Genomic DNA, 230,686 nt, shown 5'->3' on the forward strand with positions numbered 1-230,686 from the left:
CATGAGTCCGTTCTCGCAGGCGCGGTCGCGTCGCATGAGGTCGAGCGAGAGCCCCCGCGGTCCCCAGGGCACGAAGGAGAGCAGGGCCCGCAACTCGCCTTCGGCATCCCTGCATTCGAGCATCACGCACTGCCCGTCGTCGGGATCGCCGAGCCGCCCCAGCGCCATGCTGAACCCGCGCTCGGTGGCCCCGTCCCGCCAGTCGTCGGCACGCTTCAGGAAGTACGCCATCTCGTCGGCGGGGATGTCCTCGTGGCGCCGGATGCGCACCTTGTACCCGGCGCGTGCGATCCGGTTGTACGCCTGCCGGACGGTGCGCATGGCCCGCCCCTCCAGGGTGAACTCGGCGGTCTCCACGAGGGCTTCGTCGCCGAGTTCGAGCGCGTCGAGCCCGTGCCGGGCGTAGATGGTGCCCGCCTCCTCGCTCGCGCCCATCACCGCCGGGATCCATCCGTGTGCGCGGGCCTCGTCGAGCCAGGGGGCGATGGCGCCGGGCCAGGCCTCCGGGTCACCGATCGGATCGCCCGAGGCCAGTGAGACGCCGCCGACGACGCGGTAGGCGACCGCGGCCTTGCCGGTGGGCGACCACACCACGCTCTTCTCCCGGCGCAGCGCGAAGTAGCCCAGTGAGTCGCGGTCGCCGTTCTTGTCGAGCAGGGCGCGCAGCCGCTTCTCGTCGTCCTCGGAGAGCGGGTCGACGGCGCGGCGGGAGCGGAAGGCGGCGTAGAAGACGGCCAGCACGAGCAGCGTACTGAGCACGTTGATGACGACGTTGACCCAGTTGGGAGTGGTGATCCCCGGGAAGTGGGAGCCGTCGGCGGCGACCGAGACCAGCCGCTGGGTGCCGTAGTTCCAGCGCTCCAGGAAGGTCGAACGGTACGCGTCCGGCGCCTGGTTGGTGGTGGTCACCAGGAGCGCGGCGAGCAGCGAGGAAGCGAGCAGTCCGCCGACCGCGACGGCCGCGGCGAGCTTGGGGTTCGACCGGTCGCCCTTGGCGTAGAACTCCCGGCGGCCGAGGACGAGGGAGCCGACGAAGGCGGCGGTGAGGACGATCGAGATCCAGTTCTGGGCGTACTGCCGGATCTCCGGGAAGGACATCGCGAAGGCGAACAGCAGCAGGAACAGGCCGCTGAGCACGAGGTTCAGGATCCAGGCGGCCCGCTTGCGGCGCCGCATGGTGATGGCGAGGAACATCGTGAACACGCCCGACGCGAAGCCGGCCGTCAGCAGGTAGGGCGTGAAGTAGTTCTCCTGGTTGTGCCGCCGTACGTCCTGGCCGAGGGAGACCCAGACGGCGCTGAGGAAGTTGATGAACGTGACAGCCCGCAGATACCAGACGACGAACGCCGCGGCCCGCTGCGAGGTCCCGGTGGACCGCCCCTCCCCACCGCCCGACCGGGCCGGAGTCCGTTCCTGTTCCGCGGTAATTCGGGCATCTCCCATGAAGGGCGATGATATGGGGCGCCGGGGTGCATGCGGAGGAGCGGAGCGACGCACGATACGGCGGCTCGTCCCGGGGGCGGGTGGGCCGGTCGGTAGGCGGCCTGTTCGGCCGAAAATCGCTGTTCCGGACGGCGGCAAACGACTGTTCCCGCCCTGGCTCTCCGCTCCCGCGTGGAGGGAACCGCTTGGTTCGGCGTGGCCCGCCGTGGTCCGCCGTGGTCCGCCGCGCCGGTCGGACGTACTACGGCGCGGCCCGGGGTGCCGGGCCGCGCCGTCTCCGTCCGCTCGCCTGCTCCGCTCGCCTGCTCCGCTCGCGGGCCCCTCTCGACTGCTCCTCTTGTCCTACTCCGCTTGTCCTACTCCGCGAGGGCTTCCGGGTTCTCCGGCTCCGGCGACGACTCTTCCGCGGCCTCCGGCCCTTCCCCGGCCTCAAGCTCCTCGGGCTTCTCCGGCAGCTCCGCCGCCAGTGCCGCCGCGGCCTGTACCAGCGGCAGCGCCAGCAGCGCGCCCGCGCCCTCGCCCACCGTCACCCCGTGGTTCAGCAGCGGCTCCAGCGCCATCCGGTCCAGCGCCTTCGCCTGCGCCGGCTCCCCGCTGTTCTGCCCGGCCAGCCACCAGTCCGGCGCCCGGAAGGCGATCCGCTGCCCGACCAGCGCACACGCGGCCGACACCACGCCGTCCAGAATCACCGGCGTCTTGCGCGCCGCGCTCTGCAACAGGAACCCGGTCATCGCCGCCAGATCCGCCCCGCCCACCGCCGCCAGCAACTGAAGCTGATCCCCGAGCACGGGCCGGGCCCGCCGCAAGGCGTCCCGTACCGCCGCGCACTTCCGCATCCACGCGAGGTCGTCGATGGCCAGCCCCCCGCGCCCGGTCACCACGGACGCGTCCGTGCCGCACAGCGCGGCGATCAGCACGGCCGCCGCGGTCGTCCCGCCGACACTCACATCACCGAGTACGACGAGATCCGTCCCCGCGTCCGCCTCCTCGTCCGCGACCGCGACCCCCGCCCGGAACGCCGCCTCGGCCTCCTCCAGGGTCAGCGCGTCCTCGACGTCGATGCGCCCGCTGCCGCGCCGCACCCGGTGCCGTACGACACTCTCCGGCAGGGCGTCCGGCTCGCAGTCCAACGCCATGTCGACCACCCGCACCGGCACGTTCAGCCGCCGCGCCAGGATCGACGCCGGGCTCGCGCCCTCCAGCACCGCCCGCACCAACTGGTCGGCGCTGCCCGCGGGCCGCGCCGACACGCCGAGCGAGGCGACCCCGTGGTCGCCCGCGAAGAGCACCACGCGAGGGCGCTCGACCGGCCGCACCGGCACCGCCGACTGCGCCGCGGCCAGCCACTCACCCAGGTCGTCGAGGCGGCCCAGGGACCCGGGCGGCACGATCTGTCGCTCTCGGCGCGCCTCGGCGTCGCGGCGCACCCCGCCGTCCGGGCGCTCGATCAGGTCGGAGAAGTCGTCGAGATTCAGCGAGCTCATTCGCCGAACAGTACCGGGAGCGATCGAACACGGCTGCGCTCCATCGACGCCACGACAGCACCACGTCGTTGCACCCGTGATCGAGATCCCATACGTTCCGCTTTAGTGCGTATTGTCGTACGCCCCGATGTGCACCTGTCGCCCCACAGGAGCTGCCATGCCTCCCACCCCGCAGGCGATCGCGGCGCGCCGCGCCGCGTACCTCGGCGAACTCGCCCAGGGCACCGACCGGTTCCACGAACCGCGCCGCGAGAACTGCCCGTGGTGCGGCTCGAAGCGGCTGCGCACCCGCCTCAGGACCCCCGACCTGAGGCAGCACAAGCCGGGCTCGTTCGTCGTCGACGAGTGCCGGGACTGCGCGCACACCTTCCAGAACCCCCGGCTCACGACCGAGGGACTGGCGTTCTACCACCGCGACTTCCCCGAGGACCCCGAAGGCCGCGACTTCCCCGAAGACCCCGAAGGCCGTGAGGGCCCCGAGGGCCACGAGAGACCTGGGGGCTTCGCCGAGCGCATCGTCGCCGCCCGCGGCAGCCTCCCCCGGGCTCTCGGCTTCGCCCGCGCAGGGCGCCACCTCCGCCGTCACCGCACCGCCGCCCACGCCATGCTGTCCATCCCCGAACCGGAGAGCTGGCTCGACGTCGGCACCGGGCACGGCCACTTCCCGGAGAGCGCCCGCGAGATCCACCCGTACACGGCCTTCGACGGGCTCGACCCCACCCCGCGCGTCGAAAGGGCCCGGGCGGCCGGCCGGGTCGAGGAGGCCCACCGCGGCCACCTCACCGACCCGGAGATCATCCAACGGCTGCGCGCCCGCTACGACGTCGTCAGCATGTTCCATCACCTGGAGCACACGCCGGACCCGCGCGAGGAACTGCGCGCCGCGCTCGCGGTCCTGCGCCCCGGCGGCCATCTGCTGATCGAAGGACCGGACCCGGCCTGCGCGTTCGGCAGGCTGCTCGGCAAGTGGTGGATGCCGTACGGCCAGCCCCGCCGTCTCCATCTGATGCCCCTGAGCAACCTGCTCGCCGAACTGGAGGCACGGGGCTGCGTGATCGTCCGCACCGACCGCCGCGAACCGCACACCCCGTACGACATCACCGGCGCGGTCTCCCTGGCCCTGGCCCGCCTCCTGCCGGCCGCGGACGCACCCTGGCGGGCGACCCCGCCGAGCGAACTCCGGCGCAGGCTGCGCACGGCCCTGCTGCGCGTCACCACCCCCCTGGTGGTCTCGGCCGCGGCCTTGGACCACGCACTGGCCCCGCTCCTCAGCCGCACCCGCTTCTCGAACACGTACCGGATCATCGCGCGCCGGGAGGAGTAGGGGTGCCTGGCGGATCAGCCTCCGGACGGTCCACGACACCACGGCCCGGTCCGGCCCCGGCTCAGCCGCCCCGCAGCACCATCGCCTGCCCCGCCACCACCAGCAGCAGGTGCTCGCACTCCGCGGCGAACGCGGCGTTCAGGCGCCCGAGTTCATCCCGGTACCGGCGCCCGGAAGCCGTGGCCGGGACGATCCCGGAGCCGACCTCGTTGGAGACGGCCACGACCGTTCGGCCGGTCTCGCGGACCGCGGCCGTGAGCTCCTCCACCCGCCCGCGCAGCGCCCGCTCGCCGCCGCCCGCCCACTCGTCGTCGTCCCAGGCGTTGACGGAGTCCATCGCGTCCGTCAGCCACAACGACAGACAGTCGATGAGCAGCGGCGGCCCGTCCTCCTTCAGCAGGGGCACGAGGTCACAGGTCTCCACCGTCCGCCAGGAGCCCGGACGCCGCTCCCGGTGCACACTCACCCGCTCCGCCCACTCGGTGTCCCCGCCCCGGGAGCCGCCCGTCGCCACGTACAGCACGTCCGGGAAGGACTCGAGCCGCCGCTCCGCCTCCACCGACTTGCCGGACCGGGCCCCGCCCAGCACCAGCGTGCGCCGGGGCACATCCGGTACGTCCTCGTACACGCCCACCGTCAGCGTCGTCCCGTCCGGCACCGCCCGCGCCCCCGCCGCCGCGAGCCGCCGCCGCAACTCGACGCCCGGCGGCACGTCGTGGTCGAGGTGCACGGCGATCACATCCGTCGTCGGCCCGAGGGCTCCGACCGCGCGCAGCCGGGCGAGGGCGTCCGGCCGACCGACCACATCGGCGGCCACCATGTCGTACGGCTGAACCGTCTCGTCGAGCCCGGCCGGCGCCCCGCCCGGCGGCAGATACAGCAGCCGCTGCCCGTCGGGCCCCGTCACCGCGTACCCCGTGCCCGGCGCGTCCATCGGCATCGCCCGCACCCGGTGCCCGGTCAGCAGCGCCAACTCCCGCCCGTCGGGCACCCGCGCGGGCTGCGGCAGTCCCGCCGGCACCTCGACGGCGGGACCGTTGTGCGGATGCGAGAGGAGCACCTGCCGTACCCCGCCCAGCGAGCGCCCGGCGCGCGCGGCCGCGAATGCCGCGCCGGGCGTCAGGTCGAGCAGCACCGTGCCGTCCACGAGCAGCGCGGTCGCCGCCCGCGCTGCTTCGCCGAGCGCGGTCGCACAGGCCGCGCAGGGACAGTCGGGGCGGGGGAGTCCCGCGGGAGCACCGGTGCCGAGCAGAGTCAGTTCCACGGACCCGATTTTCGCGTGCCGCCGCAGGTCCTGCGCGTCCGAGGCCCCATAAGAGGTCCCGCAGGTCCTCGCAAGCGGGCCCGCAGGTCCCCATGAGAGGGCAGGCAGGTTCCCCATGAGAGGGCCTGGAGGGGGCGCGGGGCCGGGCCCGCAGGTTCACGCAGGCCGGGGAGTGTCTGCCCGCCCACCGGGGGAACACTTAGGCTTCGGGCGGGGGCCGATCAAGATCCGGCTTCGGCTCCGCAGTGTGCTCACACCTTGGAGGCGTACATGGCGGCATGGACGTGGCGGTTCGAGAAGGCCGACGGGGCGGAGGTCCAGCCCGCGGTCGCGCCGGAGGAGTTCACCACGCAGGGGGACGCCGAGTCATGGATCGGTGAGTACTGGAAGGACCTCAAGGAGGGCGGCGCGGACCAGGTCCGGCTGTTCGAGGACACCACCGAGATCTACGGTCCGATGAGCCTGCACGCCGAGGACGCGTAGGCCGTACGGGGCCGCGAGACCTCACCGCCCCGGCGACGGGGACCGCGAGACCCCATCCTTCGGGCTGCCGGTGGCACACGCCTCGGCAGCCCGCCGGTCCTACGGGGCTCCTCCGCCCCGCACTCCGCACAGATGCAGCAAGGCCGCCACCTGCCGATAGGGATCCGTCCGCCCGGCCCGCTCCTCGGCGGCCAGCAGCGTCTCCACGTCCGCCGGAAGTTCCGCCCCGTCCGCGGCCGTGTCCGTGAAGACCCGTACCCCGTACCAGGCGTGCAGCGGCGCCCCGATCCCGGCCAGCGTCGATGTCAGCGCGTCCAGCCGGTCGGCCCGTACGTCGAGCCCCAGCCGGTTCGTGTACGCCGTCGTGTCGAACGAGGTCAGCGCCGACGCCCAGTCGCCCGCCAGTCCCGGCCGCATCGCCAGCGCATCCGCGTTCCGTACCAGCAGGGACAGCAGCCCGCCGGGCGCGAGCATCCGCGCGAGCCCCGCCAGCAGAGCGTCCGGGTCCTCGACGTACATCAGCACGCCATGGCACAGCACCACGTCGAAGCTGCCCGGCAGGAAGTGCACGCCCGTGTCCCGGCCGTCGCTCTGCACGAGCCGCATCCGGCTCCGGATGCCCTCCGGCTCGGCGGCGAGCGTCTCGCGGGCCACGGCGATCATCGTCGCGTCCTGCTCGACCCCGGTCACCTGGTGCCCGGCCCGCGCCAGCCGCAGCGCCTGCGTGCCCTGGCCCATGCCGACATCGAGGACCCGCAGCCGCTGCCCCACCGGGAACCGCCCGGCTATCTGCTCGTCGAGCTGCCGGGCCACCAGCTCCTGTCGTACGACATCACGCAGCCCGCCCAGCTTGCTCAGCCAGGCATCCGCCGCGCCCCCGGAGAAAGACGTCGCGCTCAGGGCCGCTCTCCGCGCTTGACCTGCGGCTTCGGCAGCCGGAGGCGACGCATCTGGAGAGAGCGCATCAGTGCGTAGGGGATGGCGCCCTTCTTGGGCACATCGGGGAAGCGCGCGTCCAGCTGCTTCTTCAGACGGAACGCGCTGATGATCGAGTCGATCACGATCAGCACGATCACGACGAGCCACAGCAGCAGCGCGATGTTCTGGAGCTGCGCCACCTTCAGCACGCTCAGCACGAGGATCAGCACGGCCAGCGGGAGGAAGAACTCCGCGACGCAGAAGCGCGAGTCGATGAAGTCCCGGGCGAACTTGCGCACCGGACCCTTGTCGCGGACCGGGAGATAGCGCTCGTCGCCGCTGGCCAGCGCCTGGCGCTGCCTCTCCAGCTGGACGCGGCGCTCGTCGCGCTGCCGCTTGGCGGCCTCCTTGCGCGTCGTCTGCGTGTTGGCCACGCTGCGACGCTGGGTCTGGGCCTCACTGCGCTTGGGCGTGGGGCGCCCCTTGGGGGCCTGCGGGTGACGGGGCTGCTTGGAGTCGGTCACCGGCGCCTTGTCGGCGGGGGCCTTCTCTTCCTTGGCACGGCTACGGAACACAAAACCCAAGGGTACGGGGTGTCGGGGCATGGACCCCAGTCGAGGTGGGAACGATCCGGCAACACCAGGCGTCTGTAGGGGACAGGGATCAGGACAGGAGTCGGGACAGGCAGGGGCAAACCGTGGGTGACACCTACGGGTGGCGCCTACTCCCTGGGCCGGAGCGGGGGCCTACGCAGTCGTCCTTGGGGATGAGCGCATCAGTCCCCGAACAGTGCGGTAATGGATGCAGGCCCCGTACTGTGGGTTCTGTTGTAGTCGCTGGAGCTGGAGTCCGTCAGAAGGGGGCGCGCGAAGCCCATGAGCGGTGTCATGAAGCGTATGGGGATGATCTTCCGCGCGAAGGCGAACAAGGCCCTTGACCGGGCCGAGGACCCGCGCGAAACCCTCGATTACTCGTATCAGAAGCAGCTGGAGCTGCTCCAGAAGGTGCGCCGGGGCGTCGCCGACGTGGCGACCTCGCGCAAGCGCCTGGAGCTCCAGCTCAACCAGCTCCAGTCCCAGTCCTCGAAGCTGGAGGACCAGGGGCGCAAGGCGCTCGCGCTGGGCCGCGAGGACCTGGCCCGCGAGGCCCTCTCCCGCCGGGCCGCGCTCCAGCAGCAGGTGACGGACCTGGAGACCCAGCACCAGACGTTGCAGGGCGAGGAGGAGAAGCTCACCCTTGCGGCGCAGCGGCTCCAGGCCAAGGTGGACGCCTTCCGTACGAAGAAGGAGACCATCAAGGCGACGTACACGGCGGCGCAGGCACAGACCCGCATCGGCGAGGCGTTCTCCGGCATCTCCGAGGAGATGGGCGACGTCGGCATGGCGATCCAGCGTGCCGAGGACAAGACCGCGCAGCTCCAGGCGCGGGCCGGCGCGATCGACGAACTGCTCGCCTCCGGTGCCCTCGACGACCAGTCCGGGCTGGCCAAGGACGACATCCAGAGCGAGCTGGACCGGCTCTCCGGTGGTACGGATGTAGAGCTGGAACTCCAGCGCATGAAGGCGGAGCTGGCGGGCGGTTCGTCCTCCTCGCAGCAGGCGATCGAGGGCGGCACGGGCCAGTCCCCGTCACAGCAGCAGCCGCAGGACACTCCGCGCTTCGACAAGCAGTGACGTCCCACGCCTGAGGAGGGCGACATGATCGTACGGATCATGGGGGAGGGGCAGGTGAGGCTGGACGACAGCCACCTCACCGAACTGAACAAGCTGGACGACGAGCTGCTCGCGGAGATGGAGAGCGGCGACGAGGAAGGCTTCCACCGGACGCTGGGGTCGCTGCTGGGGGCGGTGCGCCGACTGGGCGACCCGCTTCCGGACGCCTCGCTCGAGCCGTCGGAGCTGATCCTTCCGTCTCCGGACGCGACCTTGGACGAGGTCCGGGAGATGCTGAGCGACGACGGTCTGATTCCGGGCTGACGCGGGTGGTGCCCTGCTGGAGCCGGGGCTGACGCGGGTGGTGCCCTGCTGGAGCCGGGGCTGATGCGGGCGGTGCCCCGCCTGAGCTGGGTTGCGCGACCCACCCACCTACCCACCCTCCCCACGCCGGCCGCGGTTCCCGGGCAACCCACCGGTCAGCCGCGATTCCGGCGCCCCACCAGGCAGGCGCGACGTCGGCATCCGTTCCGCCCCCTGCAAGGGCCCCGTACCTTTGCGGGGTGAGCACCCTCGAGCGCACCCGGTGCAGACTGCGCGCCCACCCGTTCGCGCTGGACGCCGTCCTCGCCGCCGGCGTCCTCGCCTGCATGCTGAGCGCCTCCTTCGTGGACCCCCACGGTGGGAACGGCGCCACCTGGGGCGCCCGCGCCCCGGGCGCCCTCAGCCTCACCCTCATGGGACTCGCCGCCGCGGCCCTCGTCTTCCGGCGCCGCGCCCCGATGGCCGTCCTCGCCGCCACGGGCGCCGTCTCCCTCGTGGAGCTGGTCACCGGCGACCCCCGCGCGCCCGTCGCCATGTCCGCCGTCGTCGCCCTCTACACCGTGGCCTCCACCAAGGACCGGCCCACGACCTGGCGGGTCGGCGTGCTCACCATGACCGTGCTGACGGCGTCCGCGATGCTCGCGGGGCCTCTGCCCTGGTACGCCCAGGAAAACCTCGGCGTCTTCGCCTGGACGGGCATGGCCGCCGCCGCCGGCGACGCCGTACGCAGCCGGCGGGCCTTCGTGCACGCCATCCGGGAACGCGCCGAGCGAGCCGAACGTACGAGGGAGGAGGAGGCGCGGCGGCGCGTCGCCGAGGAGCGGCTGCGCATCGCCCGCGATCTGCACGACGTCGTCGCCCACCACATCGCCCTCGTCAACGTGCAGGCCGGGGTCGCGGCCCATGTGATGGACAAGCGGCCCGACCAGGCGAAGGAGGCGCTCGCGCACGTACGGGAGGCCAGTCGCTCCGCCCTCAACGAACTGAGGGCCACGGTCGGGTTGCTGCGGCAGAGCGGGGACCCCGAGGCGCCGACCGAGCCGGCCCCCGGCCTGCACCGCCTCGACGAACTCGCCGACACCTTCCGCAACGCCGGCCTCCCCGTCGAGGTCGCCCGCGCCGACCACGGCACCACCCTGCCCGCCGCCGTCGACCTGGCCGCGTACCGCGTCATCCAGGAGGCCCTCACCAACGTGCAAAAACACGCGGGCGCCGGGGCGAAGGCCGAGGTCAGCGTCGTACGGGTGGGGCCGAATGTGGAGATCACCGTTCTCGACAACGGGGCGGGCACGGACCAGGGGCCCGAGAACGGCGGTGGGCACGGGCTGCTCGGCATGCGGGAACGCGTCACCGCGATCGGGGGCACCTGCACCGCCGGCCGCCGATACGGAGGCGGCTTCCGGGTTCATGCGATCCTGCCGGTCAAGAACCGTACGACCGCCCCGGAGGAGACCGTATGACCATCCGCGTCCTGCTCGCCGACGACCAGGCGCTGCTGCGCAGCGCGTTCCGGGTGCTGGTCGACTCCGAGCCCGACATGGAGGTCGTGGGGGAGGCGTCGGACGGCGCGGAGGCGGCGCGGCTGGCGGGGGAGACACAGGCCGACGTCGTCCTCATGGACATCCGGATGCCGGGGACCGACGGGCTGGCCGCGACACGGCTGATCAGCGCGGATCCCGGGCTGACGCATGTCCGCGTCGTCATGCTGACGACCTTCGAGGTCGACGAGTACGTGGTCCAGTCGCTGCGCGCGGGCGCGTCCGGGTTCCTGGGGAAGGGGGCCGAGCCCGAGGAGCTGCTGAACGCGATCCGGGTCGCGGCCGGGGGAGAGGCGCTGCTGTCCCCGGCCGCCACCAAGGGACTCATCGCGAAGTTCCTCGCCCAGGGGGACGGCCTCGACGACGAGCGCGATCCGGCGCGGGCCGAGCGCCTCGACGCGCTGACGGGCCGGGAGCGCGAGGTCCTCGTCCAGGTCGCCGGCGGGCACTCCAACGACGAGATCGCCGAGCGGCTCGAAGTCAGCCCGCTGACCGTGAAGACGCACGTCAACCGGGCCATGGCCAAGCTCGGCGCGCGGGACCGGGCCCAGCTCGTGGTGATCGCGTACGAGTCCGGGCTGGTCCGTCCAAGGGTGGACTGACCTCCACCGGGCCGTACTGCGCCCGCAGTATGCGCCGGATAAGGAAATGGACCCACGGGCTACGGATCGGGCACCGGGGATGGCTCATTGTGTAAGGGCGGATGCTCGTATGTGCCCGCTCCTGCCGCGCCCGCCACGGAAGAGAGACCCTGATCCATGTCCTGGCTGTCCAGGTTCAGCCTCGCGCAACGGGCCCTGATCGGGCTGATGTCGATCGTCGCGCTCGCCTTCGGAGCCATCGCGATCCCTCAGCTCAAGCAGCAGCTGTTGCCCACCATCGAACTGCCCATGGTGTCCGTGCTGGCGCCCTACCAGGGCGCGTCCCCGGACGTGGTCGAGAAGCAGGTCGTCGAGCCCATCGAGGACAACCTCGAGGCCGTCGACGGCATCACGGGCGTCACTTCCACGGCGAGCGAGGGCAACGCCGTGATCCGGGCGTCCTTCGACTACGGCAACGACACCAAGCAGCTCGTCGCCGACGTCCAGCAGGCCGTCAACCGCGCCCGCGTCCAGCTCCCCGACGCTGTCGACCCGCAGGTCATCGCCGGTTCGACCGACGACATCCCGACCGTCGTCCTGGCCGTCACCTCCGACAAGGACCAGCAGGCACTGGCCGATCAGCTCGACCGGACCGTCGTCCCCGCTCTGAAGAGCATCGGCGGCGTCGGCCAGGTCACCGTGGACGGCGTCCGCGACCTCCAGGTCACCGTCACGCCCGACGACAAGAAGGCCGCGAAGGCGCGCGTCACCTCCGCCGCGATCGGCCAGGCACTGCAGGCGGGCGGCGCGACCGTCCCGGCGGGTTCCTTCGACGAGGACGGCCACAACCGCACCGTCCAGGTCGGCGGCGGCCTCACCTCGCTGGGGCAGATCCGGGACCTGATGGTCATGGGCGGGGCCGGCAAGAAGCCCGTACGCCTCGGTGACATCGCCACCGTCGAGCAGGAGCCCGCCAAGGCGGACTCCCTCACGCGCACCGACGGCAGGCCCAGCCTCGCCGTCAACGTGACCATGGACCACGACGGCAGCGCCGTAGCCATCTCGGAAGCGGTCAAGGACAAGCTGCCGGGCATGCGCAAGGACCTGGGCTCGGGGGCGACGATCACCGTCGTCAGCGACCAGGGCCCCGCGGTCTCGAAGTCCATCGACGGTCTGACGACCGAGGGCGCGCTCGGCCTGCTCTTCGCGGTCCTCGTCATCCTGGTCTTCCTGGCGTCGGTCCGCTCGACCCTCGTCACGGCGGTGTCCATCCCGCTGTCGGTGGTCCTCGCGCTGATCGTCCTGTGGACCCGCGACCTGTCCCTCAACATGCTCACGCTCGGCGCGCTGACCATCGCGATCGGCCGGGTCGTCGACGACTCGATCGTGGTCCTGGAGAACATCAGGCGTCATCTCGGGTACGGCGAGGAGCGCCAGGAGGCGATCCTCAGGGCGGTCCGTGAGGTGTCCGGTGCGGTCACCTCGTCCACGCTGACCACGGTCGCGGTGTTCCTGCCCATCGGTCTGGTCGGCGGCATGGTGGGCGAGCTGTTCGGCTCGTTCTCGCTGACCGTGACGGCCGCGCTCCTCGCGTCGCTGCTGGTCTCGCTGACGGTCGTACCCGTTCTGTCGTACTGGTTCCTGCGCGCCCCGAAGGGCACGCCCGACGACGCGGAGGAAGCCCGCCGGACGGCCGAGGAGAAGGAGGCGAGGAGCAGGCTCCAACGTGTCTACGTCCCTGTCCTGCGCTTCGCCACGCGCCGCCGCCTCACCAGTGTGCTGATCGCGGCCGCGATCCTGATCGGCACGTTCGGCATGGCGCCGCTGCTGAAGACGAACTTCTTCGACCAGGGCGAGCAGGAAGTCCTCACCGTCAAGCAGGAGTTGAAGCCGGGCACCAGCCTGGCGGCGACCGACGCCCAGGCCAAGAAGGTCGAGAAGATGCTCGACGGGGTCAAGGGCGTCAAGGACTACCAGGTCACCGTCGGCTCGTCCGGCTTCCTGGCGGCCTTCGGCGGCGGCACGGACACCAACCAGGCGTCGTACTCGGTCATGCTGGACGACTCGGCGTCGTACGAGGACGTGCAGAACAGCGTCGAGGAGGGGCTCGCCAAGCTCTCCGGGATCGGTACGACGACGGTGTCGGCCGGTGACGGATTCGGCAGCCAGGACCTGAGCGTGGTCGTGAAGGCGGCCGACGCGGACGTCCTGCGGAAGGCCTCGGACCAGGTCCGTGCCGAGGTCGCGAAGCTGGACGACGTCACGGACGTGTCGAGCGACATGGCGCAGAGCGTGCCGCGCCTCTCGGTGCGGGCCAACGACAAGGCCGCCGCGGCGGGCTTCGACGACACCACCCTCGGCGCGGCCGTGACCCAGGCGGTACGGGGCACCACGAGCGGCAAGGCGCTCCTCGACGACACCGAGCGCGACATCGTGATCAGGTCGGCCAAGCCGGCCGAGACGTCGGCCCAGCTGAGGAACCTGCGCCTGGGTGCGGTGAAGCTGGGTGACATCGCGACGGTGAAGCTGGTGGACAGCCCGGTTTCGATGACCCGGATCGACGGACGGCGCGCCGCCACCATCACGGCACGGCCGACCGGCGACAACACGGGCGCCGTCAGCACGAAGCTCCAGTCGAAGATCGACGCGCTGAAGCTGCCGACCGGTGCGACGGCGGAGATCGGCGGTGTCTCGCAGGACCAGGACGACGCGTTCAAGAACCTGGGCCTGGCGATGCTGGCGGCGATCGCGATCGTGTTCATGCTGCTGGTCGCCACCTTCCGCTCGCTGGTCCAGCCGCTCATCCTGCTGGTCTCCATCCCCTTCGCGGCGACGGGCGCGATCGGTCTCCTGGTGGCCACGGGCACTCCGATGGGTGTCCCGGCGATGATCGGCATGCTGATGCTGATCGGCATCGTGGTGACGAACGCGATCGTGCTGATCGACCTGATCAACCAGTACCGCAAGCAGGGTTACGGCACGGTCGACGCCGTGATCGAGGGCGGCCGTCACCGCCTCCGCCCGATCCTGATGACGGCCCTGGCGACGATCTTCGCCCTGCTCCCGATGGCGCTCGGCGTCACGGGCGAGGGCGGCTTCATCGCCCAGCCGTTGGCGGTGGTCGTCATCGGCGGTCTGATCACGTCCACGCTGCTGACGCTGCTGCTGGTCCCGACGCTCTACACGGTGATCGAGGTCCGTAAGGAGCGCCGGGCGAAGAAGAAGGCGGCGAAGCGGGCGGCGAAGTCGGGGAACCCGTCCTCGCCGACGGGGACGCCGACGGAGACAGAGGCGGAGACGGACGCGGACGCCGGGCAGCCGGAACCCGCGCAGGCCTGACGTCTTCACACGCCCCGGGCCCTGGTCCGCACTCACGGTGCGGGCCAGGGCCCGGGGGTTTTTCGTTCGTGGGCGGACGGGCGCGGACGAGCCGGGCCGCGCAACGGCCGAGCCCCCGCGCCCCGGAGGGTTACGGCAGCGCCAGCATCCGCTCCAGCGCCAGCTTCGCGAACTGTTCCGTCTCCCGGTCCACCTCGATGCGGTTGACCAGGTTGCCCTCGGCGAGGGACTCCAGGGTCCACACCAGATGCGGCAGGTCGATGCGGTTCATCGTCGAGCAGAAGCAGACCGTCTTGTCGAGGAAGACGATTTCCTTGCCCTCGGGAGCGAAACGGTTCGCCAGGCGGCGTACGAGGTTCAGCTCCGTACCGATGGCCCACTTGGAGCCCGCGGGCGCCGCTTCCAGCGCCTTGATGATGTACTCGGTCGAACCGACGTAGTCCGCCGCGTCCACGACCTCGTGCTTGCACTCGGGGTGCACGAGGACGTTCACGCCGGGGATCCGCTCGCGTACGTCGTTCACCGAGTCCAGCGAGAAGCGGCCGTGCACGGAGCAGTGGCCCCGCCACAGGATCATCTTCGCGGACCGCAGCTCCTCGGCCGTCAGCCCGCCGTTCGGCTTGTGCGGGTTGTAGAGCACGCAGTCGTCGAGCGACATCCCCATGTCCCGCACGGCCGTGTTGCGGCCCAGGTGCTGGTCGGGAAGGAAGAGGACCTTCGAGCCCTGCTCGAAGGCCCACTCCAGCGCCCGCTGCGCGTTCGACGAGGTGCAGATGGTGCCGCCGTGCCGGCCCGTGAACGCCTTGATGTCCGCGGACGAGTTCATGTACGAGACGGGTACGACCTGCTCGGCTATGCCGGCCTCGGTCAGCACGTCCCAGCACTCGGCGACCTGCTCGGCGGTGGCCATGTCGGCCATGGAGCACCCGGCGGCCAGGTCCGGCAGCACGACCTTCTGGTCGTCGCCCGTCAGGATGTCCGCGGACTCCGCCATGAAGTGCACACCGCAGAACACGATGTACTCGGCTTCGGGGCGCGCCGCCGCGTCCCGGGCCAGCTTGAAGGAGTCGCCGGTGACGTCCGCGAACTGGATGACCTCGTCGCGCTGGTAGTGGTGGCCGAGCACGAAGACCTTGTCCCCGAGCTTCTCCTTGGCCGCGCGGGCGCGCTCGACCAGGTCCGGGTCGGACGGCGAGGGCAGATCGCCGGGACACTCGACGCCGCGCTCACTCCTCGGGTCGGCCTCACGGCCGAGCAGCAGCAGGGCGAGGGGCGTCGGCTGTACGTCGAGCTCCTGGGGCTGGGCGGTGGTCACGACACGCACCCTTTCTGTTCTGCGGCTCGCTTGGATCATGGAGGCGATCCAGCGGGACATGCCTTTTCGTCGAATTGACGCTATCTATCATAACCGGTTCACGTCACTTTGACGAAGGTCATAGTGTCGATGTGACGTGAATCCCGCTGGCTCGAACGGCGGCCGACCTGGACGTGCCGGAGGGGTTGTCCACAGGGCGCTGTCCGTGCTTCGGCGCATGTGCGAGCATGAAGACAGACAAGGGAAAGACACACGCTCGGCCCGGAATGAATCCGCGGCCCCGCCGGTTGCAACCGTCGGCAAGCAGTCTCCGTACAACCCGGGAGAGAAGCAGATGTCCGTATCGGACGAGACCACCACCGTGAGCGACGGCATCATCCTGTCCGACGCCGCCGCGGCCAAGGTCAAGGCCCTGCTCGACCAGGAAGGCCGCGAGGATCTGGCACTGCGCGTCGCCGTTCAGCCCGGCGGCTGCTCCGGCCTGCGCTACCAGCTCTTCTTCGACGAGCGTTCCCTCGACGGCGACGTCGTGAAGGACTTCGACGGTGTCAAGGTCGTCACCGACCGCATGAGTGCTCCGTACCTGGGCGGCGCCTCGATCGACTTCGTGGACACCATCGAGAAGCAGGGCTTCACGATCGACAACCCGAACGCGACGGGCTCCTGCGCCTGCGGCGACTCCTTCAGCTGAGCACGCGGCACCCACCGGTACGCGTACGCAGGCGGCGTACCGGCAGACGTGCTAAGTCGGCAGTCCCCCTCCGACGGGAACGCCGCCTTCGAGCATCCACGGCCTTTTGCGCGGCCTTCGCGCAGGCACGGGCGGGCCTTCGCGCAGGCACGGTGGCCGCCACCGGTGCGGCCACCACTGGGGCAGCCGCACCGGGCGGACCGGGGCTACTGCGGCTGAGCCGACTGGGCCGACTTCGGCAGCCGGTGCTCCGCCGCCGTCTCCTTCGGGATCTGCGTGCCGTCCGAGCCCACCACCTTGCGGTCACCGAGCGGCGCGTCCAGGTGGAGCGTCCGGTGGTACTCCTTGGCGATCATGATGCAGACCTTGTCCTGCCAGGGCGTCTCGGTCACGGTGACCTTCACCTCGTCGGAGCTCTCGCTCGCCGACGCCGCGTAGTCCCCGCACACCCCGCCCGTGAAGCTCACGGTCAGGTCCTTCCCGTCGGCCGTGTAGCCGTCCACCTTGACGTCACGCTTGGTCGGCGCCGAGGTCGACCCGTCGCTGGGCCGCGGGGCAGGCGAGCCGCTCGGCGCCTGCGAAGGCTCCGTGGGCTGCGAAGCCCCCGGCGCGGCCACGTACCGCGGGTCGACCGCCGGATGCGTCACGGTGAAGGTGTCGTCGGCCCCCTTCGGACGTACGTCGAACAGCCAGGACGGCACCAGCGCCGGCTGCCCGTCCACCACCTGCGAGGCCAGCCCGAACACGGCGCCCTCGACGGCCACCGGCTCCGGCGTGGGCGTCGCGGTCGACGCCTCGCACGGCGTCTCGTCCTTGTCCTTGAGCGGTACGGGGCTGGCGCAGCCGCCGATGCCCTTGCGGCCGTCCCCCGTCGCCGAACCGTTCATCAGGTCCAGCGTCTTCTGCGCACTGATGACGGGGTACGTGTCGCTCTTCACCGGCGCCTTCAGGTTGCCGCTGCCGCCGACCACCTGGCCGTCCGCGCCGACCTGGATGCCCGTCGTCCAGCCGTGCGTGGGCAGCCCGCCGACCTTCGGCTCGGCGTTCACCACCCGTACCCGGTCCATGACCTGGCCGGCGTTCAGCTTCGCGTCGTCCTGGCCCACCGCCTTCAGGACGGGAGCGGCGGCCTTCCTGGCGGCGGCCTCGCTCACCGGATCGGCGGCCGACCGTCCGGAGGATTCGCTCGGGCACGCCTTGGTGCTCGTGCAGAGGTTGTCGGTCCCCGGCGTGTACCGGCTGAACGTCCAGATCCCCGGTGCCCGCTTGGTCACCCGCAGCGTCGGCCCCGACCCGTCCTTCACCGCCCCGACCGTCCAGGCGTCCCCGGTCAGCCTCGGGGTGCCGTCCACCGCCAGGGCCTGCGCGAGACGCGCCACCTCGTCCTTCGTCACCTCGCCCGTCGCCCGGTACACGGGCGCGGAGTCCGGGCCGTCGGGGAGCTTGCCGTCGGCCCGGTAGGACGCGCCGTAGGGGTTTGGCTCACCCACCGCGATGCCCGGCCTGCCGCCCTCGCTGTAGCCGTCGAGGGCGAGCGGCGGGGGAGTGCCGTCGCCGCCGGGGCCGGTGGAACGGCCGCCGGAGCCGCCGGTCGCGGTCGCGGTGAAGTACGCCCCGCCGCCCCCGACGAGCAGCACCGCGGCCGCCACCGAGGCCACGACCACCGGAGACCGCCGCCGACGCGGTGCGCCTTCGTCGGCACCCGCGACGCCCTCACCGGACTCGGTGATGTCGGCGACTTCGGCGACTTCGGCGTCTTCAGTGACTTCAACGGCTTCGCTGATCTCGGCAGCTTCGGCAGCTTCGGCAGCTTCGGCAGCTTCGGCGGCTTCGGCGGCTTCGGCAGCTTTGGTGTCGTCACTGGCCTCGGCGGTGTCACTGGCTTTGGTGTCGTCACTGGCTTCGGCAGCCTCAGTGACGTCGGCAGCTTCAGTGACGTCGGCAGCCTCACCGGCTGTGGTGGCGTCGGCCGCTTCGGACGCGTCGCCGGCTTCCCCGTCGGGCCGCCCGGTGTTCACCGCGTCGCTCGCGCTGCTCGCGTCGTCGTCGGGTCGCTCGGTGCTCACCGCATCGCTCCTTTGGCTCCACTGCTGTCCCGGACGACCCTGCCCCGTCGGAGAGGGGGCTCAGGAGGGTCGTACGCCGTATCCCCTTTACGGGGGACGGCGATGGGACGCAATGGGGGAGCGCGCGGTTCCCTCGTCGGCGCGCTCTGTCTCAGCGGATCGAAATCTGTGCGGATCAGTCCCCGTAGTCCGACATCGCGTCCAGGAGCCGCGCGGAGGCGGGCGGCACGGTCACGCCGTGAATGAGGGACGGGGAGACCGGGCGGGGGGTGATCCGGTCGGGTGCCGCCCAGTGCGGGGCCATCCGGGCGCCGTCGCCGCGCAGCGACGCCAGATCGCCCTCCAGGTCGAGCGGGACGGAGCCGTGGACCTTCAGGTTCGTCATAGCGGAACCGTAGACACGGTCGGGTCCACGAAGAAAGATCTACTATCGGGTAGTTTTGCCCGCTTCAGTGGGCCCCCGTCGACCGGGTAGCGTGAACTGTCAATCCCTTCCCCCGCAGGAGCGTGTCCTCGCCGTGCGTATCGCAGTCACCGGCTCCATCGCCACCGACCACCTCATGACCTTCCCCGGCCGTTTCGCCGACCAGCTCGTCGCGGACCAGCTGCACACGGTCTCCCTCTCCTTCCTGGTCGACAATCTCGACGTACGCCGGGGTGGCGTCGGCGCGAACATCGCCTTCGGCATGGGGCAGCTCGGTACGTCGCCGATCCTGGTCGGCGCGGCGGGCTCGGACTTCCAGGAGTACCGCGCCTGGCTGGACCGGCACGGCGTCGACACGGCCTCCGTGCGCATCTCCGAGGTGCTGCACACCGCCCGCTTCGTGTGCACCACGGACGCCGACCACAACCAGATCGGCTCCTTCTACACGGGCGCGATGAGCGAGGCCCGGCTGATCGAGCTCAAGTCGGTCGCCGACCGCGTGGGCGGGCTCGACCTGGTCCTGATCGGCGCGGACGACCCGGAGGCGATGCTGCGCCACACGGAGGAGTGCCGGTCCCGCTCGATCCCCTTCGCGGCCGACTTCTCGCAGCAGATCGCCCGTATGAACGGCGACGAGATCCGGATACTGCTGGACGGGGCGACCTACCTCTTCTCCAACGAGTACGAGAAGGGGCTCATCGAGTCCAAGACCGGCTGGAGCGACGAGGAGATCCTGTCGAAGGTCGGCCACCGCGTGACCACCCTCGGCGCGCAGGGCGTGCGCATCGAGCGGGCCGGCCAGGACCCGATCGAGGTGGGCTGCCCCGAGGAGGAGCGCAAGGCGGACCCGACCGGCGTCGGCGACGCGTTCCGCGCGGGTTTCCTGTCCGCCCTCGCCTGGGGCGTCTCCCTCGAGCGCGCCGCCCAGGTGGGCTGCATGCTCGCCACGCTGGTCATCGAGACGGTCGGCACCCAGGAGTACCAGCTGCGCCGCGCCCACTTCATGGACCGCTTCACCAAGGCGTACGGCGACGACGCGGCCGTAGAGGTCCGCCGGCACCTCGCCTGACCAGGCCCTGTCCGGCCGATCAGGCCGGACAGGACCTAGGACAACCGGCGGACCACATAGGCCGAGCCGTGGTCCGCCGGCTCCTCCCCGACGTACTCCTGCCCGCGCATCTCGCACCACGCGGGAATGTCCAGGCGGGCCGCCTCGTCGTCCGACAGGACGCGGACCGTGCCGCCGACGGGCACGTCCCCGATGACCTTGGCCAGCTCGATGACCGGGATCGGGCACCGCTTGCCCAGGGAGTCCACGACGAGGGACTCCGCCCGTACGGCCGTCGCGGGCGCCGACACCGGCGCGCCCAGCTTGTCGCGGACCGCCGACACCGTGCCGGGAAGCACCTCCAGGAAGCGGTCGACATCCTCCGCCGGCGTGCCGAGCGGCAGCGACACCCGCACATTGCCCTCGCTCAGCACCCCCATCGCCCTCAGCACATGGCTCGGCGTCAGGGTGCTGCTCGTACAGGACGAGCCGGACGAGACGGAGAAACCGGCCCGGTCCAGCTCGTGCAGCAGGGTCTCCCCGTCGACATAGAGACACGAGAAGGTGACGATGCCGGGCAGCCGGCGGACCGGGTCGCCGACCACCTCCACGTCCCCGACCAGCTCGGGCACCCGTACCCGGATCCGGTCCGTCAGCTCCCGCAGCCGTACCGCCTCTTCCGCCGCCTCGGCGCGCACCGCCCGCAGCGACGCCGCGGCGGCCACGATCGCCGGGAGGTTCTCGAACCCCGCCGCCCGCCCCGACTCCCGCTCGTCCGTGGGCCCTTGGGGCGCGAATCGCACACCTTTACGCACCACGAGAAGCCCGACGCCCGACGGGCCGCCCCACTTGTGGGCGCTCGCCGTCAGCAGCGACCAGTCACCCGCCACCCGGCCCCAGCCCAGCGACTGCGCCGCGTCCACCAGCAGCGGCACCCCCGCCGCCCGGCACACGTCGGCCACCGCGGCCACCGGCTGCTCCGTGCCCACCTCGTGGTTCGCCGACTGGAGACAGGCCAGCGCGGTGTCCGGGCGCAGAGCTTCGGCGTACGAGGCCGGCGCGACCGTGCCCGTACGGTCCACCGCGACCCGGGTCACCGTCCCGCCCTCCGTCTCGAACACCTCCGCCGAATGGAGTACCGAAGAGTGTTCGACCGCTGACACGATCAGGTGGCGTCCGACACGCCGCCGGCCCGCCAGCGCGCCCGCTACCCCGGAGTGCACCGCACGCGTGCCGGACGAGTTGAAGACCAGCTCGTCCGGCCGGCAGCCCACCGCCTCGGCGGCCGCCTCGCGGGCCGCGTCGAGCAGCAGCCGGGCCCGTCGCCCCTCGCGGTAGAGGCGTGCGGGGTCGGCCCACCCCTCGTCGAGCGAGGCCTGAAGGGCCTGCCGGGCGACGGGGTGGAGGGGAGCGGCGGACGCGGCGTCGAAGTAGGACACGCCGCCACGCTAACTCCTGCGAACACTCCTGCGAACCGCGCGCTCGGCGGGGACGTGGACGGGGACGTGGGCGGCGGCGAGGGCGGGGATGTGGGGCGCAGGCGTCGTACGAGACGTCGGAGGGGCCGTCAGATGAGGCCCGGAGTCGGGCATTCCACCCCTTCGGGGTGTCCGGCGGCGCGTTGGGCACCCTCCCCGCGCGACCCCAAATAGCGTCCAGTAGGGTTTGGTCCGCATAAACATCCAAACCCCTGCCCGACGCAGGGCGGCGACCGACCAGCGAGGCCGCAGCCGAACAGCGCGGGCGAGACTCTCGGGAAGGCGCTACGTGAGTCCCAACGGCTCCGACCGCTCGCCGCGGCGCCCGATGCGGCGGAAGCTGCTGCAGGCACTGACTGCGGGCCTGGTCCTGGCGACCGCTACCGGTTGCACATACAAGGACTTCCCCCGCCTTGGCATGCCCACCCCAGTCACGGAAGAGGCTCCGCGGATCCTCTCCCTGTGGCAGGGCTCCTGGGCTGCCGCGCTCGCCACCGGCGTGCTGGTCTGGGGCTTGATCCTGTGGGCGACCATCTTCCACCGGCGCAGCCGCACCAAGGTCGAAGTTCCCCCGCAGACCAGGTACAACATGCCCATCGAGGCGCTGTACACGGTGGTCCCGCTCATCATCGTCTCGGTGCTCTTCTACTTCACGGCCCGCGACGAGTCGAAGCTCCTCGACCTCTCCAAGAAGCCCGACGTCACGGTCAACGTGGTCGGCTTCCAGTGGAGCTGGGGCTTCAACTACATCGAGAACGTCGACGGCTCGACCGGCAACGCGAAGACCGACAAGAACCTGGCGGCCATTCCGGACCGGTTCAAGGAAGCCTTCCCGGCGAACGCCGGCGGTGTCTACGACGTCGGCACGCCCGGCACGCGGAACCCGCAGACCAACAACCCGGGTCCGACCCTCTGGCTGCCCAAGGGCAAGACGGTCCGCTTCGTCCTCACTTCGCGTGACGTCATCCACTCCTTCTGGGTGGTGCCGTTCCTCATGAAGCAGGACGTCATCCCGGGCCACACCAACTCCTTCCAGGTGACCCCCAACAGGGAGGGCACCTTCCTGGGCAAGTGCGCCGAGCTCTGCGGCGTCGACCACTCCCGGATGCTGTTCAACGTGAAGGTCGTCTCCCCCGAGCGCTACCAGCAGCATCTCAAGGACCTCGCGAAGAAGGGGCAGACCGGTTACGTTCCCGCCGGCATCGCGCAGACGAGCCACGAGAAGAACCGGGAGACGAACAACCTGTGAGCATCCTCAACGAACCCCAGGGTGCCGCCGCAGCTGAGGACTCTTACGAGAACGAGCTGCCGGTACGGCGCAAGCAGCCCGGCAATGTCGTGGTCAAGTGGCTCACCACCACCGACCACAAGACGATCGGCACGCTGTATCTGGTGACGTCCTTCGCGTTCTTCTGCATCGGCGGCGTCATGGCGCTGCTCATGCGCGCGGAACTCGCCCGGCCCGGTATGCAGATCATGTCGAGCGAGCAGTTCAACCAGGCGTTCACGATGCACGGCACGATCATGCTGCTGATGTTCGCGACGCCGCTGTTCGCCGGTTTCGCGAACTGGATCATGCCGCTGCAGATCGGCGCGCCCGACGTGGCGTTCCCGCGGCTGAACATGTTCGCCTACTGGCTCTACCTGTTCGGCTCGCTCATCGCGGTCGGCGGCTTCCTCACCCCGCAGGGCGCGGCCGACTTCGGCTGGTTCGCCTACAGCCCGCTGTCGGACGCGGTCCGCTCGCCGGGCATCGGCGCCGACATGTGGATCATGGGTCTGGCCTTCTCCGGCTTCGGCACCATCCTCGGCTCGGTCAACTTCATCACCACGATCATCTGCATGCGTGCCCCCGGCATGACCATGTTCCGCATGCCGATCTTCGTGTGGAACGTGCTGCTGACCGGTGTGCTCGTCCTGCTGGCCTTCCCGGTCCTGGCCGCCGCGCTGTTCGCCCTGGAGGCGGACCGCAAGTTCGGTGCCCATGTGTTCGACGCGGCAAACGGCGGAGCACTGCTCTGGCAACACCTCTTCTGGTTCTTCGGCCATCCAGAGGTGTACATCATCGCCCTGCCGTTCTTCGGGATCATTTCCGAAGTGATCCCGGTGTTCAGTCGCAAGCCGATGTTCGGCTACATGGGTCTCATCGGCGCCACCATCGCGATCGCCGGCCTTTCCGTGACGGTGTGGGCGCACCACATGTACGTCACGGGTGGCGTACTGCTCCCGTTCTTCTCCTTCATGACGTTCCTCATCGCCGTACCAACAGGCGTGAAGTTCTTCAACTGGATCGGAACGATGTGGAAGGGGTCCCTGAGTTTCGAGACCCCGATGCTCTGGGCGACCGGCTTCCTGATCACCTTCACCTTCGGTGGTCTGACCGGTGTCATCCTGGCCTCGCCGCCGATGGACTTCCACGTCTCGGACTCGTACTTCGTGGTGGCGCACTTCCACTACGTGGTGTTCGGCACCGTCGTGTTCGCGATGTTCTCCGGCTTCCACTACTGGTGGCCGAAGTTCACCGGCAAGATGCTCGACGAGCGCCTCGGCAAGATCACGTTCTGGACGCTGTTCGTCGGCTTCCACGGCACGTTCCTCATCCAGCACTGGCTGGGTGCGGAGGGCATGCCGCGTCGTTACGCGGACTACCTCGCGGCCGACGGCTTCACCGCCCTGAACACGATCTCGACGATCTGCTCGTTCCTGCTCGGCCTGTCGATCCTGCCGTTCCTCTACAACGTGTGGAAGACGGCCAAGTACGGCAAGCCGGTCGGCGTCGACGACCCGTGGGGCTACGGCCGCTCCCTGGAGTGGGCCACGTCCTGCCCGCCGCCGCGGCACAACTTCCTCACCCTGCCGCGGATCCGCTCCGAATCCCCGGCTTTCGACCTGCACCACCCGGAGATCGCCGCGCTCGACCAGCTCGAGAACGCCGGTCACGGTGAGAAGGCCGCCGTCGCTGGTGGCAAGGAGGCCGGCAAGTGAAGATCCAGGGCAAGATGTTCATCTGGCTGGCCGTCTTCATCCTCGCCATGGCGATCATCTATGGCGTGTGGTCGAAGGAGCCGGCGGGCACCACCGCGCTCTTCCTGGCCTTCGGCCTGAGCATCATGATCGGCTACTACCTGGCCTTCACGGCCCGGCGGGTCGACGCGGGTGCCCAGGACAACAAGGAGGCCGACGTCGCGGACGACGCCGGCGAGGTGGGCTTCTTCAGCCCGCACAGCTGGCAGCCGCTCGCCCTCGGCATCGGTGGCGCGCTGGCCTTCATGGGCGTCGTCTTCGGCTGGTGGCTGCTCTACTTCTCGGCCCCGATCATCCTGATCGGCCTGTGGGGCTGGGTCTTCGAGTACTACCGCGGCGAGAGCCGCACCCAGTAGGAACCGCCCCAGCAGTACCCGCCCCTCGCGGGCGTGGTCAGTAGCACGCGCTGAGCGCACGGGAGCCCGGACACTCCGTCAGGAGAGTCCGGGCTCTTTCTTTTCTCGCGTCCGCCGTCCCTCGCTCGGCTCACTCGCCGCGCCGTGACCGACGGAGGTTCTTAGCGTGAAGCCATGAACCACTCACCGCGAAACCGCACGGTCGTCAGCTGCACCCTGCTGGTGATCGCCCTGGGCGCGGCGGGCCTCACCGCCTGCACCTCCGACGGTCACCCGCTCTCGGCGAAGCCGTACGACGCGGCGGGTCAGATCGCCTTCAACGCCCCTGTCGGCGACAGCAAGAAGGCCGACCCCGACAAGCCCCTGGAGATCACCGCCTCGGGCTCGGACGGCCGCATCACGGACGTCACGGCCACCGACGCGAGCGGCCGCTACGTGGCGGGCGAACTCGCCGCCGACGGCAGCCGCTGGCACAGCACCTCACCACTGGCCGCCGGCAGCCGGTACACGGTGCGGGTGAGCACGGAGGACGAGGACGGCGCACCCGGCCGCAAGGACATCACCTTCACCACCAGCGTCCCGAAGACCAAGAAGGAGCTGGGGGTGGCGTTCGGCCCCGAGGCGGGCACGTACGGCGTCGGCCAGCCCGTCACCGCCACACTCAGTGCCCCCGTCAAGGACAAGGCCGCCCGTACGGTCATCGAGCGCGCCCTCAAGGTCGACTCGAAGCCCGTGGTGGAGGGCGCCTGGCACTGGGTGGACGACAAGACGCTGCACTACCGCCCCAAGGAGTACTGGCCCACCCACGCCACCATCACGGCGCACAGCAACCTGAAGGGCGTCAAGGTCGCCGAGCGGCTCTGGGGCGGCGACGTGAAGCCCCTGAAGCTCACCACCGGCGACAGCCTGATCGCCGTCACGGACGCCGCCGCACACTCGATGACGGTCTTCCGCAACGGCAAGGAGATCAACCAGATCCCCGTCACCACCGGCAAGGCCGGCTTCGAGACCCGCAACGGCGTCAAGGTCGTGCTGGGCAAGGAGTACTTCGTACGGATGCGCGGTACCACCGTCGGCATCGCCGAGGGCTCGTCGGACTCGTACGACCTGCCGGTGTACTACGCGACCCGGGTGACCTGGAGCGGCGAGTACGTCCACGCGGCGCCCTGGTCGGTCGGCTCCCAGGGGTCCGCCAACGTCAGCCACGGCTGCACCGGGATGAGCACCAGCAACGCGGAGTGGTTCTTCGACACCGTGCGGGAGGGCGACATCGTCAAGGTCGTCAACTCGAACGGCGACAACATGGACCCGTTCGGGAACGGCTACGGAGACTGGAACCTCGACTGGAAGAACTGGCGCACGGGCAGCGCCCTGATGGCCGGCACCCCGGACGGGCCGAGCCCGGCGGACCGGGCCAAGCTGCGGCCCGAGACGGTGTGAAGACCCGGGGGGTGGCACCGCGCCCCGAACGAGGCGCGGTACGGCCCCCCGAGCTCTCAGCCGATCAGAGCCTTCTGACGCAACAGAGAGGCCAGCGCGGCCGCGAACTCCACCGGATCCACCGGCAGCGTCACCGCGGCGTCCGCACGGCTCCACGTGGCCAGCCAGGCGTCCTGGGGTCGCCCGATCAGCAGCAGCACGGGCGGGCAGTTGAAGACCTCGTCCTTGATCTGCCGGCAGAGACCCATCCCGCCCATCGGCACGGCCTCGCCGTCCAGCACGCAGACGTCGATGCCGCCCTTGTCCAGCTCCGCGATCACGGCGGCCGGCGTCGCGCACTCCAGGAACTCCACCACGGGCACGTCCGGCGCCGGACGGCGTCCGGTGGCGAGCCGGACCTGTTCGCGGGTGTTGGAGTCGTCGCTGTAGACCAGCACCGTGGCGGTCGGCTGCATTCTTCCTCCGAGACATCAGCGTCGTACGGACTTGGACCGATGCGCGGATGCTACTCCCTTGAACACCTCGTCAACACCGGTTCGGACAGGGCTTCGATGGGCCATATGGGCAGCACATGGGGCTCGGACACCCCGAACGGCACCCCCGGGAGTGAGGGCGAGATAAGCGACCGACATAATGTCGGTCGTGGCGACAGCAACGACAGTAGAAACCGGGCACGCGCACCCGTCGGTCAACCGGCCGAACCTCACCAGCGTCGGAACCATCATCTGGCTGAGTTCCGAGCTGATGTTCTTCGCGGCCCTCTTCGCGATGTACTTCACCCTGCGATCGGTGACCGGGCCGGAGCACTGGAAGGAGATGGCGAGCCATCTCAACTTCCCGTTCTCCGCGACGAACACCACGATCCTGGTGCTTTCCTCCCTGACCTGCCAGCTCGGCGTGTTCGCCGCCGAGCGCGGGGACGTGAAGAAGCTCCGGATGTGGTTCATCGTCACCTTCATCATGGGTGCGATCTTCATCGGCGGTCAGGTCTTCGAATACACCGAGCTGGTCAAGAAGGACGGGCTCTCGCTCTCCTCCGACCCGTACGGCTCGGTGTTCTACCTGACCACCGGCTTCCACGGCCTGCACGTGACGGGCGGTCTCATCGCCTTCCTGCTGGTCCTCGGCCGCACCTACGCGGCCCGGAGATTCACTCACGAGCAGGCAACCGCCGCCATCGTCGTGTCCTACTACTGGCACTTCGTCGATGTCGTCTGGATCGGCCTCTTCGCCACGATCTACATGATCAAGTAATCGGGCCAGAAGTCCGAACATCCAGAAGCATCGACGCAGAAGATCCTGACACCGGGGTAATCCGTGAAAAAGCTCTCCGCACGACGACGCCATCCGCTGGCGGCGGTCGTCGTCCTACTCCTCGCGCTGGCGGCCACCGGGGGGCTGTACGCCGCGTTCGCTCCCGCGAGCAAGGCGCAGGCCGATGACACCGCCCAGTCCCTCGCCATCGACGAGGGCAAGAAGCTCTACGCCGTAGGCTGCGCCAGCTGCCACGGCGCCGGCGGTCAGGGGACCACCGACGGTCCGCAACTGGTGGGCGTGGGTGCCGCGGCCGTCGACTTCCAGGTCGGCACGGGCCGGATGCCGGCCCAGCAGCCCGGCGCTCAGGTGCCGAAGAAGAAGGTCATCTACACGCAGGCCGAGATCGACCAGCTCGCGGCGTTCATCGCCTCGCTCGGTGCCGGTCCCTCGATCCCGACGAAGAACCAGGTCAGCCCCGAGGGCGCGGACATCGCCAAGGGCGGCGAGCTCTTCCGTACCAACTGCGCGCAGTGCCACAACTTCACCGGTAAGGGCGGCGCGCTGACGCACGGCAAGTTCGCGCCGAGCCTCGAGGGCGTCGACCCGAAGCACATCTACGAGGCCATGCAGACCGGCCCGCAGAACATGCCGTCCTTCCCCGACACGACCCTGTCGGAGAAGAACAAGAAGGACATCATCGCGTACCTCGACGCGGTCAACGGTGACGAAACCGTCGAGCCCGGCGGCCTCAGCCTGGGCGGCCTCGGGCCGGTCAGCGAGGGCCTGTTCGGCTGGGTCTTCGGCCTCGGCACGCTGATCGCCGTCGCCGTCTGGGTCGCCGCTCGGACCGCAAAGGCCAAGAAGTCATGAGTAGCCAAGAGATTCCAGAAGAGAACCGTCCCGCTGAGCGGGCCACCGACGAAGATGCGCACGGTCACGGTGCGGTAGCCGTCGCGGACGAGCAGAACCCGTTCGCCAACCCGGGTCTGCCGCCCCACGAGCACCGCGTCCAGGACATCGACGAGCGGGCCGCCCAGCGGTCCGAGCGTGTCGTCGCCTTCCTGTTCACGGTGTCGATGCTGGCCACCGTCGCCTTCATCGCCTCGTACGTGGCGATCCCGAAGGAAGAGGCGATCTATGTCTTCCCGATCGGGCACATCAGCGCGCTGAACTTCGCGCTGGGCCTGTCGCTCGGCGTCGCGCTCTTCACGATCGGCGCGGGCGCGGTCCACTGGGCCCGCACCCTGATGTCCGACGTGGAGATCGCCGACGAGCGGCACCCGATCGAGGCGCCGCCGGAGGTCAAGGCCAAGGTTCTGGCCGACTTCAAGGAGGGCGCCAAGGAGTCCGTGCTCGGCCGCCGCAAGCTGATCCGCAACACGATGTTCGGCGCGCTGGCCCTGTTCCCGCTCTCCGGCGTCATGCTGCTGCGCGACCTCGGTCCGCTGCCCGAGACCAAGCTGCGGCACACGATGTGGCGCAAGGGTCTCCAGCTCGTCAACATGAACACGAACGAGCCGCTGCGTCCCGCGGACGTCGCGGTCGGTTCGCTGACCTTCGCCAAGCCCGAGGGCCTGGAGGAGCACGACGAGGACTTCCAGAAGGAGATCGCGAAGGCGGCCCTGATGATCGTCCGGCTTCAGCCGGACAACATCAAGGACAAGAAGGAACTCGAGTGGTCCCACGAGGGCATCGTGGCCTACTCGAAGATCTGCACCCACGTCGGCTGCCCGATCTCCCTGTACGAGCAGCAGACGCACCACGTGCTGTGCCCGTGCCACCAGTCCACCTTCGACCTCTCCGACGGTGCCCGAGTGATCTTCGGCCCGGCCGGTCACGCCCTGCCGCAGCTGCGCATCGGTGTGAACGACGAGGGCTACCTCGAGGCGCTCGGCGACTTCGAAGAGCCCGTCGGTCCTGCATTCTGGGAGCGCGGATGAGCGCCACGTCAAACACACCGTCCCCCGACTCGCGTGCGCGCGGGAAGGCGCCCGCCGGTGAGCGGGTCGCCGACTGGGCCGACGGCCGCCTGGGGATCTACTCCCTGGCCAAGTCCAACATGCGCAAGATCTTCCCCGACCACTGGTCGTTCATGTTGGGTGAGGTCTGCCTCTACAGCTTCATCATCATCATCCTCACGGGTGTGTATCTGACGCTGTTCTTCCACCCGTCGATGAACGAGGTGACGTACAACGGCAGCTATGTCCCGCTCCAGGGGCAGCTGATGTCGGAGGCGTTCAACTCGACCATGCACATCTCCTTCGATGTGCGCGGTGGTCTGCTGATCCGGCAGATCCACCACTGGGCGGCGCTGATCTTCCTCGCCGGCATGTTCGTGCACATGATGCGCGTCTTCTTCACGGGTGCGTTCCGCAAGCCGCGTGAGGTCAACTGGCTGTTCGGCTTCCTGCTGTTCGTCCTCGGCATGTTCACCGGCTTCACCGGTTACTCGCTCCCGGACGACCTGCTCTCCGGCACCGGTGTCCGCTTCATGGAGGGCGCGGTCCTGTCCGTGCCGATCGTGGGCACGTACCTGTCGTTCTTCCTCTTCGGCGGCGAGTTCCCGGGCGGCGACTTCGTGGCCCGCTTCTACTCGGTCCACGTCCTGCTGCTGCCGGGCATCATGCTCGGCCTGGTGGTCGGCCACCTGATCCTGGTCTTCTACCACAAGCACACGCAGTTCGCGGGCCCCGGAAAGACGAACAACAACGTCGTCGGCATGCCGCTGCTGCCGGTCTACATGGCCAAGGCCGGAGGCTTCTTCTTCCTGGTCTTCGGTGTCATCGCGGCCATCGCGGCGATCGCCTCCATCAACCCGATCTGGTCCATGGGCCCCTACCGTCCGGACATGGTGTCCACGGGCGCCCAGCCCGACTGGTACATGGGCTTCTCCGAGGGCCTGATCCGTGTCATGCCGGGCTGGGAGATCAACCTCTGGGGTCACACGCTCGTCCTGGGCGTGTTCATCCCGCTGGTGATCTTCCCGCTGGTCCTGGCCGCGATCGCGGTCTACCCGTTCATCGAGTCCTGGGTCACCGGCGACAAGCGCGAGCACCACATCCTGGACCGCCCGCGCAACGTCCCGACCCGGACCGGGTTCGGCGCGGCCTGGATCAGCTGGTACTTCGTCCTGCTCATCGGTGGCGGCAACGACCTCTGGGCGACGCACTTCCACCTGTCGATCAACTCGATCACCTGGTTCGTCCGGATCGGCTTCTTCGTCGTGCCGGTCCTCGTGTTCGTCATCACCAAGCGGATCTGCCTCGGCCTCCAGCGCCGGGACCGGGACAAGGTGCTGCACGGCCGTGAGTCGGGCATCATCAAGCGCCTGCCGCACGGTGAGTTCATCGAGATCCACGAGCCGCTCAGCCAGGACGCGCTGCACACGCTCACCGCGCACGAGCAGTACGAGCCGGCCGCGATCGGCCCGGTGGTCGACGAGAACGGTGTCGAGCGCAAGCCCAAGGTGACGGAGAAGCTGCGCGCCAAGCTCAGCGGCGCGTACTACGGGGACGACAACCAGATCCCCAAGCCCACCGTCGAGGAGTACAAGGAGATCACGAGCGGCCACGGCCACCACTGATCACCTGACTGATCTGTACTGATCGCCACGGCAGGAGCCCCGTCCATTGCATGGACGGGGCTCTTTGCCGTCTCTCCACCTGGATAGGGTGGACTCACCCCCTGGGGCTTAAGGGGGCTGAGTTCCACCGTCGTACGGCTACGAACCCAGGAGCGACCATGAGCGCTGTGAACCCCGCTGGAGGCGACATCGCGGCGGGCCGTTCCTGGCCCGAGGTGCTGAACGGCCTGCTCGACGGCCGCGACCAGAGCGCGGACGACACGGCCTGGGCGATGGACCGGATCATGCGCGGCGAGGCCACGGACGCGCAGATCGCCGGGTTCCTGGTGGCGCTGCGCGCCAAGGGCGAGACGGTCGAGGAGATCTCCGGGCTGGTCCGGGCGATGTACGAGCACGCGAATCTGATCGAGGTGCCCGGAGCGACCGTCGACATCGTCGGCACCGGCGGTGACGGCGCGAAGACCGTCAACATCTCCACGATGTCGTCGATCGTCGTGGCCGGCACGGGTGCCAAGGTCGTCAAGCACGGCAACCGGGCCGCGTCCTCCGCGTCCGGTTCCTCGGACGTCCTGGAGAAGCTCGGCATCAATCTTCAGCTGACCCCCAAGCGGGTCGCCGAGGTGGCCGAGGAAGCCGGGATCACCATCTGCTTCGCGGTGAAGTTCCATCCGGCGCTGCGGCATGTGGCGGCGGCGCGGGGGCAGTTGGGGATCCGGACGACGTTCAACGTCCTCGGCCCGCTGACGAATCCGGCCCGGGTGAAGGCACAGGCCGTCGGAGTCGCCGACCCCCGCATGGCCCCCATCGTGGCCGGTGTCTTCGCCGAGCGCGGCAACTCCTCGCTGGTCTTCCGCGGCGACGACGGCCTCGACGAGCTGACCACCACGTCGACCTCCCGGGTCTGGGTCGTCCGCGAGGGCAAGGTCACCGAGGAGTCCTTCGACCCCCGCGACGTCGGCCTCGACCTGGTCCCGGTGGAGGCGCTGCGGGGCGCGGACGCGGCGTACAACGCGGATGTCGCCCGGCGCCTGCTGAACGGCGAGACGGGGCCGGTACGGGACGCGGTGCTGCTGAACTCGGCGGCGGCCCTGGTGGCCCTGTCCCCGGGCGCCGGGACCCTCGCGGAGCAGCTGCGCGCGGGTATGGCGCAGGCGGCGGAGGCGATCGACTCGGGAGCCGCGAAGAGGGCGCTGGAGCGGTGGGTGGCGGCCAGCAACGCCTGAGCCGTGGCGAGGTGACGCGGGGCGCGGTCCGGATTCTGGACTGCGCCTTGCGCGTCGAAGATCGTATGGCAAGATGCTGTATCAGGTCATGAGCGACAGTCATGAGGCCCCGGCCGACTGTCCGGCAACCCTCCGTCCGTGGCGGGGTGCCCCGGGTGAAGACCAGGTCGTAGGCAGCGAGGTCTACGGCAAGCGCGGACCCCTCGTAATCACCAGGGGTCCTGGTCGTTCGAGGGAGCCTTCCGTGAGCAAGCGAATGCGATAGGGCGCCGAGCCCCGCCTCCGCAATCCCCTTTTCACCTTTCCTGTGCCGTTGACGTGCGCGTTTCGCGCTGTCCGGCACGGTGATTCCGCCTGCTCTTCACGGGAGTACACCCATGTCCGTCTCCACCGCTGCCGCCGACCAGACCGTTTGCTGTGACATTTCGGGACACCTGCCCGTTCTGGGCCGCGAGGTCACCGTCCCGCTCGTCACCGGTGGCGAGGTCACCTACGCCGCCCTCGACTACGCCGCCAGCGCCCCCGCCCTCCAGCGCGTCTGGGACGACGTCGCCGCGTACGCCCCCTACTACGGCTCCGTCCACCGGGGTGCCGGGTATCTCTCCCAGCTGTCCACCGACCTGTTCGAGAACGCCCGCAGGACCGTCGCCGAGTTCCTCGACTGCCGGGACGGCGACCAGGTCGTCTTCACCCGGTCCACCACCGACTCGCTCAATCTCCTCGCCGCCGCCCTTCCGGCCGACTGCCAGGTCTTCGTCTTCGAGACCGAGCACCACGCCTCGCTGCTGCCGTGGCGCGACGCCCGGGTGACGTACCTGAACGCCCCGCGCACCCCCCAGCAGGCCGTCGAGACCCTCGAGCGCGCCCTCGCCGGCCGTGACCCGCACGGTCCGGCCCTGGTGTGCGTCACCGGTGCCTCCAACGTCACCGGCGAGCTGTGGCCGGTACGTGAACTGGCCGCCGCCGCCCATGCGCACGGCGCCCGCATCGTCCTCGACGCCGCCCAGCTCGCGCCCCACCACCCCGTCTCCGTACGGGAGTTGGACGTCGACTGGGTCGCCTTCTCCGGGCACAAGCTGTACGCGCCGTTCGGGTCCGGTGTGCTCGCCGGACGCGCCGACTGGCTGCGTGCGGCCGAGCCGTACCTCGCCGGCGGCGGCGCCAGCCGCAAGGTCACGCGGCGTACGGACGGCGGGGTGGACGTGGAGTGGCACGAGAGCGCCGCCCGGCACGAGGCCGGCTCGCCGAACGTCATCGGCGCCTACTCCATCGCCTCCGCCTGCAAGGCGCTCACCGAGGCCGGCTACGACAACCTCGTCGCCCGGGAGCAGCAGCTGATCGGCACCGTCCGCGCGGGTCTCGCCGAGGTGCCCGAGGTCAGGGTCCTCTCCCTCTTCGGCGACGACGCCCCCCGCGTCGGCGTCATCTCCTTCGTCGTCGAGGGCTGGAACAGCTCCCACTTCGCCGCCGCGCTCTCCGCCGAGTACGGCATCGGCGTCCGCGACGGCCTCTTCTGCGCCCACCCGCTGGTGCGCACCCTGCTCGGCAGCGACCCGCAGGTCCAGGGCGAGTGCGGCGCCCCCGAGGCGGCGCCCGGCGAGAAGTCCCTCAACGCGATCCGCGTCAGCTTCGGCGCCGGCACCCCCGACGAGCACGTGGAGCGCTTCGTGCGCGCGGTCAAGGAGCTCGTGCGGGAAGGTGCCCGGTGGCAGTACCGGACCGAGGACGGGCGCTGCGTGCCGGCGGTCTGACCGGGCTCCGGGTCAGGAGGCGGGGTTCACGAGTCGAGACCGATCGCGAACGCCGCCTCCAGGTCGTGCTGGGAGTACGTACGGAACGCCACGTGCGTGTCCGTGGCCTCGACGCCCGGGATCTTGCTGATGCTGCCGGGGATGACGTCCGCCAGGTCGTCGTGGGCCTTGACGCGGACCATGGCGATCAGGTCGTACGTGCCGGTGACGGAGAAGACCTCGCTGACGGAGTCGAGGGCGGCGATCGACTCCGCGATCTCGGGGATCCGGTCCACGCTGGTCTTGATGAGCACGATCGCGGTGATCACGGCTGGTTTTCTCCCTCGGGGGCCGCTGCTGGGGTTTTCACTCTAGTCGTCCGTCCGTAGCGCACCCACGCGTAGAGGAAGCCGAGCGAGAAGCCCACCAGGTGGGCCAGGTAGGCGACGCTCGGGCCGGTGGCGACGCGGCTCGCGGCCAGCCACTGGAGGGCGGCCCAGAAGGGCAGGACGACCCAGGCCGGAAGGCGCAGCGGCAGGAAGAAGAGGAACGGGAAGAGACTGGTCACCCGGGCCCCGGGGAACAGGTAGAGGAACGCGCCGAGGACCGCGGAGATCGATCCGGACGCGCCGACCAGCGTCTGCGTCGAGCCGGCGTTGGCCGCCGCGTACCCGAGCAGGGCGAGATAGCCGCAGCCCAGATAGAACAGGGCGAACTCGAGGTGTCCCAGGCGTTCCTCGGCCATCGCCCCGAAGACGTAGAGGAAGAGCATGTTGCCCAGCAGATGGATCCAGCTGCCGTGCACGAAGAGCGCCGTGGCCGGGGTGAGTGCCGCGCGCGGGGCTCCGCTGAAGAGCTCCGCGGGCACCACGCCCCAGCGGGCGAAGTAGGTCTGCTGCGCGGCGAGCAGCCCCTCCCCGGTGCCGTGGGCGGGATTGAGTCCCGCCGCGGGGCCGATCGCGAAGATCAGGCAGCAGAGGCCGATCAGTCCGTACGTCACCGGCGCCGACTGTGCCCGGACCGCGCTGCCGACCGTCGTACTCCACCTGCTGATCACGGAACAGAGCATGGCGTAACGGGACCGAACCGCGCAGAGTGCCTCGCCGCCGTGGACAGGCGGGCATCGAGTACCCGCCAGGCCGTAGGGTGAGATCCTGTGTCTGATTCCCGGAGACTGGAAGGAACAGCAGCCACGATGACGGTTCCCCTGCCGACTGCCGAGACCCGGTGGCGCTGCACTTTGTGCGGCAACCTCACGCGTTTCGACGTGACCCGCTCGTCGAAGGTCGTCGAGTACGTACACCTCGACCTCGCGGGCGAGCCGAGCGTCGAGGAGCGCGACGTGGTCAGTGAGACCATCGAGTCGGTGCGCTGCCGCTGGTGCAACGCGGTGGACCAGGTGGAACTCGTGGACAGGCCGGGCGCCGGCTCCTGACGGGAGCGGGCCCCGCACAGGCATTGGGGTGACGGATGGTGGAGACCACAGGCGGGGGGCCGGGCGACGGCACCGCCGAGGTGCTCGACCGTCCGCTGCCCGACGGCGTGCGCCGCAGGGTCGTGCAGATCGTCTCCGACGGGTTCGGCGGGCTGACCGTCGCCGAGTTGCCCGCGCAGCTCAGGCAGTACGCCCGCTTCGCCCCGAACCGGCGCGCCAAGTTCGCCGGCAACGCGATGGCGGCCGCTCTGGAGACCGACCCGATCTTCCGGCAGCGCATCGCCGAGAAGCTGAGAGAGGCTCAGCCGGAGCTGGCCGGCGCCCTCGACTCCGGCTCGCCGCCCCCGGCCGCGGACCCGCTGGACGTGGCGGCCGCGGCCTATGTCCTGCGCCCCATGGGCTGGGTGAAGCTGGTGACCGCCGCCGGCGAGGAGGCCCAGCGTGCCGACGCCGAGCGCGCGGACGACGAGACCCGGGCCGAGCTGGAGCGGCTGCGCGAGGAGCTGGCCGAGGCCCGCGGCCGGACGAAGGCGGAGACCGAGCGGCTGCGCGCCGAGCTGGAATCGACCAAGAAGGAAGCCGAATCGCTGCACCGCAAGCTGCGCGGCGCCTTCAGTGACGTCAAGCGCGGCGAGGCGGCGCTGCGCAAGGTGCAGAGCGAGATCGAGGCCGTCCGCGCCGAGGGGCAGGCCCAGGTGTCCGCCGCCGAGAGCGAGACCCGGCGGCTCAAGGCGCGGCTCGGTGAGACCGAGGCGGCCCTGGAGGCCAGCCGCAAGGCCGCGCGCGAGGGGCGCAGCGTCGAGGACATGCGCGTACGGCTGTTGCTCGACACGGTGCTCGACGCGGCGCAGGGGCTGCGGCGTGAACTCGCCCTGCCGCCCGTGTCCGTACGGCCCGCGGAGACCGTGGACGCGGTCGAACCGGGACGAATGACCCCGAAGGACATCGCCGCCCGTGCGCTGTCCGAAAACGACCCCGCGATCATCGACCAGCTGCTCGCGCTGCCGCAGGCGCATCTGGTCGTCGACGGCTACAACGTCACCAAGACCGGTTATCCGCAGATGCCGTTGGAGAAGCAGCGCCTCAGACTGCTCGGGCAGCTCTCGCAGCTCGCCGCGCAGACCGGCGCCGAGGTGACGTGCGTCTTCGACGGGGCCGAACTGGCCGCTCCCGTGCTGCTCGCGCCGCCGCGCGGAGTGCGGGTGCTGTTCTCCAAAGCGGGCGTCACAGCCGACGAGCTGATCCGTCAGCTGGTGCGTGCGGAGCCGCCCGGCCGGCCCGTCATCGTCGTCTCCACCGACCGCGAGGTGGCGGACGGCATCGCCAAGGCGGGCGCCCGCCCGGTGGCGTCCGTGGTGCTCCTCAAGCGCTTCTCGCGCGGCTGAACGCGGCTCAAACCTGCCCCTCGCAAACGGCTGCGGACATCTGTCACGTTCACCCCATGAGTTACGTACGCACCAACCGCAACATCCGTCCGTGATGCCCGAATTGGCGGAACCTTCACGCAACGTAGCGTCAAGCGCGCATTACAGCATGTGAGTTGAGTGTAAAGAATGCGCTCGGTGACCGAGATTTTTCACGTGAGGATTTGAACGATCACAGGAAGGTCACTAGGGTCGCCTCGAACCCCCGCTCGGTTGATCACTCATTGGGAGTGACGGCGGAGGGGCACCGCCCACCGGCGTGTCGGTAGGCGGCTGGAGGAAGAAGGAGCTCGCCTTCGTGGCGTCCCACCGTCGACCCAAGCAGCCGAGCCGCACCCGTGTGACCGTGCTCACCACCGCCGCAGCGGCAGCAGTTGTCCTCAGCGCGAACGCCGCCAACGCCGCGCCGAGTGAGAAGCCGAGCAAGGACGAGGTCAAGTCCAAGGTCGACAAGCTCTACGAAGAGGCGGAGAAGGCCACCGAGAAGCTCAACGGGGCCAAGGAGAAGCAGGACAAGCTCGAGAAGCAGATCGGCACCCTCCAGGACAACGTGGCCCGCGGTCAGGAAGAGCTCAACAACCTGCGCGACGGCCTCGGTTCGCTGGCCAGTGCCCAGTACCGCACCGGCGGCATCGACCCCTCCGTCCAGCTCTTCCTCTCCTCGAACCCGGACGACTTCCTGGACAAGGCGTCCACGATGGACCAGCTGAGCAGTCAGCAGGTCGACGCGCTCAAGAAGATCCAGGAGAAGCAGCGCTCGCTGGCCCAGCAGCGCAAGGAAGCCTCCGAGAAGCTCGCGGACCTTGCCGACACCCGCACGGAGCTCAGCAAGAAGAAGAAGGAAGTCCAGGGCAAGCTCGCCGAGGCGCAGAAGGTTCTCAACACCCTGACCGCCAAGGAGAAGGCGGCCCTCGCCGCCGAGCAGAGCCGCGCCAGCCGCGCCAGCGAGCGCAGCGCCCTCGACGACAGCGGTTCCGCCAAGCCCGCCTCCGGGCGCGCCGCGTCCGCGTACGCCGCCGCGCAGTCGAAGATCGGCTCGCCCTACGTCTACGGCGCCTCCGGCCCCTCCTCCTTCGACTGCTCGGGTCTGACCTCCTGGGCCTACGCGCAGGCCGGCGTCTCCATCCCCCGCACCTCGCAGGCGCAGGCCAACGCCGGTACCCGCATCTACTCGCAGAGCGACCTCCAGGTCGGCGACCTGGTCATCTTCTACGGCGACCAGCACCACGTCGGTTTCTACGCGGGCAACGGCCAGGTGCTGCACGCCCCGCGTACCGGCACCGTCGTGCGCTACGAGGCGATCGGCAACATGCCGTTCCAGTTCGGCGTCCGCATCTGACACCCTTCGGGACCCGCTGAGGGCCCCCTCCCCGCGCCGCCCAATCGGGCGAATTGCGGTGACTCCCGCTGACCCCACGCCCCGCCGATGACCTGCGTCAGAGGCGGGGCGTCGGCGTTGTGCGCCGGTCGGGGCCTTTGGCCGGAGTGTGATCGCACGGCTACTGTCTGCCGCGTTTCCCCCAACTCCGGGGGTCCGTCAGCGGAAGGGAGTGCGGCTACACGTGGGGTCCCATCGCCGCCTTGCACCGTCCGGCTTCAACCGGGGCGCCGGTGCCGCGGTCTGCGCACTGTCCACCGCGGCAGCGGCACTCGGCGCCGTACCGGCCGACGCCGCCCCGCACGACGACACCCGGGCCCGGGTGGACCGCCTGTACGAGGAGGCCGAACGGGCCACCGAGGCGTACAACAAGGCCGACGAGCGCGCCGACGTCCTGCGCGAGCAGGTGTCGCAGGCGCAGGACGAGATCGCCCGGCAGCAGGAGCGCATCAACACCATGCGGGACGCGCTCGGTTCGCTCGCCGGCGCCCAGTACCGCTCCGGCGGCCTGGACCCCTCGCTCGCCCTGCTCTTCTCCGACAACCCGGACGACTATCTTGACCGGGCCGCCGCGCTCCATCGCGTCAGCGCCCGTCAGGCGACCCGGTTGAAGGACTTCCAGCACGCCATGCGTGACGTCGCCCAGGAGCGCGCGGAGGCCGCGGGCCGGCTGGCCGAGCTGGAGAAGAGCCGCAAGGCCGTCGCCCGGCACAAGCGGACCGTCGAGCAGAAGCTGGCGGCGGCGCGCCGGCTGCTCAACGCGCTGCCGGACGCCCAGCGCGCCGCCTTCGAACGGGCGTCGCGGGCCGGTCGCTCCGGCATGCCCGACCTCACCGGTGTCCTCGCGCCGGGCGGTCGCGCGGGGGCCGCCGTCGCCGCGGCCCGCTCCGCGCTCGGCCGCCCGTATGTGTGGGGCGCCAACGGGCCCGGCGGCTTCGACTGTTCGGGACTGATGCAGTGGGCGTACGCGCAGGCCGGCGTCGGTCTGCCGCGCACCTCGCAGGAGCAGCGGTACGCCGGCCGGCAGGTGCCGCTCTCCCAGGCGCAGCCCGGCGATCTGGTCGTGTACCGGTCGGATGCCGGCCATGTCGGGATGTACGTCGGCAACGGCCAGGTGATCCACGCGCCGTACCCGGGGGCGCCGGTGCGCTACGACCCGGTCGGAATGATGCCGGTCTCGTCCGTCACGAGGCCCTGAACCGCCGCGTACGATCGGAAACGTGGCTGGTCGAGGGCGTACGTCAGGGGTGCTGGCGAGCTGTCTGCTGCTGCTTGCCGCCCTGGTCGGCTGCGGTGGCCGGCCCGCGCGGGACGCCTCGGCGGCCGAGGTGCAGCGGGTGCTCGACCGGCGGGCCGCGGCGGTGCTGCACCGGGACCGGTCCGCGTTCCTCGCGACCGAGTCGCCCGTCGCCCCGGCCGCCGGCCAACTCGCCACGGGCGCCGAGGAGTTCGGCAACCTCCGCGGTGTCCCGCTGGCTTCCTGGTCGTACCGCGTCACCGCCTTCCACCGCTCCGGCGAGCGGGCCACGGCCACCGCCGAACTCCACTACCGCCTCAAGGGATACGACCGTGCGCCCGTCACGGCCGGCCGCATGCTGCGCCTGACCCGCGGCGACGGCGGGTGGTACGTGGTGTCCGACGAGCCCGCGAAGAAGTCCAGCGAGCAGCTGTGGGAGCAGGGGGCCGTGCGGATCGTCCGCGGTGAGCACAGCCTCGTCCTCGGTGTCGGGCAGCCGGACTCGGTGCTGCGGGGTTACGCGAACCTGGCGGACCGTGCCGTGCCCGCCGCCTCCCAGGCGTGGGGCGCCGACTGGGCGGGGCGGGTGGTGGTGCTCGTACCGAAGTCGCTGGACGGGATGGCGGGGCTGCTCGGCGCGCCGGCGTCCGGGTACCGGGGGATCGCGGCGGTCACCACCGGGGAGGCGGGCGGTGCGGCGAAGGCCCCGGCGGACCGGATCGTCGTCAACCCCGACGCGTACGGCGTGCTCGGCGACTTCGGCAGGCAGGTCGTCCTCACCCACGAGGCCACCCATGTCGCCACCCGCGCCCACACCACGGCGGCCACGCCCCTGTGGCTCTCCGAGGGCTACGCGGACTGGGTCGGCTACCGCGGCTCGGGGCGCACGGCGGCGCAGATCGCCCCGGAGCTGGACCGGGCCGTGCGGGAGGGGCAGCTGCCGGCCGCTCTGCCGGCCGACGCGGACTTCGGCTTCAGCGGGGACGCGGGGAAGCTGGCGAAGGCGTACGAGGGCGGCTGGATGGCCTGCCGGATGATCGCGGACCACTGGGGAGAGGTCCGGCTCGACGACTTCTACCGGGCCGTGGGGGACCACCGGAAGCGGGCGGGAGCGGTCGAGGGCGCCCTGAAGGACGTACTCGGCACGACGCCGCGGAAGTTCACCGCGCAGTGGCGGGCCTATCTGAAGGCTCAGCTCGGCTGATCCCGTCCGATGGCCCGGCCCGGCCGATCCGGCGACGACAGCTCCAGTACCGGGTCGGCTCCTTCTTGTCGTCGTCGTACCTTGCCGTCGTCGTACGAGAATGATACCTCTAATCGGGCTACCTCGAATCGAGATACCGCCCTGAGGGAGCTCACGTCGAGGCAGCTCTCATCGAGGGGGTCCCATGAACGCCCACCGCGCCCAACTGATCTCGCTCGCCCGCCCCGTCTACTTCTCGCTGCTGGCCTCCGTGGCCGCCGGGATCATCAACACCGTCTGGGTCTCCCGGCTCGGCGGCCCGGCCGTGGCCGCCGTGGCCGTCGCCACCAACACCGAGAACGTGCTGCTCGGAGTCGCCCTGGTCTTCGCCTCCGGTACGACCGTCCTGGTCGCGCACGCCAGGGGAGCGCAGGACCCCGGCGCGGTGCGGGCGGCCGTGCGCGGGGGATGGGCGCTGTGCGCGGTGGTCACGCCGGTGGTCGCCGGCTGCGGATATCTGCTGCGCGAGCCGCTCGCCCGGCTGGTGCTGGGCGGCGAGGGCCCGGCCCTGCCCCTCGCCGTCGGCTACTTCGCGATCTCCCTGCCGGGCATCACCGTCTTCTACGCGCAGAACCTCGTCGACGGCATCCTCAAGGGCGCCGGCGACACCCGCACCCCGATGCGCCTCGCCCTGCTTGCCAACGGGCTGATCCTGGCCCTCGACCCGTTGCTCATCCACCGGTACGGCGTCCGGGGCGCCGCCGTCTCCACGGTGCTGTGCCGCTGCGCCGCGCTCGGCGTGGGTCTGCTCGCCCTGCGCCGCAACGCGCTGCTCCGCGGGGCCGCGGCCGTCCGGCCCGCCGAGGCCACCGGCGCCGCCCTGCGCCGGACCCTGAGCACCGGCCTGCCCATGTCCGCCGACTTCACCGTGCGCCAGGGCGGGGCGCTGGTGCTCGTCGCGATCGTGGCCCGGCTCGGGGTGACCGCCGTGGCCGCGTACTCGATCGCGTACAAGGTGATGTACGTCGCCACCATGGCCTTCTACGCGGTGCGCCAGGCCGCCTCGATCCACACGGCGCACACGCGAGGCGCGGACCGACGGGCGTCCTCCCGCTCGGCCGGAGCCGGGAGCGGGGGAGAGCGGCGGGCCATCGGGCGGCAGGCCGTCGTCGTCTCGGGGACGGTGGGACTGCTCGCCTCGGCCCTGCTCTGCGTGCTCGCCCCCTGGGTCATGCGCGCCTTCGGCGCCGGGCCCGAGGTCGCGCACCAGGGCGTGCTCTTTCTGCGCTGCGTCGGGCCCTATCTGCTGCTGATGGCCTGCTTCATCGCGCTCGGCGGGGTCTTCGAGGGGAGCGGGGGCGCTCCTGTGCTGCTGCGGGTGACGCTGCTCGGCACGGCGGTCCAGCTTCCGCTCGCGTACGCCCTGTCAGGGCTCGGGCTGCCCGGGATCTGTCTGGCCCTGGCGCTGGCCATGGTGGTGCAGTGCGCCGCGCTCCTGCCCGGCGTGCGCCGTCAGGAGGACGCCAGGGACTCCCTGGTGCGGGTGGCCTGACCGGGCACCGTGGGGACCGGCGGCAGGACCGTGCCGCGCCACAGTTCCAGGGCGGCCGTCAGCGCGGCGGCCATCAGGAGGCCGTTGCGCGCGAACAGCAGTGTGATGCCCATCCAGTCGCTGCCGACCACGTGCGAGAACCAGACGGGGAACTCCAGCACGGTCACGAAGCACGCGGCGAGGACCAGCCCGCCGGGCACGGTCATGCGGCTGCCCCGGAAGCACAGACAGACCGCGGCGAGCCCGACCAGCCACACCATGTACTGCGGGCTGATCACCCGGCTCGTGGCGGTGAACATCAGCACCGCCGTGAACGCCGCGTCCGCGAGCGTGTGCGCCAGGAACCGCTTGGCGCGCAGCCGCCACAGCAGCAGCCAGCCGAAGGCGACCGCGGTCAGGAACAGGGCCGCGGTGCTCACCGCGCCGACATACGGGCCCAGGAACTCCACCGAGCCGTAGTTGAGCAGCACCTGGCCGTTCCAGCCGAAGTGCCGGGCGACATGGAAGACCAGGGAGCCCAGCGACTCCACCTCGGTGCCCCGCTCGCGCTGGAAGGTCAGGAAGGCGAAGGCGCCGGGCATGGCCAGGGCGAAGAGGGAGGCGACCGCGACGACGGTCACCGTCGCCGAGGCCCAGACCCGGCGTCTGGCGGCGCCCACCAGCAGCAGTACCGGCCACACCTTCAGCAGCGCCCCGAAGCCGATCAGCGCCCCCGTCACGCGCGGATGCCGGGCCCCCGCGAGCAGTGCGGCGACCGCGACCGCGGTGACCATCACGTCGTAGCGGGCGTACACGGTCGGGCCGAGCAGGGCGACGCCCACCACCCACACCCAGGCGCCGCGCAGCGTCCTGCCCGGGCGCAGGCCCGTGTACTGGAGCAGACAGAAGACCGCCAGGTCGGCGAGGAAGGCCAGGACGAAGAACGCCGACGCGTAGTCGAGGAAGGGCAGCAGGGCGGGGGAGAGGATGGCGAGCGCGGCGGCGGGCGGGTACTGCCAGGTGACGTCGTCGAGCGGGAAGGTGCCGGTGCGCAGGGTCTCGTACCAGCCCTGGTAGATCACCGAGACGTCGCCGGTGACGTCCGGGCCCGGGAAGACGAACACCTTGAAGACGAACAGCAGCAGCGCCAGCCTGGTCAGGCCCCAGGAGGCCAGGAGCCAGGCCGGGAACCTTCTCGTGCCCGCGATGTCCACCTTTGCGCCCCTGTCCGTGTCCTTCTCGTGCTTCTCGAAGCTACCCGCTGCCTCTCGTGCGGGCGGCCATGATCTCCCGGAGGGCTGTGCGAGAGCCGTGAAGCACGGCCGGGGGGAGCTGTGAGTACCACGCGTGGACGGGTTCGGTACTGTCGACCTGCGATGCACAAGACCTTGATCGTGACCAACGACTTCCCGCCCCGGCCCGGCGGGATCCAGGCGTTCCTGCACAACATGGCGCTGCGCCTGGACCCCGAGCGGCTGGTCGTCTACGCCTCCACGTGGAAGCGCGGCCGCGAGGGCGTCGAGGCGACGGCTGCCTTCGACGCCGAGCAGCCCTTCACCGTCGTACGCGACCGCACCACGATGCTGCTGCCGACGCCGGGCGCCACCCGGCGGGCCGTCGGGCTGCTGCGGGAGCACGGCTGTACGTCGGTGTGGTTCGGTGCGGCGGCTCCGCTCGGTCTGATGGCGCCCGCGTTGCGCAGGGCGGGCGCCGAGCGGCTGGTGGCCACCACGCACGGGCACGAGGCCGGCTGGGCTCAGCTGCCCGCCTCGCGTCAGCTGCTGCGCAGGATCGGCGAGTCCACGGACACGATCACCTATCTCGGCGAGTACACGCGCTCGCGGATCGCCGCCGCGCTGACGCCGGAAGCGGCCGGCAGGATGGTCCAGCTGCCGCCCGGCGTCGACGAGAAGACCTTCCACCCCGGCTCGGGCGGCGCCGAGGTCCGCGCCCGGCTCGGGCTCACCGACCGTCCGGTGGTCGTCTGTGTCTCGCGGCTCGTTCCCCGCAAGGGTCAGGACACGCTGATCCTCGCCATGCCGCACATCCTCGCCAAGGAGCCGGAGGCCGTCCTGCTGATCGTCGGCGGCGGGCCGTACGAGAAGGAGCTGCGCAGGCTCGCGGACGAGACCGGGGTCGCCGGCTCGGTCCGCTTCACCGGGGCCGTGCCCTGGTCGGAGCTGCCCGCCCACTACGGGGCGGGGGACGTGTTCGCGATGCCGTGCCGTACGCGCCGGGGCGGGCTCGATGTCGAAGGGCTCGGGATCGTCTATCTGGAGGCGTCCGCGACCGGGCTGCCCGTGGTCGCGGGCGACTCCGGCGGGGCGCCCGACGCGGTGCTCGACGGCGAGACCGGCTGGGTGGTGCGCGGCGGCTCCCCGGAAGCGGCCGCCGACCGCGTCGTCACGCTCCTCGGCGACCCCGAGCTGCGCCGCCGCATGGGCGAGCGGGGCCGCGAGTGGGTCGAGGAGAAGTGGCGCTGGGACCTGCTGGCGGAGAAGCTCAAGACCCTGCTCTGAGACGAGCACAGGATTCCCCTCCGCGCGGCGCACACCGCTGCCCGGGACGCGGGCCCCTGCGGTCGGCGCGGTGCACATCGCCGCTCGGGGCGCGCCCAGGCCCCTGCCTCGGGGTGAGCGTATGACTCTGCGTCGGCGCGGTGCGCATCGCCGCTCGGGGCGCGCCCAGGCCCCGGCTTCGGGGCGCGCCCAGCCCCCGCCTCGACGCGGCCCCAAATCGGTGCCCCAAAGCGTGCCGTGACCCTAGGCGGAACGGAATAATCCGCCCATGCTGCGCGCATGACAGAAAAACTGACGCATCGTCACCTGACTCGCCGTCAAATCCTTGGTATGGCCGCCCTCCAGACGGCGGCCACCCTGGGCTTCACCCGGATCGGCCTCCAGTCGGCGCGGGCCGCCGAGCCCGACGCGGTCGAGACCGCACCCGCCATCGTGGTCGGTTCCGGCTACGGCGCCGCCGTGGCCGCGCTCCGCCTCGGCCAGGCCGGCCTCCGCACGCTCGTCATCGAGATGGGCGGACTCTGGAACACACCCGGCTCCGACGGCAAGGTCTTCTGTTCCACCAGCGCCCCGGACCGGAGATCCATGTGGTTCCGGACGCGCACCGAGGCGCCGCTCGCCGAGTTCCTGTGGCTGGACGTCGTCAACAAGGACATCAGCCCGTACCCGGGCGTCCTGGACCGGGTGCACTTCGCCAACATGTCCGTGTACGTCGGCCGGGGCGTCGGCGGCGGCTCCCTGGTCAACGGCGGCATGGCCGTCACCCCGCTCCAGTCGTACTTCGCCGAGCAGTTCCCGACCGTGGACGCCGCCGAGATGTACAGCACGTACTTCCCGCGCGCCCGCACCATGCTCGGCGTCAACACGGTCGACCCCGCCTGGTTCGAGTCCACCGAGTGGTACCGGTTCACCCGGACCTCGCGGAAGGCGGCCACGAACACCGGCCTGAAGACCACCTTCGTACCGAACGTCTACGACTTCGGCTACATGCAGCGCGAGGCGGCCGGCACCGCCACCAAGTCCGCCCTCGCCGGCGAGGTCATCTACGGCAACAACTACGGCAAGCGCAGCCTCGACAAGACGTACCTCGCCTCGGCGCTGGGCACCGGCAACGTCACCATCCACACACTGGAGAGGGTCCGCGAGATACGAAGGGCGAGCGACGGGACGTACCTGCTGACCGCCGACCGGATCGACACCACCGGCGCGGTCGTCGAGACCAAGCAGTACAGCTGCACCTACCTGTTCCTCGGCGGCGGCAGCCTCGGCACCTCCGAACTCCTCGTCCGGGCCCGGGAGACGGGCGCCCTGCCCGCCCTCGACGCGAGCGTGGGCACCGGCTGGGGCACCAACGGCAATGTGATGACCGGCCGGGCGAACCACATCTGGGACACCGTCGGGGCCAACCAGTCCACCATGCCCGTCATGGGCATCGACGACTGGGCGAACACCTCGAACCCCGTCTTCGCCGAGATCGCCCCGCTGCCCATGGGGCTGGAGCACTGGATCAGCCTCTATCTGGCGATCACCAAGAACCCGGAGCGGGCGTCCTTCACGTACGACGCGGCGAGCGACTCCGCGAAGCTCGGCTGGAGCGCCGCCCAGAGCGCCGTGTCCGTGAGCATGGCCAAGAAGCTCTTCGACCGGATCAACTCGGCCAACGCGACGATCTACCGGTACGACCTCTTCGGCAACAACAAGACCTTCGCCGACGACTTCACGTACCACCCGCTGGGCGGCTGCGTACTCGGGAAGTCGACGGACAACTACGGCCGGGTGAAGGGGTATTCGAAGCTGTACGTCACCGACGGCTCGCTCGTCCCCGGGTCGATCGGCGTCAACCCGTTCGTGACGATCACCGCGCTCGCGGAACGCACCATGGCGCGGGTCCTCGCCGAGGACACCGCGCCATGAACCGCCCGACCGGGGCCGCCTACTTCTGGTAGATCGCCTCGATCTCGTCCGCGTAGTCCTTCGCCACCACATGACGCTTGAGCTTCAGGGACGGCGTGAGGTGGCCCGACTCCTCGGTGAACTGGGAGGACAGAATGCGGAACTTCCGCACCGATTCCGCCTTCGACACCGCGGCGTTGCCGTCGTCGACAGCGCTCTGGACCGCCGCGAGGAGATCCGGATCCTGCCGCAGCGACGCCGCGGTGGAGCCGGCCGGCTTGCCGTGCTCGGCGGCCCAACGGCCCAGGAACTCGTCGTCGATGGTGACGAGCGCGCCCACGAACGGGCGTCCGTCGCCGACCACCATGCACTCCGCGACCAGCGCGTGCGCGCGGATACGGTCCTCGATCACGGCCGGGGCGACGTTCTTGCCGCCCGCGGTGACGATGATCTCCTTCTTGCGGCCGGTGATCCGCAGATACCCGTCCTCGTCGAGGGTGCCGATGTCACCGGTGTGGAACCAGCCGTCGGCAAGCGCCTCGGCGGTCGCGCCCTCGTTGTTCCAGTACTCCTTGAACAGGTGCTCGCCGTGCAGCAGCACCTCGCCGTCGTCCGCGATCCGGATCACGGAGCCCGGCAGCGGCTGGCCGACCGTGCCGATCTTCGTGCGGTCCCAGGGGTTGAAGGCGGTGGCCGCGCAGGACTCGGTCAGGCCGTAGCCCTCGAGGACCGTGAAGCCGATGCCGCGGAAGAAGTGGCCCAGGCGCTCGCCCAGCGGGGCGCCGCCGGAGATGGCGTACTCGCCCTTGCCGCCGAGAACGGCCCGCAGCTTGCTGTAGACGAGCTTGTCGAACGTCTTGTATTTGATCTTCAGCCCGAGGGACGGGCCGGACGGGGTGTCCAGGGCGCGGCTGTACGCGATCGCCGTGTCCGCCGCCTTGTCGAAGATCTTGCCCTTGCCGTCCGCCTGCGCCTTGGCGCGCGCCGAGTTGTAGACCTTCTCGAAGACGCGCGGCACACCGAGGATCAGCGTCGGCCGGAACGCGGCCAGTTCGTCGGTCAGGTTCTTGATGTCCGGGACGCAGCCCAGCTTGATCGGCGCCATCATCGGCGCGACCTGCACGAGCCGTCCGAAGACATGCGCGAGCGGCAGGAAGAGCAGGACGGAACACTCGCCCGTGCGGAAGAGCGGGCGCAGCCGCTCCACGATGTTGCCGCACTCCGCGAAGAAGGCGCGGTGGGTGAGGACGCAGCCCTTGGGACGGCCGGTCGTGCCGCTCGTGTAGACGATGGTCGCCGGGTCGTCGGCCTTGGCGAGCGAGCTGCGCTCCTCGACGGTGGCGTCGCTGACGTCCCTGCCGAGGCGCCCCAGCTCCTCCACGCCGCCGGTGTCGATCTGCCAGACGTGCTTGAGGGCGGGCAGCCGGTCGCGCACCGACTCCACCGAGGCCGCGTGCGTGTCCAGCTCGACGACGCAGGCGGTCGCGCCCGAGTCGCCGAGGATCCACTGCACCTGCTCGGGGGAGCTGGTCTCGTACACCGGCACGGTGATCGCGCCCGCGCTCCAGATCGCGAAGTCGAGCAGCGTCCACTCGTAGCGGGTACGGGACATCAGGCCGACCCGGTCGCCCGGCTGGACGCCCGAGGCGATGAGCCCCTTCGCCGCGGCGCGCACCTCGGCGAGGAAGGCGGTGGCGGTGACGTCCTGCCAGCTGCCGCCGACCTTGCGGGCGATGACGGCGACGTCAGGATGCTGCGCGGCGTTTCTGCGGACGATGTCGGTCAGATTGCCGTCCGCAGGGACCTCGTACAAAGCCGGAAGGCTGAACTCGCGCAAGACTGCTGCTCCTCATAGGGCGCCGGCGCCACGACTCTGTGTGATGCGACGGTGCGGTCCAAGGCTCGGGCAGGTGCTCGGGACATCATTGTTGAATTCCTGAGCACGACTGGACTGCCCGGACGTTACCCGCCGGTATGGCTTCTTCGACAGGGGGTCCCGGCCAGATGTTCTGTGCGTCACACATGGTGGCGTTCCTGCGATCACGGTAGTGCACGCGGTTACTGACTAGCCAGTAATCGCAGGTCCGGCCCGCTCTATTCACCTTTGCCGCACACGCTTACGCTTGATCGCCATGGCACTCTCACCAGGCGGCAACCGCAGGAAGCGCATCCATGTGGTCAGCGATGTGCATGGCAACGCGCGTGACCTGGCCCGGGCCGGCGACGGCGCGGACGCCCTGATCTGCCTCGGTGACCTCGTGCTCTTCCTCGACTACGCCGACCACTCGCGCGGCATCTTCCCGGACCTGTTCGGTGTGGCGAACGCGGACCGCATCGTCGAGCTGCGCACCGCCCGCCGCTTCGAGGAGGCGCGGGCGTTCGGCGCCGAGCTGTGGTCCGGCATCGGCAGCGACCGGGCGGCCGCCATCGAGAAGGCGGTACGCAAGCAGTACGCGGAGATGTTCGCCGCGTTCCCGACGCCGACGTACGCGACCTATGGAAACGTCGACATGCCGACACTGTGGCGTGAGTACGCCGGACCCGGCACGACCGTGCTGGACGGCGAGCGGGTGGAGATCGGCGGCTGGACCTTCGGCTTCGTCGGCGGCGGACTGCGCACGCCCATGCGGACGCCCTACGAGATCAGCGACGAGGAGTACGCGGCGAAGATCGAGGCGGTCGGCGAGGTGGACGTGCTGTGCAGCCACATCCCGCCGGAGGTGCCGGAGCTGGTCTACGACACGGTGGCGCGGCGCTTCGAGCGCGGCAGCCGGGCGCTGCTGGACGCCATCCGCCGCACCCGCCCGCGCTACTCCCTCTTCGGCCACGTCCACCAGCCGCTGGTGCGCCGGATGCGGATCGGGGCGACGGAGTGCGTGAACGTGGGGCACTTCGCGGGGTCCGGCAAGCCGTGGGCGCTGGAGTGGTGAGCGGCTTCGAGCGCTCCGGGTGCCGATACGTCAGGTGGGGTGACAGCGCCGGTGGCTGTGCGCGGTAGCCTTCACGCTGCACACACGTGCGCACCACCCTCCCTCACCGGACCGCACCTGGAGGAGCCACGGCGATGGCGGAACACACCAGCTCGAGCATCATGATCGAGGCGGCACCGGCCGACGTCATGGAAGTGATCGCCGACTTCGCCCGCTACCCGGACTGGACGGGCGAGGTGAAGGAGGCGGAGGTCCTCGGGACCGACGGCCAGGGCCGCGCCGAGCAGGTCCGGCTCGTCATGGACGCGGGCGCGATCAAGGACGACCAGGTCCTGGCGTACACCTGGACGGGCGACCACGAGGTGTCCTGGAGCCTGGTCAAGTCCCAGATGCTCCGCTCCCTGGACGGCTCCTACCTCCTGAAGCCGGCGGGCTCGGACGCGACCGAGGTGACGTACCAGCTCACGGTCGACGTCAAGATCCCCATGCTCGGCATGATCAAGCGCAAGGCGGAGAAGGTCATCATCGACCGCGCGCTGGCCGGCCTGAAGAAGAGGGTGGAGTCGGAGGAGAAGTAGGGGTCGGCCGCGGCGGGGGCCGGGGGCGCGGCCCCACGGACACCGGGAACGGGCTCCGCCATCGGGACCAGCCAGGTCCGCCGGCCAGGCACGGGTAGCGTTCACCCTTATGCGCACCCTCCTGATCACAGGCCCCGGCGGCTCCGGCCGTACCACCGTCGCCGCGGCCACGGCGCTGAGGGCGAGCCGTACGGGCACCCGGACCCTCGTGCTCAGCGCCGACCGCACGGACACCCTGGGTGCCGCCCTCGGCGTACCGACGGGCGGGGCCCCCGTCGAAGCCGCACCGGGCCTGACCGCCTGGCGCCCCGACGCCGCCGACCGCTTCCGCGCGGACCTCACCGCCTTCCAGGACCGCGCCGCCACCGCCCTCGACTTCCTCGGCGCCGCCCGCCTGGACGCCGAGGAACTCACCCCCCTCCCCGGCGCCGAGGAACTCGCCCTGCTGCGCGCCCTGCGCGACGCCGCGCTCTCCGAGGCGTACGACCTCCTCGTCGTCGACCTCCCCCCGGCCCCGCAGGCGCTCGCCCTCCTCGCCCTCCCCGAGGAGCTGCGCCGCTATCTGCGCCGCCTCCTCCCGCCCGAACGCCAGGCGGCCCGCGCCCTGCGCCCCGTGCTCGGCCGGCTCGCCGGCGTCCCGATGCCCGCGGACTGGCTGTACGAGACGGCCGCCCGCTGGGACGTGGAGCTCGCCGCGGTCGAGGCGGTCGTCGAGGACCGCGCCACGACCGTACGACTGGTCGCCGAGCCCGGACCGGCCGGCGCCGACGCCGTCCGCGCCGCCGCCACCGGCTTCGCCCTGCGCGCCGTGCGCATCGACACCCTGATCGCGAACCGGCTCCTGCCCGAGGAGGCCGACGACGCCTGGTCGGCCGGCCTCGCCGCCCAGCAGCGCAAGTTCCTCGAGGAGTGGCGGGGGGAGTACCGGCTCCACGAACTCCCGCACCTCGGACACGACCCGCGCGGCGCGGACGACCTGGCCGCACTCGCCGTACCCGGCGTCAACGACGCGCCTGGGCCGGTCGAGTGGTCCGTCGCCGACCGCCTCGCCGACGACGGGGTGCTCGTCTGGCACATCCCGCTGCCCGGCGCCATACGCGACGAACTCGACCTCCTCCGGCGCGGCGACGAACTCGTCGTCACCGCGGGACAGTTCCGCCGGATCGTCCCGCTCCCGTCGGCCCTGCGCCGCTGCACCGTGGCCGGCGCCGCCCTGCGCGAGGGCGAGCTGCGGATCCGCTTCGCGCCCGACCCGGACCTGTGGCCCCGCGAAAGGTGACGGCGAGCTCCCGGCGGAGTCGCGGTCCGTGGCCCCGGATCCGGTGAACCGCGTACCCCGTTCGGGTAACGTCGGAGGTACGAACCGTAGGCAGGAGTCCGCCATGAGCGAAGAGCGCCCCACGTCCGACGCCGCTCAGGAGGACGCGGCCGACGAGACGCGGGTTCCCCCCGGCCGAGCGGAGTCGAGCGCTCGCGGGAGCGCAGCCGACGGCGACGCCTGGGCCAAGGCCTGCGCCGAGGATCTCGCCGCCGAGAAGGCCCGCCGCCGCGCCCAGTACGGCGCACAGCCCGGCTCGGCCGCCGAGGAACTGCGCAAGCTCGTCGACGCCGTCGCCGAGAAGCTGTCCGGGCTCCAGTCGCCGCTGATCGACGCGGCCACCTCCGGGACGGCCCAGCAGATGGTCAGCCAGGTGGTGCGACAGGCCAAGGCCGTCGTCGAGCCCGTCATCGAGCGCAATCCGGACGTCTTCGACCATCTGGCCGCGGCCGGCTCCGAGCTGCTCGCCGCCTACCGCTCCGCCGTGGAGGCCCAGGAGAAGCGCTGGACGGCCCGGGACCACGACCCCCGCCACCGGGGCGGGGACCAGGGGCCGGGGGAACACATCGACTTGGACTGACAGCCCCCTCGGGTACGGTTGGCAGTAGCGGGGCTCGACCGAAACTGAGGGATTCATGGGACTCACCATCGGCGTCGACATCGGCGGCACGAAGATCGCGGCCGGCGTGGTCGACGAGGAAGGCAACATCCTCTCGACCTTCAAGGTGCCGACCCCCACCACGCCGCAGGCCATCGTGGACGCGATCGCCGCTGCCGTGGAGGGTGCCCGCGCGGGGCACGAGATCGTCGGAGTGGGCATCGGTGCCGCGGGCTACGTCAACCGTCAGCGCTCCACGGTCTACTTCGCGCCGAACATCCACTGGCGGCAGGAGCCGTTGAAGGACGAGGTCGAGGCGCGCGTGGGCCTGCCGGTCGTCGTGGAGAACGACGCGAACGCGGCGGCCTGGGGCGAGTACAAGTTCGGCGCGGGCAAGGGCCACCGCAACGTCATCTGCATCACGCTGGGCACGGGCCTCGGCGGCGGCATCATCATCGGCAACAAGCTGCGCCGCGGCCACTTCGGCGTGGCCGCCGAGTTCGGCCACATCCGGATGGTCCCGGACGGCCTGCTGTGCGGCTGCGGCTCGCAGGGCTGCTGGGAGCAGTACGCGTCGGGGCGCGCCCTCGTGCGGTACGCGAAGCAGCGCGCCAACGCGACCCCGGAGAACGCGGAGGTCCTGCTGGCGCTCGGCAACGGCACCCCGGACGGCATCGAGGGCAAGCACATCTCGGTGGCCGCCCGCCAGGGCGACCCGGTCGCGGTCGACTCCTACCGCGAGCTGGCCCGCTGGGCGGGCGCGGGCCTCGCCGACCTGGCCTCCCTCTTCGACCCGTCCGCCTTCATCGTCGGCGGCGGCCTGTCCGACGAGGGCGAGCTGGTCCTCGACCCGATCCGCAAGTCGTACAAGCGCTGGCTGGTCGGCGGCAACTGGCGGCCGGTGGCCGACGTCATCGCGGCCCAGCTCGGCAACAAGGCGGGCCTGGTCGGCGCCGCCGACCTGGCCCGGGAGCCCGACCCGATCATGTAACGCGCATACGTGTGTGACGACGGCGCCCGCCGCACCCCGCGAGGGGTACGGCGGGCGCCGCGGTTTCCGCCGCGGCCCCAGCCGTCGGCGTATCTTGATCGCCATGCCGACCAGCCCTGCCGCCAGTCCGCTGCCCCCCTCGCGCACCGAACCGGACGGTTCCGCCGTCATCCGGGTGCTCAGCTACAACATCCGCTCGATGCGCGACGACACCGCCGCGCTCGCCCGGGTGATCAGCGCCTGCGAACCCGATCTGGTGCTCGTCCAGGAGGCGCCGCGGTTCTTCCGCTGGCGCAAGAAGCTGGCGCCGCTGGCGTCGGCCTGCGGCCAGGTGGTCCTCTCCGGCGGTGCCACGGCCGCGGGCCCCGCGCTGCTGTGCTCGCTGCGGGCCACGGTCGAGCGCACCGAGGACGTCCTGCTCCCGCTCACCCCCGGTCTGCACCGGCGCGGCTTCGCCACCGCCGTCGTCCGCTTCGGCCGGGCCCGCCTCGGTGTGCTGAGCTGTCACCTCTCGCTCCAGAAGAACGAACGGTACGAACAGGGCGGCATGCTCCTTGACCACCTGGCCCGCCTCGGTACCCCGCACGCGATCGCGGGCGGCGACCTCAACGAACGCCCCGACGGCCGCACCTTCAAGCGCCTCGCCTCCGAGCTCCGGGACTGCTGGGCGACGGCCCCCTGGGGCGCCGAGTACACCTCCACGCCCGCCGACCCCCACCAGCGCATCGACGCGATCCTCGCCACCCCGGGCATCGAGGTCCTGGCGTGCGGGGTGCCGCTCGGCCACCCCGGGGTCACGGAGGCGGACCTGAGGGCGGCCACGGACCACCTGCCGGTCCTGGCCGCCCTCAGAGTGCCCGCGTCCTAGCCGGCCTGGGGACGCTGCTTGGCCTTGTCGGTCACGGCCCAGCTGTCGAGGTACGAGAACTGGTCGTAGGTCCTGCCGTGCGAGGTGCGGGTGTCACGGAAGCCCAGGAATTCGTAGGTGTCCGGGTCGAAGATGAAGGAGTTGCCGGCCCCGGTCTCGGCGTTGGAGCGGTGCGAGAACCGATCGTCGAAGGTGATCGCGACACCCCTCCGTCCGGCGGCGTCCTTCTGGTTCGGCACCGCCTTCACCCCCGGCACCATGGCCAGGGCCTCATAGGCCGCGGGCCGCAGGTCCTCCGGCATCACCGGCACGAGCATGAGCAGCCCGACGAGGGAGAAGTGGATCTGCGACCATTCCTGATCCCCGATTTCGTCGATCGAGTGCGGGGTCCTGCCACCGAAGTTGAGTTTCAGGATGAGCTTCGCCGGATCGGTCGGCAGGCTCTTGAGCGTGTCCCAGTCCTGCGGCGGCCACATGGACACCGACTCCACGTGGTCGCCCGGCCGCTTCTTGTACGGCACCGACCACCAGCCCTTGCCGATCTCCATGATCCATGAGGGCTTGGTGTCGTCCACGGACCGCCAGGTCTCGTCGACGTAGGTCTTCTTCGCTCCGGTCTCCCGCTCGGTCTCCTTGATGATCTCCTTGGTGTAGATGAACTGGTCGTCGCGCGGAGCGACCGCCGTCTCGTGCTCGCGCGAGAACGCCGCCGCCCCGTACAGCACGGTCCGCGCGCTCACGTTCCGCAGCGCCGGGGAGCTGCTGGAGGGCGGTGTCGCGGTGCGCCGTGCACCTCCGTCGTCGTCGCGTACCGCCACCAGGACCGTGGCGGCGACCGCCGCGGCCACGGTGGCGGTCAGGGCGATGCGCACGACGGGACGGCGGCGTCGTACGACCGGAGCCGGGTCGTTCATCGCTGCGAACAGACGGACGCGCACCCGGTGCCGGGTCTCGTCGTCGAGCGGGGGTGCCCCCGCGTCCCAGTCGCGCAGCTGGTCGAGTTCGGGCGAGTCATGCATGGGCGTCTGCCTCCCGGAAAGCCGTCGGATCGGTGCCACCCAGTGCTTCGCGCAGTCTGCCGCGGGCCCGGTGCAGCCGTGATCTGACGGTGCCGACGGGCACGCCCAGGGCCTGGGCCGCCTCCTCGTAGTCGAGGCCGCCCCAGGCCACCAGCAGCACGACGTCACGGTGCCGGGCGGAGAGCCCGGACAGCGCGGCCGCCAGTTCCCGGCGCACCCCTGTGGCGCCGGCCCTGGCGACCGCGCGGTCCGCGACCGGCTCCTCGTGCTCGACCGGCTGCGGGACCCGGGCGAGCGCCTTGAAGCGGCGCGCCTCGGCTCTTCGGTGCCGGGCCACGAGGTTGGTCGCGATCCCGAACAGCCACGGGCGGGCGTCGGCCCGGCCGAGGTCGTACGTGTGACGTTGCCTGAAGGCCGTGGTGAACGTCTCCGCCGTCAGATCCTCCGCCGCCTCGGGACCGAGCCGCCGGGCCGCGTAACGGTGCACGGCGCCGGCGTATCGGTCGAAGAGGGCGGCGAACAGCTCGGGCTCGTCCCGGGACCGTTCGATCACGCGGGCGTCACTCTCCTCGCGATGCTCCTCGCGGGCGACGACGTCCGGTCCGACGGTCATCGGGGCTCCTTTCGTTCGTGTGAACGCCTCGAAGGCTTGGGTTCTGTCAGGTGGTTCACCTCTCTTTCGCCGGTCGCCGCGATCGAGTTCCATCCGGGCCGGGGCATGGGCAGGTTCCGGGCCGGGGCGTGCGAGAGTTCCGGGCCGGGAGCCTGCGAGAGTGCCGGGAGCCTGCGAGAGTTCCGGGCCGGGGGGCGGGCGAGAAGCCCGGGCCGCGGGCATGCGAAAGGCCCGCCCGGATTGCTCCGGACGGGCCTCGGCCGGTCGGGCTCAGACCACCGCGCCCCGCCCCGGATCCTCGTCGTCCTCGTCACCCGTGCGCATGCGCATCACCAGCGTGGCGAAGCCGCCGAGGAAGCCGCCGATGCCGACCGTGGTGAGCCACCAGGTCATGTCCCAGCCCAGAAGGACCGCCAGCAGGAGCAGGATCGGCCCGCCCACCACCCCGAGCCAGGCGAACTTCGCCGTCGCGTCGGCCGCGGGCAGCGGCGGCGGCTCCGGCGGTACGAAATGGCCCTCGTCGTCCTCGTCGAAGTCGTCCTCGGACGCGTCCGGCGCCGCGTAGTCGCGCGGGCCGCCGCCGATGCCCGGCGCGAAGGCGACCGAACTGCCCAGCGGCTTACCGGCCGAGGGCTTGTCGGCGGACCCGGACCCGGAGCCGGCGTCCGAGGCGGAGTCCGATCCCGGGTCCGCATCCGATTCTGATCCCGGGTCCGCACCCGAACCGGCTCCCGCGTCGCCGTCGTTGGTCTCCGGATCGAGGAGTGCCAGGTCCTCTATCGACTTGAACGGCTTCGCGCCGGGCGGGTCCGGCGGCTCCTCGCCGTACCCGGCGACGATCGCCGCCCACGCGGCCTCCTCGTCGATCGGCACGCCCTTCTCCTCCGGCTCGCGGTCGGAGTCGTGCTCAGCCACCGGTGGCCGTCCCTTCCTGCTGGTCCACGTGTCCCACCCCGGACTTCTTGCCGACGGCGGGTGCGAGCCTGCCGAGGAAGGCGTAGCTCTCCTCGAAGATCCGGTCCGCGTCGTGGTCCAACGTCGCCACGTGGTAGCTCTGTTCCAGCAGGCTCTCCGTCACGTCCGTGGACGACACCCGGCTGAGGATGCGCGCCGAGTCGGCCGGCGGCACCACATGGTCCTGCGGGCTGTGCAGCAGCAGCATCGGCTGGGTGACCTGGGGCAGCTCGCCGTCGACCAGCGCGTAGAGGTTCCGCATGGAGTGGGCCGCGTGCAGCGGGACGCGGGAGTAGCCGATCTCGACGCCGCCCTCCTTCGCGATGTCGCTGATGATCCCCTTCACGGAAGGGACGAGGTGCCGCAGCACCGGAAGGGCGTACGCGGCCGGGCCGTGCACCTTGTTCGCCGGGTTGACGAGCACGAGGCCGCTGATCTCGTCCCCGTGCTTCGCGGCCAGCCGCATCGCCAGCGCGGCGCCCATGGACAGACCGAAGACGAACACCTGTGTGCAGCGGTCGCGCAGGGCGCGCAGCTCGCGGTCCAGCTCCGCGTACCAGTCCTGCCAGCCGGTGAGCTGCATGTCCTCCCAGCGCGTGCCGTGCCCGGGCAGCAGGGGCAGCGACACGGTCAGACCGCGCTCGGCGAGATACTCCGCCCAGGGGCGCAGCGACTGCGGGGAACCGGTGAAGCCGTGGCAGAGGAGGACGCCGACCTCCCCGCCCTCGTGGCGGTACGGCTCGGCTCCAGGAAGGACCGGCACCTTCGGTCTCCTGTTCATGAGGTGGGTGTTCATGAGGGGGGTGATCACGAAAAGCACGACGAGCGTGCCCCGAGGCTTCGAGGCGTACTTCACCGTACGCGACCGCACTGACACCGACCAGGGTCGTCGGCTCCTTTGAGGGTGCCCCGGGATAGGGTCTGATCGACAGACACAGGAGGCATTCGGTTGATCTACGGCGCCATGAAGTTTTCCATCGGGGGGCCACTGAAGCTTGCCTTCAGGCCCTGGGTGGAAGGCCTCGAGAACATTCCCGCCGAGGGACCCGCCATCCTGGCGAGCAATCACCTGTCGTTCTCGGACTCGTTCTTCCTGCCCGCGGTCCTCGACCGCAAGGTGACCTTCATCGCGAAGGCCGAGTACTTCACGACTCCCGGCATCAAGGGGCGTATGACGGCCGCCTTCTTCAAGGGCGTCGGTCAGCTGCCGGTGGACCGCTCCGGCGCGCGCGGCGCGGGCGAGGCGGCCATCAAGAGCGGCATCGAAGTCATCGAGCGGGGTGAGCTGTTCGGTATCTACCCGGAGGGCACGCGCTCGCCCGACGGCCGGCTGTACCGCGGCAAGCCCGGCGGTCTCGCGCGCGTGGCACTCGCCACCGGCGCGCCCGTCATCCCGGTCGCCATGATCGACACCGAGAAGATCCAGCCGCCCGGGAAGGTGATGCCCAAGCTGATGCGCCCGGGCATCCGCATCGGCAAGCCGCTGGACTTCGGCCGCTACAGCGGCATGGAGCACGACCGCTTCGTGCTGCGCGCGGTGACCGACGAGGTCATCTACGAGATCATGAAGCTCTCCGGCCAGGAGTACGTCGACATGTACGCCACGGCCGCGAAGCGGCAGATCGCGGACGCGGCGAAGGCCGAGAAGCAGGCCCAGAAGGACGCCGAAAAGCAGGCGCAGAAGGAACTCGAGGCCCGGCAGGCCCTGGAGAAGGAACGGTCCGGCTCCTAGACGCGTCCGTCAGGGGTGGGGGTGGGGGACATGGCCAAGCGGGTCAGAGTCATGAGTATGTCGGTCGAGCAGCCGCTGTGGCGTGCGCTGACCGGATACCGCGTGCTCACGATGTTGTACGCCGTCGGGCTCTTCGCGACCGCGTACGGCACGTTCGACCGTCCGTGGGTCGCCGTCGCCTACTACGCCGTGCTGTGCGGCTGGACCCTGGCGACCCTCCCCAAGGTCGCGAACGCGGCGAGCTGCACCAAGCGGTTCCTGGCCGCCGACCTCACCATCGCGCTCGTCGGCATCCTCCTCACGCCGCTCGCCGACGCGCACGAGCGGATCGTCGCGGGCGGGCCGACGCTGCCGTCGATATGGACCGCGGGGTCCGTCCTGGCGTTCGCGGTCAAGGGCGGCTGGCGCTGGGCGGCCTTCGCCTCGACGGCGGTCGCCGTCGCCAACGTCTTCGAGCGCCAGGCCCCCGCCCGGGACACCGTGCACAACGTGATCCTCGTGTGGGTCGCCTCCATCGCGATCGGCTACGTCGTCGAAGTCGCCCGCGCCTCCGAGCGCACCCTCGCGCGCGCCCTGGAGATCGAGGCCGCGACCCGCGAGCGGGAGCGGCTCGCCCGAGACATCCACGACAGTGTTCTTCAGGTCCTCGCGATGGTGCAGCGCCGCGGTGCCGTGCTCGGCGGCGAGGCCGCGGAGCTGGGCCGGATGGCCGGCGAGCAGGAGGTGGCCCTGCGCACCCTGGTCGCCGGCGGTTTACTGCCGGCGTCGCGGGTGTCGGAGGACGAGTCCCAGGGCGCGGTCGTCCGCGCGGTGGAGGAGCCCGACGAGGAGGGCCCGCTCGATCTGCGCGCGCTCCTCGTGCCGTACGCCACCGCGAAGGTCACCTTCTCGGAGCCCGGCGCCCCGGTGCGGCTGGCCCACGCCGCCGCGAAGGAGCTGGCAGCGGCGGTCGGCGCCGCCCTGGACAACGTCCGCAAGCACGCGGGGGACAGCGCCCGCGCCTGGATCCTGGTCGAGGACGAGCCGGACGCGGTGATCGTGACGGTGCGCGACGACGGCCCGGGCATCCCGGCGGGGCGGCTCGCCCAGGCCGAGGGTGAGGGGCGGCTCGGCGTGGCCCAGTCGATCCGTGGCAGGCTGCGCGACATCGGCGGCACGGCCGAGCTGATCTCGGTCCCGGGCCAGGGCACCGAGGTCGAACTGAAGGTACCGAAGGACCCGGGGCACCCGAAGGCTGCACGGGGGAAGGCGGAGCGAGGATGAGCGAGCAGCAGGGCCCGATCAAGGTCATGGTGGTCGACGACCACCCGATGTGGCGCGACGCGGTCGCCCGCGACCTGGCCGAGTCCGGCTTCGACGTGGTCGCCACGGCGGGCGACGGCGAGCAGGCGGTGCGCCGGGCGAGGGCCGCCGCGCCCGACGTCCTCGTCCTGGACCTGAACCTGCCCGCCAAGCCGGGCGTCCAGGTCTGCAAGGAGCTGGTCGGCGCCAACCCGGCGCTGCGCGTCCTCGTCCTGTCCGCCAGCGGTGAGCACGCCGACGTCCTGGAGGCGGTGAAGTCCGGCGCCACGGGATATCTGCTCAAGTCGGCGTCCACGGAGGAGCTGACCGACGCCGTGCGCCGCACGGCCGTCGGCGACCCCGTCTTCACGCCCGGACTCGCGGGCCTGGTCCTCGGCGAGTACCGCCGCCTGGCCTCCGAGCCCGCCCCGGCCACCGGCGCCGGCGAGCCCAGGGCCCCGCAGCTCACCGACCGCGAGACCGAGGTGCTGCGGCTGGTCGCCAAGGGCCTGAGCTACAAGCAGATCGCCGAACGCCTGGTCATCTCGCACCGCACCGTCCAGAACCATGTGCAGAACACCCTGGGCAAGCTCCAGCTGCACAACAGGGTGGAGCTCGTGCGGTACGCGATAGAGCGGGGCCTGGACGAGGCGTAAACCGCCCGATACTCACCTTCGGGTGATATCCGCTGATCAACTACCCGACAATTCACCGGAATTGACCTTCCGCACCATGCCGAAGTGACCTGGATCACTATTAGCGTGACCTTCACCAGGCAACCGCGGCGAAGGGATATTTCCATGCGGGTCGGAGTACTGACCGGAGGCGGCGACTGCCCCGGGCTCAACGCCGTCATCCGGGGCGTCGTCCGTAAGGGCGTGCAGGAGTACGGCTACGACTTCGTCGGCTTCCGGGACGGCTGGCGGGGACCACTCGAAGGCGACGCCGTACGGCTCGACATCCCCGCGGTGCGCGGCATCCTGCCCCGCGGCGGCACGATCCTCGGCTCCTCGCGCACCAACCCCCTCAAGCTCGACGACGGCATCCGCCGGATCAAGGAGAACCTCGCCAAGCAGGAGGTCGACGCGCTCATCGCGATCGGCGGCGAGGACACGCTCGGCGTCGCCGCACGCCTCACCGACGAGTACGGCGTGCCCGTCGTCGGCGTCCCGAAGACCATCGACAACGACCTGTCGGCCACCGACTACACGTTCGGCTTCGACACGGCCGTCGGCATCGCGACCGAGGCCATCGACCGCCTCCACACCACCGCCGAGTCCCACATGCGCGTCCTCGTCTGCGAGGTGATGGGCCGGCACGCGGGCTGGATCGCCATCCACTCGGGCCTGGCCGGCGGCGCCAACGTCATCCTCATCCCCGAGCAGCGCTTCGACGTCGACCAGGTGTGCGCCTATGTGACCTCGCGGTTCAAGGCCTCGTACGCGCCGATCGTGGTCGTCGCCGAGGGCGCGATGCCCAAGGACGGCCAGATGGTCCTCAAGGACGAGTCCCTCGACTCCTTCGGCCACGTGCGCCTCTCCGGGGTCGGCGAGTGGCTGGCCAAGGAGATCGAGAAGCGCACCGGCAAGGAGGCCCGCACCACGGTCCTCGGGCATGTGCAGCGCGGCGGCACGCCGAGCGCGTTCGACCGCTGGCTCGCCACCCGCTTCGGCCTGCACGCCATCGAGGCCGTCCGCGACGGCGACTTCGGCAAGATGGTCGCCCTGCGCGGCACGGACATCGTCCGTGTCCCGATCGCGGAGGCCACGGCGAAGCTGAAGACGGTCGATCCGAAGCTGTACGAGGAGGTCGGGGTCTTCTTCGGCTGACCGAGGCCGGCCGGTGTCACGGTGGTGACCCTCCTTTGTCCGGCGGTCACCACCGTGCGGTCCGGCGAGAAGCCCTTGCCCGACCACGCCCGACTACACCGCGGGCCGCCGCTCGAAGAACGTGTCGGCACCGCGGAGCTGATCCAGCAGGTCCCGTACGACCGCGGTGCCGTTGACCGACAGCACCGACTCCGGGTGGAACTGGATGCCCGCGAAGCCGGGTCCGCGCATCGCGTGCACCTCCCCCGTGCCGCTGCGGCTGACCTCCACGTCATGGGCCGCCAGCTCCAGCGCCGTCTCGTCGTCGCAGTGCGCCACGAAGCTGTTGTAGAAGCCGACGGTCTCGGTACGCCCGAACAGGTCGATCCCGGTCTGCGCACCCTGATACGGGACCTCCTTGCGCACGATCTCCAGGCCCAGCTCGGCCGCGATCAGCTCATGGCCGAGGCAGACGCCGAGCACCCCGTGGCGGTGACCGCGGAGCACCTCGGCGGTGAGCGCGCGCAGGAACCGCATCTTGGGGTCGGCCGGGTCGTTCGGATCGCCGGGTCCTGGCCCCAGAACCAGCGGCCCCTCGTGCGCGAGCACCGCCTTTCGCAGCCCCGGCTCGTCGTAGCGCCGCACGGTCACCTCCAGCCCGCTCGAGCGCAGCACATGCGCCAGCATCGCCGTGAAGGTGTCCTCGGCGTCCACGACGAGCGCGTGCCCGGTGAGCGCGTCCGTCCGCTCCTGCATCCGCAGCCAGAACGGCGCGAGCGAGGCCCGCCGTCCGTCGAGCGCCGCCCGCACCCGCGGATCGTCGGCCAGCCTCGGCCGTACGCCCTCCTGCCGCGGCCGGGCCGGACGGACCCCGAGGGCCGCCAGCACCCCGGCCGCCTTCGCGTGCGTCTCGGCGACCTCGCCCGCCGGATCCGACCCCCGTACGAGCGTGGCGCCCACCGGCACCCGCAGCCGGCCGTCCGCGTCGATGTCGGCGGTCCGGATGAGGATGGGGGAGTCGAGGGTCTGCGCCCCGCCCGCGTCCCGGCCGATCAGCGCCAGCGCGCCCGCGTAGTACCCGCGCCCGACACCGTCCCGCCCGAGGGGCTCGTACCGCTCGATGACCCGGCAGGCGTTCTGTACCGGCGACCCGGTGACGGTGGCCGCGAACATGGTCTCGCGCAGGACGTCCCGCACATCCAGCGACGAACGGCCCCGCAACTCGTACTCGGTGTGCGCCAGATGGGCCATCTCCTTCAGCCGGGGCCCGACGACCACCCCGCCCATGTCGCCGACCGTGCACATCATCTTGAGCTCCTCGTCGACGACCATCGAGAGCTCCTCGATCTCCTTGCCGTCCGCGAGGAAGTCCAGGAGGTCCTCGGGCGTCGGCCCCTCGGCGGGATAGCGGTACGTCCCGCTGATCGGGTTCATCACGACCGTCCCGCCGGACATCCGCACATGCACCTCGGGGCTCGCCCCGACCAGCGTGCGCCCACCCGTCTCCCGCCCTTCCGGGGAAGACCCTGCGGGCCCCTTCCCCGTTCCGGTGTGCACGACGAAGGTCCAGTACGCGCCCTGCTCGCCGACCAGCAGCCGCCGGAACAGCGCGAGCACGTCGGCCCTTCCGAATCCCGGGATCTCGCCCTCGTACGTACGCCGGATCACGAAGTTCGCGCCCTCGCCGCGTCCGATCTCCTCGCGCAGCACCCGCCCGACGATCTCCGCGTACTCGTCGTCGGCGACGTCGAAGCCGCCGTCCTCGACCCGCACGTCATGCGTGGGCAACTGGGACAGCGCCTGCTCCAGCGGGATTTCGTGGCTCTCCTCGGGCGTCAGCACCAGCAGCGGGGTGCCGTCGTCGCGGACGTCGAAGCCGCGCTCGCGGATCTGGCGGAAGGGAATGAGCGCGAGGCCCTCGTCGGGGAGGTCGGCGAGACGCTCGTAGGTGGCGACGGGGCCGAGCAGCACCTCCACCGTCGCGCTGTCCTCGGTGGAGCGCCCCGGCGTGCGGCGGCGCAGCAGGGCGAACGGGCGGTCCTCGTGCAGGAGTCGGGTCAGATCCATCGTTCCTCTTCCCTCGTGATCATTCGTGATCATTCGGAACCTTGTGGAGAGGAACGGCCCGGGTCCGGAAACACGAAAGGCCGCCCCTCGGGCGGCCTTCGCGAAGTCTTGCGTACGCGCAGTCAGTGGGCCGCCGGATGAGCGGTCCACCACCAGTTCTGGATCGAGTGCGCGAACATGCCAGGCACCTTACCCGATTCGGCCGCCCGCCGGTCGTCCGGTGCGGCCGTCCGATCCGGTCGTCCGGTCCGGCATCCGTCGCGGACAGCTCCGAGCGGCACCCCCACACGGCCTACACAGGCGGTTTCGCGCCGGCCTCCCGGGTGGAAGGAGGGCACATCATCGGGCTATCGGAGGTTCGGACCGACGTGTACACGACCTGGACTCCACGACGACGGCGCGCCGCACGGCCGCTCACGGCGCTGGTCGCCGCCACGGCGCTCGGCGCGGGCACGCTGGGCGCCGCCCAGGCCGCCCCGCGGTCTTCCGACGACACCATCCGCGTGACCTACCGGGGCTACGAGTTCGCCGTCCCCGCCGGCTGGGACGTCATCGACCTCGACAAGGACCCGGGGGCCTGCGTCCGCTTCGACCAGCACGCCGTCTATCTCGGCACCCCGGGCGACCGGCAGGACTGCCCGGCGCGGGCGAAGGGGCGCACCGAGGCACTGCTGGTGCAGCCGGCCGAGGCGGCCACGGCCGAGGTGACCGAGAACCGCACGGCGGGCACCTACCGGGCCGTCGCGGACCAGATCGCGGTGACCGCCGCGTACGGACAGGACCGTGAGCAGATCCAGGAGATCCTCCGGGGTGCCGGCCTGCCCGTCGCCTCCGCACGGGCCGAGTCGGGCGCCGAGGTGCCGGCCGCGCCGGCCGTCCCCGACGACGCCACAACCTTCAAGGGCAAGGGCTTCGACGCCTGCACCGCCCCGAGCCAGGCCTCCATGGACGCCTGGAAGGGCACGTCCGGGTACGGCGCCATCGGCGTCTACGTCGGCGGCGTCAACCGTGCCTGCGCCCAGCCGAAGCTCACCGCCAAATGGGTGCAGACCCAGTACGCGAACGGCTGGCGGTTCTTCCCGCTGTACGTCGGCCGGCAGCCCTCGGCCGACGGCGGCAGCTGCCTGGGCGGCTGCGCCTCGATCACCGACCCGGAGCCGCAGGGCAAGGACGCCGCGGACGACGCGGTGCGGCAGGCGGCCGCTGTCGGGTTCGGCCCCGGGTCGGTGATCTACAACGACCTGGAGCACTACGCGGGCGGGACCGCCGTGACCACCCGGGTGCTCACCTACCTCGAATCCTGGACCACGCGCCTGCACGAGCTGGGCTACCGCTCCGGCGCGTACGGCAGTGTCTCGTCGCTCATCACCGACCTGGTGAAGCACGCCGACGACAGGACGCTGCCCGACGTGATCCACTTCGCCCACTGGAACGACGAGGCGACCACCACCGACCCGGTCCTCCCCGCCGATCTGTGGGCCGATCACCAGCGCATCCACCAGTACGCGGGCAACCGCACCGAGACCCACGGCGGCGTGAAGATCAGCATCGACCGCAACAAGCTCGACGTGGGCTCCGGGACCGGGAAACGGTCGTCGATCGAGCGCGGTCCGTCTCAATTGATGAGCAGGTGAAGGGGTGCCCGACACGACCCCGTAATGTTGGGGGGGTGACCGTGAACGCTAAGTCCAGCGCGAGCGCTGGCAACACCTGGCGAGACCTGCCCGCGGCGCAGCAGCCCGAGTACCCCGATGCCGAGGCTCTGCGCGATGTGATCGCGGACCTCGAGTCGTATCCGCCGCTCGTCTTCGCGGGCGAGTGCGACCAGCTGCGCGCCCGGTTGGCGTCCGTCGCCAAGGGAGAGGCGTTCCTCCTCCAGGGCGGCGACTGCGCCGAGGCCTTCGACGGCGTGTCCGCCGACCACATCCGCAACAAGCTCAAGACCCTGCTCCAGATGGGCGCCGTGCTCACGTACGCCGCCTCGGTGCCGGTCGTGAAGGTCGGCCGCATCGCCGGCCAGTACTCGAAGCCCCGCTCCAAGGGGACCGAGACCCGCGACGGCGTGACCCTGCCGACGTACCGCGGTGACTCGGTCAACGGCTTCGACTTCAACGAGAAGGCCCGCATCCCGGACCCCGAGCGCCTGAAGCGGATGTACAACGCCTCCGCCTCGACGCTCAACCTGGTGCGCGCCTTCACCACCGGCGGCTACGCCGACCTGCGCCAGGTGCACGCCTGGAACCAGGACTTCGTGAAGTCGTCGCCGTCCGGCCAGCGCTACGAGCAGCTGGCGCGCGAGATCGACAACGCGCTGAACTTCATGCGGGCCTGCGGCACCGACCCGGAGGAGTTCAAGACCGTCGAGTTCTACGCCTCCCACGAGGCGCTGCTCCTCGACTACGAGTCGGCGCTGACCCGCGTGGACTCGCGCACGGGCAAGCTGTACGACGTCTCGGGCCACATGGTGTGGATCGGTGAGCGCACCCGGCAGCTGGACGGCGCGCACATCGAGTTCGCCTCGAAGATCCGCAACCCGATCGGCATCAAGCTGGGTCCGACGACGACGGCCGAGGACGCGCTCCAGTACATCGAGCGCCTCGACCCGGACCGCGAGCCGGGCCGGCTCACCTTCATCGTGCGCATGGGCGCGGACAAGGTCCGCGACAAGCTGCCCGAGCTGGTCGAGAAGGTCACCGCCTCCGGTGCGACCGTGGCCTGGGTGACCGACCCGATGCACGGCAACACCTTCGAGGCGGCCTCGGGTCACAAGACCCGCCGCTTCGACGACGTGCTCGACGAGGTCAAGGGCTTCTTCGAGGTCCACAAGGGCCTGGGCACCCACCCGGGCGGCATCCACGTCGAGCTCACCGGTGACGATGTCACCGAGTGCGTGGGCGGCGGCGACGAGATCTTCGTCGACGATCTGCACCAGCGCTACGAGACGGCCTGCGACCCGCGGCTGAACCGCAGCCAGTCGCTCGACCTGGCGTTCCTGGTCGCCGAGATGTACCGGGACCAGTAGCCGCCCATCAGTAGCCGCCGACCAGCGGATTCGCCTGTCACGGGCGTGTGGAGTGGGGCGCGGATCACATACGATCCGCGCCCCCTCGCACTTTTCCGCGTCCCACAGGGCAGGTAAGGTTAGGTTAGCCTCACCGATCAAGTCGGGACGGCACGACCCAGAGATCCCGCCGGGAGGTGAACCGCGTGTACGTCTGCAGCTGTTTCGGAGTGACCGAAGCGCAGGTGAAGAAGCACGCGGACGGCGGTGCCTGCACCCCCCGGCAGATAGCCTCGGCCTGCAAGGCGGGCACGGACTGCGGCGGCTGTGTGCGTCGTATCCAGGAGATCCTGGGACGGGGTGCGTGTCCGCGCCGCGAGCCGGCGGACCGGGCGCAGCCGCTGTTCGCCCGGGCCGAGAAGGCGGACGAGCGGGTCGAGGTACTGGACGAGGCCGCCTAGCTCTCCGGTTGCCTGCGGCGCCTCGGTCCGGCCGGGGCCGCCTAGCTCTCCGGCTGCTCGATCACCTGGGCGATGTAGAGCGCTTCGCCGAGCTTTTCCACCAGCTCCAGCTGGGTGTCCAGGTAGTCGATGTGGTGCTCCTCGTCCTCGAGGATCGACTCGAAGATGTTCGCGGACGTGATGTCCCCCTTGGCGCGCATCACCTCGACCCCGCGCCTGAGCCGGTCGATCGCCTCGACCTCGATCTGCCGGTCCGCCTGGAACATCTCGGTGACCGTCTGTCCGACCCGGACGTGGAACAGTCGCTGGTAGTTCGGCAGGCCGTCCAGGAAGAGGATGCGATCGGTGAGCACTTCCGCGTGCTTCATCTCGTCGAACGACTCGCGCCGCGTGTACTGGGCGAGCTTCGTCCAGCCGAAGTTCTCCTGCATCTTCGCGTGCAGGAAGTACTGGTTGATCGCGGTCAGCTCGGCGGTCAGCTGCTCGTTGAGGAATTCGATGACCTCGGGGTCGCCCTGCATCGCAGAGGCTCCTTCCAGGCGGGTGACTGGGCAGATTGCGCCGCATCCTTGCACCGGCACCGTAAGGCGTCCAGTAAGTACACGCTTAGTAGGAGTTGCCCGAATCGGAACGGGGCTGGTCATGTGTACCGGTCGAGGTCTGTCAGGATGGAGTCATGGGTCAGCCGGTGGAGCGAGAATCTGGAGAAGCCGCACAGTCGGAGCTTCCGCCGGGCCAGCGACTGCAGCGCGGCTGGCCGGTCACGCACTACGGGCCCGTACCCAAGTTCCGTCCCGAGCGCTGGGAATTCAGGGTCTTCGGAGCCACCGCCGACGGCGAGAAGCACTGCTGGACCCACGAGGAGTTCACGGCTCTGCCGTATGCCTCGGTCGTGTCCGATCTGCACTGCGTGACCAAGTTCAGCATGCTCGGTGCCGAATGGGGTGGCATACCGGCTCGTACGATCCTGGAGATCGCCCCGCCCGCCCCGACCGTCACCCACGTCATGGTCTGGGCCGAATACGGGTTCAGTTCCAACCTGCGGCTGGCGGACTTCGCCTCCGACCGCACGATCTTCGCCACCCACAAGGACGGCGAGCTGCTGACGGCGGAGCACGGCTTCCCGCTTCGTCTCGTCGTACCGCATCTGTACGCCTGGAAGGGGCCCAAGTGGGTCCGGGGCGTGGAGTACATGACGGCCGACCGGCGCGGTTTCTGGGAGGAGCGCGGCTACCACAACGTGGGTGACCCGTGGCGGGAGCAGCGCTACTCCTACCAGGAAGAGCCCGGGGAAGGCCCCGAGCTCTGACCCCGGGTCCCGGCCCCCTGCGGGCGGGTCAGTGGTGGTACTGGTGCACCACCGCGTGGCCCTTGCCGCGGCCGATCATCCATCGGTTGACGGGCACGGTGATCACGAACGCGGCGACCAGCGAGAGGGCCAGTGAGCCCCAGAACAGCACGTCGTCGAGGTGGGCGTCCATCGCGGCCGGCCAGAGCGCGATCACGCCGTTGTCGATCAGCTCCATCACGGCGATGGACAGGGTGTCCGCGGCGAGCGCGACCCGCAAGGCGGTCCGGAAGCCGACACCGGCCTTCAGCACTCCGCGCAACGTGAGCGAGTAGCCGAAGAAGAAGGCGAGCACGATCGCCAGGATCGTCGTCGGCACGTTGCCCCAGCCGAGCGCGGTGCCGACCACCATGCCGAGCACCTCGCCGATGGCGCAGCCGGTGAGGCAGTGGAGCGTGGCCTGGGCGGCCATGGCCCAGCCGACCTTCCCGGGGCTGTGGGCGGGCGGGTGCGCCTCGTGGCCGACGGGCTCGGCGTGTCCGTGGTGTCCGGCGTGTGCGTCGTGCCGCATGAAAGCCCCCGACGTCGAGTGAGTGGTGGTGCCTGTACCGATGGGCAACGTCATACCCCCCAGGGGTATTCCCATGCGTCTGGCTCCTGTGTTCCTCGACCGCGCCTGTGTTCCTCGGCGGTGTCAGCCGTCGCGGAGCTTCTTGAGCTGCTCCACGTCCGCCGCGTGGCCCTCCTTTCCGCCGGGCGTCTCGATGATCAGAGGGACGCCCTCGGTGGCCGGGTGGGTCATCAGAGCGCGGAACGGGTCCTCGCCTATGTGGCCGGAGCCGATGTTCTCGTGGCGGTCCTTGTGCGCGCCGACGACGTCCTTGGAGTCGTTGGCGTGGATCAGCTTGAGACGCCCCTCGCCGACCGTGTCGACCAGCAGATCGAGCGTCTGGTGCATCCCGCTCGGCCCGGTGAGGTCATGGCCCGCCGCGAAGATGTGACACGTGTCCAGGCACACGCCCAGCTTCGGGTGGGCGTCCAGCGCCTCGAAGTACGGCCCGAAGTCCCAGGTCCGGGAGCACAGGGAGGCGCCCTGACCCGCGGTCGACTCCAGGAGCAGATACGGGTCGTCGTCGTGGGTCAGCTCGTCGAGCAGGGGCAGCAGATGCTCCCGCACCTGGGCGAGGGCGACGGACCGCTCCCGTCCGCCGGTGGCGCTCCCGGTGTGCACCACCACGCCCAGGGCGCCGATCTCGCGCCCCCTGCGCAGCGAGTGCCGCAGCGACTCCACGGACTTCTCCACGGTCGCCTCGGTGTGCGAGCCGAAGTTGATCAGATACGGGGCATGGACGTACGCGGGGATCGACTCGGCGGCACAGGCCGCGCGGAACTCCTCGTCCTGCCGCGGATTGCCGGCGGGCGTCGCCCAGCCGCGCGGGTTGGCGACGAAGACCTGCACGGCCTCGGCCGCGAGGTCGCGGGCGTAGGCCAGACCGACGGAGTGGAGGCCACCGGCCACCGGGACGTGGCCGCCGACGGGGTTGCGGGAGAGACCGGGGGTGGCGTCGGGCAGGTCGGGGGTGGCGCCGGACGTGCCGAGGGCGCCGCGGGACTGCTGATTGTTCACCCCATCAGGGTGTCACGCGGTCCCGGGCGCCCGGTCGGCGGCTCTTGCCGGCTCCGCGCTAGCGGATCTTGATCGTGATCGTCGACCCCTTGGGCGCCTTCTCGCCGCCCTCCACCGACTGGTCCTTGACCTCGTCCCCGAAGAACCCGAGCAGACCCCGGTCCTTGTCGACCTCGAAGCCGGCGTCCTCCAGCGTCTGCTGGGCGTCGGCGACGCTGTCGCCGACGACGTCCGGGACCTCGACCATCTCCGGTCCCTTGGAGATCGTGAGCGTCACCGTGTCGCCCTCGGCGACCTTGTCGTCGTCCGCGCCCGGCGACTGCTCCACGACCTGGCCCTTCTCGAACTCCGCCGACGTGACCCGCTGCGAGGAGATCCGCACCTTGAGGCCGGCGTCCTCCAGGTCCGCGGTGGCGTCGTCCACGGACTCGCCCGTGACCTCGGGCACCTCCACCGGACTGCCCTTGCTGACGGTGAACGCGATGGCCGAACCCCCGCGCCGCTCGGTGCCCGCGGCCGGGTCCGTGCTGATCACGGAGCCCTTGGGGACGTCGTCGCTGACGGCGCGCGAGACCATGCCCGGAGCCAGGCCGTCCGCCTTGAGCTCCGCCCTGGCCTTGCTCAGCGGGAGGCCCGCGAGATCGGGCACCTTCACGGTCCTCGGGCCGTCGGAAATGGTCAGCGTCACGGAGTCGTTGTCCCGGATCCGGGCGCCCGGCTTCGGGTCGCTCCTGATGACCGTGCCGCGCTTCACCGTGTCGCTGTAGTCGTGTCTGACCTGCTTGACGTCGAGCCCGGCCTTCTCCAGCTGCGCCGTGGCCTCGACCTGCGTCTTCGCGAGCACCGGCGGGACCTTGGTGAACTGGCCGGAGTTGATGTACCAGACGCCCGCTCCCAGGCCGAGCACCAGCAGCACGGCCGCGACGATCACGAGCGGCCCGCGCCGGGGGCGCCCGGAGCGCCGCCGCGGAGAAACGGGCGGGGACTCGAACCGGCTCGTCCGGTTGATCTGCTCGTCCTCGTTGACGGGCAGCGGCCGCGGCACCGTCAGCGAACGCGGAATCACACTCGTACGGTCCTCGGCGCCGCCGTGCTGCGTGGCTATGGCCTGCGGCGGTACGGCGTCGAGCTGCTCGGTGCTGAGCGCCGCCCGTGCCTCCAGGACCTGGGCGAGCAGCGCCACCGCGTCGGGCGGGCGCAGCCCGGGGTTGCGGGCGGCCGCCGAGGAGACCAGCTCGTCCAGCGTCGCGGGGAGCCCCGGCACGGCGGCCGACGGCGGCGGCACGTCCTCGTGCAGATGCTGGTAGAGGATCTGGGCCGGGGAGTCCCCGGCGTGCGGCTTGCCGCCCGTGAGCATCTCGTAGAGGACGACACCGCACGCGTACACGTCGACGCGGGTGTCCGCCGTGCCGTGCTCTATCTGCTCCGGCGCGAGATACGACACGGTGCCGAGCACGGAGCCCGTGGTGTTCGTGACGGTGTCCACAGCCCGTACGAGCCCGAAGTCGGCCACCTTGACCCGGCCGTCGTCCCCTATCAGGACGTTCTCCGGCTTCATGTCGCGGTGCACGAACCCGGCGCGGTGCGCGGCGCCGAGCGCGGCGAGCACCGGCTCCAGGATGTCGAGCGCGGCCCGCGGCTGCAGCGCCCCCCGGTCGCGCAGCACATCGCGCAGGGTGCAGCCGGCCACGTACTCCATGGCGAGATAGACGTACGACCCGTCCGCGCCCTGGTCGAAGACCTGCACCACATTGGGGTGCGCGAGCCGCGCCACCGACTTGGCCTCGCGGATGAAACGCTCGACGAACGAGCCGTCGGCGGCCAGTGTCGGATGCATCACCTTGAGGGCGAGCACACGGTCCAGGCGGGTGTCCACGGCCCGGTAGACCGTGGCCATCCCACCGACCGCGATCCGAGCGTCGACGCGGTAGCGGCCGTCGAGCACCTGCCCGAGGAGGGGGTCCTGAAGGGTCGTATCCACGCAGGTGAGTCTACGAGCCGCCACTGTCACACCCACCCGGTCCGCTTGATCCGGGGACGGAATGCAGCAGAGCTGTGACTGTTGCGCGACTAGAACGCGGGGCGCTCGGGATCCAGGTGTGCGCGCCCCTCCGGCGGGGACGACGCCTCGGCGAAATGGCGGCGTGGGATGCGTCCCGCGCGGTACGCGAGCCGGCCCGCGTCCACCGCGTGCCGCATGCCCTCGGCCATCAGCACCGGTTCCTGCGCCCGCGTCACGGCCGAGGCGAGCATCACACCCGCGCAGCCCAGCTCCATCGCCAGCGCCACGTCCGACGCCGTACCCGCCCCCGCGTCCAGGATCACCGGCACGCGCGCGTGCTCCACGATCAGCTGGAAGTTGTGCGGGTTGCGGATGCCGAGCCCGGAGCCGATGGGCGAGCCGAGCGGCATGACCGCCGCGCAGCCGACGTCCTCCAGCTTGCGCGCGAGGACGGGGTCGTCGTTGGTGTACGGCAGCACGGTGAAGCCGTCGTCGACCAGGGTCTCGGCGGCGTCGAGCAGCTCGATCGGATCGGGCAGCAGGGTGCGCTCGTCGGCGATGACCTCCAGCTTGATCAGGTCGGTGCCGAGCGCCTCGCGGGCCAGGCGCGCGGTCAGCACGGCCTCGCCCGCGGTGAAACAGCCGGCCGTGTTGGGCAGCACCCGGATGCCGAGCCGGTCGAGCACGGACAGCACGGAGCCGTGGACGCCCGCGTCGACGCGCCGCATCGCGACCGTCGTCAACTCCGTGCCGGACGCCACGAGCGCCCGCTCCAGGATGTCGAGGCTGGGCGCCCCGCCCGTCCCCATGATCAGCCGGGACGAGAACGGCGTATCGCCGAGGACGAAGGGATCGTCAGCCATGGTTCAGCCTCCTTGCACGGCGGTGAGGACTTCGACGCGGTCCCCCTCGGAGAGGGCCGTGGAGGACCACTGCGCGCGCGGGACGACGGTTTCGTTGAGGGCGGCGGCCACGCCGGAGGGAGCCGCGGTGAGTGTCTTCACGAGGGTGTCGAGCGCGGTGCCCGGCGCGATCCGCCGGCGCTCGCCGTTGACCGAGATGTTCATGCGGACTGCTCCGTGAGTACGGCGGTGCTGAAACGCCTGGGGGTGAAGGGGCGGGCCTCGTCGGGAAGCTCGCCGGTGGTCAGGACATGCGCCATGGCGTCTCCGGTGACGGGGGTGAGCAGGACGCCGTTGCGGAAGTGGCCGGTGGCCAGCAGCAGCCCGTCCAGCTCGGTGGGGCCGAGCAGCGGCGCGTTGTCCGGCGAGCCGGGGCGCAGTCCCGCGCGGGTCTCGGTGAGCGGCAGTTCGGTGATCCCCGGCACCAGCTCGTGCGCGTCGCGCAGCAGCTCGTACACCCCGCCCGCGGTCACCGTGGTGTCCCAGCCCAGCTCCTCACTGGTCGCGCCGACGACCAGCTCGCCACTCTCGCGCGGCACCAGATAGATCTGGCTGCCGCGGACGACGGCGCGCACGGTACGGCTCAGGAACGGTGCGTACCGCTTCGGCACGGTCAGCCGCAGCACCTGTCCCTTCACCGGGCGGACGGGCGGCAGTACGTCGTCGGGGACGCCCGCGAGCTGCCCGCTGAGGCTGCCCCCGGCGAGCACGATCTGGCCCGCGGCCAGCTCGGCGCCGTCCCTGGTCACGACCCCGGCGGCCCGGCCCCGCACCAGGAACAGGCGCTCGGCCCACACCCGGTGGAAGACCACCCCGGCGCGCTCGCAGGCCACCACCAGCGCCTTGGCGAGCCGGCGCGGATCGATCTGGTGATCGCCGTCGACTCTGAGCCCCCCGCGTACGCCGGGCGCGAGCATCGGCTCGAGACGGCGGCACTCGCGGCCGTTCAGCCACTCCGACTCGAGCCCCGACCGGCGTTGCAGGGCATGCAGTTCGCGCAGCTGGGCACGGTCGTCGGCGTCGAGCGCGACGGCGAGCGTGCCGCACCGGCGGTAGCCGAGATCGTGCCCGGTCGCCTCGGTGAGCTCGGCGGCGAAGTCCGGATAGCGGCGCGCGGAGGCAAGGTTGAGCCCCAGCAGGGTCTGCTCGCCGTAGTGCAGCTCGGTGACCGCAGCGAGCATCCCGGCGGCCACCTGGGCGGCCCCGCCACCGGGGTCGGGGTCCACCACAGCCGTGGCGAACCCGCGCTGCGCGGCGCGCCAGGCGGTCACCAGACCGATGATTCCGCCCCCCACGACGAGGACGTCGGAGGTATGTGTAGGCGACATGGGCGTCCAGCCCCTCCCTTCGCCGGCATGACCCGGATCAGGTTCGTACGGTCGGAGGCCGTCCCAGCCTCCCTCTCAGCCCGGTGCGTCCGGGCTCCCGCGAGTGCTTTACGTTGGCCAGCCTAGCCCGTGCCGTTTGCCTCAGTAAGGGAGCCTCCTGCCATGGCCCGTTCGCTCGACGGACTCGTCCTCGCCCCGGTCACGGACCAGGCGCCGGGTCAGGTGGGTACCCGTACCCGGTTCACGTACCACGAGAAGGACGGCGAGATCTGGGCCGAGTACGCGGGCGGCGATGTCGTACGCGGCCACCTCGTGGGCAGGCGTGAAGGGGACCGCCTGGACTTCCGGTACGTGCAGCTGAAGCACGACGGGACCACATCGTCCGGGCACTGCGTCTCCACGGTGATCGAGCTGGCGGACGGCCGTGTGCGTCTTCAGGAGACCTGGGAGTGGGAGTCGCAGCCGGGCAACGGGACGAGTGTTGTGGAGCAGGTCACTGAGCACGCCCCCTGACTGACAAACTGTCAGTTGTCTATGGTGATCAGGTGAGCGAGCAGACGCAGGAACGAGGCCGTACGGCAGCGCGGCGTGTCGTCGTCGTGGGCGCGGGCATGGCCGGGGTGCAGACCGCGGTCGCCCTGCGGGAGCAGGGCTTCACGGGCGGAGTGACGCTGATCGGCGCGGAACCCCATCAGCCGTACGACCGGCCGCCGCTGTCCAAGGCCGTGCTGCTCGGCAAGGCCGAGGGCTCCGCCTTCGACGTCGACTTCGAGGCGCTCGGCATCGAGCTCCAGCTCGGCCGCGAGGCGCTCGGCCTGCGCCCGGAGGACCACGAACTCGACACGGACTCGGGCCCCGTCCCGTACGACGTCCTGGTCGCCGCCACCGGTGCGGAACCGATCCAGCTGCCGGGCGCCGAGGGCGTCCCGGGCGTGCATCTGCTGCGCACCCTGGACGACGCCGAGCGGCTGCGTCCCGTCCTCGCCCAGCAGCACGACATCGTGGTCGTCGGGGCCGGCTGGATCGGCGCCGAGTTCGCCACGGCCGCGCGCGAGGCAGGCTGCGCGGTCACGGTCGTCGAGGCCGCGGACCGGCCGCTCGCGGGGGCGCTGCCCGCCGAGGTGGCCGCGCCGATGACGGCCTGGTACGGCGACAGCGGGGCGCGGCTTCTCACCCACGCGCGCGTGGAGCGCATCGAGCCGGGCGCGGTGGTGCTCGACAACGGCTCGCGGGTGCCCGCGGGCGCCGTCGTCGTCGGCATCGGCGCCCGTCCCGCCACGGCCTGGCTCGTCGGCTCCGGGATCGCGCTCGGCGCCCACCAGGAGGTCCTCGCCGACAACCACCTGCGCACCTCCCTGCCGGATGTGTACGCGGTCGGCGACTGCGCCTCCTTCCCGTCGGGACGCTACGAGGCGCGCCTGCTCGTCCATCACTGGGACAACGCCTTGCAGGGCCCGCGGACGGTGGCCGCGAACATCATCGGGGAGGCCCCGGCGGCGTACGACCCGGTCCCGTACTTCTGGTCGGAGCAGTTCGGCCGGTTCGTCCAGTACGTGGGCCACCACGCGACCGCCGACGCGACGGTGTGGCGCGGGGACCCGGAGGGGGCCGCCTGGACGGTGTGCTGGCTGCGTGAGGGGCGCCTGGTCGCCCTTCTGGCGGTGGGCCGTCCGAGGGACCTGGCCCAGGGCCGGAAGCTGATCGAGTCGGGCGCCCCCATGAACCCGGAGCTGCTGGCGGACGCGTCGCGCCCGCTGAAGGCGGCGGTCGTGTAGCACTCCCCGGGCACTCTCGGGCACTCCCCGGTTCCGCCGCGGGCGAGGGGGGCGGAGCACCTCGATGGGGGCAGTATGTCCATTTCACCCCCACCTGGGCGAGACTCGGGTACCGACTGTCAGTCCGGGATGGCAGTCTTGGTTGCGTGACCGAGATTGACGCAAAGATTGATGCTCTCGTCCCCGCCTGGCTCACCCTCCCCGACATCGCCGAACAGTTCGGCGTCGAGGTGACGCGTGTCCGGCAGCTGGTCAAGGAGGGCCAGGTGATCGCCGTACGCCGTGGTGAGAACCGCGCGCTGCACGTCCCCGCCGCTTTCATCGACGGGGACAAGGTCGTCAAGGGCCTGACCGGCACCCTGACGCTCCTGCGGGACGACGGCTTCTCCGACGAAGAGATGATCGAGTGGCTCTTCACGCCCGACGAGAGCCTGCCCGGTACCCCCGCGCAGGCTCTGAGCGAGAATCGTGGGACGGAGGTGAAGCGCCGCGCCCAGGCGCTCGCCGTCTGACCTGAACAGAGCCGTCCGGTGTACGGACCGTGGCCGGCCATGCCCCGCCGCGGTCCGTACACCGCCGAGAGACGGTCCGTACGTTCACCGACCGACGGTCCGTACGCCACCGACAGGCGGTCCGTAGGCCACCGGCCGACGGCCCGTGAGCCACCGACAACGGGGGAACTCCACCATGCCCGACACCGCCCGCGACCGGCTCGCCGACGCCCGCGTCTATCTGTGCACGGACGCCCGCAGGCGCCAGGGTGACCTCGCCGAGTTCCTCGACGCGGCCCTGGCCGGCGGCGTCGACATCGTGCAGCTGCGCGACAAGGGCATGGAGGCGGCCGAGGAGCTGGAGCACCTCCAGGTCTTCGCGGACGCCTGTCGCCGCCACGGCAAGCTCCTCGCGGTCAACGACCGGGCGGACGTCGCGCACGCCGTCGACTCCGACGTGCTCCACCTGGGGCAGGGCGACCTCCCCGTCCCGGCGGCCCGGGCGATCCTCGGCGCCGACGTCCTCATCGGCCGCTCCACGCATGCCGAGGCCGAGGCCGAGGCCGCCGCCGTCCAGGAGGGCGTGGACTACTTCTGTACGGGTCCCTGCTGGCCCACCCCCACCAAGCCCGGCCGGCACGCCCCGGGCCTCGACCTGGTCCGCCACACGGCCGCCCTGGGCACCGACCGCCCCTGGTTCGCCATCGGCGGCATCGACCTCGGCAATCTCGACGAGGTTCTCGAAGCGGGCGCCCGCCGTGTCGTCGTCGTGCGCGCGATCACCGAGGCGGACGACCCGAAGGCGGCGGCGGAGGAGTTCGCGAAGCGGCTCCGTCACGCCTAGTCGTCGGCGCGGTCATCCGCGCAGCCACCCCTCAGGTGTCCGAGGGGTGGACAACAAGTCGACAATTCGGGCAAATGCCCGTCATCCGGTTGGGGGACCGCCGGGCCCTGGCTAACCTGCGGGTATGGCCCTCGGAACCGCATCCACCAGGACTGATCGCGCACGCACTGTGCGTGACATGCTCGCGTCCGGCAAGACCACGTACTCGTTCGAGTTCTCGGCGCCGAAGACCCCCAAGGGCGAGCGGAACCTGTGGAGCGCGCTCAGGAGGGTCGAGGCGGTCGCCCCCGACTTCGTCTCCGTGACCTACGGGGCCGGCGGTTCCACCCGCGCGGGCACGGTCAAGGAGACCGAGCAGATCGTCGCCGACACGACGCTCACCCCGGTCGCGCACCTGACCGCGGTCAACCACTCCATCGCGGAGCTGCGCAACATCATCGGCCAGTACGCGGACGCCGGGATCCGCAACATGCTCGCCGTGCGCGGCGACCCGCCCGGCGACCCGATGGGCGAGTGGGTGCCGCACCCGAGGGGGCTGACGTACGCGGCCGAACTGGTGCGTCTCATCAAGGAGTCGGGCGACTTCTGCGTGGGAGTCGCGGCCTTCCCCGAAATGCATCCGCGCTCCGCCGACTGGGAAGCCGACGTCGAGCGCTTCGTCGACAAGTGCCGGGCCGGCGCCGACTACGCGATCACCCAGATGTTCTTCCACCCCGAGTCGTATCTGCGGCTGCGTGACCGCGTCGCCGCGGCCGGCTGCGAGACCCCGGTGATCCCCGAGATCATGCCGGTGACGAGTGTGAAGATGCTGGAACGGCTGCCACAGCTCAGCAACGCCGCGATCCCGTCCGTTCTGCAAGAGCGGATCCTCACAGCCAAAGACGATCCGGCGGCTGTACGCTCCATTGGCATCGAGTTCGCCACGGAGTTCTGCGCGAGGTTGCTGGCCGAGGGAGTCCCCGGACTTCACTTCATTACGCTGAACAACTCCACCGCGACGCTGGAGATCTACGAAAATCTGGGACTGCACCACCCACAGCAGGCCTAGACCGGTCGCATCGTCGTACGACACACTGCGTAGCGACCACAGGGATAGGGGCGTACATGGGCTGGACGGTCCTCTACATCGCGTTCGGCATCGTCGCGCTGTGGCTGCTGGGCGAGGTGCTGCTGCAGTACAAGGCGCGGCTGCGCTGGCGGCTGCTCGCCTTCGGCGGCTTCCTCGGCGTGGTGCTCGGTGTGCTGATCCCCTCCGTCATCGTCATCGGCCTGGGCGCTGCCGCGTTCGCGGTCGGACAGACGTACGTCACGCTTTCCTTCCGCCGCGGCTTCGCGGCCGGCTGGGCCGTCGGCAACCGCCCGCGCGAGAGCGGCGGCAGCAAGCGCCGCCGGGGCGAGGCAGCGCGTCAGGAGCCGACGCTGGAGGTCACCGACCTACAGCCGACGGCTGCCGGAACGTACCGCCGGGAGGAGGCGTACGACCCGGACCACGACGATGTGTTCACCCGCCCGCAGCCCGCCGAGGCCGCGGCCGAGAGCACCGCCGTGTACGAGCCCCAGCCCCTGCCCGACGACACCGGTTCGTACGGCGTCTACAGCGACGCCGCGTACGCGGCCGCGACGGACCCGTCCTACGCGGCCGCGGCCCAGACGCCGGACCAGAACTTCGCGTACGACGGCTACGCGGGCTACGACCAGCAGCAGTACGGCTACGACAACGGCCAGCAGCAGTACGCCGCCTACTCCGACCCGTACATCGGCACGCAGACCTACGGCGGCGGCTCCTACGACGCCTCGTACGGCGGCCAGCAGCAGTACGGTCAGCAGGCGTACGGCCAGGATTCCTACGCCACCGGCACCTATGGCGGCGAGACTCCGCCGGGTGGCGTCTGGGTGCCGCAGCAGCGCACCACCGACGACGCGTACGGCGGCGAACTCCCGCCCGAGCAGCCGTATCCGTACCAGGGGAACGGTGGCGGGGACGGCAACGCGCACGGGTACGACGAGCAGTACCGGTTCTGAGCCGGTCCCGGCTCAGAGCGGGCGGGAGCACGTGTGCCGAGGGCCCGGCGGTGACTGCCGCCGGGCCCTCGCGCGTGGTCCGACGCCTTACGGGGAGCCGGTCACTGTGAGCCCCGGAAGTCCGGTCCCTCCACGATCAGTCCGGCCACCAGCGCGCCCGACATGCCCGCGTGGGGGAGGCCGCCGCCGGGGTGGGACCAGCCGCCCACGGTGAACAGCCCGGGCATACGTGTGGTGTTCGCCGGGTGCAGCAGACGGCCGTCCGCCGCGGCGAGGGCCGGCGCCGGGATCGCGCCGCCGGGCGCACCGGTGGCCTGCGCGATGTCGTCCGGCGTACGGGTCTCGTGCCAGAGGAGGCGGTCGCGCAGGTCGGGTATCGCGCGCTCGGCGACCCCCAGGATCCGGTCCACGTCGGACTCGGTCACGCGCAGACCCGAGGGCGCCGGGAGGGTCAGGGTGACCGCCTCGTGCCCACCGTCGGGAACCAGCCCGGGGTCGTCGGGGCGCAGCACGGTCAGCGTGGGCGTCGCCGGGAGTCCCGCGGGCTCGCCGAAGAGCCGGTCCAACTCGCCCTGCCGGTCGGTGGTGTGGACGACCGTCCGGTGCGCGGTGCCCTCGGGGCGTGTGCCGCGCAGCGCCAGCAGCACCGTCAGCCGGCTCGGCACCCCGCGCCGCGGTCCGACATCGCCGTCACCCCGCACCGCCCTCCCGGCGGTGAGGCGGTCCAGGACGCCGGGTGCGACGCCCGCCACCACATGGTCCGCCTCCGCGACCGTCCCGTCGGCCAGCTCCAGCCCTGCCGCCCGGCCGTCCTTCTCGACGATCCCGGTGACCTCCGCGCCGAAGACGAACTCGACCTTCCGGGCCAGGCAGCGCTCGTGGACCGCGCGGGCCAACTCCCGTATCCCGCCGCGGACGTACCAGGTGCCGAAGGCGTGCTCCATGTACGGCAGCACCGCCGCGCTCGCCGGGGTGACCCGGGGGTCCAGGCCGTAGGCCAGCGCGTGGCTCTCCAGGAGCGAGGCGAGCCTGGGGTCGCGCAGCTCCCAGGCGCCGATGTCCGCGAGGGTGCCCGCCCGCCGGGTGCGCAGCAGCCGCTTGTGCGGCACCGCCGGATAGGGGTCGCGCTCGGCCAGCACCTCCCAGTTCGGCCACAGGGGCTCTTCCAGGAGCGGTCGGCGCGTCCGGTCCCAGGCCTCGCGGGCCCGGACCAGGAAGTCGCCCCAGCGTCCGCCGGCGCCCGCTCCGAGGGCCTCGTCGAGCGCGGTGACGACTCCCGCGCGTGAGGCGTTCGGCAGCGAGGCCGCGGTGCCGTCCGCGAAGACATGCCGCGACGACGGATCCACCTGGACCAGCTCGACGCACGCCTCCAGCGGCTCCTTGCCGGTCTTGACGAACAGGTCGCGGTGGACCGCGGGCAGCGGCAGCAGCCCCGGGCCCGTGTCGAAGCGGAAGCCGTCGCGTGCGAAGCGGCCCACCGCTCCGCCGTACGTCGCCGCGCGCTCGTACACCGCCACCCGGTGGCCCGCGACGGCCAGCCGGGCGGCAGCCGCCATCGCGCCCATCCCGGCGCCGATCACCGCAATCCGTGCCATGCCAGGGACTTTATCGGCCGCCACCGACAATCCCGTCCGGGGAGGTCAGCCGGGCGGTCCCAGCCGCCGCGCCAGCCGTCTCTCCTCCCGTCGCTGGGCCCTGCGCCTTAGGAACCGTCTGATCCGCGAGACGAGGAAGAACAGCGTCAGCAGCCCGAGGAGCAGCAGCACTCCGGCGATGACGGCGGCCGCCTCCGGATGGAACATCGCGAACGTGACGATCCCGCCGACCCCGAGATCCTCGGCCACGCTCATGATCACGTTGCTGAACGGCTCGGGCGAGGCGTTGATCGCCATGCGGGTCCCGGCCTTGACGGCATGGCTCGCCAGCGCGGTCGACCCGCCGATCGCGCCCGCCGCCACATCGGAGAGCGAGCCGCTCTGCCCGGCGAGCAGCGCGCCCACCCAGGCCCCGGCGGCCGGCCGGATCACGGTGTGCGCCGCGTCCCATGCCGAGTCCACGTACGGGATCTTGTCGGCGACCGCCTCGCACAGGAACAGAACCCCGGCGGTGATCAGGACCTCAGGGCGCTGAAGGGACTCGGGGACGTCGTCGCTCAGACCGGTCGCACCGAAGACGCCGAGGAGCAGCACCACCGCGTAGGCGTTGATGCCGCTGGCCCAGCCGCTGGTGAAGACCAGGGGGAGTACGGACACGGACGCGATCGTAACCAGTCGGCAACAGCACGGCCTGGGCATGAGTGCGTACGACTGAGTACCCGTACCCAGGGAGTGAGATGAGTACGCGCGCGGATGAGCTCCGACCTGCGTGAACGAGAGAGTGGAGACACGGAAAGGGGCGCGGCTCCGGTACCGCCGACACGGGGCGGCGGAACGGATCCCGCGCCCTTGGCCGCTCCTTCCGCCGACCTGTCGGCGGGAGCGAGACACAGGGGGACCCGGGAGAGACCACCTGGGGGACACAGCGGGGGAAGTACGGGGGAGCACGGGGAAAAGTACGGGGGAAGTACGGGGGAGCACGGCGAAGCGCCGGTTCGAGGTGGCCCGCGGGGGACGCGGCCACATCGAACCGGCGCTTTCGTGTGGGCCGGCGGCCCCAGGTCAGCGGCTGCCGCTGACGCGGCCCTGGAGCAGCCGGGACAGTGCCGCGTGGACATCGTCCAAGGAGCGTTCCGGCTGGAAGGACTGCCAGTCCAGGGCGGCCACCAGGACCATGCCGACCAGGGCGGCCGCCGTCAGCTGGATGTCGATCTCGTCGCTGAGCTCGCCGCCCGCCACGCCCTCGCGCAGCACGTCCTCGACGACCGCGACGGCCTCCTGCCTGACCACCATCAGGGTGGACTGCCATGCCCGGTTGGTACGCCACAGCTCGGCCACGTACAGCTGGGTGAAGGCCGGGTAGCGGTCGATGAAGACGAGTCCGGCCCGGATCATCGCGTCGAGGGCGTCGACCTTGCTGCCGCCCTCACGCGCGGTCTTCTCCGCCGCCTCGCGGAGGGAGGCGGTGAGGAGTCCCACGCCGTGCCGCAGCAACTCCTCGAAGAGGACGGACTTGCTTGCGAAGTTGTAGTAGACCGTGCCCTTCGCGACTCCGGCGCGCTCGGCGATCTCGTCCACCGTGGTGGCGGAGAACCCCTGCTCCGCGATGAGGGTGACGGCCGCCTCGTAGAGCTTCTGCCGGGTCGCCTCGCGACGGCCGCCGCCCGCCGTGGCGGTGCCGCCGTGCTTGGTCTTGCTGCTGTCCATGGCGTTGATTGTCACAGGAACAGTCGCTCGCACGGTCACAGGCTCAGCTCCGGGTGCAGCCGGTCGAGGGTCCACACCTGCTTGCGGCGCGCGGACAGGGCGGTGAGCGCGAGGGCGCCCGCGGTGAAGGCCACCAGCACGGCGCACGCCTGCCAGACGGGACCCAGACCGCCACCGGAGATGAGCCTGCGCAGGGCCTCGACGACGTAACTCATCGGCAGGAAGGGGTGGAGCGCGTTGAAGAAGCCCGGACTGGTCTGCACGGGGTAGGTGCCGCCCGCGGACGTCAGCTGGAGCATCAGGAGGGCGAGGACGAGGATCCGGCCCGCCGCTCCGAAGCGCGCGTTCAGCCACTGCACGATCGCCGCGAAGCACGCCGTCACCAGGAACAGGAAGCCCACCGTCCCGGCCGCCCGCGCCATCTCCAGGCCGATCGCCCAGTGCAGCACCGACATGAGGGCCGCGGTCTGCAGCACGCCCACGGCGGCCACCGGCAGCCAGCCCGCGAGGGCGATCCGCCAGGCCGAGGAGCCCGCCGCGAGCGCGCGCCGGTTGAGCGGCTGGATCAGCATGTACGCCACCATCGCGCCCACCCACAGGGAGAGCGGGATGAAGTACGGGGCGAAGCCGGTGCCGTAGTTGGGCGCGTTGTGCAGGTCCCTGGAGGCGAGCTGCACGGGGTCGGCCATGACCTGGGTGCGTGCGTCGCGGTCCTGCTTGTCGTAGTCGGGGATCTGGTCGGCGCCGTCGTGCAGGCCGCCGGCGAGCTTCCCGGAGCCGTCGACGAGCTTGTACATGCCCCCGGTGAGGTCGGTCGCGCCCGTCTGCAGCTTGCCGACGCCCGTGTCGAGGTCCGCCGCACCGGTCTTGGCCGTGCCGAGCCCGGTGTGCAGTGTTCCGGCGCCCTTGGCGACCTTGGCGGCCCCCTTGTTGAGGGCGTCGACCTTGGTGACGGCGTCGTCGAGGTCCTCGGAGAGATGCGGTGCCGCCTTGGCGAGGGCCCTGGCCTGGCGCTGAAGGGTCACCAGGTCCTTTTCGAGGGCGGTCATGTCGCCGTGGTAGTCCTGCACCACCGTGTTCACGTCCGCGGTGAGCCGCGCCGCGTCCGCCGCGGCGTCCTTCGCCTTCTTGAGGTCGTCGCACGCCGGGTCGGGCACGAGCTGGTTCTCGCAGCGCCTTTCGTAGACGCCGTTCAGCGTCTCGGACGCTTTACGGGTACCGCTCTCTGCCAGCGGGGCGGTGGTGACGAAGGCGTCGAGGTGCTTGCGGATGACGCCCGCGGAATCGGCCACCGTGGTCGCGGTGTCGGCGATCGTCCGGCCGTTGTTCTTCAAGAAGGGCCGCACCTGGTCCGCCGCGCCGCCGACCTTGTCGGCCAGCGCCTGCGTGCCGCCCGCGACCTGGCGTGCACCGTCCTGGAGGTCACCCGCGCCCGTGTCGAGCTTCTTGAGGCCGCTCGACAGCTTCCCGCTGCCCGCCTTGGCGTCCTTCAGGCCGTCGGCGAGGTCCTTGGAGCCCTTCTTGGCCTTGCCGATCCCCCCGGTGAGCTTGTCGGCGCCCTTCGCCGCCTTCTCGGTCTCCCCGTGGATGTCCGAGAAGGAGATGAAGATCTTGTCGAGGAACGAGCGGGACGCCTTCGTGGACGCGGCCGTGCGCACCTCGCTGAACACCGTCCGCGAGATCTGCCCGACGATGTAGTTGTTCGCGTCGTTCGTGCGCACCTGGAGAGCGCCCGTCTCGGGGGAGTCCCCGGAGCTGGAGGCGATCCGCTTGCTGAAGTCGGACGGCATGGTCAGCGACAGGTAGTACGTCCCGTCCTCCACGCCCTTCCTGGCCTCCGCGGCGCTCACCTCGTGCCACTGGAAGGTCTCGCTCTCGCGCAGTCCCTTGGTGATGTCGTCGCCCGCGGTGACCTTCTTGCCGGCGGCGGTCGCCCCCTGGTCGTCGTTCACGAGCGCCACGGGGATGCGGTCGAGCCGGCCGTACGGATCCCAGAACGACCACAAGTAGAGAGCGCCGTACAGCAGGGGCAGCAGCATGAGCGCGGCCAGCGCGGCGCGGGGCAGCTTGCCCCTGCCGAAGCGCCTGAGCTCAAGCGCGGCCAGCTTCGGGGAGCGCATCCGCCGTCTCCTTGTCGTTCGTCTCGAGCGTCTCGGGTGTCTTGGAGGCCGCGTGGGTCTCGTGGGTCTCGTGGGCGTCGGGGGTCCCGTGGGTGGGCTCGGCGGCCTGCCGGGTGGACACCACGACGGCACCCGCCGGGGCTTCGCTGCACACCGCCACGACCGTGGTCCCGGACTCGGTGAGCGAGGTCAGCAGGGTCCAGACCTCGGCCCGTTCGGCGTCCGAGAGCTTGAGGTCGGTGTCGTCGACGGCCAGCAGGCGCGGGCGGCCGATCAGGGCGAGAGCGATGGACAGCCGCAGGGCCTGAAGGCGTTCCAAGTCGCGTACGGCGGTCCGGGAGCCCTTGGGCAGCGCCTCCCGGTCGAGTCCGGCGGCGGCCAGCGCGGTGTCGATCCGCAGCTTCGCCTCCGTCGTGCGCTCCGCACGCGGCCGCAGCAGCCCGCGCAGCGAACCGCCGTAGCGTCGCTCCAGCAACGCCCGTTCGCCGAGGTGCTCCCCGACGGTCAGGGCCGGATCGAGGTCGGTGACGCCGGGGACATGGGCCGGCGCGCTGATCAGGCGTACGGCCGACATCTGCTTCGGCAGTCGGAGGGAGCCGACCGTGGCGTGCCCCTCGGTGGGCTTCATGCGTCCGGTGAGCGCCAGCAGCAGGCAGGTCCGGCCGGACCCGGAGGGCCCCTCGACGGCGATCAGCGAACCGGGCGCGGCGTCGAAGCCGACGCCGCGGAAGGCCCAGCCGCGCGGCCCCTTCAGCCCGAAGTTCTCGGCGCCGACGGCGATCCCGACGGGTGCCCTTGGCCCGTCGAGGCCGCCTTGTGTGTCCGCCTGTGTGTCCGCCTGTGTGTCCGTTCGTGCGTCCGCGTCTGCGTCCGCCTGCGTGTCCCGCTGGGTGTCTGCCGGCCTGTTCTCCCGCATGTCCCCCTCCACGCCCCCTTCCACGTCCCCCGTCACGTCCCCGGCCACGTACCCTCCATGCCCCCTTTGATCCGCCATCGCTGCCCTGCGGCGGCGGTCTGGTCGGGGGCCCCATTTTTGAACTGACTGGTCAGTGCAAAAACTACCCCGAACCCTTGAGCGATGCAAAAGCCCAGGTCAGATCGGATTGTCAGTGGCATACCTCACGATGGGCACATACGGCCACAGTGCCGTCACGCAGACGACAGGAGGTTCGTCATGGCCAGCTCCAACGCAGCCGCCGCCCGTCGGCGCCGCGCCCCCGGCCCTGCACCCTCACTGACCGGCCAGGCGGGCGATGTGCACCCCGTGCTGCGCCGGGCCACGGCCCCGCCCGCCGCCCTCGACCTGCTTGCCCAGGCCCGCGCCGGTCTCGAAGAGGCGACCGGCCTCGACATGGCCAACGAGCGGTATGCCACGGCGCATCTGGCAGCCCTGCGCACCGCTGCCGCCGTACTCGCGGCGCGGGCGCGACCGGAGCCGAACGCGCGACGCCGCGCCAGGATCCGGAGCGCCTGGGAAGTGCTCCCCGAGATAGCGCCGGAACTCAGCGAGTGGAGCGCGCTGTTCGCCTCGGGGGCGGGCCGCCGCGCCCGCGCCGAGGCCGGCATCCAGGGCGCGGCGAGCAACCGCGACGCCGACGACCTGATACGCGACGTGGCGATGTTCCTCCGCCTCGTCGAGCGGATGCTCGTCCTCCAGCCGGTCCTGCCCCAGCCACGCCAGGACGACGACCGGGGTGACCGGGAGGTGCCGGACGCGGGGTGAACCCGGACGCGGGGTGAACCCGGGCCGGGCCGGTGGCGTACCGGCCCGGCGGCGTACCGGCCCGGTTCGGGACGGGGTGACGCACGGCGCGCGGCCCGCCGTGCGGGGTAACCGAACGGCGCACGAATGACGCGCGGTCCGCCGGGTGGTTCGCTGCGTGGACGGGGGCGCTGGGCACCCGGCCGGAGGCAATAGGGTGGAGGCGCCTGAAGCCTTCCGCCTGGTACCGAGGTCGGAAGGCACCCCGAATCGCTCCGCCGTACAGAAGGCGGTGCCGCGCCGAGGAGTCAACTGCCGTGTCGGACCCGATGCGCCCCCGCGCTTCTCTCCGTACCGCCGTGGTCTGGGAGGTCCTCAAGGACGCCCTCGACCGCCGCGTCAAGGCCACGGGGCGGGACGCGCTCGACGTCCTCGACACCGGAGGCGGCAGCGGCAACTTCGCGGTGCCCGCGGCCCGCCTCGGCCACCGCGTCACCGTCGTCGACCCCAGCCCCAACGCGCTGTTCGCGCTGGAGCGCCGGGCTGCCGAGGCCGGCGTCGCCGACCGCGTGAAGGGCGTTCAGGGCGACGCCCACGGCCTCTTCGACGTGGTCGAGCGCGGCGGCTACGACGCGGTGCTCTGCCACGGCGTCCTGGAGTACGTGGACGATCCCGCGGAGGGCGTCCGCAACGCGGTGGCCGCGCTGCGTCCCGAGGGTGTCCTCAGCCTGCTGGCCGCCGGACTCGGCGGAGCCGTGCTCGCACGCGCCCTCGCCGGGCACTTCAAGGAGGCCAAACAGGCGCTGGAGGACCCGAACGGCCGCTGGGGCGAGGGTGACCCCGTGCCGCACCGCTTCACCGTCGAGCAACTGACCGCTCTCGTCGAGGGCGCGGGCCTGCGGGTCGGGGCCGTGCACGGCGTCCGGGTCTTCGCGGACCTGGTCCCCGGCGTCCTCGTGGACACCGAGCCGGGAGCCCTGGACGCACTGCTCAAGCTGGAGGAGGCGGCGGCCGAGTTCCCCGCGTTCCACTCCGTGGCCACACAGCTCCACGTACTGGGTGAGACGCAGGCGGCGGCCGACGCCTGAGCCGCCTCCCTGACGCGTCGCTGATCAGGGCCTTGGCGGCAGATGGAGTACGCCACAGGCCCCCCGATCGGGCGGTGCGCGCCGTATGATCGGGGGAGACCGTCCGGCATGACGGGTCGGCCGCTGGGGAATGCAAGCTTCAGCGAGTCGGAACCCGTCATGGCGGTTTCGGTTGGCCAATTGGCGTAGAGGGGCGGGTTTCAAGGGGGCGATTCCCTGCCTATCCTGAAGGGGACCCCCAGTCGCCCCGGCGACTGCACGATGAGGAGGACTCCGTGCCGCTCTCGGAGCACGAGCAGCGAATGCTCGAGCAGATGGAGCGAGCGCTGTACGCCGAAGATCCCAAGTTCGCGACAGCGCTTGAGGGAAGCGGGCTGCGTACGTACACCCGGCGACGGGTTTACCAGGCGGTCGCGGGCTTCCTGGTGGGTATCGCGCTCCTCATGGCCGGAATGGTCGCACAGCAGATCTGGATCAGTGTGGTGGGGTTCCTCGTCATGCTGGGCTGTGCGGTGCTCGCCGTCACCGGTTGGCGCAAGGCCCCCAAGCCGGGTGAGCAGTCGGCCGCCGGTGCGCCCGGGGCCCGCCGACAGCCGCGCCGGCGCCGCTCCATGATGGACCGCATCGAACAGCGCTGGCAGCGCCGTCGCGACGAGCAAGGCCACTAGGCCCTCCGGGCGGCAGTCGAAGACATGCGTAAGGGGTGACCACCCACAGCAGGTGGTCACCCCTTACGCACGCCCTGAGCCGACCTCCAACGGCCCCCCGCACGGTCCCTGCCGCAGCCGCAGCCGCAGCCGCAGCCGCAGCCGCAGCCATAGCCGGGGCACCGCAGCAGCCACATCCCCGCAGCCTCACCAGTCCTCCGCAGTTTCCGCGGGCCCGGGGTGCCGGCGGAGCCCCACAGCCAGCCCAACAGCCAACGCCGCCCCCCGCCCCGGCCACCCACGCGAACGCCCCGCCCGCCGGGCGAACCCGGGCGGACGGGGCGTCTGACATGAGCCGGTTCAAACGGCCGTGCCAATCGGCAGTGCCAGTCAGCCGTTCAGCCAGCCGTTCAACCGTTCTGGCTCGACGGCCGTCTCGGCAGGGTCGGCCGACGGGCCGCCAGGTTCGTCCTCAGCGCCGTCCAGCGGTCGGACACCGCCCAGGCCATCCGGACAGCTGAACGCGGCGCCAGCAGAGCACGCAGGCGTGTCGGGCGGCTCACCGTGGAGTTCAGGGCACTCCCGACGAGGCGGGCGTCCTCCGCCAGCCCCGCCGTCGGGCGGGGGCGCGGCGCGTACAGAACCTGTTCCACCGCCGCCGCCAGCCGGTGCACCGCTGCCGCGGCCGCGGGATCCAGATGACCGAGACGGGCGATCCGGGCCGCGGCCTTGCGCGGTGTCTGGGACTCGTCCGGCGCGATCCCGTGGTCCCACGCCGTATCGGTCACCTCCTGCCAGGCCGCCAGGGCGTGGGCCGCCGCACTCTCCTCCGTACGGCCGTGCGTACCGAGCCGTACGGCCCGCACCCGCATCCGCCACAGCATCGGCAGGAACGGCAGCACCAGCACCACGAGCCCCACCAGGGTCCACAGCAGGATCCCGTACCACGGCGGACCGGCGTCGCCCGAGCCCGCCACGGCCTGCGCCGACTGGCTCGGGCACGCCTCCAGCTTCCGCTCCTGGGCCGAGCAGCTCGCACTCGCCGACGGCGCGGCCGACGGTGCGGCGGACGCCGACCGCGTCGGCTTCGGCACATCGGGACTGTCACCGGACGGGGTGTCCGACTGCGTGTACGTCGGCGTCGTCCCCCGGTTCGGGGTCGGCTCGAAGCGGGTCCAGCCCACGCCCTCGAAGTACAGCTCGGGCCAGGCGTGCGCGTCCCGCAGCCCCACCGACATCGAGCCGTCCGCCTGCGGCGAGCCCGGAGTGAAGCCCACCGCGACCCGGGCCGGTATCCCCAGCGTCCGCGCCATCGCGGCCATCGCGAAGGAGAAGTGGACGCAGAAGCCCTGCTTCTGCTTCAGGAACCGGGCGATCGCCGCGGAGCCGCTGCCCGCCTGCACCTGGGTGTCGTACGTGAACCCGCCGTTCACGGCGAAGTAGTCCTGGAGCTTGACCGCCTGCTCGTAGTGGTTCGCCGAGCCGTCCGTGACCTCGCGTGCCGTCCTGGCCACCACGGCCGGCAGCGAGTCGGGCACCTTGGTGAACTCGCGCTTCAGCGCCGCCGGCGGCTCGGGTGACAGGGCGAGCTGTTCCGCGGTCGGCTGCACGATCAGGCTCTTGACCGTGTACTGCGCACCCCGGGTGTTCTGGCCGTGGTCGCCGACGAGCGTGCGCCCGATCGGCTCGTACCGCCACTTGCCCTTGATCTGCACACCGGTCGCGGGGTACGGCATCGGCAGCCAGTCCTGCGCGTACCAGTCCGCCGCCGAGACACGGGTCTCGATCTCGGTCCGCCGTATGTCGGTGCCGAGCCCGATCGGCGTCTGGAAGGTGTCCGGCACCCCGACGATGTGCCGCTGGGCCGGCTTCCAGGACGTGCCGTCGAAGTCGTCCAGGGAGACGATCCGCAGATACATGTCCCGGGTGTTCTCGGTGTTGGTGCGGTACGACATGACCTGGCGGTCCTGATCCACGTTCAGACTGTCGCGCAGCGACACCAGCGGGTTCACCGCGGAGATCGTGCCGCCGTCGCCGGTCCCGGCGCCCACGCCGGTCCTGGCACCGTCCAGCAGCCCGCCGTCGAGCGCGGGCAGGCCGAGCGGCACGATCAGGGCGACGCCCAGCGCGACCGCGCCGATGCGCCGGCCGGTGCGCACGGGTGCCACGGCGCCGCCGGAGTCGGTGCCCGGCGCCCGGGCCGCGCCGCCGAAGACGCGCCCCCACTGGGAGAGGCGGTCGCGGCCCTCGGCCAGCAGCAGCATCAGATAGCCCGCGGCCGCGACCACGAACCACAGCCAGTCGGCCGCGCCGTCGGACAGCCCCGCGGCCACCGAGTACAGGGCGAGCAGCGGCAGTCCGGCCGGGGCCGCGGTGCGGAACGTCACCGCCAGCGCGTCGACCGCGAGCCCGATCACCAGGACGCCGCCGACCATCATCAGCCGGATCCCGGGAGACAGCGGCGCGGGTATCGCGTAACGCCCGACATCGTCCGTGCCCGACTGGAGCAACTCCCCGAAGCGTTGGAAGACGTCCGGCCCGGGGATGAAGCCGGCGAGGGCCTGTTCCCGGGCGAACGTCAGGGTCAGCAGCAGCAGGGTGACCAGCACCTGGCAGGCGATGGTCAGCGGCCGGGCCAGTGGGACCCGCCGGGTCAGCGCCCCGACCCCGGTCTGCACCGCCACCAGGAACGCCGCCTGGAAGAGCCAGGTCGGCGGATCGACCAGCGGCAGCAGCGCGCACGATGCCATCAGCGTCGCCGCCGCGGCACACAGCGCCAGGCGGGCGCGCCCGCTCATGACCGTCCCTCCGTACCGCTTCCGGCGCCGATGCCCATGCGCTGTCGGTCCGCCTGGCGCCACAGGTCGGCGAGTCCGGCTCCCCGTGGCACCTTCAGCGCCGTCCAGCCCGCCTCGCGCAGCATCCGCAGCCGCTCCTCGCTCTTGTCCAAGGGGCCCGGCACATCGGCCGCCTCGCGCACCCAGCTCTCACTGTCCAGCAGGAACGCCACCGCCCCACCGCTGCGCGGGCGCATCTTGGCGACCACCGTGGCCTGTTCCTCGTCGAGGTCGCCGAAGAAGGCGACCAGCAGGCCCTCGTTGCCCCCGCGCAGCACGTCGTAGGCGTGGGACAGGCCCGTGCCGTCCGAGTGGTCGATCACCGCGAGGGTGTCCATCATCAGTCCGGCCGCGTCGGCCGACTCCTGGCTCGCGCCCGCGAACCCGTCGGCCCCCTCGGCGGGCACCGAACTGCCGGTGTCCGTCAGCAGCCGCACCGAGAAGCCCCGTTCGAGCATGTGCACCAGCGTGGACGCCGCACCCGAGACCGCCCATTCGAACGCCGAGTCCGGGCCCGCGCCCTGGAAGGCGAGGCCCCTGGTGTCGAGGAACACCGTGCAGCGGGACCGCTGCGGCTGCTCCTCACGGCGGACCATCAGCTCGCCGTAGCGCGCGGTCAGCCGCCAGTGGACCCGGCGCAGATCGTCACCGTGCCGGTACCCGCGCGGGATCACGTCGTCCTCGCCCGCCAGCGCCAGTGCGCGCTGCCGCCCGTCGCCGTACCCCTTCGCCTCGCCGCTCAGCCGTACAGGCGGCAGCGGCTCCACGCGCGGGATGACCGTCAGGGTGTCGTACGTCGAGAAGGAGCGGGTCAGCTCGCACATGCCGAACGGGTCGGTGAGCCGCAGCTGGAGCGGGCCCAGCGGGTAGCGGCCGCGCAGATCGGAGCGCACGCGGTAGGACACCTCGCGGCGCCCGCCCGCCTCCACCCGGTCCAGGACGAACCGGGGGCGCGGCCCGAGCACGTACGGCACCCGGTCCTGGAGCATCAGCAGTCCGGTGGGCAGCCGCGAGACGTTGTCCATCCGCAGATGGACCCGGGCCTCGGAACCGGCGGGCACGCGCCCCGGGGACAGCCGGCGGCTGCCCGCGACCCGGTAGCGCGTGCGGTACAGCACGGTCGCGCACACCAGCGGCAGCACGGCCAGCAGCAGACCGACCCGGAGCAGATCGCTCTGCCCCAGGACGTAGGCGCAGATGGCGGCAGCGATGCCGGCGGCCAGGAAGGAGCGCCCGCGCGTGGTGAGACCGGCGAGGGCCGTGCGCAGCCCGCCCTTGTCCTCCTCGGGGGTGGGGGCCGGCGCCCCTTGCGTCATCACAGCCTCCGGGGTGGCTGCTGGCCGAAGGCGCCACGGCCCGTGGTGAAGCCCGCCTGCTGCTGGGGCGTCGCCGGCACGGCGGTGCGCTGAAGGATCTCCTGGACGACCTGTTCCGCCGTACGACGGTTCAGCTGGGCCTGAGCGGTGGGCAGCAGGCGGTGGGCCAGGACGGCCACGGCGAGCGCCTGTACGTCGTCCGGCAGGGCGTACTCCCGGCCGCTGAGCGCGGCGGACGCCTTCGCCGCGCGCAGCAGGTGCAGCGTGGCCCGCGGCGAGGCGCCGAGTCTCAGGTCGGGGTGGGTGCGCGTGGCCGCGACCAGGTCCACCGCGTACCTGCGGACCGACTCGGCGACATGGACCGAGCGCACCGCGTCGACCAGCTTCACGATCTCGTGCGCGTGCGCCACCGGCTGGAGGTCGTCCAGCGGGTTCACCCCGCCGTGGATGTCGAGCATCTCCAGCTCGGCCTCGGCGCTCGGATAGCCGATGGAGACCCGGGCCATGAAGCGGTCGCGCTGGGCCTCCGGAAGCGGGTAGGTGCCCTCCATCTCGACCGGGTTCTGCGTGGCCACCACCATGAACGGGCTCGGCAGCTCATAGGTGTGCCCGTCGATCGTGACCTGGCGTTCCTCCATCGACTCCAGGAGCGCGGACTGCGTCTTGGGCGAGGCGCGGTTGATCTCGTCGCCGATCACGATCTGCGCGAAGATCGCGCCCGGCTTGAACTCGAATTCCCGGCGCTGCTGGTCCCAGATGGACACACCCGTGATGTCCGAGGGCAGCAGGTCGGGCGTGAACTGGATACGCCGCACCGAGCAGTCGATGGACCGCGCCAGTGCCTTGGCGAGCATGGTCTTGCCGACGCCCGGGACATCCTCGATCAGAAGATGTCCCTCGGCGAGCAGCACGGTCAGCGAAAGCCGTACGACCTCTGGCTTGCCTTCGATCACTCCTTCCACCGAACTGCGGACGCGCTCCACAGTGGCGGTCAGATCTGTAAGGCTCGCTCGATCGTCATAGGTCGTCACCCGGCCCTCCTCGGCCCGTTCTTTCTCCGGGCCGACGCTCTGCGATGCGGACCGGCCCACCCCGAAACACGGACACCACGCGCATAGTTCCGCGTGACGTCACACCCGCATTCTTGTTGCCGTTACCGGTTCGTGTCACTCGCCTGTGGATAACTGGCCGCGATATGCCGGACTTACGACCTATTGCAATGCCGGGACCGGGGCTTTTTCCGTGACGAGAGTGCCCTGTGGGGCGCCGGCAGGACGGCTAGGCGGGGTCGATCTCGCGCAGCCGGCCCGTTTTCACGTCGAAGACGAAGCCGCGCACGTCGTCGGTGTGCAGCAGGAACGGGGAGGTCCGTACGCGCTGCATGGACTGCCGAACGTCCTGTTCGACGTCCCGGAAGGCCTCGACCGCCCAGGCCGGACGCTGTCCGACCTCCATCTCCAGCTCGTGCCGGAAGTCCTCGGTGAGGGACTCCAGACCGCAGCCGGTGTGGTGGATGAGGACCACGCTGCGGGTGCCGAGCGCCCGCTGGCTGATGGTGAGGGAGCGGATCACGTCGTCGGTGACCACACCGCCCGCGTTGCGGATGGTGTGGCAGTCGCCCAGTTCCAGGCCGAGCGCGGCATGCAGGTCGAGCCGGGCGTCCATGCAGGCGACCACGGCGACGTGCAGGACGGGGCGCGCGTCCATGCCGGGGTCGGAGAACGCGGCGGCGTACCGCTGGTTCGCGTCGATCAGGCGGTCGGTCACGGTGCCGTCGGTGGATATGGCGTCTTCGGGTTCAGTGGGAACGGATGCGGAAGTCGTCATACCTATGACGGTACTGGTCACCTGCGGTCGGGGCGCGCTGTGAGTGGGGACAAAGAACGCCATCGTGACGTGTTGTGAGGTAACCCACACGAGGGGTTGCTCAGTGCCCGTATGGGTGATTGCCATGGATTTGCGGCTTCGCCGGGGCGGGGGTACGCGACGCGCAGGCCGGTTGATTGACCGGAAGACAGGGTGGACTAAAGTGACGCGAAGTGGGAGGCGAGGCGCTCTCCCTGCGGATTGTTCACCCCAGGAGACCTCGGCCATGTGCCGGAATCTCCCCGCGTGCGCGGCGCGTACGTACGGCTCGGCCTCCTCCCGCTCCGGTCCGCTGACGCTTCCGGCGCCGGCAGGCCTCCCCGTCACCGGGGGCACCTCCCAGCGTCAGCCGGGGGAGGGCGGGGACCCGGCGGTGCGTGCGCCCCGCGCCGGACCTGAGAGGGCCCCTTGAGCCAGAGTCGACACGTCCCGGTCATGCTCCAGCGGTGCCTGGACATGCTGGCCCCGGCCCTCACCGAGCCAGGAGCCGTCGTCGTCGACTGCACCCTTGGTCTCGGCGGCCACAGCGAGGCGCTGCTGACGCAGTTCCCCGAAGCCCGGCTCGTCGCCCTGGACCGGGACAAGGAGGCGCTGCGCCTGTCCGGTGAGCGGCTCGCCCCCTTCGGTGACCGCGCCACCCTGGTGCACGCGGTCTACGACGAGCTGCCCGACGTACTCGACCGGCTGGGCGTGCCCCGCGTCCAGGGCGTCCTGTTCGATCTCGGCGTCTCCTCCATGCAACTCGACGAGGCCGACCGCGGCTTCGCCTACGCCCAGGACGCCCCCCTCGACATGCGCATGGACCAGACGACCGGCATCAGCGCCGCCGAGGTCCTCAACACCTACCCGCCGGGCGAGATCGTCCGGATCCTGCGGGCGTACGGCGAGGAGAAGCAGGCCAAGCGGATCGTCTCGGCCATCGTGCGCGAGCGCGAGAAGGAGCCGTTCAGCAACAGCGCGCGGCTGGTGGAACTGATCCGTGACTCGCTCCCGCAGGCCGCCAAGCGCACCGGCGGCAACCCCGCCAAGCGCACCTTCCAGGCCCTGCGCATCGAGGTCAACGGTGAGCTGTCCGTCCTGGAGAGGGCGATTCCCGCGGCCGTGAAGGCGCTCGCCGTCGGCGGCAGGATCGCCGTCCTGTCGTACCACTCGCTCGAAGACCGCCTGGTGAAGCAGGTGTTCGCGGCCGGTGCCGCCACCACCGCGCCGCCCGGTCTGCCGGTGGTCCCCGAGCGCTACCAGCCCCGGCTCAAGCTCCTCACGCGTGGTGCCGAACTTCCCACCGAGGAAGAGATCGCCGAGAACCGGCGGGCCGCCCCGGCGCGGCTGCGCGGCGCGCAGCGCATCCGCGAGGACGCCGAGTGAGTCGTACGACATGAGACGAAGGGGAGGGCGCGTGAGCGGGAAACCTCAACTGAAGGGCCGGGCCGCGCGGCTCGCGCGGCTCTTCCCGGCCGGCGCGGGACAGGCCGCCCGCGCCCCCTTCGTCCTGCTGGTCGTCCTGCTGCTCGGCGGCGGACTCATCGGCCTCCTGGTACTGAACTCCGCGCTCAGTGAGGGCTCGTTCAAGCTCGACGACCTCCAGAAGGAGACGAAGAGCCTCACCGACGAGGAGCAGGCGCTCCAGCGGGACGTGGACGCCTACTCCGCCCCCGACGCCCTCCAGCGCCGCGCCCGCGAACTCGGCATGGTCCCCGGCGGCGACCCGGCCTTCCTCGATCCCGACGGCACCGTCAAGGGCGTCCCCCGAGCCGCCGGGCAGTCCTCGCTGCGGACCTCGGCGGTGCGCCCGCCCGAGGTCCTCTCCCCGTACCCGGCGCCGCCGCCCGCGCAGTCGCACCCCCTCGGCGCACCCGCCACGACCACCCAGCCCGCACTCCCCTCCTCGACTACCGGCAGGTGACGGAAGTGTCCGACAGGGAACCGCCGCGCCGCCGCGTGCCCGGACCCGCCAGGCCCGTACGCCCCGGCAACCAGCGCCGACCCGGCCCGGGCGCCCGCCCCGCGCGCCGCCCCGCCCCGTCCCGCGGCCCCGCCCCGCGCACGATCCGGCTCGGCAGCCCCCGGCCCCGGCTGCGCATGGTCAGCCTGGCGCTCACCCTGGTGATGATCGCCTTCGTCGTACGGCTGCTCCAGGTGCAGGCCGTCGACGCGAGCACGTATGCCGCCAAGGCCGACAAGAACCGGTACGTCGGCCATGTCCTGACCGCCGAGCGCGGCGGCATCACCGACCGCGGGGGAGTGGCGCTCGCGATCAGCGTGGACGCCAACGACATCACGGCCGACCCCACGATGTTCACCCGCAAGCAGCTCAAGATCGACGACGGTCCCGAGCAGGCCGCCGCGCTCCTCGCGCCGATCCTCGGCCAGGACCAGGCGACGCTCACCGAGAAGCTCAGGACCAGCAACACGCAGTACGTCCTGCTCGCCCGCCGTCAGACCCCCCAGGTCTGGAAGCAGATCAAGGACCTGAAGACCGCCCTCACCAAAAAGGCCGAGAGCGACGGGAGCACCGTGAACGTCCTCGCGGGCGTCTTCCAGGACCCCAGCAGCAAGCGCGTCTATCCGAACGGCGACCTCGCCGCCGGGATACTGGGCTGGGTCAACGCCGAGGGCAAGGGCGGAGGCGGGATCGAGCAGCAGCTGAACAAGGAGCTCACCGGCAAGGACGGCAAGATCCGCTACGCCCAGTCCGGCGGCCGTCTGGTGCCCACCGCGGGCTCCACCGAGACCCCCGCCGTGGCCGGCTCCGACGTCGAGCTGACCATCGACCGCGACATCCAGTGGGCCGCGCAGAACGCCATCACCGAGCAGGTGGAGAAGTCCGGGGCGGACCGCGGCTACGTGATGGTGCAGGACACCAGGACCGGCGAGATCCTGGCCATGGCCAACTCGCCCGGCTTCGACCCCAACGACCTGTCCAAGGCCAGCTCGGCGGCCCTCGGCAACGCGGCCCTCCAGGACGCGTACGAGCCCGGCTCCACCGCCAAGGTCATGTCCATGGCCGCCGTGCTGGAGGAGAACGTCGCCACACCCGAGACACATGTCGTCGTGCCCAACCGGCTGCACCGCGGCGACCGGCTCTTCCAGGACGACATCGACCACCCGACCTGGAACCTGACGCTCAACGGCGTGCTCGCCAAGTCCAGCAACATCGGCACCATCCTGGCGGCGGGACAGCTCGGCAAGACGCAGAAGCAGGCCAACGAGGTCCTGTACTCGTACATGCGCAAGTTCGGCATCGGCCTCCCCACCGGGCTCGGCTTCCCGGGCGAGACCTCCGGCATCCTCGCGCCGGCCGCCAAGTGGTCGACCTCGCAGCAGTACACGATTCCTTTCGGCCAGGGCGTGTCGATCAACGCGATGCAGGCGGCCTCCGTCTACTCGACGATCGCCAACGGCGGCGTACGCGTCGAGCCGACACTGGTGCGCGGCACCAAGGGGCCCGACGGACGCTTCACTCCGGCGCCCCGGCCCAAGAAGACCAGGGTCGTGAGCGAGAAGACGGCGAAGACCCTCGCCCAGATGCTGGAGTCCGTCGTGGACGACGAGGAGGGCACCGGCGCCAAGGCCCGTATCCCGGGCTACCGGGTGGCGGGCAAGACCGGTACGGCCAACCGCGTGGATCCGGCCACCGGCAAGTACCACGGCTACACCTCGTCGTTCGCCGGATTCGCACCCGCCGACAACCCCCGGATCACCGTCTACTGCGCCATCCAGAACGCCACCCAGGGCAGCTACTTCGGCGGCCAGATCTGCGGTCCCATCTACAAACAGGTCATGGAATTCGCCCTCAAGACCCTCCAGGTCCCGCCCACCGGGGCCGGGGCCGCCCATCTGCCCGTCACCTTCACACCGTGAGCGGCACGGAAACAGACCAGGAACCAGCTCGTGACAACGATCACCCCCGGGCCCGGGAACCAGGGCTCGCCACGCCCCTCACTTCGCTCCGCCGGGGGTGCGCCCGGTACGCTCACCGCCGTGCCACACGCTGATCAGTCCCAAACCACCCAAAAAGGCGCTCCTGTGACATATCCAGGGCCGCCCCGACCGGCTCATGTCTCCGCCACACCCCTCGCGGAACTGGCCGGTCAGATGGGTGCCGCCACGCCGGAGCGCGACGCCGAGGTCACGGGGATCACCCACGACTCGCGCGCCGTCCGCCCCGGCGACCTGTACGCCGCCCTGCCCGGCGCCCGCCTGCACGGCGCCGACTTCGTGACCCAGGCGGCCGGCCTGGGCGCCGTGGCCGTGCTCACCGACCCGACGGGCGCCGATCGTGCCGCCGCCACCGGTCTGCCCGTGCTGGTCGTCGACGACCCGCGTGGCCGGATGGGCGAGCTGGCGGCCACGATCTACGGCCACCCGGGGCGCGACCTGCTCCAGATCGGCATCACCGGCACCTCCGGCAAGACCACGACCGCCTACCTCATCGAGGGCGGTCTGAGGACGGTCCGCAGCACCGGGCTGATCGGCACCGTCGAGATGCGCATCGGCGACGAGCGCATCAAGTCCGAGCGCACCACCCCCGAAGCCACCGACCTCCAGGCCCTGTTCGCGGTCATGCGTGAGCGCGGGGTCGACGCGGTCGCCATGGAGGTCTCCAGCCACGCGCTGGTCCTCGGCCGGGTCGACGGCTGCGTCTTCGACATCGCCGTCTTCAACAACCTCAGCCCGGAACACATGGAGTTCCACTCCGACATGGAGGACTACTTCCGGGCCAAGGCGCAGCTGTTCACCCCGCAACGCAGCAAACTCGGTGTGGTCAACTTCGACGACGAGTACGGCCGCAGGCTGGTCGAGGAAGCCGGCGTCCCGATCGTCACCTTCTCCGCCGAGGGCCATCCCGACGCCGACTGGCGCGCCCAGGACGTCGAAGTCGGCCCCATGGACTCGACGTTCACCGTGATCGGCCCCAAGGAGGAGCGGATCACGGCCAGGTCGCCGCTCGCCGGGCCCTTCAACGTGGCGAACACCCTCGCCGCGATCGTCGCCCTCGCCGCGGCCGGGCTCGACCCGCAGGCCGCCGCCGACGGCATCGCCGCGGTGCCGGGCGTGCCGGGCCGCCTGGAGCGCGTGGACGTGGGCCAGCCGTACCTCGCGGTCGTCGACTACGCCCACAAGACCGACGCCGTCGAATCGGTGCTGCGCGCCCTGCGCAAGGTCACCGAGGGCAAACTGCACATCGTGCTCGGCTGCGGCGGCGACCGGGACAGAACGAAGCGGATGCCGATGGGCGCCGCCGCGGCCCGGCTCGCCGACACCGCCGTACTGACATCGGACAACCCCCGCTCGGAGGACCCCCTCGCGATCCTCGCCACGATGCTGGCGGGCGCCGCCGAGGTGCCCTCGCACGAGCGCGGCGAGGTCCAGGTCTTCGAGAACCGGGCGGCCGCCATCGCGGCCGTCGTCGCCCGCGCACGGCCGGGCGACACCGTGCTGGTCGCGGGCAAGGGGCATGAGCAGGGCCAGGACATCGCCGGTGTGGTGCGTCCCTTCGACGACCGCCTGGTGCTACGCGAAGCTATCCAGCAGACCCAGGGATGAACTTGTGATCGCCCTCTCTCTCGCCGAGATCGCAGCAGTCGTCGGCGGGCAGACGTACGACATACCGGATCCGGCGGTACAGGTCACCGGACCGGTCGTCCGGGACTCCCGTGAGGTGGAGTCCGGCAGCCTCTTCGTCGCCTTCGCCGGTGAGCGCGTGGACGGCCACGACTTCGCGGCAGCGGTCGTGGAAGCGGGCGCCGTCGCCGTTCTGGCGTCCCGCCCCGTCGGGGTGCCCGCGATCGTCGTGGACGACGTCCAGACGGCGCTCGGGGCCCTCGCGCGCCATGTCGTGGAGCGCCTCGGCGCGACCCTCGTGGCGCTCACCGGCTCCGCGGGCAAGACCAGCACCAAGGACCTGATCGCCCAGGTGCTGAGAAGCAAGGCGCCGACGGTCTTCACGCCCGGCTCGCTCAACAACGAGATCGGGCTGCCGCTCACCGCCCTCAGCGCCACCGAGGAGACGAAGTTCCTCGTGCTGGAGATGGGCGCCCGCGGCATCGGTCACATCCGCTACCTCGCGGATCTCACGCCTCCGAAGGTCGGTCTCGTCCTCAACGTCGGCACCGCCCACATCGGCGAGTTCGGCGGCCGCGAGCAGATCGCGCAGGCCAAGGGCGAGCTCGTCGAGGGTCTTCCGCCGGCGGAGGACGGCGGCGCCGCGATCCTGAACGCCGACGATCCGCTCGTCCGCGCCATGGCGTCCCGCACGAAGGCGCGCGTGATCCTCTTCGGAGAGTCCGACGAAGCGGACGTACGCGCCGAGAACGTCCGTCTCACGGCCGGCGGACAGCCCTCGTTCAGCCTTCACACACCCTCCGGGTGCAGCGATGTGACCATGCGCCTGTACGGTGAGCACCACGTGTCGAACGCGCTCGCCGCGGCCGCCGTCGCCCATGAGCTGGGCATGTCCGCAGACGAGATCGCCCGTGCGCTCTCCGAGGCGGGCTCCCTCTCCCGTTGGCGGATGGAGGTCACCGAGCGCCCGGACGGCGTGACGGTCGTCAACGACGCCTACAACGCGAACCCCGAGTCCATGCGAGCCGCCCTGCGCGCGCTCGCGGCAATGGGCAAGGGGCGGCGGACCTGGGCGGTGCTCGGCAAGATGGCCGAGCTCGGGGACGAGGCGCTCGCCGAGCACGACGCGGTCGGACGGCTCGCCGTCCGGCTCAATGTCGGCAAGCTCGTCGCGGTCGGGGGCAGGGAAGCGTCCTGGCTGCAACTGGGCGCATATAACGAGGGTTCGTGGGGTGAGGAGTCGGTGCACGTGTCCGACGCACAGGCGGCTGTCGACCTGTTGCGCAGCGAGCTGCGCCCGGGGGACGTCGTTCTCGTGAAGGCGTCCCGGTCGGTCGGGCTGGAGAGCGTTGCACAGGCGCTGCTCGAGACCGGTGCCGAGGGTGAGGTTGTCGCCCGATGATGAAGCAGATCCTGTTCTCAGGAGTCATTGGTCTCTTCCTGACCCTGGTCGGCACTCCGCTGCTGATCAAGCTGCTCGCCCGCAAGGGCTACGGGCAGTACATCCGTGACGACGGCCCGCGCGAGCATCACAGCAAGCGCGGTACGCCGACCATGGGTGGTATCGCCTTCATCCTGGCGACGATCATCGCGTACTTCATGTCCAAGGTGATCACGGGCTACACGCCGACCTTCTCGGGTCTGCTGGTGCTCGGCCTGATGGCCGGCATGGGCCTGGTCGGCTTCCTGGACGACTACATCAAGATCGTCAAGCGGCGCTCGCTCGGTCTGCGGGCCAAGGCGAAGATGGCCGGTCAGCTGATCGTCGGTATCGCCTTCGCGGTCCTCGCGCTGCAGTTCGCGGACAACCACGGCAACACCCCGGCCTCCACCAGGCTCTCCTTCGTGGAGGACTTCGGCTGGACCATCGGCCCGGTGCTGTTCGTGATCTGGGCCCTGTTCATGATTCTCGCCATGTCGAACGGCGTGAACCTGACGGACGGTCTGGACGGTCTCGCCACCGGCGCCGCGACCATGGTCTTCGGCGCGTACACGTTCATCGGCGTCTGGCAGTTCCAGGAGTCCTGCGCCAACGCGCAGACCCTCACCAACCCGGCCGCCTGCTACGAGGTACGCGACCCACTCGACCTCGCGGTCGTCGCCTCCGCCCTCATGGGCGCCTGCTTCGGCTTCCTGTGGTGGAACACGTCGCCCGCCAAGATCTTCATGGGTGACACCGGATCCCTCGCGCTCGGCGGCGCGCTCGCCGGTCTCGCGATCTGCTCCCGCACCGAACTGCTGGTCGCGCTCCTCGGCGGCCTCTTCGTCCTGATCACCATGTCGGTCGTCATCCAGGTCGGCTCCTTCCGGCTCACCGGCAAGCGGGTCTTCCGAATGGCGCCACTCCAGCACCACTTCGAACTCAAGGGGTGGTCCGAAGTCCTTGTGGTGGTCCGCTTCTGGATCATCCAGGGCATGTGCGTGATCGTCGGTCTCGGCCTCTTCTACGCAGGATGGGCAGCCAAGAAGTGACCAACTGGCAGGGCAAGAACGTCACCGTCGCCGGGCTCGGCGTCTCCGGTATCCCGGCGGCCCGCGTGCTGCACGGCCTCGGCGCGGTCGTCACGGTCGTCAACGACGGCGACGACGAGCGCTCCCGGGCCCAGGCCGCGGATCTGGAGGCGCTCGGCATCACCGTGCGCCTCGGTGACGGCGCGACCCTGCCCGAGGGCACCGAGCTCATCGTCACCACACCCGGCTGGCAGCCGGACAAGCCGCTGTTCGCCGCGGCCGCCGAGGCGGGCGTCCCGGTCTGGGGCGACGTCGAACTCGCCTGGCGGCTGCGCGGCCCCGGATCCGCGCCCTGGCTCGCCGTCACGGGCACCAACGGCAAGACCACGACCGTGCAGATGCTCGCCTCGATCCTGACGGCCGCGGGCCTGCGCACGGCCGCGGTCGGCAACATCGGCGTCTCGCTCCTCGACGCGGTCCTCGGCGAGGAGACGTACGACGTCCTCGCGGTCGAACTCTCCAGCTACCAGCTGCACTGGGCGCCCTCCCTGCGCGCCCACTCCGCCACCGTCCTGAACATCGCGCCCGACCACCTCGACTGGCACGGCTCCATGGAGGCGTACACCGCCGACAAGGGCCGTATCTACGAGGGCAATCGGGTCGCCTGCGTCTACAACGTGGCCGACAAGGCCACCGAGGACCTGGTGCGCGCGGCGGACGTCGAGGAGGGCTGCCGGGCCGTCGGCTTCACGCTGGGCACGCCCGGACCGTCCCAACTCGGCGTCGTGGAGGGCATTCTGGTCGACCGCGCCTTCGTCGAGGACCGGCAGAAGAACGCCCAGGAGCTGGCCGAGGTGGCGGACGTGCATCCGCCCGCGCCGCACAACATCGCCAACGCCCTTGCGGCAGCGGCCCTGGCGCGCGCCTTCGGGGTGCCCGCCTCGGCGGTACGGGACGGACTGCGGGCCTTCCGCCCGGACGCCCACCGCATCGCGCACGTCGCCGACGTGGACGGGGTCACCTACATCGACGACTCCAAGGCCACCAACACGCACGCCGCGGAAGCCTCTTTGGCGGCGTACGGGTCCATCGTCTGGATCGCCGGCGGGCTCGCCAAGGGCGCCTCCTTCGACGAGCTGGTGGCCAAGTCGGCACAGCGGCTCCGGGGTGTGGTGCTCATCGGTGCGGATCGTGCGCTGATCCGTGAAGCCCTTGCGCGACACGCCCCGGAGGTACCCGTCGTCGACCTCGACCGGACCGACACTGGGGCGATGCCCGCGGCTGTCCAGGAGGCGCGGCGGCTCGCCGTCGCCGGCGACACGGTACTGCTGGCCCCGGCCTGTGCCTCGATGGACATGTTCGCCAACTACAACAAGCGCGGTGACGCGTTCGCGGAGGCGGTTCGCGGACTCGGAGCCTGATCCGGCCGCCTCGCCGGGCGACCTTGGGAGGGACGCGTGACACCGCTCAGGCCCGGAGACGCCGATGCCCACTAGCCGTACCGGCCGGCCCCCCGTCCAGCGTGCCACCAGGCGGCCCGCCGCGTCCCGCTCCCGGCGCGAGAACCCCGTACAGAGCCTCTACCACCGCGCCAGGCGCGCCTGGGACCGGCCGCTGACCGCCTACTACCTGATCCTCGGCAGCAGCCTCCTGATCACCGTGCTCGGTCTGGTGATGGTCTACTCGGCCTCGCAGATCACCGCGTTGCAGATGTCGCTGCCCGGTTCGTACTTCTTCCGCAAGCAGTTCCTGGCGGCCTCGATCGGCACCGTACTGCTGCTGACCGCCTCGCGGATGCCGGTGAGGCTGCACCGGGCGCTGGCGTACCCGCTGCTGGCCGGCGCCGTCTTCCTGATGATCCTGGTGCAGGTGCCGGGGATAGGCGTGGCGGTCAACGGCAACCAGAACTGGATCTCCGTCGGCGGCCCGTTCCAGCTTCAGCCGAGCGAGTTCGGCAAGCTCGCCCTCGTGCTGTGGGGCGCCGATCTGCTCGCCCGCAAGCAGGACAAGCGGCTGCTGACCCAGTGGAAGCACATGCTGGTGCCGCTCGTCCCGGCGGCCTTCATGCTGCTCGGGCTGATCATGCTCGGCGGCGACATGGGCACGGCCATCATCCTGACCGCGATCCTCTTCGGGCTGCTGTGGCTGGCGGGGGCGCCGACCAGGCTGTTCGGCGGTGTGCTGGCCATCGCCACGACCATCGGGATCATCCTCATCAAGACCAGCCCGAACCGCATGGCCCGCCTCGCCTGCATCGGCGCCACCGATCCCGGGCCGGGCGACCACTGCTGGCAGGCCGTGCACGGCATCTACGCGCTCGCCTCGGGCGGAATCTTCGGTTCCGGGCTCGGCGCCAGTGTGGAGAAATGGGGCCAACTCCCCGAAGCGCACACCGACTTCATCTTCGCCATCACCGGGGAGGAACTCGGTCTGGCGGGGACGCTGTCGGTGCTCGCCCTCTTCGCGGCTCTAGGCTATGCGGGTATCCGCGTGGCCGGACGCACGGAGGACCCCTTCGTGAGGTACGCCGCGGGAGGTGTGACCACCTGGATCACGGCTCAGGCCATGATCAACGTAGGTGCGGTGCTCGGTCTGCTGCCGATCGCCGGTGTCCCGCTCCCGCTGTTCTCCTACGGGGGTTCCGCCCTGCTGCCGACCATGTTCGCCATCGGGTTGCTGATCGCCTTCGCGCGCGACGAGCCCGCTGCGCGGGCCGCGCTTGCGATGCGGCAACCTCGCTTTGGTAGAAAGCGGGCTGGAGGTCCTGCGGGGCCTCGGAGATGGAAAACGATGAGACGGCGTGCCTCGGCGGCGCGTTCGTCCGGAGAGCGGTGAATTTCGGTGCATGTCGTACTCGCCGGTGGGGGGACCGCCGGCCACATCGAGCCCGCGCTCGCCCTCGCGGACGCCCTGCGCAGGCAGGACCCGACCGTGGGGATCACGGCCCTGGGAACGGAGCGCGGCCTCGAGACCCGTCTCGTACCCGAGCGCGGTTACGACCTCGCGCTGATCCCCGCCGTCCCGCTGCCACGCAAGCCCACGCCCGAGCTGATCACCGTCCCCGGGCGGCTGCGCGGCACGATCAAGGCGGCCGAGCAGATCCTGGAGCGCACCAAGGCGGACGCCGTGGTCGGCTTCGGCGGCTATGTCGCCCTGCCCGGCTACCTGGCCGCCAAGCGGCTCGGTGTGCCGATCGTCATCCACGAGGCCAACGCCCGCCCCGGCCTGGCCAACAAGATCGGCTCGCGGTACGCGGCCCAGGTCGCCGTGTCCACCCCGGACAGCAAGCTGCGCGGCGCCCGCTACATCGGCATCCCGCTGCGCCGCTCCATCGCCACCCTCGACCGGGCCGCCGTACGCCCCGAGGCGCGCGCCGCGTTCGGACTCGACCCGAACCTGCCGACGCTGCTGGTCTCCGGCGGCTCGCAGGGCGCCCGCCGGCTCAACGAGGTGGTCCAGCAGGTCGCGCCGTACCTCCAGCAGGCCGGCATCCAGATCCTGCACGCGGTCGGCCCGAAGAACGAAATGCCGCAGGTCCACCAGATGCCGGGGATGCCCCCGTACATCCCGGTACCGTACGTGGACCGGATGGACCTCGCCTACGCCGCTGCCGACATGATGCTCTGCCGCGCGGGCGCGATGACCGTCGCCGAACTCTCCGCCGTCGGACTCCCGGCCGCCTACGTCCCGCTGCCCATCGGCAACGGCGAACAGCGGCTGAACGCCCAGCCGGTGGTCAAGGCCGGCGGCGGCCTCCTCGTCGACGACGCGGAACTGACACCCGAGTGGGTCCAGGGCAACGTCCTGCCCGTCCTCGCCGACCCGCACCGGCTGTACGAGATGTCCCGCGCCGCCAGCGAGTTCGGCCGTCGGGACGCCGACGACCTGCTCGTCGGCATGGTGTACGAGGCAATCGCCGCACGCCACCGCTAGGGTCTGTCCCGCGGGTCGGCCCGACGCGAGGCGGCGGCGTCCGACCGGCGGAGCCGAGCGGGGTCCGGTGGGTCAACTGCGAGGCGGCGGAGGCTGTGACGTCAGCCGCCGCCGCGGCGACCGCCAAAGCCGCGGCAGATGTACTGGCGGACCACGCGGCCCCCGGCGGGAGCCGCCTGACGGGCCCCAGGAAGGCATGAGGGAAGGCAGGGAGCGTGGCCGGACCGACGACCGCCGAGCGCGGCGAACGGCAGAAGCTGGAGTCCGGCCCGCCCCGGCTGCCCCGCCTGCGGCCCCGGCCCCGTACGTTCATCATCCTTTTGTGTGCGGTGGTGTTGGCGGGCGCCGGATCCGTGTGGGTCCTCTACGGTTCCCCGTGGCTGCGCGTGGAGCGTGTGTCCGTCTCCGGGACACGGGTCCTGACGGAGGGTCAGGTGCGCGAAGCGGCCGATGTGTCGCTCGGATCGCCCCTGATTTCCGTCGGTATCGACGAGATTGAGGCGCGATTGCGCCAGAAATTGCCCCGAATTGACTCGGTTGATGTCGTCCGTTCCTGGCCTCATGGAATCGGGCTGAAAGTGACCGAGCGCACTCCGGTCCTGATTGTCGAAAACTCCGGAAACGGGGGAAAGTACGTCGAAGTGGACGCCAAGGGAGTGCGATTCGCGACGGTTTCGGACGCTCCGAAGGGCGTGCCCGTGCTGGAATTGGCCGTCTCCCGGTCGGCGGCGGCCCTGCGGCGCTTCCCCGAGGCCCGGCTGGTGCGGGAGGCGGTCCGGGTCGCCGGGGACCTCCCGGCCGCCGTCGCCCGCGACACCGGCACCGTCAAGGTCCGCTCGTACGACTCCATCTCGCTGGAGTTGAGCGGCGGTCGCACCGTGATGTGGGGGAGCGGCGAGAAGGGCAGCGCGAAAGCCAGGACGCTCACCGCTCTCCTGAAAGCCTCTCCCGGGGCGCGGCACTTCGACGTGAGCGTGCCCACTGCCCCTGCGTCATCAGGGAGTTGACGCACATCTGCGCAGGCCAGCACCCTGGTTGGGCACTGCTACGGCTGATCACATAGGGTGAAAAGAAAAACGGGAGGTTCGGCGTGTTCGTTGAACGTGCGCCACTTGTCGACTTAGTGTCCTGTTCGGAAGAGTCCAGGGAACAGACACACTGGTAACCCTAAACTTCAGCGTTAGGGTTCGGGTCGGCGTTCGGACCGTCCCATTCGGCATCAGTCGTCGGATCGCGTCATCCGCGAGGCGGCGACACGTAACTCGAGGCGAGAGGCCTTCGACGTGGCAGCACCGCAGAACTACCTCGCAGTCATCAAAGTCATCGGTGTCGGCGGCGGTGGTGTCAATGCCATCAACCGGATGATCGAGGTCGGTCTCAAGGGCGTCGAGTTCATCGCCATCAACACGGACGCGCAAGCTCTGTTGATGAGCGACGCCGACGTCAAACTCGACGTCGGTCGCGAACTCACCCGCGGACTCGGCGCCGGAGCCAACCCGGCTGTCGGCCGCAAGGCAGCCGAGGACCACCGCGAGGAGATCGAGGAGGTCCTCAAGGGGGCCGACATGGTCTTCGTGACGGCCGGGGAAGGCGGCGGCACCGGCACCGGCGGCGCGCCCGTCGTGGCCAACATCGCCCGCTCGCTCGGCGCCCTCACCATCGGCGTGGTCACGCGCCCGTTCACTTTCGAGGGACGGCGCCGCGCCAACCAGGCGGAGGACGGCATCGCCGAACTCCGCGAAGAGGTCGACACCCTCATCGTCATCCCGAACGACCGGCTGCTGTCCATCTCGGACCGCCAGGTCTCGGTCCTCGACGCCTTCAAGTCGGCGGACCAGGTCCTGCTCTCCGGTGTTCAGGGCATCACCGACCTCATCACCACGCCCGGTCTGATCAACCTCGACTTCGCCGACGTGAAGTCCGTGATGTCCGAGGCCGGTTCGGCGCTCATGGGCATCGGCTCGGCCCGCGGCGACGACCGCGCGGTGGCGGCGGCCGAGATGGCGATCTCCTCGCCACTCCTGGAAGCCTCCATCGACGGCGCCCGTGGCGTCCTGCTCTCCATCTCCGGCGGCTCCGACCTCGGCCTGTTCGAGATCAACGAGGCGGCCCAGCTGGTGAGCGAGGCCGCGCACCCCGAGGCCAACATCATCTTCGGCGCGGTCATCGACGACGCCCTCGGCGACGAGGTGCGCGTCACCGTCATCGCCGCCGGGTTCGACGGCGGCCAGCCGCCTTCGAAGCGGGACACCGTCCTCGGCTCGTCCTCCGCCAAGCGCGACGAGCCCACGCCGGCCCGGCCCGCCGAGAGCCGCCCGTCCTTCGGCTCGCTCGGCAGCGTCACGCCGAAGGAGGCCCCGGAGCCCGCGCCGGAGCCGGTGAACGAACTCCCGGTCTCGCCGCCGGTCCCGCCGTCCCGGACCTACTCGGACAGCGCGGCCGAAGAGCTGGACGTGCCGGACTTCCTGAAGTGATAGGACAGCGCGACACCGTGAGCGGCGCGCACTTCGCCTTCACCGACCGGTGGGGCGGGGTGAGCGCCGTTCCGTACGAGGAGCTCAACCTCGGCGGAGCGGTCGGCGACGACTCCGACGCCGTACGTACCAATCGTGAACTGGCCGCCAAGTCCATGGGGCTCGACCCGGCCCGGGTGGTCTGGATGAACCAGGTGCACGGGCCGGACGTGGCCGTGGTCGACGAGCCGTGGGGGGCGCGGCCCGTGGCCGAGGTCGACGCGATCGTCACCCGGCGCCGCGGACTCGCCCTCGCCGTACTCACCGCCGACTGCACGCCGGTTCTGCTCGCCGACCCCGTCGCCGGGGTCGCGGCCGCCGCCCACGCCGGGCGGCCCGGCATGATCGCCGGAGTCGTGCCGGCCGCCGTCGAGGCGATGGTGGAGCTGGGTGCCGACCCGTCCCGGATCGTCGCCCGTACCGGCCCCGCCGTCTGCGGCCGCTGCTACGAAGTGCCGGACGCGATGCGCGCCGAGGTCGCGGCCGTCGAACCCGCGGCGTACGCCGAGACCAGTTGGGGCACGCCCGCGGTGGATGTGAGCGCCGGCGTGCACGCGCAGCTCGAACGGCTCGGGGTGTGCGACCGGGAGCAGTCGCCGGTGTGCACCCTCGAATCCGGTGACCACTTCTCGTACCGCCGCGACCGCACCACCGGTCGGCTCGCGGGCTATGTCTGGCTGGACTGATGGTGCATGACGGACCGTAAGGATCAACTCGCCGCAAACCTGGCGAAAGTGGAGGACCGCATCGCGGCCGCGTGTGCGGCCGCCGGGCGTGGGCGGGAGGAGGTGACCCTCATCGTGGTCACCAAGACCTACCCTGCGATCGATGTGCGGATCCTGTCGGAACTCGGTGTGCGCGATGTCGCCGAGAACAAGGACCAGGACGCGGCGCCCAAGGCCGCCGAGTGCTCGGATCTGCCGCTCAAGTGGCACTTTGTCGGTCAGTTGCAGACCAATAAGGTGCGCTCTGTGGTGGGTTATGCCGATGTCGTGCAATCCGTCGATCGTCCCAAGCTTGTCACGGCTCTGTCGAAGGAAGCCGTGCGCGCCGGGCGCGAAGTGGGCTGCCTGATCCAGGTCGCGCTGGATGCTCAGGAGTACGGACGGGGAGAGCGCGGCGGTGTGGGACCCGGCGGACTCGAAGAGTTGGGCGACCTCGTCGCCGAGGCTCCGGGCCTGAGGCTGGACGGGCTGATGACCGTCGCGCCGCTCACCGGGGAGTACGCGGGTCGCCAACGGGCGGCGTTCGACCGGTTGATGGATTTGTCGACTGACCTGCGCCGAGCCCATCCGGCTGCGAACATGGTTTCCGCAGGGATGAGTGCGGACCTCGAGGAGGCCGTGGCGGCCGGGGCGACACATGTGCGCGTCGGCACTGCGGTACTCGGCGTCCGCCCCAGGCTCGGGTAACGTCGCCAAGAAGTCGGACCACAGCAGAAAATATGGTCATTACCGCCGATAGGCGGGCGCAACGACCTCGTGGATCGCGGGCACTTGGCACATCGTCAGTGGATCCACCACAGAGCGGAGGACTCAGAGCATGGCCGGCGCGATGCGCAAGATGGCGGTCTACCTCGGCCTCGTGGAGGACGATGGGTATGACGGCAGGGGATTCGATCCCGACGACGACTTCGAGCCAGAGCTCGACCCGGAGCCCGAGCGGGACCGCAGGCGGCATGAACCGCCACACCAGTCACACCAGGCACTTCACCCTCAACGGGACGAATCGGTACGAGTGGTACAGCCGCCGATGCAGCGGGATCCTGTGCCGCATTCCGCTTCGCTCCCCGCGGAATCCGTACGGCCTGCACGAATCGCCCCCGTGGCATCCATCACACAAGAACGTCAAAGCCTGGAGAAGAACGCACCGGTGATCATGCCCAAGGTCGTGTCGGAACGGGAGCCTTACCGGATCACCACGCTCCATCCGCGGACCTACAACGAGGCCCGTACCATCGGGGAACACTTCCGCGAAGGCACCCCGGTGATCATGAATCTGACCGAGATGGATGACACTGATGCGAAGCGACTTGTCGACTTTGCGGCCGGTTTGGTGTTTGGTCTTCACGGCAGCATCGAGCGGGTGACGCAGAAGGTGTTCCTGTTGTCGCCTGCTAACGTCGATGTCACGGCGGAGGACAAGGCCCGCATCGCAGAGGGCGGGTTCTTCAACCAGAGCTGAGACGCACCACCGGAATGAAGCACGGGAACAGGGGAGAGGGAAACACGGATCATGAGCGTGGTCTTCGATGTCATCTACATCGCGCTGATGTGTTTCCTCATCGTGCTGATCTTCCGGTTGGTCATGGACTACGTCTTCCAGTTCGCCCGCTCATGGCAACCCGGCAAGGCGATGGTGGTCGTTCTGGAGGCCACCTACACTGTCACTGATCCACCGCTCAAGCTTCTGCGGCGGTTCATTCCGCCGCTGCGTCTCGGGGGCGTGGCGCTAGACCTGTCCTTCTTCGTACTGATGATCATCGTCTACATCCTGATCTCCGTCGTGAGCCGGCTGTGAACGATACGGTCTTGCCGAATGCCGACGACTACGTTGAGGTGAAGAGATGCCGTTGACCCCCGAGGACGTGCGGAACAAGCAGTTCACGACCGTCCGCCTCCGAGAAGGCTATGACGAGGACGAGGTCGATGCCTTCCTCGACGAGGTCGAAGCCGAACTGACCCGCCTGCTCCGCGAGAACGAGGACCTGCGCGCCAAGCTGGCCGCGGCCACGCGTGCCGCTGCGCAGAACCAGCAGCAGGGCATGCGCAAGCCACCCGAGCAGCAACAGGACCAGCAGCAGGGCATGCGAGGTCCCGGTTCTCCGGTGCCCGCCGGGATATCGGGCCCGCCGCAGCAGCAGCAGATGGGTGGCCCCATGGGCGGCCCGCCGCAGCTGCCGAGCGGCGCCCCGCAGCTGCCTGCCGGTCCCGGTGGCGGCCAGGGTGGCCCGCAGGGCCCCGGCCCGATGGGTCAGGGTCAGATGGGTCAGGGCCCGATGGGCCAGGGTCAGATGGGCCAGGGACCGATGGGCCAGGGCCAGATGGGCCAGGGCCAGATGGGTCAGGGTCCGATGGGCCAGGGCCCCGGCCAGATGCAGGGCCAGATGCAGCAGATGGGCGGTCCCATGGGCGGTCCCATGGGTGGCCCCATGGGCGGTCATGGCCCGCAGATGTCGCAGCCCGGTCAGGGCCCCGGCGGCGACAGCGCCGCGCGTGTGCTCTCGCTGGCCCAGCAGACCGCCGACCAGGCGATCGCCGAGGCTCGTTCCGAGGCCAACAAGATCGTCGGCGAGGCCCGTAGCCGCGCCGAGGGTCTGGAGCGCGACGCCCGTGCCAAGGCGGACGCTCTCGAGCGGGACGCGCAGGAGAAGCACCGCGTAGCGATGGGCTCCCTGGAGTCCGCTCGCGCCACGCTGGAGCGCAAGGTCGAGGACCTGCGCGGCTTCGAGCGCGAGTACCGCACGCGGCTGAAGTCCTACCTGGAGTCGCAGCTGCGTCAGCTGGAAACCCAGGCCGACGACTCGCTGGCTCCGCCGCGGACTCCGGCGACCGCGTCCCTGCCGTCGTCCTCGCCGTCCATGGCTCCGGCGGGCGCGAGCGCCCCGTCGTACGGCGGCAACCAGACGATGGGTGGCCCTCCGGCTCCGGCCGCGCCTTCCTATGGCGGCCAGCAGCAGATGTCCCCGGCCATGACCCAGCCGATGGCCCCGGTCCGGCCGCAGGGCCCGTCGCCCATGCAGCAGGCGCCTTCGCCGATGCGCGGTTTCCTCATCGACGAGGACGACAACTGACGGCCTCCCGTACGCCTTAGGCGTCGTCGGCGTTCAGGGCGGGGCCCCGGATTCTTCCGGGGCCCCGCCCTTTTGCGTGCTTCTGCGTCCGGGGCCTGCGCGGCGCTTGTGCAGTGTGTGTTCGGGCATGGGGACAGCTGTCCGTGCGTACGCAACGCCGAAGGCCCGGGCCCGCCAAGATCTTTGGCGGGCCCGGGCCTTCGTGTGTGCCGCTGTGCCTTGCTGTGGTGCGTTGCCGTTACGCCTTGCGCAGGCGGAACGTCAGCGACAGGGACTCGTCGGTGAACGGCTCCCCGTATGTGTCGTCCGCCTCACCCTGGGCGAAGTCCGTGGCGAGGACCTCGTCGGCGATGAGCTCGGAGTGCTCGGACAGCGCCGCGATCACCTCCGGGTCCGTCGAGGTCCAGCGGAGCGCGATCCGGTCCGCCACGTCGAGGCCGCTGTTCTTGCGGGCCTCCTGGATCAGACGGATCGCGTCACGGGCGAGGCCCGCCTGCCGCAGTTCCTCCGTGATCTCCAGGTCGAGGGCGACCGTCGCACCGGAGTCGGACGCGACCGACCAGCCCTCGCGCGGAGTCTCGGTGATGATCACCTCGTCCGGGGCGAGCGTCACCGTCTCGCCGTCGACCTCGACCGACGCCGTGCCCTCGCGCAGGGCCAGCGACAGCGCGGCCGCGTCGGCGCCCGCGACAGCCTTCGCGACGGCCTGGACGCCCTTGCCGAACCGCTTGCCGAGCGCGCGGAAGTTCGCCTTGGCGGTGGTGTCGACCAGCGAGCCGCCGACCTCGCTCAGTGCGGCCAGGGATGTGACGTTCAGCTCTTCCGTGATCTGCGCGTGCAGCTCACGGTCGAGCGTTTCGAAGCCGGCCACCGCGACCAGCGCACGCGACAGCGGCTGCCGGGTCTTGACGCCCGACTCCGCGCGCGTGGCACGGCCGAGCTCGACGAGCCGCCGGACGAGCACCATCTGCTTCGACAGCTCCGGGTCGATGGCGGACAGGTCCGCCTCCGGCCACGACGCCAGGTGTACGGACTCGGGGGCGCCCGGCGTCACCGGGAACACCAGGTCCTGCCAGACCCGCTCGGTGATGAACGGGGTCAGCGGGGCCATCAGGCGCGTGACCGTCTCGACGACCTCGTGCAGGGTGCGCAGCGCCGCCTTGTCGCCCTGCCAGAAGCGGCGACGGGAGCGGCGTACGTACCAGTTGGACAGGTCGTCGACGAACGCGGACAGGAGCTTGCCGGCGCGCTGGGTGTCGTACGACTCCAGGGCCTGCGTCACCTGGTCGGTGAGCGCGTGGAGTTCGGACAGGAGCCAGCGGTCGAGGACCGGGCGGTCCGCCGGGGCCGGGTCGGCCTCGCTGGGCGCCCAGCCCGACGTGCGCGCGTACAGGGCCTGGAAGGCGACCGTGTTCCAGTACGTGAGGAGCGTCTTGCGGACGACCTCCTGGATGGTGCCGTGGCCCACGCGGCGCGCCGCCCACGGGGAGCCGCCCGCCGCCATGAACCAGCGCACCGCGTCCGCTCCGTGCTGGTCCATCAGCGGGATCGGCTGAAGGATGTTGCCCAGGTGCTTGGACATCTTGCGGCCGTCCTCGGCGAGGATGTGGCCGAGGCACACCACGTTCTCGTACGAGGACTTGTCGAAGACGAGCGTGCCGACCGCCATCAGCGTGTAGAACCAGCCTCGCGTCTGGTCGATGGCCTCGCTGATGAACTGCGCGGGGTAGCGGCTCTCGAAGAGCTCCTTGTTCTTGTACGGGTAGCCCCACTGCGCGAACGGCATCGAACCCGAGTCGTACCAGGCGTCGATGACCTCCGGGACGCGGGTCGCCGTCCGCCCGCAGCCGTCCTGGGGGCAGGCGAAGGTGACCGCGTCGATGAACGGGCGGTGCGGGTCCAGGTTCGACTGGTCGGTGCCTGTCAGCTCGGAGAGCTCCGCGCGGGAGCCGACGCAGGTGAGGTGGCCCTCCTCGCAGGTCCACAGCGGGAGCGGGGTGCCCCAGAAGCGGCTGCGGGACAGCGCCCAGTCGACGTTGTTGTTCAGCCAGTCACCGAAGCGGCCGTGCTTGACGGACTCCGGGAACCAGTTGGTCTTCTCGTTCTCCTGGAGGAGGCGGTCCTTGACGGCCGTGGTGCGGATGTACCAGGACGGCTGCGCGTAGTAGAGGAGCGCGGTGTGGCAGCGCCAGCAGTGCGGGTAGCTGTGCTCGTACGGGATGTGCTTGAAGAGCAGACCGCGGTTCTGGAGGTCCTCGGTGAGCTTTTCGTCCGCCTTCTTGAAGAAGACACCGCCCACGAGGGGAACGTCCTCCTCGAAGGTCCCGTTCGTGCGGACGGGGTTCACCACCGGCAGGCCGTACTCACGGCAGACCTTGAGGTCGTCCTCACCGAAGGCGGGGGACTGGTGGACCAGACCCGTACCGTCCTCGGTGGTGACGTACTCGGCGTTCACCACGTAGTGGGCGGGTGCCGGGAACTCGACCAGTTCGAACGGACGTTGATACGTCCAGCGCTCCATCTCGGCGCCGGTGAAGGTCTCGCCGGTGGTCTCCCAGCCCTCACCGAGGGCCTTCTCGACGAGCGGCTCGGCGACGACGAGCTTCTCCTCGCCGTTCGTCGCGACCACGTAGGTGACGTCGGGGTGCGCGGCGACGGCGGTGTTGGAGACCAGCGTCCACGGGGTCGTCGTCCACACCAGGAGCGCGGCCCGGCCGGCCAGCGGACCGGAGGTGAGTGGGAAACGGACGTAGACGGAGGGGTCGACGATCGTCTCGTAGCCCTGTGCCAGCTCGTGGTCCGACAGGCCGGTCTCGTCCTGCGGGCACCACGGGGCGACGCGGTAGTCCTGGACCAGCAGCCCCTTGTTGAAGATCTCCTTGAGCGACCACCACACGGACTCGATGTACTCGGGGTCCATCGTGCGGTACGGGTCGTTCAGGTCGGTCCAGTAGCCCATGCGGGACGTGAGCTCTTCGAAGGCGTCGGTGTGGCGGGTCACGGACTCGCGGCACTTGGCGTTGAACTCGGCGATGCCGTACGCCTCGATGTCCTGCTTGCCGCTGAAGCCGAGCTCCTTCTCCACCGCCAGCTCCACCGGGAGGCCGTGGCAGTCCCAGCCGGCCTTGCGGGCCACGTGGTAGCCGCGCATGGTGCGGAAGCGGGGGAAGACGTCCTTGAAGACGCGGGCCTCGATGTGGTGGGCGCCCGGCATGCCGTTGGCCGTGGGCGGGCCCTCATAGAACACCCATTCGGGGCGGCCCTCGGACTGCTCGAGGCTCTTGGCGAAGATCTTCTGCTCGCGCCAGAAGTCGAGCACGGCGTGCTCGAGGGCGGGCAGGTCGACCTGGGCGGGCACCTGGCGGTACTGCGGCGGTTTCATCGGCGAGCTTCCTCCGGCGGACTTTCTGCCTTCCGTCCGGAGGGACGAGAGCCGAGTCTTTCCGTACGCCGTGTGCGGCGCGCTCCCGCGGTACCACCCTCCTTGGCTCCCCGGCGCCCTGTGTGCACCGATGAGCCCCCTCATTGGGGTCGCGATGCCGGGTCTACTGGCTTCGGCTGCTGGGCCTCGGCGTTCTTCCGGCGGCTCCGGGGTGATCTTCGCGTCGCGCTCGCCCCCGGGCTTCCACCGTCCCCGGGTCGCTCCTGGCCGCGTCCGCCGCTACTCGTCCCCATCCACGCTTCTCGCTCCGCCCAGTGTACGGCGCCGCGCGGACAGCGGCCGACCGGTTTTCCGGGGCCCGCGCGGAAGGCGGCAGGGGGGCCGGTACGGGCCGCGGACTGACCCGAATGGCGAGGCGGCGGCGTCCGGATCCTGGGACGCCCGGCCCGGCGGATTACCCGGCGGAGAGCTGGGCACAACGCTGGAAGGCTTGCCGCGCGGCACCCGTGGGGCGGGCAAATCATGGGCGTGCCCCGTTGCCGCGGGCCAGAAGTCGATTTATCGTCCCAGCACGATTCGCGATCAAGATCACAATATGTGAAGGGGCCGCGGCCATGGTGGCGAAGAAGACCGCCGTACAGCAGTCGGCGTCGGGCAGATCCACGGGTTCAGCGGCCAAGGACGTCGATGGCGAGAAGAGTGCCCATGCAGTGGTTGCGAACGGCGCGCCCAAGCCGGTGAGGACGGTTCGTATGGACGCCGGAGGATCGGGAACGGAGGGCACGGCGGAGGCCGCGGGTGCTTCCTCGGCTGCGGGTGCTGCGGGTGCTGCGGGTGCTTCGGGGGCGAGGAAGACCGGGGGAACGAAGTCCGCCGCGAAGAAGACCACGGTCGCCGCGTCGGCCGGGGCCGCCACAAAAGCCGCGGCGAAGAAGATCACGGCGAAGAGAACCGCGGTGAAGAAGACCACGGTGAAGAAGAGCACGGCGAAGAAGTCCACGGTGAAGGAAACCGGCGTGCGGAAGACCGTCGCCCAGAAGGAGGCGGCGGCCTCGAAGGTGGCTCCTTCGAAGAGGCCGGACGAGGAGGAAGGCCCCGAGAGGCCGGCGGCGAAGAATGCGGCCGGGACGAAGGCGGCCGGGAAGAAGACAGCGGAGAAGGCCGCCGTCGCGAGGAAGACCGTTGCCAGGAAGAGTGCCGCAGCGAAGGGCGGTACCACGGAGGCCACCTCCCCGAAGAGCACCTCCACGAAGAGCACCTCCACGAAGAGTGCGGCCAAGAAGAGCACTGCCAAGAACGCGGGCGCGGCCGCGGCCGCGAAGCAGACGGGAGCCACGACAGTGGTTGCGAAGAAGACTCCTGGCACGGCCACGGCGGCGCAGAACCCCACCGCGGTCCCCAAGGCGCGGATCGCCGCGGTGGAGCCCGGCGAGCTGGCCGTGCGCCCCGGCGAGGACCCGTGGACCCCCGAGGAGGTCGCGGAGGCACGCGCCGAACTTCAGGGCGAGGCGATCCGGCTGAGCACCGAGATCTCCTCGTCGGAGGCGGCGCTCGTCGGTCTGATGCGGGACTCCGGGGACGGTGCGGGCGACGACCAGGCGGACACCGGCACCAAGAACATCACGCGCGAGCACGAGATGGCTCTCGCCGCCAACGCGCGCGAGATGCTCGAACAGACCGAGCGGGCGCTGGAGCGGCTCGATGCCGGTACGTACGGCCTCTGCGAGAACTGCGGCAACCCCATCGGCAAGGCGCGTATGCAGGCCTTCCCGCGGGCCACGCTGTGCGTCGAGTGCAAGCAGAAGCAGGAACGCCGTTACTGAATCCCTCCTGGGCACGTGGTCGGGTAGGGGCGTGTCGTACTCTCGTCCCCAGTCAGGCACCTAGGTTGAGGGACTCACGTGGCAGAGGCGGAGCGCATCATCGGTACGCCGGATATCCCAGAGGCGGCGGGAGCCGAACCGGAGCAGGCCGACGGTGAGAGTGGCGGTGCCGGTGCCGGCACCGAGCGGCCCAAGGGCAGGCGCCGGATCGCCGTCCTGTTCGCCGTCGCCGCGCTCGCGTACGCCTTCGACCTCGTCAGCAAGCTGATCGTGGTCGCGAAGCTGGAGCACCACGCGCCGATCGAGATCATCGGGGACTGGCTGAGGTTCGAGGCGATCCGCAACGCGGGTGCGGCCTTCGGCTTCGGCGAGGCCTTCACCGTCATCTTCACGGTGATCGCGGCGGCCGTGATCGTGGTGATCGCCCGCCTCGCGCGCAAGCTCTACAGCCTGCCCTGGGCGATCGCGCTCGGGCTGCTGCTCGGCGGTGCGCTGGGCAACCTCACCGACCGGATCTTCCGCTCGCCCGGTGTCTTCGAGGGCGCGGTCGTCGACTTCATCGCGCCCAAGCACTTCGCGGTGTTCAACCTGGCGGACTCGGCGATCGTCTGCGGCGGCATCCTGATCGTGCTGCTGTCCTTCCGCGGGCTCGACCCGGACGGGACGGTCCACAAGGACTGACGGTCGTGAGGCACTGACGGTCGTGAGGCACGGATGTTCGAGCTCTGGTCAAGTGGTGTCGGACCTGTCCGGCATACTCGACGGGTGAGCACGATTCCCGAGATCCGTACCCTGCCCGTGCCGGACGGCCTGGAGGGCGAGCGCGTCGACGCCGCCATTTCCCGCATGTTCGGCTTTTCCCGCACGAAGGCGGCCGAGCTGGCCGCGGCAGGCAAGGTGCTGGTCGACGGCACGGTGGTCGGCAAATCCGAGCGCGTGCACGGCGGCGCCTGGCTCGAGGTGGAGATGCCGCAGGCCCCCGCGCCCGTGCAGATCGTCGCCGAGCCGGTCGAGGGCATGGAGATCGTGCACGACGACGACGACGTGCTCGTGATCGTCAAGCCGGTCGGCGTGGCCGCGCACCCGTCGCCCGGCTGGTCGGGCACGACCGTCATCGGCGGCCTCGCCGCCGCCGGGTACCGGATCTCCACCTCGGGCGCCGCCGAGCGCCAGGGCATCGTGCACCGCCTCGACGTGGGCACGTCGGGCCTGATGGTGGTCGCCAAGTCGGAGTACGCGTACACGTCGCTGAAGCGCCAGTTCAAGGAGCGCACGGTCGACAAGCGCTACCACGCGCTGGTGCAGGGCCACCCCGACCCGACCAGCGGCACGATCGACGCGCCCATCGGGCGTCATCCGAACCACGACTACAAGTGGGCGGTCACGGCCGAGGGCAAGCCCTCCGTCACGCACTACGACCTGATCGAGGCGTTCCGCGCGGCCTCCCTGCTCGACATCAAGCTGGAGACCGGGCGCACCCACCAGATCCGCGTCCACATGTCGGCGCACCGCCACCCGTGCGTGGGCGACCTGACGTACGGCGCCGACCCGACGCTCGGCAAGCGACTCGGCCTCACCCGCCAGTGGCTGCACGCGGTGCGCCTCGGCTTCGAGCACCCCGGAGACGGCGAGTGGGTCGAGTTCGCCTGCGACTATCCCGCCGACCTCCAGCAGGCTCTGGACAAGGTGCGGGAGGAAAGCTACGCATGAGCGCGGCGTACGAGGTGCGGGTCGCGGAGGGTACTGCCGACCGTGAGGCGTGCTTCGCGGTCCGCAAGGAGGTCTTCGTCGTCGAGCAGCGCGTCCCGCAGGACATCGAGTACGACGCGTACGACGCCGGAGCCGTGCATGTGCTGGCGGTCCGGGACGACGGGGTGCCGCTCGGCACCGGGCGGCTGCTGCACGGGGAGGCGGCCGCCGCCAAGACCGACGGCGACCTCACCGTGGGCTCCCTCGGGCGGCTCGCCGTGACGCAGGACGCGCGCGGCCTGGGTGTCGGCGCGGCGCTGGTCCGCGCCATCGAGGACGCGGCACGCGCGCGTGGCCTCGCGGCGGTCGACCTGCACGCCCAGACCCACGCCCTCGGTTTCTACGAGCGGCTGGGGTACGTGGTGTACGGACCGGAGTTCCTCGAGGCGGGGATACCGCATCGGGCGATGCGGCGCACGCTGTAAGGAAACCGCCCGTGGCACGCTGGACGTCTGGCCTTTCTTGATCGCCTAGACCGCCGGAGTGCTGACCGTGGATCAGTTGGCCCTGTTGTTCGTGCTTCTCCTCGGGGCCGTGGTGAGTGTCCCGGTGGGAGACCGGTTCGGGCTGCCCGCGCCGGTGCTGATGACGCTGCTCGGGATCGGCCTCGCCGTGGCGGACTTCGTGCCGAACGTGGACATCCCGCCCGATCTGATCCTTCCCGCGCTGCTGCCGCCGCTGCTCTACGCCGCGGTGCGGCGGACGTCGTGGAGACAGTTCACCGCCAACAAGCGCCCGATCTTCCTGCTGGCTGTGGCGCTGGTGTTCGTCACCACGGCGGTCGTGGCGCTCGTCGCCGGCGCGATCGTGCCGGGGCTGCCGATCGCGGCCGCCGTGGCGCTCGGTGCGCTGGTCGCGCCGCCCGACCCGGTCGCGGCGACCGCCGTCGCGGGGCAGCTGGGGCTGCCGCGGCGACTGGTGTCGATCCTGGAGGGCGAGGGGCTCTTCAACGACGTCACGGCGATCGTTCTCTACCACGTCGCGATCGCCGCCGCCGTCAGCGGAACGTTCTCCCTGCCGAACGCCGTGCTCGACCTGGTGCTGTCCGCCGTGGTCGCGGTCGCCGTCGGGCTCGCGCTCGGCTGGGCCGCGAACAGGCTGATGGACCTGCTCGACGACGTCACGCTGCAGATCGGTCTGACGCTGCTGGTGCCGTACGCGTCGTACGTCCTGGCCGAGGAACTGCACGGGTCCGGGGTGCTCGCGGTGCTCACCACCGCGCTGTTCCTCGCGGAGTACGCCACCGACGCGGACGACGTGATGACACGGCTCGCCGGGCACACGTTCTGGAACGTGGTGGACACCCTCGTCACCGGTGTCGCGTTCGGGCTGATCGGGCTCGAACTGCACAACGCCCTCAGGACGGCGTCCGGGCGGTGGGGCGAGATGCTGGGCTGGGCGGCGGCGATCGTGGCCGTGGTGGTGCTCGTACGGCTGGCGTATCTGCTGCCGGCGACCTGGCTGACCAAACGGCTGCACGCGAAACGGGACTACGACGAGGAGATCCCGACCTCGTGGCGCGAGACCGTCGTGATGTGGTGGGCCGGGATGCGGGGGGTGGCGTCCGCGGCCCTGGCGCTGGCCATTCCGCTGAAGATGGACGACGGGTCGCCGTTTCCGGACCGGGACGAGATCGTCTTCATCGCGTTCGGAGTGATCATGGGGACACTGGTGTTGCAGGGGCTGACGCTGCCGTGGCTGGTGAAGAGGCTGGGGGTGCGGGCCGACACGGGGAGCGAGAAGGCGTTCGAGAAGGCGTTGGCCATTCGGGCGGCGAAGGCGGCGAAGCGGCGGCTGCGGGAGATCGAGGACGTGGAGGAGTTGCCGGAGGAGCTGTCCGAGCAGTTGTTGCGGCGGGCGTTCGACATCGGGGCGCGGATCAGTCCTGATCTGGGGGACGAGGAGCGGCGGGAGGCGCACGAGCAGCGGGTCCGGCGGATGAAGAGGGTGCGGCGGATTCAGGGGGAGATGATGAGTGCGGCGCGGCATGAGGTGCTGGCCGCGCGGAGCGAGCCGGGGGCGGATCCGGAGATTGTGGACCGGGTGTTGCGGCATCTGGATGTGCGGAGTTTGCGTTGAAGTGTGTTCTCCCACCCGCGCACCGCCCGCTTCCAGCCGGTTGACAGGTGCGGGTCTCCCGTGGGGGGTGCGGCGGCGACTGCGGGTCGTGGGGGGAGTGGGCGGTGGTGTTCGTTGTGGGATGTGGCTCGGGGGCGGGGCGTCGTTGTGGCGTGTGTGTGGCGGGGGTGTAACTCCGAGGGCGGTTTTCGGGGGTGCTTTGTACGATTCGGTGATGACTCGCAACGTGGTGATCAGCGGTGGTGGTACGGGGATCGGGCTCGCGGCGGCCCGGGCTTTTGCCGGGGACGGGGACCAGGTGCTGCTGCTCGGGCGGCGGGCGGACGTGTTGGAGAAGGCGGAGGTGCCGGGCGCGCTCACCTACGCGGCCGACCTGAGTGATCCGCACGGCGTGCGCGGGGTCGCGGAGTTCGTCGCGGCCGAGTTCGGCACCGTCGATGTGCTCGTCCACAGTGCCGGAGGGGCCGGGAATCTGGAGCCCAGGACGGAGACCGACGACCCGCTCGAAGCCGTCGCCCACAACTGGACCGTGAACTTCCGGCTCAACGTGCTGACCGCCGCGCTGCTCACGGAGGCGTTGCGGGAGCGGCTCGCCTCGCCGGGCGGGCGGCTGCTGTTCCTCAGCTCCATCGCCGCCTACCGGGGGTCCGGGAGCGGGGCGTACGCGGCGGCCAAGGCCGCGCTGCATCCGTACGCCTTCGATCTGGCGCGGGAGTTGGGGCCGCGGGGCGTCACCGTGAACGTGGTGGCGCCCGGGTATGTCGAGGACACCGGGTTCTTCGGCGGGGAGATCGAGCAGGCGCGGCGTGAGCGGCTCGTCGCCGAGACCTCGACCGGCCGCGCGGGTACGCCCGGCGACATCGCCGCGACACTGCACTGGCTGGCGTCACCGGGCGCCGCGCACATCACCGCACAGGTGATCCAGGTCAACGGAGGAGCGGAACGCGGGCATTGAGCGCACCGGACTGCCCGCGGCCCGTCCCTCCGTGGACCTCCGTCCCTCCGTTGTCCTTTGACTGCCGACTGCCGACTGCCGACTGCCGACTGCTGACTGCTGACCTCGGGCCGCTGCCCGCGGTCAGCCCCGGCCCGTTCTCGGCGGCTCGAAGGCCCGGTGGGCCACGCCGTCCCGGGACGCGGTCCTGCCCGGCGGCACGACCGCGTCCGCCGTGTTGACGCGCGGCAGCGCGTAGGGGTGCTGCTCCGTCAGCCAACGGACCATCTGTTCACGGACCGTGACGCGCACCGTCCAGATGTCGTCCGCGTCCTTCGCGGTCACCAGGGCGCGCACCTGAATGGTGGTGGGTGTCGTGTCCGTGACCGCCAGGCCGTAGTCGCGGCCGTCCCAGGCCGGGCACTCGCGCACGATGTCCTGGAGCTTCTTGCGCATCTCCTCGACGGGCGTGGAGTGGTCGACGTGGAAGAAGACGGTGCCGGTCATCTGGGCGCTGCCCCGCGACCAGTTCTCGAAGGGCTGGGCGGTGAAGTACGAGACCGGCATCGTGATCCGGCGCTCGTCCCACGTCCGTACGGTCAGGAATGTCAGCGTGATCTCGTCGACCGTGCCCCACTCGCCGTCCACCACGACCGTGTCACCGAGCCGCACCATGTCGCCGAACGCGATCTGCAGTCCGGCGAAGAGATTGGCGAGCGTGGACTGGGCGGCGACACCGGCGACGATGCCCAGGATGCCGGCCGAGGCCAGCAGCGAGGCGCCGGCCGCCCGCATCGCCGGGAAGGTGAGCAGCATCGCGGCGACGGCCACCACGCCCACGATGGCGGAGACCACCCGCTGGATCAGCGACACCTGGGTGCGCACGCGGCGGACCCGGGCGGGATCGCGGTGGGCGGCCGCGTAGCGCCAGTACGAGGTCTCGACGATCGCCGCAGCGATGCGGACCACCAGCCAGGCCGTCGAGCCGATGAGGACGAGCGTCAGAGCCCGGCCTATGCCGATCCGGTGGTCCTCCAGCAGCTTCGCCTGGTCGTACGACCCTCTGAACAGGGCCGAGCACAGCACGAGCTGGAACGGCACGCCGCCGCGGCGCAGCAGGCCCCACAGGGGAGTCTCATGGTGTCGGCCGTCGGCCCGTCGCAACAGCTGGTCGACGGCCCAGCCGACGACCAGCGTGAGTACGAGCGAGCCGCCGACGACGATCAGCGGTCGCAGTACGTTCTCCATGCCTGCGAACGTAACCGGCCTGGCGGCCTCATGAACCTGTTTACTCTGCCCGGTCCGGGGTATCGCCGCAGGCCGGGTCGTCCGTCCGGGGTGCCGGTCCGGGCTGGCACCATGGCCTCATGAACATCATGCTCTTTCACTCGACCTACGGGTTGCGGCCCGCGGTGCGCGCCGCGGCGGACCGGTTGCGCGCCGCGGGACACGAGGTGTGGACGCCCGACCTCCTCGAGGGGCGCACCTTCGAGACCGTGGAGGAGGGCATGGCTTTCTGCGACGGGATCGGCAAGGACGAGCTGCTCAAGCGCGCGGTCCTGGCCGCCGCGCCCTACTCGGAGCGTGGCCTGGTGTACGCGGGCTTCTCGCTGGGCGCCTCCATCGCCCAGACCCTGGCGCTCGGCGACGAGAAGGCCCGCGGGCTGCTGCTCCTGCACGGCACGTCGGACATCGCCGAGAGCGCGTCGGTGGACGAGCTGCCGGTCCAGCTGCATGTCGCCGAGCCCGACGCGTTCGAGACGGACGACTGGCTGGGCGCCTGGTACCTGCAGCTGCGGAGAGCCGGGGCCGACGTGGAGGTCTATCGGTACGCGGGTGCCGGGCACCTCTACACCGACCCCGACCTGCCCGACTACGACGCGGAGGCGGCCGAGGCCACCTGGAAGGTGGCGCTCGGCTTCCTCGACAGCCTCTAGACGGACGTCATAGATGTAGCGGATGTCACAGACGTAGCGGACGTCGCGAATGTAGCGGACGTCACAGACGTAGCGGACGTCGCGCATGTAGCGGACGTCACACCGGATCGTACGTCCGCTCCACCTTCTGCGTGCCGCTGCGCGTGCGGTACGAGCGGGCCCAGGACGAGGTCGCGTTCGGGTCCGTGCGGTCGGAGAGCACGTAGTAGTCCATCTGCGCGCGGTCGGCGGTGATGTCCAGGACGCCGTAGCCGTGCCGGTCGGTGTCGACCCAGTGGACGTGCCGGTTGGCGGCGCGGATGAGCGGCGCGGCCACGGCCGAGACGGTGCCCTCGGGGACCTTGACGATGTCGTCGAGGTTGTCGGAGGTGACCGACGTGACCACGAACTCGGTGCCGGCCGACGCGGACAGCGGGTACGTACCGGCGTCGAACGGCACGTCGTTGGCCCACGCCATGTGGATGTCGCCGGTCAGGAAGACCGTGTTGCGGATCGCGTTGTTCCGCAGGTGGGCGAGGAGTTCACGGCGGTCGTCCGTGTAGCCGTCCCACTGGTCGGTGTTGAGGGCGATGCCCTCCTGCGGCAGCCCGAGCAGCTTGGCGAGCGGCTTGAAGAGGTCGGCGGAGAGCTCACCGATGGCGAACGGCGAGATCATCACCGAGTTGCCGACCAGCCGCCAGGTGGTGTCGGACGCCTTGAGCCCCGCCTTCAGCCAGTCGAGCTGGACCCGGCCCGTGAGCGTACGCTCCGGGTCGTCGACCGTGCCGCTGCCCGTGGACGCCTGCTGCGAGCGGAAGGACCGCAGGTCGAGCAGCGAGAGGTCGGCGAGCTTGCCGAAGCGCAGCCGCCGGTAGGTGGTCCCCTCGATCGCCGGGCGGACCGGCATCCACTCGAAGTAGGCCTGTTTCGCGGCGGCCTGACGTGCCGTCCAGGTGCCCTCGGCGCCCTCGGTGTGGTTCCCCGCGCCGCCCGACCACGCGTTGTCGGCGAACTCGTGGTCGTCCCAGATCGCGACGACCGGCGCCTTGTGATGCAGGGCCTGGAGGTCCGGGTCCGTCTTGTAACGGCCGTGCCGGGTGCGGTAGTCGGCGAGGGTGAGGATCTCGTTGGCGGGGGCGTGCGGGCGTACGACCTTGCCGCGGGCCGCGTACTCGCCGGACTTGTACTCGTAGATGTAGTCGCCCAGATGCAGCCAGGCGTCCAGGTCGCCGCGCGCGGCCAGGTGGCGGTACGGGGAGAAGTAGCCGGCCTCCCAGTTGGCGCACGAGACCACGCCGAAGCGCAGACCGGCCACGCCCGCGTCGGCGGCCGGGGCGGTGCGGGTGCGGGCGACGGGCGAGTCGGTGCCGCCGGCCGAGAAGCGGAAGAAGTAGTCCGTGGCCGGCTGGAGGCCGCGGATGTCCGCCTTGACGGTGTGGTCGGAGGCGGCGGTCGCGGTGGTGGAGCCCTTGGCGACGATCGCGGTGAACGTCTTGTCCTTGGCCACCGTCCAGCTCACCTCGGTGTCGGGGCCGAGCCCGGAGCCGGGTATCGCCTCGGCGGTGGGCGTCACCCGGGTCCACAGCAGGATGCCGTCGGGGAGCGGGTCGCCGGAGGCCACGCCGTGCAGGAAGGCGGGGGTCTCGGTGGCCGCGCGGGCGGGCAGTGCGGCGGCGAGCGGCCCGGCCAGGACGGCGGTGGCGGCCGCGGCCTTGACGACCGTACGGCGGCGCGGCGAGAACGTATGGGCGGTGTCGGATGATCTGTGTCGACTGGTCACGAGCGATCAGGTTACTGATCAGTATGAGCGAAGAGCGGGTGAACTCGTAAAAGTTCGCCCGCTCTTCGTTCGTCAGCCGCCCAAAAAGGCGCCGTGGCTCAGGCCTTGAGCGCCTTGTCGATCGCCGTCGTGTACTCGGCCACCGACATCGGCGCGTTCTGGCCGTCGGAGCCGGTGAGCTTCTTGCCGTCCATCTTCAGGGTCGGTGTGCCGGTCACGCCGCTCTTGTCGAACTTCTGCGACATGACCAGCGCCCACTTGTCGTAGGTGCCGCCCGTCACGGCCTTCTGGAACGCCTTGTTGTTCTTCAGGGCGTCCACCGTGTTCGCGACCTTGATCAGGTAGTCGTCGCTCTTGAACTTGTCGTCGGTCTCGTCCGGGTGCCACTTCGTCGAGTACAGGGCGGTCTTGTACTCGAGGAACGCCTCGGGGCTCACGTTCAGCGCGGCGCCCAGAGCGCTGAGCGCGTTCTTGGAGCCCTCGCCCTGGTCGCTGTTGTCGATGAACGTGGCACCGATGTACTGGACCTTGTACGTGCCGTCCGCGATGGCCTTGTCCACGGTCGAGCCGACGGTCTGCTCGAACTGGGCGCAGACCGGGCAGCGCGAGTCCTCGTACAGCTCCAGCGTCTTCTTGGCGTCGGCCTTGCCGAAGACGACCGTGGTGCCGTTCGTGCCCGTGGTGTTGGCCGGCTTGACGAGCTTGTCGTTCTTGGCGGCCTCCCAGTAACCGGGCTTGTTGTTCTGGACGACGAAGTAGCCGATGCCGCCGGCGACGGCCAGGACGGCGACGAGGGAGCCGGCGACCATGCCCTGCCGCTTGACTTTGTCGCGCTTGGCCTGGCGCTTGACTTTGTCGCGCTTGGCCTGGCGCTCGCGCTCGACGCGCAGCCGCTCACGGGCCGCCGTCTTCGCCGCCTGGCTGTTCCGCTTGCTCATAGTGGTGATCTCCATGTGGGACGCGCACAGGTCGTACGCGGGATACGTATGGGGGACTGCTGTCGCTCAGGCGAATACGGCCGAGCGAGGCGGTCCACGCCGTCCCAGGGAGTGCACGAACAGGCGCGTACGGACGGTGGAGATCCGGCGCGCGGGGCGCGCCGGCCGGCGTACCGGAGTGAGTCGTACGGTCACCGCGCTGACCGCGAGCAGCAGCGGCCGGAACGCGCTCACCGCCGCCGCGCGCAGCAACTGGGCCAGGGCGCGCTCGCCGCGGCGCAGCCAGGCGGCCGCCAGCAGCCCGGTGCCGACGTGCGCGGCGAGCAGCAGCCAGGCGGCGGCCGGGTCGGCGTGTGCGAGCAGGACGGCGGCGCGGTCGCTGCCGCCGCCGGTCACCCGGGCGAGCGGGGCGCCGACGCCGTTGCCGCCGCACAGCACGTCGAGGCCGACCGAGCGCAGCGGGCCCGCGACCGGGCCGCCCACCTTCCCGTAGCAGACGTGCTGCCCCATGGTGAAGACCGTGTCGGCGGCCAGCTCGAGAGGGACCAGCAGCGCGGCGATCTTTCCGAAGCCGCGCTCGCGGCCCGCCAGCGCGTACGCGACGACGAAGACGGTGCCCGCGATCGCGGCCACGGTGGACAGCGGCAGCGGCACCCGGGACAGCAGTACGTGCGACGTGGTGGAGAGCGTCACGACGACTGCGGTGAACAGAGCCGCGCGAAGGGCTCTGAGGTGGGTCCCGGATATGTCCATAGCGCTGGAGAGTGTGCCACGTACCGCTGTAGGAGACCCCTAAAGGGTCCCTGTGAGTCGACGCCGGCCTACAGGCCCGGAATCCGGCCGTTGCGGAACAGGTCCACGAAGATCTGGTGGTCCGCACGCGCGCGTGCGCCGTACTCGTGCGCGAAGTCCACCAGGAGGCCCGCGAAGCCGTCCTCGTCGGCCGCGACGGCGGCGTCGATGGCACGCTCCGTCGAGAACGGCACGAGGGACTGCCCGGACAGGTCGTCCGCCGCCGCGTGCATGGCGGCCGTGGCCCGGCCGAGGTCGGCGACGACCGCCGCGATCTCCTTCGGGTCGTCGATGTCGCCCCAGTCCAGGTCCACGGCGTACGGCGAGATCTCGGCGACCAGCTGACCCGCGCCGTCCAGCTCGGTCCAGCCCAGCCAGGGGTCGGCGTGCGCCTGGAGCGCGCGCTGCGAGATCACCGTGCGGTGGCCCTCGTGCTGGAAGTAGTCGCGGATCGAGGAGTCCGTGATGTGCCGGGAGACGGCCGGTGTCTGGGCCTGCTTGATGTAGATCACCACATCGTTCTCCAGGGCGTCGCTGTGGCCCTCCAGGAGAATGTTGTACGACGGCAGGCCCGCCGAACCGATGCCGATGCCCCGGCGGCCGACCACGTCCTTCACCCGGTACGAGTCCGGGCGGGCCAGCGACGACTCCGGCAGCGTCTCCAGGTAGCCGTCGAAGGCGGCCAGCACCTTGTAGCGGGTGGCCGCGTCCAGCTCGATGGAGCCGCCGCCCGGCGCGAAACGGCGCTCGAAGTCACGGATCTCGGTCATCGAGTCCAGCAGCCCGAAGCGGGTCAGTGAGCGGGCGTCGCGCAGCGCGTCCAGGAGGGGGCCCTCGGCGGTGTCCAGCGTGAAGGGAGGCACCTCGTCGCTCTTGGCGCCGGTCGCCAGGGCGTGGATCCGCTCCCGGTAGGCCGCCGCGTAGACCTGGACGAGCTCGGTGATCTGCTCGTCGCTGAGCGCCTTCGCGTAACCGATCAGTGCCACGGAGGCCGAGAAGCGCTTGAGGTCCCAGGTGAACGACCCCACGTAGGCCTCGTCGAAATCGTTGACGTTGAAGATCAGGCGGCCGGTGGAGTCCATGTACGTGCCGAAGTTCTCGGCGTGCAGATCGCCGTGGATCCACACCCGGGAGGTCCGCTCGTCCAGGTACGGGCCGCCCCGCTTGTCGGCGTCCAGGTCGTGGTAGAAGAGGCACGCCGTGCCCCGGTAGAACGCGAACGCGGAGGCCGCCATCTTGCGGAACTTCACGCGGAACGCGGCCGGGTCGGCGGCGAGCAGCTCGCCGAACGCGGTGTCGAAGACGGCGAGGATCTGCTCGCCGCGTTGCTCGGCGCTGAGCTGCGGAACCGACATCGCTGGGTGCCTCCTGGTGCAGGTGGTGCGTGACGTGTGGAACGGATCTTCCGTCGTCCTCCGGACGACCGGACCGCCTTTGGTCCAACGGACGAAGATACGCGGGAGTGCCCGCGTCCCCGCATGAAGGTACGGGGGAGAAGCCGCCGAGTGTCAGTGCCGAGGCTTAGACTTCGACGCTGTCCCCAGACTGCCCGCAGCCGGTCGGGAAGCCGTCGACCCACGGCCACCCGTCACCCGACCACCGCCCCTCATCGCGGCGCTTTGCGCCGTATCTGTTCACTTGGAGGCCGAAGCCGTGTCAAAGCCGCCGTTCACGCACCTGCACGTCCACACCCAGTACTCGCTGCTGGACGGTGCCGCGCGGCTCAAGGACATGTTCAATGCCTGCAATGAGATGGGCATGACACACATCGCCATGAGCGACCACGGCAACCTCCACGGGGCGTACGACTTCTTCCACACGGCCAAGAAGGCGGGCGTCACGCCGATCATCGGCATCGAGGCGTACGTCGCCCCCGAGTCCCGGCGCAACAAGCGCAAGATCCAGTGGGGCCAGCCGCACCAGAAGCGCGACGACGTGTCCGGTTCGGGTGGTTACACGCACAAGACGATCTGGGCGGCGAACCGGACGGGCCTGCACAACCTCTTCAAGCTCTCCTCGGACGCGTACGCCGAGGGCTGGCTCCAGAAGTGGCCCCGGATGGACAAGGAGACCATCTCCCAGTGGTCCGAAGGTCTCATCGCCTCCACCGGCTGCCCCTCCGGCGAGCTCCAGACCCGGCTGCGCCTGGGCCAGTTCGACGAGGCCCTGAAGTCGGCCGCCGAGTACCAGGAGATCTTCGGCAAGGACCGGTACTTCCTGGAGCTGATGGACCACGGCATCGAGATCGAGCGCCGGGTCCGTGACGGTCTCCTGGAGATCGGCAAGAAGCTCGGCATCCCGCCCCTGGTGACGAACGACTCGCACTACACCTACGCGAACGAGGCGACCGCGCACGACGCCCTGCTGTGCATCCAGACCGGCAAGAACCTCTCCGACCCGGACCGCTTCCGCTTCGACGGCACGGGCTACTACCTGAAGTCCACGGACGAGATGTACGCCATCGACTCCTCGGACGCCTGGCAGGAGGGCTGCGCCAACACGCTCCTGGTCGCCGAGCAGATCGACACCTCCGGCATGTTCGAGGCGAAGAACCTCATGCCGAAGTTCGACATCCCCGAGGGCTTCACCGAGGTCACCTGGTTCCAGGAGGAGGTGCGCCGCGGCATGGAGCGCCGCTTCCCCGGCGGCGTCCCCGACGACCGTCAGAAGCAGGCCGAGTACGAGATGGACGTCATCATCCAGATGGGGTTCCCGGGGTACTTCCTCGTGGTCGCCGACTTCATCATGTGGGCCAAGAAGCAGGGCATCGCGGTGGGCCCGGGCCGTGGTTCGGCGGCCGGCTCGATCGTCGCGTACGCCATGGGCATCACCGACCTCGACCCGATCCCGCACGGTCTGATCTTCGAGCGGTTCCTCAACCCCGAGCGCGTCTCCATGCCCGACGTCGACATCGACTTCGACGAGCGTCGGCGCGTCGAGGTGATCAGGTACGTGACCGAGAAGTACGGCGCCGACAAGGTCGCCATGATCGGCACGTACGGCAAGATCAAGGCGAAGAACGCCATCAAGGACTCCGCGCGCGTGCTGGGCTACCCGTACGCGATGGGCGACCGCCTCACCAAGGCGATGCCCGCCGACGTCCTCGGCAAGGGCATCGACCTCAACGGCATCACCGACCCCTCGCACCCCCGCTACAGCGAGGCCGGCGAGATCCGGGCGATGTACGAGAACGAGCCGGACGTGAAGAAGGTCATCGACACCGCCAAGGGCGTCGAGGGCCTGGTCCGGCAGATGGGCGTGCACGCCGCCGGCGTCATCATGTCCAGCGAGCCCATCGTCGACCACGCCCCCATCTGGGTGCGGCACACGGACGGCGTGACCATCACGCAGTGGGACTACCCGCAGTGCGAGTCGCTCGGCCTGCTGAAGATGGACTTCCTCGGCCTGCGCAACCTGACGATCATGGACGACGCCGTCAAGATGGTGAAGTCCAACAAGGGCATCGACCTCGACCTGCTGAGCCTCCCGCTCGACGACCCGAAGACCTTCGAACTGCTCCAGCGCGGCGAGACCCTCGGCGTCTTCCAGTTCGACGGCGGCCCCATGCGCTCGCTGCTGCGCCTGATGAAGCCCGACAACTTCGAAGACATCTCCGCCGTCTCGGCGCTCTACCGTCCCGGCCCGATGGGCATGGACTCGCACACGAACTACGCGCTCCGCAAGAACGGCCTTCAGGAGATCACGCCGATCCACAAGGAGCTGGAGGAGCCCCTCCAGGAGGTCCTGGCCGTCACCTACGGCCTGATCGTCTACCAGGAGCAGGTGCAGAAGGCCGCCCAGATCATCGCCGGGTACTCGCTCGGCGAGGCCGACATCCTGCGCCGCGTGATGGGCAAGAAGAAGCCCGACGAGCTGGCGAAGAACTTCGTCCTCTTCCAGGAGGGCGCCCAGAAGAAGGGCTACAGCGACGAGGCCATCCAGGCCCTGTGGGACGTCCTGGTGCCCTTCGCCGGATACGCGTTCAACAAGGCGCACTCGGCCGCGTACGGCCTGGTCTCGTACTGGACCGCGTATCTGAAGGCGAACTACCCGGCCGAGTACATGGCCGGCCTGCTCACCTCGGTCAAGGACGACAAGGACAAGTCGGCCGTCTATCTGAACGAGTGCCGGCGCATGGGCATCAAGGTGCTCCCGCCGGACGTCAACGAGTCGATGTCGAACTTCGCCGCGCAGGGCGACGACGTGATCCTCTTCGGCCTGTCCGCCGTCCGTAACGTCGGTACGAACGTCGTCGAGTCGATCATCAAGAGCCGCAAGGCCAAGGGCAAGTACGCCTCCTTCCCCGACTATCTCGACAAGGTCGAGGCGGTCGCCTGCAACAAGCGCACCACCGAATCGCTGATCAAGGCGGGCGCGTTCGACACGATGGGGCACACCCGCAAGGGCCTCACCGCGCAGTTCGAGCCGATGATCGACAACGTGGTGCAGGTCAAGCGCAAGGAGGCCGAGGGCCAGTTCGACCTCTTCGGCGGCATGGGCGAGGAGGAGAGCGACGAGCCCGGCTTCGGACTCGACGTCGTCTTCACCGACGACGAGTGGGAGAAGACCTATCTGCTCGCCCAGGAGCGGGAGATGCTCGGTCTGTACGTCTCCGACCACCCGCTCTTCGGCTTGGAGCACGTGCTGTCCGACAAGGCCGACGCGGGCATCGCCCAGCTCACCGGAGGCGAGCACGCGGACGGCGCGGTCGTCACCATCGGCGGCATCATCTCGGGCCTCCAGCGCAAGATGACCAAGCAGGGCAACGCGTGGGCAATCGCCACCGTGGAGGACCTGGCGGGCTCCCTGGAGTGCATGTTCTTCCCGGCCACGTACCAGCTGGTGTCGACCCAACTCGTCGAGGACGCGGTCGTGTTCGTCAAGGGACGCCTCGACAAGCGCGAGGACGTGCCCCGGCTCGTCGCCATGGAGCTCCAGGTCCCCGACCTGTCGAACGCGGGCACCAACGCGCCCGTGATCCTCACCATTCCGGCGCTGAAGGTCACCCCGCCGATGGTGAGCCGGCTCGGTGAGATCCTCAGCCACCACAAGGGCGAGAGCGAGGTGCGGATCAGACTCCAGGGTCCGCGCAAGACGACCGTGCTGCGGCTCGACCGGCACCGGGTGAAGCCGGATCCGGCCCTGTTCGGCGATCTGAAGGTGCTGCTCGGCCCGTCCTGCCTGGCGGGCTGAGCGCCCCCTCTCCGGGGCTCGGTTCGCTCCCGGGGTGTCTGAGCCTCACTCGCCGGGTGTACGCAAGGGGCGCATCCGCAACCGGATGCGCCCCTCGGTGTGTGCCTGGGCTTCAACAGCCCGCGCGATGAATTCAGTTGTGGCCGAAGCGCTTCTGCTGCTTACGGGCAACATCCGCGGGGCTGCCCTGGGTGTGCGGCATCGGCGACTGCTGTGCCTCCGTCGCAGACCTCTGCGCGTGCTCCTGTGCCTGCTCGGCCTGGGAGCTGCGCTGCTGCTGGCTGCCCTGCTTGCGGTTCTTGTTCTTGGCCATGGTGATCTGCCTCCTGAGGGGGATCTAGGGGCCAGAGACGGGACCAGATTCACATAGGCCGACAAGCCGCGCATTTCGGAGAATTACCGTGTGTAATAAGCGCTGTCGGAGAGCGATACGCCGATACGCCACGCCGAAGATCGAGTTCGGGCCGTTAACCTCCGCAGGGTCGGGCAGACTCGAAGGAAGCCCAAAGCAAACCTCCCGGAAAGAGGGTGGACCGCGTGGACCGCTGCATCGTCCTGGTGGACGCCGGGTATCTGCTCGGGGCCGCCGCCAGTCTGCTCGCCGGAGAGCCTTCGCGCTCCCGGATCACCGTCGACCATGCCGCCCTCATCCAGGGACTGCGCGAGCGCGCCGAGTTCGACACGGAACGGCCGCTGCTGCGCATCTACTGGTTCGACGGCGCCCCCGACCGCGTGCCACAGCCGGAGCACCGCAGACTCCGGGTGATGCCGCGCGTGACCGTCCGGCTGGGCGCGCTGACCCGCAGTGACGGGCGGTGGGCGCAGAAGGGCGTCGACGCGGCGATGCACGCGGAGCTGACCGAGTTGGCGCGCAACCGGGCCTGTTCCGACGTGGTCCTGGTGACCGGCGACGGGGATCTGCTGCCGGGCATGATGGCCGCCAAGGAGCACGGGGTCGCCGTACACCTGTGGGCCGTTCAGGCCGCGGACGGCGACTACAACCAGTCCGAGGACCTGGTCGCCGAGGCCGACGAGCGGCGTGTGCTCGACCGGGCCTGGATCACCAAGGCCGTACGCGCCAAGGAGGTGGGCGGGGTCTGCGCGCCGCAGCCCGTCCCGCGGCCGGAGATCGCCGCGATCCTGTCCGCGCCGCTGCCCGAGTCCTCGCTCGCGGGCGCCGCCGAGCGGACCGCCGAGGAGCCGGAGCACCGGTCGGCGGCGGACGCGCAGAACGGGGCGCAGGAGCGGGTGTCGGCCCCGAAGGGCGTGCCGACACCGAAGGACCTGGCCGCTCTCCGCGCGCCCGGCACCCAGTCCCCTCAGCATCCGGCCAGTGCGACGCTGCGGTGGTCCTCCGACAAGGGGTGGGTGGACCGGCCCGGTGCGGCGGCCGAGTCCGCGGACGCCGCGTCGCTGCCGACGCTGGCGCAACTCACCTCGGCGGAGCAGCGGTGGGCCGACCGCGAGGAGGACATCACCACGGTCGGCGGGGACCCGTACGAGGTCGGACAGGTGTTCGCCCGGCGGTGGATGGAGCGACTGACCGACCAGACGCATCTGCAGAAGCTGTCGGCCATGTATCCACGGGTTCCGCACCGGGTCGACGGGGAGCTGCTGCGGTACGCCGCCCGGTTCGGGCTGCTCGCGCACAAGGACGACCAGATCGACGAGCACGACCGGTACGCGATCAGGGCGGGGTTCTGGCGGGAGATCGATGTACGGACGGCGGCGGAGCACGCGCCGGCGGGAGATTAGCCGGGGCTGCCGCGCCGGAGTTCTATTTCAGGACGGGGGTTGGATTTCGGGCGGACTCCACCACCCCGTACTCTCGTCCCTTGTGAGTACGCGCACGGCACAGGCATGTCGACAGGGTGGCGATGTCGTGTGCGCCGTGCGGGGGCTGACCAAGACCTACCCGGCCGTGCGCGGACGGCGTGGCGCCCCGGGAACGCCCGAGGTGCGGGCCACCGACGGGGTACGGCTCGACATCCGGCGCGGCGAGGTCTTCGGGCTGCTCGGGCCGAACGGCGCCGGGAAGTCCACCCTCGTCCGCCAGCTGACCGGGCTGATGCGGCCCGACCGGGGCAGCGTCGACATCCTCGGGCACGACATCGTGCGCCATCCCGAGCGGGCCGCGCGGATCCTCGCCTACCTCGGGCAGGAGTCCACCGCCCTCGACGAGCTGACGGTGTCGCTCGCCGCCGAGACGACCGGGCGGCTGCGCGGTCTCGACGTCCGGCAGGCGCGGGGCGAGCGGGACGCCGTACTCGACGAACTGGGTCTCGCGGCGGTCGCCGGGCGCCCGCTGAAGAAGCTGTCCGGCGGGCAGCGCAGGCTCGCCTGCTTCGCCACCGTCCTGGTGGGGGAGCGGCCGCTGCTCGTGCTCGACGAGCCGACCACCGGGATGGACCCCGTGGCGCGGCGGGCCGTGTGGGCCGCCGTCGACCGGCGGCGCGCCGAGCGCGGCACCACCGTCCTGCTGGTCACCCACAACGTCATCGAGGCGGAGACCGTGCTCGACCGGGTCGCCGTGCTCGACAGCGGACGCGTCATCGCCTGCGACACACCGGGCGGGCTCAAGGAGCGGGTCGCGGGGGAGGTGCGCGTCGAACTCGTCTGGCGCGAGCGGGCGCCGCTGGACGTTCCCGAGGTCGCCGCGCTGCGGGCCCGTGCCGTCGAGTCCGGGCGCCGCTGGTCGCTGCGGCTCGCGCCCGACGAGGCCCGCGCCGCGGTCGCCACGGTCACCGGAGGAGCCGCCTTCGCCGCCCTGGACGACTTCACCCTGGCCACGCCGAGCCTGGAGGACGTCTATCTGGCGCTCGGCGGCAACGCGCAGGGGCTGGTGAAGGCGTGAGGGGCATGAACGTACGGGCCGCCGCGGCCGTATGGAACGGGGCCGGAGCGAAGAGGAGCAGCTCGACGTGAGTGTCGTACCCGCTGAGGTTCTGCCCGGCGTCACGGCCCTGGACGACGGCGCTCGAACCGAGGCGCCGCTCGGGCCGCGGGCGCGGCTGTGGCCGTCGCTCGCCGCCGTCTACCGGGCGCAGCTGTCCCGGGCGCGGGTCGCGCGGATCCCGCTGCTGTTCGTGGCGACCTTCCAGTCCGTCGGGATCATGATCATGATGCGCGGAGTCGTCGACGACGCGGACGAGGCGCGGGCCGTGGTCGCCGGGGCGACCGTCCTCGTCGTCGCGTTCGTCGCGCTGAACCTGCTCGCGCAGTACTTCGGGCAGCTGCGCGCCAGCGGCGGGCTCGACCACTACGCGACGCTGCCCGTGCCGCCCGCGGCGGTGGTGCTCGGCGCGGCCGGCGCGTACGCCTCCTTCACCGTGCCCGGGACCGTCGTCACCGCCGTCTTCGGGTGTGTGCTCTTCGGGCTGCCGCTGACCCACCTGTGGGTCCTTGCCGCGGTGATCCCGCTCGCGGGGGCCGCGCTCGCCGGGCTCGGGGCCGCCTTCGGGCTGCTCGCTCCTCGGCCCGAACTGGCCACGCTGCTGGGGCAGTTGGGGATGTCCGCGGCGCTGCTGCTCGGTGTGCTGCCGGCCGACCGGATGCCGGGGGTCGTGCAGTGCGCGCGGGATCTGCTGCCGTCCACGTACGGGGTCGAGGCGCTCGCGCGGACCTTCGGCGGGCACCCGGACTGGGCGTTCGTCCTGGGTGACCTGGCCGTGTGCGCCGCCGTCGGGGTCGCCTCGCTGGCCGTCGCGACCTGGGCCTATCGCCGAGCGGCCGTCCGGTGACGCGGCCGACGGACCCGCCTGGCACGATGGCAGGGTGACCGCTCCGCTGACTCCGCCTCCGCCGCCGCACGACCAGCCCTCCCAGGACCCCTGGCAGGCGCCGCCCGCCGGTGGTGCCGTGGGCGTGGCCGGGTACGAAGAGGACGGCCCCGGGATGAAGACCGAAGTCCGCGAGGCCGCCGTGATCACGGTCGGTCTTGCGCTCTGCGGAGTGCTGCTCGGGGTGCTGTGGTGGTGGCTGGCGCCGCATGTGCCGCTCATGGGCGGCGTGGTCGGCAAGGAGTGGGTCGTCTACCTCAAGGACACCGAGGGCGAGCAGGCTGTCGGGGTCGATGGAACCTTCACCCTGCTCGCGCTGGCCTTCGGCGCGGTCAGTGCGCTCGCCGTGTTCCTGTGGCGCCGGCGGGGCGGGGTGCCGCTGGCCGTGTCGCTCGCCGTGGGCGGGGTGCTCGGGTCGTTGCTCGCGTGGCGGGTGGGGGTCTGGCTGGGACCCACGCAGAACGTGCTCGCGCATGCCAAGGCCGTGGGCAAGGGCGTCACCTTCTCCGCGCCGCTGAAGCTGGGCGCGAAGGGGGCGCTGCTGGCGTGGTCGCTGGCGGCGCTGCTGGTGCACCTCGGACTCACGGCGCTGTTCGGGCCACGGGATCCGGATCCGTACGCGAGCCCGTACGACGCGCCTCCGGCTCCGCCCGCCGGGTAACGGTTCGGCGCGTTGTGGCCGCGGCGGGGTGTTCCGCCCCGCCGCCCCTGCCCGTCCCTGCGGGCCGCACCCCCAGCCCCCTTCGGCGTGCCGGCAGGCCCTCAAGCGCCGGTCGGGCTGAGGGAGGTGTCTCCTACGCCGGCCTCCTGCCGTGGTTCGCGTTGCCCTTGCGCGTACGCCATTTCCGCTTGCGCGTCCTCTTCGACATGTTCCTCGTACTTAACCGAGGACGGGGCGTCCGTCGAGGGGTCAGGCACGGGCGATCGGGGCGGGGACCGCTTCCGTGAGCTTCGCCAAGTCGTCCGGGGACAGCTCCACTTCGAGGCCCCGGCGGCCCGCCGAGACACAGACCGTGTCGTGGGCGGCGGCCGACGCGTCCAGGACCGTGCGGAGCTTCTTGCGCTGGCCCAGCGGTGAGATGCCACCGCGGACATAGCCCGTCGTGCGCTCCGCCAGCACGGGATCCGCCATCGCCGCGCGCTTGCCGCCCACCGCCGTCGCCAGCGCCTTCAGGTCCAGCGAGCCCGCGACCGGGACCACGGCGACGACCAGCGCGCCGTCCACGTCCGCCACCAGCGTCTTGAAGACGCGGTCGGGCGAGACGCCCATCGCCTCGGCCGCCTCCTCGCCGTACGAGGGGTGCGCGGGGTCGTGCTCGTACGCGTGGACCGTGTACGGCACGCCCGCCGCCGTCAGGGCCACCGTCGCGGGCGTGCCGCCCGGCTGCTGCTTCTTCGACTTCTTCGCCACGGTGCCGCTGCCTTCACGTCGGTTCAGTTGAGACTGGTCGGGCCGCGCGTCAGCTCGGACGCTGGCAACGACGGCAGATTACGGATGATCGCCGTCTCCGTGCGCAGCAGTTTCAGCTCCTCGCGCAGCCGTGAGGCCGTGTCCGGGGCCTGGAGCAGCCGCTGTTTCGCCGGGGTGTCGAGCATCACGGCCGCCGCGACGAGGTACGAGACGACGGACGGCTCGTCCGGCAGGTCGGCGCTCGTGGAGATGGAGCGCTCGCGGGCGCCGGCCAGGCGCTTCTGGTACTGCCGGAACGCGCGCAGCACGCCCTCGGCGAGCGCACCCGCCCCGTCGCCCGGGTCCTCGGGCAGTTCCTCCAGCTCGGCCGTCAGATACGGGCCCGACGCGTCCACGGAGAGCAGCTTGACGCGTGTCGTGCCGGTCGCCAGCACCTCGAAGCCGCCGTCGGCGCGCTCCCGCACGGTCGCCGCGTCCGCGATGCAGCCCACGGAGTGGAAGGCCTTGACCGGGTCGTCGCCGAAGCCGGCCGCGGGCCCGCGCTCGGGCACGGCCGTCGGGTCCGGCATGCCGGGCGCGCTCGGCGCGACCTCGTAGCCGTCGCGGATGGCGACGACGGCGAACCGGCGCGGTTCGTCCTCGGGGGTCTTCAGCAGATCGCGCATGAGGGCGCGATAGCGCTCCTCGAACACGTTCAGCGGGAGGACGAGCCCGGGGAACAGCACCGAGTTCAGCGGGAAGAGCGGGAGCCGGACGGTGGTCACGACGCGAAAGCCTAATGGTCGCCGGAGCGGGAGCGTCCGTCGTGCCCACTCCGTGGATCCCGCGGGCGCTCACCCGGCGGTCCGAGGGGGAGGCCGGAGGCGACCTCGAGGCGGACTCCGTCGCGCAGTTCCAGGAACTGCCCGAGCGGGTCGTCGGAGATCCGGTCCCAGGGGAACGAGGTGGCGTACGGGCCGATCATGCGCAGTTGCTGCAACGCGTCCTCCCAGCGCTGGAGCCGCACCAGGACATAGGTGAGGAGGTTGCGGACCTCCGCGGGCCACGGGTCGGCGGCCGCGTACTCGTTCGAGAGCGCGATGGCCCGGTCGGCCGCCGCGTCCAGGCGCTCGCGCCCCACGGCCGCCCCGCCGCCCTCGGTCAGATAGGCGAAGGCGGCGCGCACGGGCAGCATCTGGACCAGGGAGCCGGGCAGGGCGTCCTGCGCGGCCGTCTCGGCGAAGTCGAAGCACTCGCGGTGCGAGCGCCGGGGGGTGTGAGGGGTGTCCCCCCGCTGAGCACAGCAGGCGGCGGACAAGTACTGGAGGGCGGCGACATGGCAGCCGTAGTGGTGCGAGGAGCGGCGCACCGCCTCGCCCCACAGCCGTTCGAACTCGGCGTGCCCGGCGTTGGTGCCGCGCGCGTGGTCGAGGGCGATCCGCCAGGGCACCGGGTCGCGCGGGGCGCCCTCCGCGGCGGCGGTGATCAGCGGGGCGACCTGGCGCAGGAGTTCGGCGCGGGCGGGCGACTCCCAGCCGCGGCGCACCGCCAGCTCGGCCCGGACGAGCAGCGCGTCCGGGTCGTGCGGGCGGGCGCGCCGCCACTCCTCGAGCCACTCGGGCCGGGAGCGCGCGAAGGCCGCGAGGCGGGTCGTGTACCGGTCGCGGTTCTCCCACTCGGCGGCCTCGCGGGAGCCGGCGAGCAGCTCGGCCGCGGGCTCGTACTCGCCGCGTCCCGCCGCGACCAGCGCGGGGGCGAGGTGTTCGTCGGGCGCGTCGAGGAGCACCTCGTCGTCGGCGGGCAGCCCGACCGCGAGGCGCGGGGAGTTCCTGGCCATCCGGGCCGTACGGAGGATCGCGCGCAGCAGTGCCATGGTGGAAGCCATTGAAAGCCGCAGGTCGGGGCTGTGTCAGGGGGTGTGTGGTGACGCTTTCGTAACCTTCGATTGGTTGTATGACGGACGGTCAAGGGCAAGTAAAAGGTGACTGTTGTTCAACTGTTGACGGTCTGTCCGCCGGCTCGGGCCGCCCTGTCCGTCAGCTGCGGCGCAGCAGTCGGGTGGCCCCCGCCGCCACGGTCGTCGCCAGGATCCAGCCGAGCAGGATCACCGTCGCGGCCAGCCACTGCCAGCCGCCGCGCAGCTGCCACTGGCCGGCCTGGCCGAGGTCGATGACCGGCAGCAGCAGATCCAGCGCGAACAGCGAGGCGTTCCACGACGGATGCCCGTCGCCGTTGACCGGGGGGTGCCCGGCGTGCGAGAAGGCGACCGACGTCACCGCCCACAGGACCGCCATCCACAGGGCGGCGCGCCCCGGCCGGTACCCGTAGGCGACCGCCCAGTCCTGTACGTACCCCCACAGCTTGCCCGCGACCGGCAGGGTCTCCCGGCGGCGGCGCTGCTTGGCGAGCAGCACCTCCCGCGCGTCCTCGTCCTCGCCGGAGTTGCGCAGCACGGCCGCCAGGCGCTCGTACGGCTCCGGGTTGTACTCGGCGGTCGCCGCGGCCACCCACTCCAGGCGCTCGGTCAGCGGGAACCGGCCGTGCGGCACGAGGTTCTCGTAGCCGAAGCCGCCCATCTGCAGCCGGCCCGGGCCCGGCCAGCTCTCCGCCCTGTCGACCAGGTTGACGATCCGCGCGCCCGACAGGACGACCCGGCCGCGCTCGGGGTGCTCGCTCAAAAAGCGCAGCTCGGGCGTCTGGACCCGGCGCAGTGACAACTCCTGGTCGTCCTCGAAGACGAAGCGGGCCCGCTCCAGGTCCACCGCGTCCCCGAACCGCCCGTCGTCGAGCCGGATCCCGCCCCGGCACGCGAACCGCTGCACCCGGGTGCCCCGCGCCGGAGTGGCGCCGCTGGTCAGCGGCGGATTGCCGAGGCCGGCGGGGGTCAGGTACAGCGTGCGCCCGACGGTCAGCTGAGGCGCGTTCAGGGCCAGGGGCGTGTAGCTGTTGGTCAGCAGGGCGCCGCGCAGGCTCAGCGAGACGCCGATCTTGGCGCTGCGCAGACTCAGCTCGCCGTGCGACTCCATCATCTCGGCCTGGAGGTCCTGCCCGACGGTCATGCCGTCGCCGGTGAGCGAACGCCCGCGCCGGTCCCGGTAGACCACCGCCTGGTTCAGCAGCAGATCCGTGCCGATGTGCGCGTCCGTGAGCCGTACGCCGTTGTGGAACCGGCAGCGCGGCAGATGCAGGTCGCCCTCGGTGTGCACCCGTGCCGCCTCCAGGCGCGGCACCGAGCAGTCCACGAACCGTACGGTCGTGAAGTGGGCCTCCGGCAGCAGGACCTCCTTCTCGAACCGGCAGCCCTTCAGTTCGAGGTACGGCACGACGGTGCCGCCGGAGAGATCGAGCGAGTCCTTGATCTGTACGCCGACGAGCTTCAGGGACGCCACCCGCCCCGCCAGGGCCGGCGGCCCGTCCAGGAGCAGCCAGCACACGATGCGGGCCCGTACGGTGCGCTCGGGGCCCCAGGGGTGGCCGCCGTGCGGATCGTCCACGGTCGCGTTCCCGGCGCGCAGGTCGTACACAGTGCCGTTGCGGAAGGCCTGCCACATGCCGGCCTCGGCGGCGGTCAGGTCGTCCGGCAGGTCCCCGGCGTGGATACCGGCACCCTCGGTCACGGCGCTTCCTTCCTCCCGCCCCCGGCTGCTCGGTTGCTCGGCCCCTCTGTCTCTCTTTTCTCGCTGTCTCTCTGTCCCTCGGTTACTCACGGGTTTCGTACAGTCGTTCATGCCCGCTGTGTGACCGTCTGAACGCTAATGGTGAGGGTGATCTTCCGGAGAGCGGGTGGGATCTGTATCAGCCATTGATACGGGCGTCCGGCGGCCGACGCCGGTCTGAGAGAATTGGCTATGTGATCTCCCGAATCGATCTGCGCGGCGACGCCCTCCCCGAGGGCTCCGCCCTGCGCGACCTGCTGCCCCGAGCCGACTTCGACGTCTCGGCCGCCCTGGAGAAGGTGCGTCCGATCTGCGAGGCCGTGCATCATCGGGGCGACGCGGCGCTGATCGACTTCGCCGAGAAGTTCGACGGCGTACGCCTCGAGTCCGTACGGGTCCCGGCGCGGGCCCTCGCCGACGCGCTGGAGCAGCTCGACCCGGCGGTGCGCGCGGCCCTGGAGGAGTCGATCCGCCGCGCCCGGCTCGTCCACCGCGAGCAGCGCCGTACGACGCACACGACCCAGGTCGTGCCGGGCGGCTCGGTCACCGAGAAGTGGGTGCCGGTCGACCGCGTCGGTCTGTACGCGCCCGGCGGTCGGTCGGTCTACCCGTCCTCCGTGGTCATGAACGTCGTCCCGGCCCAGGAGGCCGGCGTCGAGTCGATCGCCCTCGCCTCGCCGGCGCAGGCCGAGTTCGGCGGACTCCCGCACCCGACGATCCTCGCGGCGTGCGCGCTGCTCGGCGTCGACGAGGTGTACGCGGCCGGCGGCGCGACCGCCGTCGCGATGTTCGCGTACGGCACCGAGTCCTGCGCGCCCGCCGACATGGTCACCGGCCCCGGCAACATCTGGGTCGCCGCGGCCAAGCGCTACTTCACGGGCAAGATCGGCATCGACGCCGAGGCCGGCCCCACCGAGATCGCGGTCCTCGCGGACTCCACGGCCGACCCCGTCCACGTCGCCTCCGACCTGATCAGCCAGGCCGAGCACGACCCGCTGGCCGCCGCCGTCCTGGTCACCGACTCCGTCGAGCTGGCGGACGCGGTCGAGAAGGAGCTGGAACCGCAGGTCGCGGCCACCAAGCACATCGACGACCGCATCGTCCCGGCGCTGAAGGGCCGGCAGTCCGCGATCGTGCTCGTCGACGGCGTCGACGAGGGCCTGCGGGTGGTCGACGCGTACGGCGCCGAGCACCTGGAGATCCAGACGGCCGACGCGGCCGCCGTGGCCGACCGGGTGCGCAACGCGGGCGCGATCTTCATCGGGCCCTGGGCGCCGGTCTCCCTCGGCGACTACGCGGCCGGCTCCAACCACGTGCTGCCCACCGGCGGCTGCGCCTGCCACTCCTCGGGCCTGTCCGTCCAGTCCTTCCTGCGCGGCATCCACATCGTCGACTACACGAAGGACGCGCTGGCCGACGTGGCGCACCACGTGGTGACGCTCGCGGAGGCGGAGGACCTGCCCGCGCACGGCGCGGCGATCAAGGCAAGGTTCGGTTGGAAGGTGCCTGAGAGCAAGTGAGCTTCGGAATCGACGATCTCCCCGTACGGGACGAGCTGCGCGGCAAGTCCCCCTACGGCGCGCCCCAGCTCGACGTCCCCGTACGGCTGAACACCAACGAGAATCCGTACCCGCTGCCCGAGCCGCTCGTCGAGCGGATCGCCGAGCGGGTGCGGGAGGCCGCCCGTCACCTCAACCGCTACCCCGACCGGGACGCGGTGGAGCTGCGCACGGAGCTGGCCACGTACCTGACGAACACCGGCAAGCACCCCGTCGGCATCGAGAACGTCTGGGCGGCCAACGGCTCCAACGAGGTCATCCAGCAGCTGCTCCAGACCTTCGGCGGACCCGGCCGCACGGCGATCGGCTTCGAGCCGTCGTACTCGATGCACGCCCTCATCGCGCGCGGCACGGGCACCGCCTGGATCTCCGGTCCCCGGGGCGAGGACTTCACGATCGACCTCGCCGCCGCCCGGCAGGCCATCGCCGAGAGCCGGCCGGACGTCGTCTTCATCACGACCCCCAACAACCCCACGGGCACCGCGGTCCCGCCCGAGACGGTCCTCGCGCTGTACGAGGCCGCGCAGGCGGTGAAGCCGTCGATGGTGGTGGTCGACGAGGCGTACATCGAGTTCAGCCACGGCGACTCCCTGCTGCCGCTGCTCGAAGGCCGGCCGCATCTCGTCGTCTCGCGCACCATGTCCAAGGCGTTCGGCGCGGCCGGGCTGCGCCTCGGCTATCTCGCCGCGCACCCGGCGGTGGTCGACGCCGTCCAGCTCGTACGGCTGCCGTACCACCTGTCGGCCATCACGCAGGCGACCGCGCTGGCCGCCCTGGAGCACACCGACACCCTGCTCGGTTACGTGGAGCAGTTGAAGGCCGAGCGGGACCGGCTGGTCGCCGAGCTGCGCGCGATCGGCTACGACGTGACCGAGTCCGACGCGAACTTCGTGCAGTTCGGGCGGTTCGCCGACGCGCACGAGGTCTGGCAGCAGATCCTCGACCGGGGCGTCCTGGTCCGGGACAACGGCGTACCGGGATGGCTGCGGGTCAGCGCCGGTACCCCCGAAGAGAACGACGCGTTCCTCGACGCGGTCCGTGAGCTGAAGAAGGAGCAGAACGCATGAGCCGCGTAGGCCGCGTTGAGCGCACCACCAAGGAGACCTCGGTGCTCGTCGAGATCGATCTCGACGGGTCCGGAAAGGTCGATGTGTCGACCGGGGTCGGCTTCTACGACCACATGCTCGACCAGCTCGGCCGCCACGGTCTGTTCGACCTGACGGTGAAGACCGAGGGCGACCTGCACATCGACTCGCACCACACCATCGAGGACACCGCCCTCGCCCTCGGTGCCGCCTTCAAGCAGGCGCTCGGCGACAAGGTGGGCATCTACCGCTTCGGCAACTGCACGGTCCCGCTGGACGAGTCCCTCGCCCAGGTGACCGTCGACCTGTCGGGCCGCCCGTACCTCGTGCACACCGAGCCCGAGAACATGGCGCCGATGATCGGCGAGTACGACACCACGATGACCCGGCACATACTGGAGTCCTTCGTCGCCCAGGCGCAGATCGCCCTGCACGTGCACGTGCCGTACGGGCGCAACGCGCACCACATCGTGGAGTGCCAGTTCAAGGCGCTGGCGCGGGCGCTGCGGTACGCGAGCGAACGCGACCCGCGTGCCGCCGGCATCCTCCCCTCCACGAAGGGCGCACTGTGAGCGGGCTGTCCACCGTCCTGATCGTCCTCGGGCTCTTCCTCCTCGGCGGGGTCTACTCCTTCGTCAAGCAGAAGATGCCGACGAGCCTCATCGTGGTGCTGTCGATCGGCGCGGTGATGTGCCTGGCCGCGGGCGTCGTGCGACTGGAGGTGTGGAATTGAGTACCGCGAAGAAAGTCGTGGTGTTCGACTACGGCTTCGGCAATGTGCGCTCCGCCGAGCGCGCGCTCGCCCGTGCCGGCGCCGAGGTCGAGATAACGCGTGACTTCGACACGGCCATGAACGCCGACGGACTGCTGGTGCCCGGTGTCGGCGCCTTCGCCGCCTGCATGAAGGGGCTGAAGGAGGCGCGCGGCGACTGGATCGTCGGCCGCCGGCTGGCCGGCGGCCGCCCCGTGATGGGCATCTGCGTCGGCATGCAGATCCTCTTCGAGCGCGGCATCGAGCACGGTGTGGAGACCGAGGGCCTCGACGAGTGGCCCGGCACGGTCGGGCCGCTCGAGGCCGAGATCGTGCCGCACATGGGCTGGAACACGGTCGAGGCGCCCGGGGGATCGCAGCTCTTCGCGGGGCTCGACGCCGACGCGCGCTTCTACTTCGTCCACTCGTACGCCGTCCACGACTGGTCCCTGGACGTCGCGAACCCGGCGATGCGCGCACCCCTGGTGACCTGGTCGACGCACGGCAAGCCGTTCGTGGCGGCCGTCGAGAACGGCGCCCTGTGGGCCACGCAGTTCCACCCCGAGAAGTCCGGCGACGCCGGAGCGCAGCTGCTGAACAACTGGATCGGAACCCTCTGATGGCTTCGAAGCTCGAACTCCTCCCCGCCGTCGACGTCCGTGACGGCCAGGCCGTCCGCCTCGTGCACGGCGAGTCCGGTACGGAGACGTCCTACGGCTCTCCGCTCGAGGCCGCCCTCGCCTGGCAGCGGTCGGGCGCCGAGTGGCTGCACCTCGTCGACCTGGACGCCGCGTTCGGCACCGGCGACAACCGCGCGCTGATCGCCGAGGTCGCGGGGGCGATGGACATCAAGGTCGAGCTGTCCGGCGGCATCCGCGACGACGACACGCTCGCCGCCGCCCTCGCCACCGGCTGCACCCGGGTGAACCTGGGCACCGCCGCCCTGGAGACCCCCGAGTGGGTCGCCAAGGTCATCGCCGAGCACGGCGACAAGATCGCGGTCGGTCTCGACGTACGCGGCACGACGCTGCGCGGCCGTGGCTGGACCCGCGACGGCGGCGACCTCTACGAGACCCTGGAGCGCCTCAACTCCGAGGGCTGCGCCCGCTACGTGGTCACCGACATCGCGAAGGACGGCACGCTCCAGGGCCCGAACCTGGAGCTGCTGAGGAACGTCTGCGCGGCGACCGACCGCCCGGTGGTCGCCTCCGGCGGCGTGTCCTCGCTGGACGACCTGCGGGCCATCGCCGCGCTGGTGCCGCTCGGTGTCGAGGGCTCGATCGTCGGGAAGGCCCTGTACGCGAAGGCGTTCACCCTGGAAGAGGCCCTGGAGGCGGTAGCCAAGTGAGCGACGTACGACGCGTCAGCACCGGCGCGCCCTGGGAGGACACGTTCGGCTACTCCCGTGCGGTGCAGCTGCCGAACGGTCTGGTGCTGGTCTCCGGCTGCACCTCCGTGATCGACGGATCGATCGTCGACGACGGCCCGTACGAGCAGGCGCTCAACTCCTTCAATGTCGCGTTCGCGGCGCTGAAGGAGCTCGGCCTCGGCCGCGACGACGTCGTCCGTACGCGCATGTACCTCACCCATGCCCGGGACGTGGAGGAGATCGGACGCGCCCACAAGCAGCTGTTCGACTCCGTCCGCCCCGCCGCGTCCATGATCATCGTCTCCGGTTTCGTGGACCCGCGCCTGGTCGTCGAGGTCGAGGTGGAGGCGTACCGAGAGGCCCCGCAGTCATGACCCTGGCCGTACGAGTCATCCCCTGCCTGGACGTGGACAACGGCCGGGTGGTCAAGGGTGTCAACTTCCAGAACCTGCGCGACGCGGGCGACCCCGTCGAGATGGCGAAGGTGTACGACGCCGAGGGCGCCGACGAGCTGACGTTCCTGGACATCACCGCGTCCTCCGGCAACCGCGAGACCACGTACGACGTCGTGCGCCGCACGGCCGAGCAGGTGTTCATCCCGCTGACGGTGGGCGGGGGCGTGCGGACGCCCGACGACGTGGACAAGCTGCTGCGGGCGGGCGCGGACAAGGTGGGCGTGAACACGGCCGCCATCGCCCGGCCCGAGCTGATCCGTGAGATCGCCGAGCGGTTCGGCCGGCAGGTCCTGGTCCTGTCGGTGGACGCGCGCCGGACCGAGAGCGGCAGCTTCGAGGTCACCACCCACGGCGGCCGCAAGGGCACCGGCATCGACGCCGTGGAGTGGGCGCACCGGGCCGCCGAGCTGGGCGCGGGAGAGATCCTGCTCAACTCGATGGACGCGGACGGCACCAAGGACGGCTACGACCTGGAGATGATCGCGGCGGTGCGGGCGCACGTGACCGTGCCCGTCATCGCCTCCGGCGGCGCCGGCAAGCTCGACCACTTCCCGCCGGCCATCGCGGCGGGCGCCGACGCGGTGCTGGCCGCGTCCGTCTTCCACTTCGGTGATCTGCGGATCGGCGAGGTGAAGGAGACGCTGCGGGCGGCGGGGCATCCCGTGCGGTGACGCCGCGCCGCGTCGGCCCCGGTCACCTGGTGGCCGGGGCTTCTCCTTGAGCAGACGCGAAAGGAAAGTTGTGCAATTTTTGTTGCGCAACTTTTCTTTCGTATCTACGGTGGAGCCGTGACCGCCAAGGAGAACCGCCCCATCACCGACATCGGCACGCTCAAGGCGCTCGCCCATCCGCTGCGGATGAAGCTCTACCGGGCCCTGTGCGTGACCCGCACCGCGACCGCCTCGCAGCTCGCCGAGCAGGTCGACGAAGGCGTCTCGCTGGTCAGTTACCACCTGCGCAAGCTCGCCGACCACGGGCTGATCGAGGCGGCCCGGCCGCAGAGCGGGGACGGCCGCGAGCGCTGGTGGCAGCCCTCCTCACAGGGCGTGAGCATCAAGGACAAGGACTTCCGGGACGCACCCGAGAAGGCGGCCGCGCACGCGGCGGCCACCCGTCTCTTCCACGAGCAGCGCGCCGACCTGTACCGCCGCTATCTCGACGAGCGCCCCACCTGGGGCCCCGAGTGGAACTCCGCCGCGCCCGACCAGGAGTCCCTGCTGCGCCTGACCCCCGCCGAGCTGGCCGAGCTGGGCGCGGAGTTGCTCGCCCTCGCCAGGAAGTACGACGAGAAGGGCCGTGCCGCCGAGGCCGCCGGCGACACCGAAGGGCGCGAGAACGTCGCGCTGCATGTGTACGGCTTCCCGTTCCGCCCCTGATCCGCGTCGGCTTCGAGAGGGAACCGCTTCCCGTGACCGCCACACTCATACCGCCGGTCCACGCCGCCGCCCACAAGCCGGCCCACCGCGACTCCAACGTCCTTCGCTGGCTCGGCGCCTACACCGCGTCGATGGTGGGCGACAACGTCTACTACCTCGCGCTGTCCTGGGCCGCGGTCCAGGCCGGTACGCCCTCGCAGGCCGGCCTCGTGATGGCCGTCAGCGCCGTGCCGCGGGCCCTGCTCATGCTGGGCGGGGGAGTGGTGGCCGACCGGTTCGGGCCGCGCAGGGTCGTCATCGGCAGCGACGCGGTGCGCTGCGCTGCCGTCCTCGCGGTGGCCGCGCTGCTGTTCGCGGCGAGCCCCGGGCTGTGGCCGCTCGCCCTGCTCGCCGTTCTCTTCGGCACCGTGGACGCCGTGTTCATGCCCGCCGTGGGCGCCCTTCCGGCCCGCGTCACCGGCCGCGACCAGCTCGCCCGCGTCCAGGGCATGCGCGGCCTCGCGATCCGCTTCGCCAACGTGGTGGGCGCGCCGCTCGGCGGCCTGGGCGTGGCGCTCGGCGGAGCGGCGGCCGCGTTCGGACTGGCCGGACTCCTGATCGCCGTCTCGGTGCCGTTGCTGATCTCCGTACGGATGCGGGACCTGCCGGCGGACGGGGAGGGGGGCGGGGAAGCGGACCGGGAGGCGGGCGGGAAGGCGGACCAGGAGGCGGGGCCCCACCGCATGGGGGCCGCGCAGGACACCGTCCCCCGCACCACCCCCTGGCAGGACCTCCGCGACGGTCTGCGCTACATCCGTGGCCACCGTGTGCTCGCCCCGCTCCTGGTCGCCATCGCCCTCGGCGACCTCGGCTTCGTCGGACCGCTCAACGTCGGGCTGACCCTGCTCGCCGAGCAGCGGGGCTGGGGCGCCTCCGGTATGGGCTGGGTGCTCTCCGGATTCGGGACCGGGGCCGGGGTGGCCGCCCTGCTGCTGACCGTACGGGGTCGGCTGCCGCACGCCGGACGTGTCGTCGCGGCGGCGATCCTGCCGGGCTCCGTCGCGATCGGCGCGCTCGCGTACGCACCGAGTCTCGTCGTCGCCGTCGGCACGGCTCTGCTGGTCGGGCTGCTCGCCGGGCTCAGCGGCGCCCTGTGCGGCGCGCTGCTCCAGACCCAGGCCGACCCCGCGTACCTGGGCCGGGTCAGCTCCGTGGCCGGCATCGTCAGCCTCGGCTTCGCCCCGCTCAGCATGCCGCTGAGCGCGGCCGCCATCGGCTGGTGGGGCACCGGCCCCGTCTTCGTCACCAGCGCCGCGGTCTGCGGCCTCGGCGGCGTCGTCGTGCTGTGCTCCGGCCCACTGCGCCGCGCCCAGCTGCCTCGCTGAGCGCGCCGGGGGGACCGGGGGGGGGCGAGGCGGGGAGGCGCGAGCCGGGGGGGTGAGCCGCGGGGGTGTGAGCGGGGGGTGCGAGCCGCCCTCGGCTCGCAGCGCGCCTGTCGGCGGGCGGGGAAGGCGCGGGCTGCCGGGACCGGGTGATTTTGCGTTCCGATACGGGCGCTGCTCGCGACGCCGCTGGCCGCATCGCCGCTCGCCGCTCGCCGCGGATGGTCTCTCACCGCACCGGTCGTGGGCGCGCAGACCGCCGACCACCCCTGCGCGCGGACCGGCCGCCCCGGTCGGGCCTCGAGGCGCCGACCGGACCGTACGCGGCGTCGCCAGTCGGCCTGGACCGCGTGGGGAGCGCGTATCGCGAGGTGCCGGGCGTCGCGAGGCAGCGGGGAATTTGTCGACGAACTCTAGGGACCGACCGGACGGTATGCCATCCTTCGGGACCAAGGACTGCTCCGGAGCCGCCCGGCGGGGGACGAACGCCGTGCTGGGCACCGGTGCGAACCGAACCGGTGGAGGACCGCGATGCCGAACGCCGTACGAGCCCGTGTCCGGGCGGTGCCCGGGCTGCCGCCCGCCTCGCCGCCCGTCCGTTCCCTCGTCGACGCGGAGGCCGTCGCCGTGCTGCGCCGCGCGGCCGCCGTCCTGATGGACGACCTCCCCGAAATCACCGAACGGCTGCTCGCCGTGCTCCAGGAGCAGGAGCCGGCCTACCGGGCGGCCTTCGAAACGGACCCCTCGGGGCTGTGGCAGGAGGTGCACCGCTCCCTGCGGCACAACGTCGGCTCCCTGCTGCGCCCCAGGGAGTGCAGGGACGCCGCCCGGCGCTGCTCATGGCGGATCGGCGCCGAACGGGCGGAACAGGGGATGCCGTTGGACGCGCTGCTGCACGCCTTTCGGCTCGGCGGCGCCCTGGTGTGGCGGAGGCTCGTCGAGGAGGCCGCACGGCGCGACCCCGACGACGTACGCCTGCTGGTGCATGTGGCGTCGGACGTGTGGAACTTCGTCGACGAGCACTGCACCCTGGTCGCCGACGCCTACCGGCATGTGGAACGGCAGCTCGCCTGGCGGCGCGAGAACCGGTTGCGGCTGATGACCACCGCCCTCCTCGACGGCACGACCCGCATAGCCGACCTGCCGGACGTGGCCACCGCGCTGGACCTTCCCGAGCAGGGCAGGTACGCGGTGGTGAGCGTGGCCGTCGCCCACCCGGCCGGCCACGTGGGCACACAACTGCTGTCCGTGCCACCCGGTATGCGGGCGCTCTGGCACACCGGCACGGACGTCGAGCACGGCATCGTCCACCTCGGCGAGCGCGAGCCGAAGGATCTGGTCGACCGCGTGACCGTACCGATCGGGGCCCGGGTCGGTATCAGCCGCGCGGTCGACGGTCTCGCGGCGGTCGGTGACGCACGCCGGCTCGCCGAGACCGCTCTGCGCGCCTGCCCGGAGAGCGGCGGCACCGTCCTGCTCGACGAGCATCTGCCCGCGGCCCTGCTGGTGTCCGCGCCGGCCCTGGGCACGGCGCTCGTCAACCGGGTCCTGGGACCGCTGCTCAGCCTCGACCCGAGCGACCGGGACCTGCTCCTGGACACCGTCAGCGCCTGGCTCGACAACGACGGGTCCGCCCAGCGCGCGGCGAGCCGGCTGTACTGCCACCGCAACACGGTCCTCAACCGGCTGCGCCGTTTCGAACAGCTCACCGGCCGCTGTCTCACCCGGCCCGCGGACGTCGTCGACACCTCGCTCGCGCTGACCGCCCGGCGGCTCCTCGGGGACTGACCCCGTCCCTCCCTTGGAGCGGCTCCTCGGGGACTGACCCCGTCCCTCCCTTGGAGCGGCTCCTCGCGGACTGACCCCGTCCCTCCCTTGGAGCGGTTCCTCGGTGGCCGACCCTGCCTCTTGGAGCGGCTCCTCGGGGGGCTGACCGCGCCCTTTGGGACAGCGCACAGTCCGTGGACGGCGGGCCACGACATGCGCACACGTCCCGCACGCGTCCCGTGGGCATCCCCGCCGGGCTTCCGCCGGGCTTCCTCCCGCGCCTGCTCGGTTCGCCGCCGCCGCGCCGGGCGGACGGCCCCGGCAGCGGGCCGGGCTCCGCGCGGGACGCGGCACGCTGGGCAGCGGCACAACTCTCCGCCCCCGACGCTGGGAGCCGGTCCCGAGACGCGGCCGGGCGCTGTACGCGACCGTGGGCGCATGCTCTCGTAGGGCCACTTCCCCCGTATGTCCGCGTCGTGCGGAACCGAGGAGTTGTGATGCCCTCTTTGTCATCGGACGGCGCCCGGCAGGACATACCCCTGCCGGGCGGACCGCCCCCGAAGGACCCGCCCCCGAACGGGCCGTCGGTGCTGCACGTGCGCGACCTCGACGTGGCCTACGGGCGCGCCCTGACCGCGTTGCGAGGTGTCTGCCTGGAGGTGCCCGCGGGCGGGGCCGTGGCCCTGCTCGGCGCCAACGGCGCGGGCAAGAGCACCTTGCTGCGCTCCCTCTCCGGCACCCTGCGCCTGCATCGCGGAGCGATCACCGCGGGCAGCGTCCACTACGGCGACGTGCGCCTGACCGGACAGGACCCGGTGGCCGCGGTGCGCGCCGGTGTCGTACAGGTCCCCGAAGGCCGCCGGGTGTTCGCCGGACTCACCGTGGACGAGAACCTGCGGGCCGGCGGACTGGGCCTCGGCCGCCGTGCCCCGGCGGTCGTCAAAGCCGCCCGCGAACAGGTCTTCGGACTGTTCCCCCGGCTCGCGGAACGCCGCGCGCAGCGCGCCGGACTGCTGTCGGGCGGCGAGCAGCAGATGCTCGCCATCGGGCGGGCCCTGATGGCCGCACCCCGGCTGCTGCTCCTCGACGAACCGTCACTCGGCCTGGCCCCGCTGATGGTCGAGCGCATCGCCGAGGTGATCCGGGAGATCAACGAGCAGGGCACCTCGATCCTGCTCGTGGAACAGAACGCCGCGATGGCACTGGCACTGTCCGACCACGCGTACGTCCTCGAAGTCGGCGAGGTGCGGCTCGCCGGCCCGGCCGCCGAACTGGCCAGGACCGACGCGGTACGGCGCCTGTACCTGGGGGAGGAGGCCGGACCCGAGGCGATGGGGCCCGGCGAGGCCACCGCGGCTCCGGACACTCCGGGCCCGCACCCCGCGCCGCCCGGCCCGCCCCCTGGTCCGGAGGCCGGTACGGACGGTGCGGTCGGTTCGTCTCCTGGTCCGGAGGCCGGTACGGACGGTGCCGCCGGGCCGCCCCCCGATCCCGACACCGGCACGGAAGGCGCCGCCGGCCCGCCCGGCGGGCAGCGCACCACGACCGAGGGCCAGCGCACCACGGCCGAAGGGCAGGGCGTCGCATGAGCGTGTCACCCCCGCCCCTGCGGGTCGACGACGTCACGGTCAAATTCGCCGGACTCACCGCGCTGGACTCCATCGGCTTCACCGTGGCGCCCGGCAGCGTCCACGCGCTGATCGGGCCCAACGGAGCGGGCAAGTCCACCTGCTTCAACGTCGTGTCCGGGCTGTGCCGGCCCACGCACGGCAGCGTCAGCCTCGGCGACACGGAACTCACCCGGCTGCCCCCGCACCGGATCGCCCTGCTCGGCATCGCCCGTACCTTCCAGAACATCGTCACCACGGCGGGCACCGTGGGCGACAACCTGATGCTCGGCCGGCACGCCCTGTCCCGCGCGGGGTTCACCGCGACCGCCCTGCGACTGCCGGGCACCGTGCGCGAGCAGCGCAGCCACCGGGCCCGCGCCCGCGAGATCGCCGAACTCACCGGCCTCGGCACGCTGTTCGACACGCCGGTCGCCCTGCTGTCGTACGGCGACCGCAAGCGCGTCGAACTCGCCCGCGCCCTGTGCCTGGAGCCGCGGGTGCTGCTGCTCGACGAACCGGTGGCCGGCATGAACTCCGGCGAACGCGCCCGCACCGTCGAGGTCGTGCGCACGGTCCGCGCGGAACTGGGCCTGTCCGTGCTGCTGGTGGAGCACGACATGGGCCTCGTCATGCGGCTGGCCGACGAGGTCACCGTCCTCGACTTCGGCCGCCGTATCGCCGCGGGCACCCCGGACCAGGTCCGCCAGGACCCCGAGGTCCGCCGCGCCTACCTCGGCACCCCGACCACTCCCCAGGAGCACATCGCATGAGCACCGCCCTGGACACCGTACTGAACGGGCTCGCCCTCGGTTCGGTCTACGCCCTGGTCGCCCTCGGCTTCGTCATCATCTTCAAGGCCTCGGCAGTGATGAACTTCGCGCACGGCTCCCTGCTGCTCCTCGGCGGCTATCTGACCGCGGTGCTGCACGACCGGCTCGGCTTCGCGGGCGCCCTCGCCCTCGCGGTCCTCGCCACCGCGGCCGCCGCCGGGCTGATCGACTGGCTGCTGCTGCGCCGCCTCGACCCGCACGCCGCGCACGTACTGACCATCCTCACCATCGGCGTCGACATCCTGCTGATGACGGACCTCACCCGCCGCATCGGCGGGGACCTCCTCACCCTGGGCGACCCCTGGGGCTCCGACGTGACCGAGCTCGGCCCGATCACCGTCGCCGACAGCCGGATCGCCTCGATCCTGGTGTCACTGGTCGTCATCGCCGCCGTCTTCGCCGTCTTCCGGTTCACTTCGTGGGGCCTGTCCCTGCGAGCCGCCGCCGAGGACCACGAGGCCGCCGCGCTGATGGGCATCAGGCTCGCCCGGATCCGGACCCTCGCCTGGTGCCTGGCCGGCGCGCTCGCCGCGCTCGCCGCCGTCTTCCTGGCCGCCTTCCCGGCCCCCGGCCTGGAGCGCACCACCGGACAGATCGCGCTGAAGGCCTTCCCCGCCGCGATCCTCGGCGGCATGGCCTCGCCGCCGGGCGCGCTCGCCGGAAGCCTGCTGATCGGCGTCACCGAGGCGCTGGCGGCCGGCTACCAGTCCGAACTCTCCGCGCTCGGCGAGGGCTTCGGCGACGTGGTGCCGTACGCCGTGATGGTGCTGGTGCTCCTCGTCCGGCCCGCCGGTCTCTTCGGGACGAGGGAGGCGGCCCGTGTCTAGGCGCCTCGTCATGGCGGGCGCTGCCGTCCTCCTGTGCGTACTGCCCTTCTATCTGGGCGCGTTCTGGCTCCAGGTCGGACTGTTCTCGATGGCCGCCGCGCTCGGAGCCGTCGGACTCACCCTCCTCACCGGCACCGCCGGCCAGCTCTCCCTCGGCCACGCGTTCTTCCTCGCGGTCGGCGCCTACGGATACGTGTGGCTGGCGGGCGACCCCGGGCCGGGGCTGCCGCCGCTGCTCGCCCTGGTGCTGGCGGTCTGTCTGAGCGGTCTGGTGGGCGGCCTGTTCAGTCCGGTCGCCGGCCGGGTGCGCGGCGTCTACCTCGGGGTGGCGACGCTCGCCCTGGTCTTCCTCGGCCACCACGTGATGCTCAACGCCGACTCCATCACCGGCGGCTTCAACGGGCGGTCCGTGCCGCCCATGTCCCTCGGCGGCTTCACCTTCACCGCGAGCGATCCCCAACTGACCGTGCTGGGCGTCCCGTTCGGCGCCGAGGAGCGCCTGTGGTACCTGGCGCTGATCCTGCTCGCGGTGGGCTGGTTCGCCGCCCGCAACCTGCTGAACGGCCGCCCGGGACTGGCCCTGACCGCGCTGCGCGACAGCGAGACCGCGGCGGCCGTGATGGGCGTCCCGGTCGCCCGCCGGCGCTCGGCCGCCTTCGTGGTCTCCTCCATGTACGCGGGCCTGGCCGGGGTCCTGCTCGCGCTCGTCTTCCGCCGGATCGTGCCGGACTACTTCGGCCTCGCACTGTCCATCGACTACCTCGCGATGATCGTCATCGGCGGCCTCGGCTCGGTGGCGGGCGCCGCCGCGGGCGCCGTCTTCGTCACCGCGCTGCCGTTGCTCATGGCCCGCTACGCCGACCAGTTGCCGCTGGTCGCCGCGCCCGGCGCCGCGGGCCACGCGGTGGGCCCCACCGAGGCCTCCCGCTATCTGTACGGCGCCGCCATCGTCCTCGTCCTGCTCTTCGCCCCCGACGGGCTGAGCGGCGTCGCCCGGCGCGCCGGCGCCGCGGTCCGCCGACGCCGGACCGCGCCCCCGCGCACGGCGTCCGCCGATGTCGCATCACCGGCCTCCGCATCACCGGCCTCCGAATCACCGGCCTCCGCATCCCCGGCCGCCTCCACCCCGGCCGCGTCCGCATCAGATCAACGACCCAAGGAGCGCACCTCGTGAACACGACGGGACGCACAGCACTCGCCACGACCCTTGCCGCCTTTCTGCTGGCCGGCGTCGGATGCAGCACCAAAGCCGGTGACTCCGGCGGCGACACCGCCGCGGACGGCGTGAAGACCGGCCCCGGCGTCACCGCCGACAAGATCGGGCTGGGCGCGCTCACGGATCTGAGCGGCCCCTACGCCACCCTCGGCAAGAGCATCGTCCAGGCCCAGCAGATGTGGGCCGACGAGACCAACAAGAAGGGCGGGATCTGCGGGCGCAAGGTCGAGATCGTCGTCAAGGACCACGGCTACGACGTCCAGAAGGCCGTGGCCGCCTACACCGAGATCTCCCCGGACGTCCTGGCGCTGCCCCAGGTCATCGGCTCGCCCGTGGTCTCCGCCCTGCTCGACGACGTGGAGAAGGACCACCTCCTCACCTTCCCGCAGGCCTGGGCCGCCTCCCTGCTCGGCAAGGACGCCGTGCAGGTGCTCGGCACCACGTACGACATCGACATGGTGCGCGCCGTCGACTTCCTCACCCGCAAGCAGGGCGTGAAGAAGGGCGACAAGATCGGCCACGTGTACTTCGAGGGCGACTACGGCAGCAACGCGCTGGAAGGCTCCTCGTGGGCGGCGAAGAAGGCGGGCCTCACGGTCGTCGGACAGAAGATCAAGGCCACCGACACCGATCTGTCGGCGCAGGTCACCGCCCTGCGCAAGGCCGGGGTCAAGGCGATCCTGATCAGCGCGGGCCCCAGCCAGACCGCTTCCCTGGTGGGTGTCGCGGCTTCACGCGGGCTGAAGGTCCCGGTCGTCACCAGCGCCCCCGGCTACGCGCCGCAGCTCCTCAAGACACCGGCGGCGCCCGCACTGCTCGCCATGCTGCACGTCGTCAGCTCCGCCCCGCCGGTCAGTTCCGACCTTCCGGCCGTCAAGAGGATGGTCACCTCGTACCAGAAGAAGTACCCCGGTGAGCTCGTGGACGCGGGCACCTTGTCGGGCTACAACGCGGCCGAACTCATGGGCCGCGACCTGAAGGCCGCCTGCAAGGCCAAGGACCTCACCCGGGAGGGCCTGGTGAAGGCGCACCGCTCGCAGAAGGCGGTGGACAACGGCCTCGGCACCCCGCAGGACTTCTCCGACGCCTCGCGCCCGGCGGCCATGGCCGCCTACGTGACCAAGCCGGACAAGAAGGCCACGGGCGGCACCGTGCTGGTCGAGGACGCCCGCGCACTGCCCGCGGAACAGAAGTTCCTGGACTCCCGCAAGAAGTGACACCGGGACACGGCGCCCCGGCACGTGTCGCACCGCCCGGCGGGCCGACCGCCGGGCCGCGGCCCTCCGGCTGGAGGGCCGCGGCGTCAGGAGTGTCGGTCCGCCCCCGCGCTGTGATTCCCGGGGCAACCCCCGGGTCTCCGGCCGGGAGACCGTCGCGTCCCGGAGCGGTCGGTCCGCCCCCGCGCTGTGATTCCCGGGGCAACCCCCGGGTCTCCGGCCGGGAGACCGTCGCGTCCCGGAGCGGTCGGTCCGCCCCCGCGCTGTGATTCCCGGGGGCGGATCGACGTGTCCGACGCCTGCGGCCCCGCCACCGCCCGGCCCCCCGGGGCCGCCCACCGAGCGCTCGGCGGATGCAGCGGTGTGGTGAGCCGCTCCGCGGACCCCGGCGGCCCGGCGAGCCGTTCGGCGGAACCCGGTGGCCCGGTGAGCTGCTTTGCAGACCCCGGTGGCCCGGCGAGCTGCTCGGCGGATCCCGTCGACGCGGACCCGCCCCCGCAGACTCCGGCGGCCCGGCGAGCTGCTTTGCAGACTCCGGTGGCCCGGCGAGCCGCTCAGCGGACCCCATCGACGTGGTGACCGGCCCCGCGGACCCCGACGCCCCGGTGAGCCGCCCCGCAGACCCCGGTGGCCCGGTGAGCGGCGGGAGCCGCCCCGCGGACCCCGGTGCCTCAGAGGCCGAGTTGCTTCGTCTCGTGCAGTCTCGCGATCGCTTCCTTGTCCCCGTCCAGCTCGACGGCCGCCACGTTCTGCCGCCCGCACGCGAAGATCAGCAGCTCCGAGGGCTCGCCGGTCACCGTCACCACCGGTGTGCCCTTGTGCGCGACCACCGTCTGCCCGTCCGGCCGGCGCAGCACGAGGCCGGTCGGCGCGCCGCGGCCCACCAGACGGGCCGTGCGCTCCAGGCGGGACCACAGGGTGTCCTGGAAGACCGGGTCCAGCGCGCGTGGCGTCCAGTCCGGCCGCGCCCGGCGTACGTCCTCGGTGTGGACGTAGAACTCGACCGTGTTCGACGCCTCGTCGATCTGCTTCAGGGCGAACGGGGAGAAGCGCGGCGGGCCGGTACGGATCAGCTGGATGAGCTCCTCGTACGGCTTCGCGGCGAACTCCGCCATCACCCGCTCGAGCCGGGGCGCGAGCTGCTTGATCAGCAGCCCGCCGGCCGCATCGGCCCGGCGCTCGCGCACCACCACGTGCGCGGCGAGATCCCGTGTGTTCCAGCCCTCGCACAGGGTGGGGGCGTCCGGTCCCTCCGCCTCCAACAGATCGGCGAGGAGAAGTCGTTCACGCTTCGCATGGGTCGACATGAGGCCAGCCTACGACCGCCCGGCCGGTCGGCCCAGTGGACACCCGGGAGGAACCCGCCGCGCGGTCCGCCCACTGGACGTCCGCCGGGGATGTCCGACCGGCGCGGCACAATGGTCGGCATGACCAGCACGCCCCAGCCCAGCAGGCCCAGCAGCCTGGACGCCGAGATCGCCGCGCGCCTCAAGCGCAGCGCCGACGGGCTCGTCCCCGCCATCGCCCAGCAGTACGACACCGGTGAGGTGCTGATGCTCGGCTGGATGGATGACGAGGCGCTGCACCGCACGCTCACCACGGGCCGCTGCACCTACTGGTCGCGCAGCCGCGGGGAGTACTGGGTGAAGGGCGACACCTCCGGCCACGTCCAGTACGTGAAGTCCGTAGCCCTCGACTGCGACGCCGACACCGTGCTCGTCAAGGTCGACCAGGTGGGCGCCGCCTGCCACACGGGCGCGCACACGTGCTTCGACGCCGACGTGCTGCTCAAGGACGGCGATTCCGGCGTACCCGCAGCGGATCAGTAAGGTCAGCCGCCATGGACCTCGAGACGTTCCGCAAGCTGGCCACCGACCGCCGTGTCATTCCCGTCAGCCGCAAACTCCTCGCCGACGGCGACACCCCGGTCGGGCTCTACCGCAAGCTCGCCGCCGAGCGCCCCGGCACCTTCCTCCTGGAGTCCGCGGAGAACGGCCGCTCGGCGTTCAAATGGTCCCGCTACTCCTTCGTGGGCGTCCGCTCCGCCGCCACCCTCACCGAGCGTGACGGGCAGGCGCACTGGCTCGGCACCCCGCCCGTGGGCGTCCCCACGGACGGCGACCCGCTCGCCGCCCTGCGCGCCACCATCGAGGCGCTGCACACGCCCCACGAGGAGGGCCTGCCGCCCTTCACCGGCGGCATGGTCGGCTATCTCGGCTACGACATCGTGCGCCGCCTGGAGAAGATCGGCCCCGGCGAGCGCGACGATCTGAAACTTCCCGAGCTGACCATGCTCCTCACCAGCGATCTGGCCGTCATGGACCACTGGGAGGGCTCCGTCCTGCTGATCGCCAACGCGATCAACCACAACGACCTCGACACGGGCGTCGACGAGGCCTACGCGGACGCGGTCGCCCGCCTCGACGCCATGGAGGCGGACCTGTCGCGCGCGGTCGCGCAGCCCCCCGCCGCCCTCCCGCCCTCCGAACTCCCGGAGTACACCGCCCTCTGGGGCGGCCCCGACTTCCAGGACGCCGTCGAGGACATCAAGGAGCGCATCCGGGCGGGCGAGGCGTTCCAGGTCGTCCCCTCCCAGCGCTTCGAAACGCCGTGCACGGCAAGCGCGTTGGACGTCTACCGGGTACTGCGGGCGACCAACCCCTCACCGTACATGTACCTCTTCCGCTTCGAGGGCTTCGACGTGGTCGGCTCGTCCCCCGAGGCCCTCGTCAAGGTCGAGGACGGGCAGGCGATGGTCCACCCCATCGCGGGCACCCGGCCGCGCGGCGCGACCCCGCAGGAGGACCAGGCCCTCGCGGACGAGCTGCTGGCCGACCCCAAGGAGCGCGCCGAGCACCTGATGCTCGTCGACCTGGGGCGCAACGATCTGGGGCGGGTCTGCGAGCCCGGTTCCGTCGAGGTCGTCGACTTCATGACCATCGAGCGCTACTCGCACGTGATGCACATCGTGTCGACCGTGACCGGGCGGGTCGCGCGGGGGCGTACGGCCTTCGACGTGCTGACGGCCTGCTTCCCGGCCGGCACCCTCTCCGGCGCGCCCAAGCCCCGCGCCCTGCAGATCATCGACGAACTGGAGCCGTCCCGGCGGGGGCTGTACGGCGGCTGCGTCGGCTACCTCGACTTCGCGGGCGACTCCGACACCGCCATCGCCATCCGCACGGCGCTGCTGCGCGACGGCACGGCGTACGTGCAGGCGGGCGCCGGCATCGTCGCGGACTCGGACCCGGTCGCCGAGGACGACGAGTGCCGCAACAAGGCGGCGGCGGTCCTGCGCGCGGTCCACACGGCGAACCGGCTGTAGCCCGTCCACCGTGGCCGCGGTGAACCCCGGGTGACGGTTCGCCCGGGGTTCAGGCGATAGTGGAGTACGTGACTGCCGTACCAACCCCCCGATCCGAAGCCGCGGGACCCGCCCGGTCCGGCCGCCGGAGCCTTGCCGTGGCCCTGCTGTGCGGTGCGCTCGGCGCCGCCGTGGCGCTGCTGTCCTCCCGGCAGGGCTGGGCGGCGGGGACCGTGGCGGTGGCCGGCGGCGACTTCCCGCTGACCGCCAAGGGCAGCGACGTCACGGGCGTGCCCGCGGCCCTCGCCATAGTGGGCCTCGCCGCGCTCGTCGCCGTCTTCGCCGTCCGCAGCGCCGGGCGCCTGCTGGTCGCCGCGCTGCTCGCGCTGTCCGGCGCGGGCACGATCGCCGCCGCGCTCCTCGGCGTCTCGGACAGCGCGGCCCTCGACGAGAAGGCGGCCCAGGCGTCCGGCGACACCTCCGCGACCGCCGAGGCACTGACCCACACCGCCTGGCCGTACGTCGCCGTCGCAGGCGGCGCCCTGCTCCTCCTCGCCGGGCTGCTCGCCCTGCGCTACGGACGGCTGTGGCCCGCGATGTCCGGCCGGTACGAGCGCGACGGCACGCCCCGGCCGCGCCAGGCCCGGGTGGACCCCGACCGGCCCGAGGACCTGTGGAAGGCGCTGGACCGCGGCGAGGACCCGACGGGCCCGGACCCGGCGTAGGCCCGACCAGGCACGTCGTCGCCCTGGGTGTCCGACTCGCGGGACGGACCCCGCGCTCAGGGCATCCGCCCGGGTACGGGACAATGGGCGACGAGCGTCCGACTCACACACGCATAGCAACGAGGAGCAAGTCATGGCGGGCAGCAGCCACGGTCACACCCCGGCCGCCTGGACCGGTGTCATCATCGCCTTCATCGGTTTCTGTGTATCGGGTGCCTTCATGGTGTTGGCCAACCCGCTGGGCTTCTGGGCCGGCATGGTCATCGTCGTCCTCGGCGGTGTCGTCGGCGGCATCATGCGCGCGATGGGCCTCGGCCAGCAGAAGACCACGCACCCGGTGCACCACGTCGCGAGCGCCGGCGCGGAGAGCTGAGCCCGCAAGGCTTCGAGAGGCGGTCCCGGCGTCCAGTGCCGGGGCCGCCTTCGCGTGTCCGTACCCGGCGGGTGGGCGGCGCGGACGGGGCGGGGGCAGAATGCGTGGGGTGAACGCACAATCCCAGTGGGTGACGCGGCCGGGCGCGGATCAGCCGGGCGCGGATCAGCCGGACGCGGGCGCGGGGCCCACGGCCGTGCTGCGGCGGCTCGCTGTCCCCGGCGGGGTGCTCGCGGCCGTCGTCGGGGCCTTCGCGTACGTCGGGGCGGTCGATCCCAACCAGCCGGGGCACTACCCGGTCTGTCCGCTGCTCCGCTTCACCGGCGTCTACTGCCCCGGCTGCGGCGGACTGCGCAGCGCGCACGCCTTCGTGCACGGGGACCTCTCGGCCGCGCTCACGGACAACGCGGTGGCCGTGGCCGGCTACTTCGTGTTCGCCGTGGTGTGGACTTTCTGGGTGGTACGGGCGGCGCGCGGACGGCCGGTGCGGATCGACCTGGGGCCGGTGCATCTGTGGAGCGTGGGCGCGTTGCTGCTGGTCTTCACCGTTGTCCGGAACCTGCCGTTCGGTGGCTGGCTGCATCCTTGATCGAATGGCAAACGTCCAGGTAGTGGGACCGGCATCCACCGGATGCGGAGCCTTGGCCGTCCTCCGGATACCATCGGAGTGACCGTCGGTATCGCCCAGAGAGGCGGTCCCGATGTCCCCAAGCCCACCGCTTGAACTTCAACCGTCAGGAAGGGGGCCGCTCGCGTGAGTGTGCTCGACGAGATCATCGACGGAGTCCGTGCCGACCTCGCGGAGCGGCAGGCGCGGGTCAGCCTCGACGAGCTCAAGGAGCGCGTGGCGAAGGCACCCGCGGCCAAGGACGGCGTGGCCGCCCTGCGCGGCGACGGCGTCAAGGTGATCTGCGAGGTCAAGCGGTCCAGCCCGTCCAAGGGCGCGCTCGCCGCGATCGCCGACCCCGCGGCTCTGGCGGCGGACTACGAGGCGGGCGGCGCGTCCGTCATCTCCGTCCTGACCGAGCAGCGCCGCTTCGGCGGCTCCCTCGCCGACCTGGAGGCCGTCCGCGCCAAGGTCGACATCCCCGTTCTGCGCAAGGACTTCATCGTCACGTCGTACCAGCTGTGGGAGGCCCGGGCGTACGGCGCCGACCTCGCGCTGCTGATCGTGGCCGCCCTGGAGCAGCCCGCCCTGGAGTCGCTGATCGAGCGCGCCGTGTCCATCGGGCTCACGCCGATCGTCGAGGTGCACGACGAGGACGAGGCCGAGCGGGCGGTGGACGCGGGCGCGAAGGTGATCGGCGTCAACGCGCGCAACCTGAAGACGCTCAAGGTCGACCGCACCACGTTCGAGCGGGTCGCCCCGGAGATCCCCGAGGGGATCGTGAAGATCGCCGAGTCCGGCGTCCGCGGCCCGCACGACCTCATCGCGTACGCCAATGCCGGCGCCGACGCCGTCCTGGTGGGCGAGTCCCTCGTCACCGGGCGCGACCCGAAGGCGGCGGTCGCCGACCTGGTGGCGGCCGGTACGCATCCCGCCCTGCGGCACGGCCGGGGCTGACACCTCGATGACCACCGCCGACCGGGCTCTCGCCGCCGTCACCGTCCGTCCGGGCTCCGGCCTCGACGGTGGTGGCGCCGTGGCGTGCGTGCGGTCGGTCGTACCGGTGCCGGTGGTGGCCGCTCAGGCGCCCCTCTCCGCGGCCCGGGACCCCTATGCCCGGCTGGCCCGCGGCTGCCGTCCGCGCGGCTGCCGGGCACCGGCCCGACGGGTGCACGGGCGACGGGTGCGGTACGTGATCGGCGACGAGCCGGGCCAGGTCAACGGCATGCGATGGCGCCGGGGTGCGCGCGTGCGCACCCTGCGGGCCGGCTGAACCGACTCCGGTTCGCGACCGGTGCCGCTGCCGCTGCCGGCGATCCCCCGACGGGGGTTCGGGCCGGTTCGGCACCGCCGACCTGCGCCGTGGGAGTAGCTCGCCGTCGCGACGGCGTGAGCCGCCCGGCGGCGGGACTCTCCCCGGGGCAGAGCGGCGGAACGCTCCCCTTCCGAGCGCTGTCTCCCGCGCTGCCCCTGCCGACGGCGGGAGCGGGCGGCGGACGAGACACCCCCGGTGGAGCCCCGCGCGCGCTACTGACGTGACCGTTGTCCGACCTGTAACCGGGGCTGTCGCCCCTGCGAGGTAACCGCATGTCCAGCGAGTTCTTCATTCCCGACCCCGAGGGTCAAGTCCCCACCGCCGAGGGCTACTTCGGCGCTTTCGGCGGCAAGTTCATCCCGGAGGCCCTGGTCGCCGCCGTGGACGAGGTCGCCGTCGAGTACGACAAGGCCAAGGCCGACCCCGAGTTCGCCCGTGAACTGGACGACCTGCTCGTCCACTACACCGGCCGCCCGAGCGCCCTCACCGAGGTCTCCCGCTTCGCCGAGCACGCCGGTGGCGCCCGCGTCTTCCTGAAGCGGGAGGACCTCAACCACACCGGCTCCCACAAGATCAACAACGTGCTCGGGCAGGCCCTGCTCACCCGGCGCATGGGCAAGACCCGCGTCATCGCGGAGACCGGCGCGGGACAGCACGGCGTCGCCACCGCCACCGCCTGTGCGCTCTTCGGCCTCGACTGCACCATCTACATGGGCGAGATCGACACCCAGCGCCAGGCCCTCAACGTCGCGCGGATGCGCATGCTCGGCGCCGAGGTCATCGCCGTGAAGTCCGGCAGCCGCACCCTCAAGGACGCCATCAACGAGGCGTTCCGGGACTGGGTCGCCAACGTCGACCGCACCCACTACCTCTTCGGGACCGTCGCCGGCCCCCACCCCTTCCCCGCCATGGTGCGCGACTTCCACCGCGTCATCGGGGTCGAGGCGCGCCGGCAGATCCTGGAGCGCGCCGGACGTCTGCCCGACGCGGCCGTCGCCTGCGTCGGCGGCGGCTCCAACGCGATCGGGCTGTTCCACGCCTTCATCCCCGACACCGGCGTCCGCCTCATCGGCTGCGAGCCCGCGGGCCACGGCCTGGAGACGGGTGAGCACGCGGCCACCCTCACCGCCGGCGAGCCCGGCATCCTGCACGGATCGCGCTCGTACGTCCTCCAGGACGACGAAGGGCAGATCACCGAGCCCTACTCGATCTCGGCCGGGCTCGACTACCCGGGCATCGGACCCGAGCACGCCTACCTCAAGGACAGCGGTCGCGGCGAGTACCGCGCGGTCACCGACGACGCGGCCATGCAGGCCCTGCGCCTGCTCTCCCGCACCGAGGGCATCATCCCGGCCATCGAGAGCGCCCACGCGCTCGCCGGTGCCCTGGAGATCGGCAAGGAACTGGGCAAGGACGGGCTGATCCTCGTCAACCTGTCCGGGCGCGGCGACAAGGACATGGACACGGCCGCCCGCTACTTCGGCCTGTACGACACCGACGCGTCCGTCGCCGCGGACGCCGACAGCGACATCGCCGAGATCGAGGGGGACGCCAAGTGAGCGGCGCCGCATTTTCCCGTCAGAGGGGCCAACTGCTGAGCGACACCCTCGCCGCCGCGAAGGCGGAGGGGCGGTCCGCCCTCATCGCCTATCTGCCGGCCGGGTTCCCGACCGTCGACGGGGGCATCGCCGCCATCAAGGCCGTCTTCGACGGCGGCGCCGATGTCGTCGAGGTCGGACTCCCGCACAGCGACCCCGTCCTCGACGGCCCCGTCATCCAGACCGCCGACGACATCGCCCTGCGGGGCGGCGTCAGGATCGCCGACGTCATGCGGACGGTCCGGGAGGCGCACGAGGCGACGGGCAAGCCGGTCCTCGTGATGACGTACTGGAACCCCATCGACCGCTACGGCGTCGAGCGGTTCACCGCCGAGCTCGCGGAAGCGGGCGGAGCGGGCTGCATCCTGCCCGACCTCCCGGTGCAGGAGTCGGCGCTGTGGCGGGAGCACGCCGAGAAGCACGGCCTCGCGACGGTCTTCGTGGTCGCGCCCAGCAGCAAGGACGCCCGGCTCGCCGAGATCACCGCGGCGGGCTCCGGCTTCGTGTACGCGGCCTCGCTGATGGGCGTCACCGGTACCCGCGCGTCCGTGGGCGAGCAGGCGCAGGACCTGGTGCGGCGCACCAGGGCCACCACCGACCTGCCCGTCTGCGTCGGCCTCGGCGTCTCCAACGCCACGCAGGCCGCGGAGGTCGCCGGCTTCGCCGACGGCGTGATCGTCGGGTCGGCGTTCGTGAAGCTGATGCTGGACGCCGAGGACGAGGCGGCGGGTCTTGAGGCCGTACGGGCGCTGGCCGGCGAACTGGCCAAGGGCGTGCGCGGCGGCGACTGACAGCGGGCCCTCCACGACGCCTGCGCGTACGTAGGGGACAAACCGCTCACCCGAACGGGTGGACCTGGGACCGGGGAGGCGCGCTGTGCCTCCCCGGTTCGTTCTGCCGGATGTGAGCGAGAAGAACCGTGAGGGAAAGCGCACCGCCCGTGAGCGGCTGGTGGTCGAGCGTGAGAAGCAAAAGGCCGCCGAGAGGCGCCGCCGGGCGCTGATCGTCGGGGCGTCGGTGGTGTGTGTCCTGGCTCTCGCGGCCGTGGTGGGCGTGCTGGCCGCGAACTCCGGCAAGGACAAGAAGAGCGCCTCGGACGGCCCGGCCGTGGCGCCCTCGGGCGCGACGGGCAAGGACGGCCTGGCGATCCCGGTCGGCAAGGACACCGCCAAGTCGTCGCTCACGGTGTGGGAGGACTTCCGCTGCCCGGCCTGCAAGATCTTCGAGACCACATACCGGCCCACGCTGCACGAACTGGTCGGCGCCGGAAAGCTGAAGATCGACTACCACCTGGTCACGATCATCGACGACGGCAGGGGCGGCAGCGGCTCCCGCCAGGCCGCCAATGCCGCGGCCTGCGCCCAGGACGCCGGAAAGTTCACCGCGTACCACGACGTCCTGTACGACAACCAGCCGGACGAGACCGTGGACTCGTTCGCGGACGACAGCAAGCTCATCGAACTCGCCGGCAAGGTCGACGGCCTGGACACCCCGGCGTTCCGGAAGTGCGTCAAGGACGGCACGCACAACAGCTGGGTCGTGAAGTCGAACGCCGCCTTCGACAGCGGCGGCTTCAAAGGCACGCCGACCGTGCTGTTCGGCGGCAAGAACCTCGCCGCGGACCCGACGATGACCCCGGCGAAGCTGAAGCAGATGGTGGAGGCGGCGAACAAGGGCTGAGGCCCGCGACCGCCCGCTGCGCCCCGGTCCGAAAGGGCCGGGGCGCCCTGCGTTATGGAGCCGTAGCCGGGTGGGTTGCCAGGCTGTGTGTCCGGCAGGGTAGCGTCGTCCCTGCCATGGAACTTGCCTACATTCCCAGCCCGGCGCGTGGGGTGCTGTACCTCGGCCCCATTCCACTGCGCGGCTACGCGTTCTGCATCATCATCGGCGTCTTCGTGGCCGTCTGGCTCGGCAACAAACGCTGGGTCGCCCGCGGTGGGCGCCCCGGCACGGTGGCCGACATCGCGGTCTGGGCCGTGCCGTTCGGTCTTGTCGGCGGGCGGCTGTACCACGTCATCACGGACTACGAGCTGTACTTCAGCGAGGGCCGTGACTGGGTGGACGCCTTCAAGATCTGGGAGGGCGGCCTCGGCATCTGGGGCGCGATCGCGCTGGGTGCGGTGGGGGCGTGGATCGGCTGCCGGCGCCGCGGCATCCCGCTGCCGGCCTGGGCCGACGCCGTCGCCCCCGGCATCGCCTTCGCGCAGGCCTTCGGCCGCTGGGGCAACTGGTTCAACCAGGAGCTGTACGGGCGCGAGACGCACGTTCCCTGGGCGCTGCACATCACGTCCTCGACGGACGGACGGGTGCCGGGGTACTACCACCCGACGTTCCTGTACGAGTCGTTGTGGTGCGTCGGCGTCGGCTTCCTGGTCATCTGGGCCGACCGCCGCTTCAAGCTGGGCCACGGCCGGGCGTTCGCGCTGTACGTCGCCGCGTACTGCGTGGGCCGCGCGTGGATCGAGTACATGCGCGTCGACGACGCCCACCACATCCTGGGTGTGCGCCTCAACGACTGGACCGCGATCGCTGTGTTCCTCCTCGCGGTGCTCTACATCGTGCTGTCGTCGCGGAAGCGGCCGGGGCGTGAGGAGATCGTCGAGCCGGGTGCCTCCGACACCGGAACCGGTGCGGACGACCCGGTGGACCTCGGCAAGGACGAGGATAAGGCCACCACGGACAAGGCCACGGCCACGGACACGTCCACAACCACGGACAAGTCCACGGACCGGGGCAAGAACGAGGACGAGAACGAGGGCGAGGACGCCGAGCCGTCGGAGAAGACGGAGAGCGCGGCCGAGTCGGCCAAGAAGGTCTGAGGGTCGTTCATACGTCGATGAGGGCGCCGTATCGCTGGATACGGCGCCCTCATCAGTTCAGGCGGCGCGCGAGCGCCAGTGTGCGCTGGGCCCCCGTCACCACCGCCGTGTCGATGAAGCGGCCGTCCGGGAGGGCCTGGGCGCCCGGGTCCCTCGCCGCGGCCTTGACGATCTCCTCAGCCGTGGCGATCTCCTGCGGAGTCGGGAGATAGGCCCGCTCGATGACCGGCAGCTGGCGCGGATGGATCGCCGCGCGGCCCAGGAAACCCAGGGCCCGGCCGCGGGCGCAGGACGCGGCCAGGCCCTCCAGGTCCCGGATGTCCGGGTGGATCGACTGCGTCGGCGGCGGCAGCCGCGCCGCCCGTGCGGCCACCACCACCCGCGCCCGCGACCAGTCCAGGCCCGCGTCCTCCCGTACCCCCAGATCCGCCCGTAGATCCGTCTCGCCCAGCGAGACGCCCCGCACGTCCGGATGCGCCGACGCGATCGCGAACGCCTGTTCCACGCCCAGGGCCGTTTCCAGGAGGGCGTGGAGCGGGATCGCGCCGCCCTCCGCGCGTGTGCCGCCCTCCGTGGGGGCGGCGCGTTCCGCGACGCGGACCACGTCCGCGGGCGAGGTCACCTTGGGCAGGCGCAGGCCGGAGAGGCCCGGGAGCGCCGTGAGTGCCTTGAGATCGGCCTCCAGCCAGGGACCGTCCAGGGCGTTCACGCGTACGTGGACCGGGACCGGCTGCCGCTGCGTGAGCCGTTCCGCCGTCGCGGCGCGGGCGTAGTCCTTGCGGTCCGGGGGGACCGCGTCCTCCAGGTCGATCAGGACGACGTCCGCCCCGCAGGCGAGGGCCTTGCCCACCACCTCGGGTCGGTCGCCGGGCGCGTACAGCCAGGTGAGCGGGAAGGACTCCGCGGTCACAGGGCGCCTTCCGATCTCAGCGCGGTGATCTCGGCTTCCGCCAGGCCCAGTTCGGTCAGTACCGCCTCCGTGTCCGCGCCGTGCGGACGGCCCGCCCAGCGGATCGCGCCGGGGGTGGAGGAGAGCCGGAAGAGGATGTTCTGCATCCGGAGCGGGCCCAGTTCGGGGTCGTCGGGGATCGTGGTGACCGTGTCCAGCGCGGCGTACTGCGGATCCGTCATCACGTCCCGCACATCCTGGATGGGGGCCACCGCCGCCTCCGCCTTCTCGAACGCCTCCAGGACCTCGGTGCGGGTGTGGCGGGCGATCCAGGCACCCACCGCCTCGTCCAGGACGTCCGTGTGGCGGGCCCGGTCCGCGCCCGTCGCGAACCACGGCTCGGCGATCAGCTCCGGGCGGCCCACCAGGATCATCAACCGTTCCGCGATCGACTGCGCGGACGTGGAGACCGCGACCCACGAACCGTCCGCCGTGCGGTACGTGTTGCGGGGCGCGTTGTTCGCGGAACGGTTGCCGGTGCGCGGCTGCACGTGGCCGAGCTGGTCGTACCAGATCGGCTGCGGGCCGAGGACCGTGAGGATCGGCTCGATGATCGCCATGTCGATCACCTGGCCCGCACCGGTGCGGTCGCGGGCGGCGAGGGCCGTCATCACCGCGTAGGCGGTCGCGAGGCCCGCGATCGAGTCGGCCAGGCCGAAGGGCGGGAGCACCGGGGGCGCGTCCGGCTCGCCCGTGATCGCCGCGAAGCCGCTCATCGCCTCCGCGAGCGTGCCGAAGCCGGGGCGGCGCGCGTACGGGCCGAACTGGCCGAAGCCGGTGACCCGGGCGAGGACGAGCCGGGGGTTCGCGGCCGACAGCTCCTCCCATCCCAGGTCCCACTTCTCCAGCGTGCCGGGGCGGAAGTTCTCGATGATCACGTCGGTCGTCGCGGCGAGGCGCAGCAGGGTCGTGCGGCCGCCGGGCCGGGACAGGTCCAGGGTCATCGTGCGCTTGTTGCGGCCGAGGAGCTTCCACCACAGGCCCACGCCGTCCTTCGACGGGCCGTGGCCGCGGGAGGGATCCGGTTTCGCCGGGTGCTCGACCTTGATCACCTCGGCGCCGAAGTCGCCGAGCATGGTGGCGGCGATCGGTCCGGCGAAGAGGGTCGCGAGGTCGACGACGCGCAGACCGGTGAGCGGGGCGGCGGTGTCGGGCGGCGTACTCATGAGGGCTGCCCGTCGGTCGCGCCGCCGGGTGCCGTACGGACGTCCCGTCCCGTCACGGGCTGCCCGCGCCGCGGTGCCTCGGTGACGTACGCGACCAGGTCCGGGTTCGTGCTGCGGAGCACGGCGATGTGGGTCATGGGCGGTGGGCCTCCCGGTGTGTGAGGTGGGCGAGGGTGTCGAAGCCGACGCCGTTGAAGTCGGCCACGGAGGTGGCGAGTCGGTTCTTGAGGGGGGTGGTCCAGCGGTCGGGGAGGGCGGTCGGGCGGCCGGCCAGCAGACCGGCGATGCCGCCTGCCGTCGCGCCGTTCGAGTCGGTGTCCCAGCCGCCCGCCACGGCGCGGCAGACGGAGCCGCTGAAGTCGCCGTCCGCGTGGGTGAGGGCGGCGGCGATCAGGGCGGTGTTGGGGACGGCGTGGACCCAGTGGTAGCCGCGGTGGGTGGCGTGCAGTTCGTCGACGACCGTGTCGAAGTCCTCTGTGGTGGCGGCCAGGTGGACCGCGTGACGGACGGCCCTGGCCAGCCGGGAGTGCGGCGGGACGACGGTGAGGCCGGTGCGCAGGCAGTGGTGGATGCCGTGGTGGCCGGTGGCGGCCTCGGCGATGGTGGCGGCCGTGAACATCGCCGCGTAGACGCCGTTCGCGGTGTGGGTGAGGGTGGCGTCGCGGTGGGCCTGGGCCGCGGCGGCCGCCGGGTCTCCCGGGTTGGTCCAGCCGTGCACGTCCGCGCGGATCAGGGCGCCGATCCACTCGCGGAACGGGTTGCGGTGGCGGGCCGTGCGCGGGGGCTCGATGCCGTCGAGGAGGTTGCGGTACGCGATGCGCTCCGCGGTGAACGTGCGGCCGGCGGGGAGTTCGTCGAGCCAGAGGCGGGCGACTTCGGCGGTGCTGAAGCCCTTGCCGTGGCGCTGGAGCAACAGGATGTTCAGGAGGGGGTAGTTGAGGTCGTCGTCCTCCGGCATGCCGTCGATGTTCTCGGCGAGGGAGGTGGTTGCCGAGCGGCGGTTCCAGGGGTGGGCCGCGGCGAGTTCCGGGGGGAGGCCGCGGGCCGTGAACCAGGTGTGCAGGGGCCAGTTGCCGGTGGCCCGGGCGAGCCGGCGGATGCCGTCGAGGGGGAGCTTCTCCACCGGCTTGCCCAGGAGGCAGCCGGCCGCTCTGCCCAGCCAGGCGGCTTCCAGACGGTCGTGGGCCGGTGGCGTGGCGGGGGAGGGCTGGGGCCGCGACGGCCACTTCGGGCAGCGGGCCCTGATGTTCGCCAGGTCCGTCGGCTCCTGGTCCGCCAGCCGGCTCGGCAGGTCCGCCAGTTCGGCCAGCAGGTCCTCGGCCAGTATCCGCAGGTACGGCGAGACCGGTCCCCGCGACGCGCCCGCCCGTTCCGGGGCCTTTTGGCCGCCCGCCGCCCGCCAGCGGGCCGCGATCGCGTACGGTTCGCGGCCGTCCTGGGCCGCCTGGTGGAGTTCGTGGCCGAGCAGGTCCTCGGGCTGGACCCAGGTCAGCCGGAGCGCGCTCACCGCCGGTCCGCCAGCGTCGCGTACGCCGACTCGTGGGCCCGGCGGCGGCGGACGTCCCGTTCGAAGATCTCGCGGGTGACCTCCGTGAGGGTCCGCGCCGGGGCGTGCAGGTCGAGGCGGCTCGCCCGCGCCACCGTCTTCGCCCAGTCGTGCGGGACGGCCGCGCCCAGCGCGCCCGCGACCGCGCCGGCCATCGTGGCGATGGAGTCGCAGTCCCGGCCGTAGTTGACCGCGCCGAGCACGGCGTGCCGGTAGTCGCCGCCGGCCACCACCAACATGCCGAGGGCCACCGGGAGTTCCTCGATCGCGTGGAGGCGGGAGGGGCGGCGGGCGCCGAGGGAAGGGGTGCGGTAGTCCGGGCCCACGGTGTCGAACGGAGCCACCGCCGCGCGCAGCGGCCCGAGGGCCGACTCGAAGTCCGTGTGCCGGGACGCCGCTTCGCAGACCGCCTCGATCGCCGAGCGGGTGCCGTCCTTCGCCAGCGCCAGGCACGCGGTGACCACCGAGTCCGCCGTCGCGCCCGGTGCGCAGGCCGCCGCGACCGCCGCCGCGAGGACACCGGCCGCCTCCCTGCCGTACGACGACTGGTGCGCGCCCGCGATGTCCAGCGCCTCGGCGTACGCGCCCGCCGGGTTGGCCGCGTTGACCAGGCCGACCGGGGCCATGTACATCGCGGCGCCGCAGTTGACGATGTTGCCGGCGCCGGCCTCACGGGGATCGACGTGGCCGTAGTGCAGGCGGGCCACCAGCCACTTCTCGGCGAGGAAGATCCGTTGGAGGGGGAGGGCCTCGGCCTCCAGTTCCGGGATCCAGCGGGGGGAGGTCATCAGGTCGGGGACGAGGTGCTCGGCGATCGCGTACGCGTCGAGGTGATCGCGGACCGTGGCGTACACACGTACCAGCGCGTGCGTCAGCAAGGTGTCGTCGGTGACGTGCCCGTCGCCCTTGTGGTACGGGGCGATGGGGCGGGCCGTGCGCCAGGCGTCGCCGTTCCAGGGGCCGACGACGCCGTGGACGCGCCCGCCGTGGCGTTCGAGGATCTGCTCGGGCGTGTAGCCCTCGACGGGACCGCCGAGGGCGTCGCCGACCGCGGCCCCGACGAGGGCGCCGGTGATCCGTGCGTCGAGGGGCGGGGTGGACGTCTCGTCGAGGGGCGGCGGAGACGTCTCGCAGAGGGGTGATTTGGGCGTCATGCCCGAATCATCCCCCCGGTGTGGTCAGTTCCGTGGCTCCCAGGAGTTCGGCGAGTTCTACCAGGTCGGTGCCGGTCAGGCGGGGCAGCGCGCAGCCGGAGAGGGTGCGGCAGGCGTCGCGCCAGGCGGCCGGGATCTCCGCGCCGCCGCCGAGCGCGCCGGTCAGCGCGCCCGCCAGCGCCGGGGCCGAGTCCGCGACCCGCGACAGGCAGGCGGCGGCGGGCACGGCCTCGGCGATCCGGCCGCGGGCGGCGGTGGCGAGCGCGAGGGCGACCGGTACGGTCTCCGCCGCGGCGATGCCGTAGCTGTAGACGTGGTCCACGATCTGGTGCTCAAGGAGGGGCACGATGGCGAACGTGCCGTCGCCCGAACGGGCCAGCCGGAGCGCGTGCCGGGCGTTGCGGCCGATCTCCGTCGACTCGGGGAGTTCGGCGAGGGCCGCGTCCGCGCAGGCGTCGACGTCCGCCCCGGCGAGGGCGAGCGCGAGCGCGGCGGCCATGGCGCGGGCGCCGTGCACTCCGTCGCCGTCCTGGGTGTAGCGGGCGTCGAACTCGGCCAGCTCGGCGGCGAGCCGGGGTTCTCCGGGGTGCGCGACGGCCAGGACGCAGGCCCGTACGCAGGCCGCGTCGTCGAAGTAGTGGGGGTTGTCGTGGCCGGTGGCGGGCGGGCGCAGCCCCGGTGGCGAGGTTGCCGAGGCCTGCCCGCACGGAGATCCGGGCGCGCAGCGGGAGCAGCGCGGACTCGACCTCGGGGGCGCGTTCGGCCGCGGCGGCGACCTCGCTGGCGACGGCGTTCCAGGACAGGTCGATGGCCGCGCGCATCCGCCGCTCGTGGCTCAGGTCCCCGAGCACGTTCCCGTCGCCGGCCCGCAGTACCGCCTCCGCCGCGAACGCCGCCCACTCGGCGTCGTCGGACGGGCCGAGCCGCAGTGGCTCCGGCGGCTGATTGAGCGCGATCGGCACGGGGAGGGTGGTGGTCGCGTTCTGCTCGGCGAAGGTGTCCAGCTCACGGGTGAGCCGCCGGGTCCACTCGGGCATGCGTGCGGCCCGGTGCCGGGCGGCGGGCCAGCCGGCGGCGTCCCCCGCGGCGAGGCCCAGGAGGAGGCCTTCGATACGACGGGGGTGCGGTGCGCCGACGGCGCGGATGTCGAGGGCGCGGTCGGCCGCGGGCGCGGGGGGCGGATCGTGCGCCTCCGCCGCCGAGGCCCCCGAGCTCTCACCCGGCTCGTCTCCCACCAGGCCGGGCCTCATCGCTCCACCTCGTCGTCGTCGCCGGCCGGTACGAACGCGTCCGAGGCGAGCACGAAGACGCCCGGATCGGGGCCGGGCCACCGGCGGGGCAGCTCTCGTACGAGTCCGCCCGGCCCCCGTACGAGCCCGTCCGCCTCCTTGCCCCGCCCCCCCAGGCCGCCCAGCCCGCCCAGTCCGTCCAGTCCGGCGAGGCCGGCGAGTCCGCCCAGTCCGGCGAGTCCGGCCGGCCCGTCCAGTCCGTTCCAGCCGGGGGCCAGTACCCCCGCCCCCCACTTCCCCTCGTCCTCCGCGCCCGGTGTCAGCAACTCCGCGATGTCCAGGACGTGGTGGCCCTCCATGGACGGCAGGCAACTGCCGCGCGCCGGGCCGATCGCCGCCGCCCACGCCGCCGGGATCGACGAGGCGCCCCGCGTCGCACCCGCCAGGGCGCCCGCCACCGCCGCCGTCGTGTCGGCGTCCCGCCCCATGTTGACCGCGGTGAGCACCGACTCCGTGAAGTCGCCGTCGGCCGCCGCGTACGCGCCGAACGCGAGGGCGACCGCCTCGGGGGCGAGGTCCGTCCACGGGTAGCCGCCGATCACGACCGCGGAGCGGACCGCGCGTTCGCCGCGATGGGCGACCGCGACCGCCCGGCGCAGCGAGCGGGCCGTCCAGGAGTCTTCGGGGACGACCGCCAGGGCCGAGGCCACCACCGCGATCGTCGGCGCGCCGGCCATCGCCGCCGCCACGCCCGCGGCCACCGCCTGGCCGCCGTAGATTCCCTCGCCGTCGTGGCTCACCGAGCCGTCGATCGCCACCAGCCGGGCCGCTTCGGCGGGGCGGCCCGCCGCGAAGACGCCGAAGGGGGCCGCGCGCATCGCGAGCCCGTCGCTCCACGCGTGCCGGTGCTGGGCCGAGATCGGTGCGGCAAGGCCCCGGCGCAGGTTCTCCAGCGTGCCCCGCTCGCTGAATCCCGCCCCTTTGAACGGCCCCTCGTCCCGGTCGGCGATCCACTGGTGCCAGGCCGCCTCCACATGCGCGACCGTGAGCGCCGAGCCGTGCCGGGCCAGGAGGAGGCCGGAGAAGATCGCGTACTCCGTGTCGTCGGTGCCCGCCGGGTTGTCGGCCACGTACCCCGTGATGCGACCCCAGCGCGCCCGGATCTCGGACGGCTTCATGTTCTCGGCGGGCGCGCCCAGCGCGTCCCCGACGGCGAGGCCGAGCAGCGCGCCGCGCGCCCGTTCACGGAGATCGGCGGCGTCTCCGGGCGCCGGGACCGAGGGAATGCAGGCGATGGAAGCCATGGGTGCCTCTCCTCTCAGGGCACGGACCCCCTTTGCGGATCTGTGCCACCTGAGGGGCGGAGCAGAGCCTCAGGCGCCCCAGAGTCACCCGGTCGACATCTGTGCAGGGCCCTCCACGAATGAGCATTGAAGGGTAAAAGCGCAGGTTAGCGCAGCCTTTCCTTGCTGGCGGGAAGGAATGGAGCGGCGTACTTTCGTAGTTGTCAAAAAGTGGAAACAGTCCAATCAACACCCTGGGGGACCGGGCCATGGCCATCATCGAGACCGAGGCGACGCTGCACGAGGCGCACCGCGACAACCACACCCACCGCGATGTCAACGGTGGCTGGCTGCGCCCCGCCGTCTTCGGCGCGATGGACGGCCTCGTCTCCAACCTGGCCCTGATGACCGGCGTCGCCGGCGGCTCGGTCGGCCAGCAGACCATAGTCATCACCGGGCTCGCGGGCCTGGCCGCCGGCGCCTTCTCCATGGCGGCCGGCGAGTACACCTCCGTCGCCTCGCAGCGCGAGCTGGTCGAGGCCGAACTCGACGTCGAGCGGCGGGAGTTGCGGAAGCACCCGAAGGACGAGGAAGCGGAGCTGGCCGCGCTCTACGCGGCGCGTGGCGTCGAGCCCGAGCTGGCCCGGGAGGTCGCCCGGCAGCTGTCCCGGGATCCGGAGCAGGCGCTCGAGATCCACGCGCGCGAAGAGCTGGGCATCGACCCGGGCGACCTTCCCTCACCGGCCGTCGCCGCCGTGTCGAGCTTCGGCTCCTTCGCGCTCGGCGCCCTCCTGCCCGTACTGCCGTATCTGCTCGGCGCGAGCGCCCTGTGGCCCGCGCTGCTGCTCGCCCTCATCGGGCTCTTCGCGTGCGGCGCGGTCGTGGCCAGGGTGACGGCGCGATCCTGGTGGTACAGCGGGCTGCGCCAGCTCGCCCTGGGAGGAGCCGCGGCGGGTGTGACGTACGTCCTGGGCAGTCTCATCGGCGCGGCCGTAGGATGACTGGCGCAGCTTTTTATGCGAGGGACCGTATAAATAGCCGTTACTCGGCGGTTTCGAATGCTTAACCACCGGGCATGAGCCGTAAGCGCCGCGGGCAATGAGGCCTGCGCCGCACTCAGCCGCGGCGGGCGACGTTGCCTGCCGCGCTCCGGGCCGACGGTCACTGATCTGTCCGCTTAGGTCCTCAATCTTCATCAATCTTCATCACCGTGCGCGGAACTCGTGCCGCAGCCCGGCGATGCCCTCGCCGCCAGCCACGGCGTCCGCATGTTGGAACGAAGTATCCGGTTCCCGAGAATCGCTCCATCATGTAACCTGCACGAAATTTTGCACTCCACAGCAGAGGGCCAACGTCGTCCCTCGGCACATGCATATGCCACGACGACGACGGGAGAGCCGATGCGTACGCCGCGCCAGCCGTCCCAGCACTCCACGAATGGCCAGAAGTGGTCCTTCATGGATGCTCGCCCTGCTGCGCAGGGTATGTACGACCCCCGCAACGAGCACGACGCCTGTGGCGTCGGTTTCGTGGCCACCCTCACCGGCGAGGCGAGCCACGCGCTGGTCGAGCAGGCGCTCACGGTGCTGCGCAACCTGGAGCACCGCGGTGCGACCGGCTCCGAACCCGACTCCGGCGACGGCGCGGGCATCCTGTCCCAGGTTCCCGACGCCTTCCTCCGGGAGGTGGCCGGTTTTGAACTGCCCGCCGCCGGTGCGTACGCGGTCGGCATCGCCTTCCTGCCCGAGGACGGCACGGACGAGGCCGTCTCACAGATCGAGACGATCGCCGGCGACGAGGGCCTGACGGTCCTCGGCTGGCGCGAGGTCCCGGTCGCCCCCGAGCTCCTCGGCGCCACCGCCCGCTCCACGATGCCCGCCTTCCGCCAGATCTTCGTGAGCGACGGACAGTCGCAGGGCATCGACCTGGACCGCAGGGCGTTCGTGCTGCGCAAGCGCGCCGAGCGCGAGGCCGGCGTCTACTTCCCGTCGCTGTCCGCCCGCACCATCGTCTACAAGGGCATGCTGACCACCGGCCAGCTGGAGCCCTTCTTCCCGGACCTGTCCGACCGCCGCTTCGCCTCCGCGATCGCGCTCGTGCACTCCCGGTTCTCCACGAACACCTTCCCGAGCTGGCCGCTCGCCCACCCGTACCGCTTCGTCGCGCACAACGGCGAGATCAACACGGTCAAGGGCAACCGCAACTGGATGGCGGCCCGCGAGTCCCAGCTCGTCTCCGAGAAGTTCGGCTCCGCCGGCAGCGGGGCCAAGGGACTGGAGCGGATCTTCCCGGTCTGCACGCCCGACGCCTCCGACTCGGCGTCCTTCGACGAGGTCCTTGAGCTGCTGCACCTCGGCGGCCGGTCCCTCCCGCACTCCGTGCTGATGATGATCCCGGAGGCGTGGGAGAACCACGACTCCATGGACGCGGCCCGCCGCGCCTTCTACCAGTTCCACGCCACGATGATGGAGCCCTGGGACGGCCCGGCCTGCGTCACCTTCACCGACGGCACCCAGGTCGGCGCGGTCCTCGACCGCAACGGTCTGCGCCCCGGCCGCTACTGGGTCACCGACGAGGGCCTGGTCGTCCTCGGCTCCGAGGTCGGCGTCCTCGACATCGACCCCGCCAGGGTCGTCCGCAAGGGCCGGCTTCAGCCGGGCCGGATGTTCCTCGTCGACACCGCCGAGCACCGCATCATCGAGGACGACGAGATCAAGGCCGGCCTCGCCGCCGAGAAGCCCTACGCCGACTGGCTGGAGGCCGGCGAGATCGAGCTGGAGGACCTCCCCGAGCGTGAGCACATCGTGCACACCCACGCCTCGGTCACCCGCCGCCAGCAGACCTTCGGCTACACCGAGGAGGAGCTGCGCGTCATCCTCGCGCCGATGGCCAAGGCCGGTGCCGAGCCGATCGGCTCGATGGGCACGGACTCGCCGATCGCCGCGCTGTCGGAGCGCCCGCGTCTGCTCTTCGACTACTTCACCCAGCTGTTCGCGCAGGTCACCAACCCGCCGCTGGACGCGATCCGCGAGGAACTCGTCACGTCCCTGCGCTCCTCCCTCGGCCCGCAGGGCAACCTGCTGGAGCCGACGGCCGCGTCCTGTCGTAGCGTCACCCTGCCTTTCCCGGTGATCGACAACGACGAGCTGGCCAAGCTCATCCACATCAACGCCGACGGCGACATGCCCGGCATGAAGGCCGCGACCCTGTCCGGCCTGTACCGGGTCTCCGGCGGCGGCGAGTCCCTCGCCGCGCGCATCGAGGAGATCTGCTCCGAGGCCGACGCCGCCATCGAGAACGGCGCCCGGCTGATCGTCCTGTCGGACCGCCACTCCGACGCCGAGCACGCGCCGATCCCGTCGCTGCTGCTCACCGCGGCCGTCCACCACCACCTCATCCGCACCAAGCAGCGCACCCAGGTGGGTCTGCTCGTCGAGGCCGGTGACGTCCGCGAGGTCCACCACGTCGCCCTGCTCATCGGCTTCGGCGCCGCGGCCGTCAACCCGTACCTCGCGATGGAGTCCGTGGAGGACCTCGTCCGCGCCGGTACGTTCCTGTCGGACATCGAGGCCGAGCAGGCCATCCGCAACCTGATCTACGCGCTGGGCAAGGGCGTCCTCAAGGTCATGTCCAAGATGGGCATCTCCACCGTCGCCTCCTACCGCGGCGCGCAGGTCTTCGAAGCGGTCGGTCTGGACGAGGAGTTCGTCAACAAGTACTTCAGCGGCACGGCGACGAAGATCGGCGGCGCCGGTCTCGACGTCATCGCCAAGGAGGTCGCCGCCCGCCACGCCAAGGCCTACCCGGCCTCCGGCATCGCGCCCGCGCACCGCGCCCTCGACATAGGCGGCGAGTACCAGTGGCGCCGCGAGGGCGAGCCGCACCTGTTCGACCCGGAGACGGTCTTCCGCCTCCAGCACTCCACGCGCTCGGGCAAGTACGACATCTTCAAGAAGTACACGGACCGGGTGAACGAGCAGTCCGAGCGCCTGATGACGCTGCGCGGCCTGTTCGGCTTCAAGTCGGGCCGCGAGCCGATCTCCCTCGACGAGGTCGAGCCGGTCAGCGAGATCGTCAAGCGGTTCTCGACCGGCGCCATGTCGTACGGCTCGATCTCCCGCGAGGCGCACGAGACCCTCGCCATCGCCATGAACCAGCTGGGCGGCAAGTCCAACACCGGTGAGGGCGGCGAGGACGCGGACCGCCTGTACGACCCGGCGCGCCGCTCGGCCATCAAGCAGGTCGCCTCCGGCCGCTTCGGTGTGACCTCCGAGTACCTGGTCAACGCGGACGACATCCAGATCAAGATGGCCCAGGGCGCCAAGCCCGGCGAGGGCGGTCAGCTGCCCGGCCACAAGGTGTACCCCTGGATCGCCAGCACCCGTCACTCGACCCCGGGTGTCGGCCTGATCTCCCCGCCGCCGCACCACGACATCTACTCCATCGAGGACCTGGCCCAGCTGATCCACGACCTGAAGAACGCGAACCCGCAGGCGCGGATTCACGTGAAGCTGGTCTCCGAGGTCGGCGTCGGCACGGTCGCCGCGGGTGTCTCCAAGGCCCACGCGGACGTCGTACTGATCTCCGGTCACGACGGTGGTACGGGCGCGTCGCCGCTGACGTCGCTCAAGCACGCCGGCGGTCCCTGGGAGCTGGGCCTCGCCGAGACCCAGCAGACGCTGCTGCTCAACGGCCTGCGCGACCGCATCGTCGTCCAGACCGACGGCCAGCTGAAGACCGGCCGTGACGTCGTCATCGCCGCGCTGCTCGGCGCCGAGGAGTTCGGTTTCGCGACCGCGCCGCTCGTCGTCTCCGGGTGCGTCATGATGCGCGTCTGCCACCTGGACACCTGCCCGGTCGGCATCGCCACCCAGAACCCGGTGCTCCGCGACCGGTTCACCGGCAAGGCCGAGTACGTCGTGAACTTCTTCAAGTTCATCGCCGAAGAGGTCCGCGAGATCCTCGCCGAGCTGGGCTTCCGCTCCATCGAGGAGGCCGTCGGCCACGCCGAGGCGCTCGACGTGGCCCGCGCGATCGAGCACTGGAAGGCGCAGGGCCTGGACCTGGCTCCGCTCTTCTACGTGCCCGAGCTGCCCGAGGGCGCGGCGCTCCACCAGGTCATCCAGCAGGACCACGGCCTGGAGAAGGCGCTCGACAACGAGCTGATCAAGCTCGCCGCCGACGCCCTGGCCGCGAACAGCGTGACCGACGCCCAGCCGGTCCGCGCCCAGGTCGCGATCCGCAACATCAACCGCACGGTCGGCACCATGCTCGGCCACGAGGTGACGAAGAAGTTCGGCGGCGCGGGTCTGCCCGACGACACCATCGACATCACCTTCACCGGCTCGGCGGGCCAGTCGTTCGGCGCGTTCCTGCCGCGCGGTGTCACGCTGCGCCTGGAGGGCGACGCCAACGACTACGTGGGCAAGGGCCTCTCCGGCGGCCGCGTGATCGTCCGTCCCGACCGGGGCGCCGACCACCTCGCCGAGTACTCGACGATCGCGGGCAACACCATCGCGTACGGCGCGACCGGCGGCGAGCTGTTCCTGCGCGGTCGTACGGGTGAGCGGTTCTGCGTCCGCAACTCCGGCGCGACGGTCGTGTCCGAGGGCGTGGGCGACCACGGCTGCGAGTACATGACCGGTGGCCGCGCGGTGGTCCTCGGCGAGACGGGCCGTAACTTCGCGGCCGGCATGTCCGGCGGCGTCGCGTACGTCATCGACCTCGACCGCGACAACGTCAACGTCGGCAACGCCGGCGCCGTCGAGGAGCTGACCGAGGACGACAAGCAGTGGCTGCACGACGTGGTGCGCCGCCACGCCGAGGAGACCGGCTCCACGGTCGCCGAGAAGCTCCTCGCCGAGTGGTCCGTCTCCGCGCAGCGCTTCAGCAAGATCATCCCCAGCACGTACAAGGCAGTGCTCGCCGCCAAGGACGCCGCCGAGCGAGCCGGTCTCACCGAGACCGAGATCACCGAGAAGATGATGGAGGCGGCGACCAATGGCTGATCCCAAGGGCTTCCTTACGCACGGCCGCGAGGTCGCCAGGACCCGTCCGGTCGAGGAGCGGGTCAAGGACTGGAACGAGGTCTACGTCCCCGGCTCGCTGCTGCCGATCATCTCGAAGCAGGCCGGCCGCTGCATGGACTGCGGCATCCCGTTCTGCCACAACGGCTGTCCGCTCGGGAACCTGATCCCCGAGTGGAACGACTACGCCTACCGCGAGGACTGGACCTCCGCGTCCGAGCGGCTGCACGCCACGAACAACTTCCCGGAGTTCACGGGCCGCCTGTGCCCCGCTCCGTGCGAGTCGGCGTGCGTGCTGGGCATCAACCAGCCCGCGGTGACCATCAAGAACGTCGAGGTCTCCATCATCGACAAGGCGTGGGACACCGGCGACGTCAAGCCGCAGGCCCCCGAGCGCCTGTCGGGCAAGACGGTCGCGGTCGTCGGGTCCGGCCCCGCCGGTCTCGCCGCCGCCCAGCAGCTGACCCGGGCCGGTCACACGGTCGCGGTGTACGAGCGCGCGGACCGCATCGGCGGCCTCCTGCGCTACGGCATCCCCGAGTTCAAGATGGAGAAGCGGCACATCAACCGCCGTATCGAGCAGATGCGCGCGGAGGGCACCAAGTTCCGCACGGGTGTCGAGATCGGCCGCGACATCGACGCCGCGAAGCTGCGCAGGCGCTACGACGCGGTGGTCGTCGCCGCGGGGTCCACGACCGCCCGTGACCTCCCGGTCCCCGGCCGTGAGCTCAAGGGCGTCTACCAGGCGATGGAGTACCTGCCCCTGGCCAACAAGGTGCAGGAGGGCGACTTCGTGGCCCCGCCGATCACCGCCGAGGGCAAGCACGTCGTCGTGATCGGCGGCGGTGACACGGGCGCGGACTGCGTGGGCACCGCCCACCGTCAGGGCGCGGCCTCGGTCACGCAGCTGGAGATCCTGGCGAAGCCGGGCGAGGAGCGCGCCGCGCACCAGCCCTGGCCGACGTTCCCGATGCTCTACAAGGTCACCTCCGCGCACGAGGAGGGCGGCGAGCGGGTCTACTCCGTCAGCACCACCCACTTCGAGGGCGACGAGGACGGCAACGTCCAGTGGCTGCACCTGGTCGAGGTCGAGTTCGTCGACGGCAAGCTGACCCAGAAGCCGGGCACGGAGCGCAGGATCCCGGCGCAGCTGGTGACGCTGGCGATGGGCTTCACGGGCACGGACCAGGACAACGGACTGGTCACCCAGTTCGGCCTGGGCCTCGACGAGCGCGGCAACATCGCGCGCGACGCGGACTTCCAGACCAACGTCCCCGGTGTCTTCGTCGCGGGCGACGCGGGCCGCGGCCAGTCCCTGATCGTCTGGGCCATCGCGGAGGGCCGCTCGGCCGCCAAGGGCGTCGACCGCTTCCTCACCGGCGCGAGCGAACTGCCGGCGCCGATCCGTCCCACGGACCGCTCGCTGATGGTCTGACGGCCCCGAACGTGACCTGAGGGTCACGCACATACGTCCCGCACAAAGGCGTGCGGAACACAGACGGCGCCTGCCCGCCAGTCCCCGACCGGACGACTGGGCAGGCGCCGCCGCATGTCCGCGAGGTGAACCGGGACCTGCCAGGTCAGGGGGCGTACGGAGGCATCACGGCACCCGGTACCGCTCCCCGTACACCCGCCACTCCAGCGGCGTGCGCAGGTCCAGGTTGCCGTCGTACAGGAACCGCCGCTGGGCCGTGTCGATGCGGGTCGTGTCGTGGTGGGACTTCTCGGACTTCATCACCGTGCGGCGCACGTCCAGGAAGGCGTCCAGGTACCTCGTCTCGGAGCCGCCCTCCGCGGGGGTGTCCGCCTCCCGCAGGGCCCGGGCGCGGATGCCCTGGAGACTGTGCGGGTCGGTGCCCGGGCCGTGGACGACCATCGCGTCGTAGTAGATGAACTGGCCGAGCGCGCCCAGGCCGTCGTGCCGGGCGAGACGGACGGCCGGGTCGAAGTAGACGCGGTCGCGTTCCGCGTCCTGGGCCGCGCGGAAGGCCGCGACGCCGGCCTCCGCCCGCCACGCCGCCGTGAACGCCCGGCCCAGGCCCGCGTGGGAGTCCGTGCCGTCCACCGCGCGCAGCGCGGGAAGGAAGCGGGCCAGGCCGTTGCCGGGGTGGTCCTTCGTGTAGCGCTCGACCAGGGTGAGCAGATCGTGCGTGCCGGTGCAGAAGCCGATGACGCCCGCCGTGTAGCCCCGGCCGTCACCGATGTCCTCGACGTAGCCGTAGGCGCTGCGCCAGTCCAGGGTGGAGTTCTCCGCGCTCGCCACGATCTCCTGCGCCAGCTCCTTCTTGGCGGGGGCGTTCAGGCCCTGCGCGCTCGCGGAGGACTGCCGCGACGGGGGCTTGGGGCTCTCGGTCCTGTCCGGGTCCGAGGGCGCGAGGCCGAAGAGGTAGACCGCCGTCGCCGCGGCGACGGCGGCGGGGACGGCCGTGAGCAGCAGGAGAGCGGCACGTTTCATGGCGTTCAGCGTACGGGCGCGGGTATCCGCTCAGCCCGTCAGCCCGTCAGCCCGGACACCTTCCCCACCGTCAGGACCAGCAGGAGCGCCAGCAGGCCCACGCACGCGGCCGCCTGGAGCAGACCGCGCCGGGGGCCGCGCGGTACGTACGCGTACGCCAGCGTGACCAGGCCGCCCGCCAGCAGTCCGCCGAGGTGGCCCTGCCAGGACGTGAGGCCCGCCGAGATCAGCAGCCACAGCAGCAGACCCGCGATGAAGCGGTTGACGGCGCGCATGTCGGCGCCCAGGCGGCGGGCCATCACGTAGTACGCGGCGCCCAGACCGAAGATCGCCCCCGAGGCGCCGACCGTGGGGGTGTCGGGCGCGATCAGCAGCACCAGCACCGAGCCGCCGAGCGCCGACAGCAGATAGAGGGCGAGGAAGCGGACACGGCCGAGCTGGGCCTCCACCACCCGGCCCAGGTTCCACAGCGACACCATGTTCATCACGATGTGCAGGATCCCGAACGTGCCCTCGGTGGGCGGCAGATGCAGGAACGCGCCGGTCAGCAGCCGCTCCCACTCCCCGCCCACGACACCCTCCGCGTGGAAGGACGAGGGGTACGGGTCCTGCCACAGGTAGTGCCCGCCGTCCGGCCCGGCAAGACCCGCGCCCAGCATCTGGAACCGGTCCACGAGCGCCGGCCGCAGCACCTCGCCCAGGTAGGCCAGCACATTGAGGCCGATCAGTACGTACGTCACCAGGGGGGCCGTCGTGATCCGCCCGCCGAAGGCCGTGCGGGCCTGCCGTACCGACCGCGCGCCTTCCTTCACGCACTCCACGCATTGATGACCGACGGACGCCTCCCGCATGCAGTCCGGGCAGATGTACCGGTCGCACCGGATGCAGCGGACGTGCGACTCCACCTTGGGATGGCGGTAGCAGGTGGTGACAGCGGAGTCGGCGGACTCAGGTGACTCGGGGGAGTCCGGGGTCTCGGGTGACTCCGGGGACTTGGGTTCCACAGCCGGCTCCTCGAAGGGGTGCGGACGGACGATGAGCCGGTGGGGGTCGGCGGCGAACAAAATAGCGAACTCCGGGGACAGTGATCGACGAGGGGCAGCTGTGACATACCCTCGGCACTCCCGTCACCGCCCTGAAGGGAGCCCGCATGGCCGCGATCAGCCTCGCCAAGGTGGAGGAGACCGCGCCCGCGCTGGTCAGCCTGTACAAGAGCGCCGGGGTGTCCCTGCACAAGCACGGCCTTGACGGTCAGCGGGCCGCCGTCTATCTCGTGGTCGACTACTCGGGGTCGATGAGGCCGTATTACAAGGACGGCAGTGTGCAGGCGCTCACCGACCGGGTGCTCGGTCTGTCGGCGCACCTCGACGACGACGGGACCGTGCCGGTCGTCTTCTTCTCCACGGACATCGATGCCGTCACGGACATCGCGCTCGCCGACCACCAGGGCCACATCGAGCTGATCGTGGCCGGACTCGGACACATGGGCAAGACCAGCTATCACCTGGCCATGGACGCCGTCATCGACCACTACCTCGACAGCGGTTCCAAGGACCCCGCCTTCGTCGTCTTCCAGACGGACGGTGGGCCCACCAGCAAGCCGGCCGCCGAACGGTACTTGTGCAAGGCCGCCGAGCTGCCCCTGTTCTGGCAGTTCATCGGGTTCGGGGACCCGGGAAGCCGACAGTTCGAATTCCTGCGCAAGCTGGACGAGTTGGCGGTTCCGCACAAGCGGGTGGTGGACAACGCCGGGTTCTTCCACGCCGGTACGGATCCGCGGAAGGTGTCCGACGGCGAGCTGTACGACCGACTGGTGGGCGAGTTCCCCCAGTGGCTGGCGGCCGCCCGCACCCACGGGATCGTCCGGTGACCGTCCTGCTTCCCGCCGCCGAACGCGTGGCCGTGGCCTGGAAGAACGGCGGCGGGGTGACCCGCGAGATCGCCGCCGCGCCGCCCGGTGCGGACATGGCCGCCTTCGCCTGGCGCGTCAGCCTCGCCGAGGTCGCCGCGGACGGGCCGTTCTCCGCGTTTCCCGAGGTGGAGCGGACCCTCACCCTCGTCGAGGGCGCCGGCATGGACCTGACGGTGGGCGGGCGGCGGCGGCTCGTCGACACGCGGTACGTGCCCCAGGACTTCCCCGGTGACGTGCCCACCGACTGCCGGCTGCTCGGCGGCCCCGTCGTGAACCTCAACGTGATGTGGCGCAGGGGCGGCGCGGCCCCGACCGTCGCCGTCGTACGCGGCCGGCTGCGCCTGCCCGCGGCGCCCGCCCTGGTGGTCGCCCTCGACGGGGGCGCGGACCTGGCCGGGGTGCGGCTCGGCCGCTACGACGCCCTGTTGCTGACCGGCGAGGACACCGTGCTGCACGCACACGGGCCGACGGCGGTCGTCGGACTCACCCCCGCCCGGGGGCTCGCGGCCCTCACGCACGACGAGCGGCACTGAGGACATCGGCACTGAGGACGTCGGCCCGGCACTCGGCCGGCGAGCCCCACGCCGTGCGCAGCGCACGGGCCTTGGTCAGCCACAGGGAGAGGTCGTACTCGGCGGTGTAGCCGATCGCGCCGTGCAGCTGGAGCGCGGTGCGGGCGGTCGCGTACGCCGCCTCGCAGGCCGCGGCCTTGGCGGCGGCCACGTCCCGGGGAGCCAGTGTCACCGCGGCTCCGAAGAGCAGCGGGCGCGCGAACTCCAGGGCGGTCTTCGCGTCGGCCAGTCGGTGCTTGACCGCCTGGAACGAACCGGTGGGAACACCGAACTGGACGCGCCGCGTGACATGGGTGACCGTGCGGTCGAGGAGGGCGAGACCGACGCCGAGGGCCTGGGCGGCGGTGGCGAGGCGGGCCCAGTCGAACGCGTGCCCCGGCACCCGCGAGGAGATCCGTTCGCCGCCGGGCAGGGGCGTGGTGATCCGGCGGCCTGGATCGAGCGACGGCCGTACGTCCGCGACGCCCGGCGCGAGCCACAACTCCCCGCCCCGCACGGCGAGCACGACGTCCGCGGCGTCCCCGTCCAGCGCGTACGGAGCGCCCACCGTGGCCACGGTCTCGCCCGCCGCCAGCCCCGGAAGCAGCCGCTTGGCCGGACCCGGCTCGGGCAGCGCGGCCAGCAGCGCCGCCGCCAGCACCGTCTCCACCACCGGACCCGGCACCGCATGCCGCCCCAGCTCCACGAACGCCACGGCCAGGTCCACCGGCAGCGGACCCATGCCCTCGTACGCCTCGGGCACCGCCGGCGCGAAGACGCCCGCCTCCGCGATCCGGGACCACAGGGCGCGCCGGGCCGTGTGGTCGCCGCGGATGACCGAGGGGGTGTCGGCGGCCGTCAGCATCGCGTCCAGGGAGCGGGCGAAGTCCCGCTGCTGCGGCGACAGCAGAAAACGCATCAGCGGCGCCCCTTCGGCAGGCCGAGCAGACGCTCGGCGACGATGTCGCGCTGGATTTCGTTCGTGCCCGCGTAGATGGGGCCTGCCAGGGCGAAGACATAGCCCTCCGCCCAGTCGGTGTCCGCGAGCTCCCCGTCCCGGCCGAGGAGATCGAGGGCCGTCTCGTGCAGCGCGATGTCGTACTCGGACCAGAAGACCTTGTTCAGGCTGGACTCCGGGCCGATGGGCTCGCCGTCCAGGAACCGGGCCGCGGCCGCGTAGGCGAACAGCTGGTAGGCGCGGGCGCCGATCACCGCGTCCGCCACCCGCTCACGCTCCTGCGACGGGCTGCCCCGCCCGCGCCAGAGCTCCACCAGCCGGTCGGCGGCGGCGAGGAAGCGGCCGGGGGAGCGGAGGGTGAGGCCCCGTTCGTTGCCCGCCGCGGACATCGCGATCCGCCAGCCCTGCCCCGGCTCGCCGATCACGTCCTCGTCGGGGACGAACACGTCGTCCAGGAAGATGTCGGCGAAGGCCGGTTTGCCGTCCAGGCGCCCGATCGGGCGGACCGTGACGCCCGGGGCACGCAGGTCGAACATCAGATACGTGAGGCCCTGATGGGGCTTCGGGGTGCGCGGCTCGCTGCGGAAGAGGCCGAACGCGCGATCCGCGAACGCCGCCCGCGACGACCACGTCTTCTGCCCGTTCACCAGCCAGCCGCCCTCGGTGCGCACGGCCTTCGAGGTGAGCGAGGCGAGATCCGAGCCCGCCCCGGGCTCGGACCACGCCTGCGCCCAGATCACCTCGCCGGTGGCCATCGGCGGCAGCACACGCGCGCGTTGCTCCTCGGTGCCGTGGTCGAAGAGCGTGGGGGCGAGGAGGCTGATGCCGTTCTGGCCGACGCGGCCCGGCGCGCCCGCCGCGTAGTACTCCTCCTCGAACACCAGCCACCGCAGGAGCCCGGCGTCCCGCCCGCCGTACGCGGCCGGCCACGACACCACCGACCAGCGGTCCGCGGCCAGCTCCGCCTCCCACGCGCGGTGCGCCCCGAAGCCCTCCTCGGTCTCCAGGGAGGGCAGCGGGACGGCCGGAACGTGCGCGGCGAGCCAGGCCCGGGCCTCGGTACGGAACGCCTCGTCGGCGGGGGAGTGCGTCAGGTCCACGGGCGGCACCCTTCGGAAACGGCCTTCCCTAACAAGTGTTTGGTAGGTTAGCGTGGGGCCATGACAGACGTCGAGGCCCCGGTGTACGTGTCCGGGCACGGCCTGCTCCAGGGGCGCACGGCCGTCGTCACGGCGGCGGCGGGCGCGGGGATCGGCGGGGCGACCGCCCGCCGGTTCCTGGAGGAGGGCGCGCGCGTACTGATCAGCGACGCGCACACCCGGCGCCTCAAGGAGTACGAGGCGGAGCTGGCCCGGGAGTTCGAGGGCGCGGCCGTCGCCGCGCTGCCGTGCGACGTGACGGACGAGGACCAGGTGCGGGCCCTCTTCGACACAGCCGTCCGACTGCACGGCGGACTCGACATAGTCGTCAACAACGCCGGTCTGGGCGGCACTTCGGACCTGGTCGACATGACGGACGAGCAGTGGTCGAACGTACTCGACGTCACGCTGAACGGGACGTTCCGGTGCACCCGCGCGGCCCTGCGCCTCCTCAGGGAGCAGCCCGGCGGCGGAGTGATCGTCAACAACGCGTCCGTCGTCGGCTGGCGCGCCCAGGCGGGGCAGGCCCACTACGCGGCGGCGAAGGCGGGCGTGATGGCCCTGACCCGGTGCGCGGCCATGGAGGCGGCCGGGTACGGGGTCCGGGTGAACGCCGTGGCGCCGAGCCTCGCCATGCACCCGCACCTGGTGAAGGTGACGACCCCCGAACTGCTGGAGGAACTGACCGGGCGGGAGGCCTTCGGGCGGTACGCCGAGCCCTGGGAGGTGGCCAACGTGATCGTGTTCCTGGCGTCCGGCTATTCCTCGTACCTGACGGGCGAGGTCGTCTCCGTCAGCAGCCGGCATGCCTAGGGGCAGGTACGAAGGACCACAATGGATCTGTGCCTACCAAGAAGAACCCCCAGGTGACCGCCGCACCGGAGCGCCGCCGCGAACTCCTCGACACCGCAGCCGAGGTCTTCGCCGAGCAGGGCTACAACGCCACCACCGTACGCAAGATCGCGGACCATGCCGGCATGCTCGCGGGCAGCCTCTACTACCACTTCGACTCCAAGGAATCGATGCTGGAGGAGATCCTGCGGACCTTCCTCGACGAGCTCTGGGACGGCTACGACACCGTCCTGGACGCCGAACTCGGGCCGCGCGAAACCCTGGAGGCGCTGGTCACCGAGTCCTTCCGGGAGATCGACCGGCACCGTGCGGCCGTCGCGATCTACCAGAAGGAGTCGAGGCAACTCGTGGCGCAGGAGCGGTTCGCGTTCCTCGCCGAGTCGCAGCGCAGGTTCGAGAAGGCGTGGCTGGCCACGCTGGAGCGCGGGGTCGCCGCCGAGGTGTTCCGGGCCGACCTCGACATCCGGCTCACCTACCGGTTCGTACGCGACACGGTGTGGGTCGCCGCGTCCTGGTACCGGCCCGGTGGACAGCACCGCCCGGAGGAGATCGCCCGGCAGTACCTGTCGATGGTCCTCGACGGGATCGCCGTCCGTACGTCGCCCCTCACGTTGCCCGTCCGTACATAACCCACTGGTGAGTCCGGGGAGTTGCCATGGCCGAGGCCTACATCGTCGAAGCGGTCCGTACGCCCGTCGGGCGGCGCCGGGGAGGGCTGGCCGGGGTGCACCCGGCGGACCTGGGCGCGCACGCGCTGACGGCGCTGGTCGCACGCTCCGGCATCGATCCCGCCGCCGTCGAGGACGTGGTCTTCGGCTGCCTGGACACGGTCGGACCGCAGGCCGGCGACATCGCCCGCACGTGCTGGCTGGCCGCCGGACTGCCCGAGGAGGTGCCGGGCGTGACGGTCGACCGGCAGTGCGGATCCTCCCAGCAGGCCGTGCACTTCGCGGCACAGGCCGTGCTGTCCGGCACGCAGGACCTGGTGGTGGCGGGCGGGGTGCAGAACATGTCGCAGATACCCATCGCCTTCGCCTCCCGGCAGGCCGCCGAGCCGCTCGGGCTGACCCAGGGGCCCTTCGCGGGCAGCGAGGGATGGCGGGCGCGCTACGGGGACCTGCCCGTCAACCAGTTCCACGGCGCCGAACTGATCGCCGCGAAATGGGGGATCACCCGGCGTGACCAGGAGGAGTTCGCGCTGCGCTCGCACCGGCGGGCCGTCCGCGCGAGCGACGAGGGACGCTTCGACCGGGAGACCGTGGCGTACGGGAAGGTCACGGCCGACGAAGGGCCGCGCCGGGACACCTCGCTGGAGAAGATGGCCGCGCTGGCGCCCGTGATCGAGGGCGGCACCATCACCGCCGCCTGTTCCTCGCAGGTCTCCGACGGCGCGGCCGCGATGCTGCTGGCCTCGGAGCGGGCGCTGCGCGAGCACGGGCTGACCCCGCGTGCCCGCGTCCACCATCTGTCCGTGCGGGGCGAGGACCCGATCCGTATGCTGTCGGCGCCGATTCCGGCGACCGCGCACGCCCTGAAGAAGACCGCGCTGGCCATCGACGACATCGACCTCGTCGAGATCAACGAGGCCTTCGCGCCGGTCGTGCTGGCCTGGCTCAAGGAGACGGGCGCCGACCCGGAGAAGGTCAACGTCAACGGCGGCGCGATCGCCCTCGGACATCCGCTCGGCGCCACGGGCGTGCGGCTGATGACCACGCTGCTGCACGAACTGGAGCGCACCGGCGGCCGGTTCGGCCTCCAGACGATGTGCGAGGGCGGCGGCCAGGCGAACGTGACGATCATCGAGCGGCTCTGACGATCACTGAGCGCCCCGTCTCAGGGCGGCTCTGACGATCACCGAGCGGCCCTGAGACGCTCCAGGCCTTTGAGTGTCCGTTCCGCCTCGGCCATGATCCGCTCCACCAGTTCCGCGCACGACGGCAGGTCGTCGATCACCCCGGCGACCTGCCCCGAGGCCATCACCCCCAGATCCGTCCGCCCGTCCACCATTGAGGACCTGAGCAGCATCGGCGTGTTCGCGGCGAGCAGGACCTGGCTCCAGGTCAGTTCCTTGCCGTGCTTCATGGCGAGCCCGTCGCGGATCATCCGGGACCACGTCAGGCCCGACAGCTTCCGGAAGCCCGCCGCCCCGCGCACCGCCCGGACCAGCGCCCTCGTACGGCCAGCGGTCTCCAGGGAGCCGACGAACGGCGTGCGCAGCATGCGGTGCGGCAGGCCGTCCACGGCCGTCGTCACCGTGACGTCCTTGACGGTCGCCGCCAGATACGCCGCCTTCACCGCGTCCGGGACCGTCGAGTCCGAGGTCAGCAGGAACCGGGTGCCCATGGCGACGCCCGCCGCGCCGTACGCCAGCGCGGCGACCAGCCCCCGCCCGTCGTGGAAGCCGCCCGCCGCCACCACGGGCAGGTCGACGGCGTCCACCACCTGCGGCAGCAGTACGCTCGTCGCCACCTCGCCCGTGTGCCCGCCGCCCTCCCCGCCCTGCACGATCACCGCGTCCGCACCCCAGGCGGCCACCTTCTCGGCGTGCCGCCGGGCACCGATGGACGGGATGACGACGACACCCGCGTCCTTCAGCTCGGCGATCAGCTCACGGGAGGGGGCGAGGGCGAACGATGCCACCCGCACCCCTTCCTCCACGATGATCCGCACCCGCTCGCCCGCGTCCCCGGCGTCCGCGCGTAGATTCACCCCGAACGGCGCGTCCGTACGGGACCGCACCTCCCGTACCGCGTCCCGCAGCCGGCCGGGGGTCATGGTCGCGGAGGCCAGAATGCCCAGCGCACCCGCGTTCGCCGTGGCCGAGACCAGACGGGGACCCGCCACCCATCCCATGCCGGTCTGTACGACGGGATGGCGGACCCCGACCAGACGGGTGAGCGCGGTGTCCATCAGGTCCGCACCTCACGGTCGCGGCTGTTGCCCGGGTCGATGACCTCCCGGATCAACCGCAGCTCCGCCGGCGTCGGTTCACGGGTGAACGGCACACCGTCAGGGACCGTCAGCTCGAATCCGGTCGCCGCCCGCACCTGCTCCACCGTGACCCCCGGATGCAGCGAGGCCAGCCGCATCGAGTGGTCGGGGGTCGCGAAATCGAAGACCCCGAGGTCGGACACCACCCGGGGGATGTGGTGGAAACGGGCCGTGCCGGGGTGCTCGGCCGCACGGTCGTAGCCGACGCCGCACACCATGTCGACCCGCTCGACGAACACGCGCTTCGAGTGCCTCGGGATCCAGTAACTGGTCGGATTGTTCAGGGTGTTGACCGGTGCGCCGCGCACCCCGAGCAGCTGTCGCGCGGGGGCGGCCCAGTCGCCGATGCAGGAGATGTTCTGGTTGCCGAAGCGGTCGATCTGGCTCGCGCCCATCATCACGTGCCGCCGGCCGGTCGTGACGAGGGCCAGATGCTGCCGGTACGGCAGCCAGCCCTCCGGTGTGCCGTCCGGGCCGACGAGCAGCGCCTCGCCGTCGGTCAGCAGCAGGTCCGGCGAGAAGGTGCGCCGGGCGAGCCGCGCGCCGACGGACGGGACCGGGCCCATGGGGGCGGCGAGGATCTCCCCGGCGTCCCGCCAGGCCTCGGCGCAGGCGATCACGCAGTGCTCGGCGCGGGTGGCGGTCCTGGAGAGGGTCATATCCGCTCCTTGCGCCAGTCCTGGACCGCGGACCGGTAGGCCGGTTCGCCGCCGCCGAGGAACCGCTCGGCGAACTCCGGCCACGGCGTGGTCGCGTAGTACCTCTGGAGGGCCTCGTCCCGGCCGTAGTCGGGTACGCAGGAGGTGAAGTCCGCGCCGTTCGGCGCCTCCACGACGCCCGTCACCGTGTGCCGCTTCACCAGGAGCGTCTGCGGTGCCGCCTCCTTCGTCAGCTCCGCCGTGTCGACGACCCGCTCGCAGGAGACGTACGCCGTGTCGGCCGCCTCGCAGAACAGGTCGTCGAAGTACGGGTCCGGGCCCAGGTACTGGCCGTTGCCGAGGCGGTCCGCGCGGTTCAGATGCACCAGCGCCGCGTCCAGCCGCAGGGCGGGCATCGCGACGAAGGTCTCCCCGTCAACGTACGGCGAAGTGATCGTCCGCAGGCCGGGGTTGACCCGCATCACGTCGGAGCCGATGCCCGCCCGCACCGGCAGAAAGGGGAGCCGACCGGCCGCCGCGCGCAGTCCCCACAGGAACATCGCCTCGTCGATCTCCATCAGCTCCAGCGCCCCGCGCTCGCGTGCCGCGCGGTAGTGCGGTTCGAGCGGGATCGAGTCGAGGGTCACGAAGGCGGCGACCAGTTTCCGTATCCGCCCGGCGGCCGCGAGCATGCCGACGTCCGGGCCGCCGCACGAGACGACGGTGAGATCGGTGATCCCGGAGCGGAGCAGTGCTCGCACCAGGGCCATCGGCTTGCGGCGCGAACCCCAGCCGCCGATGCCGAGGGTCATACCGCTCCGCAGGCGGGAGACGGCCTCGTCGGCGGTCATGGTCTTGTCACTCACCTGGGCACCTGCCCTTCCGAAGGCTTCCCGAACGTGTCGCGGACGCGGTCGGCGACCCCGTCGAGGCCGGCCTCGAAGGTGAAGCCCTGCTCGAAGCGGTAGCTGCGGCGCACGTCCACCGGGTCGATCCCGTTGATGGCGGCCTTCGCGAGCCGCAGCAGCCGGCCGTCCTTGGCGGCGATCTCGCGGGCCAGCTCCAGCGCCGCTCCGTGGAGTTCCGCGCGCGGTACGACCTTCCAGACCGAGCCGTGCGCCCGCAGTTCGGCCGCCGTCGCCGTCCGCGACGTGTAGTAGAGGGCGCGCATCAGGTGCTGGGGGACCAGCCGCGCGAGATGCGTGGCCGCACCCAGCGCCCCGCGGTCCAGCTCGGGGAGCCCGAACGAGGCGTCGTCGCTCGCCACGATCGCGTCCGCGTTCCCCGCCAGGCCTATGCCGCCGCCCAGACAGAACCCCTGCACCGCCGCGACGACGGGCACCTCGCACTCGTACACCGCCGCGAACGCCTCGAAGCAGCCGCGGTTGGCGCCGATCAGGGCGCTGTGGCCGTTCGCCTGTAGCTCCTTGATGTCCACGCCCGCGTTGAACCCCCGCCCCTCGGCGGCCAGTACGACACAGCGGACCCGGGGGTCGCGGCCCGCCGCCCGTACGGCGTCGGCCAGGTCCTGCCAGCCGGTCACCGGCAGTGCGTTCACCGGCGGGAAGTCGACCGTGACGACGGCGATCCCCTTTTCCGGGAACGAGGTGGAGACAGTCATGGAAGCATCAGCTACCTTTCCACCAAACGTTTGTTAGGTGGAAGGTAGCAGCGGATGGAGCTGAACGGGAAGGTCGCCGTCGTCACCGGGGGCACCCGAGGCGTCGGCGCCGGGATCGCGCGGGCCTTCGCCGCGGCGGGCGCCGAGGTGGTCGTCTGTGCGCGCAGACCGCCCGAAGTGCTCCTGAAAGGAGCCGAGTTCGCGCGCCTGGACCTGCGGGACCCGGATGCCGTAGGGGCCTTCTTCGGTGCGCTGCCCCGGCTCGACGTCCTGGTCAACAACGCGGGCGGCACCCCGTACCGGAGGCTGGCCGACGTGGACGCGGCCCGTCACGCGCGCGTGGTCGAGCTGAACCTCGTCGCCCCGCTGACCGCCTCCCTCGCCGCGTACGAGCACCTCAAGCGGGCCGGGGGCGCCGTCGTGATGGTCGGCAGCGTGAGCGGCGGCCGTCCGTCACCCGGGTCGGCGGCGTACGGCGCGGCCAAGGCGGGGCTGGAGAGCCTCGCCCGTTCCATGGCCGTGGAGTGGGCACCGGAGATCCGGGTCAACACGCTCGTTCTCGGCATGGTCCGCACCGAGCTGTCCCACCTCCACTACGGCGGTGCCGAGGGCGTCGCCGCCGTCTCCCGCACCGTGCCGCTCGGGCGGCTCGCCGAACCGTCCGACGTCGGTGCCGCCGCCGTCTTCCTGGCCTCGGACGCCGCCGCGTACATCAGCGGCGCGAGCCTGCTCGTGCACGGCGGCGGGGAGCCGCCGGCGTTCCTCGGCGCGGCAACGGCCAACAGGGGGACGCGACACGAGATGCCACGGGAGAAGCGACGGGAGAAGCGACAGGAGGAGGAGTGGGCCCGACAGGAGGAGGAGCAGGAGGAGGAGTGGGGATGACCGGTATCGCCGAGGGGCGGGTCGTGATCGTCACCGGCGCGGGCCGGGGGCTCGGCCGCGCGCACGCCCTCGCGTACGCCGCGGAGGGCGCGAAGGTCGTCGTCAACGACCTCGGGGTCGGACTCGACGGCGCGCCGGGCCCGGACAGCCCGGCCGGGCGGGTCGTGGACGAGATCCGCGCGGCGGGCGGCGCGGCGGTCGCCCACGGCGGCGACATCGCGACGAGTGCGGGGGCCGCGTCCCTGGTGGCCGCCGCGCTGGAGACGTACGGGCGGCTCGACACCCTCGTCAACAACGCGGGCTTCCTGCGCGACCGGATGCTCGTCAACCTCGAAGAGGACGACTGGGACGCCGTGCTGCGCGTCCATCTGACAGGGCACTTCCTGCCGCTGAGGCATGCGGCGGCGCACTGGCGGGCGGAGACGAAGGCGGGGCGGACACCGCGGGCCAGAATCGTCAACACCAGCAGTGGGGCCGGGCTGTTGGGGTCTGTGGGGCAGGGCAACTACAGCGCGGCGAAGGCCGGGATCGTCGGACTGACGCTGGTCGCGGCGGCCGAGCTCGCGCGGTACGGCGTCCAGGTGAACGCGATCGCGCCCGCCGCCCGCACCCGGATGACGGAGCGTGCCTTCGCCGGGACGATGGCGGCGCCCGACGCCGGCTTCGACGCCATGGCCCCCGAGAACGTGTCGCCGCTGGTGGTCTGGCTCGGCTCCGCCGCGAGCGCCGGGGTCACGGGACGCGTCTTCGAGGCGGAGGGCGGCCGGATCACCGTCATGGAGGGCTGGCGTCCGGGCCCGACCGCCGACAAGGGAGCACGCCGGACGCCGGCGGAGGCGGGGAAGACGGCCCGGAAACTGCTCGCGGAGGCGGAGGTGCCGGGGGTGGTGTACGGGGCGGGGTAAGGGGCGGGGTAGGGGGATCGGCGGCGCGCGGAAGCGGGGCAGTCGGACTCGCGTCCTCCGGCAGGGCGGTGGGGGACGGGTGGGGGATGGGTGGCCACGGGCCTCCTTGGGCGCCGCTCTGAGGCGGGCTGTCACTCTGAGGCGGACTGCCCTTCTGCGGCGCGCTGCTCTTTCGCGGCGCCCCGGCTCTTCGAGGCGCGCTGTGTCTCTGCGGCGCGGTGCCTCTATGAGGCGCGCTGCCCCTCCGCGGGGACGGCCGGAAGGCGTCCGGCCGCCCCCAGGCGCACCGCCGGTGGCGCCGACCGCGGCGCCCGGCATGCGCGGCACGGCTCTCGCGGCGCCGGCGCACGGCATACGCGCGGCACGGCATACGCGGCGCCCGGCGCGCGGCATACGCGCGGCCCGGCTCAGGCGGCGCCCGGCTCACGCCGGCCCGGCTCACGCCGGCCCGGTCACCTGCCCAGCTTCCGCAGGATCTCCGTCCCGAGGGCCCGCCGCAGTGGGTCCGGGGAGCGGGACCAAGCGGTCGCCGCGGTGAAGGTCTCCCCGCCCGCCCGGCGGACGAGCACCGACACCGCCTCCGTCCAGTCGTCGTTGGCGGGATCGCCGCAGCGCAGGGCGCGGTCGGCGAGTTCCGGGACCGGGGTGGCGATCCCCAGCGCGGCCTCCAGGAGCGTGATGATGGCCGCGTGGCCCGTCTGCTGGTCGTTGCCCGCCATCGTGCGTTCCCCGGTGCGGAGTTGGACCTCGACGGTGATGCCGCCGTCCTCCGGAATCCGGTGGGTCACCATCTCGTGGCCGGAGCCGTACATCTGCTCAAGACCCGCGCGCAGTTCGGCCTCGACGTCGAGTGCCGGCCAGCGCCGCGCCTCGTCCAGCGCCGGGGAGCGTGCGCCGGCCCCGTGCGCCAGCAGCGCGCGCACACAACCCGGGGAGCCCCGCCGCGCCGCGGCGACCAGCGGGGCCTCGCCGGTGGGGCCGGGGCGGTCCGGATGCGCACCGGCGGCCAGGAGTTCCGTGAGGATCTCCACCTGCCCGCGCTGCACCGCCCACGTCAGCGCCCGGAAGCCGAACTCCTCCTCCAGGTCGGCCGTCGCCCCGGCCGCCAGCAGGGCGCGGACGACCTCCGCGTGGCCCCCGCAGGCCGCGCCGCACAACGGGGAGTCCGCGTCCGCGCTCAGCCGGTCGGGGTCGGCTCCGGCCGCCAGCAGCAGCCGTACGATGCCGGGCTCGTTGCTCACCGCCGCCAGATACAGGGCCGTCTGACCGTCCTCGTCCCGCGCATCGGCGGCCGTGCCCGCGCGCAGCAGCCGCACGACCGTGTTTTCGTCCCCTTCGTACACCGCCGTGAAAAGACCCGCCGGTTCTTGCGTGTTCATGCCTCGACCCTCGCTCGCGAAGGCGCCGGGAGCAAAGGATTACCGGGTGTTCTGTGCCACCTCTCGCGTGACGGCCCGGTGTCACCTGCCCGGTGCCCGGGCGAAGCCGGCCTACGTGTCGCACTCCAGCACCGTCCGGCACAGCGTGCAGCGTGCCCGGACCCGGCCGCGCACCGGGATCCTGATGCGCTGGTGACAGGTGGGGCAGGGGAACGACACCCGCAGGAGGCCGCGGTCGCCGGGGGCGAAGGCGTAGGGGACGCCCGGCTGCGGGCCGGGGGAGCGGTGGTCCTGGGCGTGGCGGCGGTCCTTCGCGTAACGGTGGCGGCCCGCCCAGCCCGCCGCCGTCAGCGGGGGCTGCTGCTCGTCCCGGCGGGCCTGCGCCATGCCCTTCGTGTACGCCGTGTACGCCTGCGGGCTGGTGAACCAGATCGAGGGGTCCTCACCGAAGACCAGGGCCCGCTTGGCGAGGACGTAGCCGAACTCCTCCGGCGTCAGATACCCGAGCTTCTGGGACGAGGCCGCGTCCTCGCGGAACGCGTCGAGAAGCAGCCAGCCCGCGCCCAGATAGGTCGCCGCCGTGTCCGTGAGGATCTCGTTGTCGCGGGTGCCCGGGAAGGACAGGTCCAGGCGGTGCAGGTACACGTGCATCACCTCGTGCGCCAGGGCCGCGCCGATGTCCCGGCGGTGGGTGCGGAAGCGGTCGTTCAGCTCGATGAAGTACTCCGGCCCCGCGGCGAGTTCGACGTTCGCCGCATGGGTCATCTCGCGGAAGCCGACGATCATCCGGGCGTCCGGCAGCCGGTAGTGCCGCACCATCTCGTGTGCCACGCGCTGTGCGCCCAGGTGCAGGTCGTCGTGGTCGGCGAAGGCCACGTCGGCGGGGGCCACGCTGGCCGCGAAGGTGTGGATGGTGTCGTAGGAGAGCCGTTTGTACAGCGCGGTGATGGCCGCCCGCACCGTGTCCAGATGCGGGTAGCCGTGCTCGACGGGACCGCCGTTCGCCACGTCCGCACCCCCTGAAGACGCCGCCACTGGATTCCACTGTAGGCGGGGTTCCTCCCGGTGGCGGGGCGGGCGCGGACGCGCCGGGTCACGCCTGGCCAAAAACCGGTCCTTGCCGAGCCTGTTCGACCGTCTAAATAATTCGTAAAGGCTTGGCGGGTGCATGCCATTCAGGCTGTGCGGCATGCCGTGCGGTGCTCCGCGGTGCCCCCGCCAGGCGTGCAACCCCCCACGAGAGGAACCACGTTGAACATCCCGAAGATCCTGAAGAGATTCGGCGGCCTCAAGAGAGCCCTGGCCGTCGGCGCCGTCACGCTCGCCGCGGTCTCGCTCCAGCCGCTCTCCGCGCAGGCCGCGCCGCAGCCCGTCGTCGGCGGCACCCGGGCCGCACAGGGCGAGTTCCCGTTCATGGTGCGGCTCTCCATGGGCTGCGGCGGCGCCCTGTACACCAAGCAGATCGTCCTGACCGCCGCGCACTGCGTGAGCGGCTCGGGCAACAACACCTCCATCACCGCCACCGCCGGCGTCGTCGACCTCCAGAGCGGCAGCGCGGTCAAGGTCAAGTCGACCAAGGTGCTCCAGGCCCCCGGCTACAACGGCAAGGGCAAGGACTGGGCCCTGATCAAGCTCGCCGCCCCGATCGAGCAGCCCACCCTGAACATCGCCACCACCACCGCGTACAACAACGGGAACTTCACCGTCGCCGGCTGGGGCGCCGCCCGCGAGAACGGCGCCCAGCAGCGCTATCTCCTCAAGGCCACGGTTCCCTTCGTCAGCGACGCCTCCTGTCAGCAGTCGTACGGCAGCGACCTCGTACCCGGCGAGGAGATCTGCGCCGGGTTCCCGCAGGGCGGCGTCGACACCTGCCAGGGCGACTCCGGTGGCCCCATGTTCCGCAAGGACGACTCCGGCGCGTACGTCCAGGTCGGCATCGTCAGCTGGGGCGAGGGCTGCGCGCGGGCCGGATACCCCGGGGTGTACACCGAGGTGTCGACGTTCGCGGCCGACATAGCCAGGGCGGCGGCCGGACTCTGACGGCAGCCGCGCAGACGTACCCGTAGGTACGCGGGGTGTCCGCGACCCGCCCCGGTCGCGGACACCGTGCCGTGCTCGGGAGGAGCGGACGCCCTGCTGCGCCCGGGAGAAGCGGACACCCTGCCGTGCCCGGCAAGAAGCGCGGACACCCTCCCGTGCCCCGGGAAAATACGTTCGGCGGCGGCCCGTACGCGCTGGCATACTCCGCGCCATGACCATGGACCAACAGCCTTCCATCACCGCGTCGTTGCAGGTGGGCGAGAAGGACAGCCCACTGGAACGGCGGCTCGACAGGGAACTCACCGCCTTCAACGCGGACGCCACCGGCGCCGGCGAACCCGCCCCGCTCTCCGTCCGCGTCACCGACTCCGCGGGCGACCTGGTCGGCGGCCTGACCGCCTGGGTCTGGGGCAGCTGCTGCGCGGTCGACATGCTGTGGGTGCGCGAGGACCAGCGGCACGCGGGCTGGGGCGGAAAACTGCTGCGGGCGGCCGAGGAGGAGAGCGCACGGCGCGGCTGCACCGAGATGATCGTCTCGTCCTTCACCTTCCAGGCCCCCGACTTCTACCGCGGCCACGGCTACCGCGAGACAGGCCGCACCGAAGGCATCCCGGGCGGCCATCAGGACGTCCACTTCCACAAAGTCCTGGAGCCCACCGCCCGTTGAACCAGCAGCCCCGACGACTCCTCCCTCGGCCTCCGCTTCCGCGAACAACAGGGCCGTACGGTCCCGGACGGCTGGAGCAACCAGGTGCCGGACCCCGACGCCCACCCATGACCGAACGGCGCCGCACCCCGGGATGTCCCGCCCCGTAGGGTTTACGCCCATGACCAACAGCAACACCCGCACCGGCACCGGTGACGTCGACCCCGCCGTCCGCGCCGAACTCGCCCGGCTGCGCGACAGCATCGACAACATCGACGCCGCCGTCGTCCACATGCTCGCCGAACGCTTCAAGTGCACCCAGCAGGTCGGCCACCTCAAAGCCGTACACCAGCTGCCGCCCGCCGACCCGGCCCGCGAGGCCAGCCAGATCGCCCGACTGCGCCGGCTCGCCGAGAACGCCAAACTCGACCCGGCGTTCGCCGAGAAGCTGCTGGGCTTCATCATCGCCGAGGTCATCCGCCACCACGAGCGCATCGCGGACAACACCGCGAACGGCTCGGTGAGCGCACCGCCGGCCACCGAGGACGACACCACCGGCCCCGCGGAGTGACCCGCGACGCCCGACGACATCGCGCCCGGAACGCGCATGTGTCAGGTCACGCGTACACACGATGAACCGGTTCAGGCTTAAGCTGGTTCGCCAAGCGAGGGGACGTCGGGCCGAGGGGACGTCGGGCAATGCCGTCGGATGCCAGGATCCTCATCGTCGACGACCATGAGGACACGCTGTACGCGCTGGAGAGCACGCTGGCCCCGCTCGGCTATCTGCTGTCCCGCGCGACCAGCGGCGACGACGCGCTCAAGGAAGTCCTGCGCGGCCAGGTCGGACTCCTGCTGCTCGACGTACGCATGCCCGGCGTCAGCGGACTGGACGTCGTGCGCTACATGCGGCGCCTGGAACAGACCCAGCACATCCCCATCATCCTGCTCACCGGCTTCGGCCTGGACGCCGAACTCACCACCACCGCCTTCGCACTCGGCGTCGCCGACCTGGTCACGAAACCCGTCGACCCCTGGTCCCTGCGCACCAAGGTCCGCTACCTGTACGACGCCCACCAGCGCAGCCAGGCCCTGGAACGAGAAGTGCGCGAACTGCGCGCCCTCGCCAAGAACGAGCACCCCCAGCCCCGCTCCCAGGCCCAGCCCCACCCGTCCCCAGCCCAACCCCAGCCACACGCCCACGTCCCCGTCCCACGCGAGCCCCCCGCCCAGAAGCCGGCGCAGGACCGCACCTGAGACCTGTCCGACGGATCCACCGGATCCACCAGATCCGTACATAGCACGTGTACCGGGCCGCCCCTGTGCCCTGTCGGCGCCATCAGGCAGCATGTCCCTCATGTCCGTACTGACGCGCGACGAAGCGCAGACCCGTGCCAGTCTCCTCGACGTCCACCACTACGCGATCGCCCTCGATCTGACCGTGGGGGACGAGACCTTCGACTCCCGCACCGTCATCACCTTCACGGTACGGGGGGACCACGACGTCGCGGACACCTTCGTCGAGCTGAAGCCCGCCGAGCTGCGCTCCGCCACCCTGGACGGGCAGCCCCTGGACACCGCGACCCTGGTCGAGAACCGACTGCCGCTGACGGGCCTGACCCAGGGCGAGCACGAGCTGCGCATCGACACCGCCATGGGCTACTCCCGCACCGGCGAAGGCATGCACCGCTTCACCGACCCCACCGACGGCGAGACATACGCCTACACCCAGCTGTTCATGGACGACGTGCAGCGCGTCTTCGCCGCCTTCGACCAGCCCGACCTCAAGGCCGTCTTCGAACTCGAGATCAAGGCCCCCGAAGGCTGGACCGTCCTCGCCAACGGCGTCACCACCGACGTGGGCGACGGCACCTGGAAGGCCACCGCCACCCCCCTCATCTCCACCTACCTCGTCGCCGTCGCCGCCGGCCCCTGGCACTCCGTACACACCGAACACCGAGGCCTGCCCTTCGGCCTTCACTGCCGCCGCTCCCTCGCCCCCCACCTCGACGCGGACGCCGACGAACTCCTCGACATCACCCGCGCCTGCTACGACCGCTACCACGAGAAGTTCGAGGAGCCCTACCCCTTCGACTCCTACGACCAGGCGTTCGTCCCCGAGTTCAACGCCGGCGCCATGGAGAACCCCGGCCTCGTCACCTTCCGCGACGAGTTCGTCTACCGCTCCGCCGTCACCGACACCGAGCGCCAGACCCGCGCCATGGTCATCGCCCACGAGATGGCCCACATGTGGTTCGGCGACCTCGTCACCCTGCGCTGGTGGGACGACATCTGGCTGAACGAGTCCTTCGCCGAGTACATGGGCTACCAGACCCTCACCGAAGCCAGCCTCGGGGGGTCCGGGGGGACTCCCCCCAGAAAGTGGGGCACCGACACCTGGACCGACTTCGGCGTCACCCGCAAACCCTGGGGCTACGACGCCGACCAGCGCCCCTCCACCCACCCCGTCGCCCCGGAAGCCGTCGACGACACCGCCTCCGCCCTCCTCAACTTCGACGGCATCTCCTACGCCAAGGGCGCCTCCGCCCTGCGCCAACTCGTCGCCTGGCTGGGCGAGAAGGACTTCCTCGCCGGCATCAACACCCACTTCACCCGCCACAAGTTCGGCAACGCCACCCTCGCCGACTTCATCGACTCCCTCGCCGCCGCCACCGAACGCGACGTCCACGCCTGGGCCGACTCCTGGCTGCGCACGACCGGCGTCGACACCCTGACCCCGGACATCACCACGGCCCCCGACGGCACCTGCGCCCTGACCGTCGAGCGCGACGGCAGCCGCCCGCACCGCATCACCGTCGGCCTCTACGACCGCGACCTCAACGACGAGGCCCGCCTCACCCTGCGCCGCCGCCTCGAACTCGACATCCCCCAGGACCCCGCCGAACCACAGCCCCTCGGCAAGCGCCCCGCCCTGCTCCTCCTCAACGACGGCGACCTCACCTACGCCAAGGTCCGCTTCGACCCCGAATCCTTCACCACCGTCCGCGCCGCCCTGTCCGGCCTGCCCGACCCCCTCACCCGCGCCGTCGTCTGGAACGCCCTGCGCAACGCCGTACGCGACGGCCATCTCCCGCCCACCGCCTACCTGCAGACCGCCCGCGCCCACCTCCCGCACGAGACGGACCTCGCCCTCGTCCAGGGCGTCCTGGCCTTCGCCACCACCCACGTGGCGGGCCGCTACCTGTCGGCCGCCGACCGACCCGCCGCCCTCGCCACCCTCACCGACCTGTGCCGCGACCTGATCCGCCGCACCGAGGACGGCTCCCAGCCCGGCCTGCGCCTGACCGCCGTACGCCACCTCATCGACGTCGCCGCCCACCCCGACACCCTCAGCAGCTGGCTCTCCGAAGGCACCGTCCCCGGCGGCCCCGAACTCGACCCCGAACTGCGCTGGCGCATCCTCGGCCGCCTCGCCGTCCTCGGCGCCATCGACGACGACGTCATCGAGGCCGAACTCGTCCAGGACCCCAGCGCCAGCGGCCAGGAAGGCGCCGCCCGCTGCCGGGCCGCCCTGCCCGACCCCGAGTCCAAGCGACGGGCCTGGGAAGAGATGTTCACCACCGACCACCTCTCCAACTACCTGTTCACCGCCACCGCCCAGGGCTTCTGGCAACCCGAACAGGCCGACCTCGTACGCGCCTACGTCGAGCGGTACTGGACCGACGCGGTCGCCGTCGCCGCCCGCCGCGGCCCCGCCATCGCCGCCGCCGCGGGCCGCTGGGCCTTCCCCGCCCACGCCGTCAGCCCGGACACCCTCCGCCGCGGCGAACAGTGCCTGCGCGAGGCCGACCCCATCCCGGCCCTGCGCCGCAAACTCGTCGACGAACTCGACGACCTGGCACGGGCCCTGCGGGTCCGGGAGGCATAGCCCCCGGACACCGGGCACACCCGGCCCGCTCCGCCGACCCGGCGGGCTGATCACCCCTCCTGGCTCCACCCGCCGGGCGGGATGATCAGCCCGCGGGCACCCACGCCTAGCACGCCCGTCCACCCCCCACCTTTCCTCCGCACGGCAGTACCCCCTTTCGGGTCGGATCGTTGTGCTGCACAAGCGCGCCGAACCGATTCGCGTACACGCTGAACCCCCACGCTGTGCGCGCCCCCGGAGGACATCCATGAGCTCGCCGCCCCTCGCCTCAGGTCCCGAAGGCCCCCACGCGCTGCGGCCGCTGCTCGAGACCGTGCTCGACGCACTCACGGAAGGCCGCCAGGCACGCGGCGGACCACTGCCCGCAGGCGGACCCCAGGCCGTCGCCGCGCGGGTGCGGGCCACGGTCGGCGACGCCCTGCCACAGAAGGGCGACCCGGACGCCGTACGCCACCTCGTCCGCATGCTCGCCGAAGGCGCCGCCGACCCCGCCGACCCCCTGTGCGCCGCCCACCTGCACTGCCCGCCCCTCGCCGTCGCCACCGCCGCCGACCTCGCCGCCTCCGCCCTCAACCCCTCACTCGACTCCTGGGACCAGGCCCCCGCCGCCTCGGAGCTGGAGGCGCTGGTGACCGACGCTCTCGCCGCGGAGATCTACGCCGGCACAAGGACGAGTGACCGAGCACGGCCGACCGTCGACACCAGCACCAGCGCCCCGGAGGCGAACGAGCCACACACGAGCACAGCCCTCGTCACCACCGGCGGCACCGAGTCCAACCAACTCGCCCTCCTCCTCGCCCGCGAAGCCCACAGCGGCGCCCGGCTCGTCTGCGGAGCCAACGCCCACCACTCACTCACCCGCGCCGCCTGGCTCCTCGGCCTGCCCGAACCCGTCGTCGTCCCCGCCCCCGCCGGCACCCTCGACCCCGCCGCCCTCGACGAAGCCCTCACCGAACTACCGGGCCCACGCGGCTCCCTCGTCGTAGCCGCCACCGCGGGCACCACCGACGCCGGCCTCATCGACCCGCTCACCGACATCGCCGACCTGTGCGCCGCCCACGGCGCCCGCCTCCACATCGACGCCGCCTACGGCGGAGGACTGCTGTTCAGCGCACGCCACCGCCACCGACTCCACGGCATCGAACGCGCCCACACCGTCACCCTCGACCTGCACAAACTCGGCTGGCAACCCGCCGCCGCCGGCCTCCTCGCCGTACGCGACCCCCACGACCTGCACGCACTCCACCACCACGCCGACTACCTCAACGCCGACGACGACACCCAAGCCGGACTCCCCGACCTCCTCGGCCGCTCCCTGCGCACCACCCGACGCCCCGACATCCTCAAAATCGCCGTCACCCTCAAAACCCTCGGCCGCGACGGACTCGGCACCCTCGTCGACCAGGTCTGCGCCCACGCCCAGGAACTCGCCCGCCTCATCCAGGCACACCCCGGCTTCGAGCTCTACGACCCACCCACCATCAGCACCGTCCTGTTCCGGCCCGCCGAAGCCTCCGACGACACCGTCGCCGCGGTACGCCGCACCCTCCTCACCGAAGGCCGCGCCGTCCTCGGCCGCGCCGTCCTCGACGGACAGCTCTGGCTCAAAGCCACCCTTCTCAACCCCCACACCCGGCCGGGCGACCTGGCCGCGCTCCTGAAACTGGTGGAAGGACACACCCCCCGATGAGCCCGACGCCCCACCCCCCACGCCACGAACCCGAAGCACCCCGCGACCTGGCGGGCATCGGCATCGGCCCCTTCAACCTCTCCCTCGCCGCCCTCGCCCACCCCCTCACCGAACTCGACACCGTCTTCTACGAACAGCGCCCCAGCTTCGACTGGCACCCCGGCCTCCTCATCGACGGCGCCACCCTCCAAGTCCCCTTCCTCGCCGACCTCGTGACCCTCGCCGACCCCACCAGCCCCTGGTCCTTCCTCAACCACCTCAAGACCCGCGACCGCCTCTTCCCCTTCTACTTCGCCGAGCGCTTCCACATCCAGCGCGCCGAATACGACGCCTACTGCCGCTGGGTCGCCGACAGCCTCCCCGGCCTCCACTTCGGCCACCAGGTCGACGCCGTCCGCTGGAACCCCGAACGCGACGTCTTCGAAGTCGACTTCACCCAACTCGACACCGACGGCGAAGCCGAAGCCCTCGGACGCACCTACAGCAAGAACATCGTCCTCGGCGTCGGCACCGCCCCCTACGTCCCCGAACCCCTCAAGCCCCTCGTCGAAGCCCCCGGCGTGCCCGTCATCCACGCCGCGGACTACCTCCAGCACCGCGACCGCTTCCTGACCGCCGAACACATCACCGTCATCGGCTCAGGACAGTCCGGCGCCGAAGTCTTCCTCGACCTGCTCCGCAACCGCCCCGCCGGACACGAGAGGATCCACTGGCTCGCCCGCACGGAGGCCTTCGCACCGATGGAGTACTCCAAACTCGGCCTCGAACACTTCACCCCCGACTACACCCGCTACTTCCACGCCCTCACCGAACCCGTCCGCGACCGGCTCGTCGCCGCCCAATGGCAACTCCACAAAGGCATCGACGCCGACACCATCGCCGCCATCCACCACGAGCTCTACCGGCGCACCCTGCACGGCGGCTGGCCCGACGCCGTCCTCACGCCCGGCGTCACCGTCCGCACCGCCGGTCGCCTCGCCACCACCAAAGTCGAACTCCACCTGGAACACGCCCAGCAGGGCACCCGCTCCCGCCTCACCACCAACGCCGTCGTCCTCGCCACCGGCTACCGCGAACGCCCCCTCGGCCGCATCCTCGCCGGCCTCGACCCCTACCTGCGCCGCGACAGCGCCGAACGCCCCCGCATCGACAACCAGTTCCGCCTCGACCTCGACCCCTCGGTCACCGGCACCGCCTACGTCCAGAACGCCGAACTCCACACCCACGGCATCGGCACCCCCGACCTCGGCCTCGCCGCCTGGCGCAGCGCCACCATCCTCAACTCCCTCACCGGCAAGGACCTCTACCCCCTCCCACACCGCACCGCCTTCACCACCTTCGGACTCCAGCAGCAACCACACATCCCACCCGCCCGCCAGGTCCACGCCCTCACGCCCCTCATCGACGGACGCTGACAACACACGCCAACGGCGCCGACGAAAACCACCGCCGACGCCGCTGACACACCCCTGCCGGACCCCGCAGGCCCCTGCCGGACCCCGCTTGCCCCCTTAGAACACCGGCGAACCGTCCCGCGTCAGCTTCCAGTCCACCGACGCGAAGTCCTTCGGATCCAGCACACCCTTCGCGGTCACCCACTCCGCGATCCGGGTCCGGATCTCCGTCGACTCCGACCACAACTCAGCGGCCGACGCCACATACGGGAAGGCACCGCCCCCGTTCGCACGGTAGTTGTTCACCGCGAACACGAACTGCTGCGCATCATCCAGCGCCGCACCGTTGTACGTCAGGTTCTTGATCCGCGAACCCGCCGCCTGCGCGATGTCGATCTCGTACCCCAGACCCGACACATAGTCGTAGTTGTAGTCCGGCCGGTTGTTCGCGTTCGTCAGCTTCTCCGTGTCGACCACCGTGCCCGCCGCCGTCTGCACGAAATACTCCGCCGAGTACTCCAGGTACGCCCGCAGCTGCGCACCCGTCAGCAACTTCGCGACCAGCGTGTTGTCATACACATACAGACTCGACAGATCCCGGATCGTCACCTTCCCGGCCGGGATCTCCGACGTCCGCGAGAACGGCGACGCCTGCGCGATCACCGGCAACGACGCGTACTGCGTGCCCACCAGCGCCGCCCTGACGACATCCTCCTGAACCTTGGTGATCAGATCGATGATCGGGGCGTCCTTGTAGCGCGCCTCGACCGTCGTCAGCGTCTCCGTCGCCGTACCGACCACCTGGTTCACATACTTCACGACCGTCGCATGCTCGTCCGACAGCAGCTTGGTGATCCGCGGGTCGTCCGCGACCGCGTTCGTGTTCCGCAGCGACGCGACCACCGACTCCACCTCCCACTTCCCCTTCTCGAACACCAACTCGAAGTCGAAGAGAGACAACCGCTCCGCGTAACACAACGGCTCCGACAGCACGACCGTCTTCCCGGTCTTCGCGTTCGTCACCTTCAGCTCGGGAATCTCCACATGCGCGTGACCGACCAGAATCGCGTCGATCCCCGGCACCTGCTGCGCCACCAGCGCCGCCGAATTCTCGATGTACGGCAACTGATCACCGTACGACGACGTCCCGGACGACCCCGAGTGCGCCGACACGACGACGACATCCGCACCCATCGACCGCAGCTTCGGCACCCACTTCGCCGCCTGCTCCTCAAGCCCCGGGAACGTCAACTTGCCCTGCACATACGCCTTGTCCCAGATCGCGATACCCGGGTTCGTCAGCCCCAGCACAGCCACCTTCACCGGCGGCGCACCCGGCACATGGAACTTCTTGATGAAGTACGGAGGGAACGCCGGCTTCAGCGTCTTCGCGTCCAGCGCGTTCGCACCCAGCAGCGGGAAACGGCACTGCGACTCGAACTTCCGCAGCGTCTCGATGCCGTAGTTGAACTCATGGTTGCCGAGCGCCACCGCGTCATACCCGATCGCGTTCATCGCCTGCGCCATCGGATGAACCGGACCACCCTTCGCGGTGATCGGGTCCACCTTCGCGTAGTAGTACGTCAGCGGCGTGCCCTGGATCGTGTCACCCGCGTCGAGCAGCAGGGTGTTGCAGCGGCCCTTCTCCTTGCGCACCTGGTCCACCAGAGTCGAAATCCGGGCCAACCCCTGCGCGTTCCCCGCCTTGTCGGAGTACTCCGCGTCCTTGAAGTAGTCCCAGTTGAAGACATGCCCATGCAGGTCCGTCGTGCCCATCACCGTCAGCGAATACCGCTTCGGACGCTTCCCGGCACCCTTCGCCGCCCCGCCCTTCACCTCCGCGGCCTGCGCCGCCGGAGCCGCGACCGCGCCGGTCAGCGCGACCCCCGCCCCGGTCACGGCCGACTTCTTCAAGAACTTCCGACGGTTCAACGGCATGTCTCGTACTCCTCGGGAAAGGCCAATGACGCGCGTAGATTCTGGCCCACCAGCCACACCCCCGAACAGCCCCCGCAGGTTGCGATCTGATGACCAGTAGCCACCCCACCGCACCCCCCAGTGACAGAGTGGGACGTATGACCCCCACCGCGGAGGAACCCCGCCCCACAGGCCCCTACGGCACCCCCGAAGCCCCCCGCATCGCCGTCCGCGGCGAAGCCCACCTCGAAGTCGACCCCGAGATCGCCCGCATAGGCATCACCGTCAGCGCCCGCGGCACCGACAGACGCGACGCACTCACCGACCTCACCCGCCGCAACACCACCGCCCTCGACCTCGTCAAAACCTACGGGGAAGCCGTCGAGCGACTGGAAACCGGCGCCTTCTCCATCACCCCTGAACTCACCAAACACGGCCGCGGCGAACGCATCCGCGCCTACCACGGCCGCGTCCACATCACCGCCGAACTCACCGACTTCACCGCACTGGGCGAACTCACGACCCGACTGGCCGACCTCGACCTCACCCGCGTCGACGGCCCCTGGTGGGCCCTGCGCCCCGACTCACCCGCCCACCGCCAAGCCCGCCGGCAAGCAGTGCGCGAAGCCGTCCAGCGCGCCCGCGAATACGCCGACGCCCTCGGCACCACCCTCGCCGCCCTCGTCGAACTCGCCGACATCGGCGCCGACAACCTCCCGCCCTACCCTCCGGCCCCCGGCCGCGCCATGCGCTCCATGGCCTACGGCGCCGCCGCCCCCGAGGAAACCGCCCCCCTCGACCTCGAACCTCAACGCCAGAACGTCTACGCCCAGGTCAACGCTCGGTTCACCATGGTCCCGCCGCGGCTGTAGCCGACGGCACACGGAACGCACTCGAAAACACGCCGAACGAACTCCGAAATGCTCATAGGAGCGGCCCGGCGCACAATTCAACAGTTGTCAATAGCCCTTTACCCAAAGGTTGTTGAGTAGTCATGCCCGACCAATTCTCTACCCGCCAGTAAGGCCTAGGCTCAAACCATGCGCCGAGCAAAGATCGTCTGTACTCTGGGCCCCGCCACCGACTCGTACGACCAGATCAAGGCACTGGTCGAGGCCGGAATGGACGTAGCCCGCTTCAACCTCAGCCACGGCACCTACGCCGAGCACGAGGAGCGTTACCAGCACGTCCGCAAGGCCTCCGACGAGACCGGGCGCAGCGTCGGAGTCCTCGGCGACCTTCAAGGTCCGAAGATCCGCCTCGGCCGCTTCAACGAAGGACCCGTACTCCTTGAACGCGGCGACACCTTCACCATCACCGTCGAGGAAGGCGTCGAAGGCGACCGCCAGACCTGCGGCACCACCTACGCCGGCCTCGCCGCCGACGTCACTCCCGGTGAGCGCATCCTCGTCGACGACGGCAAGGTCTGCCTCGAAGTCACCTCCGTCGACGGCCCCCGCGTCCACACCACCGTCGTCGAAGGCGGCATGGTCTCCGACCACAAGGGCCTGAACCTGCCCGGCGTGGCCGTCTCGGTCCCCGCCCTCTCCGACAAGGACGAGGCCGACCTCCGCTGGGCCCTCCGTCAGGGCTTCGACGTCATCGCGCTGTCCTTCGTACGCAGCGGCAAGGACATCAAGGACGTCCACCGGATCATGGACGAAGAAGGCCGCCGGCTCCCCGTCATCGCCAAGGTGGAAAAGCCCCAGGCCGTCGAGAACATCGACGACATCGTCGCCGCCTTCGACGGAATCATGGTCGCCCGCGGAGACCTCGGCGTGGAAATGCCGCTCGAACAGGTCCCGATCGTCCAGAAGCGCGCCATCAAACTCGCCAGGCGCAACGCGAAGCCGGTCATCGTCGCGACGCAGATGCTGGACTCCATGATCGACAACTCCCGCCCGACCCGCGCGGAGGCCTCGGACGTCGCCAACGCCGTCATCGACGGCACCGACGCGGTGATGCTGTCCGGCGAGACGAGCGTGGGCAAGTACCCCGTCGAAACGGTCCGCACCATGTCCCGCATCGTGGAAGCGGCGGAAGAGGACATCCTGGCCACGGGCCTGCCGCCGCTGACCGAACGCAACAAGCCCCGCACCCAGGGCGGCGCGGTGGCCCGCGCGGCGGCCGAGATGGGCGACTTCCTCGGCGCCAAGTTCCTGGTGGCGTTCACGCAGTCCGGAGACACGGTCCGCCGCCTCTCGCGCTACCGTTCCCCGATCCCGCTCCTGGCCTTCACCCCGATGCCGGCGACGCGCTCCCAGCTCAACCTGACATGGGGCGTGGAGACGTTCCTGGGCCCGCACGTGGATTCGACGGACGCGATGGTGGACCAGGTCGACGAGCTGCTGCTCAAGTACGGCCGCTGCGAGAAGGGCGACGTGGTGGTCATCACGGCGGGCTCACCCCCCGGCGTCTCGGGCTCGACGAACCTGGTCCGAGTCCACCACATCGGCGAGGACGACAGCCCCAAGTAGGGGCGGGACGATCAGTACTTGGGGCCTACGTGGGCGTCCATGAGGGCGACGGAGGCTTTGCGGGCGACGGAGATGTTGTACGGGTTTCCGTTGCGGGTGCAGTGCGTCCACTGGATGCCGAGCTGGTCGAGGGTGTCGGTGTAGAGCTGGCGGATGTCGTCGGACACATTGGTGAAGAAGTACCGCGGGTACTCGTAGCGTTTGCGCTCACCGCCGACGAGCCGGGTCGTCCAGTTGGTGATGCGGCACCCGTCGGAGTGGATGAGTCCGCGGATGAACTCCCACGGGTGGGCGTCGACGATCTCCTGCTGCCAGGCTTCGAGGACGATGGGGCGCTCGTGCTTCTTGCCGGGGCCATGCTGCGGGAACATGCAGGTCCAGTGCTTGGTGTAGGACTTCACCTCGACGCAGCCCGGCTTGTAGCGCTGCTTGACACTCGGCAGCGGCATCACCTTGCGCATGGCCTCTTCGGCGGCTGTAATCAGCCCCGTCTGCATTGCGTTGCAGAAGACAGACAGGTGGTGCTGCTTGCGCTTCGAGATGATGTGTCCATCACCGAGATAGAGGCCTAGTAGGTAGGCGTACGCAGCATGGTCGAACTCGCGGCCCGTGCAGTGGGGGCAGTCGGTTGGCTGCTCATAGGCTTCGCCGCGTGCTCTGCGATCCTCGCTACGCCACCAGCCGACCGTCCCTCGTGGAACGTTGAGGCGCTCCGCGACTATGCGGTTGGGGATGCCTTGGCGCATGAGTGCGACAGCGTGAGCGCGAATCGAAGGGCTGTGCTGTTCCATGCGGCCACTCTGCGTCACCGGTCGTGACCTCATGCGCCAAAAAGCGGATGTTCACGAGAACGAGAACATCCGCTTCTGATTGCGACCTTGGAATCGAAGGAAAAGTGCCCCGAGTCGGATTCGAACCGACGCTGTCGGTGGTTTGAGCACCGTGTCTCTACCGCTGGACTACCGGGGCTTCCTGTAAAACAAAGGATGGCGGTCACCCGCCGTGCCCCCACCTTACCGCAGCTAGGTAGGCTCTTGGGAGCAGTACCCGCCCCTGAACGAGGAGCCCCCGTGACCGCCCCCGAGTCGCCCCAGCCCGTAGACGCGCCCGACGACGACAAGTCGCACGTGCCTCCGCTGACGACCCGTGTCGTCATCGCCGAGGACGAGGCGCTCATTCGTCTCGACCTCAAAGAGATGCTCGAGGAAGAGGGCTACACCGTCGTGGGGGAGGCGGGTGACGGCGAGCAGGCCGTGGAGCTCGCCCGCGAGCACCGCCCCGACCTCGTCATCCTCGATGTGAAGATGCCCAAGCTCGACGGCATCTCGGCCGCCGAGAAGATCGCCGAGGAGAGCATCGCGCCCGTCCTCATGCTCACCGCGTTCTCCCAGCGCGACCTGGTCGAGCGGGCGCGTGACGCCGGCGCGATGGCGTATCTGGTGAAGCCGTTCAGCAAGAGCGACGTCGTGCCGGCGATCGAGATGGCCGTGTCGCGCTTCGCGGAACTGAAGGCGCTGGAGCAGGAGATCGTCGATCTCACGCAGCGTCTGGAGACCCGGAAGCTGGTGGACCGTGCGAAGTCCGTTCTGCAGACGCAGTACGGGCTGACCGAGCCCGCCGCCTTCCGCTGGATTCAGAAGACCTCCATGGACCGTCGTATGTCCATGCAGCAGGTCGCCGAGGCGGTCATCGAGGACGCCGAGGAGAAGAAGTCCGCGAAGGGCTGAGCCCGTCCCGCAGCCGTACATCAAGGGAGGCCCGCACCCGGGAACATGGGGTGCGGGCCTCCTCGTATGCCCGTAGGGGCGGGGCGGGGCGGGCGTGCCGGGCTCAGTCCTCGCCCAGGTACGCCTTGCGCACGGACTCGTCGTGCAGCAGGTCCTGTCCGGTGCCGGAGAGGACGATGTTGCCGATCTCCATGACGTGGCCCTGGTCGGCGAGTGAGAGCGCCGCCTGGGCGTTCTGTTCGACGAGGAGGATCGTCGTGCCCTGGGACTTGAGCTCGGCGATGGTGGCCATGATCTTCTGCATCATGATGGGCGAGAGTCCCATGGAGGGCTCGTCGAGCATGAGCAGTTTGGGCTGGGACATCAGGGCCCGGCCCATGGCCAGCATCTGCTGTTCGCCGCCCGAGAGGGTTCCGGCGGCCTGCTTCCTGCGTTCCCCGAGGATGGGGAAGAGGTCGTAGGCGCGCTGGATGTCCTTCTCGATGCCGGGCTTGTCCTTGCGGAGGAACGCTCCGAGCTGGAGGTTCTCGGCGATGGTCAGGCGCGGGAAGATGTGCCGGCCCTCGGGGGAGTGGGCCAGGCCCAGGGCGACGATCTTGTGGGCGGGGACGCTGGTGAGCGGTTGGCCGTCGAAGACGATGCGGCCGCCGGTCGGCTTGAGCAGGCCGGAGAGGGTGCGCAGGGTGGTCGTCTTGCCAGCGCCGTTGGTGCCGATGAGGGTGACGACCTGGCCCGCTTCGACGCTGAAGGAGATGCCCTTGACGGCTTCGATCTTGCCGTAGGAGACCCTGAGGTCCTCGACCTCGAGCAGTGCGGTCACTGGGCGTCTCCCTTGGTGCCGGTGGTGCTGGTCGTGCCGGTGGTGCTGGTCTCGCTGGTGCTGTCGGCCGCTTCGGCCGCTTCGGCCTCCGCGGCTTCGGCGTGGGCTTCGGCGGCTTCGACCTCGGCGGCCTCGGCGTCGCCGGGGGCGCCTTCGAAGGGTTCGCCGAGGTAGGCGGCGATGACGCGCTCGTCGGCCTGTACGACCTCCGAGGTGCCTTCGATGAGCTTCTCGCCCTGGACGAGGACGGCGACGCGGTCGCAGAGGTTGAAGATGAAGCGCATGTCGTGCTCGATGACGAGGACGGCGATGCCCATGTCGCGGATGGCGAAGACCAGTTCCTCGGTCGCTCGCGTCTCCTGCGGGTTCATGCCGGCCGTCGGCTCGTCGAGGAGCAGCAGGCCCGGTTCGCTGGCGAGTGCGCGGGCGATCTCGAGCTTGCGCTGTTCGCCGTAGGGGAGGTTGCGGGAGAGGTGGTCGGCCTTGTGGGCGAGGCCGATGAACTCCAGCAGTTCCATGGCGCGTTCGCGGGAGGCGGTTTCGGCCTTGCGGAAGCCGGGGCCGCGCAGGAGGGCCGACCAGAGGCCTTCCTTGGTCCTGGTGTGGCGTCCTACGAGGACGTTTTCGAGGACGGTCATGTTGGCGAAGAGCCGGATGTTCTGGAACGTGCGGGCGATGCCCGCGCTTGTCACCAGGTGGGGCTTCGGCGGCAGGACCTTGCCCTTGTAGGAGACCTTGCCCTCGGTGGGGACGTAGAGGCCGGTGAGGCAGTTGAAGAAGGTGGTCTTGCCGGCGCCGTTGGGGCCGATGAGGCCGACGATTTCGCCGCTGTTGACGGTGAGGTCGACGGAGCGTACGGCGGTGAGTCCGCCGAAGCGCATGGTGACGCCGGAGGCTTCGAGGACGGTGGAGGTGGCCGTGGTGGTGGTCATGTCGGTCACGCCCCTGCCTTCGTGACGCCGACGGTGGGTTCGGTCAGGCGTTGTTCCGGTACGTCGATCTGGTCGGTCTCGTGGAATTCGAGCTGGCGGCGGCGGTTGGCGATGATGCCTTCGGGGCGGAAGCGCATGAGGAGGACGAGCGCGATGCCGAAGGCGAGGAGCTGGTACTCCTTCAGGAAGGAGAGCTTCTCGGGGATGAGGTAGAGCAGGGTGGCGCCGAGGATGGGGCCGTTGACGGTGCCCATGCCGCCGAGGACGACCGCGGCGAGCAGGAAGGCGGAGTTCGGGGGCACGGAGCCGGCGAACTGGTACGGCGCCGGGTTGACGCTGTAGCCGACGTGGGCGCTGACCGTACCGGCGAGGCCGGCGAGGGAGGCGCCGAGGGCGAAGGCGATGAGTTTGACGCGGAAGCCGTTGATGCCCATGGCGGTGGCGGCGGTCTCGTCCTCGCGGATGGCGATCCAGGAGCGGCCGATGCGGGAGTCCGAGGCCCTGGTGAAGACCAGCACCACGAGTGCGGTGATGATCAGCATCAGGAAGAAGTAGTTCGCGAAGCGGCCCACGGTGAAGGAGCCGACGTCGTGGGAGATCCCGAGGTTGAATCCGAAGATTTCGAGGTCGGGGATCCGGGAGATGCCGTTGGGGCCGTTGGTGAGGTTGGGTCCGGAGGAGCCGTCGAGGCTGTTGACGGCGATGCGGAAGATCTCACCGAAGCCGAGGGTGACGATGGCGAGGTAGTCGCCGCGCAGCCGGAGCGTCGGGGCGCCGATGAGGACGCCGAAGACGAGTGAGGCTCCCATGCCGGTCAGTGCCGCTGCCCAGAAGGGGAACTGGACGCCGGCGAAGCGGGAGAACTCGGAGCCGGAGACGAGGGCGGCGGCGTAGGCGCCGACGCCGAGGAAGGCGACGTATCCGAGGTCGAGGAGTCCGGTGAGGCCGACGACGATGTTGAGGCCGAGGGCGACGGTTCCGACGATCAGGATGTTCACGCCGAGGTTGGCGTTGTGGTCGTCGCTCTGGGTGAAGGGGAAGATCGCGGCGGCGAGGAAGGCCAGGGTGGTGGCGAATCCTTTGTGCTGGGCGTTGATCGTGGAGAACCGGTCGAGGAGGCCGGCGGCGAAGAGTGCCCAGGCGCCGAAGACGACGAGGAAGAGGAAGCCGATGAAGGTTTCGCTCTCGTCGTCGTTCACGCCGATGCCGTAGGTGAAGACGATCAGGGCGAGGAGGGTGGCGAGGGTGATGACGAGGCGCTGGACCCAGGGGGCGAGTTCGCCGGCGGGCGGGATGTTCTCCGCCTTGGCGAGGTAGTCGCGCCAGGTGCCGCCCGGGGTGGGGAGGGCGAGGGCGCCGAGGAGGGCGATGAGGGAGGCGGCCATGGCGACGTAGGCGCCGGGGTCGAGGTTGGCGAGGCCGCCGAGGTCGACCGCGATGGCGATGCCGGTGTACCAGCAGACGGTGAAGGCGGAGGCCGCGGCGAGGGCGATGGGGGAGGCGGCGTTCGCGGGGTTGGCCCAGCGCAGGGCGGGGATGTCCCAGCGGGTGAGGCCGAGGAGGAGGGTGATGACGGCGCCGACGATGGCGAGGGTCTGGAGGCCCGCGGGGTAGCCGTAGACGGTGAGGTCACCGGGGAAGGCGGCGGTCCAGGTCCAGGACATGAAGGCGCTGGCGATGGTGGCGAGGGCGCCGATGACGATGAGGAGGCGGGCGGCGGCCTGGGGGAGCGGGATGAGGCCGGCCGCGGTCTTCTCGGTGCTGGTGGCGGGGGTGGTCATGGTGATCACGCCCTGTCCGCGACGCGTTCGCCGAGGAGGCCTTGTGGCCGCAGCAGCAGTACGAGGATGAGGAGGACGAAGGCCCAGACGGGGGCCCAGCTGCCGCCGCCGAGCTGCTGCATGCCGGGGATGCCGTCGATGTAGGCGGTGGCGAGGGTTTCGGCGACGCCGAGGACGACTCCGCCGAGCATGGCGCCGTAGATGTTGCCGATGCCGCCGAGGACGGCCGCGGTGAAGGCCTTGAGGCCCATCTGGAAGCCCATGTCGTACTTGATCTGGCCGTAGCGCAGGCCGTAGGCGACGGCGGCGACCGCGGCGAAGAGTCCGCCGATGGCGAAGGCGATGACGATGATGCGGTTGGTGTCGATGCCCATGAGCTGGGCGGTGTCCGGGTCCTGGGCGGTGGCCTGCATGGCGCGGCCGGTGCGGGAGAGGCGGACGAAGAAGCCGAGAGCGGCCATACAGATGGGGGCGGCGATGATGATGAAGAGCTGGCCGCTCTGGATGTGGACGGAGCCGATGTTGAAGGACTCGGTGCCCAGCTGGGGGAAGGTCCTGTCGGTCTTGGCGTCCGGGTAGAAGTTGAAGACCACCTGCTGGAGGCCGAGGGAGAGGCCGATGGCGGTGATGAGGGGGGCGAGGCGTGGTGCGCCGCGCAGGGGCCGGTAGGCGAAGCGTTCCGCCCCGACGGCGATGAGTACGGCGATGAGGCCGCCTCCGATGAGCATCGCCGGGAGGGCTATCCACATGGATGTGCCGTCTGGCAGGACGTAGAAGTAGACCGTGAGTGCGCCGAAGCCTCCGGTCATGAAGATCTCGCCGTGGGCGAAGTTGATGAGCTGGACGATGCCGTACACCATCGTGTAACCGATGGCGATCAGCCCGTACATCGAGCCGAGGAACAGCCCGTTGGCCAGCTGCTGCGGCAGGGTGTGCACCGCGCGGCCTCCATGTGGGTGTGGAAGGTGAGCAGACTGAGTGGAGCGGGCCGCGCGGCTGGCGTGTGGTGGGTGCCGCGCGGCCCGGGTGGTGCTGTGGTGCCGGGTGGGTCAGCCGGCGTTGTAGGTGCCGCTCTTGACGGCCTTCCACTTGCCCTTGACGACCTGGTAGACGGTGAGCTGCTTGTTGGTGGTGTCGCCGTACTCGTCGAAGGCGACGGGGCCGGCGATGCCGTCGAACTTGGTCTTCTGGACCTCGTCGACGATCTTGGTGCGGGCGTCGGAGGGGACCTTGCCGTCCTTCACGACGTTGCCGATGGCCTTGATGATGGCGGTGGCGGCGTCGTAGGAGTAGCCACCGTAGGTGCCGTAGTCGCCGGGGTACTTCTTCGCCTTGTAGGTGGCGATGAACTCCTTGGCGGCGGGCAGGGTGGTGACGGGGACGCCGACGGAGGTGACGAGGTCGCCTTCGGAGGGCTTGCCGGCGGTCTCGATGTAGGTGTCGGAGAACATGCCGTCGCCGCCGAACAGCGGGATGTCGACGCCGCCGTCCTTGAGCTGCTTGGTGATCTTCTCGGACTCGTCGTACTGGCCGCCGTAGTAGAACAGGTCGGCGCCGGAGTTCTTGACCTTGGTGACGAGCGAGGAGAAGTCGGTGTCGCCGACGCTGATGTGGTCCTCGGCGGTGACCTTGCCGCCCGCCTTTTTGAAGTTCTGCTTGAAGAGCTTGGCGAGGCCGGCGCCGTAGGTCTGCTTGTCGTCGACGATGAAGACCTTGCGCTTCTTCAGGGTGTTGTAGGCGTAGTCGGCCGCGAAGCCGCCCTGGAGGGCGTCGGTGGTGGCGGTGCGGAAGTACGTCTTGTAAGGACGTTCCTTCTTGCTCTGCCAGTTCTTGCCCTGGGTCAGCTCGGGGGCGGTGTTCGACGGGGAGATCTGGACGAGGCCGGCCGTGTCGAAGACCTGCTGCATCTGGGTGGCGACACCGGAGTTCAGCGGGCCGACGACGCCGAGGACGTCCTTGTTGGCGACGAGGGCGGTGGCGTTCTGCTGGCCGCTGGCCGGGACGGCCTTGTCGTCGAGGGCCTTGACCTTGAACGTGACGCCGGGCACGAGGTTCTTCTTGTTGGCGTCGTCGACGGCGATCTGGACGCCGTACTGGATGCCGAGGCCGGTGGCGGAGTTCTGGCCGGTGAGGGGCGCGTCGACGCCGATGACCACGGTCGTCTTGCTGCCGCTGTCGCTGCCCTTGTCGTCGTCGCGCGATCCGCAAGCGGTGAGCGTGAGTGCTCCGGTGGTGAGCACGGTGGTGAGTATCAGCAAGGAACGGTGTCGCACGATCAATCCTCTCCCTGGCGCGACCCTCCTGCTGGAGGGCCGTGTGTCTCGCCGGGCCGTACTGGGGTGTTGCTGGGCCGTGCTGCAGACGCGCCCGGCGGCGCGGTGACTGGCCGTGACTATAAGCGCAGGTGGCGGCGTCGGGGAGGAGATGGGGACAGGCTGTGACGCTCTTGTTATGCCGTGGGTTGGGCTCGGGGGTGGGGGGCGGTCGGTCGGGGGCCTGGCGCGGTGCTCCCCGTGACCGCATGGTGAGAACGCCCTGTTCCGCTCAGGGGCTCCAAGTGATCTTGCGAGGGCTGGGGCGGGGCTGGGCGGGGCGTCTGAGGGAGCGTTGGCAAGGCGGCGCGACGGCCATTCCTTGTATTGCATGCAGGTTACACAGTGTTACTTCCCTGTGGGGGGCACGCGGTGTGCGGCAGCCGGGAGAGGGTGCGTGGGCGGTTGCCGCCGACGAGGAAGCTGTACGGCTGCTGTGCTTGTGGGGTGCGCAGGATCAGGTCCAGGCGGGGGATGTTGACGCCGTGGGGCAGGGCCCGGCAGTCGGGTACGGAGATGCGCGCGGCGAGGCGCCGGGGCCGGCCGGCCTTGACTGTCAGTGGCGGGGAGGGTGTCGTGCGGGTGGCGAGAGCTGGTAGGTCGGCGCGGCGGGGCGGGGGCGGCGGCCGTCGCCAGGGCGGCGGGGAGCGCCTGGAGGGCCCGGCGGTGGTGGACGGGCGGTGTGGCCCAACGGTCCGGCAGGCGGGGGGAGTTCGCCCCCGACGGCGTCGTCGGGGGCGGGGTGAGGGGCGTCGGGGCGGGTGGGAAGTCCGGTTCGACGGGCCCGAGGCCGGTCATGCTTCGTGCTGGGCCAAAGGCTCCGGTTCCGCCGGTACCCGGTCCGTCCCGTCCTTCCCCGCCCGTCCCGCCGCCCCCCGAACGGCCGCTATTTCGCGGGGAGTTCGCGCAGCAGGCAGGTCAGGCGGGCGGTGCACACGCGCTTGCCCTCCTCGTCGCTGATCACGATCTCGTACGTCGCCGTGGAGCGCCCCCGGTGCACGGGTGTGGCCACTCCGGTGACCAGCCCGGACCGTACGCCCCGGTGGTGCGTGCAGTTCAGGTCGACGCCCACGGCGAGCTTGGAGCTGCCGCCGTGGAGCATGGAGCCGACGGAGCCGAGGGTCTCGGCGAGGACGGCGGAGGCGCCGCCGTGCAGCAGCCCGTACGGCTGGGTGTTGCCCTCGACGGGCATGGTGCCGACGACCCGCTCCGCGGAGGCCTCGAGGATCCGGACGCCCATGCGTGTGCCGAGGTGTCCGGCGGAGAAGAGGGCGGGCAGGTCGACGCCGAGTGCCGCGTACTCGTCGATGACCTCTTGCGGGAACGTCGGGGTGTGCTGCTCGCCCATGGGGCCCGGCTCCGTTCGTCGTGTCGCTGTGGACCGATCTTGCTCACTGCCTGGCTGAGCAAACGCTCAGTCGGTTGTCGATTGTTCCAGACGGACGACGACGGACTTGCTGGCCGGGGTGTTGCTGGTGTCGGCGGTGGCGTCGAGCGGTACGAGGACGTTGGTCTCGGGGTAGTAGGCGGCGGCGCAGCCCCGGGCGGTGGGGTAGTGCACGACGCGGAAGCCGGGGGCGCGGCGCTCCACGCCGTCCTGCCACTCGCTGACCAGGTCGACGTACGAGCCGTCCGCGGCGCCCAGCGCCTTGGCGTCCTCGGGGTTGACGAGGACGACCCGGCGGCCGTTCTTGATGCCTCGGTAGCGGTCGTCGAGGCCGTAGATCGTGGTGTTGTACTGGTCGTGCGAGCGCAGGGTCTGGAGCAGCAGCCGGCCTTCGGGGAGCGCCGGGTACTCGACCGGTGCCGCCGTGAAGTTGGCCTTGCCGGTGGCTGTCGGGAAGCGGCGCTCGTCGCGGGGCGCGTGGGGGAGCGCGAAGCCGCCGGCGGAACCGGTCACGCGCGCGTTGAAGTCGTCGAAGCCGGGGATCACGCGCGCGATGCGGTCGCGGATCGTCGCGTAGTCATTCTCGAACTCCTCCCAGGGGGTGCGGGATTTGTCGCCGAGCACGCGGCGGGCGAGCCGGCACACGATGGCCGTCTCGGACAGCAGGTGCCCGCTCGCGGGCTCCAGACGGCCGTGTGAGGCGTGCACCATGCCCATGGAGTCCTCGACGGTCACGAACTGCTCGCCACCGGCCTGGAGGTCGCGTTCCGTACGGCCCAGGGTCGGCAGGATCAGGGCGCGCGCGCCCGTGACAGCGTGCGAGCGGTTGAGCTTGGTCGACACATGCACCGTGAGGCGGGCGCGGCGCATGGCCGCCTCGGTCACCTCGGTGTCGGGCGAGGCGGACACGAAGTTGCCGCCCATCGCGAAGAAGACCTTCGCCTCGCCGTCGCGCAGGGCGCGGATGGCCCGTACGACGTCGTAGCCGTGCTCGCGTGGCGGGGCGAAGCCGAACTCCTTCTCCAGGGCGTCCAGGAAGGCCGGGGCGGGCCGTTCGAAGATGCCCATCGTGCGGTCGCCCTGCACGTTGGAGTGGCCGCGCACGGGGCACACGCCCGCGCCCGGGCGGCCGATGTTGCCGCGCAGCAGCAGGAAGTTGACGACTTCGCGGATCGTCGGCACCGCGTGCTTGTGCTGGGTCAGGCCCATCGCCCAGCACACGATGGTGCGCTCGGAGGCGAGCACCATGCGGAGGGCTTCCTCGATCTGCTGCTGGGTGAGGCCCGTCGCGGCGAGCGTCCCGGCCCAGTCGGCGGTGCGGGCGGCCTCGGCGAACTCCTCGTATCCGTGGGTGTGTTCGTCGATGAACGCCTGGTCGGTGGCGCCGTTCGTCTCGAGGATCAGTTTGTTGAGGAGGCGGAAGAGGGCCTGGTCGCCGCCGAGGCGGATCTGCAGGAACAGGTCGGTGAGGGCGGCGCCCTTGAACATGCCCTGGGGGGTCTGCGGGTTCTTGAAGCGCCCCATGCCCGCCTCGGGCAGTGGATTGACCGTGATGATCTTCGCGCCGCCCGCCTTGGCCTTCTCCAGGGCGGAGAGCATCCGGGGGTGGTTCGTGCCGGGGTTCTGTCCGGCGACGATGATCAGGTCCGCCTTGTAGAGGTCCTCCAGCAGGACGCTGCCCTTGCCGATGCCGATCGTCTCGGTCAGCGCCGAACCCGACGACTCGTGGCACATGTTGGAACAGTCGGGCAGGTTGTTCGTGCCGAGTTCGCGGGCGAACAGCTGGTACAGGAACGCGGCCTCGTTGCTCGTGCGGCCGGAGGTGTAGAAGAGGGCCTCGTCGGGGGAGCCGAGTGCGGCGAGCTCCTCGGCGACGATGTCGAAGGCCCGCTCCCAGGGCACCGCCTCGTAGTGGTCGGCGCCCTCCGCCAGATACATGGGGTGGGTCAGGCGGCCCTGCTGGCCCAGCCAGTAGCCGCTGCGGGTGGCGAGGTCGGCCACGCTGTGGGCGGCGAAGAAGTCCGGGGTGACCCGGCGCAGGGTGGCCTCCTCGGCGACGGCCTTCGCGCCGTTCTCACAGAACTCCGCCGTGTGCCGGTGCTCCGGCTCGGGCCAGGCGCAGCCGGGGCAGTCGAAGCCGTCCTTCTGGTTGACGCGCAGCAGTGTCAGCGCGGTGCGGCGCACCCCCATCTGCTGCTGGGCGATGCGCAGGGTGTGCTTGATGGCCGGCAGCCCCGCTGCCGCCTGCTTCGGCTCGCTGACCTGCGGCGCGTCCTGAACCGGATCGCCCTTGGGCGGCTTCGTGGCCATCGAGCTGCTCTCCTTCGCGTCCACGTGTGAGGTACGTCTCCGATCCTCGCACGGGGCGGTGACAGCGCCGGGGCCCGGGCCTGGAGGGCGCTCGGGCGACCGGGGCCCGGTCCGAACGGCTCTCACTGTCAGTGGGGCGTGGCAGGATCGGGGGCGTGGCAGAAACAGCATCGAAGAAGACCGAGAAGACCTCCGGCGGCGCGCGTCCGCGGCTGATGCTCATGGACGGGCACTCGCTGGCGTACCGCGCGTTCTTCGCGCTGCCCGCGGAGAACTTCACGACCGCGACCGGCCAGCCGACGAACGCGATCTACGGCTTCGCGTCGATGCTGGCGAACACGCTGCGCGACGAGGCGCCCACGCACTTCGCGGTGGCGTTCGACGTCTCGCGCAAGACGTGGCGCTCCGAGGAGTTCACGGAGTACAAGGCGAACCGCTCCAAGACCCCGGACGAGTTCAAGGGGCAGGTCGAGCTGATCGGTGAGCTGCTCGACGCGATGCACGCGCAGCGGTTCGCGGTCGACGGCTTCGAGGCGGACGACATCATCGCCACGCTCGCCACGCAGGCCGAGGCCGAGGGCTTCGAGGTCCTCATCGTCACCGGTGACCGGGACTCCTTCCAGCTGGTCAGCGATCACACGACGGTGCTGTATCCGACGAAGGGCGTCTCGGAGCTGACCCGGTTCACCCCGGAGAAGGTCTTCGAGAAGTACGGGTTGACGCCCGCGCAGTACCCGGACTTCGCGGCGCTGCGCGGCGACCCGTCCGACAACCTGCCGGGCATCCCGGGCGTCGGCGAGAAGACCGCGGCCAAGTGGATCAACCAGTTCGGTTCGTTCGCGGAGCTGGTCGAGCGCGTCGACGAGGTCAAGGGCAAGGTCGGCCAGAACCTCCGCGACCACCTGGAGTCGGTGAAGCTGAACCGCCGGCTCACGGAGATGGTGCGGGACGTCGAGCTGCCGAAGTCGGTCGCCGCCCTGGAGCGCGCTCCGTACGACCGCACGGCCGTCGCGATGGTCCTGGACACCCTGGAGATCCGCAACCCGTCCCTGCGCGAGCGGCTGCTGGCCGTCGACCCGGGCGGGGAGGAGGCCGAGGAGGCGCCGGTCGCCGCGGGCGTCGCGGTGGACGGCGCGGTGCTGGGCGCGGGCGAGCTGAAGCCGTGGCTCGCCGAGCACGGCACGACGGTCCTGGGGCTGGCCACGGTCGACTCCTGGGCGCTCGGCGCGGGTGCGGTGGCCGAGGTCGCGCTCGCCGCGGCCGACGGGGCGGCCGCCTGGTTCGACCCGTCCCAGCTGGACGAGGCCGACGAGAACGCGTTCGCGACGTGGCTCGCCGACCCCGCGAAGCCCAAGGTGCTGCACAACGCCAAGGGTGTGATGCGGGTCTTCGCCGAGCACGGCTGGACCGTCGAGGGCGTGTCCATGGACACCGCGCTCGCCGCCTACCTGGTCAAGCCGGGCCGCCGCTCCTTCGCGCTGGACGCGCTGTCCCTGGAGTACCTCGGCCGTGAGCTGGAGCCCGCCGCGACGGCCGACGGGCAGCTGGCCTTCGGCGCGGACGAGGGGGCCGAGGCCGACGCGCTGATGGTGCAGGCGCGCGCGATCCTCGACCTGGGCGAGGCGTTCGGCGAGCGGTTGAAGGAGGTCGGCTCGGCCGACCTGCTCCGCGACATGGAGCTGCCGACGTCCGCCCTGCTGGCCCGGCTGGAGCGGCACGGCATCGCGGCGGACAAGGCCCACCTGGAGGCCATGGAGCAGATGTTCGCGGGCGCCGTGCAGCAGGCGGTGAAGGAGGCGCACGCGGCCGCGGGACACGAGTTCAACCTGGGCTCGCCCAAGCAGCTCCAGGAAGTCCTCTTCGGTGAACTGGGCCTGCCCAAGACGAAGAAGACGAAGACGGGCTACACGACGGACGCGGACGCGCTGGCGTGGCTGGCCGCCCAGACGGACAACGAACTGCCGGTGATCATGCTCCGTCACCGTGAGCAGGCGAAGCTGCGGGTGACGGTCGAGGGCCTGATCAAGACGATCGCGGCGGACGGCCGCATCCACACCACGTTCAACCAGACGGTGGCGGCGACCGGTCGGCTGTCGTCGACCGACCCGAACCTTCAGAACATCCCGGTGCGCACCGACGAGGGCCGCGCGATCCGCCGCGGCTTCGTGGTCGGCGAGGGCTTCGAGTCGCTGATGACCGCGGACTACAGCCAGATCGAGCTGCGTGTGATGGCCCACCTGTCCGAGGACGAGGGCCTGATCGAGGCGTTCACCTCCGGAGAGGACCTGCACACGACGGTCGCCTCCCAGGTGTTCGGGGTGGAGCGCTCAGCGGTGGACGCGGAGATGCGCCGCAAGATCAAGGCGATGTCGTACGGCCTCGCGTACGGCCTGTCGGCCTTCGGTCTCTCGCAGCAGCTGAACATCGATGCGGGCGAGGCGCGGGCGCTGATGGACACGTACTTCGAGCGCTTCGGAGGAGTACGCGACTATCTGCGCCGCGCGGTCGACGAGGCGCGGGCGACGGGCTACACGGAGACGCTGTTCGGCCGCCGCCGCTACCTCCCGGACCTGAACAGCGACAACCGCCAGCGCCGCGAGACGGCGGAGCGCATGGCGTTGAACGCGCCGATCCAGGGCACCGCGGCGGACATCGTCAAGATCGCCATGCTGAACGTGGACCGCGCGCTCCAGGAGGCGAACCTCAAGTCCCGCATGCTCCTCCAGGTCCACGACGAAATCGTCCTGGAGATCGCGCCGGGCGAGCGGGCGAAGACGGAGGAACTGGTCCGCCGGGAGATGGCGTCCGCCGTGCAGCTGAGGGCTCCGCTGGATGTCTCGGTGGGCGACGGCGGGGACTGGGAGTCGGCGGCGCACTAGCGGACCGGGGCGGGGTGCGCCGGGGGTGATCCGGACGGGTGTCGTCGTCCCGGTAGGTGAGCCGCCCGGGCCGCCGAGGTGTGGCCGAGGCGGCCCTGGGCCCGGCCGACGGACGTCGCCCGGTCCCAGGGCCGGCTTGTGCAGGACCCTGCGGGCGACGGTCTTTTTTCCGGGCAGTGGCCGGCAGGGCTGGACCGGTGCGCAGGCCACCTCGGGGCGGCCCGTCCCCCAGCCGCCCGCCGACGTCGGTCAGCCCGCCGGTGACGGTCAGGAGGCGGCCGGGCGGCTCGGCTCCTTGCCGGCCCCGTTCCCGGTACGCGCACCGGCACCGGCCTCGTCCCCGACGCCGGCCTCCGTCCCGGCGCCCGCTCCACCGGCCGCGGCCGGACGGCGCACCCTGATCCCCACCGCGTACAGCAGCGTCCCGAGGACCAGCCCGGCGCCCGCCCCGAAGCACAGGGTCGGGATGAGTTCCCACGGCTTCGCCGTCGCGCCCCAGTACTCCCACCACCGCGACGCCCGCTGCATCGCCGCCACCACGGCACACCCGCCGATCACCGCACCCGCGACCCACCGGTCCGAACCGGACAGCACCGGCACCCCCGCCGGCCCGCCAAAACCCGAACCCGAACCCGATCCCGAAGGTGAAGGTGAAGGTGAAGGTGAAGGCGTGGGCAACGGCACCCGCCGCAGCGCGACCACCACGAACACCGCGATCACGACCGCCGCCACCGCCGAACTGCCGTACTGGAGGAACCAGTACAGCGGAAAGCCCCCGGCCTCCTGCCCCAGCACCGGAAACAGCCGAATCCCCCACCGGTCGTGATGCGTGAACGCGTCCCACACGACATGGGTCAGCGCGCCCAGCGCCGCGGACACGTACCACCACAGCACCGCCGAGGCCCGCATCCGCGCCCGCGGCACCCCGCAGCGCAGCAGCGCCGCCACCCGCCCCTGCCGGGCCCGCGGCAGCAGCGCGACCAGCGGTTCGCGCAGCACCAGCCAGGCACCGGCCAACGCCCAGGCGACGAGCACGTCGAAGGTGAGGACACCGGTGAACGAGTGCGTGAAATCGCCGAATTCCATCGCTCCGGACAGCACACTCGCCGCGTAGTAGGTCATATCGGGAGCGAACGAGCCGGCGACGAGGACCGTGGGCACCAGTCGCCCGCGTCCGGTCCCGTCCCCGCGCACGCCGGGCAGCACGGCCGCCGCATGACTGAGAGTGAACGGCAAGTCGGCCCTCCGTGGCTGTCGTCGGCCGGACACAACCGTCCGGCGATCACAGTCGTCCAGTATGAGGGGCGCATGAAAATCGTGCGGCGAGCCACCCGGCTCCCGCATCCGACCAGCGCCGCAGTCGGCCGGCCACCGGCAATCGGGCACCAACGGGTGCCCGGGCGACACAAGTTGTCGTAGGGTCACCTGGGTCACCGTGCCGGGGAGCACGGTCGAACGCCGGTGACACCAGCGACACGGGCACGCAGCACCAGCACGTAACACCGGCATGTAACACCAGAGCGAACACGCAGGTGGTCGTCCACGGGAGGGGCTTACTCAATGGCGGCGCATTTCGGCAGCAGGCTGCGCAGGGGGGCGACAACCACCGCCGTGGCGGCGGCCGCGGTCGCGGCCCTGGCCGCGTCCCAGGCTCCTGGAGTGACCACCGACGACCAGGGCAGACAGACCACCGGCTCCGAGGCCACACCCGACGGGAACGGCGACGGCTCCGCCACGGGCAACGGCCGCTACTACACCGACCTCCCGCCGCTCGACAGCCCCACCGCCTCGCCCAGCCCGGGCACCGGCTCCACGACCCCCGCCGGCACCGCGGAGGCGGGCATACCCGCCACCGTCCTCGACGCCTACAAGAAGGCCGAGACGGCACTGCGCTCGTCCAAGCCGGGCTGCAACCTGCCGTGGCAGCTCCTCGCCGCCATCGGCAAGGTCGAGTCCGGGCAGGCCCGCGGCGGCCGCGTCGACGCGAACGGTACGACGTACTCGAAGATCCTGGGCCCCAAGCTCGACGGCAACGGCTTCGCCCTGATCGCCGACACCGACAACGGCGCGTACGACGGCGACAGCGCGTACGACCGCGCGGTCGGCCCCATGCAGTTCATCCCCTCCACCTGGGAGTGGGCGGGCCGCGACGGCAACGGCGACGGCGCGAAGAACCCCAACAACATCTACGACGCGGCCCTCGCCGCCGGTCACTACCTCTGCCGCTTCGACCGTGACCTCTCCGTCCAGTCCGAGCTGAACAAGGCCATCCTCGGCTACAACAACTCGCAGGAGTACCTGAACACCGTCCTGTCGTGGCTGGAGTACTACCGCAAGGGCACGCACGAGGTGCCGGACGGCACGGGCACGCTGCCCTCGCACAGCAACGACGACGGCCAGGGAGCGAGCCCCGCGCCCAGTCCGTCGCCGCCGAAGACGCCGAAGCCGCCGAAGACGACGAAGCCGACGAAGCCGGGCACGCCCGGCGACGGCGGTTCCACGAGCCCCAGCCCGTCGCCGCCGCCGCCCAGCACCCCCAAGCCGCCGAGCCCCACGCCTCCCACCCCCACCGACACGGTGGACCACCTGGAGGACGCGGGCACCGCCAAGCTCACCGCGACGGCGGGCGACACGTTCGACCAGAAGGTCGCCGTGCGCACCGAGACCAAGGCCGGCAAGGCCGTCGCGAAGGTGCGGGTGCGATTCACCATCGTCGGCGACACGGACGCCACGTTCACCGGCGGCGAGACCGTGGCCACGATCGTCACCAACAGCGCCGGCAAGGCCACCGCGCCCGCGCTGGTGGCAGGACAGAAGACCGGCGACTTCACGGTCCGCGCCACCGTCGTGGGCCGCTCCGTCGCGGGCCTCGACTACACGGCGACCGTCACCGAACCCCAGGCCGACGCCCTCGCCCGCACCAGCGCCACCGAGCTGACCTGTGTGCCCGGCGGCGAGTTCGCGGACCAGGTCGAGGTGAAGGCCACGTACAAGAACGCCGTCGCGGACGGTGTCGCCGCCACCGCGACGATCGTCAAGTCGGCCGACGACGCGACCGAGAACGACAAGGGCCCGTCCTTCAAGGACGCGGACGGCAAGACCGTACGCACCCTCAAGGACCTCAAGACGGACGCGAACGGCCTGCTGAAGCTTCCGAAGCTGTACGCGGACGACACCGTCGGCACGTTCCTGCTCCGCATCGACACCACGGGCGGCGCGACCCTCACGGTCGAGCTGAAGGTGGCCGCGGCCACCACCACGACGCCCTAGCCCGCGTAACCCCCAAGCGCGCCCCTCCGCTTCCCGCGGAGGGGCGCCCTTGTTGTGTGTGCAACGTGTTCTCATCTCACCCCGCCGTTGCTACGGTGCCGGACCTGACGACGCATCAGCTCCAGGATTCCCGGGGAGGCCCCGTATGCGTGCCCTCATCGCCGCCGCGATCGGTCTCGCCCTGGCGCTCGGGCTGATGTTGGTCGTCACGGTCATGGGCCCACCACCCGGCGAGACGTCGCCGAAGCCCTTGCTCACCACCGTCCCCAAGCACCCGTAACCAGCCGGGAGGGCCGCCCAGATGCGCCGCAAGGCCAGCCTGATCCTGCTCGCCCTGGCCGTGTTCTGCACGGCTCTGTCCCCGCTGGTGCGCTGGTACGCCTTCCCGCGCCTGGCCAAGATCCCCGCGAACCAGTACCAGGACATGGTCCTGGAGGCGAAGAACGCCACCCTCCTCGACTACGGCACCATGAAGGCGAAGACGGTCCCCAAGGTCACCGTCGTGCAGACCCTCAGGGGCAACGTGGAGGCCTCACAGAAGATCGAGAAGACCGCCGGCAAGGACGTGGTCGTCTGGGACGGCCTCTCCTACGTCCAGGGACCGGACGGCAAAATGGTCTCCCGGATCCCCGAGCGCTACATCTTCGACGCACACACCCAGGAACCCGTCCACGCCACCGGCGAGATGGTCGACGGCGACCCGGTCACCCGCGCGGGCCTCGAGTTCAAGTGGCCGTTCCTCACGGAGAGGCGGGACTACGAGTACTTCGACGCCCAGGCGCGCACCACGGCCCCCATCCACTACAAGGGCACGCAGGACTTCCGCGGTGTGCGGGTCTACTACTTCGAGCAGACCGTCCCCTGGACCAAGGTCCCCTTCCCCAAGGCCATGCCCGTCAAGGGCGTCACCCCCCGGTCGCTCGCGAAGACGGGCACGACGCGCTGGTACACCACGGTCCGGAAGTTCTGGGTCGAACCGGTGACCGGAGCACCGGTCTACGGCGAGGAGATCCACAAGGAGGAGCTGCGCGGCGGCACGCTCCTCGGCGGCCGCGACAAGGTCACGGCCTTCGCCGGCCACGTCAAGATGCGCGAGGACTACATCAGGTCGACGGTCGCCCTGGTCAAGTCCAACCGCACCGTGGTCCTGCTGATGACCTCGTACCTGCCATGGGGCCTCCTGCTGCTGGGCCTGCTCCTGCTGACCCTGTCCCTGTGGCTGGAGGCCCGCGGCCGCCGGCCGGCGGACCCGGCCCCCACCGAGGCCTCGGCGCCGGAACCGGTCAGCGCCTGAGCCGCGCGTTCGTGTACCGGGTCGGCTCGGCCGTGGCCGGGTCCTCGGGCCACGGGTGCTTGGGGTAGCGGCCGCGCAGCTCGGCCCGTACCGCCTTGTAGCCGTCCCGCCAGAACGAGGCGAGGTCGGCCGTGACGGCGGCCGGCCGGCCGGCGGGCGACAGCAGATGGACGAGCACCGGTACTCCGGCGACCCTCGGGGACTCGTGGCGGCCGAACATCTCCTGGAGCTTCACGGCGAGCACGGGCTGCTCCGGGTTGCCGTAGTCGATCCGGATCCTGGACCCGCTGGGCACCTCGATCCGCTCGGGAGCGAGTTCGTCGAGCCGGGCCGCGTCCCCGGTCGCCCACGGCAGCAGCCGGGCCAGTGCCTGCCCGGCGTCGATCCGCGCCAGATCGGCCCGCCGCCGGGCACGGCTCAGCTCCGGCTCCAGCCACTCGTCCACGCGCGCGTGGAGCGCGTCGTCGGACACGTCGGGCCAGGGGGCGCCGACG

General features: G+C 71.1%; 202 protein-coding genes, 1 tRNA gene, 2 pseudogenes and 2 riboswitches (2 of these 207 running past the window's edge). Of the genes and pseudogenes, 129 read left to right on the forward strand and 76 right to left on the reverse strand.

Translation table 11 applies throughout. The annotated features are described in order from the left end of the window. Both GTY58_RS31395 and cobT read right to left on the reverse strand, forming a co-directional pair. Nucleotides 1-1,443, reverse strand: the 5' portion of a protein-coding gene (locus GTY58_RS31395; RefSeq protein ID WP_037646710.1) for a phosphatidylglycerol lysyltransferase domain-containing protein. 354 nt of this gene lie to the left of the window's left edge; the window shows 1,443 of its 1,797 coding nt (coding positions 1-1,443); its start codon is at nt 1,441-1,443; its stop codon lies beyond the left edge, outside the window. Between the two features lie 356 nt (nt 1,444-1,799). Next, on the reverse strand, nt 1,800-2,927 hold the full coding sequence (gene cobT, locus GTY58_RS31400) for a nicotinate-nucleotide--dimethylbenzimidazole phosphoribosyltransferase (protein WP_010987431.1): 1,128 nt from the start codon (nt 2,925-2,927) through the stop codon (nt 1,800-1,802). Between the two features lie 157 nt (nt 2,928-3,084). Here cobT and GTY58_RS31405 point away from each other — a divergent pair, with 157 nt between their 5' ends. Then, the gene (locus tag GTY58_RS31405; RefSeq protein WP_037646711.1) at nt 3,085-4,251 is read left to right on the forward strand and encodes a class I SAM-dependent methyltransferase; all 1,167 of its coding nucleotides are present in this window, start codon (nt 3,085-3,087) and stop codon (nt 4,249-4,251) included. Between the two features lie 61 nt (nt 4,252-4,312). Here the strand turns inward: GTY58_RS31405 and GTY58_RS31410 are convergent, their stop codons facing one another. Beyond that, nucleotides 4,313-5,515 carry a bifunctional adenosylcobinamide kinase/adenosylcobinamide-phosphate guanylyltransferase gene (locus tag GTY58_RS31410; RefSeq protein WP_037646712.1) on the reverse strand — a complete coding sequence of 401 codons (1,203 nt, stop codon included), beginning with the start codon at nt 5,513-5,515 and terminating at the stop codon, nt 4,313-4,315. A 270-nt stretch (nt 5,516-5,785) separates the two neighbouring features. On the opposite strand from GTY58_RS31410, the gene GTY58_RS31415 reads away from it, so the two are divergent. Then, nucleotides 5,786-5,998: a hypothetical protein gene (locus GTY58_RS31415; RefSeq protein WP_037646715.1), complete on the forward strand. Its 213-nt coding sequence runs from the start codon at nt 5,786-5,788 to the stop codon at nt 5,996-5,998. A 99-nt stretch (nt 5,999-6,097) separates the two neighbouring features. Here the strand turns inward: GTY58_RS31415 and GTY58_RS31420 are convergent, their stop codons facing one another. Together GTY58_RS31420 and GTY58_RS31425 are read right to left on the reverse strand one after the other, a co-directional pair. Beyond that, complete coding sequence (locus tag GTY58_RS31420; RefSeq protein ID WP_010987435.1) at nt 6,098-6,811, reverse strand: methyltransferase domain-containing protein; 714 nt, start codon at nt 6,809-6,811, stop codon at nt 6,098-6,100. 83 nt (nt 6,812-6,894) lie between these two features. Further along, on the reverse strand, nt 6,895-7,521 hold the full coding sequence (locus tag GTY58_RS31425; RefSeq protein ID WP_010987436.1) for a DUF3043 domain-containing protein: 627 nt from the start codon (nt 7,519-7,521) through the stop codon (nt 6,895-6,897). A 270-nt stretch (nt 7,522-7,791) separates the two neighbouring features. Here GTY58_RS31425 and GTY58_RS31430 point away from each other — a divergent pair, with 270 nt between their 5' ends. The 5 genes from GTY58_RS31430 to GTY58_RS31450 all read left to right on the forward strand — a co-directional run bounded on the left by GTY58_RS31430 (nt 7,792) and on the right by GTY58_RS31450 (nt 14,350). Further along, complete coding sequence (locus tag GTY58_RS31430) at nt 7,792-8,589, forward strand: PspA/IM30 family protein (protein ID WP_078234551.1); 798 nt, start codon at nt 7,792-7,794, stop codon at nt 8,587-8,589. Nucleotides 8,590-8,613: 24 nt separating this feature from the next. Further along, entirely contained in the window at nt 8,614-8,892 is a 279-nt protein-coding gene (locus GTY58_RS31435; RefSeq protein ID WP_010987438.1) for a hypothetical protein, read from the forward strand. Between the two features lie 239 nt (nt 8,893-9,131). Continuing rightward, complete coding sequence (locus GTY58_RS31440; RefSeq protein ID WP_010987439.1) at nt 9,132-10,352, forward strand: sensor histidine kinase; 1,221 nt, start codon at nt 9,132-9,134, stop codon at nt 10,350-10,352. Next, nucleotides 10,349-11,032 (forward strand): response regulator transcription factor, encoded by a 684-nt coding sequence (locus GTY58_RS31445; RefSeq protein ID WP_010987440.1) that lies wholly within the window; start codon nt 10,349-10,351, stop codon nt 11,030-11,032. The genes GTY58_RS31440 and GTY58_RS31445 overlap by 4 nt, the downstream gene beginning before the upstream one ends. Nucleotides 11,033-11,188: 156 nt before the next feature. After that, on the forward strand, nt 11,189-14,350 hold the full coding sequence (locus tag GTY58_RS31450) for an efflux RND transporter permease subunit (RefSeq protein ID WP_010987441.1): 3,162 nt from the start codon (nt 11,189-11,191) through the stop codon (nt 14,348-14,350). Between the two features lie 130 nt (nt 14,351-14,480). Here GTY58_RS31450 and nadA read toward each other — a convergent pair whose 3' ends face one another. After that, nucleotides 14,481-15,665, reverse strand: a complete 1,185-nt coding sequence (gene nadA, locus GTY58_RS31455; RefSeq protein ID WP_037646895.1) for a quinolinate synthase NadA — start codon at nt 15,663-15,665, stop codon at nt 14,481-14,483. Between the two features lie 334 nt (nt 15,666-15,999). On the opposite strand from nadA, the gene GTY58_RS31460 reads away from it, so the two are divergent. After that, nucleotides 16,000-16,356, forward strand: a complete 357-nt coding sequence (locus tag GTY58_RS31460) for an iron-sulfur cluster assembly accessory protein (RefSeq protein ID WP_010987443.1) — start codon at nt 16,000-16,002, stop codon at nt 16,354-16,356. 206 nt (nt 16,357-16,562) lie between these two features. Here the strand turns inward: GTY58_RS31460 and GTY58_RS31465 are convergent, their stop codons facing one another. Then, on the reverse strand, nt 16,563-18,422 hold the full coding sequence (locus tag GTY58_RS31465) for a membrane protein (protein WP_037646721.1): 1,860 nt from the start codon (nt 18,420-18,422) through the stop codon (nt 16,563-16,565). A 175-nt stretch (nt 18,423-18,597) separates the two neighbouring features. Then, nucleotides 18,598-18,807 (reverse strand): hypothetical protein, encoded by a 210-nt coding sequence (locus GTY58_RS31470; protein ID WP_010987445.1) that lies wholly within the window; start codon nt 18,805-18,807, stop codon nt 18,598-18,600. A 133-nt stretch (nt 18,808-18,940) separates the two neighbouring features. On the opposite strand from GTY58_RS31470, the gene GTY58_RS31475 reads away from it, so the two are divergent. Next, nucleotides 18,941-19,915 carry a carbohydrate kinase family protein gene (locus GTY58_RS31475; RefSeq protein WP_037646724.1) on the forward strand — a complete coding sequence of 325 codons (975 nt, stop codon included), beginning with the start codon at nt 18,941-18,943 and terminating at the stop codon, nt 19,913-19,915. 35 nt (nt 19,916-19,950) lie between these two features. On the opposite strand, the gene GTY58_RS31480 is transcribed toward GTY58_RS31475, so the two are convergent. Next, nucleotides 19,951-21,333 carry a cysteine desulfurase/sulfurtransferase TusA family protein gene (locus tag GTY58_RS31480; protein ID WP_010987447.1) on the reverse strand — a complete coding sequence of 461 codons (1,383 nt, stop codon included), beginning with the start codon at nt 21,331-21,333 and terminating at the stop codon, nt 19,951-19,953. Between the two features lie 328 nt (nt 21,334-21,661). Here GTY58_RS31480 and coxB point away from each other — a divergent pair, with 328 nt between their 5' ends. The 4 genes from coxB to GTY58_RS31500 all read left to right on the forward strand — a co-directional run bounded on the left by coxB (nt 21,662) and on the right by GTY58_RS31500 (nt 26,192). Then, entirely contained in the window at nt 21,662-22,621 is a 960-nt protein-coding gene (coxB, locus tag GTY58_RS31485; RefSeq protein WP_010987448.1) for a cytochrome c oxidase subunit II, read from the forward strand. Continuing rightward, the gene (ctaD, locus tag GTY58_RS31490) at nt 22,618-24,357 is read left to right on the forward strand and encodes a cytochrome c oxidase subunit I (RefSeq protein WP_010987449.1); all 1,740 of its coding nucleotides are present in this window, start codon (nt 22,618-22,620) and stop codon (nt 24,355-24,357) included. The genes coxB and ctaD overlap by 4 nt, the downstream gene beginning before the upstream one ends. Next, the gene (locus GTY58_RS31495; protein ID WP_010987450.1) at nt 24,354-24,752 is read left to right on the forward strand and encodes a cytochrome c oxidase subunit 4; all 399 of its coding nucleotides are present in this window, start codon (nt 24,354-24,356) and stop codon (nt 24,750-24,752) included. The genes ctaD and GTY58_RS31495 overlap by 4 nt, the downstream gene beginning before the upstream one ends. Nucleotides 24,753-24,926: 174 nt before the next feature. Further along, nucleotides 24,927-26,192 carry an Ig-like domain-containing protein gene (locus tag GTY58_RS31500; RefSeq protein WP_010987451.1) on the forward strand — a complete coding sequence of 422 codons (1,266 nt, stop codon included), beginning with the start codon at nt 24,927-24,929 and terminating at the stop codon, nt 26,190-26,192. Between the two features lie 56 nt (nt 26,193-26,248). Here GTY58_RS31500 and GTY58_RS31505 read toward each other — a convergent pair whose 3' ends face one another. Further along, complete coding sequence (locus tag GTY58_RS31505) at nt 26,249-26,647, reverse strand: response regulator transcription factor (RefSeq protein WP_010987452.1); 399 nt, start codon at nt 26,645-26,647, stop codon at nt 26,249-26,251. Between the two features lie 178 nt (nt 26,648-26,825). Between GTY58_RS31505 and GTY58_RS31510 the strand changes: the two genes are divergently transcribed. From GTY58_RS31510 to GTY58_RS31535, 6 genes are all read left to right on the forward strand, one after another. Then, nucleotides 26,826-27,446 carry a heme-copper oxidase subunit III gene (locus GTY58_RS31510; RefSeq protein WP_010987453.1) on the forward strand — a complete coding sequence of 207 codons (621 nt, stop codon included), beginning with the start codon at nt 26,826-26,828 and terminating at the stop codon, nt 27,444-27,446. A gap of 63 nt (nt 27,447-27,509) precedes the next feature. Further along, nucleotides 27,510-28,319 carry a c-type cytochrome gene (locus GTY58_RS31515; RefSeq protein ID WP_010987454.1) on the forward strand — a complete coding sequence of 270 codons (810 nt, stop codon included), beginning with the start codon at nt 27,510-27,512 and terminating at the stop codon, nt 28,317-28,319. Further along, nucleotides 28,316-29,389, forward strand: coding sequence for a Rieske 2Fe-2S domain-containing protein (locus GTY58_RS31520; protein ID WP_010987455.1), 1,074 nt, complete (start codon nt 28,316-28,318; stop codon nt 29,387-29,389). The genes GTY58_RS31515 and GTY58_RS31520 overlap by 4 nt, the downstream gene beginning before the upstream one ends. Next, on the forward strand, nt 29,386-31,032 hold the full coding sequence (locus GTY58_RS31525) for a ubiquinol-cytochrome c reductase cytochrome b subunit (protein ID WP_010987456.1): 1,647 nt from the start codon (nt 29,386-29,388) through the stop codon (nt 31,030-31,032). Before GTY58_RS31520 ends, GTY58_RS31525 begins: the two co-directional genes overlap by 4 nt. A gap of 158 nt (nt 31,033-31,190) precedes the next feature. Beyond that, nucleotides 31,191-32,255: an anthranilate phosphoribosyltransferase gene (gene trpD / locus GTY58_RS31530; protein WP_010987457.1), complete on the forward strand. Its 1,065-nt coding sequence runs from the start codon at nt 31,191-31,193 to the stop codon at nt 32,253-32,255. Between the two features lie 84 nt (nt 32,256-32,339). Further along, nucleotides 32,340-32,456: riboswitch (SAM riboswitch) on the forward strand. A 176-nt stretch (nt 32,457-32,632) separates the two neighbouring features. Beyond that, nucleotides 32,633-34,006: an aminotransferase class V-fold PLP-dependent enzyme gene (locus GTY58_RS31535; RefSeq protein ID WP_010987458.1), complete on the forward strand. Its 1,374-nt coding sequence runs from the start codon at nt 32,633-32,635 to the stop codon at nt 34,004-34,006. Nucleotides 34,007-34,032: 26 nt separating this feature from the next. On the opposite strand, the gene GTY58_RS31540 is transcribed toward GTY58_RS31535, so the two are convergent. Next, a complete protein-coding gene (locus GTY58_RS31540; RefSeq protein ID WP_010987459.1) occupies nt 34,033-34,314 on the reverse strand; it encodes an Lrp/AsnC ligand binding domain-containing protein in 282 nt (93 codons plus the stop codon). Continuing rightward, a complete protein-coding gene (locus GTY58_RS31545; RefSeq protein ID WP_010987460.1) occupies nt 34,311-35,054 on the reverse strand; it encodes a rhomboid family intramembrane serine protease in 744 nt (247 codons plus the stop codon). Before GTY58_RS31545 ends, GTY58_RS31540 begins: the two co-directional genes overlap by 4 nt. A gap of 126 nt (nt 35,055-35,180) precedes the next feature. On the opposite strand from GTY58_RS31545, the gene GTY58_RS31550 reads away from it, so the two are divergent. The 6 genes from GTY58_RS31550 to GTY58_RS31575 all read left to right on the forward strand — a co-directional run bounded on the left by GTY58_RS31550 (nt 35,181) and on the right by GTY58_RS31575 (nt 42,194). Further along, a complete protein-coding gene (locus GTY58_RS31550; RefSeq protein ID WP_037646729.1) occupies nt 35,181-35,420 on the forward strand; it encodes a hypothetical protein in 240 nt (79 codons plus the stop codon). Nucleotides 35,421-35,455: 35 nt separating this feature from the next. After that, entirely contained in the window at nt 35,456-36,805 is a 1,350-nt protein-coding gene (locus tag GTY58_RS31555) for an NYN domain-containing protein (RefSeq protein WP_010987462.1), read from the forward strand. Between the two features lie 337 nt (nt 36,806-37,142). Beyond that, nucleotides 37,143-38,183 (forward strand): C40 family peptidase, encoded by a 1,041-nt coding sequence (locus GTY58_RS31560; protein ID WP_010987463.1) that lies wholly within the window; start codon nt 37,143-37,145, stop codon nt 38,181-38,183. Nucleotides 38,184-38,406: 223 nt separating this feature from the next. Further along, a complete protein-coding gene (locus tag GTY58_RS31565) occupies nt 38,407-39,420 on the forward strand; it encodes a C40 family peptidase (protein WP_010987464.1) in 1,014 nt (337 codons plus the stop codon). Nucleotides 39,421-39,442: 22 nt separating this feature from the next. Further along, entirely contained in the window at nt 39,443-40,663 is a 1,221-nt protein-coding gene (locus GTY58_RS31570) for a hypothetical protein (RefSeq protein ID WP_010987465.1), read from the forward strand. Nucleotides 40,664-40,847: 184 nt separating this feature from the next. After that, on the forward strand, nt 40,848-42,194 hold the full coding sequence (locus GTY58_RS31575) for an MATE family efflux transporter (RefSeq protein ID WP_010987466.1): 1,347 nt from the start codon (nt 40,848-40,850) through the stop codon (nt 42,192-42,194). On the opposite strand, the gene GTY58_RS31580 is transcribed toward GTY58_RS31575, so the two are convergent. After that, a complete protein-coding gene (locus GTY58_RS31580; protein ID WP_010987467.1) occupies nt 42,155-43,387 on the reverse strand; it encodes a glycosyltransferase family 87 protein in 1,233 nt (410 codons plus the stop codon). The two genes, GTY58_RS31575 and GTY58_RS31580, sit on opposite strands and share 40 nt — an antisense overlap. A 162-nt stretch (nt 43,388-43,549) precedes the next feature. On the opposite strand from GTY58_RS31580, the gene GTY58_RS31585 reads away from it, so the two are divergent. Together GTY58_RS31585 and GTY58_RS31590 are read left to right on the forward strand one after the other, a co-directional pair. Continuing rightward, nucleotides 43,550-44,692: a glycosyltransferase family 4 protein gene (locus GTY58_RS31585; protein WP_010987468.1), complete on the forward strand. Its 1,143-nt coding sequence runs from the start codon at nt 43,550-43,552 to the stop codon at nt 44,690-44,692. A 330-nt stretch (nt 44,693-45,022) separates the two neighbouring features. Continuing rightward, on the forward strand, nt 45,023-46,606 hold the full coding sequence (locus tag GTY58_RS31590) for a GMC oxidoreductase (RefSeq protein ID WP_037646731.1): 1,584 nt from the start codon (nt 45,023-45,025) through the stop codon (nt 46,604-46,606). Nucleotides 46,607-46,625: 19 nt separating this feature from the next. Here the strand turns inward: GTY58_RS31590 and GTY58_RS31595 are convergent, their stop codons facing one another. Next, nucleotides 46,626-48,422: an AMP-dependent synthetase/ligase gene (locus GTY58_RS31595; protein WP_010987470.1), complete on the reverse strand. Its 1,797-nt coding sequence runs from the start codon at nt 48,420-48,422 to the stop codon at nt 46,626-46,628. A 295-nt stretch (nt 48,423-48,717) separates the two neighbouring features. On the opposite strand from GTY58_RS31595, the gene GTY58_RS31600 reads away from it, so the two are divergent. From GTY58_RS31600 to GTY58_RS31625, 6 genes are all read left to right on the forward strand, one after another. Next, complete coding sequence (locus tag GTY58_RS31600; protein WP_010987471.1) at nt 48,718-49,515, forward strand: metallophosphoesterase; 798 nt, start codon at nt 48,718-48,720, stop codon at nt 49,513-49,515. Nucleotides 49,516-49,649: 134 nt separating this feature from the next. Beyond that, a complete protein-coding gene (locus GTY58_RS31605; RefSeq protein WP_010987472.1) occupies nt 49,650-50,093 on the forward strand; it encodes an SRPBCC family protein in 444 nt (147 codons plus the stop codon). 109 nt (nt 50,094-50,202) lie between these two features. Beyond that, nucleotides 50,203-51,372 carry an ArsA family ATPase gene (locus GTY58_RS31610; RefSeq protein ID WP_010987473.1) on the forward strand — a complete coding sequence of 390 codons (1,170 nt, stop codon included), beginning with the start codon at nt 50,203-50,205 and terminating at the stop codon, nt 51,370-51,372. A 103-nt stretch (nt 51,373-51,475) separates the two neighbouring features. After that, entirely contained in the window at nt 51,476-51,991 is a 516-nt protein-coding gene (locus tag GTY58_RS31615; RefSeq protein ID WP_010987474.1) for a DUF5304 domain-containing protein, read from the forward strand. A 55-nt stretch (nt 51,992-52,046) separates the two neighbouring features. Continuing rightward, the gene (locus GTY58_RS31620; protein ID WP_010987475.1) at nt 52,047-53,000 is read left to right on the forward strand and encodes an ROK family glucokinase; all 954 of its coding nucleotides are present in this window, start codon (nt 52,047-52,049) and stop codon (nt 52,998-53,000) included. A 103-nt stretch (nt 53,001-53,103) separates the two neighbouring features. After that, nucleotides 53,104-53,868 carry an endonuclease/exonuclease/phosphatase family protein gene (locus GTY58_RS31625; protein WP_037646735.1) on the forward strand — a complete coding sequence of 255 codons (765 nt, stop codon included), beginning with the start codon at nt 53,104-53,106 and terminating at the stop codon, nt 53,866-53,868. Here the strand turns inward: GTY58_RS31625 and GTY58_RS31630 are convergent. From GTY58_RS31630 to GTY58_RS31645, 4 genes are all read right to left on the reverse strand, one after another. Next, entirely contained in the window at nt 53,865-54,887 is a 1,023-nt protein-coding gene (locus tag GTY58_RS31630; protein ID WP_037646738.1) for a CU044_5270 family protein, read from the reverse strand. The genes GTY58_RS31625 and GTY58_RS31630 overlap by 4 nt on opposite strands. Beyond that, nucleotides 54,880-55,500 carry an RNA polymerase sigma factor gene (locus tag GTY58_RS31635; protein ID WP_010987478.1) on the reverse strand — a complete coding sequence of 207 codons (621 nt, stop codon included), beginning with the start codon at nt 55,498-55,500 and terminating at the stop codon, nt 54,880-54,882. The genes GTY58_RS31630 and GTY58_RS31635 overlap by 8 nt, the downstream gene beginning before the upstream one ends. Nucleotides 55,501-55,770: 270 nt before the next feature. Beyond that, complete coding sequence (locus GTY58_RS31640; RefSeq protein WP_010987479.1) at nt 55,771-56,415, reverse strand: hypothetical protein; 645 nt, start codon at nt 56,413-56,415, stop codon at nt 55,771-55,773. Next, nucleotides 56,408-57,217 carry an alpha/beta fold hydrolase gene (locus GTY58_RS31645; protein ID WP_037646899.1) on the reverse strand — a complete coding sequence of 270 codons (810 nt, stop codon included), beginning with the start codon at nt 57,215-57,217 and terminating at the stop codon, nt 56,408-56,410. The genes GTY58_RS31640 and GTY58_RS31645 overlap by 8 nt, the downstream gene beginning before the upstream one ends. Nucleotides 57,218-57,418: 201 nt before the next feature. Here GTY58_RS31645 and GTY58_RS31650 point away from each other — a divergent pair, with 201 nt between their 5' ends. The 4 genes from GTY58_RS31650 (at nt 57,419) to GTY58_RS31665 (ending at nt 61,296) form a co-directional block, all read left to right on the forward strand. After that, on the forward strand, nt 57,419-58,186 hold the full coding sequence (locus tag GTY58_RS31650; protein ID WP_037646900.1) for a lysophospholipid acyltransferase family protein: 768 nt from the start codon (nt 57,419-57,421) through the stop codon (nt 58,184-58,186). Between the two features lie 30 nt (nt 58,187-58,216). After that, nucleotides 58,217-59,449 (forward strand): DUF5931 domain-containing protein, encoded by a 1,233-nt coding sequence (locus GTY58_RS31655; RefSeq protein ID WP_010987482.1) that lies wholly within the window; start codon nt 58,217-58,219, stop codon nt 59,447-59,449. Further along, a complete protein-coding gene (locus GTY58_RS31660) occupies nt 59,446-60,123 on the forward strand; it encodes a response regulator transcription factor (protein WP_037646742.1) in 678 nt (225 codons plus the stop codon). Before GTY58_RS31655 ends, GTY58_RS31660 begins: the two co-directional genes overlap by 4 nt. 144 nt (nt 60,124-60,267) lie before the next feature. After that, a complete protein-coding gene (locus tag GTY58_RS31665; RefSeq protein WP_010987484.1) occupies nt 60,268-61,296 on the forward strand; it encodes a 6-phosphofructokinase in 1,029 nt (342 codons plus the stop codon). 93 nt (nt 61,297-61,389) lie between these two features. On the opposite strand, the gene GTY58_RS31670 is transcribed toward GTY58_RS31665, so the two are convergent. Beyond that, the gene (locus GTY58_RS31670) at nt 61,390-63,342 is read right to left on the reverse strand and encodes an anthranilate synthase family protein (RefSeq protein WP_042493787.1); all 1,953 of its coding nucleotides are present in this window, start codon (nt 63,340-63,342) and stop codon (nt 61,390-61,392) included. A 368-nt stretch (nt 63,343-63,710) separates the two neighbouring features. Here GTY58_RS31670 and GTY58_RS31680 point away from each other — a divergent pair, with 368 nt between their 5' ends. The 3 genes from GTY58_RS31680 (at nt 63,711) to GTY58_RS31690 (ending at nt 66,804) form a co-directional block, all read left to right on the forward strand. Next, nucleotides 63,711-64,976 carry a glycoside hydrolase domain-containing protein gene (locus tag GTY58_RS31680; RefSeq protein ID WP_010987486.1) on the forward strand — a complete coding sequence of 422 codons (1,266 nt, stop codon included), beginning with the start codon at nt 63,711-63,713 and terminating at the stop codon, nt 64,974-64,976. A 35-nt stretch (nt 64,977-65,011) separates the two neighbouring features. Then, nucleotides 65,012-66,364, forward strand: coding sequence for a 3-deoxy-7-phosphoheptulonate synthase class II (locus GTY58_RS31685; protein ID WP_010987487.1), 1,353 nt, complete (start codon nt 65,012-65,014; stop codon nt 66,362-66,364). A gap of 176 nt (nt 66,365-66,540) precedes the next feature. Further along, nucleotides 66,541-66,804 (forward strand): (2Fe-2S)-binding protein, encoded by a 264-nt coding sequence (locus tag GTY58_RS31690; protein WP_010987488.1) that lies wholly within the window; start codon nt 66,541-66,543, stop codon nt 66,802-66,804. Between the two features lie 41 nt (nt 66,805-66,845). Here GTY58_RS31690 and bfr read toward each other — a convergent pair whose 3' ends face one another. Beyond that, the gene (gene bfr, locus GTY58_RS31695) at nt 66,846-67,325 is read right to left on the reverse strand and encodes a bacterioferritin (RefSeq protein WP_010987489.1); all 480 of its coding nucleotides are present in this window, start codon (nt 67,323-67,325) and stop codon (nt 66,846-66,848) included. Nucleotides 67,326-67,480: 155 nt separating this feature from the next. Between bfr and GTY58_RS31700 the strand changes: the two genes are divergently transcribed. Then, nucleotides 67,481-68,113 (forward strand): sulfite oxidase-like oxidoreductase, encoded by a 633-nt coding sequence (locus GTY58_RS31700; RefSeq protein WP_010987490.1) that lies wholly within the window; start codon nt 67,481-67,483, stop codon nt 68,111-68,113. A gap of 28 nt (nt 68,114-68,141) precedes the next feature. Here the strand turns inward: GTY58_RS31700 and GTY58_RS31705 are convergent, their stop codons facing one another. The 6 genes from GTY58_RS31705 to thiO form a co-directional block, all read right to left on the reverse strand. Further along, on the reverse strand, nt 68,142-68,564 hold the full coding sequence (locus GTY58_RS31705) for a DUF4396 domain-containing protein (RefSeq protein WP_237529639.1): 423 nt from the start codon (nt 68,562-68,564) through the stop codon (nt 68,142-68,144). A gap of 222 nt (nt 68,565-68,786) precedes the next feature. Then, entirely contained in the window at nt 68,787-69,665 is an 879-nt protein-coding gene (locus tag GTY58_RS31710; protein WP_193427517.1) for a deoxyribonuclease IV, read from the reverse strand. A gap of 112 nt (nt 69,666-69,777) precedes the next feature. After that, complete coding sequence (gene pknB / locus GTY58_RS31715) at nt 69,778-71,700, reverse strand: Stk1 family PASTA domain-containing Ser/Thr kinase (protein ID WP_037646748.1); 1,923 nt, start codon at nt 71,698-71,700, stop codon at nt 69,778-69,780. An 89-nt stretch (nt 71,701-71,789) separates the two neighbouring features. After that, on the reverse strand, nt 71,790-72,584 hold the full coding sequence (locus GTY58_RS31720; protein WP_010987494.1) for a thiazole synthase: 795 nt from the start codon (nt 72,582-72,584) through the stop codon (nt 71,790-71,792). A 3-nt stretch (nt 72,585-72,587) separates the two neighbouring features. Then, nucleotides 72,588-72,788 (reverse strand): sulfur carrier protein ThiS, encoded by a 201-nt coding sequence (gene thiS / locus GTY58_RS31725; protein ID WP_010987495.1) that lies wholly within the window; start codon nt 72,786-72,788, stop codon nt 72,588-72,590. Continuing rightward, a complete protein-coding gene (gene thiO / locus GTY58_RS31730; protein ID WP_010987496.1) occupies nt 72,785-73,951 on the reverse strand; it encodes a glycine oxidase ThiO in 1,167 nt (388 codons plus the stop codon). The genes thiS and thiO overlap by 4 nt, the downstream gene beginning before the upstream one ends. Further along, a riboswitch (TPP riboswitch) is annotated at nt 73,949-74,062 on the reverse strand. Its footprint overlaps the gene before it by 3 nt. A 51-nt stretch (nt 74,063-74,113) precedes the next feature. On the opposite strand from thiO, the gene GTY58_RS31735 reads away from it, so the two are divergent. The 6 genes from GTY58_RS31735 to GTY58_RS31760 all read left to right on the forward strand — a co-directional run bounded on the left by GTY58_RS31735 (nt 74,114) and on the right by GTY58_RS31760 (nt 79,083). Beyond that, the gene (locus GTY58_RS31735) at nt 74,114-74,464 is read left to right on the forward strand and encodes a hypothetical protein (protein WP_037646751.1); all 351 of its coding nucleotides are present in this window, start codon (nt 74,114-74,116) and stop codon (nt 74,462-74,464) included. Nucleotides 74,465-74,496: 32 nt separating this feature from the next. Further along, entirely contained in the window at nt 74,497-75,726 is a 1,230-nt protein-coding gene (locus GTY58_RS31740) for an FAD-dependent oxidoreductase (protein WP_010987498.1), read from the forward strand. Between the two features lie 146 nt (nt 75,727-75,872). Further along, nucleotides 75,873-76,238 carry an Rv2175c family DNA-binding protein gene (locus GTY58_RS31745; RefSeq protein ID WP_010987499.1) on the forward strand — a complete coding sequence of 122 codons (366 nt, stop codon included), beginning with the start codon at nt 75,873-75,875 and terminating at the stop codon, nt 76,236-76,238. A gap of 175 nt (nt 76,239-76,413) precedes the next feature. Then, a complete protein-coding gene (gene thiE, locus GTY58_RS31750) occupies nt 76,414-77,061 on the forward strand; it encodes a thiamine phosphate synthase (RefSeq protein WP_037646754.1) in 648 nt (215 codons plus the stop codon). A gap of 124 nt (nt 77,062-77,185) precedes the next feature. Continuing rightward, nucleotides 77,186-78,109 (forward strand): methylenetetrahydrofolate reductase [NAD(P)H], encoded by a 924-nt coding sequence (gene metF, locus GTY58_RS31755; RefSeq protein ID WP_010987501.1) that lies wholly within the window; start codon nt 77,186-77,188, stop codon nt 78,107-78,109. A gap of 56 nt (nt 78,110-78,165) precedes the next feature. After that, nucleotides 78,166-79,083: a hypothetical protein gene (locus GTY58_RS31760; protein ID WP_010987502.1), complete on the forward strand. Its 918-nt coding sequence runs from the start codon at nt 78,166-78,168 to the stop codon at nt 79,081-79,083. A gap of 101 nt (nt 79,084-79,184) precedes the next feature. Here the strand turns inward: GTY58_RS31760 and GTY58_RS31765 are convergent, their stop codons facing one another. The 5 genes from GTY58_RS31765 to GTY58_RS31785 form a co-directional block, all read right to left on the reverse strand. Next, nucleotides 79,185-80,678, reverse strand: coding sequence for an FAD-dependent oxidoreductase (locus tag GTY58_RS31765; protein ID WP_010987503.1), 1,494 nt, complete (start codon nt 80,676-80,678; stop codon nt 79,185-79,187). A 45-nt stretch (nt 80,679-80,723) separates the two neighbouring features. Then, nucleotides 80,724-81,335 (reverse strand): DUF4126 domain-containing protein, encoded by a 612-nt coding sequence (locus tag GTY58_RS31770; protein WP_037646756.1) that lies wholly within the window; start codon nt 81,333-81,335, stop codon nt 80,724-80,726. Nucleotides 81,336-81,740: 405 nt separating this feature from the next. Further along, a complete protein-coding gene (locus GTY58_RS31775; RefSeq protein WP_037646907.1) occupies nt 81,741-82,385 on the reverse strand; it encodes a TetR/AcrR family transcriptional regulator in 645 nt (214 codons plus the stop codon). Nucleotides 82,386-82,420: 35 nt separating this feature from the next. Beyond that, nucleotides 82,421-84,505 (reverse strand): YhgE/Pip domain-containing protein, encoded by a 2,085-nt coding sequence (locus tag GTY58_RS31780; protein ID WP_010987506.1) that lies wholly within the window; start codon nt 84,503-84,505, stop codon nt 82,421-82,423. Continuing rightward, a complete protein-coding gene (locus GTY58_RS31785) occupies nt 84,477-85,421 on the reverse strand; it encodes an ATP-binding cassette domain-containing protein (protein ID WP_107083258.1) in 945 nt (314 codons plus the stop codon). The genes GTY58_RS31780 and GTY58_RS31785 overlap by 29 nt, the downstream gene beginning before the upstream one ends. A gap of 258 nt (nt 85,422-85,679) precedes the next feature. Here GTY58_RS31785 and GTY58_RS31790 point away from each other — a divergent pair, with 258 nt between their 5' ends. The 3 genes from GTY58_RS31790 (at nt 85,680) to GTY58_RS31800 (ending at nt 87,963) form a co-directional block, all read left to right on the forward strand. Next, complete coding sequence (locus GTY58_RS31790) at nt 85,680-86,228, forward strand: SAV_6107 family HEPN domain-containing protein (RefSeq protein ID WP_010987508.1); 549 nt, start codon at nt 85,680-85,682, stop codon at nt 86,226-86,228. 296 nt (nt 86,229-86,524) lie between these two features. Then, nucleotides 86,525-87,295 carry a methyltransferase gene (locus tag GTY58_RS31795; RefSeq protein WP_010987509.1) on the forward strand — a complete coding sequence of 257 codons (771 nt, stop codon included), beginning with the start codon at nt 86,525-86,527 and terminating at the stop codon, nt 87,293-87,295. Nucleotides 87,296-87,570: 275 nt separating this feature from the next. Further along, nucleotides 87,571-87,963 carry a DUF3040 domain-containing protein gene (locus tag GTY58_RS31800; RefSeq protein WP_010987510.1) on the forward strand — a complete coding sequence of 131 codons (393 nt, stop codon included), beginning with the start codon at nt 87,571-87,573 and terminating at the stop codon, nt 87,961-87,963. A 389-nt stretch (nt 87,964-88,352) separates the two neighbouring features. On the opposite strand, the gene GTY58_RS31805 is transcribed toward GTY58_RS31800, so the two are convergent. From GTY58_RS31805 to GTY58_RS31820, 4 genes are all read right to left on the reverse strand, one after another. Further along, nucleotides 88,353-90,740: a transglutaminaseTgpA domain-containing protein gene (locus GTY58_RS31805; RefSeq protein ID WP_010987511.1), complete on the reverse strand. Its 2,388-nt coding sequence runs from the start codon at nt 90,738-90,740 to the stop codon at nt 88,353-88,355. Continuing rightward, a complete protein-coding gene (locus tag GTY58_RS31810) occupies nt 90,737-92,095 on the reverse strand; it encodes a DUF58 domain-containing protein (RefSeq protein WP_037646761.1) in 1,359 nt (452 codons plus the stop codon). The genes GTY58_RS31805 and GTY58_RS31810 overlap by 4 nt, the downstream gene beginning before the upstream one ends. Then, on the reverse strand, nt 92,095-93,126 hold the full coding sequence (locus GTY58_RS31815; protein WP_010987513.1) for a MoxR family ATPase: 1,032 nt from the start codon (nt 93,124-93,126) through the stop codon (nt 92,095-92,097). Before GTY58_RS31815 ends, GTY58_RS31810 begins: the two co-directional genes overlap by 1 nt. Before the next feature lie 247 nt (nt 93,127-93,373). Next, nucleotides 93,374-93,922, reverse strand: coding sequence for a carbonic anhydrase (locus GTY58_RS31820; RefSeq protein ID WP_010987514.1), 549 nt, complete (start codon nt 93,920-93,922; stop codon nt 93,374-93,376). A 447-nt stretch (nt 93,923-94,369) separates the two neighbouring features. Between GTY58_RS31820 and rsmH the strand changes: the two genes are divergently transcribed. The 16 genes from rsmH (at nt 94,370) to GTY58_RS31900 (ending at nt 112,216) form a co-directional block, all read left to right on the forward strand. Then, a complete protein-coding gene (gene rsmH / locus GTY58_RS31825) occupies nt 94,370-95,326 on the forward strand; it encodes a 16S rRNA (cytosine(1402)-N(4))-methyltransferase RsmH (RefSeq protein ID WP_010987515.1) in 957 nt (318 codons plus the stop codon). Nucleotides 95,327-95,357: 31 nt separating this feature from the next. Beyond that, nucleotides 95,358-95,864, forward strand: a complete 507-nt coding sequence (locus tag GTY58_RS31830; protein ID WP_078234553.1) for a septum formation initiator family protein — start codon at nt 95,358-95,360, stop codon at nt 95,862-95,864. A 5-nt stretch (nt 95,865-95,869) separates the two neighbouring features. Then, nucleotides 95,870-97,822: a penicillin-binding protein 2 gene (locus GTY58_RS31835; RefSeq protein ID WP_269966655.1), complete on the forward strand. Its 1,953-nt coding sequence runs from the start codon at nt 95,870-95,872 to the stop codon at nt 97,820-97,822. 30 nt (nt 97,823-97,852) lie between these two features. Further along, nucleotides 97,853-99,508, forward strand: a complete 1,656-nt coding sequence (locus GTY58_RS31840; RefSeq protein WP_167544204.1) for a UDP-N-acetylmuramoyl-L-alanyl-D-glutamate--2,6-diaminopimelate ligase — start codon at nt 97,853-97,855, stop codon at nt 99,506-99,508. 4 nt (nt 99,509-99,512) lie between these two features. Further along, entirely contained in the window at nt 99,513-100,928 is a 1,416-nt protein-coding gene (gene murF, locus GTY58_RS31845) for a UDP-N-acetylmuramoyl-tripeptide--D-alanyl-D-alanine ligase (protein ID WP_010987519.1), read from the forward strand. Then, a complete protein-coding gene (gene mraY, locus GTY58_RS31850; RefSeq protein WP_010987520.1) occupies nt 100,925-101,998 on the forward strand; it encodes a phospho-N-acetylmuramoyl-pentapeptide-transferase in 1,074 nt (357 codons plus the stop codon). The genes murF and mraY overlap by 4 nt, the downstream gene beginning before the upstream one ends. After that, nucleotides 101,980-103,398, forward strand: a complete 1,419-nt coding sequence (gene murD / locus GTY58_RS31855) for a UDP-N-acetylmuramoyl-L-alanine--D-glutamate ligase (RefSeq protein WP_171033153.1) — start codon at nt 101,980-101,982, stop codon at nt 103,396-103,398. Before mraY ends, murD begins: the two co-directional genes overlap by 19 nt. A gap of 64 nt (nt 103,399-103,462) precedes the next feature. Next, on the forward strand, nt 103,463-104,812 hold the full coding sequence (gene ftsW, locus GTY58_RS31860) for a putative lipid II flippase FtsW (protein WP_010987522.1): 1,350 nt from the start codon (nt 103,463-103,465) through the stop codon (nt 104,810-104,812). 6 nt (nt 104,813-104,818) lie between these two features. After that, nucleotides 104,819-105,910 (forward strand): undecaprenyldiphospho-muramoylpentapeptide beta-N-acetylglucosaminyltransferase, encoded by a 1,092-nt coding sequence (gene murG / locus GTY58_RS31865; protein WP_010987523.1) that lies wholly within the window; start codon nt 104,819-104,821, stop codon nt 105,908-105,910. A gap of 215 nt (nt 105,911-106,125) precedes the next feature. Further along, nucleotides 106,126-106,917 carry an FtsQ-type POTRA domain-containing protein gene (locus tag GTY58_RS31870; protein ID WP_010987524.1) on the forward strand — a complete coding sequence of 264 codons (792 nt, stop codon included), beginning with the start codon at nt 106,126-106,128 and terminating at the stop codon, nt 106,915-106,917. Nucleotides 106,918-107,193: 276 nt separating this feature from the next. Further along, a complete protein-coding gene (ftsZ, locus tag GTY58_RS31875) occupies nt 107,194-108,384 on the forward strand; it encodes a cell division protein FtsZ (protein ID WP_010987525.1) in 1,191 nt (396 codons plus the stop codon). After that, nucleotides 108,381-109,109 carry a peptidoglycan editing factor PgeF gene (gene pgeF, locus GTY58_RS31880; protein ID WP_010987526.1) on the forward strand — a complete coding sequence of 243 codons (729 nt, stop codon included), beginning with the start codon at nt 108,381-108,383 and terminating at the stop codon, nt 109,107-109,109. Before ftsZ ends, pgeF begins: the two co-directional genes overlap by 4 nt. Before the next feature lie 6 nt (nt 109,110-109,115). Beyond that, nucleotides 109,116-109,835 (forward strand): YggS family pyridoxal phosphate-dependent enzyme, encoded by a 720-nt coding sequence (locus GTY58_RS31885; RefSeq protein ID WP_010987527.1) that lies wholly within the window; start codon nt 109,116-109,118, stop codon nt 109,833-109,835. 130 nt (nt 109,836-109,965) lie between these two features. Continuing rightward, entirely contained in the window at nt 109,966-110,607 is a 642-nt protein-coding gene (sepF, locus tag GTY58_RS31890; RefSeq protein WP_010987528.1) for a cell division protein SepF, read from the forward strand. A gap of 51 nt (nt 110,608-110,658) precedes the next feature. Further along, nucleotides 110,659-110,943 (forward strand): YggT family protein, encoded by a 285-nt coding sequence (locus GTY58_RS31895; RefSeq protein WP_010987529.1) that lies wholly within the window; start codon nt 110,659-110,661, stop codon nt 110,941-110,943. Between the two features lie 46 nt (nt 110,944-110,989). Beyond that, on the forward strand, nt 110,990-112,216 hold the full coding sequence (locus GTY58_RS31900; protein WP_010987530.1) for a DivIVA domain-containing protein: 1,227 nt from the start codon (nt 110,990-110,992) through the stop codon (nt 112,214-112,216). Between the two features lie 238 nt (nt 112,217-112,454). On the opposite strand, the gene ileS is transcribed toward GTY58_RS31900, so the two are convergent. Beyond that, nucleotides 112,455-115,598 (reverse strand): isoleucine--tRNA ligase, encoded by a 3,144-nt coding sequence (ileS, locus tag GTY58_RS31905; protein ID WP_010987531.1) that lies wholly within the window; start codon nt 115,596-115,598, stop codon nt 112,455-112,457. Between the two features lie 614 nt (nt 115,599-116,212). Here ileS and GTY58_RS31910 point away from each other — a divergent pair. The 6 genes from GTY58_RS31910 (at nt 116,213) to GTY58_RS31935 (ending at nt 122,204) form a co-directional block, all read left to right on the forward strand. Continuing rightward, complete coding sequence (locus GTY58_RS31910) at nt 116,213-117,421, forward strand: TraR/DksA C4-type zinc finger protein (RefSeq protein WP_107083248.1); 1,209 nt, start codon at nt 116,213-116,215, stop codon at nt 117,419-117,421. A gap of 78 nt (nt 117,422-117,499) precedes the next feature. Beyond that, the gene (gene lspA / locus GTY58_RS31915) at nt 117,500-118,102 is read left to right on the forward strand and encodes a signal peptidase II (RefSeq protein ID WP_010987533.1); all 603 of its coding nucleotides are present in this window, start codon (nt 117,500-117,502) and stop codon (nt 118,100-118,102) included. A gap of 84 nt (nt 118,103-118,186) precedes the next feature. Beyond that, the gene (locus GTY58_RS31920; RefSeq protein WP_010987534.1) at nt 118,187-119,131 is read left to right on the forward strand and encodes an RluA family pseudouridine synthase; all 945 of its coding nucleotides are present in this window, start codon (nt 118,187-118,189) and stop codon (nt 119,129-119,131) included. After that, on the forward strand, nt 119,128-119,595 hold the full coding sequence (locus GTY58_RS31925) for a GNAT family N-acetyltransferase (RefSeq protein ID WP_037646773.1): 468 nt from the start codon (nt 119,128-119,130) through the stop codon (nt 119,593-119,595). Before GTY58_RS31920 ends, GTY58_RS31925 begins: the two co-directional genes overlap by 4 nt. A 67-nt stretch (nt 119,596-119,662) precedes the next feature. Continuing rightward, complete coding sequence (locus GTY58_RS31930; protein WP_037646922.1) at nt 119,663-121,249, forward strand: Na+/H+ antiporter; 1,587 nt, start codon at nt 119,663-119,665, stop codon at nt 121,247-121,249. Between the two features lie 214 nt (nt 121,250-121,463). Beyond that, nucleotides 121,464-122,204 carry an SDR family oxidoreductase gene (locus GTY58_RS31935; protein ID WP_010987537.1) on the forward strand — a complete coding sequence of 247 codons (741 nt, stop codon included), beginning with the start codon at nt 121,464-121,466 and terminating at the stop codon, nt 122,202-122,204. A gap of 123 nt (nt 122,205-122,327) precedes the next feature. Here GTY58_RS31935 and GTY58_RS31940 read toward each other — a convergent pair whose 3' ends face one another. Further along, a complete protein-coding gene (locus GTY58_RS31940) occupies nt 122,328-123,431 on the reverse strand; it encodes a mechanosensitive ion channel domain-containing protein (RefSeq protein WP_010987538.1) in 1,104 nt (367 codons plus the stop codon). Between the two features lie 119 nt (nt 123,432-123,550). Between GTY58_RS31940 and GTY58_RS31945 the strand changes: the two genes are divergently transcribed. Continuing rightward, the gene (locus GTY58_RS31945) at nt 123,551-124,120 is read left to right on the forward strand and encodes a dienelactone hydrolase family protein (protein ID WP_010987539.1); all 570 of its coding nucleotides are present in this window, start codon (nt 123,551-123,553) and stop codon (nt 124,118-124,120) included. A gap of 97 nt (nt 124,121-124,217) precedes the next feature. Here GTY58_RS31945 and GTY58_RS31950 read toward each other — a convergent pair whose 3' ends face one another. The 4 genes from GTY58_RS31950 to GTY58_RS31965 form a co-directional block, all read right to left on the reverse strand. Further along, nucleotides 124,218-125,879 (reverse strand): alkaline phosphatase D family protein, encoded by a 1,662-nt coding sequence (locus GTY58_RS31950; RefSeq protein ID WP_010987540.1) that lies wholly within the window; start codon nt 125,877-125,879, stop codon nt 124,218-124,220. A 98-nt stretch (nt 125,880-125,977) separates the two neighbouring features. Next, entirely contained in the window at nt 125,978-126,817 is an 840-nt protein-coding gene (locus GTY58_RS31955) for a thioredoxin domain-containing protein (RefSeq protein ID WP_010987541.1), read from the reverse strand. 66 nt (nt 126,818-126,883) lie between these two features. After that, nucleotides 126,884-127,570, reverse strand: coding sequence for a hypothetical protein (locus GTY58_RS31960; RefSeq protein ID WP_010987542.1), 687 nt, complete (start codon nt 127,568-127,570; stop codon nt 126,884-126,886). Nucleotides 127,571-127,638: 68 nt separating this feature from the next. Then, a complete protein-coding gene (locus GTY58_RS31965) occupies nt 127,639-128,964 on the reverse strand; it encodes a DUF2252 domain-containing protein (RefSeq protein ID WP_010987543.1) in 1,326 nt (441 codons plus the stop codon). A gap of 298 nt (nt 128,965-129,262) precedes the next feature. Here GTY58_RS31965 and dnaE point away from each other — a divergent pair, with 298 nt between their 5' ends. Continuing rightward, complete coding sequence (gene dnaE, locus GTY58_RS31970; protein ID WP_010987544.1) at nt 129,263-132,802, forward strand: DNA polymerase III subunit alpha; 3,540 nt, start codon at nt 129,263-129,265, stop codon at nt 132,800-132,802. A gap of 133 nt (nt 132,803-132,935) precedes the next feature. Here the strand turns inward: dnaE and GTY58_RS31975 are convergent, their stop codons facing one another. Continuing rightward, nucleotides 132,936-133,115 (reverse strand): hypothetical protein, encoded by a 180-nt coding sequence (locus tag GTY58_RS31975; protein ID WP_010987545.1) that lies wholly within the window; start codon nt 133,113-133,115, stop codon nt 132,936-132,938. A 224-nt stretch (nt 133,116-133,339) separates the two neighbouring features. On the opposite strand from GTY58_RS31975, the gene GTY58_RS31980 reads away from it, so the two are divergent. The 4 genes from GTY58_RS31980 (at nt 133,340) to GTY58_RS31995 (ending at nt 137,242) form a co-directional block, all read left to right on the forward strand. Continuing rightward, nucleotides 133,340-134,557 (forward strand): NYN domain-containing protein, encoded by a 1,218-nt coding sequence (locus tag GTY58_RS31980; RefSeq protein ID WP_037646924.1) that lies wholly within the window; start codon nt 133,340-133,342, stop codon nt 134,555-134,557. 127 nt (nt 134,558-134,684) lie between these two features. Then, nucleotides 134,685-135,656: an ABC transporter ATP-binding protein gene (locus tag GTY58_RS31985; RefSeq protein ID WP_037646784.1), complete on the forward strand. Its 972-nt coding sequence runs from the start codon at nt 134,685-134,687 to the stop codon at nt 135,654-135,656. Between the two features lie 31 nt (nt 135,657-135,687). Next, the gene (locus GTY58_RS31990; protein ID WP_010987548.1) at nt 135,688-136,542 is read left to right on the forward strand and encodes an ABC transporter permease; all 855 of its coding nucleotides are present in this window, start codon (nt 135,688-135,690) and stop codon (nt 136,540-136,542) included. Between the two features lie 34 nt (nt 136,543-136,576). Beyond that, on the forward strand, nt 136,577-137,242 hold the full coding sequence (locus GTY58_RS31995; protein ID WP_010987549.1) for an ATPase AAA: 666 nt from the start codon (nt 136,577-136,579) through the stop codon (nt 137,240-137,242). Nucleotides 137,243-137,491: 249 nt separating this feature from the next. Here the strand turns inward: GTY58_RS31995 and ybaK are convergent, their stop codons facing one another. The 4 genes from ybaK to GTY58_RS32015 form a co-directional block, all read right to left on the reverse strand. After that, a complete protein-coding gene (gene ybaK / locus GTY58_RS32000; protein WP_010987550.1) occupies nt 137,492-137,992 on the reverse strand; it encodes a Cys-tRNA(Pro) deacylase in 501 nt (166 codons plus the stop codon). A gap of 23 nt (nt 137,993-138,015) precedes the next feature. Then, nucleotides 138,016-138,756, reverse strand: coding sequence for an LON peptidase substrate-binding domain-containing protein (locus GTY58_RS32005; protein WP_010987551.1), 741 nt, complete (start codon nt 138,754-138,756; stop codon nt 138,016-138,018). Between the two features lie 11 nt (nt 138,757-138,767). Continuing rightward, nucleotides 138,768-139,844 carry a hypothetical protein gene (locus GTY58_RS32010; RefSeq protein ID WP_037646927.1) on the reverse strand — a complete coding sequence of 359 codons (1,077 nt, stop codon included), beginning with the start codon at nt 139,842-139,844 and terminating at the stop codon, nt 138,768-138,770. A 163-nt stretch (nt 139,845-140,007) separates the two neighbouring features. After that, nucleotides 140,008-141,588: a hypothetical protein gene (locus GTY58_RS32015; RefSeq protein ID WP_010987553.1), complete on the reverse strand. Its 1,581-nt coding sequence runs from the start codon at nt 141,586-141,588 to the stop codon at nt 140,008-140,010. A 233-nt stretch (nt 141,589-141,821) separates the two neighbouring features. Here GTY58_RS32015 and hisD point away from each other — a divergent pair, with 233 nt between their 5' ends. The 16 genes and pseudogenes from hisD to GTY58_RS32090 all read left to right on the forward strand — a co-directional run bounded on the left by hisD (nt 141,822) and on the right by GTY58_RS32090 (nt 157,050). Next, entirely contained in the window at nt 141,822-143,147 is a 1,326-nt protein-coding gene (gene hisD, locus GTY58_RS32020; RefSeq protein ID WP_010987554.1) for a histidinol dehydrogenase, read from the forward strand. Then, nucleotides 143,144-144,253 carry a histidinol-phosphate transaminase gene (locus tag GTY58_RS32025; RefSeq protein ID WP_010987555.1) on the forward strand — a complete coding sequence of 370 codons (1,110 nt, stop codon included), beginning with the start codon at nt 143,144-143,146 and terminating at the stop codon, nt 144,251-144,253. Before hisD ends, GTY58_RS32025 begins: the two co-directional genes overlap by 4 nt. Further along, nucleotides 144,250-144,843, forward strand: coding sequence for an imidazoleglycerol-phosphate dehydratase HisB (gene hisB / locus GTY58_RS32030; RefSeq protein WP_010987556.1), 594 nt, complete (start codon nt 144,250-144,252; stop codon nt 144,841-144,843). The genes GTY58_RS32025 and hisB overlap by 4 nt, the downstream gene beginning before the upstream one ends. Next, a complete protein-coding gene (locus GTY58_RS39870) occupies nt 144,840-145,004 on the forward strand; it encodes a hypothetical protein (RefSeq protein WP_010987557.1) in 165 nt (54 codons plus the stop codon). Before hisB ends, GTY58_RS39870 begins: the two co-directional genes overlap by 4 nt. Beyond that, nucleotides 144,995-145,642 (forward strand): imidazole glycerol phosphate synthase subunit HisH, encoded by a 648-nt coding sequence (gene hisH / locus GTY58_RS32035; protein WP_010987558.1) that lies wholly within the window; start codon nt 144,995-144,997, stop codon nt 145,640-145,642. The genes GTY58_RS39870 and hisH overlap by 10 nt, the downstream gene beginning before the upstream one ends. Next, on the forward strand, nt 145,642-146,370 hold the full coding sequence (gene priA, locus GTY58_RS32040) for a bifunctional 1-(5-phosphoribosyl)-5-((5-phosphoribosylamino)methylideneamino)imidazole-4-carboxamide isomerase/phosphoribosylanthranilate isomerase PriA (protein ID WP_010987559.1): 729 nt from the start codon (nt 145,642-145,644) through the stop codon (nt 146,368-146,370). The genes hisH and priA overlap by 1 nt, the downstream gene beginning before the upstream one ends. Beyond that, nucleotides 146,367-146,765 (forward strand): RidA family protein, encoded by a 399-nt coding sequence (locus tag GTY58_RS32045; RefSeq protein ID WP_037646788.1) that lies wholly within the window; start codon nt 146,367-146,369, stop codon nt 146,763-146,765. The genes priA and GTY58_RS32045 overlap by 4 nt, the downstream gene beginning before the upstream one ends. Next, nucleotides 146,762-147,517, forward strand: a complete 756-nt coding sequence (hisF, locus tag GTY58_RS32050; protein ID WP_010987561.1) for an imidazole glycerol phosphate synthase subunit HisF — start codon at nt 146,762-146,764, stop codon at nt 147,515-147,517. The genes GTY58_RS32045 and hisF overlap by 4 nt, the downstream gene beginning before the upstream one ends. A 117-nt stretch (nt 147,518-147,634) precedes the next feature. Further along, complete coding sequence (locus tag GTY58_RS32055) at nt 147,635-148,222, forward strand: helix-turn-helix domain-containing protein (RefSeq protein WP_010987562.1); 588 nt, start codon at nt 147,635-147,637, stop codon at nt 148,220-148,222. Nucleotides 148,223-148,254: 32 nt separating this feature from the next. Further along, on the forward strand, nt 148,255-149,586 hold the full coding sequence (locus tag GTY58_RS32060; RefSeq protein WP_037646789.1) for an MFS transporter: 1,332 nt from the start codon (nt 148,255-148,257) through the stop codon (nt 149,584-149,586). Nucleotides 149,587-150,114: 528 nt separating this feature from the next. Beyond that, nucleotides 150,115-151,371, forward strand: coding sequence for a helix-turn-helix domain-containing protein (locus GTY58_RS32065; protein ID WP_010987564.1), 1,257 nt, complete (start codon nt 150,115-150,117; stop codon nt 151,369-151,371). A gap of 476 nt (nt 151,372-151,847) precedes the next feature. Next, nucleotides 151,848-152,663: pseudogene (locus GTY58_RS32070) on the forward strand (ABC transporter ATP-binding protein); the annotation flags it as partial. Between the two features lie 272 nt (nt 152,664-152,935). Further along, nucleotides 152,936-153,730 (forward strand): ABC transporter ATP-binding protein, encoded by a 795-nt coding sequence (locus GTY58_RS32075; protein ID WP_010987566.1) that lies wholly within the window; start codon nt 152,936-152,938, stop codon nt 153,728-153,730. After that, nucleotides 153,727-154,617 carry a branched-chain amino acid ABC transporter permease gene (locus GTY58_RS32080; protein WP_010987567.1) on the forward strand — a complete coding sequence of 297 codons (891 nt, stop codon included), beginning with the start codon at nt 153,727-153,729 and terminating at the stop codon, nt 154,615-154,617. The genes GTY58_RS32075 and GTY58_RS32080 overlap by 4 nt, the downstream gene beginning before the upstream one ends. 10 nt (nt 154,618-154,627) lie before the next feature. Then, nucleotides 154,628-155,791: a branched-chain amino acid ABC transporter permease gene (locus GTY58_RS32085; RefSeq protein ID WP_042493802.1), complete on the forward strand. Its 1,164-nt coding sequence runs from the start codon at nt 154,628-154,630 to the stop codon at nt 155,789-155,791. Next, nucleotides 155,788-157,050: an ABC transporter substrate-binding protein gene (locus tag GTY58_RS32090; RefSeq protein ID WP_010987569.1), complete on the forward strand. Its 1,263-nt coding sequence runs from the start codon at nt 155,788-155,790 to the stop codon at nt 157,048-157,050. The genes GTY58_RS32085 and GTY58_RS32090 overlap by 4 nt, the downstream gene beginning before the upstream one ends. Before the next feature lie 671 nt (nt 157,051-157,721). On the opposite strand, the gene GTY58_RS32095 is transcribed toward GTY58_RS32090, so the two are convergent. Further along, nucleotides 157,722-158,357, reverse strand: a complete 636-nt coding sequence (locus GTY58_RS32095; protein ID WP_010987570.1) for a TIGR03085 family metal-binding protein — start codon at nt 158,355-158,357, stop codon at nt 157,722-157,724. Between the two features lie 120 nt (nt 158,358-158,477). Between GTY58_RS32095 and hisI the strand changes: the two genes are divergently transcribed. The 11 genes from hisI to lgt all read left to right on the forward strand — a co-directional run bounded on the left by hisI (nt 158,478) and on the right by lgt (nt 167,788). Further along, nucleotides 158,478-158,879 carry a phosphoribosyl-AMP cyclohydrolase gene (gene hisI, locus GTY58_RS32100; RefSeq protein WP_010987571.1) on the forward strand — a complete coding sequence of 134 codons (402 nt, stop codon included), beginning with the start codon at nt 158,478-158,480 and terminating at the stop codon, nt 158,877-158,879. Between the two features lie 11 nt (nt 158,880-158,890). Continuing rightward, nucleotides 158,891-160,372, forward strand: a complete 1,482-nt coding sequence (locus GTY58_RS32105) for an anthranilate synthase component I (protein ID WP_010987572.1) — start codon at nt 158,891-158,893, stop codon at nt 160,370-160,372. Between the two features lie 59 nt (nt 160,373-160,431). Then, the gene (locus tag GTY58_RS32110; RefSeq protein WP_010987573.1) at nt 160,432-161,076 is read left to right on the forward strand and encodes a TIGR02234 family membrane protein; all 645 of its coding nucleotides are present in this window, start codon (nt 160,432-160,434) and stop codon (nt 161,074-161,076) included. Between the two features lie 133 nt (nt 161,077-161,209). After that, a complete protein-coding gene (locus GTY58_RS32115) occupies nt 161,210-161,449 on the forward strand; it encodes an HGxxPAAW family protein (RefSeq protein ID WP_010987574.1) in 240 nt (79 codons plus the stop codon). A 100-nt stretch (nt 161,450-161,549) separates the two neighbouring features. Then, nucleotides 161,550-162,038, forward strand: coding sequence for a DUF2752 domain-containing protein (locus GTY58_RS32120; protein ID WP_010987575.1), 489 nt, complete (start codon nt 161,550-161,552; stop codon nt 162,036-162,038). 165 nt (nt 162,039-162,203) lie between these two features. Further along, nucleotides 162,204-163,013, forward strand: a complete 810-nt coding sequence (gene trpC / locus GTY58_RS32125) for an indole-3-glycerol phosphate synthase TrpC (protein ID WP_010987576.1) — start codon at nt 162,204-162,206, stop codon at nt 163,011-163,013. 7 nt (nt 163,014-163,020) lie between these two features. Next, nucleotides 163,021-163,329, forward strand: coding sequence for a hypothetical protein (locus GTY58_RS32130; RefSeq protein WP_010987577.1), 309 nt, complete (start codon nt 163,021-163,023; stop codon nt 163,327-163,329). A 314-nt stretch (nt 163,330-163,643) separates the two neighbouring features. Continuing rightward, nucleotides 163,644-164,930 carry a tryptophan synthase subunit beta gene (gene trpB, locus GTY58_RS32135; protein ID WP_010987578.1) on the forward strand — a complete coding sequence of 429 codons (1,287 nt, stop codon included), beginning with the start codon at nt 163,644-163,646 and terminating at the stop codon, nt 164,928-164,930. Further along, nucleotides 164,927-165,760, forward strand: coding sequence for a tryptophan synthase subunit alpha (gene trpA / locus GTY58_RS32140; protein WP_010987579.1), 834 nt, complete (start codon nt 164,927-164,929; stop codon nt 165,758-165,760). Before trpB ends, trpA begins: the two co-directional genes overlap by 4 nt. Nucleotides 165,761-165,872: 112 nt before the next feature. Next, nucleotides 165,873-166,649, forward strand: coding sequence for a thioredoxin domain-containing protein (locus tag GTY58_RS32145; RefSeq protein WP_037646931.1), 777 nt, complete (start codon nt 165,873-165,875; stop codon nt 166,647-166,649). A gap of 116 nt (nt 166,650-166,765) precedes the next feature. Beyond that, entirely contained in the window at nt 166,766-167,788 is a 1,023-nt protein-coding gene (lgt, locus tag GTY58_RS32150) for a prolipoprotein diacylglyceryl transferase (protein WP_010987581.1), read from the forward strand. A 52-nt stretch (nt 167,789-167,840) separates the two neighbouring features. On the opposite strand, the gene GTY58_RS32155 is transcribed toward lgt, so the two are convergent. The 7 genes and pseudogenes from GTY58_RS32155 to GTY58_RS32185 all read right to left on the reverse strand — a co-directional run bounded on the left by GTY58_RS32155 (nt 167,841) and on the right by GTY58_RS32185 (nt 175,136). Further along, complete coding sequence (locus tag GTY58_RS32155) at nt 167,841-168,698, reverse strand: CoA ester lyase (RefSeq protein WP_010987582.1); 858 nt, start codon at nt 168,696-168,698, stop codon at nt 167,841-167,843. Beyond that, nucleotides 168,695-169,903, reverse strand: coding sequence for a CoA transferase (locus GTY58_RS32160; protein WP_010987583.1), 1,209 nt, complete (start codon nt 169,901-169,903; stop codon nt 168,695-168,697). Before GTY58_RS32160 ends, GTY58_RS32155 begins: the two co-directional genes overlap by 4 nt. Then, nucleotides 169,900-170,040, reverse strand: a complete 141-nt coding sequence (locus GTY58_RS32165; protein ID WP_154696740.1) for a hypothetical protein — start codon at nt 170,038-170,040, stop codon at nt 169,900-169,902. The genes GTY58_RS32160 and GTY58_RS32165 overlap by 4 nt, the downstream gene beginning before the upstream one ends. Beyond that, nucleotides 170,037-171,410 carry an ADP-ribosylglycohydrolase family protein gene (locus GTY58_RS32170; RefSeq protein WP_010987584.1) on the reverse strand — a complete coding sequence of 458 codons (1,374 nt, stop codon included), beginning with the start codon at nt 171,408-171,410 and terminating at the stop codon, nt 170,037-170,039. The genes GTY58_RS32165 and GTY58_RS32170 overlap by 4 nt, the downstream gene beginning before the upstream one ends. After that, nucleotides 171,407-172,603, reverse strand: a complete 1,197-nt coding sequence (locus tag GTY58_RS32175; RefSeq protein ID WP_010987585.1) for an ADP-ribosylglycohydrolase family protein — start codon at nt 172,601-172,603, stop codon at nt 171,407-171,409. The genes GTY58_RS32170 and GTY58_RS32175 overlap by 4 nt, the downstream gene beginning before the upstream one ends. Before the next feature lie 7 nt (nt 172,604-172,610). Then, nucleotides 172,611-173,853, reverse strand: a pseudogene (locus tag GTY58_RS32180) (ADP-ribosylglycohydrolase family protein). Further along, nucleotides 173,850-175,136: an ADP-ribosylglycohydrolase family protein gene (locus GTY58_RS32185; protein ID WP_010987588.1), complete on the reverse strand. Its 1,287-nt coding sequence runs from the start codon at nt 175,134-175,136 to the stop codon at nt 173,850-173,852. Before GTY58_RS32185 ends, GTY58_RS32180 begins: the two are co-directional and overlap by 4 nt. A gap of 248 nt (nt 175,137-175,384) precedes the next feature. Between GTY58_RS32185 and GTY58_RS32190 the strand changes: the two genes are divergently transcribed. From GTY58_RS32190 to GTY58_RS32200, 3 genes are all read left to right on the forward strand, one after another. Next, nucleotides 175,385-176,116, forward strand: coding sequence for a VIT1/CCC1 transporter family protein (locus GTY58_RS32190; protein WP_010987589.1), 732 nt, complete (start codon nt 175,385-175,387; stop codon nt 176,114-176,116). A 399-nt stretch (nt 176,117-176,515) separates the two neighbouring features. Continuing rightward, entirely contained in the window at nt 176,516-181,123 is a 4,608-nt protein-coding gene (gene gltB, locus GTY58_RS32195) for a glutamate synthase large subunit (RefSeq protein ID WP_078234556.1), read from the forward strand. Continuing rightward, nucleotides 181,116-182,576: a glutamate synthase subunit beta gene (locus GTY58_RS32200; RefSeq protein ID WP_010987591.1), complete on the forward strand. Its 1,461-nt coding sequence runs from the start codon at nt 181,116-181,118 to the stop codon at nt 182,574-182,576. The genes gltB and GTY58_RS32200 overlap by 8 nt, the downstream gene beginning before the upstream one ends. A 165-nt stretch (nt 182,577-182,741) precedes the next feature. Here GTY58_RS32200 and GTY58_RS32205 read toward each other — a convergent pair whose 3' ends face one another. Both GTY58_RS32205 and GTY58_RS32210 read right to left on the reverse strand, forming a co-directional pair. After that, nucleotides 182,742-183,596 (reverse strand): chitosanase, encoded by an 855-nt coding sequence (locus GTY58_RS32205; RefSeq protein ID WP_010987592.1) that lies wholly within the window; start codon nt 183,594-183,596, stop codon nt 182,742-182,744. Between the two features lie 38 nt (nt 183,597-183,634). Next, nucleotides 183,635-184,501: a rhomboid family intramembrane serine protease gene (locus GTY58_RS32210; RefSeq protein ID WP_242432305.1), complete on the reverse strand. Its 867-nt coding sequence runs from the start codon at nt 184,499-184,501 to the stop codon at nt 183,635-183,637. A gap of 245 nt (nt 184,502-184,746) precedes the next feature. Between GTY58_RS32210 and GTY58_RS32215 the strand changes: the two genes are divergently transcribed. Beyond that, a complete protein-coding gene (locus GTY58_RS32215; RefSeq protein ID WP_010987594.1) occupies nt 184,747-185,466 on the forward strand; it encodes a VWA domain-containing protein in 720 nt (239 codons plus the stop codon). After that, nucleotides 185,463-186,041: a HutD family protein gene (locus GTY58_RS32220; RefSeq protein ID WP_042493807.1), complete on the forward strand. Its 579-nt coding sequence runs from the start codon at nt 185,463-185,465 to the stop codon at nt 186,039-186,041. The genes GTY58_RS32215 and GTY58_RS32220 overlap by 4 nt, the downstream gene beginning before the upstream one ends. Here GTY58_RS32220 and GTY58_RS32225 read toward each other — a convergent pair. Together GTY58_RS32225 and GTY58_RS32230 are read right to left on the reverse strand one after the other, a co-directional pair. Further along, complete coding sequence (locus GTY58_RS32225; protein WP_010987596.1) at nt 186,019-186,978, reverse strand: acyl-CoA dehydrogenase family protein; 960 nt, start codon at nt 186,976-186,978, stop codon at nt 186,019-186,021. The two genes, GTY58_RS32220 and GTY58_RS32225, sit on opposite strands and share 23 nt — an antisense overlap. Continuing rightward, nucleotides 186,978-188,117 (reverse strand): acyl-CoA dehydrogenase family protein, encoded by a 1,140-nt coding sequence (locus GTY58_RS32230; RefSeq protein WP_010987597.1) that lies wholly within the window; start codon nt 188,115-188,117, stop codon nt 186,978-186,980. The genes GTY58_RS32225 and GTY58_RS32230 overlap by 1 nt, the downstream gene beginning before the upstream one ends. 60 nt (nt 188,118-188,177) lie before the next feature. Here GTY58_RS32230 and GTY58_RS32235 point away from each other — a divergent pair, with 60 nt between their 5' ends. Genes GTY58_RS32235 through GTY58_RS32245 form a run of 3 tightly spaced genes read left to right on the forward strand, consistent with a single transcriptional unit; the run spans nt 188,178 to nt 190,821 of the window. Then, nucleotides 188,178-188,969 (forward strand): SDR family oxidoreductase, encoded by a 792-nt coding sequence (locus GTY58_RS32235; protein ID WP_010987598.1) that lies wholly within the window; start codon nt 188,178-188,180, stop codon nt 188,967-188,969. Between the two features lie 29 nt (nt 188,970-188,998). Further along, nucleotides 188,999-189,637 carry a TetR/AcrR family transcriptional regulator gene (locus GTY58_RS32240; RefSeq protein WP_037646796.1) on the forward strand — a complete coding sequence of 213 codons (639 nt, stop codon included), beginning with the start codon at nt 188,999-189,001 and terminating at the stop codon, nt 189,635-189,637. Between the two features lie 26 nt (nt 189,638-189,663). Then, nucleotides 189,664-190,821, forward strand: a complete 1,158-nt coding sequence (locus GTY58_RS32245) for an acetyl-CoA C-acetyltransferase (protein ID WP_010987600.1) — start codon at nt 189,664-189,666, stop codon at nt 190,819-190,821. Between the two features lie 38 nt (nt 190,822-190,859). Here GTY58_RS32245 and GTY58_RS32250 read toward each other — a convergent pair whose 3' ends face one another. From GTY58_RS32250 to GTY58_RS32265, 4 genes are read right to left on the reverse strand one after another with little or no spacing between them, the layout of a single operon-like run. After that, nucleotides 190,860-191,918, reverse strand: a complete 1,059-nt coding sequence (locus tag GTY58_RS32250) for a nitronate monooxygenase (protein ID WP_010987601.1) — start codon at nt 191,916-191,918, stop codon at nt 190,860-190,862. Beyond that, the gene (locus tag GTY58_RS32255; protein ID WP_010987602.1) at nt 191,918-192,658 is read right to left on the reverse strand and encodes a CoA-transferase; all 741 of its coding nucleotides are present in this window, start codon (nt 192,656-192,658) and stop codon (nt 191,918-191,920) included. Before GTY58_RS32255 ends, GTY58_RS32250 begins: the two co-directional genes overlap by 1 nt. Continuing rightward, nucleotides 192,655-193,503, reverse strand: a complete 849-nt coding sequence (locus GTY58_RS32260; protein ID WP_010987603.1) for a CoA-transferase — start codon at nt 193,501-193,503, stop codon at nt 192,655-192,657. The genes GTY58_RS32255 and GTY58_RS32260 overlap by 4 nt, the downstream gene beginning before the upstream one ends. After that, nucleotides 193,500-194,258, reverse strand: coding sequence for an enoyl-CoA hydratase family protein (locus tag GTY58_RS32265; protein ID WP_010987604.1), 759 nt, complete (start codon nt 194,256-194,258; stop codon nt 193,500-193,502). Before GTY58_RS32265 ends, GTY58_RS32260 begins: the two co-directional genes overlap by 4 nt. A gap of 54 nt (nt 194,259-194,312) precedes the next feature. On the opposite strand from GTY58_RS32265, the gene GTY58_RS32270 reads away from it, so the two are divergent. Next, the gene (locus GTY58_RS32270; protein WP_010987605.1) at nt 194,313-195,143 is read left to right on the forward strand and encodes an SDR family oxidoreductase; all 831 of its coding nucleotides are present in this window, start codon (nt 194,313-194,315) and stop codon (nt 195,141-195,143) included. After that, on the forward strand, nt 195,140-196,048 hold the full coding sequence (locus tag GTY58_RS32275; protein WP_037646799.1) for an SDR family oxidoreductase: 909 nt from the start codon (nt 195,140-195,142) through the stop codon (nt 196,046-196,048). The genes GTY58_RS32270 and GTY58_RS32275 overlap by 4 nt, the downstream gene beginning before the upstream one ends. Nucleotides 196,049-196,500: 452 nt before the next feature. Here GTY58_RS32275 and GTY58_RS32280 read toward each other — a convergent pair whose 3' ends face one another. Together GTY58_RS32280 and GTY58_RS32285 are read right to left on the reverse strand one after the other, a co-directional pair. Then, nucleotides 196,501-197,427 (reverse strand): ankyrin repeat domain-containing protein, encoded by a 927-nt coding sequence (locus GTY58_RS32280; RefSeq protein ID WP_010987607.1) that lies wholly within the window; start codon nt 197,425-197,427, stop codon nt 196,501-196,503. Between the two features lie 111 nt (nt 197,428-197,538). Continuing rightward, nucleotides 197,539-198,435 carry a hypothetical protein gene (locus GTY58_RS32285; RefSeq protein ID WP_010987608.1) on the reverse strand — a complete coding sequence of 299 codons (897 nt, stop codon included), beginning with the start codon at nt 198,433-198,435 and terminating at the stop codon, nt 197,539-197,541. Between the two features lie 243 nt (nt 198,436-198,678). Here GTY58_RS32285 and GTY58_RS32290 point away from each other — a divergent pair, with 243 nt between their 5' ends. From GTY58_RS32290 to GTY58_RS32320, 7 genes are all read left to right on the forward strand, one after another. Further along, nucleotides 198,679-199,467 (forward strand): serine protease, encoded by a 789-nt coding sequence (locus GTY58_RS32290; RefSeq protein WP_171033152.1) that lies wholly within the window; start codon nt 198,679-198,681, stop codon nt 199,465-199,467. Between the two features lie 211 nt (nt 199,468-199,678). Further along, the gene (locus tag GTY58_RS32295) at nt 199,679-200,134 is read left to right on the forward strand and encodes a GNAT family N-acetyltransferase (protein WP_010987610.1); all 456 of its coding nucleotides are present in this window, start codon (nt 199,679-199,681) and stop codon (nt 200,132-200,134) included. A gap of 160 nt (nt 200,135-200,294) precedes the next feature. After that, on the forward strand, nt 200,295-200,684 hold the full coding sequence (locus GTY58_RS32300; protein WP_010987611.1) for a chorismate mutase: 390 nt from the start codon (nt 200,295-200,297) through the stop codon (nt 200,682-200,684). 128 nt (nt 200,685-200,812) lie between these two features. Continuing rightward, nucleotides 200,813-201,370: a response regulator gene (locus GTY58_RS32305; RefSeq protein WP_010987612.1), complete on the forward strand. Its 558-nt coding sequence runs from the start codon at nt 200,813-200,815 to the stop codon at nt 201,368-201,370. 91 nt (nt 201,371-201,461) lie between these two features. After that, the gene (gene pepN / locus GTY58_RS32310) at nt 201,462-204,002 is read left to right on the forward strand and encodes an aminopeptidase N (protein ID WP_010987613.1); all 2,541 of its coding nucleotides are present in this window, start codon (nt 201,462-201,464) and stop codon (nt 204,000-204,002) included. A 247-nt stretch (nt 204,003-204,249) separates the two neighbouring features. Then, a complete protein-coding gene (locus tag GTY58_RS32315) occupies nt 204,250-205,692 on the forward strand; it encodes an aminotransferase class I/II-fold pyridoxal phosphate-dependent enzyme (protein WP_010987614.1) in 1,443 nt (480 codons plus the stop codon). Beyond that, complete coding sequence (locus tag GTY58_RS32320) at nt 205,689-207,107, forward strand: SidA/IucD/PvdA family monooxygenase (RefSeq protein ID WP_010987615.1); 1,419 nt, start codon at nt 205,689-205,691, stop codon at nt 207,105-207,107. The genes GTY58_RS32315 and GTY58_RS32320 overlap by 4 nt, the downstream gene beginning before the upstream one ends. 96 nt (nt 207,108-207,203) lie before the next feature. On the opposite strand, the gene GTY58_RS32325 is transcribed toward GTY58_RS32320, so the two are convergent. Next, complete coding sequence (locus GTY58_RS32325; RefSeq protein ID WP_010987616.1) at nt 207,204-209,024, reverse strand: 5'-nucleotidase C-terminal domain-containing protein; 1,821 nt, start codon at nt 209,022-209,024, stop codon at nt 207,204-207,206. 137 nt (nt 209,025-209,161) lie between these two features. Here GTY58_RS32325 and GTY58_RS32330 point away from each other — a divergent pair, with 137 nt between their 5' ends. Both GTY58_RS32330 and pyk read left to right on the forward strand, forming a co-directional pair. Next, a complete protein-coding gene (locus GTY58_RS32330) occupies nt 209,162-209,875 on the forward strand; it encodes an SIMPL domain-containing protein (protein WP_037646800.1) in 714 nt (237 codons plus the stop codon). A gap of 168 nt (nt 209,876-210,043) precedes the next feature. Further along, entirely contained in the window at nt 210,044-211,480 is a 1,437-nt protein-coding gene (pyk, locus tag GTY58_RS32335; protein ID WP_010987618.1) for a pyruvate kinase, read from the forward strand. A gap of 11 nt (nt 211,481-211,491) precedes the next feature. On the opposite strand, the gene GTY58_RS32340 is transcribed toward pyk, so the two are convergent. Next, a complete protein-coding gene (locus GTY58_RS32340) occupies nt 211,492-212,271 on the reverse strand; it encodes a helix-turn-helix domain-containing protein (protein ID WP_037646801.1) in 780 nt (259 codons plus the stop codon). Between the two features lie 105 nt (nt 212,272-212,376). Further along, nucleotides 212,377-212,449: transfer RNA gene (locus GTY58_RS32345), tRNA-Leu, on the reverse strand. Between the two features lie 101 nt (nt 212,450-212,550). Between GTY58_RS32345 and GTY58_RS32350 the strand changes: the two genes are divergently transcribed. After that, complete coding sequence (locus GTY58_RS32350) at nt 212,551-213,207, forward strand: response regulator (protein WP_010987620.1); 657 nt, start codon at nt 212,551-212,553, stop codon at nt 213,205-213,207. A 103-nt stretch (nt 213,208-213,310) separates the two neighbouring features. Here the strand turns inward: GTY58_RS32350 and GTY58_RS32355 are convergent, their stop codons facing one another. From GTY58_RS32355 to GTY58_RS32385, 7 genes are all read right to left on the reverse strand, one after another. Then, nucleotides 213,311-214,027 carry an ABC transporter ATP-binding protein gene (locus GTY58_RS32355; RefSeq protein ID WP_010987621.1) on the reverse strand — a complete coding sequence of 239 codons (717 nt, stop codon included), beginning with the start codon at nt 214,025-214,027 and terminating at the stop codon, nt 213,311-213,313. Continuing rightward, nucleotides 214,024-214,959 carry an ABC transporter ATP-binding protein gene (locus GTY58_RS32360; RefSeq protein WP_062804704.1) on the reverse strand — a complete coding sequence of 312 codons (936 nt, stop codon included), beginning with the start codon at nt 214,957-214,959 and terminating at the stop codon, nt 214,024-214,026. The genes GTY58_RS32355 and GTY58_RS32360 overlap by 4 nt, the downstream gene beginning before the upstream one ends. A gap of 5 nt (nt 214,960-214,964) precedes the next feature. Next, nucleotides 214,965-216,740: a branched-chain amino acid ABC transporter permease gene (locus tag GTY58_RS32365; RefSeq protein ID WP_010987623.1), complete on the reverse strand. Its 1,776-nt coding sequence runs from the start codon at nt 216,738-216,740 to the stop codon at nt 214,965-214,967. 5 nt (nt 216,741-216,745) lie between these two features. Continuing rightward, a complete protein-coding gene (locus GTY58_RS32370) occupies nt 216,746-217,678 on the reverse strand; it encodes a branched-chain amino acid ABC transporter permease (RefSeq protein WP_010987624.1) in 933 nt (310 codons plus the stop codon). 111 nt (nt 217,679-217,789) lie between these two features. After that, nucleotides 217,790-219,013 carry a branched-chain amino acid ABC transporter substrate-binding protein gene (locus GTY58_RS32375; protein ID WP_037646936.1) on the reverse strand — a complete coding sequence of 408 codons (1,224 nt, stop codon included), beginning with the start codon at nt 219,011-219,013 and terminating at the stop codon, nt 217,790-217,792. Nucleotides 219,014-219,938: 925 nt separating this feature from the next. After that, on the reverse strand, nt 219,939-220,400 hold the full coding sequence (locus GTY58_RS32380; RefSeq protein WP_010987626.1) for a hotdog fold thioesterase: 462 nt from the start codon (nt 220,398-220,400) through the stop codon (nt 219,939-219,941). A 66-nt stretch (nt 220,401-220,466) separates the two neighbouring features. Next, entirely contained in the window at nt 220,467-222,749 is a 2,283-nt protein-coding gene (locus tag GTY58_RS32385; RefSeq protein WP_010987627.1) for an FdhF/YdeP family oxidoreductase, read from the reverse strand. Nucleotides 222,750-222,904: 155 nt separating this feature from the next. Here GTY58_RS32385 and polA point away from each other — a divergent pair, with 155 nt between their 5' ends. Then, nucleotides 222,905-225,628 carry a DNA polymerase I gene (gene polA / locus GTY58_RS32390; protein WP_010987628.1) on the forward strand — a complete coding sequence of 908 codons (2,724 nt, stop codon included), beginning with the start codon at nt 222,905-222,907 and terminating at the stop codon, nt 225,626-225,628. A 267-nt stretch (nt 225,629-225,895) separates the two neighbouring features. Here the strand turns inward: polA and GTY58_RS32395 are convergent, their stop codons facing one another. Continuing rightward, the gene (locus GTY58_RS32395) at nt 225,896-226,864 is read right to left on the reverse strand and encodes a DUF4184 family protein (RefSeq protein WP_078234558.1); all 969 of its coding nucleotides are present in this window, start codon (nt 226,862-226,864) and stop codon (nt 225,896-225,898) included. Between the two features lie 324 nt (nt 226,865-227,188). Between GTY58_RS32395 and GTY58_RS32400 the strand changes: the two genes are divergently transcribed. The 3 genes from GTY58_RS32400 to GTY58_RS32410 all read left to right on the forward strand — a co-directional run bounded on the left by GTY58_RS32400 (nt 227,189) and on the right by GTY58_RS32410 (nt 230,192). After that, nucleotides 227,189-228,898 carry a lytic transglycosylase domain-containing protein gene (locus GTY58_RS32400; RefSeq protein WP_010987630.1) on the forward strand — a complete coding sequence of 570 codons (1,710 nt, stop codon included), beginning with the start codon at nt 227,189-227,191 and terminating at the stop codon, nt 228,896-228,898. A 145-nt stretch (nt 228,899-229,043) separates the two neighbouring features. Further along, entirely contained in the window at nt 229,044-229,178 is a 135-nt protein-coding gene (locus GTY58_RS32405; protein WP_107083247.1) for an SPW_0924 family protein, read from the forward strand. A gap of 21 nt (nt 229,179-229,199) precedes the next feature. Next, complete coding sequence (locus GTY58_RS32410; protein ID WP_010987631.1) at nt 229,200-230,192, forward strand: DUF3068 domain-containing protein; 993 nt, start codon at nt 229,200-229,202, stop codon at nt 230,190-230,192. On the opposite strand, the gene GTY58_RS32415 is transcribed toward GTY58_RS32410, so the two are convergent. Further along, nucleotides 230,182-230,686, reverse strand: the final stretch of a protein-coding gene (locus GTY58_RS32415; protein WP_010987632.1) for an ATP-dependent helicase C-terminal domain-containing protein. 2,129 nt of this gene lie beyond the right edge of the window; the window shows 505 of its 2,634 coding nt (coding positions 2,130-2,634); its start codon lies beyond the right edge, outside the window; its stop codon occupies nt 230,182-230,184. The genes GTY58_RS32410 and GTY58_RS32415 overlap by 11 nt on opposite strands.

Source organism: Streptomyces sp. SID5469 (assembly GCF_009862865.1).
Lineage (GTDB): Bacteria > Actinomycetota > Actinomycetes > Streptomycetales > Streptomycetaceae > Streptomyces > Streptomyces avermitilis.

Coding starts and splice junctions, on each gene's coding strand:
- cobT (WP_010987431.1), bottom strand. CDS start 2,927: ATGAGCTCGCTGAATCTCGACGACTTCTCCGACCTGATCGAGCGCCCG.
- GTY58_RS31405 (WP_037646711.1), top strand. CDS start 3,085: ATGCCTCCCACCCCGCAGGCGATCGCGGCGCGCCGCGCCGCGTACCTC.
- GTY58_RS31415 (WP_037646715.1), top strand. CDS start 5,786: ATGGCGGCATGGACGTGGCGGTTCGAGAAGGCCGACGGGGCGGAGGTC.
- GTY58_RS31425 (WP_010987436.1), bottom strand. CDS start 7,521: ATGCCCCGACACCCCGTACCCTTGGGTTTTGTGTTCCGTAGCCGTGCC.
- GTY58_RS31430 (WP_078234551.1), top strand. CDS start 7,792: ATGAGCGGTGTCATGAAGCGTATGGGGATGATCTTCCGCGCGAAGGCG.
- GTY58_RS31435 (WP_010987438.1), top strand. CDS start 8,614: ATGATCGTACGGATCATGGGGGAGGGGCAGGTGAGGCTGGACGACAGC.
- GTY58_RS31445 (WP_010987440.1), top strand. CDS start 10,349: ATGACCATCCGCGTCCTGCTCGCCGACGACCAGGCGCTGCTGCGCAGC.
- GTY58_RS31450 (WP_010987441.1), top strand. CDS start 11,189: ATGTCCTGGCTGTCCAGGTTCAGCCTCGCGCAACGGGCCCTGATCGGG.
- GTY58_RS31460 (WP_010987443.1), top strand. CDS start 16,000: ATGTCCGTATCGGACGAGACCACCACCGTGAGCGACGGCATCATCCTG.
- GTY58_RS31470 (WP_010987445.1), bottom strand. CDS start 18,807: ATGACGAACCTGAAGGTCCACGGCTCCGTCCCGCTCGACCTGGAGGGC.
- GTY58_RS31500 (WP_010987451.1), top strand. CDS start 24,927: ATGAACCACTCACCGCGAAACCGCACGGTCGTCAGCTGCACCCTGCTG.
- GTY58_RS31505 (WP_010987452.1), bottom strand. CDS start 26,647: ATGCAGCCGACCGCCACGGTGCTGGTCTACAGCGACGACTCCAACACC.
- GTY58_RS31510 (WP_010987453.1), top strand. CDS start 26,826: ATGTCGGTCGTGGCGACAGCAACGACAGTAGAAACCGGGCACGCGCAC.
- GTY58_RS31520 (WP_010987455.1), top strand. CDS start 28,316: ATGAGTAGCCAAGAGATTCCAGAAGAGAACCGTCCCGCTGAGCGGGCC.
- GTY58_RS31525 (WP_010987456.1), top strand. CDS start 29,386: ATGAGCGCCACGTCAAACACACCGTCCCCCGACTCGCGTGCGCGCGGG.
- trpD (WP_010987457.1), top strand. CDS start 31,191: ATGAGCGCTGTGAACCCCGCTGGAGGCGACATCGCGGCGGGCCGTTCC.
- GTY58_RS31535 (WP_010987458.1), top strand. CDS start 32,633: ATGTCCGTCTCCACCGCTGCCGCCGACCAGACCGTTTGCTGTGACATT.
- GTY58_RS31545 (WP_010987460.1), bottom strand. CDS start 35,054: ATGCTCTGTTCCGTGATCAGCAGGTGGAGTACGACGGTCGGCAGCGCG.
- GTY58_RS31550 (WP_037646729.1), top strand. CDS start 35,181: ATGACGGTTCCCCTGCCGACTGCCGAGACCCGGTGGCGCTGCACTTTG.
- GTY58_RS31555 (WP_010987462.1), top strand. CDS start 35,456: ATGGTGGAGACCACAGGCGGGGGGCCGGGCGACGGCACCGCCGAGGTG.
- GTY58_RS31575 (WP_010987466.1), top strand. CDS start 40,848: ATGAACGCCCACCGCGCCCAACTGATCTCGCTCGCCCGCCCCGTCTAC.
- GTY58_RS31585 (WP_010987468.1), top strand. CDS start 43,550: ATGCACAAGACCTTGATCGTGACCAACGACTTCCCGCCCCGGCCCGGC.
- GTY58_RS31590 (WP_037646731.1), top strand. CDS start 45,023: ATGGCCGCCCTCCAGACGGCGGCCACCCTGGGCTTCACCCGGATCGGC.
- GTY58_RS31600 (WP_010987471.1), top strand. CDS start 48,718: ATGGCACTCTCACCAGGCGGCAACCGCAGGAAGCGCATCCATGTGGTC.
- GTY58_RS31605 (WP_010987472.1), top strand. CDS start 49,650: ATGGCGGAACACACCAGCTCGAGCATCATGATCGAGGCGGCACCGGCC.
- GTY58_RS31610 (WP_010987473.1), top strand. CDS start 50,203: ATGCGCACCCTCCTGATCACAGGCCCCGGCGGCTCCGGCCGTACCACC.
- GTY58_RS31615 (WP_010987474.1), top strand. CDS start 51,476: ATGAGCGAAGAGCGCCCCACGTCCGACGCCGCTCAGGAGGACGCGGCC.
- GTY58_RS31620 (WP_010987475.1), top strand. CDS start 52,047: ATGGGACTCACCATCGGCGTCGACATCGGCGGCACGAAGATCGCGGCC.
- GTY58_RS31625 (WP_037646735.1), top strand. CDS start 53,104: ATGCCGACCAGCCCTGCCGCCAGTCCGCTGCCCCCCTCGCGCACCGAA.
- GTY58_RS31630 (WP_037646738.1), bottom strand. CDS start 54,887: ATGCATGACTCGCCCGAACTCGACCAGCTGCGCGACTGGGACGCGGGG.
- GTY58_RS31635 (WP_010987478.1), bottom strand. CDS start 55,500: ATGACCGTCGGACCGGACGTCGTCGCCCGCGAGGAGCATCGCGAGGAG.
- GTY58_RS31650 (WP_037646900.1), top strand. CDS start 57,419: ATGAAGTTTTCCATCGGGGGGCCACTGAAGCTTGCCTTCAGGCCCTGG.
- GTY58_RS31655 (WP_010987482.1), top strand. CDS start 58,217: ATGGCCAAGCGGGTCAGAGTCATGAGTATGTCGGTCGAGCAGCCGCTG.
- GTY58_RS31660 (WP_037646742.1), top strand. CDS start 59,446: ATGAGCGAGCAGCAGGGCCCGATCAAGGTCATGGTGGTCGACGACCAC.
- GTY58_RS31665 (WP_010987484.1), top strand. CDS start 60,268: ATGCGGGTCGGAGTACTGACCGGAGGCGGCGACTGCCCCGGGCTCAAC.
- GTY58_RS31670 (WP_042493787.1), bottom strand. CDS start 63,342: ATGGATCTGACCCGACTCCTGCACGAGGACCGCCCGTTCGCCCTGCTG.
- bfr (WP_010987489.1), bottom strand. CDS start 67,325: ATGCAGGGCGACCCCGAGGTCATCGAATTCCTCAACGAGCAGCTGACC.
- GTY58_RS31700 (WP_010987490.1), top strand. CDS start 67,481: ATGGGTCAGCCGGTGGAGCGAGAATCTGGAGAAGCCGCACAGTCGGAG.
- GTY58_RS31705 (WP_237529639.1), bottom strand. CDS start 68,564: ATGGCCGCCCAGGCCACGCTCCACTGCCTCACCGGCTGCGCCATCGGC.
- GTY58_RS31720 (WP_010987494.1), bottom strand. CDS start 72,584: ATGGCTGACGATCCCTTCGTCCTCGGCGATACGCCGTTCTCGTCCCGG.
- thiS (WP_010987495.1), bottom strand. CDS start 72,788: ATGAACATCTCGGTCAACGGCGAGCGCCGGCGGATCGCGCCGGGCACC.
- thiO (WP_010987496.1), bottom strand. CDS start 73,951: ATGTCGCCTACACATACCTCCGACGTCCTCGTCGTGGGGGGCGGAATC.
- GTY58_RS31735 (WP_037646751.1), top strand. CDS start 74,114: ATGGCCCGTTCGCTCGACGGACTCGTCCTCGCCCCGGTCACGGACCAG.
- thiE (WP_037646754.1), top strand. CDS start 76,414: ATGCCCGACACCGCCCGCGACCGGCTCGCCGACGCCCGCGTCTATCTG.
- metF (WP_010987501.1), top strand. CDS start 77,186: ATGGCCCTCGGAACCGCATCCACCAGGACTGATCGCGCACGCACTGTG.
- GTY58_RS31760 (WP_010987502.1), top strand. CDS start 78,166: ATGGGCTGGACGGTCCTCTACATCGCGTTCGGCATCGTCGCGCTGTGG.
- GTY58_RS31765 (WP_010987503.1), bottom strand. CDS start 80,678: ATGGCACGGATTGCGGTGATCGGCGCCGGGATGGGCGCGATGGCGGCT.
- GTY58_RS31775 (WP_037646907.1), bottom strand. CDS start 82,385: ATGGACAGCAGCAAGACCAAGCACGGCGGCACCGCCACGGCGGGCGGC.
- GTY58_RS31780 (WP_010987506.1), bottom strand. CDS start 84,505: ATGCGCTCCCCGAAGCTGGCCGCGCTTGAGCTCAGGCGCTTCGGCAGG.
- GTY58_RS31785 (WP_107083258.1), bottom strand. CDS start 85,421: ATGCGGGAGAACAGGCCGGCAGACACCCAGCGGGACACGCAGGCGGAC.
- GTY58_RS31790 (WP_010987508.1), top strand. CDS start 85,680: ATGGCCAGCTCCAACGCAGCCGCCGCCCGTCGGCGCCGCGCCCCCGGC.
- GTY58_RS31805 (WP_010987511.1), bottom strand. CDS start 90,740: ATGAGCGGGCGCGCCCGCCTGGCGCTGTGTGCCGCGGCGGCGACGCTG.
- GTY58_RS31810 (WP_037646761.1), bottom strand. CDS start 92,095: ATGACGCAAGGGGCGCCGGCCCCCACCCCCGAGGAGGACAAGGGCGGG.
- GTY58_RS31820 (WP_010987514.1), bottom strand. CDS start 93,922: ATGACGACTTCCGCATCCGTTCCCACTGAACCCGAAGACGCCATATCC.
- mraY (WP_010987520.1), top strand. CDS start 100,925: ATGATGAAGCAGATCCTGTTCTCAGGAGTCATTGGTCTCTTCCTGACC.
- murD (WP_171033153.1), top strand. CDS start 101,980: ATGGGCAGCCAAGAAGTGACCAACTGGCAGGGCAAGAACGTCACCGTC.
- ftsW (WP_010987522.1), top strand. CDS start 103,463: ATGCCCACTAGCCGTACCGGCCGGCCCCCCGTCCAGCGTGCCACCAGG.
- GTY58_RS31885 (WP_010987527.1), top strand. CDS start 109,116: ATGACGGACCGTAAGGATCAACTCGCCGCAAACCTGGCGAAAGTGGAG.
- sepF (WP_010987528.1), top strand. CDS start 109,966: ATGGCCGGCGCGATGCGCAAGATGGCGGTCTACCTCGGCCTCGTGGAG.
- GTY58_RS31895 (WP_010987529.1), top strand. CDS start 110,659: ATGAGCGTGGTCTTCGATGTCATCTACATCGCGCTGATGTGTTTCCTC.
- GTY58_RS31900 (WP_010987530.1), top strand. CDS start 110,990: ATGCCGTTGACCCCCGAGGACGTGCGGAACAAGCAGTTCACGACCGTC.
- ileS (WP_010987531.1), bottom strand. CDS start 115,598: ATGAAACCGCCGCAGTACCGCCAGGTGCCCGCCCAGGTCGACCTGCCC.
- GTY58_RS31910 (WP_107083248.1), top strand. CDS start 116,213: ATGGTGGCGAAGAAGACCGCCGTACAGCAGTCGGCGTCGGGCAGATCC.
- GTY58_RS31925 (WP_037646773.1), top strand. CDS start 119,128: ATGAGCGCGGCGTACGAGGTGCGGGTCGCGGAGGGTACTGCCGACCGT.
- GTY58_RS31935 (WP_010987537.1), top strand. CDS start 121,464: ATGACTCGCAACGTGGTGATCAGCGGTGGTGGTACGGGGATCGGGCTC.
- GTY58_RS31940 (WP_010987538.1), bottom strand. CDS start 123,431: ATGGAGAACGTACTGCGACCGCTGATCGTCGTCGGCGGCTCGCTCGTA.
- GTY58_RS31945 (WP_010987539.1), top strand. CDS start 123,551: ATGAACATCATGCTCTTTCACTCGACCTACGGGTTGCGGCCCGCGGTG.
- GTY58_RS31955 (WP_010987541.1), bottom strand. CDS start 126,817: ATGAGCAAGCGGAACAGCCAGGCGGCGAAGACGGCGGCCCGTGAGCGG.
- GTY58_RS31960 (WP_010987542.1), bottom strand. CDS start 127,570: ATGGACATATCCGGGACCCACCTCAGAGCCCTTCGCGCGGCTCTGTTC.
- GTY58_RS31965 (WP_010987543.1), bottom strand. CDS start 128,964: ATGTCGGTTCCGCAGCTCAGCGCCGAGCAACGCGGCGAGCAGATCCTC.
- GTY58_RS31975 (WP_010987545.1), bottom strand. CDS start 133,115: ATGGCCAAGAACAAGAACCGCAAGCAGGGCAGCCAGCAGCAGCGCAGC.
- GTY58_RS31990 (WP_010987548.1), top strand. CDS start 135,688: ATGGAACGGGGCCGGAGCGAAGAGGAGCAGCTCGACGTGAGTGTCGTA.
- GTY58_RS32010 (WP_037646927.1), bottom strand. CDS start 139,844: ATGGCACTGCTGCGCGCGATCCTCCGTACGGCCCGGATGGCCAGGAAC.
- hisB (WP_010987556.1), top strand. CDS start 144,250: ATGAGCCGCGTAGGCCGCGTTGAGCGCACCACCAAGGAGACCTCGGTG.
- priA (WP_010987559.1), top strand. CDS start 145,642: ATGGCTTCGAAGCTCGAACTCCTCCCCGCCGTCGACGTCCGTGACGGC.
- hisF (WP_010987561.1), top strand. CDS start 146,762: ATGACCCTGGCCGTACGAGTCATCCCCTGCCTGGACGTGGACAACGGC.
- GTY58_RS32065 (WP_010987564.1), top strand. CDS start 150,115: ATGCCGAACGCCGTACGAGCCCGTGTCCGGGCGGTGCCCGGGCTGCCG.
- GTY58_RS32075 (WP_010987566.1), top strand. CDS start 152,936: ATGAGCGTGTCACCCCCGCCCCTGCGGGTCGACGACGTCACGGTCAAA.
- GTY58_RS32080 (WP_010987567.1), top strand. CDS start 153,727: ATGAGCACCGCCCTGGACACCGTACTGAACGGGCTCGCCCTCGGTTCG.
- GTY58_RS32085 (WP_042493802.1), top strand. CDS start 154,628: ATGGCGGGCGCTGCCGTCCTCCTGTGCGTACTGCCCTTCTATCTGGGC.
- GTY58_RS32095 (WP_010987570.1), bottom strand. CDS start 158,357: ATGTCGACCCATGCGAAGCGTGAACGACTTCTCCTCGCCGATCTGTTG.
- hisI (WP_010987571.1), top strand. CDS start 158,478: ATGACCAGCACGCCCCAGCCCAGCAGGCCCAGCAGCCTGGACGCCGAG.
- GTY58_RS32105 (WP_010987572.1), top strand. CDS start 158,891: ATGGACCTCGAGACGTTCCGCAAGCTGGCCACCGACCGCCGTGTCATT.
- GTY58_RS32115 (WP_010987574.1), top strand. CDS start 161,210: ATGGCGGGCAGCAGCCACGGTCACACCCCGGCCGCCTGGACCGGTGTC.
- GTY58_RS32120 (WP_010987575.1), top strand. CDS start 161,550: ATGCGTGGGGTGAACGCACAATCCCAGTGGGTGACGCGGCCGGGCGCG.
- GTY58_RS32130 (WP_010987577.1), top strand. CDS start 163,021: ATGACCACCGCCGACCGGGCTCTCGCCGCCGTCACCGTCCGTCCGGGC.
- trpB (WP_010987578.1), top strand. CDS start 163,644: ATGTCCAGCGAGTTCTTCATTCCCGACCCCGAGGGTCAAGTCCCCACC.
- lgt (WP_010987581.1), top strand. CDS start 166,766: ATGGAACTTGCCTACATTCCCAGCCCGGCGCGTGGGGTGCTGTACCTC.
- GTY58_RS32160 (WP_010987583.1), bottom strand. CDS start 169,903: ATGAGTACGCCGCCCGACACCGCCGCCCCGCTCACCGGTCTGCGCGTC.
- GTY58_RS32165 (WP_154696740.1), bottom strand. CDS start 170,040: ATGACCCACATCGCCGTGCTCCGCAGCACGAACCCGGACCTGGTCGCG.
- GTY58_RS32175 (WP_010987585.1), bottom strand. CDS start 172,603: ATGACGCCCAAATCACCCCTCTGCGAGACGTCTCCGCCGCCCCTCGAC.
- GTY58_RS32185 (WP_010987588.1), bottom strand. CDS start 175,136: ATGGCTTCCATCGCCTGCATTCCCTCGGTCCCGGCGCCCGGAGACGCC.
- GTY58_RS32190 (WP_010987589.1), top strand. CDS start 175,385: ATGGCCATCATCGAGACCGAGGCGACGCTGCACGAGGCGCACCGCGAC.
- gltB (WP_078234556.1), top strand. CDS start 176,516: ATGCGTACGCCGCGCCAGCCGTCCCAGCACTCCACGAATGGCCAGAAG.
- GTY58_RS32200 (WP_010987591.1), top strand. CDS start 181,116: ATGGCTGATCCCAAGGGCTTCCTTACGCACGGCCGCGAGGTCGCCAGG.
- GTY58_RS32205 (WP_010987592.1), bottom strand. CDS start 183,596: ATGAAACGTGCCGCTCTCCTGCTGCTCACGGCCGTCCCCGCCGCCGTC.
- GTY58_RS32215 (WP_010987594.1), top strand. CDS start 184,747: ATGGCCGCGATCAGCCTCGCCAAGGTGGAGGAGACCGCGCCCGCGCTG.
- GTY58_RS32225 (WP_010987596.1), bottom strand. CDS start 186,978: ATGCGTTTTCTGCTGTCGCCGCAGCAGCGGGACTTCGCCCGCTCCCTG.
- GTY58_RS32235 (WP_010987598.1), top strand. CDS start 188,178: ATGACAGACGTCGAGGCCCCGGTGTACGTGTCCGGGCACGGCCTGCTC.
- GTY58_RS32245 (WP_010987600.1), top strand. CDS start 189,664: ATGGCCGAGGCCTACATCGTCGAAGCGGTCCGTACGCCCGTCGGGCGG.
- GTY58_RS32250 (WP_010987601.1), bottom strand. CDS start 191,918: ATGGACACCGCGCTCACCCGTCTGGTCGGGGTCCGCCATCCCGTCGTA.
- GTY58_RS32255 (WP_010987602.1), bottom strand. CDS start 192,658: ATGACCCTCTCCAGGACCGCCACCCGCGCCGAGCACTGCGTGATCGCC.
- GTY58_RS32265 (WP_010987604.1), bottom strand. CDS start 194,258: ATGACTGTCTCCACCTCGTTCCCGGAAAAGGGGATCGCCGTCGTCACG.
- GTY58_RS32270 (WP_010987605.1), top strand. CDS start 194,313: ATGGAGCTGAACGGGAAGGTCGCCGTCGTCACCGGGGGCACCCGAGGC.
- GTY58_RS32275 (WP_037646799.1), top strand. CDS start 195,140: ATGACCGGTATCGCCGAGGGGCGGGTCGTGATCGTCACCGGCGCGGGC.
- GTY58_RS32280 (WP_010987607.1), bottom strand. CDS start 197,427: ATGAACACGCAAGAACCGGCGGGTCTTTTCACGGCGGTGTACGAAGGG.
- GTY58_RS32295 (WP_010987610.1), top strand. CDS start 199,679: ATGACCATGGACCAACAGCCTTCCATCACCGCGTCGTTGCAGGTGGGC.
- GTY58_RS32300 (WP_010987611.1), top strand. CDS start 200,295: ATGACCAACAGCAACACCCGCACCGGCACCGGTGACGTCGACCCCGCC.
- GTY58_RS32305 (WP_010987612.1), top strand. CDS start 200,813: ATGCCGTCGGATGCCAGGATCCTCATCGTCGACGACCATGAGGACACG.
- pepN (WP_010987613.1), top strand. CDS start 201,462: ATGTCCCTCATGTCCGTACTGACGCGCGACGAAGCGCAGACCCGTGCC.
- GTY58_RS32315 (WP_010987614.1), top strand. CDS start 204,250: ATGAGCTCGCCGCCCCTCGCCTCAGGTCCCGAAGGCCCCCACGCGCTG.
- GTY58_RS32320 (WP_010987615.1), top strand. CDS start 205,689: ATGAGCCCGACGCCCCACCCCCCACGCCACGAACCCGAAGCACCCCGC.
- GTY58_RS32325 (WP_010987616.1), bottom strand. CDS start 209,024: ATGCCGTTGAACCGTCGGAAGTTCTTGAAGAAGTCGGCCGTGACCGGG.
- GTY58_RS32330 (WP_037646800.1), top strand. CDS start 209,162: ATGACCCCCACCGCGGAGGAACCCCGCCCCACAGGCCCCTACGGCACC.
- pyk (WP_010987618.1), top strand. CDS start 210,044: ATGCGCCGAGCAAAGATCGTCTGTACTCTGGGCCCCGCCACCGACTCG.
- GTY58_RS32340 (WP_037646801.1), bottom strand. CDS start 212,271: ATGGAACAGCACAGCCCTTCGATTCGCGCTCACGCTGTCGCACTCATG.
- GTY58_RS32360 (WP_062804704.1), bottom strand. CDS start 214,959: ATGACCACCACCACGGCCACCTCCACCGTCCTCGAAGCCTCCGGCGTC.
- GTY58_RS32365 (WP_010987623.1), bottom strand. CDS start 216,740: ATGACCACCCCCGCCACCAGCACCGAGAAGACCGCGGCCGGCCTCATC.
- GTY58_RS32380 (WP_010987626.1), bottom strand. CDS start 220,400: ATGGGCGAGCAGCACACCCCGACGTTCCCGCAAGAGGTCATCGACGAG.
- GTY58_RS32385 (WP_010987627.1), bottom strand. CDS start 222,749: ATGGCCACGAAGCCGCCCAAGGGCGATCCGGTTCAGGACGCGCCGCAG.
- GTY58_RS32400 (WP_010987630.1), top strand. CDS start 227,189: ATGGCGGCGCATTTCGGCAGCAGGCTGCGCAGGGGGGCGACAACCACC.
- GTY58_RS32405 (WP_107083247.1), top strand. CDS start 229,044: ATGCGTGCCCTCATCGCCGCCGCGATCGGTCTCGCCCTGGCGCTCGGG.
- GTY58_RS32410 (WP_010987631.1), top strand. CDS start 229,200: ATGCGCCGCAAGGCCAGCCTGATCCTGCTCGCCCTGGCCGTGTTCTGC.